The following is a 230,686-nucleotide window of genomic DNA, read 5'->3' as shown; positions in this document are numbered from 1 at the left end:
ATGAGGAACGGCACCACCCAGAAGGAGTGGATGACGTCACGCGAGGTCAGGACGAAGCGGACCGTCTTGCCCTTCGGGAGCCAGAGCGTCGGGCCCGGGTTGCCGGTCTGCGGGTTCTTGTCGCCGGGAATGCCGCAGGTGTAGACACCGCCGGCGTTCGCCGGGAAGTCCTCCTTGTACCGGTTCGGGATCGCGGCCAGGTTCTTGTCGGTGGCCGCGTCGCCGGTGGAGCCTTCGACGTTCTCGATGTAGTTGAAGCACCAGCTCCACTGGAAGCCCACCACGTTGACCGTGAGGTCGGGCTTCTTGGACGTGTCGAGCAGCTTCGACTCGTCACGGGCGGTGAAGTAGAAGAGCACCGAGACGATGATCAGCGGGACGACCGTGTACAGCGCCTCGATGGGCATGTTGTACCGGGTCTGTGGGGGAACTTCGACCTTGGTGCGGCTGCGCCGGTGGAAGAAAGCACTCCACAGGATCAGGCCCCACACCAGCACGCCCGTGGCGAGCGCGGCCGCCCACGACCCCTGCCACAGGGAGAGGATCCGCGGAGCCTCTTCCGTGGTCGGGGTGGGCATACCCAGGCGGGGGAAGTCCTCCCATGTGCAACCGGTGGCGGTCGCCAGGACCAGGCCTGCGGTCATCGCCTGCAGCAGCTTCCGCCGCATCGGGCGCCGCGGCATGGGGGTACCGCCCGCGCCCTTCAGGCAGCGGGGGAGGTCGGAGCCGTTGGGACTCACGTAGCGCCTTCCCGAGAGTCTCGCCCGCGCGGTATGGCTGCGGCCTTCTCGCTGGTCGGTCGCCGCCCTGCGACGGGCAGGGGTTTGGATGTTTATGCGGACCAAACCCTACTGGACGCGTTTTGGGGCTGCGCGGGGAGGGGGGCCCAACACTCCGCGGGTCATGCCGAGCGCCTAATAGCTCGGGGGTTCGGGTGATTTGGCGGGTGCGCGCGCGTTGTGGCTGTTCGCGCAGTTCCCCGCGCCCCTTTGCCGTCGGCCCGAGGCTTTAGCGTTGGCCCGTGGCCTACTTCGACTCCGCATCCTCCGCTCCCCTTCATCCCGTCGCCCGGCAGGCGCTGATGGCTTCGCTGAACGAGGGGTGGGCCGATCCCGCGCGGCTCTACCGGGAGGGGCGGCGGGCCCGGCTGCTGCTCGACGCGGCGCGGGAGGCGGCCGCCGAGGCGGTCGGATGCCGGGCCGACGAACTGGTCTTCACCTCGTCGGGGACCCGGGCGGTGCACACGGGGATCGCGGGAGTGCTGGCCGGGCGGCGGCGGGCGGGGCGCCACCTGATCGTGTCGTCCGTCGAACACTCGTCGGTGCTGCACGCGGCGGAGACGCACGAGGCCGACGGCGGAACGGTCACCCGGGTGGCGGTGGGCCGTACGGGCTCGGTGGCCGCTTCCTCCTACGCCGAGGCCCTGCGTCCCGACACGGCGCTGGCGTGTCTGCAGTCGGCCAACCACGAGGTGGGGACCGAGCAGCCGGTGGCCGAGGTGGCCCGGGCGTGCCGGGAGGCGGGCGTGCCGTTGCTGGTGGACGCCGCGCAGTCGCTCGGGTGGGGGCGGGTGGGCGGTGACTGGTCGGCGCTGACCGCCAGCGCGCACAAATGGGGCGGTCCGTCCGGGGTCGGCCTTCTCGTGGTGCGCAAGGGGGTGCGCTTCGCGGCGCAAGGGCCAGCCGACGAGCGGGAGTCGGGGCGGGCCGCCGGGTTCGAGAACATCCCGGCGATCGTGGCGGCCGCCGCCTCGCTGCGGGCCGTACGGGCGGAGGCGGACGCGGAGGCGGTACGGCTGCGGGAGTTGACGGAGCGGATCCGGGCCCGGGTGCCGTCACTGGTGCCCGATGTGGAGGTGGTCGGCGACCCGGAGCACCGGCTGCCCGGGGTGGTCACCTTCTCCTGTCTCTATGTCGACGGGGAGACATTGCTCCACGAGCTGGACCGCGAGGGCTTCTCCGTCTCCTCCGGGTCCTCCTGTACGAGCAGCACGCTGACGCCCAGCCATGTGCTGCGGGCCATGGGGGTGCTGAGCGAGGGGAACGTGCGGGTGTCCCTGCCGGCGGGGGCGGCGGCGGCGGACGTCGAGCGGTTCCTGGCGGTGCTGCCGGGGGCCGTCGCGGCGGTCCGCGAGAAGCTGGGGGCGCCGGCCCCCGTGGCCGTGGTGCACGAGGACGTCCTGGTCGTGGACGCCCTCGGCAAACGGTGCCCGATCCCCGTCATCGAGCTGGCCAAGGTGATCGGGGACGTGCCCGTCGGCGGCACGGTCCGCGTCCTGTCCGACGACGAGGCGGCCCGGCTGGACATCCCGGCGTGGTGCGAGATGCGGGGCCAGGAGTACGTGGGGGAGGAACCGGCGGAACGGGGTTCGGCGTACGTGGTGCGCCGGGTGGGATAGCGGGCGGCCCGTGCCCCTCGTACGAGCCGGGGGCACGGGCCGCCCGGCCCGTCCGGTTCAGGTCCTTCTTCAGCTCTGGCCGGGTGCTTCCCCGCCTCTAGTTCAGGTGCTTCTTGACCTCGGCCGCGGCCTCGTCCCCGTACGCCTTCTCGAACCGGTCCATGAAGTGGCCCCGGCGCAGCGCGTACTCCTGCGTCCCCACCGTCTCGATCACGAGGGTGGCGAGCATGCAGCCGACCTGGGCCGCCCGTTCCAGCGAGACCCCCCAGACCAGCCCGGAGAGGAAGCCCGCGCGGAACGCGTCGCCGACTCCGGTGGGGTCGGCCTTGCGCTCCTCCTCGGCGCAGCCGACCTCGATCGGGTCGTGACCGGCGCGCTCGATGCGCACGCCCCGCGCGCCGAGCGTGGTCACCCGGTGGCCGACCTTGGCGAGGATCTCCGCGTCGGACCAGCCGGTCTTGGACTCGATGAGGCCCTTCTCGTACTCGTTGGAGAAGAGGTACGTGGCGCCGTCCAGCAGTATCCGGATCTCGTCGCCGTCCATGCGGGCGATCTGCTGCGAGAAGTCGGCGGCGAACGGAATGCCCCGGGTGCGGCACTCCTCCGTGTGACGGAGCATCCCCTCCGGATCGTCCGCCCCGATGAGGACGAGGTCGAGGCCGCCCACGCGGTCGGCGACGGTCTGCAGCTCGATGAGGCGGGCCTCGCTCATCGCGCCGGTGTAGAAGGAGCCGATCTGGTTGTGGTCGGCGTCCGTGGTGCACACGAAGCGGGCCGTGTGCAGGGTCTCCGAGATGCGCACGGAGGCGGTGTCGACCCCGTGCCGGTCGAGCCACGCACGGTACTCGTCGAAGTCGGAGCCCGCCGCGCCGACCAGGATCGGGCGCGTGCCGAGCTGTCCCATGCCGAACGCGATGTTCGCGCCGACACCGCCCCGGCGCACGTCGAGCTGGTCGACGAGGAAGGAGAGGGAGACCGTGTGCAGCTGGTCCGCGACGAGTTGGTCGGCGAAGCGGCCCGGGAAGGTCATCAGATGGTCGGTGGCGATGGAGCCGGAGACTGCGATACGCACGGCGAGGACACACTCCTGCGAAGGGAGAGGGGATTGACAGTTCACGCTACCGGGTCGGCCACCTGCTCTGAAGCAGGCGAAACTACCCGATAGTAGGTCTTTCTTCGCAGGTTCGCGGTGCGTACGGTGCCCGTATGACGAACCCCAAGATCAATGGCTCCGTTCCGTTCGACCCGGACGGCGGCAGCCTCGCGGCGCTGCGCGGCGACTGCGCCCGGATGGCTCCGCACTGGGCGGCCCCCGCGAAGGTCATTACGGCTCCCGTCTCCCCTTCGCTCATCCACGGGGTCACGGTGCCGGTGACGTCCGCACGGCTGGTGGACGCGATGCCGGAGTACGGCTACTGAGGGAACCGCCCACTCCCTACGGTCACTGAGGGAACCGCCCGCTCCCCCGCCGCGTCCCATCGCCGTCCCCCGAAGAGGGGATGCGGTGTACGACCTGCCGAAGGAGCGATGCGGTGAACTCCGAGCGACCCGACAACACCGAGAACCCGGACGAGGGCCCGGAGCCCGGCGCCACCGAGGCGCTCGGGGCTGCCGGGGACGACGCCACCGGGACGGACGGGGCCGGTCCGGCCGACCGGGCCGACCAGGCCGACCAGCCCGGTGAGCCCGAGGCCGAGGCCGCGGAAGCGGGTACGGCCGGTGACGCCGACATCGTGAGCGGCGGCGGTGACGGCCGGCCCGGCGCCCGGCGCACCCGGGTGGTCGTCGCGTCCGTGGCCGCGGCCGTGCTGCTGGTCGGAGGGGGCGGGGCGCTCCTCGCCACCACGGCCTCCGACCGGTCCGGGGCCGACGGCAAGGGCTCCGGCGCGCCGGGCGGTGACGGCACTCCCCCGCCCCTCGCGCTCGACGGACGGAGCGGCGGCGGTTCGAACGGCATCGCGCCCGGTGAACCGAACCCCAACGGGGTGACCTACCGCGCGGGCGGCGACCTGCCCGAGGGCCCCGGCTCGGCTCCGGTGTACGCGCTGAAGGGCGAGGTGACGGCCTCCGCGGTGGCGCGGCTCGCCAAGGCGCTCGGGGCCGAGGGCAAACCCACCGTCGAGGGCGAGAGCTGGCGGGTGGGAGCGGCCGGGGACGGCACGGAACCGGTGCTGCGGGTGAGCCGTGCGGCGCCGGGGGCGTGGACGTTCGAGCGGTACACGCCGGGCACCGACGACTGCCGGAAGGCGGATGTCTGCGCGTCCGACGGCTCGGCCGGGGCCGGTGACCCGGTGAGCGAGGCGGTGGCCAGGAAGGCCGCGATGCCCGTGCTCAAGGCCGTCGGCCAGGACGAGGCGAAGCTCGACGCCACCCAGCTCATGGGCGCCGTACGGGTGGTGAACGCCGACCCCGAGGTGGGCGGGCTGCCCACGTACGGCTGGGCGACCGGCATCCGGATCGGCGCCGACGGACAGGTGCTCGGCGGCAGCGGCAACCTGACGTCGCCGAAGAAGGGCGACACGTATCCCGTCGTGGACGCGGACCGGGCGCTGAAGCTGCTCAACGACTCCGGGCAGGGTGTGGGCGCCGGGCGGGGCGGCATCGGCGGCTGCACCGGTCCCGTCCCGCTGGAGGGGGAGAACGGCTCGGCCGTGGAGAGCGGGACGGTCGCGTCGGGCGAGACCCCGTGCGAGCGGATGAGCAAGGCCCCGAAGCCGGAGACGGTCGCCGTCGAGAAGGCGGTGTTCGGGCTCGCCTCGCAGCAGGTGGACGGGCACCCGGCGCTGGTGCCGTCCTGGCTGTACGAGGTACGCCCGGCCGGGGCCGCGGAGACCTACACGGTGACGCAGCCGGCGGTCGACCCGGCCTACCTGGCCGCCCCCGAGCCGGGTGACGGCGACACCCCGCCCACCGGTCCGTCCTCGCGGGAGGTGCCGCTCCAGGGCTACACGATGAACGAGAAGGGCGACGAACTGACCGTGAACTTCTGGGGCGGGCGGTGCAGCGACTACTCGGCCTCGGTGAGCGAGAAGCCGGACGGGGTGACGGTCACCGTGATCGCCACCCCCTGGGAGGGCAAGGTCTGCGTCATGATCGCCGAGATGATGGAGCGGACGGTACGGCTGGACGAACCGATCGACGGCCGGGACGTGGTCGGGGCCGACGGCAAGGAGATACCGCTGGGCGGGCCGCTCGGCGACCGGTAGACACCGCGGCAGCGTCGACGGCGGACGGGCGAAGGCGGCGCCCCCTGTGAGGGGGCGCCGCCTTCGCCGTACCGATCGTCGCCGTGCGCGTACGACCGTCGCACGCGGGCGGGGACCCTAGCTGAAGGAGTCGCCGCAGGCGCAGGAACCCGTCGCGTTCGGGTTGTCGATGGTGAAGCCCTGCTTCTCGATGGTGTCGACGAAGTCGATCGTGGCGCCGCCCAGGTACGGGGCGCTCATGCGGTCGGTGACGACCTTCACGCCGTCGAAGTCCTTCTCCACGTCACCGTCGAGCGAGCGCTCGTCGAAGAAGAGCTGGTACCGCAGGCCGGAGCAGCCGCCGGGCTGAACGGCGACGCGCAGCGCCAGGTCCTCACGGCCTTCCTGGTCGAGCAGGGCCTTGACCTTGGCCGCGGCGGCGTCGGTCACGATGATGCCGTCGGTGACGGTGCCGGTCTCGTCCGATACGGACATCTACATCTCTCCCGGGTTGTACGGAGACTGCTTGCCGACGGGTGCAACCGCCGGAGCCCCGGATTCATTCCGGGCCGCGTGGATTCGCCACGCTTCTGTCTTCATGCTCGCACATGGCCCGTGACAGGGGCACGGGGTCGCCGGGGGCTGTGGACAACGCCACGCGCGGGGGCGGGGCGAGGGCGGGGCGGGACGCGGCGTGCGGGCCGCCGGGATTCATGTCACATGGACACTATGGGCATCGTCAAACTGACGTGAAGCGGTTATGATAGATAGCGTCAAATCGACGAAAAGGATCGTCCGCATGTCCCGCCGGCCCTCCCCCGGGGACGGCGAGCCGCAGAACAGAAAGGGTGCGTGCCGTGACCACCGCCCAGACCCAGGAGCTCGACGTACAGCCGACGCCCCTCGCCCTGCTGCTGCTCGGCCGCGAGGCCGACCCGCGGAGCGAGCGGGGCGTCGAGTGCCCGGGCGACCTCCCCTCCCCGTCCGACCCCGACCTGGTGGAGCGCGCCCGCGCCGCCAAGGAGAAGCTCGGGGACAAGGTCTTCGTGCTGGGCCACCACTACCAGCGCGACGAGGTCATCCAGTTCGCGGACGTCACCGGCGACTCCTTCAAGCTCGCGCGGGACGCGGCGGCCCGGCCCGAGGCCGAGTACATCGTGTTCTGCGGTGTGCACTTCATGGCCGAGTCGGCGGACATCCTCACCGGTGACGAGCAGAAGGTCGTCCTGCCGGACCTGGCCGCCGGGTGCTCCATGGCCGACATGGCCACCGCCGAGCAGGTCGCCGAGTGCTGGGACGTGCTGACCGAGGCGGGCGTGGCCGAGCAGGTCGTGCCCGTGTCGTACATGAACTCCTCGGCCGACATCAAGGCGTTCACCGGTAAGCACGGCGGCACGATCTGCACCTCGTCGAACGCGAAGCGGGCCCTGGACTGGGCCTTCGAGCAGGGCGAGAAGGTGCTGTTCCTGCCGGACCAGCACCTGGGCCGCAACACCGCCGTGCGGGACATGGGCATGTCGCTCGACGACTGTGTCCTCTACAACCCCCACAAGCCGAACGGCGGCCTCACGGCCGAGCAGCTGCGGGCCGCGAAGATGATCCTGTGGCGCGGTCACTGCTCGGTGCACGGCCGCTTCAGCCTGCAGTCCGTGAACGACGTGCGGGAGCGGATACCGGGCGTCAACGTGCTGGTCCACCCCGAGTGCAAGCACGAGGTCGTGGCGGCGGCGGACTTCGTCGGGTCGACCGAGTACATCATCAAGGCGCTGGAGGCCGCGCCGGCCGGTTCCAAGTGGGCCATAGGCACCGAGCTGAACCTCGTCCGGCGGCTGGCGAACCGATTCGCGCCGGAGGGCAAGGAGATCGTCTTCCTCGACCGCACGGTCTGCTTCTGCTCCACCATGAACCGCATCGACCTCCCCCACCTCGTGTGGACCCTGGAGTCCCTCGCCGAGGGCACCCTGGTCAACCGCATCGAGGTCGACAAGGAGACGGAGGCGTTCGCGAAGCTGGCGCTGGAGCGGATGCTGGCGCTGCCGTAGGGAGCGTGACCGGCAGAAACCGAAAAGCCGGGAGAAGCCGAAAAGCCGGGGCGTCGCCCCGGCTTTTCGTCGTTCCGTGTCCGCCCCGCGTCAGACCTCCGCGGGCTCCGGCGCCTCCGCGCCGGCCTCCGCCGTCGCCGGACCGGACTCCTTGCCCGCCCGCTTCAGGGCCTTCTTCTTCGCCCGGCGCTCCTTGCGGATCTCGATCATCGTGTAGAGGGTCGGGACCAGCAGGAGCGTCAGCAGCGTCGAGGTGACCAGACCGCCGATCACGACCACGGCCAGCGGCTGCGCGATGAAGCCGCCCTCGCCCGTGACGCCGAGCGCCATGGGCAGCAGCGCGAAGATCGTCGCCAGTGCCGTCATCAGGATCGGACGGAGGCGGTGGCGGCCGCCCTCGACGACCGCCTCGACGGTGCCGTAGCCCTGGCGGCGGTACTGGTTGATCAGGTCGATCAGCACGATCGCGTTGGTCACCACGATGCCGATCAGCATCAGCATGCCGATCATCGCGGGGACACCCAGGGGCGTGCCGGTGACGATCAGCAGGCCGATGGCGCCGGTGGCCGCGAACGGGATGGAGACCAGCAGGATCAGCGGCTGGACCAGGGACCGGAAGGTCGCGACCAGCAGCATGAAGACGATCGCGATCGCCGCGAGCATCGCGAGGCCGAGCGAGGCGAACGCCTCGTCCTGGTCCTCGGAGACGCCGCCGATGGAGGCGGTGGCGCCCTCGGGCAGCTTCAGCGCGTTCAGCTTGGCGGTGAGGTCGGCGCTGACCGCGCCGGTGTTGTCGCCCTTGGGCTTCGCCGTGATCGTCGCGGCCCGCCGGCCGTCGATCCGGGTCATGGCCACCGGGCCGTCCACCAGCTCGACGTCCGCGATGTCGCCGAGCGTCACCGCGCCGAGGCGCAGGTCCCGCAGCTCCTTCAGCGTCCGGGCGGGCTTCGCCGACGTGATGACGATGTCCCGCTCGGTGTCGCCGAGGACGGCCCGGCCGCTCGTCGTCCCGCGCACCGCCTGGGAGACGGCCGCGCCGAGACTCTGGTCGTCGAAGCCGGCCGCGGCCGCCTTGTCGGTGGCCTTCACCGAGATCCGGGGGACGCTCTGGGAGAGGTCGCTGGTGACGTCCGTGACGTTGTCCATCGTCGAGACGGCGTCACGGACCTGCCCGGCGGCCTTGCGCAGGACGTCCGCGTCGGCGGCCTTCACGACCACGCTCAGGTCCTGGCTGCCGAAGGCGTCGCCGACCGCGACGGTCGTCGTACCGATCCCGGAGAGCCCGGCGAGGCCCTTCTCGATGGTGTCCTGGACGTCCGAGGCCGTGGCCGAGTCGTCCAGCATGACGCTGTACGAGGCCTGGTTGGTGTCGGTGCCACCGCCGAACGCGGCCAGGAAGCCGGAGGAGCCGATGGTGACCTGGTAGTCCTTGACGCCCTCGGTGCCGGCGAGCAGCTTCTCGACCTTCTTGGTCTGCGCGTCGGTCGCCGCGAGGCTGGTGCCGGGCTTCAGTTCCTGCTTGAGGCTGAGGACCTCCTGGTCGCCCGGGTCGAAGAAGTTCGTCTTCAGCAGCGGGGCCATGCCGAACGTGCCGACCAGGACGACGGCCGCGATGGCCAGGCTGGTCAGCCGGCGGCGGGTGGCGAAGCGCAGGACGGGGACGTAGAAGCGCTGGAGGCGGCTCTTCGCCTCCTTCTCCTCGGCCTTGCGGCGCGCCTCGTCGGCGTCCTCGGGCGTGCCCTTCGGGGCGCGCAGGAACCAGAACGACAGGACCGGGACCACGGTCAGCGAGACCACGAGAGAGGCCAGCAGGGCCGCCGTCACGGTCAGCGAGAAGCTGCCGAACAGTTCGCCCACCATGCCGCCGGTCAGGCCGATCGGCAGGAAGACCGCGACGGTGGTCAGGGTGGAGGAGGTGACCGCGCCGGCGACCTCGCGGACCGCCTTGAGGATGGCCTCCTCGCGCTCCTCGCCGTAGCCGAGGTGACGCTTGATGTTCTCCAGCACCACGATCGAGTCGTCGACGACCCGGCCGATGGCGATGGTCAGCGCGCCGAGGGTGAGCATGTTGAGGGAGAGGTCGCGGGTCCACAGCACGATCAGCGCCAGGACCACCGACAGCGGGATGGAGACCGCGGTGACGAGGGTCGAGCGGATCGACGCCAGGAAGACCAGGATGACCAGGACCGCGAAGAGCAGACCGAGGGCACCCTCGGTGGTCAGACCGTCGATGGACTTGGAGACCGCCGGGCCCTGGTCGCTGACCACGGTGACGTCGGCGCCGGAGCCCAGGTCGCGGCGCATGTCCGCCAGCTTGTCCTCGACGGCCTCGGAGATGGCCACCGCGCTGCCGTTCCGGTCCATGGTGACCATCACGGCGAGGCTCGGCTCGCCGTTGGTGCGGGTGAGGGAGTCGGCCCTGGCCTGCTTCTCCTCGACCTTCGCGACATCGGCGAGACGGACGGGCTTCTTGGCGCCCTCGCCGCGCACCCGCAGGTTCTCGATCTGTTCCAGCGAGGTGTAGCCGCCGCCGACCTGGACGGTGCGGTTGGCGCCGTCCTCGTCGAAGGAGCCCGCGGGGACGGTGACGCCGCCGGCCTGGAGGGCCTGCGAGAGGGCCATCGTGGTCAGGCCCGCCTTCGCCAGCTTCGCCTCGTCGGGGGTGACGGTGACCTGGACGTCCCGCACGCCGTCCACGGTGACCTGGCCGACGCCGTCGATGTCCTTCAGCGTGGGCACGACCGTCCGGTCGAGCCGGTCGGCGAGGGCCTGCTGGTCCTCGCCGGAGGAGACGGCGAGGACGACGGTCGGTATGTCGTCCGTCGAGCCCGCGATCACCTGCGGGTCCACGTCGTCCGGCAGCTGCGCCCGGACCCGGTTGACGGCCTGCTGGACGTCGGCGACGAGCTGCTCGGTGCCGGGGCCGTAGTCGAAGGACGCCATGATCAGGGCGTTGCCCTCACTGGCGGTGGAGGTGACGCCCGTGATGCCGCCGACGGCTTCGAGGCTGTCCTCGATCGGCTCGACGACCTGCTTCTCGACCACGTCCGGTGACGCGCCCTGATAGGGCGCCAGCACGGACACCACGGGCAGTTCGATGGTGGGCAGCAGCTGCTGCTTGAGCTGGGGTATCGCGATCGCCCCGAAGACGAGCGCGATGATCGACATCAGACCGACGAGGGCCCGTTGTGCGAGGCTGAACCGGGACAGCCAGGACATGGGTCAGGGTCTCTCTTCCGTGGCGTGAGCGGAGGACGAACGCCCGTGCCACATGCGGCTGGGTCCCCCATGTGTCGCCCGTGTGAAGCGAGTGTGAGCGCTCACCTCATACCCTGGGCCATGGGAGTGCCCCTCTCCCTCGCTCCGCAGGGCCATTTCCTTACGCCGCGCCTACTCCGGGTGGAGTAGTCCCGGGCGCTCTCAGTCCACCTTCGGTCGTACCAGGCCCGACTCGTACGCGAAGACCACCAGCTGGGCCCGGTCGCGGGCGCCCAGCTTGGCCATGCCCCGGTTGACGTGCGTCTTCACGGTCAGCGGGCTGACCTCCAGCCGCTCGGCGATCTCGTCGTTGGAGAGCCCGCCCGCCACCTGCACGAGCACCTCGCGCTCGCGGCCGGTCAGCGTGGCGAGGCGCTCGGAGCGGGCGGCGCCCCGGTCGCCGTCGGCCGAGTCGTCCGGCTGGGCGAGGAAACGGGCGATCAGGCCCTTGGTCGCGGTCGGCGACAGCAGGGCGTCGCCGCCGGCGGCGACCCGGATCGCGTTCAGCAGCTCCTCCGGCTCGGCGCCCTTGCCGAGGAAGCCGGAGGCACCGGCGCGCAGCGACTGCACGACGTAGTCGTCGACCTCGAAGGTGGTGAGGATGACGACACGTACCCGGGTGAGCGTCGGATCGGCGCTGATCAGGCGGGTGGCGGCCAGTCCGTCGGTGCCCGGCATCCGGATGTCCATCAGCACGACGTCCGCCCGCTCCTCCTTCGCGAGGCGCACCGCCTCCGCCCCGTCCGACGCCTCCCCCACGACCTCCATGTCCGGCTCCGAGTCGACGAGCACCCGGAAGGCGCTGCGCAGCAGGGCCTGGTCGTCGGCGAGCAGGACACGGATCGTCATACGGGGTCCCCCGGGGCGCTGGTCACGGTCGGACCGCCTGCGCGGCGGTCGTGCGGGTCGTGAGCGGCAGGATCGCATGGACGCGGAACCCGCCGCCGTAGCGGGGACCGGTGGTGAGGGTGCCGCCCAGCGCGGTGGCACGCTCCCGCATGCCGAGGAGTCCGTGACCGCCGCCGTCGGCCGTCCCGGTCCCGCCGCCGTCGGCCGTCCCGGTCCTGCCGCCCGTCTTCGCCTGCCCGGTGCCGTCGTCGAGGACGGTGATCTCCACGTTCGGGCCGACGCGTACGACGCTGACCTCCGCCTTCGCCGCCTCGCCCGCGTGCTTGTGCACGTTGGTGAGGGCCTCCTGGATGACGCGGTACGCCGCGAGGTCGACGGCGGCCGGGAGGCTCACCCCCTCGTCGGCCCGGACCACCTCGACCGCGAGGCCCGCGCTGCGGAAGGTGCCGACGAGTTCGTCGAGCCGCACCAGGCCGGGGGCGGGTTCGGTGGGGGCCTCGGGATCGCCGGACTGGCGGAGCAGACCGACCGTGGCCCGGAGTTCGCCCAGTGCGGAGCGGCTGGCCTCGCGGACGTGGGCGAGGGCCTCCTTGGCCTGGTCGGGCCGCTTGTCCATGACGTGCGCGGCGACCCCGGCCTGCACGTTGACCAGGGCGATGTGGTGGGCGACGACGTCGTGCAGGTCGCGGGCGATCCGCAGGCGTTCCTCGGCGACCCGGCGGCGGGCCTCCTCCTCGCGGGTGCGTTCCGCCCGCTCGGCGCGTTCCCGGATGGCGTGCACGAAGTCGCGGCGGCTGCGCACGGCGTCGCCGGCCGCGGCGGCCATGCCGGTCCAGGCGAAGAGGCCGATGTTCTCCTGGTCGTACCAGGGCAGCGGGCCGACGAGCATGGCCGTCCCCGTCAGCACGGTCATCGTCAGCAGGCCCACGCGCCAGGTGGTGGGGCGGTCGGTGGTGGAGGCGACGGTGTAGAGGGCGATGACGGCGGACATCGCGACCGGGGCGCGCGGATCGCCGGTCACCAGTTCGGCGAGGGTGAGGGCGGAGGTGGCCCCCAGCACGGCCAGCGGGGCCCGGCGCCGGGCGATCAGGACGGCGGCGGCCGGCACCATGAGCGCGATGCTGAGGGGAGCGGGGCTCCGGGCGCCCCATCGGGCGCCGTGCTCGGCGTGGGGGTCCACGAAGGCGCCCGCCACCATGGCGGCCAGGACGCCCAGGGCCACGGCGGCGTCCAGCGCGAGGGGGTGCGCCGTCAGCCAGGTCCTGGCGCGGTGGAGGGTGCTCACGTCTGTGTACGGTACGGGGCGCCGGCGGGCCACGGAACGGGTGCTGACACCACCTGTGCGGGCGTACGGCCCTCGCCGGCCCGTCCCGCGGTCGTCACCCGGGGATCAGGCCGTCGTCGCTCAGCATCTCCCGGACCTCCTCCAGGGTCGCGTCCGGGGCCGGGAGGATCAGCTCCGAGGGCTCCAGGGCGTCGTCGGGGAGCGGCGCGCCCAGCTCGCGGACCTTGTCCAGGAGGGCGTGGAGGGTGTGGCGGAAACCGGGGCCGTCACCGACCTCCATCTCCGCCAGGAGGACGTCGTCCAGTGTGTTCAGCTCGGCGAAGTGGGCGTCGTCCAGCCTCACCTGCCCCTCCCCCATGATCCGTACGATCATGTCGCCCTCCTCGGGGACGCGTGACAGCTACTTGTCGAAGCGCGGAGTGTCCTGCCGCTGGGACTGCTGCTGCGGGGCCGACTGGCCCGTGCCGCCCTCGATGGCCTGCTGCTGCGCGGACGGGCCTCCCGCCAGCTCCGCCTTCATGCGCTGGAGCTCCAGCTCGACGTCCGTACCGCCGGAGAGACGGTCCAGCTCGGCCTGGATGTCGTCCTTGTGCATCCCGGACGGGTCGTCGAGGGCGCCGGAGGCGAGCAGCTCGTCGATGGCGCCGGCGCGGGCCTGGAGCTGCGCCGTCTTGTCCTCGGCACGCTGTATGGCGAGACCGACGTCGCCCATCTCCTCGGAGATGCCGGAGAACGCCTCACCGATCCGGGTCTGGGCCTGGGCGGCGGTGTACGTGGCCTTGATGGTCTCCTTCTTCGTCCGGAAGGCGTCCACCTTGGCCTGCAGCCGCTGCGCGGCGAGGGTGAGCTTCTCCTCCTCGCCCTGGAGCGTGGAGTGCTGCGTCTCCAGGTCCGTCACCTGCTGCTGGAGCGCGGCGCGGCGGGAGAGCGCCTCACGGGCCAGGTCCTCGCGGCCGAGCGCGAGCGCCTTGCGGCCCTGGTCCTCCAGCTTCGAGGACTGGGACTGGAGCTGGTTGAGCTGGAGCTCCAGACGCTTGCGGGACGTGGCCACGTCGGCCACGCCGCGGCGTACCTTCTGGAGCAGCTCCAGCTGCTTCTGGTACGAGTAATCGAGGGTTTCGCGCGGGTCCTCGGCCCGGTCAAGGGCCTTGTTCGCCTTCGCGCGGAAGATCATCCCCATACGCTTCATGACACCGCTCATGGGCTTCGCGCGCCCCCTTCTGACGGAACTCCAGCTCACAGGTCTGCGACAGAACCCACAGTACGGGCCCTGCTTCTATTACCGCACTGTTCGGGGACCGATGCGCTCATCCCCAAGGACGACTGTGTACGGCGGCGCTCCGGCGTAGGGAGTAGGTGTTCCCCGGGGTCGCGTACGCACCGATCCCACGGAATACCGAAGCCCCTCTACGGACGGGACGTCACCGCGCTCCCCCTTTTCCGGTTCCCGGGCTGCCCCGGCCACTGTCGCCCCACCTCTGTCTCCAGTACGGACGCCGGGTGTTGCCGGATCGTTCCCCACTCGGCTGGGGTCCATGCCCCGGCACCCCGTACCCTTGGGTTTTGTGTTCCGTAGCCGCGCCAAGAACGAGAAGGAATCGGCCGCCGCCAAGGCGTCGGTGACCGACTCCCAGCAGACCCGTCACCCGCAGGCCCCCAAGGGGCGGCCCACTCCCAAGCGGAGTGTGGCCCAAGGCCAGCGTCGGAGCGTCGCGAATACGCCGACGACGCGCAAGGAGGCCGCCAAGCGCTCCCGCGACGAGCGCCGCTCCGCCATGGAGAAGCAGCGTCAGGCGCTGGCCACCGGCGACGAGCGCTACCTGCCCGCCCGGGACAAGGGTCCGGTGCGCAGGTTCGCCCGTGACTACGTGGACTCGCGTTTCCACATCGCCGAGTTCTTCCTCCCGCTGGCGGTGCTCATCCTCGTGCTGAGCATGGTGCGGGTGGCGTCGCTGCAGAACGTCGCGCTGCTGCTGTGGCTGTTCGTGATCGTGCTGATCGTGGTCGACTCCATCGGCCTCGCCTTCCGTCTGAAGAAGCAGCTGACCGAGCGCTTCCCCGACGCGAACAAGAAGGGCGCCGTCGCCTACGCCCTGATGCGCACGCTCCAGATGCGTCGCCTCCGGCTGCCGAAGCCGCAGGTCAAGCGCGGAGAGCGGCCCTGAGCACGACTCCCTTCTCCGGCAGTGCCGCCGAAGCCTGGCTGAACCGGCTGGGCACCCTGCGTGAGGTCGTACGCCAGGAGCTGGTCTCCCGGCAGGTCGACGAGCAGATAGCGGGCCGGTTCCCGGTCGGGCAGCGGCTGCGGGTTCTTGACGTGGGCATGGGGCAGGGCACCCAGGCGCTGCGCCTGGCACGTGCCGGGCACGCGGTGACCGGGATCGAGCGGGAGGCGAGGCTGATCGCCGTCGCCCGGGAGGCGCTGGCCGCCGAGCCCGAGGGCATCCGGGGCCGGGTGCGGATCGTCGAGGGCGACGGCCGCGACACCGGAGTGCACTTCCTGCCGGGCAGCTTCGACGTGGTGCTCTGCCACGGGGTCCTGATGTACGTCGAGGAGCCGGACGCGCTGCTGGCGGGGCTGGCGCGGATGCTGGCGCCCGGGGGGCTGCTGTCGCTGCTCGTGCGCAACGGCGACGCGCTCGCGATGCGGGCGGGGCTGGCCGGGGACTGGGCCGGCGCGCTCGCCTCCTTCGACACCACCGCGTACCGCAACCGGCTGGGGCTGGACGTGCGGGCGGACCGGCTGGCGACGCTGACGGACGCGCTGGCGGGGATCGGGGCGCCGTTGCACGCGTGGTACGGGGTGCGGGTGTTCACGGACCTCGCCGCGGACGACGCGGTGGTCCCCGACGGTCAGGGGGACCTGGAGGTGCTGCTCGCGGCGGAGGAGCGGGCGGGGCGGACGGATCCGTATCGGCAGGTGGCGGCGTTGCTGCACCTGTGCGGGGTGCGGGGGTAGGGGCGCCCGGGAGCTCGGGGGGCGGCTGTCTCGTCGGCGGGTGCGGGTGCGTGGGGCTTCTCGCGCAGTTCCCCGCGCCCCTGAAAGCCCAGGCCCTGCGGGCCTGAAAAGCGACGGCCCCGCGCGCCTGAAAGCCAACGGTCCTGCGGGTTGAAAAGCACGGGGCGCAGCCCCTGCTGTTCAGGGGCGCGGGGAACTGCGCGACCAGCCCCCACCGGACCCGCACCCGTCCACGAACCCCACCCCCCGAGCTCTCCCACGGGGATCGGGGCGGAGCCCCGGACAGGAACCCCGCCCCACCGCGGAGCGCTACGCGTCCTGCGCGTCCAGACTCATCGGGCCGTAGATCTCCGTCGTGTCCTCGAACAGACGGACCTGGTCGGCGCCGCCCTCCAGGAGCGCCTTCCAGTGCTCACCGATCCACGACTCGGCGTCCCCCTGGGTCGTGAACTCCTCGGGCTCGACCGCGGGCTGGACCTCCGCCCCGTCGGCCTTCTCGAACCGCCACGTCCATGCCGCCATGTGAGCCTCCGTAAGTACCGGCCCGGCACCGCACACAGGGTGCCAAGCAAGATCCGGTTCCTTCCCTGAGCCTAGTCGGACGCACAAGACCTGCGGGTGTTCATCGGGACACGCGAAAATCGGGGGCGTGGAACTGACTTTGCTCGGCACCGGCGCCCCCGCGGGGCTTCCCCGCCCCGACTGTCCGTGCGCGGCGTGCGCGACCGCGCTCGGTGATGCCGCGCGCGGGGCGACCGCGCTGCTCGTGGACGGCTCACTGCTGCTCGACCTCACGCCGGGCGCCGCCCTCGCGGCCGCCCGCGCCGGACACTCGCTCACCGGGGTGCGGCAGGTGCTGCTCTCCCATCCCCACGACGGACCCCCCGTCGAGGTGCCGCCGGGGCTGCCGCAGCCGGGCCGGGTACCGGACGGACGGCAGTTGACGCTGCTGACCGGGCACCGGGTCCGGGCCCTGTCCCTGGACGCGCCGGGCACCGGGTACGAGGTGACGGGGCCGGGCGGGCAGCGGCTGCTGTACCTGCCGCCGCGGGGGGCGCCCGCCGGCCTGGAGGAGCACACGACCGAGCCGTACGCCATGGTGCTCGCCGATGTCCTGGGGCGGCCGGACGCGCTGGCGCGGCTGCGCAGGGTGGGCGCCGTCGGGCCGACGACCGATGTCGTGGCCGTGCACATCGACCACGACGTGCCGCCGGACGGCGAGTTGCCGCGCCGGCTCGCGGCGGCGGGTGCGCGCGCCGTGCCGGACGGGACGACGCTGACGGTCGGCGTCTACGAGGACGTGCCCGACGTGCCCCGGCGCACGCTGGTGCTCGGCGGGGCGCGGTCGGGAAAGTCGGTGGAGGCCGAGCGGCGGCTGGAGGCGTTCCCGGACGTGCTCTACGTGGCGACCGGCGGGACACGGGGCGGGGACGGGGAGTGGGCGGCGCGGGTCACCGCGCACCGGGAGCGGCGGCCCGGCTCCTGGCGCACGGTCGAGACCTGTGACCTGGTCCCCCTGCTGAAGAACGACGACGGGGCGCCTCTGCTCATCGACTGTCTGTCGCTGTGGCTGACCGACGTGATGGACGAGGTGGGGGCGTGGGACGACGCGGAGTGGGCCGACGGCGGGGAGCGCGCGCTCCGGGCGCGTGTCACCGAACTGACGGACGCCGTGCGGAACACACGCCGCACGGTGGTCGCCGTCTCCAACGAGGTCGGCTCCGGCATCGTCCCCACCACCGCCTCCGGCCGGCGCTTCCGTGACGAACTCGGCCGGCTCAACGCGTCCTTCGGGGCGCAGTGCGAGCACGTGCTGCTGGTGGTGGCGGGCCAGGCCCTGCCCCTACGGGGGTGAGGAACGGCTCCCGGGAGCCTGCGGGGGCGCCTGTGGTGCGGTGCGGCGCGCGAGGACGCGGTGCGCGCGGGCCGGGAGCGGGGTGCAGCGGCGTGCGGCGAGGATCTCGTAGCCCAGGGAGCCCAGTTCGGCGAGGAGGTTGCGCAGGGGCATGAGGTGGAGGGGGCGGGGACGGTCGCGTGGCCTCCAGTAGCGGCGGCTGCCGAACGGCCTGGCCGGGTCCGGGACTTCGAGGAGGAGATGGCCGCCGGGGCGCAGTACGGCGTGGGCGGCGCGGAGTTCGTCGCGCGGGTCGGCGGTGTGTTCGAGGTGCTGGAGCATGCTGACCACGTCGTAGCGGGCGCGCAGCCGCGCCGTGATCTCCGGGTCGGTCAGCAGGCCCTGGTACGCCTCCTCCACCCGCCCCTCCTCCCACGCCCGTCGGACGCCCCGGGTCGCGTCGATGCCGTCGAAGGAGGTGTACGGGTGCACGGCCCGCGCGGCCTCGGGGAAGTGGCCGTGTCCGGTGCCGACGTCCAGCCAGCTCTCCGGTTCGGAGTACGCGGGCAGCGCGCGGGCGGCGCCCCGGTGGTGTCTGCGGCGCCGGCGTGCGTCGAGGGCGGCCCGTTCGTCGTCCTCCGCGGGGTGCCGGTGCCGCCCGAGCAGCAGAGCGTCCGCGGTGGGCCGGGGGTTCTGGAAGGCGTGCGCGCAGTCCCGGCACTCGTCCACCACGAACGTGCCCGGCGTGCGCCGCCCGCCCTCCGGTGCGCGCACCCGGGTGCGCAACTGCCGTGAGCCGCACCAGGGGCAGTCGTCCCGGCGCGGTTCCCGGAAGGGGTCGGCTCCCGTGGCGGGTCGGCCGGGCTCCGGCCGCAGGGTGGGGGGCATGGCGGCTCCTGGGAACGACGGGATCCCGTACGCGCCGGGGTGACGACGTACGGACATTCGCCCCAAAAAGGTACGTACGCGAGTGGGATACCGGGCGCAACGACGTGCCCGTGGCGCGGTGGGACGTGCGTACGCCGCGGGGGCACGGTGTGGCGCGGTCGTGTTCGATCCCTGCCGGTACTGTTCGGCGAATGAGCTCGCTTAATCTCGACGACTTCACCGATCTGATCGAGCGCCCCGACGGCGGGGTGCGCCGCGACGCCGAGGCGCGGCGGGAGCGGCAGACCGTGCCGCCCGGGGCGCTGGGCCGCCTCGACGAACTGGGTGAGTGGCTGGCGGCGGCGCAGTCGGCCGTACCGGTGCGGCCGATCGGCCGGGCCCGGGTGCTGCTGTTCGCGGGCGACCACGGGGTCGCCGAACTCGGTGTCTCCGCGCGGGCCGCGGGCACCGCGGACGAGCTGGTGCGGGCCGTTCTCGACGGGAGCAGCCCGGTGGCGGTGCTGGCCCGGCAGCTCGACGTCCCCGTTCGTGTGGTGGACCTCGCGCTGGACTGCGATCCCGACACCCTGCCCGCGGAGGTCGTACGGCATCGGGTGCGGCGCGGGTCGGGCCGGATCGATGTCGAGGACGCCCTGACGGCCGAGGAGGCGGAGGCCGCGTTCCGGGTGGGCGTCGCCCTCGCCGACGAGGAGGCCGACTCCGGGACCGACCTCGTCGTCCTCGGCGATGTCAGCGTCGGCGGGACCACCGCGGCGGCGGTCCTCGTGGCCGGACTGTGCGGGACCGACGCGTCCGTCGTCACCGGGCGGGGCGGCCGGACGATCGACGACCTGGCGTGGATGCGCAAGTGCGCGGCGGTCCGGGACGCCCTGCGGCGGGCCCGGCCGGTGCTCGGGGACCAGCTCCAGCTGCTCGCCGCCGTGGGCGGGGCGGATCTCGCGGCGATGACCGGCTTCCTGCTGCAGAGCGCGGTGCGGAAGATGCCGGTGATCCTGGACGGCGTGGTGTCGGCGGCGTGCGCGCTGGTCGCCCAGCGGGTCGCCTTCCGGGCGCCGGACTGGTGGCTGGCCGGGCAGAACAGCGGGGAGCCCGCCCAGGCCAAGGCGCTGGACCGGATGGCCGTCGAACCGCTGCTCGACCACGGTGTGAAGGTCGGGGAAGGCGCCGGGGCGCTGCTGGCGCTGCCGCTCGTGCGGGCGGCTGCGGCGCTGGCGGCGGAGCTGCCGGAGCGCGAGCCGGATCCGGCGGAGCCGGATGCGGTTCCCGCGCCGGACTCGGCGAAGCCGGCCGTGGAGTACGACGCGACCTGAGTCCCGGCGGGGGGTCGGTTCTTCGGGTGCGGGTGAGTGGGGGCTGGTCGCGCAGTTCCCCGCGCACCTGAAAAACCGGGGCCGCGCCCCGTGCTTTTCAGGCCCGCAGGGGCCTGGTCACCCTCACCCGCACAGGCCGAGCGAGCCGGGAGAGACCTGGATCACGCGGCCCCTGCACAACGTCCCACGCTTCCTGCCGGTCTTCGAACATGGCGGGCGACACAGCCCGCCGGGTTCCCGAAGTCGCATGGACGAGGACACGGATGAGGACGGACCGTTGAACAGGGCCGCCCGCCTGGCCCGCGCCGAATGGGGACCCCTGTACGGAACCGTTCGCGCGGGCCTGGCGGCCCGGCGCCTGCGGGCCGCCCCCATGACGCTCACCGCCGTCTGCCTCGCGACGGTCGTGCACCTGGTGCACCGGCAGCCCTGGGGCTACCGGTTCATCGAGGACGTCGGTGCCGTACGCGCCGAGGACCCCCTCGGGCTCGCGCTGCTGCGGACGCCGCTCTCCCTCTTCGTACCGGCGCTGGACCTGCCCGTGTGGGGCGCGCTGGCGCAGATCCTGATCGTGTTCGGGATCGCGGAGATCTCACTGGGCCGACGGCGGACGCTGGCGATCGCGTACGCCGCCACCCTGGCCGGCACGCTGTACGCGCGCGTGGGCATCGCCCTCGGGCCGGACGTCCTCCTCGTCGGGCTGCCCGCGTCGGACGCGTGGGTCGTGGACACCGGACCGTCGGCGGCCGTGGTGGGGCTCGCGGTGTTCGTCGGATGGCGGTACCGGGCGTACGTCACGGCGGGCGCGGTCGTGGTGGCGATGGCCGTCGAAGTGCTGGTGAAGGAGAACCTCGCGGGCAAGGAGCATCTGGCGGCGATCGCCGCGGTGCTGCTGGTGTGCGGGATCGAGGCCGCGCGTCAGCGGCGCTCCGGCCGTCCGGCCGGGCCGGACGGGCCGGTGCGCCCGGACGGGCCGGACGGGCGCGACGGACCGGCGGGAAGCGCGGGGCGGGGCGCGGACTCCAGTGCCGGCGCCCTGTCCGGGGTGCCGCCGAGCCAGTCCTGAAGGCGCCGGCTCGGGCCGGTCCAGCGGCGGTCGTGGCGGTAGGCGCGTCTCCAGGAACGCGCGCGGGCGCGCGGGCGGCGGCGGTAGAAGCGGCGCGCCCAGACGGAGGTGGGGCGGGCCAGGCGGACGGCTCCGACGACGGCGATGAACGGGATGACCACCCCGAAGATCGCGGTGCGGATCTTGCCCTTGGCCAGGGCGATCAGGGCGATGAGGAAGTTCGTCCCCATGGTGAGCATGACCGCGCCCCGGTCCTGCATCTCCTCCTCGTCGAGGTCGTTGACGCCGAAGGGGAGGAAGCCGACCAGCAGCAGGCCCACCAGGGCCGCCGTCAGCACGACCACCTCGACGCTCTGCCGGCCCTCCTCGCTCCAGTACACGTCGTCCAGGTGCAGGATCAGCGCGAACTCGTCCAGCACCAGGCCCACCCCCATGCCGAACAGCACGGCGGAGATCAGCGCGCCGAAGCCGTGCCCGTCGCCCGCCACCGAGCCGAAGCCGCCCACGACGGCGAGGACGATGCCGGGGACGACGTGGTGGATGTGGACCCCGCCGCTGCCGCTGATGTTCCGGAAGGGGCCCCTGCCCGCGCGGATGAGGCGGGTGATGACCCGGGTGATCAGGAACGTCAGGACGAACGCGGTGAGCGCGAGGAGCAGGGGCAGCTTGCCCGGCTCGATGATGTTCCGCTCCCACCAGGTACCCATATGCGCACTTTATCCAGGGCTGCCCCCGGCCGCCGCCGAGGCCGCCCGGCCCGCCGGGTAGCCTGCGCCGGTGTCCACGCCCCCCGAGCCCCCCGTCCCGCCCCGCGCCGCGCCGCTCGACGGCCCCCGTTTCGCGTTCGGCACCCTGACCGTGCTGCCGGTGACCGTGCACCGCTGGGACCGGGAGGCCGCGCGGGCCGGGATGCTGTGCGCACCGGTCGCCGGCCTGGCCGTCGGCCTGGGCGCGGCCGCGCTCGGCGCTCTGCTGCTGCTCCTGGGCGCCGGTCCGCAGCTCGCCGCCGTGGCCTCCGTCGCCGTGCCGGCCGTCCTCACCCGGGGCCTGCATCTGGACGGGCTCGCCGACACCGCCGACGGGCTGGGCAGCGGCAAGCCCGCCGAGGACGCCCTGCGGATCATGAAGCAGTCGGACATCGGACCCTTCGGGGTCGTCACCCTCGTCCTGGTGCTGCTGGCCCAGACGGCCGCGCTGACCGGGGCGTACGGCGAGTCCTGGGCGCTGGGCGCGCTCGCGACGGCCGTCTCGGCGACCGCCGCGCGGCTGGCCCTGACCCTGGCCGCGCGCGCCGGCGTTCCTCCGGCCCGGCCGGAGGGGCTGGGGGCGGCGGTGGCGGGGGTGGTGCCGCCGGGGTCCGCGCTGCTCGTGGCCGCCCTGGTGGGGTGCGCGGCGGCGGGCGCGGGGGCGCTTTCCGGGCCGTACGAACTGGGCCGCGCGGTGCTCGCGGTCGTCGTCGCCTGCGGTGCCGCCGAGCTGCTGCTCCGCCACTGTGTGAGGCGGTTCGGCGGTGTCACCGGGGACGTCTTCGGGGCTCTGGCGGAGACGGCGGCGACGGCGGCCCTCGTGGTGTTCGCCCTCGGGTGACCTGTTCACCCTCGGGTGACCTCAGCAGTGCTGTCCCAGGTGGTCAGCAGGCCCTGCGCCACACCCCAAGGTCCCACTTCTTCAGCAGCGAGCTGAGTTCCAGGCGCCGGGTCTCGGGGCAGAAGTCCGCCGTCCTCATCTCGTACTCGACGTGGAAGACGGCCTTGCCGGCCTCGATGAACGGGGTGAGGTCCGCGCACTCCTCGAACTGGGCGCACTGTTCGTTGACGGCGAAGTCGAAGTCGTCGACGAGTGCCGGTATCTGGTCGAGGTCGTTCTTCAGGCCGACCGCGAGGCCGCGTTCGTGGGCCAGACGGGCGACGAGACGGTTGTAGCGGAGCTGGTCGGCGGCCTTGAGCGGGAAGCCCGTCCGGTTGCGGTAGCCGTCCATGTTGTCGGGTTCGACCGCGTCGAAGCCCTTCTCCGCGCACATGTCGATGCGGGCGGCCATCAGGGGTTCGAGCACGTCCGTCCTGCGGATGTCGAGCCAGCGCTCGCCCTCCCAGCCGTTGCCCTTGCCGAGGACCGAGTCCGGGAACGCCTCGGCGTCCGGGCGCCAGTCCTCCCAGGCGCCGGTCGACAGGTAGCAGATGACCTTGCGGCCGTCGTCGTGCAGCCCGGCGACCGTGCCGGCCGACTGGTCGAAGCCGTCGATGTCGTACACGGGGACGTCGACGGAGGTGTCCAGGCGCCCGCTGAGCTGCCACTGCCACGGGGTGCCGGGCTCGGGCCGCCAGCGGGCGCCCGTCTTCTCCCCGGCGCCGTCGTGGGCGGTGGTGCATCCCGCTGTCAGCAGGAGCAGGGACAGCAGGACGCTGCGGGCGGGGGCGCGGCTCATCGGGTGGGCTCCAGGGCGTGCGACGGCGTACCCCCGTGATGATCCTCCACGCCGGGGGCCGCGCCGGTGCGCGGGTGCCTCGTGCGCCCCCACGCCGGGGACCCGTGCCGGGGCGGTACGCGCGAAAATCCTCAACAGCGCCCCGTGCAGGGCGATAAGGGATCCCCCTATGTCTGAGACATGGGGATCTCCCTGCACGTCCGAAGCGGAAAGTCGGGGAGGCTGGTCGCAGCGGACGCCGCGCGGAGGGCATGAACGCGACCGGCCCACGCCCCAGGTCCGAGGGGCCGAACAAGGGCCTAGGCTCGTTCCCGGCACGTCGACCCATCCGTTCGGCCACCGAAACTCAATCGGAAGCGAGATTTCACCACCGTGACTGCTCTCACTCTCAGCACCGCCGCCGCGCCCGGCCTCCGCGCCGACGCGATCGTGGTCGGTGTCGCGAAGGGCCCTGCATCTCGGCCTGGGGGCCTGGTCGTAGCGCCGGGCGCCGAAGCTGTGGACAAGGCCTACGACGGCAAGCTCGCCGGCCTTCTGGAGACCCTCGGCGCCTCGGGCGCCGAGGGCGAGGTGACGAAGCTGCCCGCGCCGTCCGGTTTCAAGGCGCCGCTCGTGCTGGCGGTGGGCCTGGGCGCGGTGCCCGAGAAGGACGGCGCGTTCGGCGCGGAGGCGCTGCGCCGCGCGGCCGGTGCCGCCGCCCGCGCCCTGTCCGGGACGAAGAAGGCCGCGTTCGCGCTGCCCGTCGTCGACGCCGACGCCGTGGGCGCCGTCGCCGAGGGCGCGCTGCTCGGCGCGTACTCCTTCGACGCCTACAAGGGCAACGCCAAGGACCCGAAGGCGAAGGACGCCAAGGGCCCGCTCGCCGATGTCGTCCTGCTCGGCGCGAAGCCGCGCGACAAGGCCCACAAGGCCGCCGCCGAGCGCGCGACCGCGGTGAGCGAGGAGCTGAACCGCGCCCGCGACCTCATCAACACCCCGCCGAACGACCTCGACCCCGAGGCCTTCGCCGCCGTCGCCCAGACCGCGGCCAAGGAGCACGGCATCAAGGTGACCGTCCTCGACGAGAAGGCGCTCGCCAAGGGCGGCTACGGCGGCATCCTCGGCGTCGGCGCGGGCTCCGCGGCCACGCCCCGCCTGGTGCAGCTGTCGTACACCAGTTCCAAGGCGAAGAAGCACCTGGCGTTCGTCGGCAAGGGCATCACCTACGACTCGGGCGGCATCTCCCTCAAGCCCGCCGGGCACAACGAGACGATGAAGTGCGACATGAGCGGTGCCGCCGCCGTGTTCGCCGCGGTCGTCGCCGCCGCCCGGCTCAAGCTGGAGGTCAACGTCACGGGCTGGCTCGCCCTCGCCGAGAACATGCCGTCCGGCTCCGCCACCCGCCCGGGTGACGTGCTGCGCATGTACAGCGGCAAGACGGTGGAGGTGCTGAACACCGACGCCGAGGGCCGGCTGGTGCTGGCCGACGCGCTCGCCAAGGCGTCCGAGGACGAGCCGGACGCGATCGTCGACGTGGCGACGCTGACCGGGGCGATGATGCTGGCGCTGGGCAACCGGACCTTCGGGATCATGGCGAACGACGACGCGTTCCGCTCCGCGGTGCACGAGGCGGCCGAGGAGTCCGGTGAGCCGGCGTGGCCGATGCCGCTGCCGGACCACCTGCGCAAGGGGATGGACTCCCCGACCGCCGACATCGCGAACATGGGCGAGCGCTACGGCGGCGGGCTCGTCGCCGGACTGTTCCTGAAGGAGTTCGTGGGCGAGGGGATCACCTGGGCGCACCTGGACATCGCGGGGCCGGCGTTCAACGAGGGCGGGCCCTTCGGGTACACGCCCAAGGGCGGCACCGGGACCGCCGTGCGGACGCTGGTGCGGCTCGCCGAGCGGGCCGCCTCCGGCGACCTGGGGTGATGTTCGCCTAGGAGCTCGATCCGGTCGGCAGGACGGCAAGTGCGGGGGCGTGGGGACTGGTCGCACAGTTCCCGCGCCCCTGACGGGGCGCGGCCCCTCGGCCCCCCGTCACATCTGAGCGTGTGGTGTCTCACACCCCGGCCCGGCGTCTCGTTCCCTTCCGACAAGTGCGAAGATGGGGCTCGGCAGGACAGGGCCCCCACCACAGGGCCGAAGAAGAGCGGCCGGACACCAGCCGCCGCGCGGGTCTCGGACGACCGGCGTACGGCGCACATGCATGGAGGACGTGACGTGGCGAACGACGCCAGCACCGTTTTCGACCTAGTGATCCTCGGCGGTGGCAGCGGTGGTTACGCCGCGGCGCTGCGCGGGGCCCAGCTGGGCCTGGACGTCGCCCTGATCGAGAAGGACAAGGTCGGCGGCACCTGCCTGCACCGGGGATGCATCCCCACGAAGGCCCTGCTCCACGCGGGCGAGATCGCCGACCAGGCCCGCGAGAGCGAGCAGTTCGGTGTGAAGGCCACCTTCGAGGGCATCGACGTGCCCGCCGTGCACAAGTACAAGGACGGTGTGATCTCCGGCCTGTACAAGGGTCTGCAGGGGCTCATCGCCTCCCGCAAGGTCACCTACATCGAGGGTGAGGGCCGTCTGTCCTCCCCGACCTCCGTCGATGTGGGCGGCCAGCGCATCCAGGGCCGTCACGTCCTGCTGGCGACCGGCTCCGTCCCCAAGTCGCTGCCGGGCCTGGAGATCGACGGCAACCGCATCATCTCCTCGGACCACGCCCTCGTGCTGGACCGGGTCCCGAAGTCGGCGATCGTCCTCGGCGGCGGTGTCATCGGCGTCGAGTTCGCCTCCGCCTGGAAGTCCTTCGGGACCGACATCACGATCATCGAGGGCCTCAAGCACCTCGCCCCGCTCGAGGACGAGAACTCCTCCAAGCTTCTTGAGCGCGCGTTCCGCAAGCGCGGCATCAAGTTCAACCTGGGCACCTTCTTCTCGAAGGCCGAGTACACCCAGGACGGTGTCAAGGTCACCCTCGCCGACGGCAAGGAGTTCGAGGCCGAGCTGCTGCTGGTGGCCGTCGGCCGCGGCCCCGTCTCCGCCGGTCTCGGCTACGAGGAGCAGGGCGTCGCCATGGACCGCGGATACGTCCTGGTCGACGAGTACATGCGGACCAACGTCCCGACCGTCTCCGCCGTCGGTGACCTGGTCCCGACGCTCCAGCTCGCGCACGTCGGCTTCGCCGAGGGCATCCTGGTGGCGGAGCGTCTGGCCGGCCTGAAGACCGTTCCGATCGACTACGACGGTGTGCCGCGGGTGACGTACTGCCACCCGGAGGTCGCCTCCGTGGGCATCACCGAGGCCAAGGCCAAGGAGATCTACGGCGCGGACAAGGTCGTCGCTCTGAAGTACAACCTCGCGGGCAACGGCAAGAGCAAGATCCTCCAGACCGCGGGCGAGATCAAGCTCGTGCAGGTCAAGGACGGCGCCGTGGTCGGCGTCCACATGGTCGGCGACCGCATGGGCGAGCAGGTCGGCGAGGCCCAGCTGATCTACAACTGGGAAGCGCTGCCCTCCGAGGTCGCCCAGCTCATCCACGCCCACCCGACGCAGAACGAGGCGCTCGGCGAGGCCCACCTGGCCCTCGCGGGCAAGCCGCTGCACTCGCACGACTGACCCCTCGGTCGACGAAGCGACGATCCAGACTTCCGCAATTCGTTAAGGAGCAACAGAAACCATGGCGGTTTCCGTAACCCTTCCGGCGCTCGGCGAGAGCGTCACCGAGGGCACTGTCACCCGCTGGCTGAAGGCCGAGGGTGAGCGCGTAGAGGCCGACGAGCCGCTGCTCGAGGTCTCGACCGACAAGGTCGACACCGAGATCCCCTCCCCCGCCGCGGGCATCCTGGCCTCCATCAAGGTCGCCGAGGACGAGACGGTCGAGGTCGGCGCCGAGCTGGCCCTGATCGACGACGGCTCGGGCGCGCCCGCCGCCGCCCCGGCCCCCGCCGCCGAGGAGGCCCCCGCGCCGGCCCCCGAGCCCGCCGCGGCCGCGCCCTCCACCGAGCAGGAGGCCCCCGCCCCGGCCCCGACCGCCGAGGCGGCCACCGGCGCCGGCTCGGCCGAGGGCACCGACGTGGTCCTCCCGGCGCTCGGCGAGTCCGTCACCGAGGGCACCGTCACCCGCTGGCTGAAGGAGGTCGGCGACTCGGTCGAGGCCGACGAGCCGCTCCTCGAGGTCTCCACCGACAAGGTCGACACCGAGATCCCGGCGCCCACCTCCGGTGTGCTCCTGGAGATCACGGTCGCCGAGGACGAGACCGCCGAGGTCGGCGCCAAGCTGGCCGTCATCGGCGCCCCGGGTGCCGCTCCGGCGGCTGCCCCGGCCGCCCCGGCCCCGGCGCCCGCCGCCGCTGCCCCGGCCGCCGCCGCGCCCGCCCCGGCCGCCCCCGCGGCTCCGGCCCCGGCTCCCGCGCCTGCCGCCCCCGCCGCTCCGGCTCCGGCGCCCGCCGCCGCTGCCCCGGCCGCTCCGGCCGCCGCGCCCGCTCCGGTCACCCCGGCTCCGGCCGCCGTCCCGGCTGCCGCCAAGGCCACCGACGAGGGCGCCTACGTCACCCCCCTGGTGCGCAAGCTCGCCGCCGAGCACGGTGTCGACCTGGGCTCCGTCAAGGGCACCGGCGTCGGCGGCCGTATCCGCAAGCAGGACGTCGTCGCCGCCGCCGAGGCCGCGAAGGCCGCTGCCGCCGCTCCGGCTCCGGCCGCCGCTGTGACTGCCGGGGGCCATGCCGCCGCCCCCAAGAAGGCGCCGACCCTGGAGGCTTCTCCCCTCCGCGGCCAGACCATCAAGATGCCGCGCATCCGCAAGGTCATCGGCGACAACATGGTCAAGGCGCTGCACGAGCAGGCGCAGCTGTCGTCGGTCGTCGAGGTCGACGTCACCCGTCTGATGCGGCTGCGCGCCCGCGCCAAGGACTCGTTCGCGGCGCGCGAGGGCGTGAAGCTCTCCCCGATGCCGTTCTTCGTGAAGGCCGCGGCCCAGGCGCTGAAGGCGCACGCGCCCATCAACGCCCGGATCAACGAGGCCGACGGCACGATCACCTACTTCGACGCCGAGAACATCGGTATCGCGGTGGACTCCGAGAAGGGCCTGATGACCCCGGTCATCAAGGGCGCCGGTGACCTCAACATCGCCGGTATCGCCAAGGCCACCGCCGACCTGGCGGGCAAGGTGCGTGCCAACAAGATCACGCCGGACGAGCTGTCCGGTGCGACCTTCACCATCTCCAACACCGGTTCGCGCGGCGCGCTGTTCGACACGATCATCGTGCCGCCGAACCAGGTCGCGATCCTCGGCATCGGCGCCACGGTCAAGCGCCCCGCCGTGATCGAGACGGAGGAGGGCACGGTCATCGGCGTCCGCGACATGACGTACCTGACCCTCTCCTACGACCACCGTCTGGTCGACGGCGCCGACGCGGCCCGTTACCTGACGGCGGTCAAGGCGATCCTGGAGGCGGGCGAGTTCGAGGTCGAGCTCGGTCTGTAGTCCCTGGGCGCACGCGCTACGACGGTGCCCCGTCCGGAGTTCTCCGGGCGGGGCATCCGCGCGTTCGTGCCCTGTCGCCGAGGGGCCCCTCAGCCTGGCCGGTACGGGTCTTTACAAACCGGCGCTCCTCGGGGGCGTGTAAGTCTCGTCTCACCTGCGCGAAAGCACGCCCGTGCGCCTCTCCACCGGAGGGCCGCGGCTTTATTGTCTAGAGGTCAACGCCCTTGGGGCTCTGTCCCCCGCCGAAGGAGCCCGCATGACCACCGCGCCCGTCGTCCACTCGCTGCGCGAACAGATCCGCGAGCACATCGTGGAAGGCATCGTGAGCGGGCGGTGGAAGCCGGGTGAGCGGATCGTGGAGCGGCGGATCGCGACGGAGCTGGAGGTCAGCCAGACGCCCGTGCGGGAGGCGCTGCGCGAGCTGGAGTCGCTGCGGTTGATCGAATCCGCGCCGAACAAGGGCGTACGGGTGCGGAACCTGACGGCGGCCGACCTGGAGGAGAGCTACCCGGTCCGGGCCGGCCTGGAGGCGATCGCGGCGGAGCTGGCGGCGGAGCGGCTGGCGGAGGACTGCTCGGCGCTGGAGCCGCACGTGGCCGCGCTGTACGAGGCGGACCGCAACGCGGACGGTACCTCCCAGGTGCGGCACACGGTGGCGTTCCACCGGGAGCTGGTGCGGGCGGCGGGCAACTCGGTGCTGCTGCACACGTGGGAGGGGCTGGGCATCGAGGTGTTCACGGCCCTGTCGATCCGCTGGCTGGGGACGGTGCAGCAGTCGTACGCCGAGGAGCACGAGGAGCTGGTCGCCGCGTTCCGCCGCCGCGATCCGCGGATCGCGGACCTGGTCAAGTCCCACGTCCTGGGCTGCGCCCCGCACACGGACGACGAACCGGCGTAGCGGTCGGGGGCGGTCGGGGGCGCGTTTTCGGCTGCGGGCCCGGTGGGGGCTGGTCGCGCGGTTCCCCGCGCCCCTTGGTCACCCGGGCTCACCCCATGCTGTTGAGGGGCGCGGGGAACTGCGCGAGAAGCCCCACGCACCCTGCAGTCGCCCACGCACCCCACCCCTCTCCCCCTTGAGCGAACCCCCGCTCAAACGCCGCCCCACCTGCACAAACCCGGGATCGCAGAGGTCACCCGGTGCCACCGCTGGAGGCACCCCGTGCCGACTTTCTCGTGATCAAGATATTTTGCCCGCAACCCTTTGATCGATCATCGATCAGCGGGTTACAGTCACCGACGGGCTTCCACAGGAGCCCGTCGCCCTGTCCTGCCAAAGACCAAGGGCAACCCCCGAACGCTTACCGATGAGGGAACCCCCTTCGACTGAGGAAGGCGGCGCAATGACCGACTCCCACGCCATCCAGCCGAGCGCGCTCGACCAGCTCCCCGACCGGGACCCGGAGGAGACCGCCGAATGGCAGGCCTCCCTGGACGCCGTCGCCAAGGCGGCGGGACCGCACCGCGCGGCGTACCTGATGCGGCGCACCCTGGAGCGCGCGGAGGGCAACGGCATCGCGCTGCCCAAGCTGCTCGAGACGGACTACGTCAACACCATCCCCACCGCCGCCGAGCCGGGCATCCCCGGTGACGAGGCGATGGAGCGCCGGATCACCGCGTGGAACCGCTGGAACGCCGCCGCGATGGTGACCCGCGGCAGCAAGTACGGCGTCGGCGGCCACATCGCGACGTTCGCCTCCGCGGCCTGGCTCTACGAGACGGGCTTCAACCACTTCTTCAAGGGCAAGGAGGCCGACGGCTCGGGCGACCAGCTCTACATCCAGGGCCACGCCTCCCCCGGCATCTACGCCCGCGCCTTCCTCGACGGCCGGCTGAACGAGTCCCACCTGGACAACTTCCGCCGCGAGTCGGGCGGCGACGGCCTCCCGTCGTACCCGCACCCCCGCCGCCTGCCCTGGCTGTGGGAGTTCCCGACGGTGAGCATGGGCCTCGGCCCCCTCTCCGCCATCTACCAGGCGCGCTTCAACCGCTATCTGACCAGCCGCACCATCAAGGACGTCTCGGCCTCCCACGTCTGGGCGTTCCTCGGCGACGGCGAGATGGACGAGCCCGAGTCCACGGCGGCACTCGCCCTGGCCTCCCGTGAGGGTCTCGACAACCTCACCTTCGTCATCAACTGCAACCTGCAGCGCCTCGACGGCCCGGTCCGCGCCAACTTCAAGATCGTGCAGGAGCTGGAGGCCCAGTTCCGGGGCGCCGGCTGGAACGTGATCAAGACCCTCTGGGGCTCCGCCTGGGACGAGCTGTTCCAGCTCGACACCACCGGCGCGCTCGTCCGCCGCCTGCGCGAGGTACCGGACGCGCAGGTGCAGACGTACCAGACCCGCGACGCCGCCTACATCCGCCAGGACTTCTTCGGCAAGGACCCGGCGCTCGTCGAGATGGCGAAGCTGCTGAGCGACGACAAGATCCTGGAGTGCTTCCACCTCTCGCGCGGTGGTCACGAGGCGCGCAAGGTGTACGCCGCCTACAAGGCCGCCGTCGAGTTCAAGGGCGCCCCGACCGTCATCCTGGCGCAGACCGTCAAGGGCTTCACCCTCGGCGAGGGCTTCGCGTCGAAGAACGCCAACCACCAGATGAAGAAGCTGTCGACGGACGAGTTCAAGCAGATGCGTGATCTGCTCGAACTCCCCATCAAGGACAGCGACTTCGTCGACGGCGTGGTCCCCTACGGCCACCCGGGCGCCGACTCCGCCGAGGTCCGCTACCTCCAGGAGCGCCGCGCCGCGCTCGGCGGCCCGGCCCCGGCCCGCCGTACGCACGCGCTGGCCCCGCTGCCGGCCGCCGCCGACAAGACGTTCGCCGCCTTCGACAAGGGCTCCGGCTCGCAGAACGTGGCGACGACCATGGCCTTCGTCCGGCTCGTCAAGGACCTGGTCCGCGACAAGCAGACCGGCCGCCGCTGGGTGCCGATCGTCCCCGACGAGGCCCGCACCTTCGGCATGGAGTCGCTGTTCCCGTCGCTCGGGATCTACTCCCCCAAGGGCCAGACGTACGAGCCGGTCGACCGTGACCAGCTGATGTACTACAAGGAGGCCAAGGACGGGCAGATCCTCAACGAGGGGATCACCGAGGCCGGTTCGATGGCCGACTTCATCGCCGCCTCGACGTCGTACGCGACGCACGGCGAGGCGATGATCCCGTTCTACATCTTCTACTCGATGTTCGGCTGGCAGCGCACGGCCGACCAGATGTGGCAGCTCGGCGACCAGCTCGGCCGCGGCTTCCTCGTCGGTGCCACGGCCGGCCGTACGACCCTGACGGGCGAGGGCCTGCAGCACGCCGACGGCCACTCGCCGGTCATCGCGGCGACGAACCCGGCGGCGCTGACGTACGACCCGGCGTTCGCGTACGAGGTCGCGGCGATCGTCAAGGACGGTCTGCGCCGGATGTACGGCGAGGCCGCCCCGGGCGAGGACCCGAACGTCTTCTACTACCTGACCGTCTACAACGAGCCGATGCCGCAGCCCGCGAAGCCGGGCGTGGCCGGGGTGGACGAGGGCATCGTCAAGGGCCTGTACCGCTTCAACACGGCCGAGTCGGCGGGGCTGTCCCCGGTGGCCAACGCGCCGCGCGTCCAGCTGCTCGGCTCCGGTACGGCGATCCACTGGGCCCTGGAGGCGCAGAAGCTGCTCGCGGAGGAGTGGGGTGTCGCGGCGGACGTGTGGTCGGCGACGTCCTGGAGCGAGCTGCGGCGGGACGCGCTGGAGGCGGATGCCGCGCTGCTGCGCGGGGAGGAGCGGACGCCGTACGTCCGGCAGGCGCTGCAGGGTGCCGAGGGGCCGGTGCTGGCGGTGTCCGACTACATGCGCCAGGTTCCGGACCAGATCGCGCAGTGGGTGGAGCAGGACTACTCCTCGCTCGGTGCGGACGGGTTCGGCATCTCCGACACCCGTGAGGCCGCGCGGCGCCACTTCGGCGTCGACGCGCAGTCGGTCGTGGTCGCGGCCCTCGCGCAGCTCGCGCGGCGGGGTGAGGTCAAGGCGACCTCCGTGAAGGAGGCCCGGGAGCGGTACGGGCTGTAGGGGGCGGGGGCGCCTCCTGGCTCGGGGGCGCGGGTTCGACGGCGGGTGCGGCTCCGGTGGGGGCTGGTCGCGCAGTTCCCCGCGCCCCTGAACAGCACGGGCTGCGCCCCGCGCTGTTCAGGCCCGCACCGGACCACGCACCCCCTCGGTGTCACACCCGCCCGGCATCATGGCCGTATGCGTGCTGCCCGGCTGATCAAGATGGTGTTGCTGCTTCAGTCCCGGCCCTCCATGACCGCCGCCGAACTCGCCCGCGAGCTGGAGGTGTCCGAGCGCACCGTCACCCGGGACGCCCAGGCGCTGTCGGAGGCAGGGGTCCCGGTGTACGCGGACCGGGGGCGGGCCGGAGGCTACCGGCTGATCGGCGGGTACCGGACCCGGCTCACAGGGCTGGCCCGCAGCGAGGCCGAGGCGCTGTTCCTCAGCGGTGTGCCGGGGGCGCTGCGGGAGATGGGGCTGGAGGACGCGGCCTCCGCCGCCCGGCTGAAGGTGTCGGCCGCCCTGCTGCCCTCCCTCCGCGACGCCTCCCGTACGGCCGCCCAGCGCTTCCATCTCGACGCACCCAGCTGGTTCCAGGAGCCGAAGACCCCCGAGCTGCTGCCGGCCGTCGCGGACGCCGTGTGGGACGACCGGCGGATCGTCGCGCGGTACCGCAGGGGCGACGTGGAGGTCGGGCGGGAGCTGGAGCCGTACGGTCTCGTCCTCAAGGCCGGTGTCTGGTACCTGTGCGCCCGTGTGCCCGCCGCGGGCGACGGCACCGGCGAGGGCGACGGCCCGTTCCGGACCTACCGCATCGACCGCTTCCTCTCCGTCGAGGACGGCGGCGACCGCTTCGCCCGCGACGAAGGGTTCGATCTGCCGGGGTACTGGGACGAGCAGACGGAACGGTTCGCCCGGTCGATCCTGCACACGGAGGTCCTCGTACGGCTGTCGGCGCGGGGGCTGCGGAGGCTGGCGTACGTCGTGGATCCCGTGTCCGCGCGCGACGCCCTGGCGGCGGCCGGCTCCCCCGACGAGCTGGGCGGGACCACCGTCACCCTCCGGGTCGAGTCGCAGGAGGTGGCCCACACCCAGCTCACGGCGCTGGGGCCGGAGGCCGAGGTGCTGGCCCCGGCGGAGCTGCGGGAGCGCTTCGCGGACGACGCGCGCCGGCTCGCCGGGCTCTACACCGACGTGTGAGTCCGCCGGGCGTCCGCATCGGTCATAACAATCCGCCGTCCTCCGCGTGCGTCGCACCCGCCCAGGCACGATGCTGGACCCGTGATGGACGAGACGGAGTTCTGGGAGCTGGTGGACACGTCCCGCGAGGACGCCGAGGGCGACCCCGAGGACCAGGCCGACCTGCTCGTGGAACGGCTCGGCCGGCTGGACCCGGAGGCGGTGCTGGACTTCGCCCGGCACTTCGAGTCCCGCTACAACCGCGCCTACACCTGGGACCTCTGGGGCGCCGCGTGGGTGCTGCTGGACGGTGCCAGCGACGACGCGTTCGACTTCTTCCGGTGCTGGCTGATCGGTCAGGGCCGGGAGGTCTTCGAGGGCGCGGTCCACGATCCCGACTCCCTCGCCGGTCTGCTGGACGACTTCGACGACGAGGTCGACGGGGACGGCGAGGAGCTGGGCTACGCCGCGGACGAGGCGTACGAGCAGCTCACCGGTGTGGTCGCCCCGGACCTCGGTCTCCCGCCCCCGCCCGGCGAACCGGAGGGCACCCCGCTGGACTTCGAGGACGAGGCGGCGCTCGCCGAGCGCTGCCCGAAGCTCTGGGAACGCTTCCGGGGCGAGGGCTGAAACGGGTCTTTGCAGGGGCGTGAGCCGCGGCTGCCGCCGTTCAGGGGCGCGAGCCGCGGTTCCCCGCGCGCGGCACGTACGCGTACTGCCCGTCGGCGGACGGGTGGGCGTGCCGGCCCCGCTCCTGACCGGGGGCGGGGTGCTCGGGGGCCGAGGCCCCGTGCAGGGGCGCGGCGTTGGCGCGGTCCAGGGCGGACGCGGTCACGGCGGACGGGCCGAGCACGACGACGGCCGCCGCGCAGGCCACCGTCCAGGGGCTCCGCAGGGCCGAGGTCCAGGACCGCCTCTGGTCGCGGGACGCGTTCTTCGTACGGCTGCCGGTCATTTTCCCCACCACTTTCCCAGGCTCCGGTCGGCGTGACACCGACGACGGTAGGGCGCGTGTCTGGGAGAAGTCTGTGAGGCCCGGGCGCGCTGTCTGTGAACCCGATGAGATCCGGTTCAGCGCCGGCCCTGGAGGTGCGCCGCCAGCTCCCTGATGGCGGGCAGGCGTTCCGCGAGGGCCGCGCCCGGGCAGCTGGTCATGTAACCGTCGCTGTGGCCCGCGAGGGTGGGCAGCAGCACGGTGGTGCCGGAGGGGTAGCGGCTGAGGCTGTTGCTGGAGGTGAGCCGGACGCTGCCGCGCGGGTCGGTGTCGGAGAGGCCGAGTTTCCAGGCCGCCAGGGCGGCGATCGCATCGGTCATGGCCCGGGGGACGGGAACCCCGGCGGTGAAGGTGCCGAGGGCGGCGATGCCGGTGGTGCGGTGGTTGAAGCCCTGGGTGTGGGCGCCGGTGACGGCGCGGGTGATGCCGCCCGCACGGCCCTCGTAGATGGTGCCGCAGCGGTCGACGAGGAAGTTGTAGCCGATGTCGTCCCAGTCCTTGGCTCCGGTCTGGCCGGCGTACAGGTAGCGGATGATGCGGGGCGCGTCGGCGCAGTCGTAGCCGTTGGGCGAGTCCGTGTGGTGGATGAAGACGGCGGCCACCTCGTCGTCGTAGCGGGCGGGCGGCTGGCTGGGCGCTTCCTTCTCCAGCCAGCGGGCCCGCGGCACGATGGGCGGCATGGGCGCCTGGTGCGGCGGGACGGGCCGGGCGGCGGGCCGGCCCGCGCGATGTCCCGGTCGGTCCGTGCCGACCGCGAGCAGGACCAGCACGAGGACGGCCGCAAGGCCGGGCAGACAGGCCAGCAGCACCAGCAGGACGCGCCGGGGCGGATCCGCGTGCTCCCAGGCCAGGCGCACGCGGTCACGGGCCGGGCGCGAGCGCCGGTGGAGCGGGCCCGGGGCGCGCGGGGTCCGGGTACGGCTGCGCCACGCGCGGCGCAGCCGCCGTATTCGCGCCCCCCGTGACATCCGGAACACACGCATGTCCCCAGAGTCACCCGGATGCGCCCCGCCCGCGATGTGGGGTGGGCCACCCGGTGGAAGCGGAAGGAACCAACGCCGTGGCCCGGGGCGTTTTCACTGTTCCAGGCGGATGCGGCACGGTGGTGGCCGGTTCGCGCGGACCGGCGGGCCGCCGCGGGGGCCCGGCTGATCACTGGGGCCGCCGCGCCCGTACTACAGGGTCCCTAGAGAGAGGCGGCTGGAGTGGACGTGCTCGACATCCTGCTGATGCTGGTGATCCTCGCCTACGCGGCGTCGGGTTACCGTCGCGGCCTGGTGGCGGGATGTGTGTCCCTCGCCGGATTCGTGGGCGGCGCGGCCACCGGCGTCTGGGTACTGCCCTGGATGATGGAGCTGGTGGAGGCGGGCACTCCGGCGGCGACGGTCACGGCGGTGCTGACGGTGCTGGTGCCGGGGGTGATCGGACACGAGCTGGCGGGCAGGCTGGCGCTGCGGCTGCGCCGGGAGATCGACCGCAGTCCGCTGCGGGTGGCGGACGGCATCGGCGGGGCGGCGGCCAACACCCTCGCCGTGCTCATCGTGGCCTGGGTGGCCGCGAGCGTCCTCGGGGCGTCCTCGTCGGCGGTGGTGACCAACTCGATCCGTAACTCCGTGCTGCTCGGCGCCGTGCAGGACACCATGCCGGACACCACTCCGGCCTGGTTCTCGGACGCCACGTCCGCGCTCACGGAGGCGGGCTTCCCACAGGTCTTCAACCCGTTCGAGAACGAGGCGACGGCCGAGGTCGCCAAGCCGTCCGGCGACAGTGTCACCGCGGCCGCGACGGGCGCCGCCAAGCGCAGCACGGTGAAGATCGAGGGCGTGGCCGGCACCCAGGGCCGCGAGGGCAGCGGTTTCGTGTACGCCACCGAGCACGTGATGACCAACGCCCATGTGGTGGCGGGCATCGACGACCCGAGCGTGCGCGTGGGCGGCGTGGGCAGGGCGTACGAGGCGAAGGTCGTGCTCTTCGACCCGGACAAGGACGTGGCGGTCCTCTACGTCCCGGGGCTGAAGGCCCCGCTGCTGCGCTTCGACGACAGCGCCGGGCGCGGCGACGCGGCGGTCGTCGCCGGTTACCCGGAGGACGGCGGTCTTGACCTCCAGGCGGCCACGGTCGCCAGCCGTATCGACGCCACCGGCCGGAACATCTACAACACCGACTCGGTGACCCGCGACATCTACTCCATCCGTTCCACGGTCCGCCCCGGCAACTCCGGCGGCCCCCTGCTCACCACCGAGGGCCGGGTGTTCGGCGTGGTCTTCGCCCGTTCCACCTCGGACGCCGAGACGGGTTACGTCCTCACGGTGGACGAGGTCCTCCCGGACGCGAAGCGCGCGGCGGACGCGACGGCGCCGGTGGACACGGGCGAGCTCGTGACCTCGTGACCCGGTGACCTCGTGCCCCGGTGACCCGTCGGTGACGGCCGGCCGGGTCAGGTCAGGCAGGTCGGGTCAGAGCCGGCGGCCCATCAGCACGTCGTCCACGTACTGCCCGTCGAGCAGGAACTCCTCGGGCAGGACGCCCTCCACCACGAACCCCTCGGACTCGTAGAGCTTCCTGGCCGCGGTGTTGTGGCCGAGGACCCGCAGGGTCAGCCGGCGGGCGCCCCGGCGGCGCGCCTCGTCCTGCACGGCGCGCAGCAGCGCTCGCGCGACGCCCGCCCCGCGCGCCCGGTCGGCGACGGCGAGGCCCTGGATCTGGCGGACGTGCGTGTGACACGCCAGGCCGGAGGCGACGGCGAGGCGGACGTACCCGACGACCGTCCCGTCGAGTTCGGCGACCAGGTGGTCCCCCGGGCCGTGACGCTCGTTGAAGAACGGCGGGTACGGCTGCTCGGGGCGGGCCTGGACGGAGTGCAGGGTGGACCAGGTGTCGCGGTCGAGCCGGCTGAGCGTGTCCTCGTCGTCCGAGGTCGCGAGGCGTATGTGGGGAACGGGCATGGCGGCCACTGTACGGCGGCGCCGGTGCGGCCGGACGGCCGGTTCGCGCCCCCGGGACCGCTGTCGTGCCGCGGGGCGGGCAGGATGGAGGCATGACGGATGAATCGCCCGTTCCACCCGGCTCCCGTATCGCGATCGCCGGGGCGTCCGGCCTGATCGGTTCGGCGCTCGCCCGCTCCCTCGCCGACGACGGCCACGAGGTGCTCCGGCTCGTGCGCCGGGCGCCCCGGGCGCGGGGCGAGGTGCGCTGGGACCCGGAGGCGGGGCAGGTCGACACGGCCGGCCTCGCGGGCTGCGCGGCCGTGGTCAATCTCGCCGGCGCGGGGGTCGCGTCCCGCCGCTGGACGGAGTCGTACAAGGCGAGGATCCGCGACAGCAGGGTGCACGGCACCCGGACGCTCGCCGAGGCCGCCGCCCGTCTCGACACCCCGCCGAGCGTGTTCGTCAACGGCAGCGCCATCGGCTTCTACGGCTTCACGGGGGACCGGGTCGTGGACGAGTCGGCTGAGCCGGGGTCGGAGTTCCTGTCCGACCTGTGCGTGGAGTGGGAGGGGGCGACCGAGGCGGCGCGGGCGGCCGGGATCCGTACCGCTTTCGCGCGTACGGGGCTGGTGGTGGCCCGGGGCGGGGGCGCCTGGGGCCCGCTGTTCCCGCTGTTCAAGGCCGGGCTCGGCGGGCGGATGGGCGACGGACGCCAGTACTGGAGCTTCGTCTCGCTGCACGACGAGGTCGCGGCCCTGCGTCATCTGCTCTTCACTCCCTCGCTGTCGGGCCCCTTCAACCTGACCGCGCCGGCCCCCCTGACCAACCGTGAGATCACGGCGGCGATGGGGCGGGTGCTGCGCCGGCCCACCCTGTTCACGGTGCCCGCGCCGGCGCTGCGGCTCGCGCTCGGCGGTGTCGCGGGCGATGTCCTCGGCAGCACGCGGGTGGTGCCGACGCGGTTGCTGGAGTCGGGGTTCACGTTCACGTATCCGGAGATCGACGACGCGATCCGAGCTGCGCTCGGCTGAGCGGGTGGGTTCGTCGTGGGTGAGGGGGCGTTGTCGGGTGCGGGTCCGGTGGGGGCTGGTCGCGCAGTTCCCCGCGCCCCTGAAAAGCAGGGGCTGCGCCCCGTGCTTTTCGGCCCGCCCTTCAGGCCCGCAGGGGCCTGATGCTTTTAGGGGCGCGGGGAACTGCGCGAGAAGCCCCACCGGGCCCGCACCCGCCGACGAACCGGTACCCCCCGGACGCCCGGCGCACGGACCCCCCGTCCATGCCCCCGTGCGAGGTCCCGCGCTCCTTCCCCGGGACCGCTCCCCACCTTCACTCTCAAGCCGAACTCAGGTGTTTCAGAAGGATGTTGGGGGCATAACGTCCCCGCAGCCGCGCGACCTCGGGAGGGGCACGTGCTTGAGTCGGTGCACCAGTCGGCGTTCCCGGCGGACACAGAGGACGCCGAAAGCACAGACGTCATCGTCGTAGGAGCCGGTGTGGCCGGCCTCGCTGCGGCCGGACATCTGACCAGGGCGGGGCTGAGGACCACCGTCCTGGAGGCCGGCCCCGCCGTCGGCGGCCGCATGTCCACCGAGAAGGTCGACGGCTTCCGTCTGGACCGGACCACGCGGCTGCTGTCCACGTCGTACCCGGAACTGCGCCGCACGCCGGGCCTGGAAAGGCTCCCCCTGCGTCCGTTCGCCCCGGGCGTCCTGCTGCACGCCGACGGCCGTCATCAGCGCGCCGGCGCCACCCCTGTCCTGCGGAGCGCGAGGGGCGCACTAACGGCCGCGCGCGCCCTTGCAAGCGCCCCCAGGCTCCCCCGGAACCAGGGCCGCTCCACGAGCGCCCGGCCCGGCCGGCTGGGCGCGCCCGCCGACCAGTCCCGGCTGGCCATGGCGCTGGCCCGGCTCGCCGCGACCGCGCCCGAGCGGCTGCTCACCCGCACGGAGGTACCGGTCGCCCAGGCACTGACCACCCGGGGTTTCCCCCCTCGCACGATCGACGGTTTCGTACGGCCCCTGCTGGCCGCGCTGCTCGCCGACCCGGCGCTGGAGACCTCCAGCCGCTGTGCCGACCTGGCGCTGCACACCTTCGCGACGGGCCGGCTGTGCATCCCGGAGGGCGGCGCCGACACCCTTCCGGAGCTGCTCGCGGCCGCGCTGCCGCCGGGTTCGGTCCGCACGGGGGTGGAGGTCACCGCGATCAGCACGACCTCGGTGACGACGGCGCACCACGGCGTGCTCACCTGCCGTGCCGTGGTGCTGGCCACCGACGCCCGGTCCGCCGCCGCACTGCTGCCGGGGCTGCGGGTCCCGGCGTTCCACCCGGTGACGGTCCTGCACCACGCCACGGACGAGCCGCCGTTGACCGAACCGGCGCTGCTGCTGGACGCCGACCGCAGCGGGCCCGTCTCGCACACGGCGGTCATCAGCCAGGTCGACCCGAGCCGGGCACCGGCGGGCCGTTCCCTGATCACCTCCGTGGTCCTCGGCACTCCCCCGGACCCGGCGCACCTCGACGCCACGGTCCGCGCCCAGCTGGCCCGTCTCTACCGGACGTCCACGACCCGCTGGGAGCTGTTGGCCGCGCACCACGTCCCCGAGGCGGTCCCCGCGATGCCCGCGCCGCACGACCTGCGCCGCCCGGTGCGCCTGCTGGCGGGGCTCTACGTCTGCGGCGACCACCGCGACACCAGCACCGTGCAGGGCGCCCTGCACTCCGCCCGGCGGGCCGCCCACGCCGTCCTGACCGACCTGGACGTCCGCCCGGCGCTCTCGGAGGAGTCCCTGGAAACGGCCGCGTGACAGGCCCCCGAAGACCGCTCAGGGGCGCCCGGCACGGCACCGGGCGCCCCTGTCGTGGTTCCCGCGCCTACCCCAGCGCCGCCACCTTGTCCCGGTACCCCCTCACCGGGGCCGCGTCGCGGTAGGGCTCCAGCCGGCGCTCGAAGTCGCGGACGTACTCCACGGCTCGTACGGAGCGCATCTCCGATGCCTGGCCGGCGGCCTCCGCGCCCAGCTGGCAGGCCTGGTCGAGTTCGCCGAGGCCCAGTCGGGCGGAGGCGAGGACGACGCGGCAGAACAGGCGGCTGCGGGCATAGGCGGGCGCCCGGAGCTGCAGGGAGCGCTCGGCGTGCTGGGCGGCGGCCCGGTACTGCTGCAGGTCGCGGTGGCTGTGCCCGAACTCGTCGGCGAGCTGGGCCTCGTCGAAGAACCGCGCCCAGTGGGGGACCTCGTCCCCGGGGCGGGCCGTCTCCAGGGCGCGCTCGGCGCGCACGAGCGCGGCCGTGGAGGCCCGCACCTCGCCGAGCACCGCGTGCCCCCGCGCCTCCACGGAGTGCAGCAGCGACTGCACCACCGGCGGCACGGCGGACCCGACACCCTGCTGCGCCACGCGGGCGAGCTGTACCGCCTCCCTGCCGTGGCCCAGGTAGACCGCCTGACGGCTCATCGTGACGAGCACGTACGCGCCGTACGCCCGGTCCCCCGCCGCCTGCGCCAGCCGCAGCGCCTGCACGAAGTACCGCTGGGCGAGACCGTGCGCCCCGATGTCGTACGAGGTCCAGCCGGCCAGCCGGGTCAGGTCGGCGGCGGCCGCGAACAGCCGTCGGCCGACCTGCTCGCCGTAGGCGCCGCGCAGCATGGGCTCGGCCTCGTGCTCCAGGTAGCGCACGAGGGCCTGGCGGGCGTGCCCGCCGCCGTAGGCGTCGTCGAGGGCGCGGAACAGCTCCCCCACCGAGCGCAGGGCGGCGATGTCCCCGCCGGTGACCTTCTGGCCGGGGCCGCGCTCGGTCTGGCTGCGCTGCCGGGGGACGGCCGGGCGGCCCTGCGGGGGGACCCGGGTGGCGCCCGGATCACCCCGGCCGACCCGGTCGTCGGCGCGGCCGATCAGCCAGTCCCGGCTGGGGACGACCAGCCCGGCGGGCGTGAACGCGATCTTGCGGAGTTCGGCGTGGCTGCCGGAGTCCTTGCGCCACAGACCGCCGACGATGTCGATGGCCTCCTCGGGGGTGGCGGCGAACTCCAGGCCCGCGTAGACGGGGGCGCAGGCGTCCAGGCCGAGGTCCTGGGCGGTGAGCCGGCGGCCGAGGCGGCGGGTGAACACCTCGGCGATGAGTGCGGGTGTGGTCCCCCGGGGCTGCTGACCACGCAGCCAGCGGGTGACCGACGTCTTGTCGTATCTGAGGTCGAGGCCGTGTTCGAGACCGAGCTGGTCCACACGGCGCGCTAGTCCCGCGTTCGAGAACCCCGCTTCTGCGATGAGGGCGGCGAGCTGGCGGTTGGGGGTGCGCTGCGCGGGTCGTTCCGTCATCTGCGGTGCGGTCTCCTGCCTTCCGGGTGTCGGCGGGGTTTCCCGGATTGCCTGGTGAGAAGCCTTTTGCGGCCTTGTGAACGGCGCGAATGTAGCGGAGAGTAAGCGTCCGATCGCACACTTCCGCGCCCATTCATCCGATCGTGTGAGGATTTGCCGCACGGCTGACGTGGCCGGCCTCCGACACGCGCCGGCCGGGCCCCTCGTACGCCCGGCGGCCGGGGCGTACGACGAGCGTCGGGATCCGCCTCCGCGCCCTGCACCACGGGGGCCGGCGCCGGCGGCGTGGACCGCTCGAACACCGCCCGGTCGCGCGGTCGTACAGTGGCTTGGGCGCGTCACGCGCCTGACAGGGCTATCGCGGTGCCGCCGACCGGCGCCACCGCCGAGGGAGGCGCTTGCCGTGAGTGGGTTGCGGTTCGTCCGCATGGGGTTCGGCACGGAGGCCGTCGAGTACCAGGAGGCGTGGGACGAGCAGCGCCGGGTGCACGCGGCGCGCTTCGCCGACGAGGTCCCCGACACCGTGCTGCTCCTGGAGCACCCGCCGGTCTACACGGCCGGCCGGCGCACGGCCGACAACGAACGCCCCCTCGACGGCACGCCCGTCATCGACGTCGACCGCGGCGGCAAGATCACCTGGCACGGGCCCGGCCAGCTGGTGGGTTACCCGATCCAGAAGCTCCCCCGCCCGGTCGACGTGGTCGCCCACGTGCGGCGCCTGGAGGAGGCCCTGATCCGCACGTGCGCGGAGTTCGGGGTGGAGACCACGCGGGTGGAGGGGCGCAGCGGGGTGTGGGTGCTCGGCGACCCGGTCGAGCGGCGGCTCGGCGGGCTCTCGCTGGACCTCGACCCCCGGATGACCGACGACGAGTTCGATCCGCGGATGAACGGGCCGGAGTACGCGCCCTCCAACGCCGGGCAGCGGCGCGAGGACCGCAAGATCGCCGCGATCGGGATCCGGGTGGCGAAGGGAGTCACGATGCACGGCTTCGCGCTGAACGTGAACCCCGACAACAAGTGGTTCGACCGGATCATCCCGTGCGGGATCCGTGACGCGGGAGTGGCGTCCCTGGCGGGCGAGCTGGGCCGGGACGTCACGATCGACGAGGTCCTGCCGGTGGCCGAGCGGCACCTCCGGGACGTCCTGGAGAACGCGGAGCCGCAGCCGCGGGTGGTGGAGCGGGTGTCGGCGTAGCCCGGGGCGGGGTGCGTTGTCGGGTGCGGCTCCGGTGGGGGCTGGTCGCGCAGTTCCCCGCGCCCCTGAAAAGCAGGGGCTGCGCCCCGCGCTTTCCAGGCCCGCAGGGCCGCCGTCTTTCAGGCCCGCAGGGGCCCGGTCTTCAGGGGCGCGGGGAACTGCGCGAGAAGCCCCACCGGAGCCGCACCCGACAGCGCACCCCCGCGCGGAGCGCGAAAGGGGGCCGGGGGAATGCCACCCCGAAGCCGAAGGTTGCCCACCCCGGGGACCGAGAACCGTACGGGCGTACCCTGGGGGACGCCGAAGAATCGAATGCACAGGGAGCCGATGTGTCCGCAGTCGCACCCGACGGACGCAAGATGCTGCGCCTGGAGGTCCGGAACAGCCAGACCCCCATCGAGCGCAAGCCCGAGTGGATCAAGACCCGGGCGAAAATGGGCCCCGAGTACACGAAGATGCAGGCCCTGGTGAAGAGCGAGGGGCTGCACACGGTCTGCCAGGAGGCGGGCTGCCCCAACATCTACGAATGCTGGGAGGACCGCGAGGCCACCTTCCTCATCGGCGGCGACCAGTGCACCCGGCGCTGCGACTTCTGCCAGATCGACACCGGCAAGCCCGAGGCGCTGGACCGCGACGAGCCCCGCCGCGTGGGCGAGTCCGTGGTCACCATGGACCTGAACTACGCCACCATCACCGGCGTCGCCCGCGACGACCTGGAGGACGGCGGCGCCTGGCTGTACGCCGAGACGGTCCGGCAGATCCACGAGCAGACGTCCGCCCGCGAGGCCGGCCGCACCAAGGTCGAGCTGCTCGCCCCCGACTTCAACGCCGTACCGGAGCTGCTCCGGCAGGTCTTCGAGTCCCGCCCCGAGGTCTTCGCGCACAACGTCGAGACGGTCCCGAGGATCTTCAAGCGCATCCGCCCCGGCTTCCGCTACGAGCGCTCCCTGAAGGTGATCACCGAGGCCCGTGACTTCGGCCTGGTGACCAAGTCCAACCTGATCCTCGGCATGGGCGAGACCCGCGAGGAGGTCAGCGAGGCGCTCAAGCAGCTGCACGACGCCGGCTGCGAGCTGGTGACCATCACCCAGTACCTGCGTCCGAGCGTCCGCCACCACCCCGTGGAGCGCTGGGTCAAGCCGCAGGAGTTCGTGGAGCTGAAGCAGGAGGCCGACGAGATCGGCTTCTCCGGCGTGATGTCCGGCCCGCTGGTCCGCTCCTCGTACCGGGCCGGACGGCTCTACCAGATGGCCGTCGAGAAGCGGGGTTCGTACATCGCCTCGCAGGCCGTCTGACCCCTCCGTCGGACGCTCGGCCAAATGGCACGCAGTGCCATCAGGTCGTGTGAATCCCAGCACAAGCAGCTACTCGCCAGTAATGGCCGATTGACCGCGGTCCTGACCGTCCTCGCAGATGAGGGCACTGTCAGGGCCGCGTCGGGGTTTAAAGGGTGCGAAGCAAGGCTTCACCCTCGTTTGACCGGTCGGTCATGCCCTGGTAACACCAATCAGTGACCCTGGTTTCACACCCGGTACAGAGCCCTAGCCCGAGCAGCCATCCCGAGGGGGGACCTCCCATGCAGGCCGCACCCGTCCGCGCCACTCCCATCCCGTCGTTCACCGATGCACTCCGTGCCGTCGAGTCACTGCTCCTGAGCAGCGGCCAGCGCACCGCCCGCCGCAACGCGTGGACCTCCGTGCTGGAGGACCGCCGCCGCGCCAAGGACCGCTTCGAGGCCGAGCGCGTTCTCGAGGCCGCCGTCGCCTCGCGCACCTCGTAACCGCCGTAGCCCCTGCGCACCACCCCGTACAGCGCACGATCCCGTGCGCGGCACCACCCGTACGCAGCACGACCCCGCTCGCAGCACCACCGTCGGCACCGCCGCCGCCCGGCGCCGCTTCCCCGGCGCAGCCGCCGGTCTCCGGTCCCCACCGGCACCGCCGTCGTCCTCGCTTCCCCGGACACGTAGACTTCGTGCCATGGCGAGGAAGGAACCCGCAGCGGACGCTGCGAACCCCGGGCGACTCAAGCAGATCGCTCTGACGTACAAGATGACCCGCAAGGCCGACAAGAAGATCGGTCTTGTACTCGCGGCTGTCGGAATCATCACCTTCGGTGTCTTCCTCGCGATCGGTTTCTTGATCGGTCACCCCATCTATCTCGGCATCCTGGGCCTTCTGCTCGCCTTGCTCGCGATGGCGATCGTCTTCGGACGGCGGGCCGAGCGGGCCGCGTTCGGGCAGATGGAGGGCCAGCCGGGTGCCGCCGCGGCGGTGCTGGACAACGTGGGCCGTGGCTGGACCACCACCCCCGCGGTGGCGATGAACCGCAGCCAGGACGTGGTGCACCGCGCCGTCGGCAAGGCCGGCATCGTCCTGGTCGCCGAGGGCAACCCGAACCGGGTGAAGAGCCTGCTGGCCGCCGAGAAGCGGAAGATGGCCCGCATCGTGGCGGACGTCCCGGTGCACGACCTGGTCGTGGGCACCGGCGAGGGCCAGACCGAGCTGAAGAAGCTCCGCACCACGATGCTCAAGCTGCCGCGCGTCCTGACCGGCCCCCAGGTGACCGCCACCAACGACCGGCTGCGCGCGATGGGCGACCTGATGAGCAACATGCCGCTCCCCAAGGGTCCGATGCCGAAGGGCATGCGCATGCCCAAGGGCGGCCCGAAGGCCCGCTGACGAGACGCCGTACGACGAGGGGGGCGCCCGGATCACTCCGGGCGCCCCCCTCGTCGTACGGCGTCGTACAGGGGCGTCAGACACGCACCTCCACCGTGCGCGCCAGCCGGTCGTGCAGACCGCGGCCGTCGCGGTCCCAGACCAGGGCGGGGATGGCTAGGCAGAGCAGGACCGAGCGGACGGCGGCGCGCCAGGGGATCACCGTGCCGGTGTCCTGGGAGACGACCCGGAGGCCGAAGAGGCGCTTGCCGGGCGTGAAGCCGACCGTGCCCAGGGTGAGGGCGTGCAGCAGGAAGAAGATGAGCAGGGCCCAGTTGCTGGTGGCCTGGTCGTAGCCGTCGGTGATGAGGCCGTATGCGATCAAGAGACACAGGCCCCAGTCGACGGCGAGGGCGCCGAGACGGCGTCCGGGGCGGGCGATGGAGCCGGGCCCCTCCTCGGGCAGACCGAGCTGCTCTCCCCTGTATCCGAAGTCGACTCCGGCCGCCTCCGCGGCTTCGCGGGGGCCGGAGAGCCACGATCCGAGTGCTTGCCTCTTGTCCACCCGACCACGGTACTGCCACCGTTTTGCCATACGGACAGGTGGGGTGCGGGGCGGGATGTCCGGTTAACTTGTGCGAAACAAATGGGTCACGTACGAGAAACCACCCGTCCCTAGGGTCGACGACAGCGTGTGCCACCGCACTGGCAGCACGAACGAACTACCACCCCGGCAGGACGTCGGGAGTAGGAGGAGCTGGATGTTCCAGAACGCCGACGAGGCCAAGAAGTTCATCGCGGACGAGGACGTCAAGTTCGTCGACGTCCGCTTCTGCGACCTGCCGGGCGTGATGCAGCACTTCACGATCCCGGCCGAGGCCTTCGACCCGGCCGAGGAGCTCGCGTTCGACGGCTCCTCGATCCGCGGCTTCCAGGCCATCCACGAGTCCGACATGGCGCTCCGCGCCGACCTGTCCACCGCGCGCGTCGACCCGTTCCGCCGCGACAAGACGGTCAACATCAACTTCTTCATCCACGACCCGATCACGGGCGAGCAGTACTCCCGTGACCCGCGGAACGTGGCGAAGAAGGCCGAGGCGTACCTCGCGTCCACCGGCATCGCCGACACCGCGTACTTCGGCCCCGAAGCCGAGTTCTACGTTTTCGACAGCGTGCGCTTCAAGACCTCGGAGAACGAGTCCTTCTACCACATCGACTCCGAGGCGGGCGCCTGGAACACCGGTGCGCTGGAGGACAACCGCGGTTACAAGGTCCGCTACAAGGGCGGGTACTTCCCGACCCCGCCGGTCGACCACTTCGCCGACCTGCGTGCGGAGATCTCGCTGGAGCTGGCCAAGTCCGGCCTCCAGGTCGAGCGCCAGCACCACGAGGTGGGCACCGCCGGCCAGGCCGAGATCAACTACAAGTTCAACACGCTGCTCGCCGCGGCCGACGACCTGCAGCTCTTCAAGTACATCGTGAAGAACGTGGCCTGGCGCAACGGCAAGACCGCGACCTTCATGCCGAAGCCGATCTTCGGCGACAACGGCTCGGGCATGCACGTCCACCAGTCGCTGTGGGCGGGCGGCTCGCCGCTCTTCTACGACGAGGCCGGGTACGCGGGCCTGTCGGACATGGCGCGCTACTACATCGGCGGCATCCTCAAGCACGCCCCGTCGCTGCTGGCCTTCACGAACCCGACGGTGAACTCGTACCACCGCCTGGTCCCCGGCTTCGAGGCCCCGGTCAACCTGGTCTACTCGCAGCGCAACCGCTCCGCCGCCATGCGTATCCCGATCACGGGTTCGAACCCGAAGGCCAAGCGCGTCGAGTTCCGCGCGCCCGACTCCTCCGGCAACCCGTACCTCGCCTTCTCGGCCCTGCTCCTCGCGGGCCTGGACGGCGTCAAGAACAAGATCGAGCCGGCCGAGCCGATCGACAAGGACCTCTACGAGCTGGCTCCCGAGGAGCACGCGGGCGTCCCCCAGGTCCCGACCTCCCTCCCGGCCGTCCTCGACTCGCTGGAGCGCGACCACGAGTTCCTCCTCCAGGGCGACGTCTTCACGCCGGACCTGATCGAGACGTGGATCGACTACAAGCGCGCCAACGAGATCGCCCCGCTGCAGCTGCGCCCGCACCCGCACGAGTTCGAGCTGTACTTCGACGTGTGATCGAGCCCGTGAGCCAGCGCCGTAGGCGTGTGGTTCCGGTCGGTCGCTGAGTTGTTCGACGGCGCCCCCGTTCCCGCTTTCCGGGACGGGGGCGTCGTCGTATGGTTCTGGCACGACTGTTCGATGGATGACGGGGGACACGGGAATGCCCGAACAGGACGACGGCGAGCGCGAGTTCGACATCAAGTGGGCGGACAACGCCGAGCACAAGGAGCCCTCCGCGCGGGCCCGGATGCTCGCCGCGCGGTGGAAGGAGAACCCGCCCGCGCCCCAGCCGTTCCGGGCAGACCCCGGCCCGGCCGGACCGCGGCGGTCCTCGTGGGTGTCGACGGTGATCGTCTTCGGCTGCGTGGCGGGGCTCATCGCGCTGATCGGTTACGTCAACTACCGGTCGTCGTACTGAGCGGTCCGCCGCTACCCGCCGCCCTTGTCGCGGTCCTGTCGACGGGTCGCCGACGGGCGTTCTCGGCGGTAGCGGCGCTCCCATCTCGCCTGCTGGTCACGGCGATCGCGGTACGCGCGGTAGGAGCCGGGCTGGGCCGGGTTGCCACCCGCCGGGGAGCCCGACGAGCCTCCCTCCGTGCGGCCGTACCGGACGTACAGGTAGAGCAGGGCGACGGCGGCCAACCAGAGGACGTGGTCGGTGAATCCCATGACGACCAGGACCGCGGTCGCCGAGAGGATCAACGTGCCCATGACGGGACTCCTCGGGGCGTGGCGTGGGTGAGGGCTGCACGGGGAGGCGCGGCCCCGGCGTCGGCGCGCGATGGCCGTCCCGTGCGGGCCCGGGGCCCGAAAGGCTTCGCTCCGCATGTCCAGGATGCTCGTGCGGAGGGTGCGTGGGCATCTCATTATTCGCGGCCGGCGCGGCCCGTTGCCGGTCGGTGAGGTCCGACAGGGGTGCCGGCTCCGGGGGATGCTGCTCCCATGGAATCAGAGGATCATGAGTGGGACGGCACCCTGGCGTGGGTGGCCGCGCAGCTCCCCGAGGGCCGTTCCGTACGCAACTGGGCTGATCTGCGCGGTGGTTGGACCTCGCGGATGCGTCGGCTGACGCTGGACGACGGCTCGGATCTCGTCCTGCGGTCGTTCGTGCGGCCGTTCTTCCGGCGGCACGCTCCCGGGCTGCTGGAGCGTGAGGCCGCGGTCCTCACGTTGCTCACGCCGTACGACGGCATACCCGCGCCGCGTCTGCACGCCGTCGACCCGTCCGCCGAACTCGCCGGTCTGCCGTCGCTGTTGATGTCCCTGCTGCCGGGATCGCCGCGGGTGGAGGAGGACGGGGACCTGGAGGCACGGCTGGACCTGCTCGCCGGGCAGCTCGCGCGGATCCACGCGGTGGTTCCGGAGCGGCGGCCTCGCACGTACCAGCCCTGGACCTCGCCCGAGCGGGTCACCGTGCCGGGCGGTGCGCCGTGGGAGCGGGCTGTGGAGGTGATCCGGCGGGAGGCACCCGCGTACGAAGGGTGCTTCCTGCACCGGGACTTCCATCCAGGGAACGTCCTGTTCACGGGTACGGGTGGCGGTGCGGACGGCGGTCTGCGGATCAGCGGGGTCGTGGACTGGGTGGAGACCTCGTGGGGGCCTGCGGACCTCGATGTGGCGCACTGCTCGACCGCCCTGGCGTTGTTGTACGGGGCGGAACACGGCCTCGGGTTCCGTGAGCGGTACGAGGCACGAGGCGGGCGTCACCTGGCCGGGGATCTGGACCACCTGTACTGGCGGCTGCTGGACGCGCTGGCCTACGCACCCGACGCGGAGAAGCTCGCGGTGCCCTGGCGGGAGCTGGGGCGGACGGATCTGACGCCGGAGGTGCTGGGGGCGCGGCTGGAGGTGTATGTGGGCGGGCTGCTGGAGCGGTACGCGTAGGGGGCGGAGGTGGAGAGGGGCGGGGGCGTGGTGCGGGGCCGATTGTCAGTGGGGTCCGGGAGGATGCGGGTGGAGGGCCTGGACCCGATCGCCACTCGGGTTCTCACATTTCCGGGTCCTCGGGACGGGCGCGGGGCACGGGTGAAGGCGGTGGGCATGGCTGGTGAGCGGCTGCGGTATGTCGGAGTGGCCGAGCGGCGGGTGCGGCTGGGGCTGAGGCAGCGGTTGGCCGGATCCGTACGGGCGGAGAGGCCCGAGGAGGTGGCTGATTCTCTGGTGGCGTTGCACGGCTCGGACCCCGCGACGGTGCCTCTCGCGGTGGGCGCGCGGCTCGCCGATGCCAAGCGGACGGTGTCCGAGACCGAGCGGGCGCTGTACGAGGACCGCTCACTCGTCCGTATGCACGGGATGCGGCACACCGTGTTCGTGTTCCCGGCCGGGCTGACCGCCGTGGTGCACGCCTCGACCTCCCTCACGGTCGCCGCGCGGGAGCGGGCCTCGCTGCTGAAGGACATGGCCGCGGCCGGGGCGCCGGACGCGGCCTGGCTGAAGGAGGTCGAGGAGTCGGCGCTGGCCGCGCTGGCCCGCCGGGGCCAGGCCACCGCGTCCGAACTCGCCGAGGACGAACCTAGGTTGCGGGAGAAGTTCGTGTACGCGGCCGGGAAGAGCTACGAGGGGACGCACACGGTCTCGACGCGGCTGCTGAGGGTGCTGGGGGTGGAGGGCAGGGTCGTGCGGGGGCGGCCCCTCGGCTCCTGGACGTCGAGCCAGTTCCGGTGGGCGGTGGCTCCCGCGCACCCCGAGCTGGATGCGGCGCAGGCGCAGGCGTCCCTGCTGGAACGGTGGTTGGCGGCCTGCGGTCCGGCGACCGAGGCGGACCTGAAGTGGTGGACGGGGTGGCGTGTCACCGAGGTCCGCCGGGCGCTGGCGGCGATCGGGGCGCGGGCCGTGGCACTGGACGAGGGCACGGGGTATGTGACCGCCGAGGACGAGGCGCCGGTGTCCGGCCCCGGTGAGCCCTGGGCGGCCCTCCTGCCCGCCCTCGACCCTACGGCGATGGGCTGGCAGCGGCGCGACTGGTATCTCGCCCCCGGACTCCGGCCGGCCCTCTTCGACTACAGCGGCAACGTCGGGCCGACGGTGTGGTGGAACGGCCGCGTGATCGGCGGCTGGGCCCAGCGCTCCGACGGGGAGATCGTCTGGCGGCTGCTCGACACGGAGGGGGTGGGGCGGGAGGCCGAGGAGGCGATCCGGGCGGAGGCCGCGCGGCTGCGGGGGTGGGTGGGTGACACGCGGGTCACGCCGCGCTTCCGGACGCCGTTGGAGAAGGAGTTGGTGTGATCGGGGTGAGGTGGGAAGGGGTGGGGCTTCGTCGCCGGGTGCGGGTCCGGTGGGGCGTCTCGCGCAGTTCCCCGCGCCCCTGGAAGCGCAGGCCCCTGCGGGCCTGAAAGGCGACGGCCCTCCGGGCCTGGAAAGCACGGGGCGCAGCCCCTGCTTTTCGGGGGCGCGGGGAACTGCGCGACCAGCCCCCACCGGACCCGCACCCGGCGACGGAACGAAACCCCACCCCGCCGACACCGACGAGCGCCGGGTGCCCCCACAGCAGGGGGCACCCGGCGAACCGGCTCACTTGGAGGGGCACTGCTTCCATGCCAGGTGATAGATCGTGCTGATGTCACCGTCCGTCGAGTCCATGGTCATGAAACTCGTGCTGCTGGCCGGCGACGACCCCCGGTTGACCCTCAGCTCGGTGTTGATGTTGAAGTTGCGCTCGACCCCACAGGGCGCCCACACCAGCTGGGCCCAGTCGGTCTCGTCCGTAGCCTGCCAGTTGTCCTCCTTGGGACCGGTGAACGTGTGGGTCCTGGAGGCCGTGTCCGGGGAGCCCTGGAAGTAGTACGAGGCCTTCTCGACGCCGCTCGCGCCGCGCGCGAGAGAGGCGAAGCCGCGGTAGTCGACGCTGGCGATGGCGTACGTGAAGCCACCGGGCACGTGGACGATCAGGTTGAGCTGGCAGTTCTTGCGGAACGCGGTGGACGGGGCACCGCCGCCGACCTGCGCGAGGTAGTCGCTGTAGGTCACGGTGAACGCGGTGTTGTCCGGAGAGACGGCGACCGCGGCCGTGCCCTGGGGACAGCCGGAGCCGTTCACCGTGGCGACCTTGATGACGATCTTGTCCGGGGGCGGGTCCTCGAAGGGGGACTCGGCCTGCGCGGGAAGCGCACCGGCGAACAGGGCGGCTACGGCGCCGCCCAGGAGGAGACCTCGAACCATGGGGGGTTCTCCCATCAGAGTCATGCACATGTCAATAGACGCGCGCGAGAACCCCGCGGCCTGCGAGAACACCGCCCGCATGGAACGCGGGCTGTGAAGCAGCTGTGAAGACCGGGGGGCGACCGCATCGTATGGACCCCCGGCGGGCAGGACTAGAGCGATCTCCGGCCAACCCTGGCGGCCGGAGATCGCCCCTTTTTCGGCCTAGCGGGTGTAGCGCATCAGCGCCCGGACCATGTGGCACGTGGTGTCCGAGGGCGGGTGCACCCCGATGACCTCCGCCGTGCTCCGGATCGTCTCGTTGCGCGCCTGGTTCGGCACGTGGACGCCGGAGTCGAGCAGGGCGATCGCCAGACGCATGGCCTTCAGACGCCGGTTGTGGGTGATGTACCACTCGCGCGGACGGCCCGGCGGCAGGGTGTGCTTCACCACCGGCGCGTAGGGCAGGTCGAGCAGGACGGGATGCTGGACGGTGGACTGGGTGGGCAGCGGCTTGGACTTCAGTGCGGCAGCGGGCACGGACATCCTCCTGTCGCGGTCTGGGCACCGCCGGAATCCCCCGTCGGCAACCCTCGAACACTGCTTCTATTTTACTACCCCCCACTGACAATCGCCCCTGGCCAGACGGCATCTGAGGGGTCCTGTGACAGACGTGGAACACGAGTTTTCGGGTCCGGTTGGCTACGGTGGGCGGCATGGAGATCTGGATCAATCCCGCCTGTTCCAAGTGCCGCAGCGCGATCAGCCTGCTCGACGCCGAGGGCGCCGACTACACCGTCCGCCGCTACCTGGAGGACGTCCCGAGCGAGGACGAGATCCGCGCCGTACTCGACCGGCTCGGGCTCGAACCGTGGGACATCACCCGCACCCAGGAGGCCGCGGCGAAGGAGCTGGGCCTCAAGGAGTGGGCGCGGGACGACGGTTCGCGCGACCGGTGGGTGAAGGCGCTCGCCGAGCACCCGAAGCTCATCCAGCGGCCGATCATCACCGCCGAGGACGGTACGGCGGTGGTGGCCCGCACGGACGAGGCTGTACGGGACGCCCTGTCCAGGTAACGGGCGGCGCACGCGGCCCGCTCCGCGACCATGATGTGACGTGCGTCACTTGAGAGTTCGCTGTGACCGTTGAGTAGCTTCGTTCGACATCTCGTACGTAGCGGCGTACTCGTCCGATCCGGTGGCCGATCCGAAGGTGCGCCGGGAACAGGAGGCGCGCATGTCGCGTAGGAGAACGCTCGGCACGAAGAAGAAGGTCGCACTGTTCGTGACCGCGGCGGCGATGGCGGGAGGCGGGGCCTTCGCGATGGCGGCCACGTCGAACGCGGCGCAGACCGCGGCGGATTCCAGTGTCTGTCAGGGCCTGGCCACCGCGCTCGGCAACAACGAGCGGTTCATCGCGGACCAGAAGGCGAAGCCCGACGCCCAGTCGGCGGCCCGGATCGCCAACCGCGAGGCGGTCATCGCACAGATCGAGGTCCAGCAGAAGGCGTCGGACTGCGTGGTCGGGGAGTCGGCTCAGGGCTCCCAGGCCGCACCCCCGGCGCAGCCCGCCCAGCCGTCCGCGCCGGCCACGGAGACCGGGGGGTCGGCTCAGGACCCCCAGGACGACGAGGCGGCGGGGAACGCGGGTGGAGCGGGGAACGCCGGCGGCGCGGGTGACACGGGCGACGCCGGAGCCGGCCGGCAGGTCTGCAACGGCTCCACCGTCACCCTCTCCGGTGAGGGCGGCGCCCCGGCGGCGTCCAGCAACCAGTTCCCGGCCGGCACGAAGCTGCGGGTGACCAACCTGGACAACAACAAGTCCACGACCGTCGAGGTCACGTCGGTCTCGGGCAGTTGCGCCCTGCTGAACAACGCCGCCTTCGAACAGGTCCGGGAACCCGGCAAGTTCCTGATCCGCCGCGCGCTGATCGAGCAGGTGGGGTGAGACCGGCCCGGACCGCGGAGCACCGGGGTACGGAGCGGGTCCCCTCGTGACGGTGAGGTGACGGGAGGGCGACCGCGGTCCGGGGAGGCCGGCCATCGCGCGAAGCGGTGGCCGGCCTCGTACATGCGGGCGACCTGCGCGTCCGCCGGGGAGTGAGTCGCACCACAGCGACACCAGGTAACACGGGGTTCACATTCGAGCAACGGCCGGGAAATCGCGCGTTGACAGGCTGCGCGGCATCAGCGGCGTTTCAGTGCCGCAGCGCCGCAGCACCCGCACATGCGCCTAGTGACCCACCCCGAAGGATGTGTCCCGTGACCTTCAAGGCTGAGTACATCTGGATCGACGGCACCGAGCCGACGGCCAAGCTCCGCTCGAAGACGAAGATCTTCGCCGACGACGCGAAGGGTGCGGAGCTGCCGATCTGGGGCTTCGACGGGTCCTCCACGAACCAGGCCGAGGGGCACTCCTCGGACCGCGTGCTCCAGCCGGTCTTCTCCTGCCCGGACCCGATCCGCGGCGGCGACGACATCCTCGTGCTCTGCGAGGTCCTCAACATCGACATGACGCCGCACGAGTCCAACACGCGTGCCGCGCTGCGTGAGGTGGCCGAGAAGTTCGCCGCCCAGGAGCCGATCTTCGGCATCGAGCAGGAGTACACCTTCTTCGACGGCGAGCGCCCGCTCGGCTTCCCCAAGGGCGGCTTCCCGGCCCCTCAGGGCGGCTACTACTGCGGTGTCGGCTCCGACGAGATCTTCGGCCGTGACATCGTCGAGGCCCACCTGGAGAACTGCCTGGAGGCCGGTCTCGCCATCTCCGGCATCAACGCCGAGGTCATGCCCGGTCAGTGGGAGTTCCAGGTCGGCCCGGTCTCGCCGCTGGAGGTCGCCGACCACCTGTGGGTGGCCCGTTGGCTGCTCTACCGCACCGCCGAGGACTTCGAGGTCTCCGCGACGCTGGACCCGAAGCCCGTCAAGGGCGACTGGAACGGTGCCGGCGCGCACACCAACTTCTCCACGAAGGCGATGCGCGAGGGCTACGACGCGATCATCACCGCGTGCGAGTCGCTGGGCGAGGGCTCGAAGCCGCTCGACCACGTCAAGAACTACGGCGCCGGCATCGACGACCGTCTGACCGGTCTGCACGAGACCGCCCCGTGGAACGAGTACTCCTACGGTGTCTCCGACCGCGGCGCCTCGGTCCGTATCCCGTGGCAGGTCGAGAAGGACGGCAAGGGCTACATCGAGGACCGCCGCCCGAACGCCAACGTCGACCCGTACGTCGTGACGCGGCTGGTCGTCGACACCTGCTGCACCGCGCTCGACAAGGCCGGCCAGGTCTGATCCACCCGGGGGCTCCACGAGCCCGCGCTGTCCGAGAGGGCGTCCACCGGTCCGGTGGGCGCCCTTCGGCGTCGCCGCCCGCGCCGGGGCGGACCGGCGAGGGCGGAGGTGATGTCAAAGAAGCGTCCAAGCAGTGAGAGGAGACTGATGCGACGGGCGTGTGTCTGCTTCAATGAACCCATGGCAGGCTTCCAGAACCCACGCGCGACGGGTCGTCACGACCTGGAGCCCTTCTGGCCTTCCCGTCAGCACCACGACTTCGACCGGGTGTGTTGCCGCGCGACGAACGCGCCGGCCCTCTAAAGCCGTACACCCCGGCCTTCGGTCGGCGCGGAACGACGTACGCCCCTCGGCGGGACCGGTCACGAACTCGGTCGCCGAGGTCTCCCGGACGATCCTCCCGCGCGAAAGAGCTGACCTCTCATGGCGAACACCCGTTCTCTGTCGACCGCCGCCCCGCTGACCTCCGCGCCGGCCCCCGCGCCCGTCGCCGTCCCCTCGCCCGTCGCCTCCCCCCGGCACCGGCTGCGTGCCGTGGGCCGGGACGAGGTCGTGGACATCACGGACTTCCTGCCGCCGGGCGCCACCTGGCTGCCCGCACCCCAGCACACCCTGCCCACCCTGCCCGGGCGGCCCCCGATGGTCGGCTACCTGGTGCTCCTGCCGGCCGACCAGCAGCCGCCGGCGGCGCCGTTCGCGGTACCGGACGAGCCGCCCCTCGACCACGCCGGGGCGGCGGAGGAGCTGGTCCGGGTCGACACCGTGCAGCGCACGGCCGAGGTCGGCGGGCGTCCGCTCGACCTCACCTATCTGGAGTTCGAGCTGCTCGCCCACCTCGTCGCGCACCCCCACCGGGTGCACACCCGCGACCAGTTGGTGACGACGGTGTGGGGCTACGGGCATGTGGGCGACGGGCGGACGGTCGACGTCCACATCGCCCGGCTGCGCCGCAAGCTGGGCGCGGAGTTCCGTCAGGCGATCCAGACGGTACGGCGGGTCGGGTACAAGTACACGCCGCCGCTGGACCGTTGACGGATCTCCTGAGAGCAGATTCCCGTTCCGTACCGGCCGCCCGGCGGGCAGAGTCTGCGGCATGAGACTTCTGATGCTGGGTGGTACGGAGTTCGTGGGCCGCGCCGTCGTGGAGGCGGCGTCGGCCCGCGGCTGGGAGGTGACCGTCTTCCACCGGGGACGGCACGCACCTCCGGCCGGGGTGCGGTCGCTGCTGGGCGACCGCACCGCCCCGGACGGGCTCGCGGCGCTCGCCGACGCCTGTGCCGCGGCCTCCGCGGCCGGGGGCGGGTGGGATGTCGTCGTCGACACCTGGTCGGCGGCGCCGCGAGCCGTCCGGGACACCGCGCGTCTGCTGTCCGGCGTGGCCGACCGGTATGTGTACGTGTCGAGTTGCTCGGTGTACGCCTGGCCACCGGCCGCCGGGTACGACGAGTCGGCGCCCCTGGTGGACGGCGCGTCGGCGGACGCCGACGGGACGGACTACGCCCGCGACAAGCGGGGCGGGGAGCTGGCCGCGGCCGAGGCGTTCGGCGCCGACCGCTCGCTCCTCGTGCGCTGCGGTCTGATCCTCGGGCCGTACGAGAACATCGGCCGGCTGCCCTGGTGGCTGACCCGCGTCGCCCGGGGCGGTCCGGTCCTGGCGCCCGGCCCCCGCGACCTGCCCCTGCAGTACGTCGACGTCCGCGATCTCGCCGCCTGGATCCTCGGCGCCGCGGAGCGGGGAGCGAGCGGCCCGTACAACCTGATCGGCCCCACCGGCACGGCCACCATGGGCGAACTGCTCGACGCGTGCGTACGGGCGACCGGTAGTGCGGCCGAACTCCGCTGGACGGCACCGGAGTTGATTCTGGAGGCCGGGGTCGAGCCATGGACGCAGCTGCCGGTGTGGGTACCCGAGGACAGCGACCTGCACGACGCGCTGCACCGGGCGGACGTGTCCCGCGCCGTACGGGACGGGCTCCGCTGCCGGACGGTGGAGGAGACCGTCCGGGACACCTGGGAGTGGCTGACGGAACTCGGCGGAGTCGCGCCGCACCGGCCGGACCGGCCGGCGGTGGGACTGGACGCGTCGGTGGAGGCGAAGCTGCTGGGGCTCCAGCCGGGCGAAACGGCACGGTGACGGCGGTTCCCGCGCATCCCGGCCAGAGTCGCCGAAACACCCCCTTCGCGGGCCCCTTCGGGGCCGCTCATCATGTACACGCCGTAGGGGATCGGCAACTCCCGGTGCCGTGCGGGGTGTTGAAACCAGTTTGTCCCACGAATCTCTCATCAATTTCTGAGTCGCCTGAACACTCCTGGGAATCAGCGCGTACTTGATGGAGCCGCTTCACTCCTGTCGGGCGCCTCGATAGCCCCGCAAGGAAGTCAGAGGAGTTCCATGGGACGCAACACACGCAAACGACGTTCGCCGCTGGCCGTTCGGGCCATTGCCGCATCCGCGGCGCTCGCGGTCGCGGGCGGCGGCCTGGTCTGGGCGAACTTCTACGCCTCAGCGGGCGAGTCGAAGTCCAAGCCCAACGCGACGCTGGCCTCCGCCCAGGTGGCCACCATCGCCTGCCCGGACGTCGGTCAGAAGCTGACGAACGTGCCGAACAAGGCGCGCGCGGGTGTCGCCAAGGAGCTGGCGCTGCTGGACCGGCAGATCACCGAGGCGTACAAGCGCCTGGCTGACACGCGCCAGGCGCAGGCGGGCGACGCCAACTTCGTCAACAACGCCATTCTCAACCCGCTGAAGTCGAAGCGGACGGCCACCATCGACCGGATCGGCATCAACATCCGGCGCGTGGGCGGCCAGGCTCCGCAGGGGCTGGCGCAGCTCGCGGCCTGCCAGGGCAAGGGTGACCAGGCTCAGACCAACGCCGGCGGGGGCCAGGGTCAGAACCAGGGTGGCCAGAACCAGGGCCAGAACAACGGCGGCCAGGGCCAGAACCAGGGCGGTCAGAACCAGGGCCAGAACAACGGCGGCCAGGGTCAGAACCAGGGTGGCCAGAACCAGGGCCAGAACAACGGTGGTCAGGGCCAGGGCCAGGGCCAGGGTGGCAACGGCCAGGGCGGCAACGGCCCGGTCGCCGGCGACTTCATCAACATCAACCAGGTCCAGCCCAACGGCGGCCCCAAGGGCGTGAACGGCAACGGTCTCGCCGCCAACGGCAACGGTGGCTCGCGGGGCAGCTTCACCACGAGCTGTGGCGTCAACAAGAACGAGCTGCGCAACTCGGACAACGTGATCGTCGCCCCGGGTGTCAGCAACGGCGCCCAGCACCAGCACGACTACGTGGGCAACCAGAGCAACAACGCCTTCGCGAGCGACCAGCAGCTGGCCAACGCGCAGACGTCCTGCCAGAACCAGGGCGACAAGTCGTCCTACTTCTGGCCGGTCATCCGCATCCAGGACGGCTCGAACGACATCGACGCCAACAAGCCCGGCGGTGGCGCGGACAAGAACGTCGGCAAGATCGTCGAGCCGAGCCAGGCCCAGCTGAAGTTCGTCGGCAACAAGAAGGGCAACGTCGTCGGGATGCCGCAGGCCCTGCGCATCATCACCGGTGACGCGAAGGCCTTCGTGAACGGCCTGGGCAACGCCAACACGAACTGGAGCTGCACCGGCTTCGAGGACCGTGTGGTGACGGACAAGTACCCGATCTGCCCGCAGGGCAGCTCCGTGGTGCGGACGTCCTTCTTCCAGAGCTGCTGGGACGGCAAGAACATCGACAGCGCCAACCACCGCACCCACGTGAGCTTCGTCAAGGGTGACGGCAGTTGCGCCAACGGTTTCCAGGCCATCCCCCAGCTCCAGGTCCGCCTGGTCTACAACGTCCCGGCCCCGCAGATCCAGAACGGCCAGGTCGTGAAGCCCTACGCGGTCGACTCCTTCCCGGAGAACCTGCACAAGCCGATCACCGACCACAACGACTTCATCAACTTCTTCAACCAGCAGACGATGAACAAGATGGTCCAGTGCATCAACAACGGCCAGAACTGCAAGTAGTGCCCGAGCACTTCTGAGCCACGGACGAAAGCCGGCGGTGGGAGATCCCACCGCCGGCTTTCGCATGTCCCGGATCACCCGGCCCGCCCGGATCACGCCGGATCGCCGCGCGTGCATCGGCGTGTATACGCGTATACACGCGTGTGCCCCCGTCCCCGGAGCTCCGGGGACGGGGGCACACGCCGCTCAGGCGCTCAGCCGCTGTGGCTGCCGTCGTTGTGGCTGCCGCCGGGGTTCATGTGCTCGGACCCCTCCTGCATCTCCCCGCCGAGGGTGCCCTGCAGTCCGCCCACCGTCTTCTTCGGGCCGACGGCGACCCACTTGCGGCCGACGAGGTAGTAGCCGCCGTAGTCCTTGGCGCCGGCCAGCCATTCCGCCTGGCCCCGGTCGGTGGCGAAGGTCGCGAGGACGAACTTGCCGTCGAAGTCGCCGTCCTTGTTCGTGCACAGGGCCTGGCGGATGGTGTCCGCGTCCGTCTGCATGTCCGGCTTGCAGCCCACCTCGCCCGCGATGTGCTCCAGCGTCCCCGTCGCCGTCTTCGGGACGGCGGCCTCCGCGTCGTCGGACCCGCCGCAGCCGGTCAGCGCCAGCAGCGCGACGACCGCGCCGGCCGCGGCCCCCGCGAGCCTCTTCCTCGTCAAACTCATCCGTACCCTCCGGGTCCGTTCAGGCGACATGAACGCGCCGGCTCCGTGCGCGCACCGCTGTTCATCGGTGTCCGCCTTCGATACGGCTCCCGCGCGCCCGGCGCTCAATCGGCTGCTGCCCGGCCGTGCCGGACGGTTCCGGATCAGTCTGCTCGACCGGACCGGCACCGTCGACCGGTTCCTCGTCACAGGCACCGCCGGGTCATCCGGGTCAGGCGGGTGCGTTCGTCGGCTGCGGCTCCGGTGGGGGCGTCTCGCGCAGTTCCCCGCGCCCCTGAAAGCCCAGGCCCCTGCGGGCCTGAAAAGCAGGGGGCGCAGCCCCGGCTTTTCAGGGGCGCGGGGAACTGCGCGAGACGCCCCACCGAAGCCGCAGCCGCCCACGCACCCCAGGCACCCCATCCCCGAGGCGCCCCGCCCCACCCGGCGGAGCGCTGTGGTGACCATCGGACCATTCGCTCGTTCTGCTGAACGTGCAGTCACAGGATGTCGCCCCGCGCCCCGCATCGTCCCGCGCCCAGGAGTCGGTCGTGGACGTCGAGCAGGCGGAGGCCGCGCTCGTCGAGCACTATCCGCGTCTGGTCCGGCTGGCCTATCTGACGTTGCCGTCGGGCCTGGGCCGCAACCGTCGCGTGCTGACGGCGCACGCGCTGACCCAGCGGGCGCTGCCCAGGGGCCGCAGGTCCACCTCGCTCATCCCGGCGCAGGCGACGGGCGCGGACCGGGAGCGCAACCCCGGGTACGCCTTCGTCCGGCTCCAGGTCGTCCGCACCGCCCTGGAGGCGGGCCTGCCGCTGCGGCGCCGGGCGTGGCCGAAGCGGTCCCAGCTGCCGCCGCCGCTGCCCCGGGTGTGGGGCCTCAGGCTCTTCCCCCGCTCCGGCGGCGCAGACGAACTGGCCCTGGACCAGCGGCTGTCGGCGCTCTCCGGCCCGGGACGCGCCGCCTATGTCCTGCGGGGCCTGGAGCGGCTCCCCGACCCGGTGATCAGGTCGCTCCTCGAAGAGGCGGGCGTCGGCGCCCCGGACGCCGCGCTGAAGGAGGCCGACTCGGTGCCGGCGGGGCAGTACGCGCTGCTCGCCTCCCCCGAGTACGACCCCTGTTCGCTGCACGCCCGCCCCACCGATCTGATGCGCCGCCGCCAGCACACACGGGCCGCGCTGGCCGCGACGGCCGCCGTGATCGTGTCCGGGGCGCTCCTCGGACTGCCCGGGGAGGGCTGGGGGCCCGACGGCGCGGCGGCACCCCCGTACGCGCGGAACCCGGCGGCCCAGGCGGCGCTGGATCCGGGGCAGCTGACGACGGCGACGGCCACGGCGTGGCGGGCGACGGGGCGTACCGACTTCACCACCTGGCCCGCGCGCGGCGATCTCGTCAAGGACCGGGCCCTGCTGCGGCGCGCCCTCGCGGTCTGGGCCCGCCCCGGTGAGTCCGTGCAGGTGGCGGTCACCCTCGGCACCCAGGCGGGGCCCCCGCCCGGCCCGCCGCAACTGCTGTACGCGGGCGTGGTCGACAACCTCCGGGTCGTCCTGCTCCACGACGGCCTGCGGATCGCCCGGTACGCCGAGCCCCTCGACGACCAGGGCGCGGCGGCCCTGGACCTGACCCGGGCCGACGGGGCGGCCGGCGCCGGCGCGACCGCCCTGGTGCTGGGCCGGTCCGACGGCAACGTCCGCTATCTGACGGCACCCTGGGTGCGCGGGGCGGCCGTACGGGATCTGGCGGAGCCCGGGGGCCGGGCGCGTCCGCTCGCGCTGGCGAAGGACGGGACGACGGCACCGTTCGCCAGTCCGGCGGTGCGGACCGGGGAGTGCCGGTCCTGGGACGTGCTGCAGGTCACCGACGCCTCGGGGGGTACGCGGCTGCTCACCGACCTGTTGGAGGTGACGCCGGCGCACCTCACGATCGGGCGCCCGTCGGCCGTGACGGCGCGGCGTGACGCCTCGGCCGCGCCGGCGGTCTGGGCGCCCTTCGCCTGCTCGCTGGCCGCCGTACGGTCGCAGGGGGTGCGGACGGTGAACGCCTGGCAGTTCGCCCGCCAGCCGCTGCCCGACGGCAGCGGCACGGCCGACTGGGTGTGCACCCGCACCGAGACGTGGCGGGGCGCGGGCACGCGGGCGCTGGCCCAGTTCGACACTCCGGCGGGCGCGTACGTCACGGCAGCCGCCGACGAGGTTCCCGCCTGCGGACCGGCGGACCCGCACGTCCTCGCGGCCGGTCCCTGGACATCGGCGGCCGGCGACTCGTACGTACTGGCCGCCGGTGGCAAGGACACGGTGTCCGTCGAACTGAGCGGCGGGGTCAGCGGTTCGGCGCCCGGCAACCTCCTCGCCGTACCGGCCGGGGCGGGCGTGCGGGCCGAGTTGAAGGGGACGCTGGCGAACGGCCGGGAGATCAGCGGCCTGCAGTCCGCCCGGTGACCGCCCGCGCCTCGGAGGTCTCCGCCCGGTCCCGCCCCTGGCGGGCTGGAATGAATCGGTAGAGTGTTCGTATGCGAACCGGTGCGCGCCGCAGGATGGGTGTGGAGGAGCGGCGGCAGCAGTTGATCGGGGTCGCCCTCGAACTGTTCAGCCGGCGCTCGCCCGACGAGGTCTCCATCGACGAGATAGCGTCGGCGGCGGGCATCTCACGCCCGCTGGTCTACCACTACTTCCCGGGCAAACTCAGCCTGTACGAGGCCGCGTTGACGCGTGCGTCCGACGATCTGGCGAACCGTTTCGTCGAGCCCCGTCAGGGTCCGCTCGGTGCCCGGCTGCTCCGCGTCACTCACCGGTTCTTCGACTTCGTCGACGAGCACGGCCCCGGTTTCTCCGCCCTGATGCGCGGCGGTCCGGCCGTCGGCTCGTCCCGCACGAACGCCCTCGTCGACGGTGTCCGCCAGGCCGCCTATGTCCAGATCCTTTCGCACCTCGACGTCGGCACCGCTCCCGCCCGCCTCGAACTCGTCATCCGCTCCTGGATCTCCCTCGCCGAGTCCACCGCCCTCCTCTGGCTGGACGGGCGCCGTATCCCCCGCGAGGAGCTGGAGGTCCAGCTCGTCCACGACTTCGCGGCGCTGGCGGCGGTGAGCGCGGCCCAGGACGAGGAGATGGCGGCGCTGCTGCGCGGCATCCTCGCCGACGAACCGCAGGACGGCCCGTTCAGCGACCTCGCGGGCCGCCTGCTCGCCCTGGGGCGCGGCTAGGGCCCGGCGCTCAGACCTCGAACTTCCGGTACGACGGGTCGAGGTCGCGCACCTCCGCCGACGCGTGCAGCGCCAGCCCCGCCGACGGCTTCACGTACTGCCGGACCAGCTCCAGCACGTTCTCGGTCAGCGTCACCTTCGTGTCGTCGGTGCGTCCGGCGAGCAGCCCGAGCGTGATGTGCACGATCGCGTGGCCGTCGGTGTCGGGCCCGACGACCGTGTCGTCGGTCGCCCGGAACTGCGTCTTGCACGCCTCCGGCTTCGCGGCGGCGGTCCGCACGACCTCCTCGTGCAGGGCCTTGGCGAACGTGGGCCGGTCGAAGCCCTCGGAGAGGACGGCGGAGTAGTCAACGGTGATCTGCGGCATGAGGTCACCCTAACCGCAGCCGTGACGCCAGCATGGCGATGTCGTCCTCCCGGTCCCGGCCGAAACAGTGCAGCAGCGTGTCGCACAGCGCGGCCGTCCCCACCGGGGCGTCCGCCGCGGCGGCCCGCAACTGCTCCAGGGAGAGCGCGAGATCGATCCCCCGGGTCTCGACGAGCCCGTCGGTGACCATGAGCAGCCGGTCCGTCGGCCCCAGCCACGCCAGGGTGGGCGCGGGCCGGTCGAGGCCGAGCCCGAGGAGTGGTCCGGCGGCCGGCACGTACGCGGCCTCTCCGTGGTCGCGGACGATCAGCGGCGGGATGTGGCCCGCGTTGGCGATCCGGACGCGCCCGCTGTCCGGCTCGATCAGGGCGAGACAGACGGTGGCGGTCAGGTCCGGGTGATAGTGCTGGAGCATCCGGTCGAGACGGTGGGCGAGCGCCGCGGGGTCGGACTCCTCCACGCAGTACGCGCGCAGGGCGTGCCGGATCTCCACCATCACGGTGGCCGCGTCCAGCGAGTGCCCGACGACGTCGCCGACGGCGGTGAGGACGCCGCCGGGGGTGGACAGGGCCGCGTAGAAGTCGCCGCCGATCTCGGTCCGGCTGGAGGCCGGCACATAGCGGACGACGACGTCGAGGCCGGGGAACTCGGGCACCCGCTTGGGCAGGAAGCTGTGCTGGAGGGTGAGCGCGACATGGCGTTCGACCTGGTACATCAGCAGGGGCTGGGCGGCCAGGGCGGTGGCCTGGGCGAGGCGCGCGACCAGGCCCGTGGCACCGCTCGCCGCTCCCGGCCCGCCGCGCGCGGGTGTGGCGACACAGACGGGGGTGCCGCTCTCGGTGCGGGCCAGGACCAGCCGGGCGTCCTCGGTGACGCCGGGCCGGAAGAAGCCCGGGGGCCACAGGGGCGCGGGGACGACGGTGTCGTGCGGCCCGGGGTCGCTGTCGGTGAGACGGCGGATGAGCCGGGCCACGGCCTCGTGCGCGCCGGCGTCGGGCAGGGTGGTGCGGGCCCGTGCCCGTGAGGTGCCGGTGCAGAGGTGGCCGTCCTCGCCGAGCACGAACACGGCGGCGGGCGAGCGGGTGAGCCGGGCGGCCCCTTCGGCGGCGGCCGCGGCCAGCTCCTCCAGGGTGCGGGCGGCCTGCACGTCGACGACGGTCTCGGACAGCAGGGTGAGCCGGCGGGCGAGGGCCTCGGCGTCGTTGCGGGTCCGGGCGCCGCGCACGGCCGCGCGGACGACCGCCTGGATCTCCTCCGGCTCGGCGGGGACCGTCAGATACGCCTCGCCGCCCGCGTCCAGCCCACGGCAGCGGTCGACGGGGGCGACGGAGGCGGCGGAGAAGTGGACGACGGGCAGGGCCGCGGTCAGGGGACGGGCCTTGAGCCGGCGGCACAGTTCGAAGCCGCTCATGTCGGGGAGGCCGACGTCGACGAGGGCCAGGTCGGGCAGGGTTCCGGTGCGGAGCCGCAGGTCGAGTTCGGCGAGGGCCTCGCCTGCGCTGGCGACCGGGACCACGCCGTGTCCGGCCCGGCGCAGGACCGCGCCCATCGCGTACCGGCCGGCGGCCGCGTCGTCGACCACCAGCACCGTGGTGTCCGTTGTGTCGCCCATCGCCCTCATGAGGCTCTCGTCGTGGCCGAAGCCCGGGTGGTGCGGCCGGTCCCCTCACCGCCCGCACCACCCAAGCTAGCGCTCTCAGCGGCCTGTTCGCGCGAAGACCGCCACGGTCCGCCCCGGAACGACGAAGGTCCCCGATTCCGCTTCGTACGACGACGTCCGGACGGTAGAGTCCGCCCCCGCCGCCTGCACCCGGTGCAGGGCGTACTCCGTCCCGGCCAGGTCGCCCACGGTCTGCCTCCGCCGCTCGGGGGTGGCGTTGAAGACGACGACCAGGTCACCGAGTTCCATGGTGATCACGCCCGGGGTCTCGTCCCTCCCCGACAGTGGGAAGGACAGCTTGGACTGCACCTGCCCGGCGGTGTCGAGGGAGAAGACGTCCTCCGTGGTACGGATCCTCAGCAGGTCCCGGTAGGCGGCCGAGGCACCCTCGATCTGCTCGCAGCCGACCTTCACCGACGTCAACAGGGGCTTGGCATACGGCCACTTGGACCGGTTGTCGGCGGCGAGGGGCAGTCCGCGCCCGAAGCCGTTGCCGTCCCGGCAGTCCCAGTGGATCGCGTTGAACCAGTCGCCGCTGTCGTAGGAGTTGCGGTCAAGGGACTTGGACCGCAGCAGGTCGGTGCCGGCCTGGGAGAGTGCCGGGCCCTGGGAGAGGGCGGCGGTCGCCAGGGCGAGGACCTGCATCCGGGCGCGGTCGGCCGGGCTCGTGGACTTCGGGAGTTTGAAGGCCAGGGCGTCGAACAGGGACTCGTTGTCGTGGGCGTCGACATAGGCGAGGGCGTCGCCCGGGGCGTCCGCGTACCCGGCGGCGGTCCCGTTGTAGTCGACCTCGGAGCCCTGGACCTCCTTGCCGTCGGTGTCGGTGAACCGGTAGTTCGCGAGGTTGCCGCTCAGCCCGACCTTGATGAGGTCCTGGTAGTGCAGCAGCCGGGCCTTCTGCTCGGCCGGGGTGCCGTTGTCCGCCGCGGGGTTGGGGTCCGTCCAGAGGCCGGACGCGAAGCCCTGGACGCCGGGGTCCTCGTCGAAGGGGCCGCCGCCGCGCACCGCGTCCCGGGCCCGGTCGGAGAAGGTGGCGACGCCCGTGCCGGCCATGTTCTTCTGCGTGGCCTGGACGAAGCGCGCGTCGTCGGCCACCTCGCCGAAGTTCCAGCCCTCCCCGTACAGGATGATCTTCTTCCCGTCGACGCCGTCCTTCTTGAGGGTGAGGGCGTCGAGGGCCTTGCGGACGGCCAGGATGTTGGCCTTCGGGTGGTGCCCCATCAGGTCGAAGCGGAAGCCGTCGACCTTGTACTCCTTCGCCCAGGTGACGAGGGAGTCGACGACCAGTTTGCCCATCATGGTGTTCTCGGGCGCGGTGTTGGCGCAGCAGGTGGAGGTGGCGACCGAACCGTCGGCGAGGAGCCGGTGGTAGTAGCCGGGGACGACCTTGTCGAGGACGCTCCTGTCGGCCTGCCCGCTGGCCGGGGTGTGGTTGTAGACCACGTCCAGCACGACGCCGAGGCCGTCGGCGTTGAGCGCCCGCACCATCTTCCGGAACTCGACCGTGCGCCGGGTGCCGTCCGGGTCGGTCGCGTACGAGCCCTCCGGGACCGTGTAGTGGTAGGGGTCGTAACCCCAGTTGAAGCCGTCCTTCGCCGCGGCCTTCGCCACGCACTCCTGCTGCTTCTCGGAGTCCGCGGGGTACGAGGCGAGGTCGCAGTCGACGGTCGCCCGGTCGGCCTTCCGCTCGGGGATGGTGGCGATGTCGGCGACGGGCAGCAGGTGCACGTACGACGTTCCGGCCTTCGCCAGGTGCCGCAGGTGCCGGGAGCCGTCGCTGCCCTTGTCGGTGAAGGCGAGGTAGGTGCCCCTGTCCTTCGCGGGCACGGTGGCGTCACCGACCGAGAAGTCCCGGACGTGCAGTTCCTGGATCCGCGCGTCCTTCAGCGGCACGGCCTTGGGCTTGGTGTACGACGACCAGCCGCTCGGCGCCAGCGACTTGTCCGCCAGGTCGACGACGAGGCTGCGCTCGGAGTCGGCGGTGAGGGCGACGGAGTACGGGTCGGTGACCTTGTTGGTGACGATCTTCCGGACGCTGGGCGCCCACACCTTCACGACGTACCGGTAGGGCTTGTTCTTCCAGGACTTCCCACCCGTGACGGACCAGACGCCGGTGGTGTCGTCCCTCTTCATCGGGAGGGTCTTCCCGTCGAGTTCGAGCTTCACCGACTGTGCCGTGGGCGCCCAGACGGCGAGTGTCGGACGGCCCTTGCGGAACGTCGGGCCGAGGTGGGCGCCCGATCCGTCGTGGAGGTCGTCGAGCACGCCGGCGATCTGGACGCCGGTCGCCGCGAGCACCGCGCCGTTCGCCGCGCGCTGGGAGGCGGCCAACTGGCCGCGCAGGGCGTCGCGGACCCGGTCGCGGTCACGCGGGTCGACGGTCCAGGCGGTGTACGCCTTCAGGTGCGGGAACTTCGTCTTCTGGGCGTCGGTGAGCGCCGCCTTGGTCAGACGCAGCCACCGCTCGTCGGTGCTGGTGAGAGCGCCGTCCTTCGCCGTGATCGAGCCGGAGCGCGAGTACAGCAGCTGGGTGGAGGCGGCGGTGTCGTTGCCGTTCCAGGCGACGGTGTTCCGGTCGATCCAGACCGCCTTGGAGGTGGTGAGGTCGAGGGCGGCGGCGGACCCGGCGGGCTGCGGGAGCAGGTACTTCTCCTGGCCGCTCAGCAGCCACGCCTCATGGCCGGTCGTCTTGAGGTCCAGCGCCTGGTCGGTGGGGAGGTCCTTCTCGTCGCCCTTGTGGAGGATGTAACCGAGACTGGTGGCCCCGTCGGTGAGGGGCACCTCGAAGACGGCGCCATAGGTGTCGGTCCGCACGGGCTCCAGGGGCCTGGCCCAGTCCGTGGGGTTCGCGGCTCCCGACCAGACGTGCAGGCCCCAGCCGTCGTAGTCGCCGTCGGCGCGGTGGTAGTGGAGGACGGCCTTGGTCCTGTCCTGCTCGGGGTAGTCGCCGGTGGGCTTCTCCGTGCGGACGGCCTCCTTGCCCTGCTCGACCCAGATCTCGCCCGTCTTCGTCACGTCGATCGTGCGGTCTGCGGAGACGTCCTTGGTGCCGTCCTTGTCGATGACGAGGTAGTTGACGCTGGTGGCGCCGGGCTTGAGCTTGACGTACGCGAAGGCGCCGTACGCGTCCCGCCCGATGAAGTCGTGGCCGTCGGGCCAGGTGGTCCCCTCGCCCTCGGCGAGGTCGCCCCAGGCGTACAGCCGCCAGTCGGTGTAGTCGCCGTCGGCGCGCTTGTAGTGGACGATCGCGTGGTCGCGCGAGGAGGCGGTGGGGGTCTCGGGGGCGGGCGGGGTTCCGGTGGTGGAGGCCGCGGTGGCGCTCGCCGTACGTCCGGTTCGGTCGATCACCACCGCTTTGTACCGCAGAGCCGTTCCGGCCGGCACCTTCTCGTCGAGGGTCTGGGTGACCTTGAAGGGGGCGTGGTCGGCGGAGCCCAGCGTCTTCCACCGGCCGTTGCCGATCTGCGCGGCGAACACGACCCGGTTGAGCTGCCCACCGCCGACGTCCGCGCCGATCTCGACCGTGCCGGTGGCGCCGGCGGCCGGGGCGTCGAGCGTGACGGACGGCTTGGTGGCGGGCTTCCCGAGAGGCCCGGCGGCCTTGAGGACGATCGCCGAGCGGGCCGGGACGGTGACGGTGACCTTCTTGTCCGTCCCGCTCGTCACCTTGCCGTCGGTGCCGTAGACGCCCTTGAAGGTCATACGGGCCGACCCGGTGGCGAAGGTGGCCTTCTCGGCGCCGTCCGCGTTGTTGAAGGCGACGACGTACTCGGTGCCGGTGCGGGTGTCGGTCCGCGAGACGGCGTAGACGCCCGCCCCGTCGGCCGCGTACCGCTCGGTCTGGACGCCGTCGGCGAGGGCCGGGTGCGCCCTGCGGAGTTCGGCGAGCGCGCTGATCCGCCGGTAGAGCGGCGCGCTCGTGTCGTACGCGTCCTCGGCGTGCGTACGGTCCGTGCCGAGCAGGTCGTCGTCCAGATAGTCGGCGGTCTTCGAGGCGAACATCGTCTGGCGGGCGTCCTTGTCGCCGCCCGCGCCGGTGAAGCCCTGCTCGTCGCCGTAGTAGACGACCGGGTTGCCGCGTCCGAGGAACATCAGCTCGTTGGCGAGCCGGTCCTTGGCGAGCAGTTCGGCGTCGGTGGCCTTGGGGGCGTCCTGCTTCAGGAAGGTTCCGATGCGGCCCATGTCATGGTTGCCGAGGAAGGTGACCTGCTCGTACGCGTTGGCCTTGTCGGTCGTGTACTTGTAGTCGTCCCCGAAGACCGAGGCCAGCTTCTTCGCGCTGCCGCCCTGGGAGGCGTACGACCGTGCCGCGTCCTGGAAGGGGAAGTCGAGCGTGGAGTCGAGGCGGCCCCGGGTGACGTAGGGGGAGGTCACGGAGGTGTCGGCGGAGTAGACCTCGCCGAACATGAAGAAGTCGTCGCGGCCCTTCTTCGCGGCGTACGCGTCGAGCGCGGTGGCCCACTGCGTCCAGAACTCCATGTCGACGTGCTTCACGGTGTCGATCCGGAAGCCGTCGATGTCGAAGTCCCGGACCCACTTCTCGTAGATCTTCTCCATGCCGGAGACGACCTCGGGGCGTTCGGTCCACAGGTCGTCCAGTCCGACGAAGTCGCCGTGGCCGGCGGACTCTCCGGCCCAGGTGGAGTCGCCCCGGTTGTGGTACATCGTCGGGTCGTTGAGCCAGGAGGGGACCTTGGTCCTCTTCTGGGCCGCCGGGACGACGGGGGTCCGGGGGAAGGAGTCCCGGTCGACGGTGGGGAAGTTCTTCCCGCCGCCCGCGTGGTCGGTGTCGTCGAAGGGCTTCCCGTCCTTGGTCAGGTAGGGGAAGGCGCCCTTGGAGAGGTAGTCGTAGGACTTCTCGTCGTAGTCGACGACGTCGGCGGTGTGGTTGGTGATGACGTCGAAGAAGACCTTCATGCCCTTGGCGTGCGCCTTGGAGATGAGGGTCTCCAGGTCCTTGTTGGTGCCGAAGTGCGGGTCGACCTGGGTGAAGTCGGTGATCCAGTAACCGTGGTAGCCGGCGGAGGCGTCGGCCCCCGTCCCCTGCACGGGCTGGTTCTTGAAGATCGGGGCCATCCAGATGGAGGTGGTGCCGAGGCCCTTGATGTAGTCGAGCTTCTTGGTGAGGCCCTTGAGGTCGCCGCCCTGGTAGAAGCCCTTGTCGGTGGGGTCGTAGCCGGTGGCGAGGCGCGAGCCCGTCAGGCCGCCCCTGTCGTTCGCCCGGTCGCCGTTGGCGAAACGGTCCGGCAGGACGAAGTAGAACTGCTCGCGGGTGAGGTCGTGGCGGGCGGCGGTCCTCGCCAGCTTCGCGTCGGACGGAGGCGCGGGCGGCGCGGCGGCTCCCGCGGTGAGTGGCTGTACGAGCGCCGCGGTCAGCGCGGTCACGGTGACCGCGCCGACCGCCGCGACCCGTCCAGCGTGGGTGGTTCGGCGCCTGAACGGCGCCGGCCATCTCGGTATCACGGATGGACTCCTTGCGATGACGGCTCTGGTGGGTCCGACTCCGCGCGACCGTATCGCCGCCGAAAGTATTTCAGCAAGAGGCTTGAAAGTAACGGTAAGGACTTACAAGCCGGTCAGCAGCTGCTCTTGCCCGCGTAGAGGGCGAGTGCCGTGTGGGCGCCGAGGGTCGCGGTGAACTGGCCGGAGCCGTTGACGGTGACCGTCGTGTTGTTCTGCACGTTGCAGTAGGTGCCTGCCGCGAGCGAGGTCCGGTAGGTGCGACTGAGGCCGCTCGACTCGTGGTTGATGGCCACGAAGCCCTTGCCGCCGCGCCCGAAGGCGATCGCGTCGCTCCCGTTGTCCCACCAGTCGGTGACGGCCTCACCGCGGGTGGCGTTGCGGAAGGCGACCATGCGCATGATCTCCGGCCAGGCGTGCTGGCACTTCCAGCCGTTCTGCCAGCAGGCGTCGACGCGGCCGTTGTCCGGCGGCCCGGCGTCGGTGGAGGAGAACTCGTAGCCGGAGTTGATGTCGGGCGCGCCGTACGGGTACGCCAGCATGAAGACGTTGGCGAGGGTGTAGGTGGCGTTGTCCTTGTAGCTGAGGGTGGAGCCGTTGCGCTCGGTGTCGTGGTTGTCGACGAAGACCCCGGCGACGGAGCTGTTCATGTAGCCCCAGCCCTCGCCGTAGTTCTTCAGGTAGGCGAGGTTCTCGTTGGTGAAGACCCGCTTGAGGTCGAAGGCGTAGCGGAACTCCTGGACGTCCCCGTTGCCGGTGTACTCGCCCGGCTGGACGGCCTCGCCGGAGCCGTGGATGGCCTCCTGCTTCCAGTACACGGAGGAGTTGGTCAGCCGCGACTTGATGTTGGCCAGGTCGGCGGCGGGGATGTGCTTCGCGGCGTCGATCCGGAAGCCGTCGACGCCGTACCCGAGCAGGCTGTTCATGTACCCGGCGATCGCCGACCTGACGTACTCCTCGCCGGTGTCCAGGTCGGCGAGGGTGACGAGTTCGCAGTTCTGGACGTTGGCACGGTTGGTGTAGTCGCTGATCGTGGCGGTGCAGTCGTCGAAGTCGAAGGAGGAGTACAGCCCGGGGTAGTCGTACTTCGTGTACGACGAGCCGCCGGTGCCGGTGCCGCTCCCGGCCGACATGTGGTTGACGACGGTGTCGACGACGACCTTGACGCCGGCCGCGTGGCACGTGTCGATCATGTTCTTGAAGGCGGTGGCGTCACCGAGCCGTCCGGCGATCCGGTAGCTGACGGGCTGGTACGACGTCCACCACTGCGCGCCCTGTATGTGCTCGGCGGGCGGCGAGACCTGCACGTATCCGTAGCCGTTCGGTCCGAGGGTGCTGGTGCACTCCCTGGCGACGGAGGCGAAGTTCCACTCGAACAGGACGGCGGTCACGTCCTTGGTCCCGGGCGGTGACGCGTACGCGCTTCCGGCAGGTGCCGTGAGGGCGATCGACGCGCCCGCCGCGAGGGCGAGCGCGCCGGACAGGGTTCTGCTGGTCATGTGTGGGGTCCTTCTCCGTTGAAGGGTCCGAAGGGCGGGGAGCGGAGGCCGTGAGGGGCCCGTGCGACAAGATCCCTTGCCGGTTCTTGCTGCAAGATGGCTGAAAACTTTCAGCCATCAGGAAGGTACGAGTCCACTTGACGCACGGTCAACCCTCCGGACACGTCTTCTTCACATGCCCGAAATCTCTTCACAGGGAGGGGTGTTGGGGCGGGACGGCCCCGTGTCACCGGCTCCGCACGCCACCGGGACCACGGAGTGCCCGGTACGCGGCCCACGCGTCCAGCAGCGGCGGGGTCACCGACCGCCGGGGGCCGGGGCCGTGGGTGACGGCGTAGCGCACGGCAGCGGGGGTGGCGTGCGGGAAGGCCGAGCGGAGCAGGGCGAAGGCGCCGGCGACGAAGGGCGCGGCGGCACTCGTGCCGCTCAGCAGGAAGGAGTGACCGTCGGGGCCCGGCCCGGGAATCCGGTCGCCGGGGGCACCGACTCCGTGGCGGCCGATGGACGCGGCCAGGTTGGACCGGGGCATCGGATGCCCGGCCCGGTCGTACGCGATGACCGGGACGGCCCACGGGTGGTCGGTGAGGACGGAGGAGCCCACGCGGCCCTGGTTCCCGGTGGCGACCACCAGGATCACCCCCCGGTCGGCGGCGCGGTCGAGGGCCGCCTGCAGCGCAGGGTCGCGGACACCGGACGGCGCGGGCTGGGCCATGCTGAGGTTCACGATGTGGGCGCCCGCGTCGACGATCTCCGTGAGCGCTCTGGCCAGTTCCCCGGTCCGCACACCGGAGAGACAGGTCGCGGGACCGTCGTCGGTGGGGTGGTCCGTGAAGAGGGGCCGGGACAGCAGGGTGCAGCCGGGGGCGACCCCGCCCTCGCCGGCGAGGATGCCCGCCACGGCGGTGCCGTGGGCGCAGCAGACGTCGGCGCGGCCGCACCGTCCCGGACCGGCGGCCGGGCCCAGTTCCCGGACGGCGTGGCCCGCGAACGCGGGGTGGTCCAGGGCGACACGGCCGTCGATCACCCCGACGACGACCGAGCGACTGCCCGGGGTGCGTGCCATGAGCGGCCGGAGGCCGACCAGGTCCACGGGGTCCATGGCACGCCCCTCTCCTCCGGGCCGCTCGACGGCACGACGGTCCGTCCGGTCCACCCGGTCTACCTGGTCACGGGCTCGGGCTCGAGTGGGAGGCAGGCCGTGAGGCAGTCCTCCGCGCAGCGGTTCAGGCAGTCGCCCGCCTCGTAGGGCGGTACGTCCCGGCACGCGTCGGCACAGAGGTTGGAACACAACGTGGCGCAGTGCGTGTCGAGTTGGGCGTACAACCGGTCACCGGCCCCGCCGTCCCGCCGGAGGGGCGGAACGGGCGGGACGGGGGCCGCGGCGATGAACCCGGGGAGGGTCATGGCGTACCTCCCCACCACGCCGGGTCCCGGCACCGGTCCGCCAGGCAGGCGGCGTAGCACGCGTCGGCGTCGTCGTACCCTTCGCAGCGCGACCTGCAGTCCGGTCCCTCGACGCGCTCGCAGGTGATCTCCTGCGGGTGCAGGAGATCACCCGGGCCGGCGGAGGCGGAGTCCCGCGCGAATCCGGGGACGGTCATGACCATTCCCAGGAGCCGGAGCAGCGCTCCTCGATGCACTCGCGCCGGCAGGCGGCGGGATTCCAGGAATGCGCGCACTGGGTCGAGCACGGCGGGCCCTGCTCCTCCTCGCAGGTGATGTGCTGGGGGACGACCCGGTCACCAGCCGTCACGCGGGCCGGTGATCCGGTGAATCCGGGCAGACTCATCGCGGTTCACCACTTTCCCTCGTCGCACAGCCTCGCCAGGCACTGCCGTACGCACGCGGCGGGGTGGTGGGAGTTCCGGCACTGGTGGCGGCAGACCGGCCTCAGCTCCTCCTCGCACGTGAACTGCTGGGCAACGAGCAGATCACCGGCGTTCGCTCCGTGTGCCGCCGTCGGCTCGACGGCGAATCCGGGGATACGCATGTCCGTTCGCCTCTTCTCCCTCTCGTGTGCGTCGTGTTCGTCTCTTCGTCGTCGCTGTCGGGGGCCCGTCGCTCAGCGGTCGTAGTACGGCTGGACCGGGGTCACCCGGTAGGGGAACAGCCCGGAGACGCCGACCCGGACGAACAGCTTCTCGGTGACGTTGGTCCGGCGGTGTGCGTAGGAGAGGATGACCGTGACGACGCTCTCGGACCCGACACTGAGCCGGGAGGGCACCGCTTCCACCTCGGACAGGGTGTAGCCCTCGGCGCGCAGTTCACTGGTCCTCCGGTAGATCTCCTGCTCCCGCACCGTCAGGTAGTTGAGGGCCCGGTGGGTCGGGTCGAGCCCGGCGTTGTTGTTGAGCTGGAGCACCCGGTCGAGCACCTCTCTGGCGGTCCTCTGGAACTCCTTGCGGGACGTGTCCTCGGGGCGGTCGATCGCCTCCAGCAGCTCCCTGCTGTCGAACGCCCAGATCTTCTCGACGCCGACGACCGGGAGGGAGAGTCCCTGGCACGCGCCCGGCGGCACGAGCGGGCCGAGCGTGCCGACGACCACGGCGAGGTCGCGGCAGTCCCGTACCGGACGCAGGGCGTCCACCAGGCCGTCCAGGCCCGCGGGTTCGACGGGTTCCACCACGTAGGTGTCGACGCCCTGGACGGACAGGACGTAGCACATCTGGCGGGCGAGGTAGCGGTTCTCCGGAGCGGAAAGGACCCGGTACAGCGTGTCGGCGTCGGTGGCGTCACGGCTTCCGCCGGCATCCGCCACCAGCGAGAACTCCTCCTTGACGGAGCGATCGGGAAACACGGCGTGCACGCGTCCGAGGACGTAGACGTACGCGGGGCCGGTGTCGCCGTGACCGGTCCCCCCACCCGGGTGGGAACCCGCCTCGGCACAGCCGCAACAGGCCTGCGTGACGCGGGACTCGCCGGCCACGGGACGGGCGTCGTCCGGTTCGTACACCGGGACCGGGGCGGGAGCCGGGGACGCCGGTCGTGGCCCGGTCTCCGGCGGAGGACTCGTGTCGGTGACGCCGTCGGTGGTCTCGGGGTCCATGGGTCACTCCTCACGCACGCTTCGTCGGGCTCCCGGCCCGGAGCGGTCGAGCACCGGGCATCCTGCGTCGTGCACGCGCCTCGCGCGGTGCTTCAGCGTTCTCGCCGGCCTTCGACGGTCATCCACCGGTTCAGGGCCGCGGCCCTGCGCGCGCAGCCGCCGCAGGGCCGGATCCCCACGGCCGCGGTCGCGCGGGCGACGGCGTCGCCCAGCCCGATGTCCCCGTCCGCAGGGGCGAAGCCGGGGATACGGACCCGGTGGGGGGACCGGCGGGGACGGGACGGCTCGTGCGCGTCGCGGGCCACGGGCTCCTCGGCCGGGTCCCGACCGCTCGTTGTACCGTCAACCATCTAGCTCACATCCCGGTGTTGGCCGATCGCCCCGTCGCCCCCACCTCCTTCCACTGTCCTCCAGGGGCACACGGGACGCACCCGGACGGCGGACGCGGCAGGGCCCGCCGCCCCGGGTGCGGGGCGGCGGGCCCTGGTGACCGGCCGCGGGTACGCCCGCGGCCGCCGTGGTCCGGCCGGTTCAGCCGGTGGTCCACCAGACCGTCGTGTCGGCCGGCAGCTTCGCCTCGTCCCCGGCCACGGCCACCTCGGCGGTGGCGAGCAGGACACGGCCGTACGCGGGGACCGTGACCGCCTCGCCCGTGGTGTTCGCGACACACACGAAGTCGCCCCGGCGGAAGGCCAGGACGCCCTCGGGCGCCTTCAGCCACTCCACCGAGTCGCCCGCGCCGAGACCGGACTCCCGCCGGCGGACGGACAGGGCGGTGCGGTACAGCTCCAGGGTCGAGTCCGCCGCGCCGGTCTGGGCCTCGATGCTGAGGTCGCCCCACTCGGCGGGCTGCGGGAGCCAGGAGCCGCCGTCGCCGAAGCCGTACGACGAGCCGTTCCGGGTCCACGGGATGGGGACGCGGCAGCCGTCGCGGAAGCCGTCCTGGCCGGCGCCCCGGAAGTACGCCGGGTCCTGGCGGACCTCGTCCGGCAGGTCGACGACGTCGGGCAGACCCAGTTCCTCGCCCTGGTAGACGTAGGCCGAGCCGGGGAGCGCCAGCATCAGCAGCGAGGCGGCGCGGGCCCGGCGCAGGCCCAGCGCGCGGTCGCCCGCGAGCCGGATCTGCGTCCCGAGGCCCGGTTCGTTGGCGAAGCGGGTCGTGTGGCGGGTCACGTCGTGGTTGGACAGGACCCAGGTGGCGGGGGCGTTCACGGGGCGCATCGCGTCCAGGGTGCGGTCGATGACGGTCTTCAGCTCCGCCGCGTCCCAGTAGGTCGCCAGGTACTGGAAGTTGAACGCCTGGTGGAGCTCGTCCGGGCGGACGTAGTTCGCGGTGCGTTCGACCGTGGGGGTCCATGCCTCCGCCACGAAGATGCGCTCCCCGGCGTACTCGTCCAGCACCAGGCGCCACTCGCGGTAGATCGCGTGGACGCCGTCCTGGTCGAAGAACGGCATGACATCGTTGCCCAGCAGTTTCAGCTGGTCGTGGGCGCCGAGGTCGGGGAGACCGGCGGCCTTCACCAGGCCGTGGGCCACGTCGACACGGAAGCCGTCCACGCCCATGTCGAGCCAGAAACGCAGCACCGAGCGGAACTCGTCGCCGACCGCCGGGTGGTCCCAGTTGAAGTCGGGCTGCTCCGGGGCGAACAGGTGCAGGTACCAGGCACCCGGCGTGCCGTCCGGCTCCGTCACCCGGGTCCACGCCGGGCCGCCGAAGATGGACTCCCAGTCGTTCGGGGGGAGTTCACCGGAGACGCCCTTGCCCTCACGGAAGTGGTAGCGGTCGCGCAGCGGCGAGCCCGGCCCCTCGGCGATGGCCCGCCTGAACCACTCGTGCTGGTCGGAGGAGTGGTTGGGGACCAGGTCGACGATGATGCGCAGCCCCAGGTCGTGGGCGTCGCGGATCAGGGCGTCCGCGTCCAGCAGGGACCCGAACATCGGGTCCACCGCGCGGTAGTCGGCCACGTCGTAGCCGGCGTCGGCCTGGGGGGAGGCGTAGAAGGGGCTGAGCCACACGGCGTCGATACCCAGGTCGCGCAGGTACGGCAGCCGGGAGCGTACGCCCTCCAGGTCGCCCATGCCGTCACCGTTGCTGTCGGCGAAGCTGCGCGGATAGACCTGGTAGATCACCGCGTCGCGCCACCAGTCGCTGCGCGGGGCGGTGGCGACGTCGGAGGTCGGGGCCTGGTCGGCGGTGGAGTGCTGCTGGCTCATGGCGTCCTTGCTACGTAACGGGGTCATCGGTTCGGAAGATCAGAAGCAGCTGTGGGGACGGGGGACAGAGGCGGCCACGGTGCCGGCGGGGTCGGATGGACACCGTGGCCGCCACCCGCGCCCCGAAGGGGCGCGGGGAACTGCGCGACCAGCTACGACGAGAGCCGCAGACGAACGACGGCCCCTCGCGGCGAGACCGGGCGGTCACCCCTTCGTGCCGCCCGCGGTCAGGCCGGTCACCAGGTTCTTCTGGACGAGGTAGAAGAACGCGGAGACGGGGATCGCGACCAGGACCGCGGTGGCGGCCATCAGGTTGCGCTGGGCGTCGTGTTCGCTGACGAAGCTCTGCAGGCCGACGGCGAAGGTGTACTTCGTGTCGGACAGCATGAACGTCGAGGCGAAGGCGACCTCCCCGAACGCCGTGATGAAGCTGTAGAAGGCGGCGACCGCGAGGCCCGGCTTGGCGAGCGGCAGGATCAGCCGCGCGAACGTGCCGAAGGGGCTCAGCCCGTCGACGCGTCCGGCCTCGTCGATCTCGAACGGGATCGTGTCGAAGTAGCCCTTGAGCAGCCAGGCGCAGTACGGCACGGCGGTCGAGCAGTAGACGAGAACGAGGCCGAGGTAGCTGTCGATGAGCTTCAGTTCGGAGAGGATCTCGTACATCGGCACCATCAGCACGGCCACCGGGAACATCTGCGTGACCAGGAGTACCCACATGAACTTCCGGTAGCCCGGGAAGCGCATGCGGGAGACGGCATAGCCCGTGGTCGCCGCGATCAGCACCCCGATGACGGTGGTGCCGAGCGAGACGACGAGGGTGCTGACGAGCCAGTCGAAGAACGGTGTCTCCTGGAGCACGTACGAATAGTTGGCGAACGTCATTTTGCCGAAGATGCGCCCGGGATGCAGGTAATCGTCCTTGTCCGGGCCGAGGGACAGGAAGACCAGCCAGGCGATCGGGAACAGCGCGGCCAGGCTCGCCAGGACGAGGATCGTGTGGGAGGCGAGGGCGCCGGCGGGGCTGTTCTCACCGCGGCGGCGGGTGCGGCGCGCGGGCGCGTTCCCGGCGGCCCGCGCCGACGGGGAGTCCGCGTGAGCCTCGGTGGTGACGGTCGTGGTGCTCATGGGGGCTCCTGCCTCAGATCGCGAGCTGCTGCTCATCGCGGTTCAGCCAGCGGCGGTAGACGGAGGTGAAGACGATCAGGATGGCCAGCAGCAGGATGCCGTAGGCCGCCGACTGCGCGAAGTCACGCGGCTGCTGCCCGAAGCCGAGGTAGTAGGCCCAGGTCACGAGGATCTGTGCCTCGGGCGCGGTGTCGCCGAACAGCAGGAAGATGACGGCGAACTGGTTGAACGTCCAGATGACGCCGAGGAGGACGACGGTGGAGCTGACGGAGCGCAGGCCCGGCAGGGTGACATGGCGGAAGCGCTGCCAGGCGCTCGCGCCGTCCATCTCGGCGGCCTCGTACAGGGTCGAGTCGATGGACTGCAGTCCGCCGAGCAGCGAGACCATCATGAACGGCACACCGCACCAGGTGTTGACCATGATCGCGGCGAACCGCTGCCAGAAGGTGTCCTCCAGCCACAGCGGCGCCGGCAGGTGCAGTGCTTCGAGGCCGGCGTTGATGACACCGCCGTCGGCGAGCATGAACCGCCAGCCGAACACGGTGACGAAGGTGGGGACGGCCCACGGCAGGACCAGGATCAGCCGGTAGAAGGTGCGGCCGCGCAGCTTCTGGTCGAGCAGCAGCGCGAGGCCGAGTCCGATGACGTAGTGCAGGGCGACGCAGAGGGCCGTCCAGACGATCGTCCAGACGAAGTGCGACCAGAAACGGTCGTACGACGTCGGGCCCCACAGGATGTCGGCGTAGTTGTCGAGGCCGATGAACTCGTAGGTGGCCTCGATGTGGTTGGCGCCGATCGTGCGCGCCGAGTTGAGGCTGTTGGCGTTGGTGAGGGTGAGGTAGAACCCGCGGACCAGCGGGTACAGCACCAGGACGCCGAGCACGACGACCACCGGGGCGATCATCGCGTACGCGTACCAGTACCGCTGGTACGACTGCCTCAGACGCGTCAGCCGGCCGGGGCGCCCGCCCGGTTCACCTCGGCGCTTGCCGGTCGCGCGGTCGATGGCGACTGTCATCGTTCGACACCTTCTGGAAGATCACGGAGAGAGCGGGGAGACGGCGGGGAGGTACGGGCCGGTGACCGCCGCGTCCGTCCCCCGGGGAACGAGTCGGACGCGGCGGTCACACGGGGTCACTTGCTGTAGTCCGGGACCAGCTTGGCGATCGCGGTCTCCGCGTTGCCGAGGCCCTTGTCGAGGGACTCCTTGCCGCCGGCGATCGCGAGCAGCTCGGTGTCGAGCGGGCCCCACAGGGAGCTGTACTCGGGCAGCTCGGGGCGCGGCCGGGCGGCGGCAAGCACCGTCTGGTAGCCGGCGATGCCGGGGTCGGCCTTCACCTCGGCGGTGTAGGCGTCGTCGCGCGTGGGCAGCGTGGAGTTCTTCAGGGCGATGGTCTCCTGGGACTTCGCCGAGGTCATGAACTCGATGAACTTCAGCGACGCCTCCTGGTGCGCCTTGTCGGAGCCGGCGTACACGGAGAGGTTGTGGCCGCCGGTGGGGGCGCCCGCCTTGCCGCTGGTGCCGGCCGGGACGGTGGCGATGCCGAGGTTGGCCTTGTCCTTGAACGCCGAACCCTTGTAGAAGTTGGTGATCTCCCACGGGCCCTGGACGATCGAGGCGACCTTGCCGTTGACGAAGGCGTCCTGGATGTGGGCGTAGGCGTCGGCGGTGGTGTCCGCCTTGTGCAGGCCCTTGCCGTCGAAGAGGCCGAGCCAGGTGCCGTACGCCTTCTTGGCCTCGGGGGAGTTGACGGTGATCTTCTTGGCGGGGACGTCGACGGTGTCGGTGCCGTCGCCGTAGAGGAAGGACTGGGCGTAGTACGCCTGGGTGGAGCCCCAGTAGCCGTCGACGCCCGTCTTGCCCTTGATCGTGGCGGCGGCCTTCTTCAGGTCGTCCCAGGTCCGGGGGGCCTCGGTGAGGCCGGCCTTCTCGAAGAGCTGCTTGTTGTAGACCAGCGCGAGGGTGTCGGTGACGAACGGGACGCCGTAGGTCTTGCCGTCGTACTGGGCCTGCTTGATCAGGCTGGGCTGGAACTTGTCCTGGTCCTTGAGGGCCTCGGTGCCGTCCAGGGGCAGGAAGAAGCCCTTCTTGGCGAAGGCGGGGGTCCAGCCGACCTCGGAGCGCAGGATGTCCGGGGCGCCGGTGGCACCGGCGGCGGTGTCGAACTTGTTCTGCGCCTGGTCGAAGGGCACGTTGACGTACTTGACCTTGATGTCCTTGTGGGCGGCCTCGAACTCCTTGACGAGGGCCTTGTACGTCGGCGCCTCGTTCGTGGCGTTGGACGTGTCCCACCAGGTGAGGGTGACCGGACCGCCGGCCGAGTCGCCGCTGTCGCTTCCGCCGCAGGCCGTCGCCGTGAGGGCGATCGACGCCGCCAGCGCGGTGGCCGCTATGCCACGCCGCATGAGATCTCCTTGAGGGTGAAAGCCCGTGTGCCGGGAGGGAGGGCCCCGTCTGCCGTCCCCGCCGAGTGCCGGCGCGCCGTTGCCGCCGCCGGGCGTGGCCGAACGTAACAGCGATGTAAGCCGGACGAAAGACCTTGCTGCAAAAAAATGCAAGAACCGGTGACGGTTACCCCGTCGTGACCTGCCGCTGATCCCCACGAAACCCTGCATCCGGGCCGATCAGCGGAGTCCGGGGCGGCCATGAAAGACTCTGCAAGCTCTTGCCACGACACGCGCGCAAGGGCAATCATCACTTTCGTCAGCGCCCTGCGCGCGCGGGCCGTGGGCGGCGGCAGCCACCCCGCTCCCGCGCGAGGGCGCCCCCACGGACACCGACCAGAATCACGAGGGACCGCGATGACGCAGCAGCCCGCGGCGGGCCGCACCCCCGCCCGCACCCGACGCCGGGCCGGTGGGCAAGCGCAGGCCCGGCCGGTACAGTCCCCTGCTGTGACCACACGGCTTGCCGACATCGCAGCCCAGGCGGGGGTCAGTGAGGCGACTGTCAGCCGCGTCCTGAACGGGAAGCCGGGCGTCGCCGCGACCACTCGCCAGTCCGTTCTCGCCGCCCTCGACGTGCTGGGCTACGAGCGGCCGGTCCGGCTGCGCCAGCGCAGCGCGGGGCTGGTGGGCCTCATCACCCCGGAGCTGGAGAACCCCATATTCCCGGCCCTGGCCCAGGTCATCGGCCAGGCGCTGACCCGGCAGGGCTACACCCCCGTCCTCGCCACCCAGACCCCCGGCGGCTCGACCGAGGACGAGCTGACCGAGATGCTCGTCGACCGCGGGGTCGCCGGCATCATCTTCGTCTCCGGTCTGCACGCGGACACCTCGGCCGACATGCAGCGCTACGAGCAACTGCGGGCCCAGGGCGTGCCGTTCGTCCTCGTGGACGGTTTCTCGCCGAAGGTGCAGGCCCCCTTCATCTCGCCGGACGACCGGGCGGCCATGTCCCTCGCGGTGACGCATCTGGTGTCGCTGGGGCACACCCGGATAGGGCTGGCCCTCGGGCCGAAGCGTTTCGTGCCGGTGCAGCGCAAGATCGAGGGTTTCGTCCGCACGATGCAGGACCAGCTGGGGCTGGCGGCCGCGGCGGTCGAGACGGAGCTGGTCCAGCACTCCCTGTACACCCTGGAGGGCGGCCAGGCCGCGGCCCTCGCGCTCATCGACCGGGGCTGCACGGCGGTGGTGTGCGCGAGCGACATGATGGCGCTCGGCGCGATCCGAGCGGCCCGGCAGCGCGGCCTCCAGGTGCCGCAGGACGTCTCGGTCGTCGGCTTCGACGACTCCCCCCTGATCGCCTTCACCGATCCCCCGCTGACGACCGTCCGCAAGCCGGTCCCGGCGATGGGGCAGGCGGCGGTGCGCACGTTGCTGGAGGAGATCGGCGGGACCCCGGCACCGCACAGTGAGTTCGTGTTCATGCCGGAACTGGTGGTGCGGGGATCGACCGCTTCGGCCCCTGGGGACCGGAGTCGTCCCTAGGACGGAGAAGACGGGGGTGGGCGCCATACGTACGGAGGACAGGTATCTCCGCAGTACCCCGACGAACGTGCGTGATGAACCCGACCAGAGGATGATCGGTGGGGTACCGCTTATCTGGCAGACTCTGTGCCCATGGGTGAGGCGACCGTGACGACACTGGAGGAAGGCCGGGAGCAGGCCGCTCCGCGGTCCGTCACGGACGCGCCGGAGCGGGGGTTCCTGCACCGGCTGAGGGCTCCGCGCCGCCCGCGTCTGTGGTTCGAGATCCTGCTGATCGCCGTGAGTTACTGGACGTACTCACTGATCCGCAACGCGGTCCCCGAGCAGAAGGCGCAGGCCCTCGCGAACGCCGACTGGATCTGGAAGGTGGAGAACCACCTCGGGATCGCGGTCGAGGAGACGATCAACCACTCCGTGAACTCGGTGACATGGCTGATCGTCGGCATGAACTACTACTACGCGACCCTGCACTTCGTCGTCACGCTCGGTGTCCTCACGTGGATCTACCGTAGTCATCCGGGCCGCTACGCGGCGACCCGTCTGGTCCTGTTCGCCACCACCGCCGTGGCCCTGGTCGGCTACTACTTCTACCCGCTGGCCCCGCCCCGGCTGATGACCGGCGAGCACTTCATCGACACGGTCGTCGTCCACCAGACCTGGGGTTCGATGGCCTCGGGCGACCTGAAGAACATGTCGAACCAGTACGCCGCGATGCCGTCGATGCACATCGGCTGGTCGCTGTGGTGCGGGCTGACGATCTTCGCGCTGGCGTCGGTGCCGTGGGTGCGGGTGCTGGGCCTGCTCTACCCCACGCTGACGCTCGTCGTGATCGTCGCCACCGCCAACCACTTCTGGCTGGACGCGGTCGGCGGCATGCTGTGCCTCGCCTTCGGCTACGCGGTGGCCCGCGTCTGGTACGGGTCGCTGCCGTACGCGCTGCCGCGCCGGGTCGCGGCGGAGGCCGGGGAGAGGGACCCCGCCCCGCTCAAGGCGTAGCGCCGGGTGCCGTGCCGCGCGGGCCCAGGGCGTCGGCGGCCTCCCGCAGCGCCCTCACGAACGTGGTCAGGGCCCGCTGCGGCGGAGCCGTCTCGCGTACGGCCACGTGGAGGGAGCGCCGGGGTTCCGGGCCGGTGAGGCGGCGGACGACGACGCCCGGGTGGGTGGTGCCGAGACCGAGGCCGGGGACCAGGCCGACGCCCAGTCCGGCGGCGACGAAACCCTGCGCGGTCGTGTAGTCCTCGCTCTCGACGGCGAACCGGGGCCGGAAACCGGCCTCGGCGCACGCCTCCAGCTGCGCGTCCAGACACGACCCCGGCCACTCGCTGCCGACCCACGGTTCGTCGGCGAGGTCGGACAGCGCCAGGCCGGCCCGGCCGGCGAGGGGGTGCGCGGCGGGCAGGACGGCGAAGTAGGTGTCGTCGAGCAGGTGCAGCAGCCGTACGCCGTCGGGGGCGGCGCCGCGCGGCCGTACGACGAGGGCGAGGTCGGCCGCGCCCTCCTTGACGGCCGGGAGCGGGTCGTCGGGGTCGATGAGCCGCAGCTCGATCCGGACGCCGGGGTGCTCGGCGCGCAGCCGGGCGACGGCGGGGGCGACCAGGGCGGCGCCGGCGGTGGCGAAGTACCGCACGGCCAGCCGTCCCGTGCGCCCCGCCCGCAGGTCGGCCAGCGCGGTCTCCGCCTCCGCGACCTGCCGGCCGATCGTGTCGGCGTACCCGGTGAGCAGCAGCCCGGCCGCCGTGGGCCGCACGCCGCGTCCGACCCGCTCCAGCAGCGCGGTCCCGGCCTCCTTCTCCAGGGCCGCCACCTGCTGGCTGATCGCGGAGGGGGTGTACCCGAGGGCGGTCGCGGCGGCCGTCACCGAGCCGCTGGTCACCACGGTCCTGAGCACCTGCATCCGACGCACATCAAGCATGTAGACCAGCTTAAAGGTATGTGCGTCATTCTTCGCTTGTCCTTACGTGTCCGCCGTTCGATGGTGGGCGCATGCCTCTCGCGTCCACACTCCGCACGGCCTTGCTCGCCCTGCTCTGGGGTTCCGGCTTCCTCTGGATCAAACTCGCCCTCGACCACGGGCTGTCCCCGCTGGCGATCACCGTGGTGCGCTGTGCGCTGGGCGCGGGGGTCCTGCTCGTCCTCGCCCTCGTCACGCGTCAGCGCCTCCCCCGTGACCGGCGGACCTGGGGGCACCTGGCGGTGGCGGCCTTCTTCTGCAACGCCCTGCCGTTCGCCCTGTTCGGCATCGGCGAGCAGAGCGTCGACTCGGGCACGGCGGGTGTCCTGAACGCGACGACCCCGCTGTGGGCGCTGCTGCTCGGTCTCCTCCTCGGCACCGACCGACCCCTCTCCCCCGCCCGCCTCAGCGGACTGCTGCTCGGCTTCACGGGAGTCCTGCTGATCTTCGCGCCCTGGCAGCGTGCGGGGCTGATGTCCCAGGGCGCGCTCGCCCTGCTCGGGGCGGCCCTCAGCTACGCGGTGGCCTTCGCGTACATGGGCCGCCGTCTGACGGGCCGCGACGCCCCGCTGGCGGTGTCCGCCGCGCAGCTCCTCGCCGCGACGGGGTGGGCCGCCCTGGCCCTGCCCGCGGGCGGTCCGGGTACGGCGGGGGTGGACGCGACCGCCGTGGTCGCGGTCGTCGTCCTGGGTGTCTTCGGCACGGGCGCGACCTTCTATCTCAACTACCGCCTGATCGAGGACGAGGGCGCCACGAGCGCGGCCACGGTCGGCTATCTGCTGCCTGTGGTGTCGGTCACGCTGGGCGCGCTGTTCCTCGACGAGCGGGTCGGGGTGCGGGTGGTCGTGGGGATGGGGGTCGTGCTGGTGGGGGTGGCGCTGACGCGGGTGCGGCGGGAGCCGGGCCGTACGTGGCTCGGGCGGACGCCGATCCCCGCCGACGAGGCGGTGCGGGGCTGAGGGGTGCGTGGTGGGGTGCGGGTCCGGTGGGGCTTATCGCGCAGTTCCCACCGGACCCGCACCCCACCACACCCACCGACTCCCCTCGCCCGGCCCGCCGAAGGGTCATCCCCCGTAGAACAGCTCCTCCACCACGCCCCGAGCGCGTCGGGTGATCCGGCGGTAGTCGTCGAGCATGTCGCCCACGTGGCCGGGGCCGTAGCCCAGGTAGCGGCCCACGGCGCCGAGTTCGCGGCCGTCGGAGGGGAAGGTGTCGCCCGCCCGGCCCCGGACGAGCATGACGGCGTTGCGGACGCGGGTGGCCAGCACCCATGCCTCGTCCAGGGTCGCCGCGTCCTCGGCGCTCACCAGGCCGGCCGCGAGCGCGGCGGCCAGGGCGTCGCGGGTGCGGGTCGTGCGCAGGGCCGGCTCGCCGCGTGCGTGCCGGAGCTGGAGGAGCTGGACGGTCCACTCCACGTCGGACAGACCGCCGCGGCCGAGCTTGGTGTGCAGGGTCGGATCGGCGCCGCGCGGCAGCCGCTCCGACTCCATCCGGGCCTTCAGACGCCGGATCTCGCGCACCGCGTCGTCGCCGAGTCCGGCCGCCGGATAGCGCAGCGGATCGACGAGTTCGACGAAACGGCGGCCCAACTCCTCGTCACCGGTCACGGGTTCGGCGCGCAGCAGGGCCTGCGACTCCCAGACCAGCGACCAGCGGCGGTAGTACGCCTCGTACGACTTCAACGTCCGTACGACGGGGCCGGACTTGCCCTCGGGCCGGAGGTCCGCGTCGATGAGGAGGGGCGGGTCGGCGCTGGGGATCTGGAGCAGACGCCGCATCTCGGCGACGACCGCGTTCGCGGCGCGGGCCGCCTCCTGCTCGTCGACGCCCTCGCGCGGCTCGTGGACGAACAGGACGTCGGCGTCGGAGCCGTAGCCCAGTTCATGGCCGCCGAACCGGCCCATGCCGATGACGGCGAAGCGGGTGGGGAGGGTGTCGCCCCAGCGGTCGCGGACCACGGCCCGCAGGGTGCCCGCCAGGGTGGCGGCGTTGAGGTCGGAGACCGCGCCTCCGACGAGGTCCACCAGGGCGCCCTGGTCGGCGGTGGCCGGGGTCTCCTCGGTGCCGTAGGAGGCGACGATGTCCCTGGCCGCCGTACGGAAGAGTTCGCGGCGGCGGACCCCGCGCGCGGCCGTGACCGCCTGCTGGGCGCCGTCGGCGCGGTTCACGGCGGCGAGGATCTCCTGCTCCAGGTGGGCGCGCGTACGGGGTTCGAGCCCGCCGGCGCCACCCGCGGCCCCGTCCCCGTCGCCGAGCAGGGAGACGGCCTCGGGGGCGCGCATCAGCAGGTCGGGGGCGAGACGGCCGGCGGAGAGCACCCGGGCCAGGTTCTCGGCGGCCGCCCCCTCGTCGCGCAGCAGCCGCAGATACCAGGGCGTCTTGCCGAGCGCGTCCGAGACCTTGCGGAAGTTGAGGAGCCCGGCGTCCGGGTCGGCGGAGTCGGCGAACCAGCCCAGCAGGACCGGCAGCAGCGTGCGCTGGATGGCCGCCTTGCGGGAGACGCCGGAGGCCAGGGCCTCCAGATGGCGCAGGGCGGCCGCCGGGTCCGCGTACCCGAGGGCGACCAGCCGCTCGCGTGCCGCGTCGGCGCTCAACCGGGTCTCGCCGGGGGCGAGTTGGGCGACGGCGTCGAGGAGCGGACGGTAGAAGAGCTTCTCGTGCAGCCGGCGGACGACGGCCGCGTGGCGCCGCCACTCCCGGTTCAGCTCCACGACCGGATCGGTGCGCAGGCCGAGCGAACGGCCGATGCGCCGCAGGTCCTCCTCGTCCTCGGGGACGAGATGGGTACGGCGCAGCCGGTAGAGCTGGATGCGGTGTTCCATGGACCGCAGGAAGCGGTAGGCGTCGTCGAGCTGGGCCGCGTCGGCCCGTCCCACATAGCCGCCGGTCGCCAGCGCCCCCAGCGCGTCGAGCGTGGTCCCGCTGCGCAGCGAGGTGTCGCCCCGCCCGTGCACGAGCTGGAGCAGCTGGACGGCGAACTCGACGTCCCGCAGACCCCCCGGCCCGAGTTTGAGCTGCCGGTCGACCTCGGCGGCCGGGATGTTCTCGACGACCCGGCGGCGCATGCGCTGCACGTCGGCGACGAAGTTGTCCCGCTCGGCGGCCTGCCAGACCAGCGGCTGGAGCGCGCTGACGTACTCCTCGCCCAGTTCCAGGTCCCCCGCGACCGGCCGGGCCTTGAGCAGCGCCTGGAACTCCCAGGTCTTCGCCCAGCGTTGGTAGTACGCGAGATGGCTGCTCAGCGTGCGGACGAGCGGCCCGTTGCGGCCCTCGGGCCGGAGATTGGCGTCGACGGGCCAGATGCTGCCCTCGACGGTCGTCTCCGAGCAGATCCGCATCATGTGCGAGGCGAGGCGGGTGGCGGCACGGACCGCCTGCTGCTCGTCGGCGCCGTCCGCGGTCTCGCCCACGAAGATGACGTCGACGTCGGAGACGTAGTTCAGTTCGTGGCCGCCGCACTTGCCCATCGCGATCACCGCGAGCCGGCACAGCGCCGCGTCCTCCGGCGCGGCGGCGCGCGCGATCCCGAGGGCGGCGCGCAGGGTGGCGGTGGCGAGGTCGGCGAGTTCGGCGGCGGTCTGGGCGAGGTCCGTCGTGCCGCAGACGTCACGGGCGGCGATGGAGAGCAGACAGCGGCGGTAGGCCACCCGCAGCGAGACCGGGTCGGTGGCCTCGGCGAGCCCCTGTTCGAACTCCGCGACACCCGGATGCAGATCCTGCGCCTCGTACGTCACGAGCGCCTGCCAGTCCTGCGCGTGCCGGGCCAGATGGTCGCCGAGCGCGGCGGACGCGCCGAGCACCCCCAGCAGCCGGTCCCGCAGCGGCTTGGCCGCTATCAGGGTGTCCAGCACCGCCTGCCGCGCCGTACGGTCCGGCTGCGCCTCCAGCAGCCGGACGAGGCCCAGCAGCGCGAGGTTCGGGTCGGCGGTCGCCCCCAGCGCGTCCAGCAGCACCGGGTCGTTGCGTACGGCGGTCAGTTCCTCGCTCTCCAGCAGCCGCTCGGCGGCGCTCGGATCGGTGAACCCGTGCCGCAGCAGTCGCGTGAACGTGCTGCTCCTGCGCCCCGGCGCCGTCATCCCCGGCCTCCCGTCGGATCAAGCCCGCTCATCCGCTCACCCGATCACCCGACTTCATCGATCAAGGTCGTACGGGCATGAGCCTAACCGGAGTGGCGCACGGAAGCGCCGGTCGGCCGTCGGCCGGCTCCGGTGCCCGCTCGTCGGCGACCAGGGACTTCGCGGACCGCGGCCGGTGTCCGTGCCGGTTTCCGTCGTCACGGGGGGGGCCGCATGCGCCGCGTTCGCCGCTAACCTGCCGACGGGGGGGGGACGAAATGGACGTCGAGGGTGGCGGGGACGGCGGGGGCGCGGCACGGGCCCGGTCGTGGCGGTCTGCGGTGTCGTCACAGGCGGTGGCGTCCACCGTGCTGCTGGAGCTGGTCGGCGGCGGCGCCGGCCTCATCGCCCTGGCGGGGTGGCCGTTCGGGTGGCTGCCCGACCCCGGTCTGCTCGTGCTGACGCTGAGCATTCCCGCGTGGGAGCCCTCGGCGGAGCTGTACCGGGACGCGCGACCGCCGCGCGGGCGGGCCCTGGCGGCCGCCTTCCTGACGCTGGCGACGGTGTCGCTGCTGGCGGCCGCTGCCGTGAACGGGGCCCTGCCCGCCACGGCCGACCCGGACATCGGCCTCCTCGCCGGCTACGCCCTCGCGATCCCGGTGGCCGCGACCGTGCCGGTCCGCTTCCTCGGCACCCCGGAGGCGGGCTGACCACCGGTCCGCGCTCCACGCCGGAAGGGGCGGGGATGAGTTTCCGGGCCCCGCGGAGTCTGCCCCTGTGACAGCACCTGACAGGCATCAGGTGACAGATGGCAGGAGACAGGAAGCGATCCCATGTCCGACATCGGCACCCCGCAGACCCGGCTCGACCCCCGCTACAGCGATCCCACCGCCACCGCGCTCCCCTGGCCGGAGGCCGAGGCGCTGCTGTCCGCCTCCGGGATGTTCTGGATCTCGACGGTACGGCCGGACGGGCGGCCGCACGTGACGCCGTTGCCGACCGTGTGGTCACAGGGGGCGCTGCACTTCTGCACCGGCCCGGAGGAGCGGAAGGCGAGGAACCTCGCGCAGAACCCGCACGTCGTGCTGACGACCGGCACGAACACCTGGGACGACGGGTACGACCTGGTCGTGGAGGGCGAGGCCGTACGCGTGAGCGACGACTCCCGGCTGCGGGAGCTGGCGGCCGGGTGGGAGGCCAAGTACGGCAGTTTCTGGCACTTCGACGTACGGGACGGGTGTTTTCACCATGGCGCGGGACACGCCTTTGTCTTCTCGGTGGCGCCCGGCACCGTTTTCGGCTTCGGTAAGGGGGAGCCGTTCAGCCAGACGCGGTGGCGGTTCGGCTGAGGAACCGTGAGAACGGTTACGCGCCCTCGCACAGGCACTCTCGTCAACGGCGACTTGGAGGACCAGGGATGCAGTACACGCTCGAAGTGATTCCGCTGCCCGTCAGCGACATCGACCGGGCCCGGGACTTCTACCGGGACAAGGTCGGCTTCCACGTCGACATCGACCAGGAGGTCATGCCGGGCATGCGGATCGTGCAGCTGACTCCCCCGGGCTCCGGCTGTTCCATCGCCCTCGGCGACGCCATCTGGGACATGGCCCAGGGGACGAAGCCGGCTCCCGGCGCGTACCAGGGCCTCCAGCTGTGCGTCGCCGACATCAAGGCGGCCCACGCCGAACTCCGCGAACGCGGCCTGGACGTCTCGGACCCCGTCCAGTACGCCCCGGACGACGGCGCCACCTTCATGTACTTCACGGACCCGGACGGCAACGGGTGGGCGATCCAGGAGTACCGCCGCCGGGCCACGGAACCCCTGCACCGGGTCCTGACGGACCTGGCGGAGCAGCGCTAGCGACGGCGCGCGCACGCCCGCGGTCCGGCGGGCGACATGCCGTGGGGCCGACGGTTCGCGACCGTCGGCCCCACGCGCCGTATCTGCGGGAAACTCGCTCCGACCTGCGCCTACAGCACCGGCAGGTTCTTCCGTAGCTCGAAGGCGGTCACCTCGGAGCGGTACTCCTCCCACTCCTGGCGCTTGTTGCGCAGGAAGAAGTCGAAGACGTGTTCGCCCAGGGTCTCGGCGACCAGGTCGCTGCGCTCCATGAGGGACAGGGCCTCGCCCAGGTTCTGAGGGAGCGGCTCGATGCCCATCGCGCGGCGCTCGGCGTCCGAGAGGGCCCAGACGTCGTCCTCGGCGCCCGGCGGCAGCTCGTAGCCCTCCTCGATGCCCTTGAGGCCGGCGGCCAGGAGCATCGCGTACGCCAGGTAGGGGTTCGCGCCGGAGTCCAGGGAGCGGACCTCGACCCGGGCCGAGCCGGTCTTGCCGGGCTTGTACATGGGGACGCGGACCAGGGCGGAGCGGTTGTTGTGGCCCCAGCAGATGTACGAGGGGGCCTCGCCGCCGGCGCCCGCGGTGCGCTCGGAGCCGCCCCAGATGCGCTTGTAGGAGTTGACCCACTGGTTGGTCACGGCGGCGATCTCGGCCGCGTGCTTGAGCAGGCCCGCGATGAAGGAGCGGCCCACCTTGGAGAGCTGGTACTCCGCGCCCGACTCGTAGAACGCGTTGCGGTCGCCCTCGAAGAGGGAGAGGTGCGTGTGCATGCCGGAGCCGGGGTGCTCGGAGAACGGCTTCGGCATGAACGTCGCCTGGACGCCCTGCTCCAGCGCCACCTGCTTCATGACCAGGCGGAACGTCATGATGTTGTCGGCGGTGGAGAGCGCGTCGGCGTAGCGCAGGTCGATCTCCTGCTGGCCGGGGGCGCCCTCGTGGTGGGAGAACTCGACCGAGATGCCCATGGACTCCAGCATGGTGATCGCCTGGCGGCGGAAGTCCATGCCGACGTTCTGCGGGGTGTGGTCGAAGTAGCCCGAGTTGTCGGCCGGGGTCGGGCGGGAGCCGTCCGTCGGCTTGTCCTTCAGGAGGAAGAACTCGATCTCGGGGTGGGTGTAGAAGGTGAAGCCCAGGTCGGAGGTCTTCGCCAGGGCGCGCTTGAGGACGTAGCGCGGATCGGCGAAGGACGGGGAGCCGTCGGGCATGAGGATGTCGCAGAACATCCGGGCGGTGCCGGGGGCCTCCGCGCGCCACGGCAGGACCTGGAAGGTCGACGGGTCCGGCTTGGCGATCATGTCGGACTCGTACACCCGGGCGAAGCCCTCGATGGCCGAGCCGTCGAAACCGATGCCTTCGTCAAACGCCTGTTCCAGCTCGGCGGGGGCCACGGCGACGGACTTCAGGAAGCCCAGCACGTCCGTGAACCACAGGCGTACGAAACGGATGTCGCGCTCCTCCAACGTACGGAGCACGAACTCCTGCTGCTTGTCCATCTTCCGCTTCCACCCATTCCTTGCTGGTCAGGCCGCCTTGCTCCCGAGCGACGGGAGGCGGTCGGGCACCTGAGCATCCCACCACAACACCATTTCGTACGCGTTGCGCACCTTGATCGACTGACCGACCTCCGGCCGAACGCCCGGCATACGGCAGGTGTACCTCCCGCTGTGCGGGTGTACCGCTCTCGGTGCCGTTCAACCGCTCTGCCGCCCATCTTGCCTGCTCGGGCCGACATCCGTAACGCTCGTATCGCTCCGTGGGCGGGCCGCGGGGCCGACGGAGCGGCGGCGGAGGCGGGATCCCTCGTTTACGAGAGGGAGCCGATCAAATTACGATCAGCTGATCCGACCGTCCCATCCGACCCATCCCCCACTAAGGACACACCCCATGGCCGCCAAGACCAACAGCAGCGGGGACCGCAAGGCACGCATCGAGGCGATGCGCCGCGCCGAGCACTCCCGTGAGCGCCGGAACCGGATCCTCACGATCGGCGCCAGCGTGCTGGTGGTCGCCGGCCTCGTGGTGGGCGGGACCGTCCTGATCCGCTCGCAGTCCGACGACGGCGACAGCGTGGCGAGCGACTCCAAGTCGACGGGCAAGTGGAAGACCGGGTCCGACGGCGTCAAGACCTGGAGCACCAAGCTCACCCAGAACCACGTCACCAAGAGCGTGAAGTACCCGATGGAGCCCCCGGTGGGCGGCGACCACAACCCGGTCTGGCAGAACTGCAACGGCGACGTCTACGACAAGGCGATCAAGAACGAGAACGCCGTGCACTCGCTGGAGCACGGCGCGGTCTGGGTGACGTACAGCAGCAAGGCTTCCGAGGCCGATGTGAAGGCGCTCGCCGAGAAGGTGAAGAAGACGCCGTACACGCTGATGAGCCCGGTCGAGGACCAGAAGGACCCGATCATGCTCAGCGCGTGGGGCCACCAGCGCACGGTGACCGGCGCGAAGGACCCGGACGTCGCCAAGTTCTTCGAGTCCTACGTCCAGGGCAAGCAGACGCCCGAGCCGGGTGCCGCCTGCACCAACGGCATCTCCTAGCGGCAGCGGCCTGGGACAGTGGGAAGCATGAAACACATCGGTTGGATCGCCTCCGGGGCCGCGGCGGTGCTCGTCGCGGCCGGAGCGATCACCTACGCGGTCGCCGACGGCGACGATTCCGGGCTCGCGGCCCCCGCGGCCGGCTCCGCGGACGCGGGGTTCGCCCGGGACATGGCCGTCCATCACCAGCAGGCCGTCGAGATGTCGTACATCGTGCGCGACCGGACGGACGACGAGGAGGTCAGGCGGCTCGCGTACGACATCGCGCAGACGCAGGCCAACCAGCGCGGCATGATGATCGGCTGGCTCGATCTGTGGGGCCTGCCGAAGGTGTCGTCGGACAAGCCGATGGCCTGGATGGGCATGGCCGGCATGGCCTCCGGCGAGGACGGCGCGCTGATGCCCGGGATGGCCACGAACGCGGAGATGGAGAAGCTCGGCAAGCTGAACGGCAAGAAGGCCGAGATCTTCTACCTCCAGCTGATGACCGACCACCACAAGGGTGGCGTGCACATGGCGCAGGGCTGTGTCTCCAAGTGCACGGTCGGCGTCGAGAAGAAGCTCGCACAGGGCATGGTCAACGCCCAGGAGTCCGAGATCTCGTTGATGACGGGGATGCTGAAGGAGCGAGGGGCCGCGCCGCGCTAGCGCACGCCCGGCGCGCGGGGGGCGTGGGAGCGCCGGTGCACGGGCACGCGGTAGCTCCGGAGCGCGGAGGCACGGAGGCGCCGGAGCGCGGAGCACACCGCGCCGGAGCGCGAGGCACGGGGGCGCACCGAACGTGGGGCGCCCCACACCCCATAATGTCGCTCTGACGATTACACTGGCCCCGTGCCTCAACTTCGTCTCGCTTTGAATCAGATCGACTCGACGGTCGGCGACATCGCCCGGAACGCCGAGGCGGTGGTCCGCTGGACCCGGCACTCCGCCGAGCAGGGAGCGCATCTGGTCGCGTTCCCCGAGATGGTGCTGACCGGGTATCCCGTCGAGGACCTGGCGCTGCGCCAGTCCTTCGTGGAGGCGTCCCGCTCCGCGCTGGCGGCGCTCGCCGCGCGGCTCGCCGACGAGGGCTTCGGGGAGCTGCCGGTGGTCCTCGGCTACCTCGACCGTTCCGAGTCCGCCGCCCCGAAGTACGGCCAGCCCGCGGGGGCTCCGCGCAACGCGGGGGCGGTGCTGTACCGGGGCGAGGTGGCGCTCACCTACGCCAAGCACCACCTCCCGAACTACGGCGTGTTCGACGAGTTCCGCTACTTCGTGCCCGGCGACACCATGCCCGTCGTCCGGCTGCACGGCGTCGACATCGCCCTCGCCATCTGCGAGGACCTCTGGCAGGACGGCGGCCGCGTGCCGGCCGCCCGGTCCGCCGGGGCGGGGCTGCTGCTCTCCATCAACGCCTCGCCGTACGAGCGCGACAAGGACGACACCCGCCTCGAACTGGTCCGCAAGCGCGCGCAGGAGGCCGGCTGCACCACCGCCTACCTGGCGATGATCGGCGGCCAGGACGAGCTGGTGTTCGACGGCGACTCGATCGTGGTGGACCGGCACGGCGAAGTGGTGGCGCGGGCGCCGCAGTTCTCCGAGGGGTGCGTCGTCCTCGACCTGGACCTGCCGGCGGGCGCCGCCGAACCGGTCACCGGGATCGTCGACGACGGGCTGCGCGTGGACCGGCTCGTCGTCTCCGAGGAGCCGCTGCCCGCGTACGAGCCGGAACTGACCGGCGGGTACGCGGAGCGCCTCGACGACGACGAGGAGGTGTACTCGGCGCTGGTCGTCGGCCTGCGGGCGTACGCGGCGAAGAACGGCTTCCGGTCCGTCCTGATCGGCCTCTCGGGCGGCATCGACTCGGCGCTCGTCGCGGCGCTCGCGTGCGACGCGCTGGGGGCGCAGAACGTGTACGGCGTGTCCATGCCGTCGAAGTACTCGTCGGACCACTCCAAGGGCGACGCGGCGGAGCTGGCGCGCCGCACGGGGCTCAACTTCCGGACGATCTCGATCGCCCCGATGTTCGACGCGTACATGGCGTCGACCGAGCTGACGGGCCTGGCGGAGGAGAACCTCCAGTCGCGGCTCCGGGGAACGCTGCTGATGGCGATCTCCAACCAGGAGGGCCACATCGTGCTGGCGCCCGGCAACAAGTCGGAGCTGGCGGTGGGGTACTCGACGCTGTACGGCGACTCGGTGGGGGCGTACGGCCCGATCAAGGACGTGTACAAGACGTCGGTCTTCCGGCTCGCCGAGTGGCGCAACCGGGCGGCGGCGGAGCGCGGCCAGACCCCGCCGATCCCGGAGAACTCCATCTCCAAGCCGCCGAGCGCCGAACTGCGTCCCGGGCAGGTCGACACGGACTCGCTGCCGGACTACCCGGTCCTGGACGCGATCCTGGAGCTCTACGTCGACCGCGACCAGGGCGCCGACGCGATCGTGGCCGCCGGGTTCGACCGGGAGCTCGTGGTCAAGACGCTCCGCATGGTCGACACCGCCGAGTACAAGCGGCGGCAGTACCCGCCGGGCACGAAGATCTCCCCGAAGGGGTTCGGCAAGGACCGCCGGCTGCCGATCACCAACCGGTGGCGCGAGCAGGCGTAGGCGGGCTTCGGGGTCCTCATGCCTCCGGGGCGCGCAGCCCGACGCAGTCGAGGGCCCAGAACGGCTCCGCGTAGACGAAGGTGCCCGTCATCCACGGCTCGTACGCGGACAGACGGGCGACCTGGAACGCGGCTTCGGGAATGCGCAGCGACGGCGGGCGGAAGCCCGCCGCGACGGCGCCCTCGAAGCCGCGCGTGCCGTAGTAGTGCGGTGAGCCCTCCAGGAAGACCAGCGGCACCCCCTGGCCGTCGGCCGCCGCGAGCGCGTGCGCGACGAGCCGGGTGCCGATGCCCTGGTCCTGGAGTTCGGGGACCACGCCCAGCGGCGACAGGGTCAGGACGTCCACGATCCGGCGTGGCGCGTCCAGCCGCGCCGCGCTCAGCAGGACGTGCCCGACGACCCGGCCGCCGACGGTGGCGACGAAGGACAGCGGTGCCGTCGCGGCCCGCGCGGTGCGCAGCGCCTCCACGAGCCCGGGGACCCGCTCACCGTCATCGAACGCCAGGGTGTGCACCTCGCGCACCGCTCGGTGGTCGTCGACGGTCTCCCGCCGGATCACCGGCTCCGTGGTGAGGGGACCGGTCCGTGCGCCCGCGGGCGTGCCCTGTGCCGTCATGGCCGCGAGGGTAGGCGCGGGACGGCCCGGACCGCGAACGGATTACCGTCCGCGGCGGGGCGGGACAAACGGATCACCGTCCGCGGCGGGGCGGGAGAGGTGACGTACCGCTCGGCTCGTGCCCGTACCTCTTCCGCCCGTGTCGGACGCGCGTCAGACGCGTACCGTCTCGCGCTCGCCCGGCACGTGGGAGGCCACCACGCGGGCCTGGCTCCGGCCGGTGTGGGCCGGTGCCGTGGCGCGGCGGGCGTCCACGGTGCGGGCCACGGCCGCGACCGCCAGGCCGACCAGCGCGAGGCCCGCGCCCACCGTCGCCGGGGCGGTCGCGCCGAGGCCGGCGGAGAGCGCCAGGCCGCCGGTCCAGGCGCCGCCGGCGTTGGCGAGGTTGAAGGCGGCCTGGTTGGCGGAGGAGGCGAGGGAGGGGGCCGCGGCGGCCTTCTCCATGACCATCAGCTGCAGGGGCGAGCCGGTGGCGAAGGCCGCGACGCCGAGGAGCAGGACGGCCAGGGCGGCGCTCCACTGCGCGGACATCAGGACCGGGAACAGCGCGAGGACCAGGATCAGCGAGGCCAGGCCGCCGAAGAGGGTGCCCCGCAGGGAGTGGTCGGCGAGCCGGCCGCCGGCCAGGTTGCCGATGGTCGCGCCCACGCCGAACAGCGCGAGCAGCAGGGTCACGCTGCCGGCGGCGAACCCGGCGGACTCCGTGAGCATCGGCGTGATGTAGCTGTAGGCGGAGAAGAGCGCGCCGAAGCCGGCGACCGTTGTGCCGAGGGCGAGCCAGACGGGGAGCGAGCGCAGGGCGCCCAGTTCGCCGCGCAGACCGGCCGTCGGGGCGGCCGCGTGGTCGCGGGGCAGCAGGAACGCCAGGGAGGCGATGGCCGCCAGGCCGATCACGCCGACACCGAGGAAGGTGATCCGCCAGCCGAAGTGCTGGCCCACGAGGGTCGCGGCCGGTACGCCGGCGACGTTGGCGATCGTCAGGCCCAGGAACATCAGCGAGACCGAGCGGGCCTTGCGCTCCGGGGCGACGAGGCCGGTGGCGACGACCGCGCCCACGCCGAAGAAGGCGCCGTGCGGCAGGCCGCTGAGGAAGCGGGCGGCGAGCAGCCAGTGCTCGTCGGGGGCGAGCGCCGACAGGGCGTTGCCGGCGACGAAGAGGACCATCAGCCCGATCAGGACCTTGCGGCGGGGCAGCCGGGCCGTGAGCGCGGCGAGCAGCGGGGCACCGATGACGACACCCAGCGCGTAGGCGGAGACGAGGTGGCCGGCGGCGGGGATCGAGATGCCGAGATCGGCCGCGACCTCGGGGAGGAGGCCCATGATGACGAACTCGGTCGTGCCGATTCCGAAGGCGCCTACGGCGAGTGCGAGCAGGGCCAAGGGCATGGCGGGACCTTTCGGGAGGAGCGGGGGGATGTCGGGGTTCCGTTTCATCGTATGTTCCTCTGCGGAACAAACTCGAACCGGCGACGTATTCCCTGCCGTCCGCAGCCGCCTCACCAGCGGCGTCAGCTCCCGGACGTGTCGATCGTCACCCGTGCGGCCACCGGCAGATGGTCGCTGCCGGTCTCCGGCAGGGCCCAGGACGCCCGTGGCTCCATGCCCCGGACCATGATCTGGTCGATACGGGCCATCGGGAACGAGGCGGGCCAGCTGAAGCCGAAGCCGTCGCCCGCCGCGCCCTGGGTGGAACGCATCTGGGCGGTGACGGCGTTCAGCGCCCGGTCGTTCATGGTGCCGTTGAGGTCGCCGAGGAGGACGACCTGCCGGATCGGCTCGTCGGCGATGGCCTCACCGAGGGCGTTGGCGCTCTTGTCGCGCTGGCGGGCGGTGAACCCGGCCTCCAGCTTCACCCGCACCGAGGGCAGATGGGCGACGTACACGGCGACGGGCCCGTCCGGCGTCGCCACCGTCGAGCGCATCGCGCGCTCCCAGCCGAGCTTGATGTCGACCGGCTCGGTACCGCTCATCCGGTACTTGCTCCACAGGCCGACGGTGCCGACGACCTCGTGGTACGGGTACGTCGCCGCCAGCGCCTTCTCGTACACCGGCACCGCGTTCTCGGTCAGTTCCTCCAGGGCCACCACGTCCGCGCCGGAGGAGGCGACCTCGCGGGCCGTGCCGGACGGATCCGCGTTGTCCGCGTTGACGTTGTGGGTCACGACGGTCAAGTCACCGCCGCCCACGGTCTTGCTGGTGACGAGTCCGCCGAAGGTGTTCAGCCAGACCACCGTGGGCACCAGGAGCGCGACGAGCGCGGTCGCGGACCTGCGCACCAGCGCGAGGATCAGCAGCAGCGGGATCGCGACGCCCAGCCAGGGCAGGAACGTCTCCGTCAGACTGCCGAGGTTTCCCACGGCGTTGGGGACCTGGGCGTGCAGCACCATGACCAGTGCGACGAGGACCGCGAGGACGGCGAGGACGATGCCGCGCCGCCAGATCCGCCGGTCCCCTCTCCAGCCGCCGAAGAGGCGGCCCAGCAGGCGCCGGAGCCGGTTTCGTTCGCGGCCCTGGCCCGTGTCGCCGCCGCCCGTCTCCGTCATGTACGCCTGCGCCATACCGTCGCCTCACTGCCTGCCGTGCACTCTTCCCCGCGCCTCAAGACCCTAGGGGATGATCGCCGCCGATCCCGACGCCGCGTCGCGGCCTCACGGGGACGAGGACGAACAACGCGCTGTTCGGAGTTCCGAACCGGCCGTCAGGGCCCGACGTCTGTAACGAAACGCGCACATCGCTGTGACTCACTTCGCAGGGGGACGGAGCCCTTCGAGCACGGTGTCGACGATGGTCTCCGCGAGATTTTCGGGCAGCGGGGCCTCCGGGCGCATGACGGTGCGCACGAGCATGGGGCCGAAGACCAGGTCGCCGACGAGGTCGAGGTCGACGTCGGCGCGGAGTTCGCCGTTGTCCCGGCCCCGGCGCAGGACTTCGGCGAGGGCCCGGCGGCGGGGGGCGACGACCTCCGCGTGGTAGACGTCCCAGATCTTGGGGCTGCTCTTCATCTGGGCGATGACGTTGTGCAGGATCGCCGACGGCCGGTTGAGCAGGCCGCGCCTGCGTGCCGACTCCAGGAAGACGACCAGGTCGTCGCGCATCGAGGTGCCGGGCAGCACGGGGTCCGGGGGTTCCGCGGCGCGCAGGACGTCGACGAAGAGCGCCTCCTTGCCGCTCCAGCGGCGGTAGATGGTCGCCTTGCCGACGCCGGCGGTGCGGGCGACCCGTTCGATCGACAACTCCGCGAGCGGCACGCCGTCTTCGAGGAGCTTCATCACGCCTTCGACGATGGACCGCTCCACGGCCTCGCTGCGGGGACGCCCGCGGACGGGACCCGCGTCCCGGACGCGCCCGTCTGCGGCGTGGCTCTCGGCGAGGCTCAAGGTCGACTCCGTCTCTGTGTGTCGTGGGACCGGACCGATTGTCGGGTCAGTGCTCCACGGCCGCCAACTCGGGCTCCTCCTTGCCCTCCTGGCCGCCCTTCGGCCGTCCCGGCAGGAACACCGCCATGGCCACGGCGCCGAGCAGGGCGATCCCGGCCCCGCACAGGGCGGTGACGTGCATGGCGTGCAGGAAGGCGTCGTGGGCCGGGCCCACCAGGGCCTCACCGCGTTCGCCGAGACGGGCGGCGAGGCCGAGGGTGGCCTCGATGGACTCGGCGGCGGCGTGCGGGGCGCCCGGGGGGAGTTCGCCCTCGATGCCGGTGCGGTAGGCGGTGGACAGCACCGAGCCGAGGACGGCGATGCCGAGTGCGCCGCCGACCTGGCGGAAGGTGTTGCTGAGCGCGGAGGCGGAGCCGGCCTTCTCACGGGGCAGCGCCTGCATGATGAGGACGCTGAGCGGGGTCATCACATGGGCCATGCCCACGCCCATGAGGAAGAAGATGGCTTCGAGGATCCAGATCGGCGTGTCCGCGTCCAGGACCGCGAACGCGGCCAGCATCCCGGCGATCAGCGTCATGGCGACCGTGCACACCGCGCTGTTGCCGAAGCGGTCCACGACGAGGCGGGCGCGCGGCGCGAAGACGAACTGCGCGACGGCCAGCGGCAGCATCAGCAGACCGGTCTGGAGCGGGGAGTAGCCGCGCACGGTCTGGGTGTAGAAGACCGAGAAGAAGGTCACGCCCATCAGTGCGAAGAAGACCAGGCCGATGACGCCGATGGACGCCGAGAAGACCCTGTTCCTGAAGAACGTCATGTCGATGGACGGGTGGTCGCTGCGCTTCTCGAACACCACGAAGGCGGCGAGGACCGCGAGTCCGGCCGCGATGGTGGCGAGGACCGTGACGTCGGTGAAGTCGGCGAGCTGGCCGCCGCGGATGATGCCGTAGACGAGGAGGACGAGGCCGATGACGGAGAGCACCACGCCGACGGGGTCGATTCGGCCGGGGTCGGGGTCGCGCGAGTCGGGCACCAGCCAGATCATCAGGCCGAGCGCGAGGAGGACGATCGGCACGTTGACCAGGAAGACCGAGCCCCACCAGAAGTGGTCGAGCAGGAGGCCGCCGGTGATCGGGCCGATGGCGATGGCGAGACCGACGCCGCCCGCCCAGATGCCGATGGCCTTGGGCTGCTCGTCGCGCTCGAAGACGTTCATCAGGACGGCGAGGGTGGCGGGCATCACGAAGGCGGCGCCGAGACCCATCACCGCGCGGAAGACGATCAGCTGGGCCGGGGAGCCGGACATGGCGGCCAGCGCCGAGCCGAGGCCGAAGACCACGAGTCCGCCGAGCAGCACCTTCTTGCGGCCGAGCCGGTCGCCGAGCAGCCCCGCGGAGAACAGCAGGCCCGCGAAGACGAGCGTGTAGGCGTTGATCGCCCACTCCAGCTCGCTCTGGGTGGCGCCCAGCCCGGTGGGCTCGGGGGTGGAGATCGTCTTGATGGCGACGTTGAGGATCGAGTTGTCGAGCACCACGATCAGCAGGCTCAGCATCAGCACACCGAGGATCACCCAGCGGCGCCGGTGCACCGCCGCCGGTATGCGGGAGTCAGGGACTGCGGTAGTCATGTCGTCGAGCCTAGACCTATTTCGATACGGGACCGTCTCGTATCGTTAATCTTTTACCCTGTTCTTACATGCCGCATGCCGGGACGGTCACACGTGCGCGCCCTGGCACTCCTCCTGCCGAGGTGCCACCATGGATGTGGTCCGGGGACACCGTCAGGGTGCCTCGAGATGACATGAAGGAGCTGGACGATGACGCAGCTTTCCGCTGCCCGGACGACATCCTCCGACGGCAGCAAGGCGCTGTACGGGGGCAAGGGCACACGCCGTATCACCGTCAGGGACATCGCCCTCGCCAAGGAGCGCGGCGAGAAGTGGCCCATGCTCACCGCGTACGACGCGATGACCGCCTCCGTCTTCGACGAGGCCGGCATCCCGGTCATGCTCGTCGGCGACTCCGCCGGCAACTGTCACCTCGGCTACGAGTCGACCGTGCCCGTCACCCTGGACGAGATGACGATGCTCTCCGCGGCCGTCGTCCGGGGCACCAGCCGCGCCCTGATCGTCGGCGACCTGCCCTTCGGCTCCTACCAGGAGGGCCCCGTCCAGGCGCTGCGCTCGGCGACCCGGATGGTCAAGGAGGCCGGGGTCGGCGCGGTCAAGCTGGAGGGCGGCGAGCGCTCGCACCGCCAGATCGAGCTGCTGGTCGAGTCCGGCATCCCCGTCATGGCCCACATCGGCCTCACCCCGCAGTCCGTCAACGCGATGGGCTACCGCGTGCAGGGCCGCGGCGAGGAGGCCGCGCAGCAGCTGCTGCGCGACGCCAAGGCCGTCCAGGACGCGGGCGCGTTCGCGGTCGTCCTGGAGCTGGTTCCCGCGGAGCTGGCGGCCGAGGTCACCCGGGTGCTCCACATCCCGACCGTCGGGATCGGGGCGGGCCCCGAGACCGACGCGCAGGTCCTCGTGTGGACCGACATGCTCGGACTGACCGGCGGGCGGATGCCGAAGTTCGTGAAGCAGTACGCCGATCTGCGGGCGGTCATGGGGAACGCGGCGAAGGCGTTCGCGGAGGACGTCGTGGGCGGGACGTTCCCGCAGGAGGAGCACTCCGTCCACTAGGCCGCGCGGGTGCGTGATCGGGCGCGGGTGCGTGGGGGCTTCTCGCGCAGTTCCCCGCGCCCCCCGGGGGCAGGCGCTGTCGGCGGGCTGTCGGTGGTCTGTCGGTGGGGGCTGGGAGTGTCGTCCCCATGACACGAATCGACAAGAACTCCGGCGGCGCGAAGGGCGCTGTGACCGTGCGGGGGCTGGTCAAGCACTACGGCGAGACCAGGGCGCTGGACGGTGTCGACCTGGACGTGCGCGAGGGCACGGTGATGGGGGTCCTCGGCCCCAACGGCGCGGGCAAGACGACCCTCGTACGGTGCCTGTCCACCCTGATCACCCCCGACGCGGGCCGTGCGACGGTGGCCGGCTACGACGTCCTGCGGCAGCCGCGGCAGCTGCGCCGCGTGATCGGGCTGACCGGCCAGTACGCCTCCGTGGACGAGAAGCTGTCCGGCTTCGAGAACCTGTACATGATCGGCCGGCTGCTCGACCTGCCCCGCAAGGAGGCGAAGAGCCGCGCCACCGGCCTGCTGGAGCGGTTCTCGCTGACCGAGGCCGCCGGACGCCCCGCGGCGACGTACTCCGGCGGTATGCGGCGGCGGCTCGACCTGGCCGCGTCCATGATCGGGAGCCCGGCCGTGCTGTACCTGGACGAGCCGACGACCGGCCTCGACCCGCGCACGCGGAACGAGGTGTGGACCGAGGTGAAGCGCATGGTCGGCGACGGGGTGACCGTCCTGCTGACCACGCAGTACATGGAGGAGGCCGAGCAGCTCGCCTCCGAACTGACCGTGATCGACAAGGGCAAGGTGATCGCGGGCGGCCGTATCGAGGAGCTGAAGGCCCAGGTCGGCGGCCGCACGCTGCGGGTCCGGCCGGCCGATCCGGTGCAGCTGCGGCCCCTGGCCACGGAGCTGGACGGCCTCGGCATCACCGGGCTCGCCACGACCACCGTGGACACAGAGACGGGCGCCCTCCTCGTGCCGATCCTCAGCGACGAACAGCTGACCGCCGTCGTCGGCGCGATCACCGCGCGCGGGGTGACCATCGCCTCGATCAGTACCGAACTGCCCAGCCTGGACGAGGTGTTCCTGTCCCTCACCGGCCACAAGACCGGTGCGGCGCAGGACGCGGCTCCGTCCCCCGCCTACGAGGAGGTCGCCGTATGAGTGCCGCCACCACCGTCCCCACGACCGGCGACACCGTCCAGGCAGACGGCCGGATCGGGCTGCGGGCGCACGCCCGGCACACCGGCGCCCTCGTCCGGCGGAACCTGCTGTGGATCCGGCAGGACCCCGAGTCGATGTTCGACGCGGTCCTGATGCCGATCGTGTTCACCCTGCTGTTCGTGTACGTCTTCGGCGGCTCCATCGGACAGGCGCTGGGCGGCGGCCAGGAACAGTACGTGCAGTACGTCGTGCCCGGCCTGATGGCGATGATGGGCATGAACATCGCCATGGGCGTGGGCACGGGCTTCAACGAGGACTTCCAGAAGGGGGTCATGGACCGCTTCCGGTCCCTGCCGATCGGCCGGTCCTCGGTGCTCCTCGCGAAGATCTCCGTCGAGCTGCTGCGCATGCTGGTCGCCACGACGATCCTGCTGACGGTCGGGGTGCTCATCGGCTTCGACATCACCAGCTGGCCGGGGCTGTTCGGTGCGGTGGGCCTGGCCGTCGTCTTCGGGTCGTCCCTGATGTGGATCTTCCTGGTGCTGGGCGTGACCATGAAGAACGCGCAGTCCGTGCAGGCCATGGGCTTCCTGGTGCTGTTCCCGCTGCAGTTCGGGTCGTCGATCTTCGCACCGACCGGGTCGATGCCGGGCTGGCTGCAGGCGTTCACCGACTACAACCCGCTGTCGTCCCTGGCGGACGCGGCACGCGGGCTGATGACCGGCGGCCCGATCGCGCACGACCTGCTGGTCACGCTCGGCTGGTCGGTGGGCCTCACGGCGGTGATGGCGCCCATCGCGATCCACAAGTTCAAGACGAAGAGCTGACCGCCGGGGGCCGCACGGGTACGGCCCCTGGTCAGACGAGGGCGACGGCCTCCTCCAGGGTGAGGGCGCCGCCCTCGGCGTACGCGGTGTCGTAGGCCGTGTCGTCCAGCGAGGCCCGGGTCACCGTCTCGGCCATGGCCCGGGCCTCGGCCTCCATCGGGCTGGAGAAGTGTCCGGACGGCAGCAGCGCGTCGGCGGCGCCGAGGAGCAGGGCCGCCTCACGGGCGCGGTCGCCGCCGTCGACGCTCGCGACGGACAGGGCGGCGGTCACGAGATGGACGGCCGGCATGTAGGGCGCGACCGTCAGGGACAGCCGGTCCAGGCTCCGCTCCAGCGCCCGGCGCATCAGCCGCAGCGCCTCCTCGTGGTGCCCGGACACCGCCTCCAGCCAGCCCTCGACACCGATGACGTACCCGGCGAAGAGCACGTAGTCGGCGGCGTGGAAGTCCTGGCGCAGCAGGGTGAGCTGCTCCCTGGCCTCGGTGGTGCGCCCGGTGCGGCCGAGGCGGGCCGCGAGGTAGAGGCGGGCGATGGGCACGGCCTCGCGGGCGGCCGTGCGGCGCCCCCGCCCCGACTCCAGCACGTCGAACAGCATCTTCTCGCCGCGCTCCGGGTCGCCGCTCTCGATGTACGCGCCGCCGAGCCGGACGCCGAGGACACCCAGCTGGGCGTTGGTGCCGAGCCGCTCGGCGTACTCGATGGCCCGCTCGTAGTCCGCGGCGGCGAGCGCGAACTCGCCCCGGCGCTCCAGGGACTCGCCGCGCGCGGAGAGCGCCTCGGCGGCGCCCCAGGCGTCTCCGAGGCGGTCGAAGATCTCCAGCGCGCCGTCGGCGTCCGCGAGGGCGTCGCCCGCCCAGTCGGAGCGGTTGGCGAGGATGTTGGCCCGCAGCTGCAGGGTCTGCGCCAGCTCCCAGGTGAAACCGAGTGAGCGGCAGGTGTCGATGTTGGTGTCGAGGATGCTACGCAGCCGGTCGATGTCGCCGGTGAGCAGGACGGCGTAGAACCACATGAAGCCGGGGAAGCGGCAGGTCTGCGGCTGGCCCGGCCGGTAGGTGGCGCTGATGACCCGCAGCTTCTCCTGGGCCTCGGCGGTCTGCCAGGCGGGCAGCTCCATGTCCATGCAGGCCAGATGGACCAGATGCACCCCGCGCCGGGCCTCGTCGAGGACGGCCGGGCTCATCGGCGGCGGCTGGTCCACGAGACGTTCGCGCAGGTCCGGGACGGGGCGCGCGGGCGGGGTGAAGGGGTTCGGGCCGAGTTCCTTGACCTGGGCGGACCAGTGCCGGGCCTCGGACTTCAGGTCCCGCATCTGCCAGTACCAGCACAGCGACAGCGCCAGGCAGAGCGCCTCCTGCTCGTCCCGCTCGGCGACGGCGTACCGCAGGGCGGTGCGGATGTTCTCGTACTCCAGCTCCAGCAGCCCGATCGCGGCGCGCTGCCCGGCGCAGCGCAGCAACGGGTCGGTGGCGCGGACGAGTTCGCGGTAGTACGTGAGGTGGGCGCGTTCGGCGGCCGGACGGGTGCCGGTCTCGTCGAGCCGCTCGCCCGCGTACTCGACGACGGTCTCCAGGAGCCGGTAGCGCATCTCGCCGCCCGCCTCGGCCGCGGAACCCTCCGAAGGGGCCGCCACCACCAGGGACTTGTCGACGAGTGAGCCGAGCGCCTCCAGCGCCGCGGGTCCGCAGACGGCCTCGGCGGCGGCCAGGTCGCAGCCGCCTGCGAACACCGACAGGCGCCGAAGGACGTACCGCTCGTCCTCGTCGAGCAGCTCCCAGGACCAGTCGACGACCGCGCGCAGGGTCTGCTGCCGGGGCAGGAGGGTACGGCTGCCGGAGGTGAGCAGCCGGAAGCGGTCGTCGAGGCGGTCGGCGATCTGACGGGGCGTCATCATGCGCAGCCGGGCCGCCGCCAGCTCGATGGCGAGGGGCAGTCCGTCGAGGCGGCGGCAGATCTCGGCGGCGGCCTCCGGGTCGGCGTCCACGGTGAAGCCGGGCCGGGCGGCCGCACCCCGGTCGGCGAGCAGGCGCAGCGCGTGGGGCTGCGTCAGCGGTTCCACCGGGCGCAGCAACTCCCCCGGTACGCCGAGGGGTTCGCGGCTGGTGGCGAGGACGGTCAGCTCCGGGCAGCGCTGGAGAAGCTGGTCGACGAGGTGGGCGGCGGCGTCCACGACGTGTTCGCAGTTGTCGAGGATGAGCAGCATGCGGCGTCCGGCGCAGTGTTCGGCGAGGCGGGCCAGCGGGTTGTCCTTGCGGTCCGCCGCGACCCGCATCTCCTCGGCGCCGGCGCCCCGCAGAACGGTCTCGCGGGCGCCCAGGGCGGTGAGGACGGTCTCCGGGACGTTCGCGGGGTCGTCCACGGGGGCGAGTTCGGCGAGCCAGACGCCGTCCGGCATGGCTTCGGCGGCCGCCTCGCCGGCCTCCTGGGACAGGCGGGTCTTGCCCGCGCCGCCGGGGCCGAGGAGGGTGACGAGGCGGGTGGTGCTGAGGTCGTGGCGGATGGTGTCGATGTCGGTGTCCCGGCCGACGAACGAGGTGAGGCGGGCGCGGAGGTTGCCCGGGGGGCGGGTGGGCCGGGGGTGCGGCTCCGGGTGCGGCCGTGGCCCGGGGCGGGGAGGCGGGGTGCCGGGTGCGGTGTCGTAGGGGTTCTCGCGCGGTTTCCCGCGCCCCGTGCGGGGGTCGGGGCCGTCGGCTCTCAGCAGCTCCTCGTGGAGGGCGCGCAGGGCCGGCCCCGGGCGCGTGCCCAGGCGGTCGGCCAGCAGCCGGCGCACCTCCTCGTACGCGGCCAGCGCCTGCGCCGTGCGGCCGGTGTCGCGCAGGGCGCGCAGCCGGAGGGTCTGGAGGGGTTCGTCGAGGGGGTGGGTGTCGCAGAGGGCGGTGAGGTCCGGGAGGGCGGAGCCGGCGCGGCCCAGGGCGAGGGCGGCGGTGAGACGGGTGCGGTGGGCGTCGAGGCGGCGGGTCTCCCAGCGGGCGGCCTCGGCGGCACGGTCGGGGAGATCGGCCAGCGGCGGGCCCTGCCAGAGGGCGAGCGCGTCGTCGAGGAGACCGGCGGCCCCGGCCGGATCGCCGTCGGCGAGCGCGCGGGCGCCGTCGTCCGCGAGACGTGCGAAGCGATACAGGTCGATGTCGTCCGGGGCCGCGGCGAGCCGGTAGCCGCCGTTCAGCGAGACGATCGCGTCCGGGCCCAGCGCCCTGCGCAGCCGGCCGACCAGCGCCTGCAGCGCGGCCGGCGCGTCGGCGGGCGGATCGTCGGCCCACACCTCGTCGACGAGCGCGGCCACGGCCACCGCACGCCCCCGGCGGAGCGCGAGCACGGTCAGCAGGGCACGCAGCCGGGCACCCCCCACGGGAACGGGGGTGCCGTCGGACTGCAGGGCCTGGGTGGTGCCGAGGATGCGATAGCGCACGAGGTCCATTGTCTCTGTCGGTCGTCTCTGCGGAGTCGGTTCGCGTGGCCGGTCCGTCGGGCCGGGCCGGACTCTCCCGCGCGACCGCCGGCTGTTCGTCCCCACCTTCCTAGGAACCGGGAGGGGACCGCGAGACGTTTTCGGCGTGTGCCCGGTACCGTCGGGCAGTCCGGTCGGGTGATCGACCGTCCGCCGAGCGTCCTAGGAGCCCCATGACCACCGCCGCGTCCCGCCGGAGCGACCGGAGGATCAGTCCCGTCTTCGTGGGGATCGTGGCCGTCATGGCGGTCACCGGATGGGCCACCTGGACCGGGTTCGCCGAGCAGCCCGGTCTGGCGGTCTTCCTGTTCGTGACCTCGGCGTGGGTGGTCTCCCTCTGCCTGCACGAGTACGCGCACGCCCGTACCGCGTTGCATGGGGGTGACATCACCGTTGGCGCAAAAGGCTACTTGAGCCTCAATCCACTCGCCTACACCCACGCCCTGCTCAGCATCGTGCTGCCCGTCGTCTTCGTGATCATGGGTGGGATCGGACTGCCCGGTGGCGCGGTGTTCATCGAGCGCGGCCGGATCCAGGGCCGCTGGAAGCACAGTCTGATCTCGGCGGCGGGCCCGCTGACGAACGTCGCGTTCGCGGCCGTCTGCACCGCGCCCTTCTGGCTGGGTGTCACGGACGGCGTGCCCGCGGCCTTCCTGTTCGCGCTCGCCTTCCTCGCGATGCTCCAGGTCACGGCCGCGATCCTGAACTTCCTGCCGGTGCCGGGGCTGGACGGCTACGGCGTCGTCGAGCCGTGGCTGTCGTACAAGATCCGCCGCCAGGTGGAGCCGCTGGCGCCGTTCGGGCTGCTGCTGGTGTTCGCGGTGCTGTGGATCCCGGCGGTGAACGGGGTGTTCTGGGACGTGATCGACGCGTTCATGCGGGGCCTGGGCATCCAGGACCAGCTGTCCGACTGCGGCTACCGGCTCTACCGGTTCTGGCGCGCGGACAGCGACGCCTGCCTCACCGGGGTGTGACCGCCCGGGGCGCCTGCCGGGCCTTGCGCACGTAGTACCAGGTCATGTTGGACGACAGGCCGGCCATCAGCAGCCACACCACACCCAGCCAGCTGTCGCGGCTGAAGGAGACCACGGCCGCGGTGACCGCGAGGAGACAGACGACGAGGGCGTAGACGGCGAGCCGCCGGGCCGGGCCGGGCGGGAGCGAGGGGGGCATGGGGGTCGGCTCCTGGGAGGGCGGTCGGACGAGGTGGTACGGCGTCCAGTGTCCCCCATGCCCGTACGCGTACGTACGTCGCCTCACACGTCGGTGAGGCGGATGCCCGCGTGGGCCTTGTAGCGGCGGTTCACCGAGATCAGGTTGGCGACCAGGGACTCGACCTGGTGGGCGTTGCGCAGCCGGCCCGCGAAGATGCCGCGCATGCCGGGGATGCGGCCGGCGAGCGCCTGCACGATCTCGACGTCGGCCCGCACCTCGCCGAGCACCATCACGTCGGTGTCGATCTCGTCGATCTCCGGGTCCTCCAGGAGGACGGCGGAGAGGTGGTGGAAGGCTGCGGTGACACGCGAGTCCGGGAGCAGGGCGGCGGCCTGCTCGGCCGCGCTGCCCTCCTCCGGCTTCAGGGCGTAGGCGCCCTTCTTGTCGAAGCCGAGCGGGTTGACGCAGTCGACGACGAGCTTGCCGGTCAGCTCCTCGCGCAGGGACGCGAGGGTGTCGCCGTGTCCGTCCCACGGGACGGCGACGATCACGATGTCGCTGCGGCGGGCGGTCTCGGCGTTGTCGGCGCCCTCGACGCCGTGCCCGAGTTCCTCGGCGACGCCCCGGGCGCGGTCGGCGGCCCGCGACCCGATGATCACCTTCTGGCCGGCCCTGGCGAGCCGGTGGGCGAGGCCCTTGCCCTGCGGCCCGGTGCCGCCGAGCACGCCGACGACGAGCCCCGACACGTCCGGCAGGTCCCAGGGGTCCTTCGCCGGGGCCTTCGCGGGGGGCTGCTGTGCACTGTCAGTAGAGGTCATGGGCCGACTTTACGTGCGTGAGCGCCGGGCATGACGATCAGGTGAGCGCGGTCACGCGTACCCGGTCGAGGGCCGCCGAAAAGCGGTTGCCGCAGCCGGGGGAGGCCGCCCAGCATGGCCCGTCGTGACTGCTTCCGACGATGCCGCTCCGGGTGACACGGCCTCCTCTCCTCCCGCCTCCTCCCCTCCCCCGGCCGGGTCGCGCCTGGGCGCGCTGTTGCCCGATCTCGGGCCCTGGCGGGTGTCCGTGGACTTCCGGCGGTTGTGGGTGGCGGGGCTGATCACCAACTTCGGGAGCTTCCTGACCTTCGTGGCCCTGCCCGTGCAGATGAAGGAGCTGACCGGGTCGGTCGTCGCGGTCGGCGCCATCGGCGCGGTCGAACTCGTGCCGCTGATCGTGTTCGGACTGTACGGCGGGGCTCTCGCCGACGCCCTGGACAAGCGGGCACTGATCCTGTGGACCGAGGCCGGGCAGGGACTGCTGTGCGCCGGGCTGCTGGTCAACGCGTTGCTGCCGGAGCCGCTGGTGTGGCCGCTGTACCTGGTGGCCGCCCTGTCGTCGGCCCTGGTCGCGGTGCAGCGCCCGGCACTGGACTCGATCGTGCCCCGCATCGTCCCGCACGAACATCTGCCGGCCGCCGCCTCGCTGAACTCGCTGCGCTGGACGGTGGGCGGGGTCGCCGCCCCGGCGCTCGCGGGTGTCGTCGTGGCGTACGCGGGGCTCGCCTGGGCGTACGCGGCGGACCTCGCGACGTTCGTGGCGTCCCTCGCGCTGGGCGTGGGGCTCGCGCCGTCCCCCGCGTCGCACGAGGCCGCGAAGCCGTCGTTGCGGTCGATCGCGGAGGGCGCGCGGTACGCGTGGAGCCGCAAGGAACTGCTCGGCACCTACGCCGTCGACCTCGCCGCGATGTTCCTGGCGATGCCGCTGGCCCTGCTGCCGTTCCTGGCGGACGAGCTGGACGCGCCGTGGTCGCTGGGGCTGATGTACGCGGCGCTGCCGGCGGGGGCGTTGCTGATGACGCTGACCAGCGGGTGGGCGTCCCGGGTCCACCGGCACGGGCGGATGGTGGTGCTGGCGGCGGCGTTGTGGGGGCTGTCGGTGACGGCGGCGGGGCTGGTGCGGGAGGTGTGGCTCGTGCTGGCGTTCCTGGTGCTGGGCGGCGCCTTCGACATGGTGAGCGGGATCTTCCGGGCCGCGATGTGGAACCAGACCATTCCGGACGAGCTGCGGGGACGGCTGGCGGGGATCGAGCTGCTGTCGTACTCCGTGGGACCTCAGCTGGGGCAGGTGCGGGCCGGGAGCATGGCGGCGTGGACGTCCGTACGGGCGTCCGTGTGGGCCGGCGGTCTGTTGTGCGTGGGGGCGGTGGGGCTGCTGGCGCTGTGTCTGCCGCAGCTGATGTCCTACGACGTGCGTACGAACGAGCACGCGGTGCGGTCGCGGGAGCGGCGCGGTGCGCTCCCGCCCGGCCCGCCCGTCGCTCCGGGCTGACCGGGCCGTCCGCGCGCGGCGGGCCCGGCGGGCCCGCCGGGGCCGGTCAGTCGGTGTTCGAGTCCGTCGTGGGGGTGTCGTGCCAGCGGGGGTCGTTCTCCCACTCGGCGTTGCGCTCCTGGGCCGTCTCCATGGCCCGGGTCGCGTCCTGGCGGGAGGCGTAGGGGCCCATGCGGTCCTTGCCGGGGCAGTCGGGGCCCTCTTCGACCTTCTTGTGCTCCAGGCAGTAGAACCACTCGCCGGGTTTGCCGGCCGTACGCCGTTTGAACAGAGGCATGACCTGAGTTCCCTTCCGCAGTCGTCCCCGACATGGTCCCCCACCACCGCTGGTTAAACTCGCTGGCATGTCTGGCCAGTCGCTGCTCGCACCGGGGAAGCTCTCCCCCACCCGTACCGTCCCGGGACACATCCGCCGACCCGAGTACGTGGGCAAGCCCGCCCCGACTCCGTACACCGGGCCGGAGGTGCAGACGCCCGAGACCGTCGAGGCCATGCGGATCGCCGGCCGGATCGCGGCGCGGGCGATGGCCGAGGCGGCGAAGCACATCGCCCCCGGGGTGACCACGGACGAGCTGGACCGGGTCGCGCACGAGTACATGTGCGACCACGGGGCCTATCCGTCGACGCTCGGCTACCGGGGCTTCCCCAAGTCGCTGTGCACCTCGGTCAACGAGGTCATCTGCCACGGCATCCCCGACTCGACCGTGCTGCGCGACGGCGACATCGTCAACCTGGACGTGACGGCGTACATCGGCGGTGTGCACGGCGACAACAACGCCACGTACCTGGTGGGCGACGTGGACGAGGAGTCGCGGCTGCTCGTGGAGCGGACCGAGGAGGCCCTCGCGCGTGCCGTCAAGGCCGTCAGGCCCGGCCGGCAGATCAACATCATCGGGCGGGTCATCGAGTCGTACGCGAAGCGGTTCGGGTACGGGGTCGTGCGCGACTTCACCGGGCACGGGATCAACTCGTCGTTCCACTCGGGCCTGATCGTCCCGCACTACGACTCCCCGCACGCGACCACGGTGATGCAGACGGGGATGACGTTCACGATCGAGCCGATGCTCACGCTCGGGTCGTACGACTACGACATGTGGGACGACGGCTGGACGGTCGTCACCAAGGACCTCAGGCGCACCGCCCAGTTCGAGCACACGCTGGTGGTGACGGAGACGGGCGCGGAGATCCTCACGCTGCCCTAGCGACCTTTCGTTCCCGCGGACAGCTCGCCCCGGCTTCGGCCGGCGGCGGGCTTTTCGCTGGGCGGATGCGCCGGCCGGACTCGGGGTACCGTTTTACCGACAGGGAGTCGGGAACCTGTTGACTTAGGTAAGCCTAACCATTGAAAATGGCGTCAGCTTCTCGTCTTCCCACTTCGGCACCGGAGGCCCCATGAACGCGTCGGTCGCATCGGACACGGCGTTCTCCACGCTCATCCGCACCGCGTCGCACGAGCAGCACACCGAGGCGGAGTCCACGACCTTCATGGGCGACATGCTGGGCGGCAAGCTCGGCGTCGAGGCGTACGCGCGGTACACCGAGCAGCTGTGGTTCGTGTACGAGGCGCTGGAGAGCGCGGCGCCGGGGCTGGCCGCCGACCCGGTCGCCGGGCCGTTCGTCCAGCCCGAGCTGATGCGGCTGACCGCGCTGGAGCGGGACCTGGCACATCTGCGCGGCCCCGGCTGGCGCGCGACGCTCACCGCCCTGCCGGCGACCGAGGAGTACGCGGCGCGGGTCGCCGAGTGCGCGCGTGCGTGGGCCGGCGGCTATGTGGCCCACCACTACACGCGGTACCTCGGCGACCTCTCCGGCGGGCAGATCATCCGGGACCGGGCCGAGAAGACCTGGGGCTTCGCCAGGAAGGGCGACGGCGTCCGGTTCTACGTCTTCGAGCAGATCACCAACCCGGCCGCCTTCAAGCGGGGCTACCGGGAGCTGCTGGACCGGGTGCGGGCCGACGACCTGGAGAAGCAGCGGATCGTGAGCGAGTGCAAGCGGGCCTTCGCGCTGAACACCGCGGTCTTCCGCGCCCTGGGCGACGAGTTCCCGTTGAGCGCGTGAGCGCGTGAGCGCTGCGCTCGCCGGGGCGGGGCATCGAGGTTGTGGGTCCGTGCGGGTGGGTGGGGGCTGGTCGCGCAGTTCCCCGCGCCCCTTGGATGTGGCCCCTTGCCGGCAAAGGCGCCGTGGCGAGCCCTAGCGTTCCAGGAACACCCTGCCCCCGACCTCCACCCACCCGTGCGGCTGCGGGGCGGTGAGCAGCTGGGAGCCCGTGCCCTGGGTGATGTTCAGGGCCCGGCCCAGCCGGGCGGTCAGCTGCAGGGCCGCCGCGCCGGTGGCCTCGTCCTCGTCGATGCCGTCGCCCCGGCCGGGGAAGGCACGGGCACGGACGCGCCCGGCCGCCTCGTCCTCCCAGGCCCAGGCATAGACCCACTCGCCCGGCGGCGGTACGCGCAGGTCGTCGACCTCGGCGGCGGAGGCGTACTGACGGAAGGTGCGGGGCGGGGCCCACTCCGGCAGCGCCTCGATCCAGCTGAACTCACCGTCCAGCCGGGCCCCGACGACGCCGGCCGGGGTGACCAGCTCGGGCACGTCCAGCAGCCAGGCCGCGCCCACGCAGGGGTATCCGGCGAAGGGCAGGCGCAGCGAGGGGGTGTAGATGTCGATCACACCGCGCTCGGGGTCGTCCACGAACACGGTCTCGCTGAAGCCGAGTTTGGCGGCGAACTCCTGGCGGTCGGCGCGGTCGGGCATCACGGAGCCCTCGCGGACGACGCCCAGTTCGTTGCCGTATCCGCCGCGGGGTCCGCAGAACACCCGCAGCACATCGAAGTCGGTCACCCCGGCATTGAAACATCAACCGGGCCCCGGGTCGTACCAGGTCACCCCCCGTCCGGACGGCGATCGGGCCGGTTCCGGTCCCACGGAGGAGCCGATCAAGTGACGTACGGGACAAGCCGGTTGAGCCGGAGGGGTCCGACGGGCCCGCGGAGGGTGCCCGCCGAGGGGACCCCTGCCGGTGCCGGACGTGGGCCGGGCGCGGGCCGGGGCGCGGTGGTGGCCGTCCACGAACCGGCGATGCCCCGATCACGCCGAAACATGACGGAAGTGGATACCTGGGAGTGAAACCGCGTTCTTGACCGGTGTTTGGGTCTCTTGACCCTCTCTTGACCGGACTATGGGGGCTGTTTTGAGCCACCGTGATCGGCCCGTGCTCGTACGGCCCCGGAGAGGGGGTTTCACTGGAAGGACAGCAATTGGTGAGGTAAGCCTCAGATAACTGAGGCCCGCCTCACCTTCTCTGTGTGTCCTCCGTGTACTGCCTTGGAGCCGAAATGCGCCCCCTCAGACTGTCCGTCGTCACCGCCGCCACCACCGTGGCGGCCCTGACCGCTCTCACCGGCTGCACCGAGAAGAGCAGCGCGGGCGCGGACGGGGCGATCGCGGTCACCGCGACCGACACCACGTGCGAGGTCTCGAAGAAGGAGTTCCCGGCCGGCCACGTCGAGCTGGACATCGAGAACAAGGGTTCCAAGGTCACCGAGGTCTACCTCCTCTTCCCCGACGACCGCGTGGTCACCGAGCGCGAGAACATCGGCCCCGGCACCAAGCAGAAGGTCACCGCCGAGGTGAAGGCCGGCGACTACCGGATCGCCTGCAAGCCGGGCATGAAGGGCGACGGCATCCGGCAGGACGTCAAGGCCACCGGCGGCGGCAAGGTCGCCGCGCGCGATCCGCGCCTGGACGAGGCCGTCGCCTCCTACCGGAAGTACGTGCAGACCCAGGCCGACGAGACGATCCCGCTGGTGAAGGTGTTCGCCGACGCCGTCAAGGACGGGGACGTGGAGGCCGCGAAGAAGGCGTACGCGCCCTCCCGGATCGGCTGGGAGCGCACCGAGCCGGTCGCCGAGTCCTTCGGCGACATCGACCCGAAGGTCGACGTCCGCGAGGACGGTCTGGAGGAGGGCCAGGACCCGGAGAAGGACTGGACCGGCTGGCACCGCCTGGAGCGTTCGCTGTGGAAGGACGGCAAGCTCACCGCCCGCGACTCCGAGCTGGCCGACCGGCTGGTGACCGACCTGGACGACTGGCGCGAGCGGGTCGGCAAGGCCGAGATCACCCCGACCTCCATGGCCAACGGCGCCAAGGAGCTCCTCGACGAGGTCGCCACCGGCAAGGTCACCGGCGAGGAGGAGCGCTACTCGCACACCGACCTCGTCGACTTCAAGGCCAACGTCGAGGGCGCCGAGAAGTCGTACGCGCTGCTCAAGTCCGTCGCCGCCGAGAACGACCCGGAGCTGACGAAGGAACTCGACCAGCAGTTCGCGGCCCTGAACACGCTGCTCGACAAGTACCGCAAGGACAAGACCGGCTACGACTTCGTCTCCTACGACAAGGTCGGCAAGGCGGAGCAGAAGGAGCTGTCGGACGCGGTGAACGCGCTCGCCGAGCCCCTCTCGCAGCTCGCGGCAGCGGTGGTGAAGTGACGATGACCGCCGACGACTCCCCCGAGCCCGGCTCCGCGCCGGAGCACCCCCGTACCCCGTCGCGGCGCGCCCTCATCGGCTGGGGCGGTGCCGGGCTCGCGCTCGGTGCCGCCGCGGCCGGCGGCGCGGTCGCCGCGGCCCGCCCGGACGACGACGACACGGCCCCCGCGGCCGGTGCGGCCGTCGCCTTCCACGGCGCCCACCAGGCCGGTATCGCCACGCCCGTGCAGGACCGGTTGCACTTCGCCGCGTTCGACGTGGAGACCGAGGACCGCGACGCGTTCGTGGCCATGCTGAAGGACTGGACGGCCGCCGCGCGCCGGATGACCGCCGGGAAGGCGGTCGGCGACGGCGCGTACGGCGGTCTGGCGGAGGCCCCGCCGGACGACACCGGCGAGGCGCTGGGGCTGAAGCCGTCGCGGCTGACGCTGACCATCGGCTTCGGACCCTCCCTGTTCGACCGGTTCGGGCTGGACGGGCGGCGGCCCGAGGCCCTCGTCGACCTGCCGCAGTTCGCCGGTGACAACCTCGACCGGGCGCGCAGCGGCGGCGACCTGTGCGTGCAGGCGTGCGCGGACGACCCCCAGGTCGCGGTGCACGCCATCCGCAACCTCGCCCGCATCGGCTTCGGCAAGGTCTCGGTGCGCTGGTCCCAGCTCGGGTTCGGCAAGACCTCCTCCACCACCCCCGAGGCGCAGACCCCGCGCAACCTCATGGGGTTCAAGGACGGCACCCGCAACATCGCCGGCACCGAGACGGACCGCCTGAAGAAGTTCGTGTGGGTGGACGAGAAGGACGTCGACGCGGACTCGGCCTGGATGAGGGGCGGTTCGTATCTCGTCGCCCGGCGCATCCGTATGCACATCGAGACCTGGGACCGGACCTCGCTGCAGGAGCAGGAGGACATCTTCGGCCGCGACAAGGGCGAGGGCGCCCCGGTCGGCAAGGCGAAGGAACGCGACGAGCCGTTCCTGAAGGCGATGCTGCCGGACGCGCACGTGCGGCTCGCGCACCCCGATTCCAACCACGGGATCACGCTGCTGCGGCGCGGCTACTCCTTCACCGACGGCACGGACGGGCTCGGCCGCCTGGACGCGGGCCTGTTCTTCCTCGCCTACCAGCGCGACGTGCGCGAGGGGTTCATCCCGGTCCAGCGCAACCTGGCCAAGGACGCGCTCAACGAGTACATCCAGCACGTGGGTTCGGCGATCTTCGCGGTGCCGCCGGGCGTCCGGGACGCGGACGACTGGTGGGGCCGGGCGCTGTTCTCCCCCTCAACGGCCACGGAGGACTGACACCGTGTTCGCGAACTATCTGATCGGTCTGCGGGAGGGCCTGGAGGCCAGTCTCGTCGTCTGCATCCTCATCGCCTACCTGGTGAAGACGGAGCGCCGGGACGCCCTGAAGCCCATCTGGACCGGCATCGGCGTCGCCGTCGGACTCGCCCTCGCCTTCGGCTGCGTCCTCGAATTCGGCTCCCAGGAGCTGACGTTCAAGGCGCAGGAGGCGCTCGGCGGCTCCCTGTCGATCATCGCCGTGGTCCTGGTGACCTGGATGGTCTTCTGGATGCGGCGCACCGCCCGCCACCTCAAGGCCGACCTGCACGGCAAGCTGGACGCCGCCCTGCGGATGGGCACGGGCGCGCTGGTGGCGACCGCGTTCCTCGCGGTGGGCCGGGAGGGCCTGGAGACCTCGCTGTTCGTGTGGACGTCGGTGCGGGCCTCCGGTGACGGCACCGAGGGCCCGCTCGTCGGCGTCCTGCTGGGCCTGGCGTCGGCGGTGGTGCTCGGCTGGCTGTTCTACCGGGGCGCGCTGCGCATCAACCTCGCCCGGTTCTTCACCTGGACCGGCGGCATGCTCGTCGTGGTCGCGGCCGGAGTCCTCGCGTACGGGTTCCACGACCTCCAGGAGGCCGACTTCCTGCCCGGCCTGACGGACAAGGCGTTCGACATCACCGGGACGATCCCGCCGGACAGCTGGTACGGCACCCTCCTGAAGGGCGTCTTCAACTTCCAGCCCGACCCGACGGTCCTCCAAGTCACGGTCTGGCTCCTCTATCTGGTCCCGACGCTCGCGCTGTTCCTCGCCCCGGTAGGGTTCGCCTCCGGGAAGGGGAAGGTGAAGATTCCTGATGAGCAGGGTTCTCGGGGTTCCGAGCCCACGAAGGCCTCGTGAGGTTCGTCCGGTGCGTACAGGCGGAAGGTCCCTCGGACCCCGCCGGCAGGACGGACTTCGCCGGTCCGGCGGGTCTCCGTCGTACGGCCGCGGTGCGCTGCTGACCACGGCGGTGACCGCGCTGGCGCTGACGGCGAGCGGGTGCGTGGTGGTCCGCGGCGACCTGGAGGTCGTGCCCACGACGACCCGGGGGGAGGCGGCGCGGGCGCTGAAGGACTTCACCACCGCCTACAACAGGGCGGACAAGGCGTACGACCAGAGCCAGGACGCCTCCCGGGTCACCGGCGCGCTCGCCGACATCGACGGCGGCAAGCTCCGCTCGGGCGCCAAGCTCCACCCGGGCGGCAACCCGGACCATGTGGCGCTGAAGCTGACCGACGTCACGTACACGATCCCGAAGAAGGCGGGCTGGCCGCGCTGGTTCGTGGCCGACGCCGCCGCCAACAAGGGCGACAAGAAGGACCGTTGGCTGTTCGTCTTCACCCGGGACGGGCTGACCGACCTGTGGGAGGTCTCCTTCCTCACCGTCGTGCCCCGCACCGACCTGCCCGAGTTCAAGAGGGACGAGAACGGCTACGCGCGGGCGGTCACGCCCAACGACCCCGAACTCTCCGTCGCCCCGGCGGAGTTGCCCGAGAAGTACGTCACGTACCTGCGGGAGGACAGCACCCTGTTCGCGGACGGCCCCTACACCTCGGAGAAGCGTTCCGAGCGCCGGCGGAACGCCACGAAGCCGGGCCTGGCACGGCAGTTCATCGACGAGGCCCTCACCAACGGCGACTACGCGCCGGTCGGCCTGCGCACCACGGACGGCGGGGCACTGGTCTTCTTCACCACCCGGCACTACCAGAAGCAGACCGCCGCGCAGGGTGCGAGCATCCCCGTCCGGGACTCGGCCGTCAGGGCGCTGATGACGGGCGAGCCCAAGCAGTCCCTGACCCTGGAGTTCGTGAACAACCAGGCGGTCCTCGACCCGGCGAAGACGAACTCCGGCCGGCCGGTGGAGTTCCTGAGCCAGGTGGGCGGGCTCACGGGGGCCAAGGGCGAGTGACGGCGGGTCGCCGGTGACGCGGGACCGGACACGGGGCGGACGGCCGCCGGGCCGGACCCGGGGATGTCAGCCCCGGGAGGGCCAGGCCGTGTTCGCGCTGTCCGGCTGCTCGTCCAGGTGGCGGGAGCAGGCGTCGGTGAGGATCTCCAGCAGGGTCAGCGGGTCCGGCAGCGGATGCTCGGGGCCGCGCACCCAGCGCACGGCGAGGTCACCGGGGAGCCGGGCCGGCGGTACGAGGACGTAGGAGCCCCGGCAGTGCCAGCGCAGCCCCGGGTGCTCGTCCATGGTCTCCGGGTGGCAGTCCAGTTCGCAGGGCCACCACTCGTCCTCGTCCTCGGGCGTGCCCCGGGTGTGGGTGAAGAACAGCAGCCGCCCCTCGCCCGACTCGGACTCGGACTCCGCGACGGGGCCCACCTCGATCCCGGCGGCGAGCAGCCGCTCCAGGGCCTCGCTGCCGGCGGGGAACGGTACGTCCAGCACGTCGTGGACCATGCCGGTGGCGGTGATGAAGTTGGCCTGCGGCTGGTGCCGGGCCCAGCGCTCGATCTGGCCGCGGTCGGTGGTCGACTGCGTCTGCCAGGCGAAGGACACCGGGTGCCGGGCGGGGGTGGGACAGCCGACACGGTCGCAGGAGCACCGGTAGCCCGAGGGGTGGGCGGCGGGCGCGAGCGGGAGTCCGGCGGCGGCCGAGGAGAGCAGCAGTTCCTCACGCCCGGCTTCGTCGGCGGCCCCGTCGAGCGGGCGGCCGGTACGACGGGCGCGCAGCCACTCGGAGAACCTGCCCTGCCGACCGGTCCGGCCGCCGAACGTCGCGCTCATCTATCGCCTCGCCTCGCTGTGGTGCGGACAGCATGTCCCCATGGTCCCACCATCCTGCGCCGGGGACGGCCGGAGCCCGGGTCCGGGGTCGGCGGGGCGGTGCCGGAGCGCGGACTCGGATGGCCGGCTATCACCTGCTTTGGCGGTATTTGACGCCCGGCCGCGCATCCCCGACCGCCGGTGTCCGGTCGGATTGATCACACCCGCTCGGGAGCGGACCCCAGGGGCGAGGGGTTGACCGGGCTCAGCGGGGCGCGAGGCCGTACAGGGCGTAGTCGACGAGCGCGTCCGTGTACGCGTAGGAGATGGGGCCCGTGTACTGCAGCCAGCGCTGGGCGAGCGGGGAGACGAAGAGTTCCAGGGCGATCCGCGGGTCGATGTCGGCGCGGACGGCGCCCTGTTCCTGGGCCGCGCGCAGGCGCTTCACGTACAGCTGGAGCTGGGGTTCGAGCAGCTTGGCCACGAACTCGGTGCCGAGCTGCCGGTTGACCACTCCCTCGGCGGCCAGGGCACGGGAGGGGACCTCGAAGCGGGGGTCGAGGAGTTCGTCGACGGTGGCCCGCAGGACCGCCTTGAGGTCGGCCGCGAGGTCACCGGTGTCCGGGATCTCGTACTCGGCCCGCTCCCCGACGACCTCGGGCCGGGCGGCGGCCTCCGCCGCCTGGGCGCTCAGGTCGATGAACGCCTCCAGCAGCACCTCCGCCTTGGAGGACCACCACCGGTAGATCGTCTGCTTGCCGACGCCGGCGCGGGCGGCGATGCCCTCGATGGTCGTCTTCTGATAACCGACCTCGCCGACGAGGGCGAGGGCGGCGTCGTAAATGGCTCGGCGCGACTTCTCGCTGCGCCGGGCGGAGTCAGGGGCGGTCTTGTTGGCCATGCTCCGAATCTAGCAGGTTGACAAGACGGTTCGTCTCGCCTCATGGTGGTGAAGCAAGCGAGACGGACCGTATCGTTTCTCATTCGTCTGGTCGTAGGAGGCTGTCATGACCCGTGGTGGAGCAGGCAACATGCTGGGAGTGGGCGGTTCCCGCCGGAACCTCGGCCGCAAGGCCCTGCGCGGCGGTCCCGTGAACGGCCGCGTCGGCGGCGGCCAGGACCCTCAGACCCAGAAGCGGGAGCTGCTGCGCAAGCTCCAGGAGAAACGTCAGGAGACGTGAGCCCCGCGCCGGGGCTCACCCACCGCACACCGGGCGGCGGTCAGCCGGTCAGCTCCAGCACCCCGACCGTCTGGCCTCCGCTGGTCTCCCCCGTCGTACGGAAGCCGAGACCGAGGTAGAAGGGCTCCGGGCCGTCGGGGCCGGGGTGCCAGGTGACGAAGAGGCGGTCGCCGCCGCGGCGGCGGATCTCGGCGGCGACCGACTCGACGGCGAAGCGGCCGTAGCCCCGGCCCTGCGCGTCCGCGGCGATGTTGAGCCGCCAGAGCCCGGAGCGGAGGTCGGTGCCCGAGCCGTCGCCCTTCCAGTCGATGTCGAGGAAGGCCATCAGGAAGCCGACGGCCCGGTCACCGTCCAGGACGAGCCGGGGCCAGGCGACACCGGGGTGGACGTACGCCTCGGCCAGCGACTTCTCGACCGACTCCACCAGGTGTTCCTGGTCGGGCCGGACGCGTACGGCGAACGCCGCTTCGAGGTTGGCGGAGGTGATCTCGGCCAGCTGCGGGGTGGTGGACATGATCCATGAGATAGCCGGAAGGTGCACCGGCTCCGCAACCGGATTACGACGCGGCGGGCGCGCCCGTGCCAGGTCCCGCGCCCCGTCAGGTCCCGCGCTTGTGTCAGGCGCCCGGCTGTTCGTCGTCCCCGGGCGGCGGCCAGGCGTCGCCCCAGTCCGTGTCACGGGCCGCCCGGTAGAGGGGGCCGTGGCGCTTGGTGACCGTGGTGCGGCCGAGGGCGGGTTCGGTCTCGCAGAGGTCCAGGAGGACCAGGCCCTTGCGGATCTGCGGCTTGCGGACCACGCGGGCGGGGGCCGGGGACGGGGGGAAGCGGGTGGCGGCGACGTAGCTGAACTTCTCGTCCTCGTACGGCAGGGAGCCGCCCTTGACCTGGCGGTGCAGCGAGGAACGGCTGACGCGGGCGGCGAAGTGGCACCAGTCCTCGCCCGGGACGATGGGGCAGGCGGCGCTGTGCGGACAGGGCGCGGCGATGTGGAACCCGGCGGCCACGAGACGGGTACGGGCCTCGATCACGCGGGCGTACCCCTCGGGAGTGCCGGGCTCGATGATCACGACGGCCTGGGCGGCGGTCGCGGCGGCCTCCACCACGGCCGTGCGGTCCTCGGCGGTCAGCTCGCCCAGGACGTAGGAGACCGTGACGAGATCGGTGCTCTCGATGGTGAGCGCCGCTCCGATACGAGAGCGCTGCCACGCGGCGGCCTTCAGCTCCGGGTTCGCCGCGGCGATCTCCCGTCCGAGCGCCAGCGCCGGTTCCGCCCAGTCGAGCACCGTCACCGGACGGCTGCCCGCCCAGGTCGCGTTCACCGCCCAGGTCGCCGCGCCCGTGCCGCCGCCGACGTCGACATGACTGCCGGGCACCCAGCCCGGCACCGCCGCCGCGAACGCCTCCAGCGCCGAGCACACCGCCTCGAACGTCGCCGGCATCCGGTACGCCGCGTACGCCACCACGTCGGAACGGTCCCTCAGCACCGGTGCGTCCGTCGGCGTGCGCCCCCGGTAGTTCGCGATCAGCCGCTCCACCGCCCGCGTGGCCGACTTGGGCGGGAGACCGTCGAGGAGGCCGGCGAGGGCGGTGCGCAGGGTCTCGGCGGCGGAGGCGGGGGCGGGGGCGTTCACGTGGCGATTCTAGGGCGCCGCCGCCGTCCGCCTCCCCGGCGCCCGCCCCTCCCCGTGCGTGCGGCTCACCTGCCCCGCACCGCCCGCGCCAGCCGGGTGCCGGCCGCCGCCCGCGCCGCGTTGAGGGGGTCACGGCGGCGGGGATGGACCGCGTTGGTGAGGAGCACCAGGAACGTGTCCGTCGCCGGGTCGAGGACCAGGGAGGTGCCCGTGAACCCGGTGTGCCCGGCCGCGCCCCGGCCCGATAGCTCGCCCATGAACCACGGCCGGTCGAGGGCGAACCCGAGGCCCGGCGGGGTGAGCATCAGCTCGACGAAGTCGGGGCCGAGGATGCGCGCGGGGCCGTAGGAGCCGCCGGCCAGCAGGGTGCGGCAGAAGACGGCCAGGTCCCGGGCGGTCGAGAAGAGGCCCGCGTGGCCGGCCACACCGCCGAGGGACCACGCGTTCTCGTCGTGGACCCGACCGCGGACCATGCCCCGGTCCGCCTTCGCCCAGGGGCGGCGCTGGTCCTCCGTGGCCGCGGCGGCCGGGCAGGGGCCGAAGGTCGTCGACACCATGCCCAGCGGATGGGTGATGCCGTCACGGATCAGGGCGTCCAGGGTCCGGCCCGTCAGACGCTCCAGGACGTGCTGCAGGAGCAGCAGGTTCAGGTCGGAGTAGCGGTGGACCGTTCCGGGAGGCTCCGCCGGGGCCTCCGCCCGGAGCATCGTCAGCCGGGCGGCCGCCGACGGGCAGTCGTACAGCGGGAGTTCGGGGCGCAGTCCGGAGGTGTGGGTGAGGAGGTGGCGGACGGTGAGGCCGTGGTCGGCGGCGCCCGTGAAGTCGGGGAGGTACGCCCCCACCTTGGCGTCGATGCCGAGGGTGCCGCGCTCCAGTTGCTGCACGGCCGCCACCGCGGTGAACAGTTTGGTGAGGGAGGCCAGGTCGAAGGGGGTGCGCGGGGTCACCGGGACGCGGGACTCCGGCGGGAGTTCCCGTCCCCGGTCGGCGCGTTCGTCGTAGGAGTCGTAGCGGACCGCCCAGCCCGCCGCCTCCTCGACGGCGACGACGGGGCCGCGTCCGGCGAGGACGACCGCACCGGGGGCCAGGGGGCGTTCGCCCTCCGTCAGCGCGCGCACGTCCCGTACGAGACGGCGCAGCTCCTCGGGGTCCAGTCCGGCCCGTTCCGGGGTGTCCGTGCGCAGTCTCGGCGCGCTCAGCTCTCCGCTCCCTCCGCTTTCGTACGCCTGTTCCAAGGACGGCACAGTGCCACGAAGCAGGTGGCGGCCACCAGTGCCGAGGCCAGCTGGACCACGGCCATGGGCACGGCGGTGTCCTCGCCCGCGACGCCGACCAGGGGCGACGCTATCGCGCCGATCAGGAAGGACGAGGTACCCAGCAGCGCCGACGCGGAACCCGCCGCGTGGCGCACCCGCATCAGGGCGAGCGCCTGGGTGTTGGGGAGCGTGACGCCCATCGCCGACATCAGCACGAACAGGGCCGCCGCGACCGGGGCCAGGCCGACCTCGCCGAAGACGCCCAGGGACATCAGCAGCAGGGCGGTCGCCGACAGGGCGACGACGGTGAGGCCCGCCGCGAACACCTTGTCCAGGCTCACCCGCCCCACCAGGATCTTGCCGTTGATCTGGCCGACGACGACGAGGCCGACGGAGTTGACGCCGAACAGCAGGCTGAACGTCTGCGGCGAGGCGCCGTAGATCTCCTGGATGACGAACGGTGAGGCGCTGATGTACGCGAAGAGGGCGGCGAAGGCGAAGCCGCCGGCCAGCGTGTAGCCCATGAAGACCCGGTCGGTGAGCAGGCCGCGCATGGCGTGCAGCGTCTCGCCCATGCCGCCGCCGTGGCGTTCGGCGGGGGCGAGCGTCTCGGGGAGCTTCGTCCAGACGACCGCGAGGAGCGCGACGCCGATGACCGTCAGGACGACGAAGACGCCCCGCCAGTCCGTGACCCGCAGGACCTGGCCGCCGATCAGCGGCGCGACGATCGGGGCGACGCCGGAGACCAGCATCAGGGTCGAGAAGAAGCGGGCCATCGCGTCGCCGTCGTACAGGTCCCGGACCACGGCCCGGGCGATCACGATCCCGGCCGAACCGGCGAGGCCCTGCACCAGCCGGAGGGCGATGAGGGTCTCGACGGAGGGCGCGAGGGCGCAGAGCGCGGTGGCGACGATGTAGACGGCGAGACCGAGGAGCAGCGGGCGGCGACGGCCGAACCGGTCGCTCATCGGACCGATCAGGAGCTGGCCGAGCGCCATGCCCGCGAGGCAGGCGGTGAGAGTGAGCTGGACCGTGGTGGCGGGGGCGTGGAGGGAGGTGGTGACCTCCGGCAGGGCCGGGAGGTACATGTCCATCGCGAGGGGCGGCGTCGCGGTGAGCCCGCCGAGGATGAGGGTGACGAGGAGGCCGGTACGGCGGAGGGCGGTGGCCGTGGTGGCCGCCTTCGCGGGGGCGGGGGTCGACGGCTGTGACTGCGGCTGCCGCTGCGTCGGTTGCGGCTTCGACGGCGGCGGTGCCGGCGGCTGCGCCGTCGACGGCCGGGGTTCCGCCGCCGCGGCCGGCTGCGGGTGCTCCCCCGCCGTCGTGCACCGCTCGGCCGGCGCCGAGCCCGGTATGTGCCCCTCGGGCATGTGCCCCTCCCTCTGCGTTCGGTCCGCCACCTATGCTCTCAGCTCGTACGACGTGGGCGGGGTCACATCCCCGCCGCGGAGCCGAGGACAGGGGTGGCGATGTCGAACGACGGACGTGTGCGGTGGGGGATCCTGGCGACCGGGGGGATCGCCGCGGCCTTCACGGCGGACCTCGTCGACCTGCCGGACGCCGAGGTCGTGGCGGTGGCCTCACGGAGCGAGGCCTCGGCGAAGACCTTCGCGGAGCGCTTCGGGATACCGAGGGCCTACGGCGACTGGCGCGCGCTCGCCGAGGACGCGGACGTGGACGTGGTGTACGTCGCCACACCGCACGCGGCGCACCGGGCCGCCGCCGGGATGTGCCTGGAGGCGGGGCGCGACGTCCTGTGCGAGAAGGCGTTCACGCTGAACGTGCGGGAGGCGGAGGAACTGGTCGCGCTGGCCCGGGAGCACGGGCGGTTCCTGATGGAGGCCATGTGGATGTACTGCAATCCGCTGGTGCGGCGGCTGGCCGAGGTGGTGCGGGACGGCGCGATCGGTGAGGTGCGCACCGTGCAGGCCGACTTCGGGCTGGCGGGGCCCTTCCCGCCCTCGCACCGGCTGCGGGATCCGGCGCAGGGCGGGGGCGCGCTGCTCGACCTCGGGGTGTATCCGGTGTCGTTCGCGCAGTTGCTGCTCGGGGAGCCGTCGGACGTCACGGCGAGAGCGGTGCTCTCCGACGAGGGCGTCGATCTCCAGACCGGAGCACTGCTCTCGTGGGAGAGCGGCGCCCTCGCCTCGCTGCACTGCTCCATCGTGGGCGGCACGGGCACGTCCGCCTCGGTGACCGGCTCCGAGGGCCGCATCGACATCCCGTCCGGGTTCTTCTTCCCGGAGCGGTTCGTCCTGCACCGGGACGGCCGCGAGGCGCAGACGTTCACCGCCGATCCGGCCGACGGCCCCCGCAACAGCCTCCGCCACGAGGCCGTCGAGGTCATGCGGGCCCTGCGCGCCGGCGAGACCGAGTCCCCGCTCGTGCCCCTGGACGGCACCCTCGCCGTGATGCGCACGCTGGACGCGCTGCGGGAGCGGGTGGGGGTGCGGTATCCCGGCGAGGAGCGGCTGAACGAAGGTTCGTTCGTTTAGAGGGGGTTGGGGAGTTTGCGGAGCAAGGGGTAGGCGGGGCGGGGCTGGGGCCGCGAAAACGAAGGTTCGTTCCGCGGACCCTGCCCTCGCGGAGAGCCGTGGCGTGGCGCTCCGCGCAAAACGAAGGTTCGTTCAGACCGTTGCGGGATGGCCGACGCAAAACGAATGTTCGTTCCGCACCGCCACCCGCCCCACTCCCGCCCCACCCCACCTCCCGCCCCACCTACACCGGCTGCAGCCCCGGCACCCCCGCCTCCACCGCGAAGGACGCCACCGTGGAGATGTCCGCGCCCGTCGTCGTCACATACGGCACGGCCTTGAAGTCGGCGCGGGCGGACCGGCGGTCGAGGGTGACGGTGGTGTAGCCGCGGCGGCCGTTGTAGAAGCGCATGTGGGGGTTGGCGGTCATGTAGGTGTCCCAGTTGGCGGGCTTGTCGGAGCCGTTGCCGCCGCTGCTGATGGAGGAGGCGACGAGTTCCGTGCCGACGATCCGGGACGAGCGGTCGTCGAAGTCGCGCTTGATGTCGAAGGCGTAGCCGACGTGGACGTCTCCGGTGAGGACCATGAGGTTCTCTATGCCGGCGGCCTCGGCGCCGGCGAGGAGGCGTTCGCGGGAGGCGCGGTAGCCGTCCCAGGAGTCCATCGACACCTTGTAGACCTCGCCGACGGCGTTGCGGCGCTGGGAGAAGGTGACCTGCTGCGGGACGACGTTCCAGACCGCGTCGGACCGGTCCCAGCCGTCCAGGAGCCAGCGTTCCTGGGTGGCACCCGTCATCGTGCGCGCCGGGTCGGCGGACTCCGGGCCGGGGATCTGCCAGCCGTCGCCCTGAGCCTGGTTGGACCGGTACTGCCGGGTGTCGAGGATGTCGAACTGGGCGAGGCGGCCCCACCGGAAGCGGCGGTACAGCCTCATGTCGGGGCCGTCGGGACGCTGGGGGCGGCGCAGGGGCTGGTTCTCCCAGTACGCCCGGTAGGCGGCGGCGCGGCGCAGCAGGAACTCCTCGGAGGGCTCGCCGCCGTCGGGGTTGTCGCCCGCGTAGTTGTTCTCGGTCTCGTGGTCGTCCCAGGTGACGACGAAGGGATGCGCCGCGTGGGCGGCCCGCTGGTCGGGGTCGGTCTTGTGGAGGGCGTAGCGCAGGCGGTAGTCCTCCAGGGTGACCGTCTCGTGGTTGAAGACGTCGGGCAGGACGCGGTCGGTGTACTTGCGGGCGCCGCCGACGGAGTTCACGGCGTACTCGTAGAGGTAGTCGCCGAGGTGGAAGACGACGTCGACGTCCTCGTCGGCGAGGTGCCGGTAGGCGGTGTAGTAGCCCTGGTCGTAGCGCTGGCAGGAGACCGCGGCGAAGTTGAGCGCGGTGGAGCCGGTGAGGTGGAAGCGGCCGGGGGCGGTGCGGGTGCGGCCGGTCTCGCTGATCCAGGTGCCGACGCGGAAGCGGTAGTGATAGACGCGGCCGGGGGCGAGGAAGCCGACCTCGACGTGGACGGTGTGGTGGAACTCGGGGTGCGCGGTGGCGGTGCCGCGTCTGACGACGCGTCGGAACCCGTCGTCGTGGGCCAGTTCCCATTCGACGCGGACGCGTTCGGCGGGCAGTCCGCCGTCCGGCTGGTAGGGGGCCGGGGCGAGCCGGGTCCACAGGAGCACGGAGTCGGCCAGCGGGTCACCGGAGGCCACGCCGAGGGTGAAGGGGTCCTCGGTGATCCGCCCGGGGTCCAGCGTGGCGGCGGCCGCGGCGCCGGCCGCCGGAAGGTTGGTGGCGAAGGCGAGCGCGGCGGCCGCTCCCGTGACGGTGAGGAAGCGCCGACGGTCGAAGTGCCTTGCGGCGGCGCGCAGTTCGGGCGCGTGGGACGAGCGGGACGGCGTCGCCCCAGGAGTGGGGAGTGGCATCTGGCCCTCTTCTGAAGGTAGTTGTGTTCGATAGTGGAGTGGCCAGGTTCGACGATCTTGTGGCACGTACACAACACCCAAATGGCGGACGAATGAGTTCCATATATCGGGCCCCACCTGCGCGGCCGGATCCGCGGCCTCCCCTACGCTGCGGGCCCATGAAGGCTGAAGAGACCAGGATTGCGATCGTCACGGGTGCGGGCTCCGGCATCGGCCGTGCCGTGGCGGTGGAACTGCTGCGCGCCGGCTGGTCGGTGGCGCTGGCGGGCCGCCGCGAGGAGAAGCTCGCCGAGACCGCGGCCCGGGCCGGGGCCAGCACGAACCTCGGTGCCGGCACCGACACCGGCACCGATACGGATCCCGGCACCGTCACCCCGAAGGCGCTGTGCGTCCGTACGGACGTCTCACGGCCCGGTGACGTGGACGCGCTGCTCGCCGCCGTGCGCGAGCGGTTCGGGCGGCTGGACCTGCTCTTCAACAACGCGGGCACGTTCGGGCCGGGCGGGGTGCCGGTGGAGGAACTGGACTACGCGGCCTGGCGGCACGTCGTGGACACCAACCTCAACGGGGCCTTCCTGTGTGCGCAGGCGGCATACCGGCAGATGAAGGAGCAGGACCCGCAGGGCGGCCGGATCATCAACAACGGCTCCATCTCCGCGCACACGCCCCGGCCGCACTCCGTGGCGTACACCGCGACCAAGCACGCGCTGACCGGTCTGACCAAGTCCCTCTCCCTGGACGGGCGGCCGTACGGCATCGCGGTCGGTCAGATCGACATCGGCAACGCGGCGACGGACATGACCGAGCGCATGGCGAACGGTGTGCTGCAGGCCAACGGGCAGCTCCTGCCGGAGCCGGTGATGGACGTGACCGACGTGGCGCGAACGGTACGGCACATGGCGGAACTGCCGTTGGAGGCGAATGTGCAGTTCGCGACCGTGATGGCGACGACGATGCCGTACGTCGGACGGGGCTGAGCCACGGCCGGGAGGCCCGGTCCGCGGCCGGAAGTCCGGAGAACCCAGCTCCCCGGACCACGACATCGGGTCCTCCAGACCTCAACTTCCACAAACGGAAGCTGTTCGTCCGGTCCATTGGGGCACGTGGCGGGCATATGCTCAGGGCTCGTCTCCACGAGAGCTTCACACTTGGAGGCGGGGGCTTCCGTGGCCAACCCGAGGGGGGTGGTGGCAGTCGTTCCATGCTCCGGAAGGGGGCGGACCTCGCGTGGGACCGCGGGGTGAGCACCGGAGCGCGGAACGGCTGCCCACCGACGTTCCCGTCAGGACGAGGTGGCTCCCTCCGCGCCGTGCGGGCCTTTCAACGCCCCAGGATCCGGTCGATCTCGGCCACCTGGTCCGGGGCGAGCGGCCCCTTCGCGAGGGCGCCCGCGTTCTCCTCGGCCTGGGCGACCGAGCGGAAACCGGGGATGGGCACGGTCCGCGGACTGCGGGCCCAGATCCACGCGAGGGCGCCCTGCGCGAGCGTACGGCCCTCGGTGGTGAGGATCTCGCGCAGCGCCTCGACCCGGCCGAGCCACTCGGGGTCGCCGCCTCCGCCGGCGGTGAAGCCCTCCAGCCACGCGGGCGGGGTGCTGCGGATGTCTCCGGCGTCCAGGGCGCGCCCCGGGCTGTGCCTGCCGGTGAGCAGCCCCATGGCGAGGGGGCTGCGGTTGATGCTCGCCAGGTCGTACTCCTCGGCCACAGCGAGGAGTCCGGGCGCGTCCTGGAGGATGTTCAGCCGGTGCTGCACGGCCGCGCAGTGCGGTCCCTCGGCGAACACGGCGGCGCGGTCCGGGTCGTCGGTGCTCCACGCGTAGGCCCGGATCAGCCCCTCGCGCACGAACTCCTCGCAGGCGTCACGGAGCAGGGCCGCGCGCTCGGGATCGGCGTCGGAGAGGTGGAACTGGTACAGGTCGACGTGGTCGGTGCCCAGACGGTCCAGGGACGCGGTGAGGGCGCGGCGGGCGTGGGCCGGGGTGTCGTCCTGGCCGGTGAGGGTGCGGGTGGCCGGGTCGAAGACGTTGCCCCACTTGGTGGCCACGACGACGTCCGCGCGGCGCTTGCCGAGGGCGCGGCCGAGGACCCGCTCACTGTGCCCGGTGCCGTACGCGTCGGCCGTGTCGAAGAAGGTGACGCCGAGATCGAGGGCGCGGTGGATCGCCCGTACGGACTCCTCGTCGTCCACCTTCCCCCAGCCGAGCGGCTGTCCGTCGGCGGCCTGCCACTCACCGCCGATCGCCCAGCAGCCGAACCCGAGGGCACTGACCCGGATGCCGCTGCGGCCGAGGGACCTGGTGTACGGGTCGGGATGCGGGTGGTCCGGCGTGTTCGGGCCGGAGTGCGGGTGGTCCGGCGTGTTCGGGCCGGGGTGCGTGTTCGTCTCCATGCCCACGAACGGTAGGAGTTGGAGCGCACGCGAACACAAGCCCCCGGCCCCGGGTTTCGCGGTGCGCTACGCCTGGCCCGTCTCGAAACGGCTGATCCGGCCGTCCTCCGACACCGTGAAGCGCCACGCGGTGCGCATCTCGCCCCAGGTGTCGTTGCGGTAGCTGGCGACCAGGGCGCGACCGCCGGCGGACTCGCGCTGGACCTCCATGTGGCCGTGGGAGGAGAAGATCTCCCGGTCGGTCCAGTCGGTGAGGTCGCGGTCGGAGCCGTCGTCCGACATGGTCGCGTCGTCCGTGAGGAGCGCGAAGAAGGCGTTCTGGTCGTGGGCGTTCACCGCGGCGACGAAGGCCCGGACGGCCGGGTCGCTGAGTTTGGCGGGTGCGATCGTCATGGCGGCCAGCCTCACACCGCGGGCGACGGCCCGCCACCGGAGACACGCGACGGGGCGGCCGGCACCCGAACGGGCGCGCGGGCGGGTCGGGGAGGTGTCATCGGTGCGACGGTGGATACGCGGGGGGACGTGCGTGTGTCCACGGGGGATGGAGGCACGTGCGCACTGTCGTCTTCTCCGCCGGTACCGCAGCGGTACCCCTGCTGTTCGGGAGTGGTCATGACCTCGTTCGACCGACGTGATCTGGGGCTGTTGCTGCTCCGGCTGGGCACGGGCGGCGTTCTCGCCGCGCACGGCACGCAGAAGCTGTTCGGCTGGTTCGGCGGGCACGGTATTGAGGGGACCGGCGCCTTCATGGAGTCCGTCGGGTACACGCCCGGCCGGGCGAGCGCCACCGCCGCCGGGCTGGCCGAGACGGGCGGCGGGGCGCTGCTCGCGCTGGGCCTCGCGACGCCCGCGGCCGGTGCGGCCGCGGCGGGCGCGATGGGCGGCGCGACCGCGATCCACACGCCCAACGGGTTCTTCGCCGCCGAGGGTGGTTACGAGTACGCCGCGACCCTGGGTCTGGCCGCCGCCGGCCTCGCGGTCACCGGCCCCGGCCGGCTCTCCCTCGACCACGCGTTCCGCCATGTCTTCGACCGGGGCTGGATGGTCCCCGTGGCGCTGGCCGGTACGGCCGCGGTGACGGCGGTGGTCGTGGGGATGCGCAACCAGCGGGTGCGCAAGGAGAAGGAGGGTGAGCAGGAGGCGCTGTTCGAGGAGTGACCCTTCGCTCCCGAGCCGCGGGAACCCGAAGAGCCAGTCGCTCCCGAGCCGCACAACCGAAAGGCCAGTCGCTCCCGAGCCGCGGGAACCCGAAGAGCCCGGTGACCGTCCGCGCCTCACTGCCCTTCGCCCGGCGGAGGACAGCCTCGGCTCCCCTCCCGCCGGGCAGCCGTCACTTGGGCGGACGGGCCCCCGCTGTCACCGGGGCGTGACAGGCTGCGCCCATGAGCGAGCAGCGGCACTCCGCCGACCCCGACGACCACCTCTGGCAGTCCGTCTCCCGCCTGCACGCCTGGCTGGAGGCGGACCAACCGCACGGAGGCCGGGAGGGCCTGCTGCTGCGGATGCTGAAGCTGCAGGAGGAGGTCGGCGAGGTCGCGGAGGCGGTCATCGGCGTGACCGGCCAGAACCCCCGCAAGGGCGTCACCCACACCTGGGACGACGTCGGTTCGGAGCTGTGCGACGTGGTCGTCACGGCCCTGGTCGCCCTGCGCACCCTCACCCCGGACGCCCGCGCGGTCTTCGCGGCGCATCTGGACGGGGTGACCGCACGTTCGCTGGGTCCCGGCCATGGGTGACGGCGCGTTCTGGATCGCCGCGCTCACCGCCGGCACCGCCGTCCTGGCGAGCTGGGTGACGAGCCGGGGGACCGCGCGGGCGGCGCGGATACAGGCGGACACGACGGCGGACGCGCAGCGCGTGGAGCGGCTGCGGGCGGCGCGCCGGACGGCGTACGCGGAGTTCATGGAGCAGGCACAGCGGCTGAACGACGTGCACTGGAAGGTGTCCGACGTGGTGCGGGGCGCCGAGGACGGGCTCGGGCCGGAACGGACCGAGGAACTGCGGCGGCTGCGGGAACGGCAGCGGGACGAGTACGCCGCGCTGCGGAACCTCACCTGGGTGGTCTCGCTGGAGGGGCCCGAGGACGTCGCCGCACTCGCCAACACCGTCAGGCGGGCGACGAGCCCCTTCCACAAGGCGATCGAGGCCATGATCGAGGGCGACACCGGTGCCGTCGCGCGCTTCGACGGCTGCTACTCGCCGTTCTGGGACGCGCTGAGGGCCTTCATCAAGGCATCCCGCGACACCCTGCACTCGATGTAGGCGCGCGCCGCTCACCATGCAGGCGCGACCTGCTCACCATCGCTCACCATCTGGGCACGCCCTGTTCACGCGGCCTCCGGCCCGCCCCGGTCATCCCCCGGGGTGACCCGGAGGCCGTGCCGTACTGCGTTCTGAGTACCGGGGATTGTCGGCAGCCGCACGACGACGCGAGGGGGCTCCGGCCGGGAGTCTGGGCGGGTATCCGAGACCCCCTGTTCATCCCCTCATCCCCGACCTCTGACGTGGAGACCCGCCCCTCATGGCAACCTTCCTGTATCGGCTGGGCCGGCTGGCCTTCCGCAAACGCTGGTACGTCATCCTGATGTGGGTGGCCGTCCTGGGTGCCGTCGGTGTCGGCGCCCTCAAGGCCCCGGGAGCCTCCGACGAGGAGTTCTCCATGCCGGGCATCGAGTCCCAGAAGGCGTTCGACCTGCTGGAGCAGCGCTTCCCGGGCGTCACCGCGGACGGCGCCACCGCCCGGGTCGTCTTCGTCGCCCCGAACGGCGAGAAGATCACCGCCACCGGGAACAAGAAGGCCGTCGAGGAGACGGTGGCCGATCTGGCGGACGGCTCGCAGGTGGCGAGCGCCGTCGACCCGTTCCGGGCGCGGGCGGTCAGCCAGGACGGCACGACGGCGTACGCGACCGTCACCTACAAGGCCACGGCGGCCGACCTCAGCGACGCCAGCCGGACCCATCTGGAGGACGCACTCCACAAGGCCCAGAAGTCCGGGCTGACCGTCGAGGCCGGTGGTACCGCGGTGGCCGACCAGGGCGGGCCGGGCGGGGCGGCCGAGATCATCGGTGTCGCCCTCGCCGCCGTGGTCCTGCTGGTGACCTTCGGCTCGCTGGCCGCCGCCGGGCTGCCGCTGCTGACCGCGCTCGTCGGCGTCGGCCTCAGCATGGCCACGATCATGGTCCTGTCGGAGGCCCTCGGTCTGTCCACCACGACCGGGACCCTCGCGATGATGCTGGGCCTCGCGGTCGGCATCGACTACGCCCTGTTCGTCGTCTCCCGCTACCGCGAGGAGCGCGCCGGGGGCCGTACGCCCCAGGAGGCGACCGCGCTGGCCACCGGCACGGCGGGCTCGGCGGTGGTGTTCGCCGGGCTCACCGTGGTCATCGCGCTGGCCGGACTGACCGTGGTCGGCATCCCCATGCTGACGAAGATGGGGCTGGCCGCCGCGGGCGCGGTCGTCGTCGCCGTCCTGATCGCGCTGACCCTGGTGCCGGCCGTCCTCGGCTGCTGGCCGAACGCCGTGCTCTCGCGCAAGGCCCGCCGCAGCGGCCGTATCGAGGAGGAGGCCCGGGACAACGGCGGCACCCGCTGGTCCCGGTTCGTGCTGCGCCGCCCCGTGCCCGTCCTGCTCCTCGGCGTCGTCGGGCTCGGCGCGCTCGCGATCCCGATGACCGATCTGCAGCTGGGCATGCCCGGTGACGAGGCCAAGTCGACGTCCACCACCGAACGGCGGGCCTACGACGCGCTCGCCGAGGGCTTCGGGCCCGGCTTCAACGGGCCGCTGACGATCGTGGTGGACGCCCGGGGTGCCGACGACGCGAAGGGCGCCGCGGAGAAGGTCGCCAAGGAGATCGGGGACACCAAGGGGATCGTGTCGGTCTCGCCTCCGCAGTTCAACGAGGCCGGCGACACCGCCGTCTTCTCGGCGGTGCCCGCGACCGCGCCGACCGACGAGAAGACCAAGGACCTGGTGACCGTGATCCGCGACGAGCGGCCCGCGATCGAGTCCGGGACGGGAGCGACGTTCGAGGTCACCGGCACGACCGCGCTGAACATCGACATCTCCGGCAAGGTGCAGTCCGCGCTGGTCCCGTATCTGCTGGTCGTGGTGGGTCTGGCGGTCCTCCTGCTGATGGTCGTCTTCCGCTCCCTGCTGGTGCCGCTGAAGGCCGCCGCCGGGTTCCTGCTGTCGGTGCTGGCCTCGCTCGGCGTGGTGGTCCTGGTGTTCCAGCAGGGTCACGGCGCGGAGCTGCTGGGGGTGGAGCAGACAGGCCCGATCATGAGCCTGATGCCGATCTTCCTGGTGGGCATCGTGTTCGGCCTCGCGATGGACTACGAGGTGTTCCTCGTCTCGCGGATGCGGGAGGCGTACGTCCACGGCGACCGGGCCGACGAGGCGATCACCAGCGGCTTCCGGCACAGTGCCCGGGTGGTGGTGGCCGCCGCGCTGATCATGATCGCGGTGTTCGCCGGGTTCATCGGCGAGAGCGACTCCATGATCAAGATGATCGGGTTCGGGCTGGCCTCGGCGGTCCTGTTCGACGCGTTCGTCGTCCGGATGGCGATCGTGCCGGCCGTGCTCACCCTGCTCGGCGACCGGGCCTGGTGGCTGCCGAAGTGGCTGGACCGGGCGCTGCCGCGGGTGGACGTGGAGGGTGAGGCGCTGACCCGTCACGCCGACGCGGCTCCGGTCCCGGCCCCGGCCGAGACGGCCGAACTGGAACCGACCCGCACCTGATCCGGCTGCTCCCCCGCCCCCACCGGGGCCGCCCGTGGCGAAGGACACGGGCGGCCCCCGGGGCGTTCCCCCGCCGTGTCGACCACGATGGTCCCAGTCCACCGACCGGAGTCACCGATGAGCCTTCGTCCCCTCAGCCGGGAACGGCGTTACACGGACCGCCTGGAGGAGTTCTCCGACCGCCACCACGTCGTCGTCGACCTGGTGCTTGCCCTGGCGCTGATGGGCTGCGCCACCCTCGGCAGCGCGCTCACCCTGCCGGGCGCCAGGCCTCCGGACCAGGACAAGGTCGGTGTGGCGCTCATGGGCGTGTCGTGTCTCGCGCTGCTGAAGCACCGCGCCTATCCGCGCCTCACCCTCGTCGTGACCGCCGTCTGCACCTGCGTCGCCGTCGCGCTGGGCTATCTGCTCACTCCCCTGCTGCTGGCGCCGATCATGGCGTCGCTGTACTGGCTGGCCTCGCTCACCGACCGCCGGACCACCCGTGTCTACGGCTGCACCACCATCGCGGCGATGACGCTGGCCGCGGTGTTCTCCGACTCCATGGACCAGCTCTCGCTGGTGCTCAGGACCATCGGCCCGGCGTTCTGGCTGCTGCTGCCGCTCGCCGCGGGCCGGGGCACGCTGGTGCGGCGGGCCTATCTGAAGTCGGTGCAGGCCCGCGCCGAGCACGCCGAGCGCACCAGGGAGGAGGAGGCCCGGCTGCGGGTCACCGAGGAACGGATGCGTATCGCCCGCGACCTGCACGACGTGGTCGCCCACCATCTGGCCCTGGCCAACGCCCAGGCGGGCACCGCCGCACACCTCACCCGTACGGATCCGGAGCAGGCCCACCGCATCCTCACCGACCTGACCGCCACCACCTCGGCGGCGCTGCGCGAGCTGAAGGGCACCGTCGGGGTGCTGCGCCGGCCCGACGACCCCGAGGCCCCGCTGGCGCCCACCCCCGGCCTCGGCCAGCTCCCGGAGCTGACGGTGGCCTGCGAGTCCGCCGGTCTCACGGTCACCGTCGCCACGGAGGGTGTCCCCGGGCCGCTCGACCCCGGCGTGGACCTGACCGCCTACCGGATCGTGCAGGAGGCCCTCACCAACGTCAGCAAGCACGCCGCCGTGGACGCGGCGCGCATACGCCTCGTGTACGAGGAGGCCCATCTGACGATCACGGTCACCGACGACGGCGCGCCCGCCCCCGGCGGCCCTCCCGGACCGGGCCGGGGCTTCGGCCTCATCGGCATGCGCGAGCGCGCCCAGTCCGTCGGCGGCTGCCTGAGCGCCGGCCGCCGTCCCGAGGGCGGCTTCGAGGTCACCACCGACCTCCCCCTGCGCCCCCGCGCCCGCACCCGCCCCACCGCCCCCGCACCGGACGCGGCAGCCGCCACCCATGAACTGCGGAAGTAGAACGGCACGATGACGATCGACCTGCGGAAGCAGAACGGCACCATGCCGATCGACGAGCGGAAGCGGAACAGCACCATGACGATCGACGAGCGGAAGTAAAACAGCACCATGACCATTCGCGTCCTGCTCGCCGACGACCAGGCCCTGCTGCGGGCCACGTTCCGGATCCTCGTCGACTCCTGCCCGGACATGGAGGTGGTCGCCGAGGCCGCCGACGGTCGGGAGGCGGTCGACCTCGTCCGCGTCCACCGCCCCGACGTGGTCCTCATGGACATCCGGATGCCCGGCACCGACGGGCTCACCGCCACGTCCGTGATCTGCGCCGACGAGGAACTGGCCGACACCCGCGTCCTGATCCTCACGACCTTCGAGATCGACGAGTACGTGGCCCAGGCGCTGCGCTCCGGCGCCAGCGGCTTCCTGGGCAAGGACGTCACCGCCGACCTGCTCCTCGACGGCATCCGCACGGTGGCCGCGGGCGACACGCTCCTGTCCCCCGCCGCCACCCGTACGCTCATCACCCGTTTCCTCGCCGCCCCGGCCCCCGGCAGCCGGCTCACCACCCCCGAGCGGCTGACCACGCTCACCAGCCGTGAACGCGAGGTGATGTCCCTGGCCGCCGAGGGCAGCTCCAACGACGAGATCGCGGAGAAGCTGTACGTCAGCCCGCTGACGGTACGGACCCACGTCCACCGGGCGATGACGAAGCTGGGGGCCCGCGACCGGGCCCAACTGGTCGTCATGGCGTACCAGTCGGGCCTGGTGCGGGTCACCCCGCCGGAGTGAGGGTCCGCCGGAGTGAGGGTCCGCCGCGGCCGGTCTACTCCTTGTAGAACGTGGCGTCCTGCCGGTCGAGGGCCGTGCTGACCGGCTGGGTGTACATCAGGTTCTCGTAGTGCCGGATGTACCGGCCGGGGAAGTTGTACGCCTCGTACGAGACCCCGGCCGCGGTGTCGGCGAGACCGGCCCGCTGGAAGAAGGAGGCGTCGGCGTCGAAGAGGGCCGTACCGTCGTCCTTCTCCACCCACACCTCGTTGTTCTTGTGGCGGAGGTAGTAGCCGGGGAAGTTAGCCGACTCCAGCGAGACCGTGCCGCTGCCCGTCAGACCGGTGACGATCCGGAACTGCGAGTCGGCGAGGTTGGTGACGTTGCCCTCCAGCTTGGCGCGGTACTCCCAGTGCCGGATGAACTTGTCCGGGTAGTTGAACGACGAGAGCCGGACCGGGGTCGCGCCGTCGGCGACGGGGATGCCGAAGTTGGGTGTGCCGTCGGCGTTCCAGTACAGCTTCTGGTAACGGGTGCGGCGGTTGGGGTCGTTGAGCGGGTCGCCGTTGATGTCCTTGTAGTTGCGGTCGTGGTAGACGAGGATGTCGGACTTTCCGTCCTCGGACGTGGTGAAGGTGTTGTGACCGGGGCCGTACTGGCCGGTTCTGGCGTTGCTGGTGAACACCGGGGTGGGGGTCTTGGCCCAGGAGACCGGATTCATCAGGTCGGCCGAGTCGGAGGCGGTCAGCAGGCCGAGGCAGTAGTTGGCGTCGGTGGCTGCGGCCGAGAAGGTCATGAAGACCTTGCCGCCCCGCTGGATGACCGCAGGGCCCTCGTTGACGGTGTGGCCGACCTTCTCCCAGGCATTGGTGGGCCGGGAGATCATGACCGGACTGCCTTGGATCGTCCAGGGGTTGGACATCTTCGCCAGGTAGATGTTGGTGCCGTCGCCGACCGCCGGGTCGTTCTGCGCCCAGCTCAGGTAACGGGTGCCGCCCACGGTGAAGGTCGTCGCGTCGAGCGAGAAGGTGTCGAGCGGAAGGGAGATGCGGCCCTTCTCGGTCCAGGTGCCGGCGATCGGGTTGGCGGCGCTGGTCTCCAGGACGTACGGGCGGATCTTCCAGATGTCGTTGGAGGAGCCGGCCGTGAAGTAGACGTACCACTTGCCGTCGATGAAGTGGATCTCCGGGGCCCAGATATGGGCGCCCATCTCACCGCTGGCGTGCTTGGTCCAGATGGTGGTCTCCGCTGCCGTGGCGAGGCCCTGGAGGGTGGTGGACCGCCGCATGACGATCTTGTCGTAGGCGGGGACGGTGGCCGTGAAGTAGTAGTAGCCGTCGGTGTGCTTGAAGATGTGCGGGTCGGCCCGCTGCTCGGCCACCGGGTTGGTGAAGGTGACGGCGGGCGAGGCCGGCGCGGCCGCCTGGGCGGGGGTGGCCATGGTGGTGAGCACGGCGAGGGCCGCGGCACCGGCCACGGCGGCCTTGGTGAAGAGCTGTCTCATGGGTAGGGGTGTCTCCTGGTTCAGGCGGTCGTGGGGACGAGCCGCCACTGCTGGCAGGTGTTGTTCAGCCAGGACCACTGGCGTACGTCGGTGCCGTCGGCCGTTCCGCAGTCGGCGACGTCCATGACCTTGCCGGTGGAGGCGTTGACGATCCGGACGTGGTCTCCGCCGAGGTAGACCAGGCGGAACTTCTGGCAGTTGTTGTTCAGCCACGACCACTGACGTACGTCGGTGCCGTCGGCGGCTGCGCACTCGGCGATGTCGGCGACCTTGCCGGTGGCGACGTTGACCAGACGGCTGGTGTCGTCGGCGCGGTCCTCGATCCGCCACTTCTGGTTGGCCCCGCCGTTGCAGGTCCACTGCAGGATGTTCGCGCCGTCGGCCGCGTTGCCGCCGCTGACGTCCAGGCACTTGCCGCTGTTGCGGTTGACGAGGGTGTACGCGGTCGGCGTCGTCGCGGTCTCACCGGAAGGCCCGGCGAGGGTGGCCCCGAGGGCGACCGGGGTGCCGAAGTTCGGCGTACCGTCCGCGTTCCAGGTGAACTTCTGCGCGCGGGTGGTCCGGCCGTTGTCGCAGGCGTCGCCCGCCGCGTCGTTGGCGTGGTAGACGATCCAGTTCTCGGTGCCGTCCGGCGAGGTGAAGAACCCGTTGTGGCCGGGCGCGTAGACGCCGCTCGCGTCGTTGCGCTGGAAGACCGGCGTCTGTTTCTTCGTCCAGGAGGAGGCCAGCAGCGGGTCGGCGCCGGTGAGTTCGAGCTGCCCGAGCTTGTAGTCGGGGCCCCAGCAGGCGCTCGCGGAGTACACGAGGAAGGTACGGCCGCCCCGGTAGAGCGGCTCGGGCCCCTCGTTCACCTCACCGCTCTGCGTCTCCCAGGTCAGGGTCGGGCTGGAGATGACGGTGAAGGTGGTGGAGGCGAGGGTGTAGGGGTTGCTGAGCGGCGCGATGACGAGGCTCTGCTTGCTGCCGCCGGCCGAACCGCTGCCGACCAGGTACAGCTTGCCGTCGTGCTTGAGCACACTGGCGTCGATGAGCCAGCCGCCCGGGTTGAGGTTGGACCCGGCGAGCTGGTTCTTGAAGGTGTACGGCCCCATGGGGTCGGACCCCGCGCTCTCCAGTACGTACGTCCGCTGGTCGTCGCAGCAGGCGGAGGCGCGCGGCCCGGCGGAGTAGTACAGGTACCACTTGCCGTCGAAGAAGTGGATCTCCGGGGCCCACATGTTCCAGTTGCGGCTGCTCGTGCTGTCCGACCACACCTGCACACTGGGCGCGGTGCTCAGCCCGGCCAGCGTGGGCGACTTCCGCATGGTCAGCTCACCGGTGAACGAGGTCGTCACCAGGTAGTAGTTGCCGTTGTAGTACTCCAGCCAAGGGTCGGCGCCCTTCTGTGACTTGACCGGGTTGGTGAACGGCCTGCCGTCGGCCGCGGCGGCGGGCGAGGCCAAAGGCTGGACGGCGAGGAGTGACGCGAAGAGGGCCAGCAGCGCGGCGCTCAGTGTCACCCAGTGACGGACTTGAATGCGGAACACGACAAGTCCCTTCGGGGGCGGCTCTGGAGGGGAGGATTGTTCGATATAGCGAACCTTGTGCGTAACTTCGGCCAGAAGGTAAGGGTGAGACAGGAGAGGCGTCAATGGATGCGACACGATGTGCCGGGATTTTGTGCCGCCGGGGCTTTGGATCTTGTGCCATCGGACCCTGGATCATGTGTCACCTGCCCCTGGATCTTGTGACACCTGGCCCTGGATCTTGTGACACCTGGCCCTGGAATAGATCACGGAGGCAGGCGGGTTGGTCCCTGCATGGTGAAACAAAACCTCGGCCGCTACGGCATCTGGAGCATCGGACTGCGCTCGGAGGACCCCGCCCGGCGCGGTGAACTCGGCGAGGCAGCAGCGGAGTTGGAGAAGCTGGGCTTCGGAACGATCTGGCTCGGCGGCAGCACGACCGTCCAGCATGCCGTCCCGCTCGTCGAGGCGACGTCACACCTCACCGTCGCCACCGGCATCCAGAGCATCTGGCAGCACGAGGCCGCCGAAACGGCCGTACGCTTCGCCGAGCTGGAAGCCGACCACCCCGGCCGCTTCCTCCTCGGCCTCGGCGTCAGCCACGCGAAGCTCGCCGAGCAGTACCGGCACCCGTACGCGGCGATGGTCGCCTACCTCGACGCCCTGGACACGGCGGGAGTGCCCGCCGACCGCCGGGTTCTCGCCGCGCTCGGCCCGCGCATGCTCCGCCTCGCCCGCGACCGCGCGGCCGGCACCCACCCGTACCTGGTGACGCCGGAACACACGGCCGAGGCGCGGGAGGCGCTGGGCGAGGACTCGCTCCTGGCCCCCGAACTGAAGGTGATCCTGGAACCCGACGCGGACCGCGCCCGGACGATCGCCCGCGCCCACCTGGCCTTCTACCTGACCCTCCCGAACTACACGAACACCTTCCTCCGCCTCGGCTTCACCGAGGCGGACCTGGCGGACGGCGGCAGCGACCGGCTCGTCGACGCGGTGTACGCGTGGGGCGAGGACGACCGGATCCGGGCGCGGGTGGACGAGTTCCACACGGCGGGGGCGGACCATGTGGCGCTGCAGGTGCTGGAGGAGGGGGCGGGGGATGCGCTGCCTCGGAAGGCGTGGGCGCGGTTGGCGGGGGTGCTGAAGGTGACCGGGTGAGGGCGGCCCGCACCGGGCCGCCCTCACCGTAGGCCGCGGTCGGGCGGCCCGGCGGCTCAGCTCCGGGTGCGGACGAACACGTCCCCGATGAGGTTGGTGTCCTCGGGGACGAGGCCGGGGTAGTAGGAGTCGAAGACGACCGTGGACTCGTCCGCGCTCAGCGCCGCCTTGCCCACGGTGAGGGGCCTGCCGTCCTGGCCCGGCGACAACAGTTCCTCCTGCCCGGTGCACAGGTCGCGCAGGATCAGCCCGAGTGTGGAGCGGTTCGCGTCCGCCGTGTTGAGCAGCAGCTTCGAGCCGTCGCGGGACAGGTCCGAGACGAGGGTGAGATCGGCGGGGTTGTGGCCGTCGTACCGCTTGAGCGTGCCGGTGCGCAGGTCACGGACGAAGGCGTTCCAGCCGTTGTTGGTGTCGGGCTGCGGGACCAGGTTGGTGGCCATCGAGTTGAAGGCGACCTTGGAGCCGTCGGCGCTCAGCACCGGCGCGACCGCGGAGGTGCTGGCCGCCGCCCCGTCATGGGTGACGTCGGCCTGCACGGTACGCCCACTCCGGCGGTCGTAGACGAGGATGTCGCCCTGGTCGTCGGGGGCGGGCCCGGAGTACCCCTCCAGATAGGCGACCTTGCGCCCGTCCGCGCTGATGGAGATCTGTTCGCACCGATGGAAGTTTTTGGACCCGCCCGACCCATCCGATGTCCGGCTGACCCGCCGCACCGCGCCCGTCTTCCGGTCGAGCAGCATGACCCGGCAGGAGAAGGCGCCCGACTCCGGATCGACGGCGGGCCGGGCGACGAAGGCGACGTACCGTCCGTCGGCACTGATCGGCGCGATGCCGTACGAGGCCTGGTAGCCGTCGGGCAGGGCGGGCGCCAGCCGCTGCGCGTCTCCGGTACTCAGGTCCATGACGTATACGGAGGAGGTGGCGGTCGCGACCGCGTACGAGCCGAAGGTCAGATACCGCCCGGAGTCGGACAGTTGAGGGGTGGAGGTCGTCTCCCCCGGCACGACGACGCGCCGCAACGGCTCCCCGGGCCCGGTCCGGTAGTACACGCTGTTGCGCACGTCCGTGCCGGACCCCAGGTTGGTGGCCGAGGACAGAAAGGCGACGACGCGCCCGTCCGCGCTGACGACGGGGTCGGTGGAGTGGTTGTTGCCGCCGGTGGTGCCGTCGGGCGCGACACTGATCCGCTCGGTGTGCGGGGCGAGGCCCGGCGCCGCGCCCCCGCCGTCGGCCTGCGCGGGCAGGACGGGAGTCACAACACCCGCCAGCAGAACGGCGTTCACGAGCAGGCGTAAGGAAGGTCTCATCAAACTCGGCTCCCCGTTTCATCGGGGACAGCCCCAGCCACCCCCTGCACCCCGCCGCCCCGGCCCTGCGCACAGGACTCACGAGGGTGATGCGGGCGATGAAAGCGCGTGCCCGGCGCAGGGTCAATGGATAGAACCGCGTCTGCACTACCTTCCAGGGGTGGACCTTTTCTCACACGCCTGGTCAGCGCTGCGCGCAACGGTCGCGGCCCTCGCGGACGAGGACTTCTCCCAGCCCTCGGGCTGCGCGAGCTGGCTGGTGAGAGACCTCGCCTACCACCTGATCATCGACGCACAGGACGTCCTGATCACCCTGGCGACCCCGGCGGACGGGACCCCCACAGCCGACGCGACGACATACTGGCACGTCACGAACGGGCCCCCGGCCGCCGAGGACCCACTGTCGGCGCTGACGGTCCGCCTGGCGGCGGCGTACGAGGACATGGCCCTCCTCAAGTTCCACCTGGACGACGTGGGCGCGGCGGCCGCCCGAGCGGCCAAACTCGCAGACCCCACGGCCCGCGTGACCACCCAGGGCCAGGTCCTCACGGTCGAGGACTACCTCACGGCGTACGTCCTGGAGTGGACCCTCCACCACCTGGACCTCACCGCCCACCTCCCGACTGCCCCGGCCCCTCCCCCGCGTCCCTGTCCCATTCCCGTACGGCACTGGAACGGATCGCGGGCACGGCGTTCCCCGCGTCCTTCACGGACGAGGATGTGCTGTTGGCCGGGACGGGGCGTAAGGCCGCGACGGAGGCGGAGAAGGCCGAACTCGTTGCCCTTGAGGTGAAATTGCCCCTCATTCTGGGCTGAGAGGCGAACCTCGCATCGCGTTTCCGTGGATCAACGCGGTCATGGTCTTACCATGCGCGCCGCCAACGCATCCACCGATTCGAGAAGTTCCGATGGGGCCTGGTCGAGATCGAGAGCATGCTGGTGCAGCACGATTCCGGAATGCCGGACCAGGTGGCCGGAGTGTGGCGCGTTTCCCTTCGCGTACACCAGGTGACCGTTGTTCAGCCCGAGGGAGGTGCAGTAGGCCAGCATCTGGTACAGATCGGCATCGGGATAGCCGCGCGGATTGCCCGCCTTGTACTTCGCGTCGGCCACCGCCAGTGGACGTCCCGACTCCCCGTACCAGACGAAGTCCGGTCGCATCCGGATGGCGTCTTCCACATCAAGGTAGATGTTCCCGGCTTGGAGGGTGCCGCGCCCGCCGTACAGGGACAAAGCCTCACGCAGCGCGACACAGACGAAATCCTCGAAGACCTTGTTCATGTCGAAGAGGAAGCCGCTCATCCGCAGACCACCTGGCAGATGCTCGGCCGACGCCCCCTCCAAAACGAGGCATGCCAGGCGGAGCGCATGGTGGTAGCGAGCGTTGAGACGGTTCGGCCGCCATACCGGAACGGTCTGCCCTCGCACAAGTGGGGCGACATCCGCGAGCCTGGCCCGCTGATGCAACAGGCGCGTGCGTGTGCTTCGGGGGATGCCGGGCAGGCGAAGCAGTCGTTCCACCGCAGCCCGCAGTATGCGGTTCTCGGCGATGTCCGTGGTGAATTCGTCGTATGCGATCTCCACCGGCAGAGGGGCGGTGAATCGGCGCCGGATCTGCTCAGCTTCGAGAATCCGGCCCCGTACCACGAACGCCGTGGCTTCCGTGGGCCGATAGCCCTGCAGAAGCCCCTGTCGTAGGGCTCGATCTGTCTGCCGCTCCACGGCGTGGGCGAAGGCAGGGAGCAGTCCGTCATGACCGGCGAGGTCGACCTCTCCTTCCCGCCAGCCGGCGGGGTCGAGGCTGTAGCCGAGGAGGAAGAAGAGGCGTTCGATGGGCACTTTGGGCGTGATCCTCAAGGTGACGGTCTCACCTCCCGGGATGTCGAGCTTCACCGCGCCCACCTTGCTTCCCGCCCGCAGCCGCCACAGCCTCGACTCGTACGGATCGGGCACAGCGTCCACGATCCTCGACGTGGCCAGTGCCCGCCCCACCCCGTCCGGGAGGGGCACGGCTGTCGCGGGCGCGTGCTCCACGAGGTGAATCTCCGTCACTGCGTGTCGCGGCCTTCCCCGTCCTGGTCCCCTGCAGCCTTGCGTACGGCCAGGGACGCCCGTAGCGCCGCCAGTCCGTACCGCTTCTCGATGTCCACGCCTTCTCCGTAGTGGTGCTCTTCCAGCAACGGCAGGATCTTCGTCCGCCAGGTGCGTTCGAGTCCGCCGTCACGGTAGACGCCGGGCTTCATCAGGTAGGACGGCCCGATCCGAAAGTCAACGTCGTCGATACGGGCGTTGAGGGCATCGAGCAGGTCGGCCGGCTCGGTGTCCTTCTTCTCGCCCGTCAGCCAGCGTTCCAGAAGCCCACTCGTCGGCTCGGTTCTCGGGGAGAGCTCGACGAAGGCGAAGCGCCTGCGCATCGCGGCGTCCACCAGTGCGATGGACCGGTCGGCGGTGTTCATCGTGCCGATGATGAACAGGTTTCGGGGCAGGGCGAAGTCCTCGTCCGAATACGTGAGTCGGATCGCTTTCTTTCGGTACTCCAGCAGGAAGTACAACTCGCCGAAGACCTTCGCCAGGTTGGCACGATTGATCTCGTCGATGATCAGGAAGTGCGGCACGTGCCGATTGCCCTCGCGTCCGGCGACATCAGCCAGTTCCCGGAGCGGACCGGGAGTCAGCCGGAACGCGACCTCATGCGTGTCCGGGTCTTCTCTGGGCCGGAACCCTTCGAAGAAGTCCTCGTACGCGTAACTGGGATGGAACTGAACCAGTTTGACCTGCTCGGGGCCGCTGCCCAGGAACTCGGCGAGTTCCTGGGCGAGGTACGTCTTGCCCGTTCCGGGAGGTCCGTAGAAGATCAGCTGGCGTTCGTCCCAGAGCAGATCACATACCTCGCTGAGCCAATCGAGGCGATGGACGTTGAGCTTCTCGCGCAGCGCTTCGTCGGGTTGCGGGAACTCCAGTTCACGGTGAGCGATGGCGGCCTGAATCGCCCCACCGGATGCAGCCGACGCTTCCTCGGCCACCTTCCTCAGTTCCGCTTCGGACGACCAGAGCCCGTCGAGGAAGCTCTTGACCGCCGTCAGATCGACCAGATCGTGTCCGGTGCGCAGCCTCTGCTGCAGTTCCTCCGGAAGCTTGTCGTACGGGTATCCCTCCCTCGCCCACTCCACCGGGCGGCGCAGAACACTCCGTCCGTCCTCCGAAACTGCCTGCTCGGCATTCCCTGTGATCTCACCGACGTACAACTTCCCACCGGAGAAAAGGCAGACAGTGTCCCCCGGTCGCATCCGGGAGAGGAACGCGTGGAATTCGTCGACGAATCGTGCCCTCTGGCTGTAGGCGACCGCCGACTCGTAGTCCTCGTCCACGATGGCGCGCAGTCGCTCCTTGCTGATGCCTGGAGCCACTCCCGGCCTCAACCGGTCCGCGCCCAGCGTCACATGGTCCCTGGAGCGCCACATCTGGTCGGCCGGACCAGGTCCGCTGATCTCGGGGTCCCGGACCAGCCAGGCTCGGCTGGGGCCCGCCGAAGCCTGTTCCAGGAAATCGGCGAGGGGTCGGCCATCGGCGGTCCTCCATTCCAGCCAGCCGTTGGCACTGCGGCCGAGGAGGATCTCCGCCGCAGCAGAGGGTGAGTTGCACTCGACGTCCCTGACGACTTCCAGCCGACCCGGCCAGGTGGTCGTCTCCTTGATCGCCCCCTCTTCTCTCAGTTGCTCCCGCAGCCGGTGGGAGGAGGGCATCCGCACGGGGAAGGAGGGTACGACGTCGGGTCGGGCCGGCGAGCCTGCCAGGACCACCATCTTCTGACTGCCGTTGGTTCCCTTCTCCATGAGCAACCGTCCTCGCGCCACCGGCCCGTCGTGCGGCAGGCGTAGCAGAAACTCCGGGTACTCGTCCGTCATCGGTCTCCTCGGTCGCTCGGGTCGGTGGCAGAGATTGCGGTGGACATGATCTCGTCACTCCTGGAAGCGGGGCTGGCATTCGAAGCGTGCTGCGCCCATGATCTGTTCTGATGCGGATCAGTCATGATGGGGGAACGGTGGGTAGCGGAACGGCGACGGAACGGTCGCAGGCTGAGGCTGTGCCTGCGGCACTTGGCATGTCGATGTCGGAACTCGTGCACGCGGTGGGCGGCTTCGAGTGTGGCCCGGCCGAGCTGATCCGGGCCTCGGTACGGACGGCGGAGAGGGCGTTCGCCGAACTCGACGCATGCGATGCCGTGATCGACGAGGCCTCGGAGGCCGGCAGACACATCTCGGACCGCTTGCGCGCACATCTCGCTACCGAGTCCGCGGCAGCGGTCTCCGCCGAGTTGGACGAACTGACGGCCATCGCCGCCCGAGTGCGGGATACGGATGAAACCCGTCGGCTGTTGAACCGTGTGCTGGGCAGAGAGGACCGAGACTCGTCCGCACCCGTCGGTGTTGCCCACCTCATTGTCACCGGCCTCCCCAGCCTGCCGTCCGCCTACGCGGAACCTGATGACTTTACGGACCTGCTGGCGGTGGCCGGGCGGGAAGAGCAGTTGCGGCCCCAACTGAAACTCGTACACGCGGATCGTATTGCGCGCGCGGCCGCGCACCTGGTGGCCGTGGTGGATCGAGTGGCCGCGACGGGCTTCATCGACCGGCAGTTCACCGCAGAGTCGCTGGGCGAGGCAGAGCACGCATACGGCCTGTGGAAGGCATGCCTGGCCGAGCGCCGACGTGATCTGAGATAGAACGCGGTTCACACAGCTCCGGTGATCTTGAAAGCGGCCCAGAACCGCGGGTTCTCGGCGACCTGACGATCCATATGGGTACGCCACTCCGGAAGCATCGAATCGATGGCCGACTCGGCGGAGGGCAAGGGTCCTCGGCAAGACGGCTCTCGCCACTGATACATACGCAGATATCGAATCGTGTCGGCGTAGGCGGCGCCGGGGTCACTGCCGGAGCCGAGGTAGGCGTGGAGCACGGCGGAGAAGACGACGCCCAGCAGATCCGTGATCTCCCACAGCGTGGAGATGACCGCTCTCGCTCCGCGAGCCAGAAACGCGGACTCAAGGCTGCGTAGGGTCTGCACGGTCCGTCCGGTGCTTTCGTGCGCGCCTGTCCGGCAGGCGTTCAGGACGACCAGGTCCACGCTGGAGAAAGCGCCTTCGGCAAGGATCCTGCCGGCCGTAAGTGTGGCTTCACCCAGTGAACTGCCGTGCAGCGCAAGCCCGGTGGCCCAGCGATTCGGATGAGGAATACCGTGTGATGCCACGTGCACGATTCGCGCGTGGGACATCGCGCGCACAGCTCGAGCGGGAGTCGCTGCCTCTTGCCGGAGCACTTCCGCGTTTCCGTGGAGTTCGGCGATCAGCTCTGCTTCGCAGCGCGGGCCGCCGATCGATGTGATGCCGGGAAGGTGGCCCCCACCGTGCGCGACGACCAGCAGCTCGATTCCCGCATCATGGCGTGGGGACCTTTGGATGGCGGACACGAGGCGAGCGGTGGGCGCATAAGCGATGTGCTCGAAAGCATCGCTCAATGTCATGGACCGGTCGCTTACGAGCGGAGCGGCGTGCAGAGGCAGCAGTTCCAGCGGAGCCGTGGGACTCAGTATCAACCGATCGCACCCAGAGGACTCGGCCATCTCCATGATGGCTCGCGCCAGCTCCCCGCACTCCGTGACAAGCCGGTCCATGCCGTCACACCACGCGTTCCCGGGGTGATCCGGTGAGTGCCCCCGCCATTCCTCCACCGCATCCGCGAGATGTCGAAGAGACAGCTCCTCGCACGTGACGAGGTCGAAGTGCGGGCGGCCCTCGTGAGTCCAGGACGCTGCGAGCTGAAGCCTCCCGTACCGGTTGATCAGATGTATGAACACCGTTCGCTCGTCCGGCGGAAGACTGGGGGAGTCGCCGCTCGACGCGGGCTTGCCGTTGCCGCCGCGATCGGCTGCCCGGAGGAGTTCCCGTGTCCGCTGGCGCTCCTCGGCGGCGGACTTCACCTCCGTGCTCGTCTCGTGGGGGACTTCCCGGTCCAGCAGACGTGCGGCATGCCGAGCGCGGGCGCGGGCGAGGCCGCGTACGGCTTCCATGAAATCCCGGTACTCGGGGGTGTCGGCACCGAGAGCGATTTCATCATGAATATCCTCGCTCTTGGCGTTCTCGCAGCTACGGAAGGCCACCTCTGCCGCCTGATCCTGGCCATCGGTGGCTATCCGCAGCCTTATCGTCTCCGTCTCGGCGCCGACCAGTCCTCGGAGTGCCGCGATCGCGGCCTTCCTGCTCCGGGCACACACTTCCTCCGGCAGCCTCAGCCAGATGCTTCCCATCGCCTTGAGTTCGCCGTCACCGACGATCTGGACGACGGCGAGGCGGGCGTATCCGACAGTCGCGAGATGCAGCAGTTCCCAGGCGTGTTCCACCCACCTGAGGGAATAGGTGTAGGGAGCCAGAAAAGGGTCCGAGTCACCCGAAAAAGCGGGAAACGAGAGCCACAGCCTCAGACCGTCGTCGTACTCCTCGACTCCGAATGCGTGCCCCGCACCCGGCTCCATCAACGCCCGCATGGCGGAAATGTGCGTGTCCGTCTCGGCGGTGGCCAGCCAGACAGGGTGAGGACCTGTCTGCACATGGAAGAAACGCGCTCCAGCTGTGACGATCTCCTCGACCATCCAGTCGGGAACCGAAGAACTCGGAGCACTGGTCCGCGGCTCCCACAGCAGAGCATCGTCCATCAGCAGCCGGGCTTGACTCAGCCCCTTGCCCGCCACCAGACATTCATCCGCGTACCGGTCATCCTCCATGATCGGTTCAAGCAGTGCGAGCTCGTACGCGGTCAGTTGAGACCACACTCGACCCATCTGAGCGTCCCATGCGTCGAGATCCCCGCGCAGGCCCGCCAGGAGTTCCGCTGAAGGATTCCTCATGCGTTCCATCGCGTTCTCCAGATCGAAACGGCACTGCAGGCGCCTGACAACCTCCGTCAGATCAGGCCTGTCAGTCAGCGCCGGCCTGGCTCGCAGGACATCCTCGCTACGGGTGATCTTGATCCAGCCGCCGACGACAAGAGTTTCCAGGAACGCTCTCGCTTTGCCGGAGGCGGATTCGTGAAGGAGGTCCGGTGGCAACGAGGCATAAGGGTCCACGGCATTGTGGAGGAAGGTTTCAACAAGATGGTCCGGGGTCCGCCAGACGCTCGTCAGCTCCTCGCGGACGGTCTCCGCGGATCGAACCGACAGTCGCCGTCCGGACCACAGCTCGATGAGCAGTACGTGAAGTCCGGTGACCTCCCACCACCGTTCCCACGGGACCCCACGCTTACGAACCGTGCGCAGCACCGGCAGGACAAGGTTCTCGACGACCACGGGACCGGGCACCCTGGAGTCGATGAGGCCTGTCGACCGCAGATGGTCGCCCATGGCCTGCGGAGAACTGCCCTTGATGTCTTCCGCGGCGACGCGGGTCAACAGAGCGGCGAGCGCCAGCGGGTCACTCTCGACCCAGGCGGGGAACATGCCTGAAGGGCAGGTACTGGGCCTGAGTTCACGACAGACCCGAGCCGCCAGAGCTTCGATCCAGACGGAACGCATCCGGAACAGGTTGTCTCGCATTCAGGCGCCCCCGGCCTCACAGTAATGTGCAAGTGCCACGCCAGTATGTCCGCGGCACACAGCCAACTCACCCTGAGATTACGGGACATGGGACTCGGGGCCGTGTGTCTCCCGCACCCGCGATTCGGAGGGACGCTCAGCGATGCCGCACACCCCGACGACAGTCACCCAGGTCGTCATCGTCCTTCTCCTGGTACTTCCCGGCGCGATCTACCAATTCGTCCGTGAGCGCGCCCGCGGCCTCGCTCCGGGTCACAAGGACCTGGGCGAGCGCGTGCTGCGGGCAGTGACGGCCGGTGTCGTTCTCGACACCCTCTACATCCTGCTCGCGGGCCCGTGGCTGGTGCGTCTCGTCTACGACCGCCGCCGGGGCTGGCTGACCGGCGCGGCGGAGAATCCGCGCATCACAGCCCTGACAACGGCGGCGCTGTTGATCGTGGTGCCGGCCATCGCCGCCTGGCTGCCGTCCTGGTGGCGTGCGCGAGGCAGCCGGTCGGCCTACGACCCGGTTCCCACCGCGTGGGACAAGCTCTTCCAGAGTCGCGGTCACTGCCTGGTGCGTGCGCGGCTGAAGAGCGGCGGCTTCGTAGGCGGGTACTACGGTGAGGAGTCCTACACGTCGAGCTATCCGGAAGCCGCGGACCTGTATCTGCAGAGCGCCTGGGCTCTGTCCGCGTCCGGAGTCTTCGAGCGGCCGCTTGAACACTCCGGCGGGATCTATATTCGGATGGATGACGTGGAGGTCCTCGACTTCGTCGAAGTGTCTCCCGCGACTGAATCGGCTCCCGCAGGCGGAAACGGAGACACGACCGGTGACCGAGACACGACCGCCGTTCGACCCGAACGAGAAGAGGGGGTACCGGCCCGTCGGCCGACGCCCCGAGCCGACGCAGGCCCCGCCCACACCTCCCCCACCCACACCTCGCCCGACCACTGAGCCGGACGCCGGGGCGGCCGACGAAGAGTGAGTCGCCTGGCGTCCGCTTCGGACAGCCGCACATCCCGTTCCTCGAAGAGTGGTCCGGCGTGATGACGAACGCCTGCCCGAATCGCCTGCCCCGATTGTGAGGCCCCACGTGCACATCGCACCCCTCAGCCCCGACGATCCCCCCGAGCTGGGCGGATACGAACTGCTCGGGAGGATCGGGCAGGGCGGCATGGGGCAGGTGTATCTGGGGGAGTCGCCGGGCGGGGAACCGGCCGCCGTGAAGGTGATCAAGCCGTCCGTCGTGGACTCCGAGACCCGGCTGAGGTTCGCGCAGGAGGTGGAGATCCTCAAGACGATCTGGGGAGCCCGGATCGCCGCTCTCCTCGACGCGGACCCGGAGGCGGACCCCCCGTGGCTGGCCACCGAGTACGTCGAGGGGCTGGACCTCAGCAGGCATGTCGCCGGTCACGGCCCGCTGGACGCCCTGCTCACCGCGTCGCTGGGCGCGACGCTCGCGGAGGCGCTGGCGACGGTGCACAAGCAGGGGCTGCTGCACCGGGATCTGAAGCCGGCCAATGTGCTCCTCGGCCCCAACGGACCGAAGGTGATCGATTTCGGACTCGCGGTGTTCGCGGAGTCCAGTGTGTCGCTGACCGCGGCGAACACGGTCGTAGGTACGCCCTCCTGCATGCCGCCCGAGCAGGCGAACGGCGAGAAGCCGCTCACCACCGCAGTCGATGTGTACGCACTGGGCGCCGTGCTGCTGTTCGCCTCCTCGGGGCATGCCCCTTACCGGGCCGACAACATCCACCTCCTGTTCCACCAGGTGGTCGACGCCTCGATCACACCCGACCTCTCGGGAGCGCCCGAGGAACTGGTGCCGCTGCTGACGGCGATGCTGGCCCACCGCCCCCAGGACCGGCCCGCGCTCGACGAGGTCGTACGGTGGTGCCGGGCGCTGATCGAGGCCCGGGGGCTCAAGGTCGCCCAGGCGCGGCGCAGGCTCACGAACTTCACGGCGTCTCCGGCCCACGTCCTCGACGACCTGCTCGCCGTGGCCCGCCCTGTCGCACCGGGATCCGCACCGGCATCCGCACGGAGGGCCGCACCAGGATCGGCAGCTCGGGCACGTACATCTGCGGCCGGTCCAGCCGGACCAGGCGGGCAGCTCGAAGACGCTCCGCCGACGCCTCCGACCCCGGTGCCCCCTCCGGCGGATCCGCGTCTGCTGTTCGCCCGGATCGACATCCCCGCCGCGCCGCCCGCCGCCCCCTCGGCCGATACCACCACGGCCGGGACTCCGCCGACGGACGAGACAGTGAGGAAACCGGACCACGATCGCGGTCGCCCCGCGGCACGAAGCGGTTCGGGCACCAGCAACAGCAATGAGGGCAGCACCCGGCGCCGCTCCCTGCGGCACTCCGCACAGGCCCGGATCACCGCCCAGCGGCTGCGTGAGGCCTACGCGGCCAGTGGCCCCTTCTGACCCCGCGGACCCGCACCTCCTGGCCCGTACACCCCTCCGACCCGCGATAATGGGCGGGCCCTGAAGGGGGGCCTGCGCATGTACGACCGAACCGCCTCAGGAGGCCACGGGTGACCGCCGTCCAGACCAGTGCGGAGCAGAGCGGCGCCACGGCCGGCCAGGACCGGAAGCGGGACCACGACCAGTACCCGGCCGGCGCCCAGGTGGTCGTACGGGACGAGGTGTGGCTGGTCAGGAGTTCGATGCCGACGGCCGAGGACGGTACCCGGATCGAGGTCGTCGGGGTCTCCGAGTTCGTGCGCGACCAGGAGGCCGTGTTCTTCTCCGGGCTGGACCGCATCGAGCTGCTGGACCCTCGCGCGACAGCCCTGGTCATGGACGACTCCCCGAACTACCGGCGCTCCCGGCTGTTCCTGGAGGCGGTGCTGCGCCGCACCGCGCTCCCCCAGTCGGAGCGCCGCCTCGCCCTCGCCGACTCCTTCCTCATGGACCCGTTGCCCTACCAGCGGCGTCCCGCCGAGCTGGCCCTGTCCGGTGCCAACCTCCGCCCGCGGCTGCTGATCGCGGACGTGGTGGGCCTCGGCAAGACCCTGGAGATCGGTCTGACCCTGGCGGAGCTGATCCGTCGCGGCCGGGGCGAGCGCATCCTGGTCGTCACCCCGCAGCATGTGCTGGAGCAGTTCCAGCACGAGCTGTGGACGCGGTTCGCGATCCCGCTGGTACGGCTGGACTCGGTCGGCATCGAGCGGATCCAGCGGGAGATCCCGGCCGGCCGCAACCCCTTCACCTCGTTCAAGCGGGTCATCGTCTCCATCGACACCCTGAAGAACACCGACCAGTACCGGCACCATCTGGAGCAGATCCGCTGGGACGCGGTCGTCATCGACGAGTCGCACAACCTGATCAACCGCGGTTCCCTGCGCAACCAGCTCGCGCGCACCCTCGCCCCCCGCACCGACGCGCTGATCCTGGCGTCGGCGACCCCGCACAACGGCGACGCGAAGTCGTTCGCCGAGCTGATCGGCCTCCTCGACCCGGTGGCGATCCGGGACCCGGAGAACTACCGCGCCGCCGACATCGAGCACCTCTTCATCCGCCGAACGAAGATCAGCCCCGAGGTGCGCGAGCAGATGAAGGGCCAGTGGGCGGACCGCGGCCCCTCCCACTCCGTGCACTGCCCGGCCGGCCCCGCCGAGGAGAAGATCTTCGAGGAGCTGGCGGCCGTCTGGCTGCCCGCTGACGGCGGCACCTCGGTCTGCTCGGTGCCCCTCTTCCCGTACACGCTGCTGAAATCGTTCCTGTCCTCCCACGCGGCGCTGCGGGCCACGGTCTCCGCGCGGATCAGGACCCTGGAGAAGAAGAACGAACCGCGCGGCACCGCGGCCGAACTGGCCGCCCTGTACCGGCTGTCGGAGCTGGCCGCCGACCTGACCGAGGCGGACTCGGCGAAGTTCGCCGCCCTGGTGCGTCAGCTCCGCGAGGAGATCGGTGTCGGACCCGGTTCGGACCAGCGGGTCGTGGTGTTCTCCGAGCGCGTGCAGACCCTGGAGTGGCTGGCGCAGGTACTGCCCGCCGCGCTGGGCTTCAAGGGCCGGGCCGCCCGGGACTGCGTACGGGTCATGCACGGTGGCCTCTCCGACGAGCAGCAGATGGCCTGCGTCGAGGAGTTCGGCCTCGCCGACACGCCCGTACGGGTCCTGCTGACCGGTGACGTGGCCTCCGAGGGCGTCAACCTGCACCGCCAGTGCCACCAGTTGGTGCACTACGACGTGCCGTGGTCGCTGATCCGGATCGAGCAGCGTAACGGCCGTATCGACCGGTACGGACAGGCCAGGCCCCCGGAGTTCCGCGCGCTGATCCTGACCAGCGAGGTCGAGGGCGCCAAGGACGACACGGTGGTCGCCGAGCGGCTGCTGGAACGCGAGGACCAGGCCCACCGTTCGCTGGGCACGGCGGAGGCGGTGACCGGACTGTACCGGGCGGAGGCGGAGGAGAAGTCCCTCATCCAGGACCTGCTGCGCGGCCGGACCGTGGACGAGTCCCTGGACGCCCGCCGCTCCGACGCGGACGGCGAGGACGCCGGGCTGGACGACTTCCTCGCGGACTTCTTCGGCCCGGTCGGCGAGGAGGCACCGCCGGCCGAAGCCACGGAGTCGGCCGATTCGGTCCCGACCGGCACGTCCGGCACCGGGGCGTCGGCCGGCCGGACCGGCGCGAGCCCCGTACTCCCCCGGCTCTTCGACTCCACCGCGCACTTCCTGGACGACGCGCTGCGCGAGGTGTACCCGGACGCCCGCGAGCGTCTTGACCTGGACCGCGACCAGCAGTCGGGGCTGCTCTCGTTCCGGCCTCCGACGGAACTCGTCCACCGTCTCAAGGCGCTCCCCATGGACTACCTGCGCGAGCAGCGGCTGCGCGAGCGCATGCTCGTGACCTTCAACCGCCGCCTCGCCGAACACTCCCTCCAGCGGGCCCGGGAGTCGTCCACGTCGAGCTGGCCGGAGATCTCCCTGCTGACGGACCTGCACCCGGTCGTCGAATGGCTCACCGACAAGGTCCTCGTCGGAATGGGCCGCCAGGAGGCCCCGATGATCACGGCGAACGTCGCCGAGCCCGTCTATCTCGTCCAGGGCGTCTACTCGAACAAACTGGGCAGGCCCACGGTCGTGAAGTGGATGGGTGTCACCTGGCGGAAGACAAGCAGGGAAGGCCTGGTCGACGACGACATGGTGTCGCTGCTGCGCCGCTGTGGTGTCGGCCCCACCATGGCGAACAAGCTCCGCTTCCGCGATCCCGCACCCCTGTGCGAGGCCCTCCCCCACGTGCTGGACACGGCCGAGGCGTTCCTCAACACCCACCGCGACGCCTGGGACGAACCGTTGCGCGAGCCCATCGAGCAGTACAAGCGGCGGCTCGGCACCTGGCGGCAGCCCACGCTCGCCGGGGAGCGCACGAAGGAGCGTCTCGCCGACCTCGCCGACTCCCTGCTGACGACGGGCCGCCCGCTGCTGAGGGTCCTCGCGGTGCTCGTGCCGGACCCGGACCGCAAGGACGGCGACGACGGCCCGCCGCTCGTCTCCCTCACCGCCCCGGCCGCGTCCGCCTCCCGGTTCTGAGAGAAGCCCAGTCATGACGTACGACTCCCTCGTCAACCGCGGCGACTACTTCTCGGCCCACTATCTGGCCGAGGTGCTGCCGAAGGACCTCAAGTCGGGCCTGTTGCAGGCGTGGAAGGAACGCGAGGAGGCGGCGAAGCCGCCCGCCGGGAGCGAGCCCGGCACGGAGGCCGAGGCCCTCGCCGCCGCGACACCCGGCGGCGGCGAACTGCCGGTGACCCCCCGGACCGGACTGCGGGAGCTGCGCCGCGACTACTTCCGGGCCCGGTCCTCCTTCGCCGTCCCCGAGGACGAGGACGGCATCCTCACCGTCCGCGACACCGACGACGACACCCTGACCTACCTCGCCCCGCGGTGGCGGGAGCGGGTACAGGGCCTCAACGCCGAGGTGCTGCGGGCCCTCGGGTACGACGCGAAGCCGCGCACGCTCACGGTCGAGCGGGCCGGGCAACTGTACGAGATCCAGGTCGCGCACGCCGAGAAGGGCCTGGTCGCGGTGGACTGCGGCTGGGCCGCCGAACCGGACGCCGCGCTCGACCCGAAGGGCCGGGGCCGCCTGCTGGAAGCGGTACCGCTGGACGGCCCGACGCCCGTCGAGACCGGCTCCAAACTGGCCTCCTTCCTGTTCGCCTGCGAGGAGGTCGACGGCGACCGGCCGCCCCGGTACGTCCTGCTGCTCGGCGGCGGTGTGATCGTCCTCGCCGACCGCGCGGTATGGGGCGAGGGCCGCTACCTCGGCGTCTCCCTCGACACCGCACTCCAGCGCAACGACACCAGGGCGGGCGGCGAACTCGACACGGTGGCCGCGCTGTTCGGCGCGGACTCGCTGCGCACCCCGGAGGAGGGCGGCGAGAACCCTCTTGCGGAACTCGTCGGCAAGTCGGCCAAGCACGCGGTGGGGGTCTCCAGCGACCTGCGCGACGGCCTGCGCAAGAGCGTCGAACTGATCGCGAACGAGGTCCTGGAGCGGCTGCGCGGACAGGGCCTCCACCCCGAGGACATCGGTGAACTCCCGGAACTGGGACGCCGGTTGACCCGCGAGTCACTGCGCTACCTCTACCGGATCCTGTTCCTCCTCTACGCCGAGGCCCGCCCCGAGCTGGGCATCCTGCCGGCCGACTACCCCGAGTACCAGCAGGGGTACGGCCTCGGCCGGCTCGCCGAGCTGATCGCCGATCGGGAGCCGATCAGCGACACCGCCCGCAACGGCTTCTACCTCTACGAGTCCCTGGACCTGCTCTTCGGCAAGGTCCAGGACGGCTACCGCCCGCGCCGCACCCACGGCGTGGAGGCGACCGTCGACGGCCTCGACGCGAAGAACAGTGAGGACATCGGCCTCCGCTTCGAACCACTGAAGAGCAAGCTGTTCGAGCGGGACGCCATCCGGCTGATCGGCGACGACAGCCTCCCCGACCCCCGCCACGACTCCGACGAGGCCCTGGCCCGGGGCGAGTCCGTCCGCCACCTCGACACCCGGCTGCGCAACGCCACGCTCCACCAGGTGCTGCACAGTCTGATGATCACCCAGGGGAAGCGCGGCGAACGCGGCGGCTTCATCTCCTACGCCCAGCTCGGCATCAACCAGCTAGGGGCGGTGTACGAGGGCCTGATGTCGTACAGCGGCTTCATCGCGGGCGAGGAGCTGTACGAGGTCGCCAAGGGCGGTGACCCGAAGGACGGCTCCTGGCTGGTCCCCAAATCGAAGATCGACGAGTACCCGGAGTCGGTGTTCGTACGCCGCCGGGACCGGCACACGGGCGAGGACGTCCGCGTGCGGTACGCCCCGGGCTCGTTCGTGTACCGCCTCTCCGGCCGCGACCGGCAGACCTCCGCCTCGTACTACACGCCGGAGTCCCTGACGAAGGTCACCGTGCAGCTGGCCCTCCAGCAGCTCCTCACCGAGGGGACCGAGGCGAAGGACCTGCTGAACTGGCGGATCTGTGAGCCGGCGCTCGGTTCGGGCGCGTTCCTCAACGAGGCGATCAACCAGGTCGCGGCGGAGTATCTGCGGCGCAGGCAGCACGAGTTGGGCCGCTCGATCGACACCGAGCAGTACGCCGTCGAACTGCAGAAGGCCAAGGCGTACATCGCCCTGCACAACTCCTACGGCGTCGACCTCAACGAGACGGCCGTAGAGCTGGCCGAGGTGTCACTGTGGCTCAACACGATGCACCCCGGCATGGAGGCCCCCTGGTTCGGCCTGCACCTGCGGCGCGGCAACTCGCTCATCGGCGGGCGACGGGAGGTGTACGGCCCCGACCGCCTGAAGAAGGGCGGCTGGCTGGGGACCACCCCGGAGCGGTTCGCACTGGCGGACGCGGTGGGGGGTGCGACGCTGCCGGAGGGCTCGGTCCACCACTTCCTCCTCCCGGCCAAGGAGTGGGGTGCGGTCGCCGCCGAGAAGGAGGCCCGCGCGCTCGCGCCGGAGGCCGCGAAGGCGCTGGGCGCGTGGCGGAAGGCTGTCACCAAGTCGCCGACGGCCCGGCAGACCGCCCGGCTTCAGGGGCTTGCCCGGCGGGCCGAGTACCTGTGGGGGCTGGTCGTACGGCGGCTGGAGCTCTCCGAGCGGGACATCTCGCGGCACATCCGGGTGTGGGGCGCGGAGGGTGACTGGCTGCGGCGGCCGGAGGTCGTGGTCGAGCGGGACGCGGTACTGGCCGACCTCCAGGCCGAGGACACCCCGTACTGGCGGCTGAAGACCCTCATGGACACGTGGTGCGCGCTGTGGTTCTGGCCCGTGCAGAGTGCGTCGCTGCTGGACGGTACGGATGAGCGGTACGCGCGGGCCGAGGCGTTGGCGGAGCGGGCGGCGGAGTTCGAGGGGGCGGGGATCTCGGCTGCGGCTGGTGAGGAGGACTCCGGGGTGTTGATGGCGTGGGAGGCGGACGCGCTTCCGGGGTTCGCGGCCGAGCCCCAGCAGATGACATTGACGCGGGATTCGGTGTCGCGCCGCCGCAAGGGGCGCCGCGAGGAGCGGCTCAAGGGGCAGCGCCGGGAGGTCATTCCGCTGGCGGAGCTGGACGACTGGCTCGACTTCGCCGAGGCGTTGCTGGGGACGCAGGATGTGCCGGGTGAGTCGCTGGTGTCGACGTTCGAGACGCTGGATGACCTGTCCGTGTACGAGGACGAGCTGCCCGAGTGGATGGGCATGGAACGGTTCCAGTGGCTGGAGAACCGGTTCCTGTGGGCGGGCATGGCGAAGGATGTTGCTAAGGCTCAGGGGTTCTTCCACTGGGAGTTGGAGTTCGCGCAGGTGTTTGCGCGGGGTGGGTTTGATTTGCAGGTGGGGAATCCGCCTTGGGTGCGGCCCACTTGGCAGGAGGATCAGGTTCTTGCTGAGTTTGAGCCGTGGTTCGTTCTAGCGGAGAAGCCGAGTGCGGCGGAATGGCGGCTCCGGAAGGAAGAGGTGCTAGGCGCACGTGCGAGGAGTCAGGTATTCCTCCTCAACGAGCTAGCCACCCATGCGGGCTCCGCAGCAATGTTGGGCAGCGCAGCCACGTATCCTCTCCTTCTTGGCACGTGGGGCGATCTCTATCGGGCCTTTATGGCACAGGTGTGGCAGCACTTCGCACCACGCGGCAGCGCGGGGATGATCCATCCGGACACCCACTTCGGCGGTGTGCGCGAGGGTTTCATCCGAGCCGCTGCATACCGACATCTCCGGGTTCACGCGCACTTTGTGAACTCGGCTAACTGGGCGTTCGAAGACCTAGACCGTGGCTGGGAATTCGGGCTGCACATTTACGGCGAGCCGCAAGAACCTGATTTCCTGCACGTCAGCGAGCTAAGGGGAGCCGAGGTCCTGCCCGATTCACTCGCTCATGACGGGCTAGGCGCAACCCCGGGAATCAAGCACAATGGCTCATGGGATATCCGGCCTCACCGTGAGCGTTTCGTGCACGTGAACACTGCACTCCTGGAAAGCTGGGAGGCGCTGACGGGCTCAACGAATGGAGCGGCACAAACCCCTCTACTGTATCCAGTTCTCGCTAGCGAGCAAGGCGCGATCGAGGCACTTGCCGCCAATCGCAGCAGCCTAGCCGATTTTGACCCAATGATTTCAGACGGGTACAACGAGACTAACGCTAAGAAGGCTGGGCTGATCCGCTGGGGGAACCAGGCCGTTCCCGAACTCTCAGATGTCATCATCCAAGGACCGCACTTCGCATCGGCGCTCCCATTTTCGAAGGAACCCAGGATCCCTTGCCGAAGCAACCGGGACTGGGATCCGTTCGTACCAACGGAACTCCCCGAGACCCTTTCCCCCGTGACCAACTATGTGCGGGCAACTGACACGGATACGTATCTGGAGGCTCAAGGCTTCTGGCTCGGAAGGCCTTCCACTACGTTCTTCCGGCTAGTCTGGAGGAAAATGATTCCCTTCAACACTAGCCGTAGCCTGCAAGCAGCCCTCATTCCGCCCGGACCCGCCCATGTTGACGCGGTTCGCTCAATGGCGTTGCAAGACGCTCGTCTCACAGCTCTCAACGCAGGCTTCTGGGCATCACTACCCCTGGACTACGTACTGCGCATCACCGGCCGCTCGAATCTTCACGTCTCTGAGGCCCGCAAGATGCCTGCCCCCGACCCCAAGCACCCCCTCGCCCCCGCCCTACTCCTCCGCACCCTCCGCCTAAACGCCCTCACCGCCCACTACGCCCCCCTCTGGACCGAACTCTTCGACCCCCGCTGGGCAGGCTACGAGGACTGGGCCAACCGCAACTGGCCCCATCTGAAGCCCCTTGCCGCCAGCCTCAAGCCAACCTGGGAGTACCGCACCCCCCTCCGCACCGAACATGAGCGCCGCGCCGCCCTCGTAGAACTCGACGCCCTCGTCTCCGTCTGGCTAGGCATCACCGCCGACCAACTCGCCGCGATCTTCAAGTCCCGCTACCCGCAGCTGTACGACTACGAGTCGGCGACCTACTTCGACGTCAACGGCCGCAAGATCGCGGGCGACTTCAACACGTACGGCCACGGCCAGACCAAGCAGGACTACCTCGATCTCCTCGCCCACCTGGAGGACCCGGAGCGCACCCCTCCCCCGGAGGGCTACCAGGCCCCCTTCTACAAGGCCGACCGAGAGGCCGAGATGAGGGCCGCGCACGCGCACTTCCAGGCCCGCCTGGACGCGGAGATCGCCGCCGGGCGCTGGACACCGCCGGTCCGCGAGGCCGTACAGGCGTAGTCGGCGGGCCCCGCCGGACACAGGTCTGCCCCTGACACCTTGCCAGGGGCAGACCCGGCGCCCTACCGGACGGCGAAGCCGACGAACGCGGTCCAGGCCGCCTCGTCGACCGCGAGGCCACGGCGGGCTATGTCCTTGGAGTCACGCACGTGGACGACGTGAGGGCAGACGGCGACCTCGACGCATTGCCCGCCATCCCCCGTGCTGTAACTGCTCTTGAACCAGGCCAGTTCGGGCTCAACGCTCATGTCTCTCCCAGCAACTTCTCTACGTATGCCAATGACTCGCTTGGTGTGAGGGCCTGTGCGCGGAGAATCCCGTATCGGGCCTCAAGCTCCCGGACCTTCGACTGCCCTGAGTAGAGGCGGCTGTCGCCTTGCACCTCTGCACAGGCGATCCTCCGCCCTTCAGGTGTATCGATCAAGGTGAACGGGCCACCCAGTGCACCGTGGTCCTCGCGACTCACCGGCATGACCTGGATCTCGACGTTCCGCTTGTGGCCGATGAGCAGTACCTGCTCCAACTGGCCCCGCAGTACATCCTTACCCCCGAGGGGCCTCTGGAGCACAGACTCCTCCAAGACGAAGCTCACCAGCGGTGCGGGCTTGCGTGCATAGATCTCCTGTCTCGCCAGGCGTGCGCTCAGCCCTTGCTCAATCCGATCCTCGTCGAGCAGTGGACGCCGGACGGAGAACACCGCTCGGGCGTACTCCTCAGTCTGCAACAGGCCAGGGACGGCGTACATCTCGTACACGTGCAAGCCAACCGCCTCCCCCTCCAACCTGGCCGCATCCCGAAAGAACGCCGGAAACTGCGCCCGCGCAACCTCCTCCTTCATCTCCTGGAGGACCCCGCCCGCGTCCAGTACCTCATCCGCCTGGTCGATGAACTTCGGCGGCGGCACCCGGCGACCCTGCTCGTACGCGGCGATGGTCGAGACCGAGTAGCCCGTGACAGACCCGAACTCGGCCCGTTCCAGCCCCGCCCGTACCCGGAACCTCTTCAACTGCCGCCCGAAGACCCGCAGAATCCCGGAGCCCGCCCCCAGCTCCCGCTCGTCCCCCTCCGCCCCGGACTCCTCCTCGGCCGAACCAACCGCCAACTCGCTCATGCCCCACACCACCTCCCCGGCCAACGCGCCCCCGCGCCGACCGTCACGCACCGCCCCGCCTACACCCACCGACCCACCACGTACAGCGACCGCCCGTGCGCACGTCGTACCTCGTCACGGTAGAACCGGCACGTCAGCGTGGACCACATGAACAACGAAACTTCCCCCTCCCAGGGAGCCTCACCGCGCCCGGTCCGCGAGTTCGCGATGCGGTTCACGTCGTCCGCGCGCGGGGCGCGCCTCGCCCGTCGCCTCGTCTCGCACCGGCTGGACTCCTGGGGCCACCCGTACACCAGCCACGCCAACGAGGCCCTGACGCTGATCACGTCGGAGCTGGCCGCCAACGCCGTACGGCACGGGCACGTCGCCGGGCGGGACTTCCACGTACGGCTGACCGAGACCGACGGCTACCCGCACACCCTGCGGGTCGAGGTCACCGACACCCGCGCCGAACGCGTACCGCTGCTCGCGTGTCCGGAGCCGCCCGAGGACGAGGAGTCGGGCCGGGGCCTGATCATCGTCGACCAGCTGGCAACCAACTGGGCCGTCGACCCGCGCACCGGCGCCCCGGGGAAAACAGTGTGGGCCGAAGTGCGCCTGCGGCGGGAACCCGGCCCCGCCGCCGCCAGGCCAGACGTGTCGGTGGGCGTGTAAACACGGCAGACGTCCCCGCAATACACGTTGGGGTCCCGGAACGTCTCGACCATGGTCGTCGCGGCCTGCGCGGTGGTGCACCTCTCTGCCGACGCCTCGAACCGCGACGACCCCGTGATCACCTTCAGTGCCTTGCGCCTGTCGGCAGACATGGCATCGCCATCGCAGAGTTGTGCTCCCGCAACGACCTTGCAGCCCCTGACACGATCAGCCGGATGGCACCCAGCCCGGTGGGATCACAGGCACAGCCGCCGTCACCCTCACCGGCAGCCGAAAGGGCCGCCGCCAAAGTGGAATAACACCTACCGGCGGAGTCCCCTTTCTCACTTTTCGAGGATTCTGCACAGCATCTCCCAGAAGTCACTCCCGTACCCGCACGGTGCGTCTCTCAACGACCGAAAGGGAACGGAACTGTGGGTAGATCCATCCGTTTTTCGGCGGCATCTTTCGCTGGTGGGGCAGCTTTGGTCGCCTCGTCACTGGCCATGGGCGCTCCGACAGCCGCGGCGAGGTCCAGAGCCTGACGACCGACGAGCGCCTGACTCTCCAAGCGGAAATCGACGCAACCATCGCCGAGACCGGCAATGGGGCGGCGCAGGTCAGCGCGAATGAGATCTCCTGGAACGACGGCGAAGTGATCATGGCGCTGCCTCTCCCTGGAGAAGCAGCCGCTCCGGCGCCCACCGAGGCCGCTCTCGTACTCGACGGCGTATCCGCGACCGAAGTACAAGATGTGCAGGCAGAGGCGGCAAACTGGAACGGGTGCCCAGCCGGCGCGAACGACAACCGCTGGTACTGCTTCTACCAGTACGCGGGATTCGAAGGCCGTCGAGTCCAGTGGAACCACGCCCATTGCTCTTCCGGCATCAACTTCGTGGATTACGGGTTCAACAACAAGACCACAGGAATCGTCAACACGACGAAAAGCATCGACTTCTGGGGAATGAATCTGACCTTGTACCACGACTGGTTCACAGGCAACGCACTCCGAGTGCCTCCGTACACCAAGATCTCGCAGCTGGACTCGTTCCACGACAACAAGTTCAGCAGCTTCACGGCCTGCCGCAGGTAGGGCGCGGCCCGACAGCCGAGCCATAGGGGCAAGCGCTCCACGTCGCCTGCCGAAGCTCCTCTCCGGCGTGTGCGGTGCCAGTCGGCTCGCACACGCCGGTGATCACCCGTCGTCACGGCCCAGAACCATGGACTCCAGAGTGTGGACACGGCCGCTGATTTCCTGGACGACCGACATCGATGAAGTAGGTCTCCTGGTACTCGTCGTGCAGTTGCAGCAATTCCTCGTCTCTGAGTCGCCTGATTGCCGCCCGGACCTCGTTCTCCGACAGACCGTACAACCTCTCCACGACGGCGATCTCCGGAAAGATCATCCCGCGCAGATACCGGCGCTGTTCGACGCCGCGCCTGACGTCCCCCATCAGCCGTTCCGCAGAATGCTCTTGATCGTCCGGCTGAGGCCCCGGAAGGGAGAGGGTGTCCAAGCCGGATGGTCGTGCGCGTTTCCTCTCGGGCATTCTCAGGACCTTTCGTCCGTAGTGGATACTGTCCGGCGCTTCAATGTCTCGGTCACTGCCAGTGTGGCCGGCACCCGGACGTTCAGGCTGCGCGGACTACCGAAAAGGGCCTCCTCGCTTCCCATCGGGTAACCGGTTGCGGGATCGAAGAAAACGGAAGTGCGCATGGTGCTGCCCTTCCAGACCTCTTACTGAGTCACCGCCACCACCTTGCTTCCTTTCCAGGTGGTGGTGGTCGAGACCCGCAGGCCCGGAGCGTCCGCCAGTACTCTCAGGGCCGCTGCTCGAAGCCCCGGAGCTATGGGGCCGGAGCGCGACGCGTAGGTGAGCAGGTCCGATACTCCGGAAATGATCAGCCCTCCTTCCCAGCTCACCGTCTCAAGCTGTCGCGACAGCTCATCAGGATTCTGCGCGAAGGGCTCGATCTCCTGCCAGGGGGATCCACCGGGGAACTGGCCGGGCCCGTATTCGGCGTCGCCGATCTTCTTCCCCGATACGAGCCCGGCTTCCCGCGCCTCTCTCTCCTGCTCCGGGTCGGGGAAGATCGGATCCCCGTAGGTGCTGAGCTTCCGTCCGCCGCCTTGCCTGTCGACCCAGGACTCGGTCACAGTCGGCACGGCCGCATTGGCGACCCCACCTGGTACATCACCTGCCGTATTCAGCCACCAGCCCCATGTCTTGGAGTACTGATAGCTTCCGCCGGAGTGTTCTTCGGGCAGGGCCTCCACCCGCTTGGCCATGTCCCGGAGATACTTCGCGGGAGTCTCCGGCACGGGAGACAAGGACAGCACCGGAGGTGTGACCGCCACCGCCGACGCTCCGCCCCCTTCCCCCGGCCACGGCAGCCCACCGTTCAGGACGACGACCGATGCGCCTGCCAGGACCGCCGCAGCGCCCAGCACACTCCTGCGTCCCGGGCCGGGCCGTGCCCGTACGGAGCGCTGTCGGGAGGCTGAGCTTCGGAGCAGGGCGAGTTCCCGCTCCGCCCTCTCGGTCAGGCCCGCAGTGCCGTCCGCTTGATCGCCGGCGGGGTCGTCGTCTTGAGGCAGCAGCGCCCTCACTACCTCCACGTCTCGGCTCATCTACTTCTCCCCTCCGATGTCAAAGGCTGCTTCCGCACCGACGCCGGGCCCGCGTGGGCCAGCACGCGCTCCAACCGCACTCGGGCACGGTGCAGTTGGATGGCGAACGTCGCACGGCTGCGTCCCATGACCTTGGCGGCGTCACCCACATCAAGTCCGTCCCACGACACCAACAGCAGAACCTCACGGTCGGTCGCCGACAACCTGGCCAGGGCGCTCGCCGCGCCAAGGCGATCGAGGGCGGCGTCCTCGGCCGACGCCTCCTTGCCTTCGGTCGTCGAAATCTCCAGACGTCTCCCCAGCGCCTCGAACCGACCGGAGGCACGTCGGTGGTTCGCAGCGACCTTTCGGGCGATTCCGTAGAGCCATGGCAACGGTGCCCCGTGCCTGTCTCCCCAGCGGCGCCAGGCCACGGTGAACACCTCGGCGGCAGCATCCTCGGCGTCACCCGAGGGCAGCCTCCGCCTGAGGAACCGCAGCACGGGTCTGTAGGCAGCCCGGTAGACCACCTCGAAGGTGTCCTCCACGCCCCCACCCACCCCACCCCACCCTCTACCGGCCACAAGCGTCCTCCACCTCGTCTGTGTCCGGCAGCGCCCGCGCATTACAGTCTCGTTCGCCATGCTTCTCCCGCTGTTCCGGACCAGATCCGTCGCCAGGTCGTCCTCCTCTGCTGTTCCCTTGGCCGACTGCCCTGGCTGCGGATCTCCGGCACGGCGTACCAGTTCCGCCACCCGGAGCCACAAAACTGGCTCACCGCGCGCCCTCGCGCGTAGCGGTTCGGACGCCCGACCGCATGCGACCTCGCCACACGGAACGGCCCGACTGCCGTAGACGCCCCGCGCCGCTGCTCGGACGGACCGTGTGAGCCGACCGGCACCAGCACGGAGAAGACAGCCACCCCGCTCCGATCAACCACTTTCGCGCCAACACCTGACGGGTTTTCGGAAACTCTCCCGCCCGATGTCGGACCCGCCGACTAACGTCAGCCGCTCATGCCTCCGCCAGGAGCACGGCACACGAGGGGACGCGCTGTGACCACCAAGCCCGAGCACCGGACCGGGTACCGCATCTCCATCGTCGACGAGGACCCGCTGCGGGCGCGCAAGGAAGCGCGTGAGCTGCTCACGGGGATCGCCGATGCCGACCCCGGCGCCGCTCTGGACATTCCCCGGCGGAACACGGCGGTCGGCGCGACGGAGAAGGGCGGGCTCACGGCCGACACCATCGGCGTGCTGATCAGCGCCGGGTCGCTGGTCGCCGCCGGGGTGCAGATCTGGCTGGCCCGGGTGCCGCAGCGGACGATCATCGTGAAACGGCCGGACGGGGCGACCCTGCACATCACCGGGAAGGAGGCCCGCGAGGACGACGAGCGGATCGAGCGCTTTCTCGCGGGCGGCGGTGAGACTGCTCGCCGTACCGAGCACGACGGCCTCGGCGACAGCCCTGCGGCGGGCTGAGCGCGCATGACCGACAACGACCGGTTCGCGATGCTCGTCGGCGTGTCGACGTACGACAGCGACGCGTACCGCGATCTGCCACCCGTGCGCGCCGACCTCCACTACATGCGGGCGGTGCTGGAGAACACCGAGATCGGCATGTACAACGACTGCGCGATGGTCGCCGAGCCGACCCGCGCGGAGATGCTGCACGCCGTCGAGACGTACCTGAACGCACGGCAGCCCAGTGAGACGGCCCTGCTGTACTTCAGCGGGCACGGGGAGTTCTGCGAGAACGACAACCAGCTGTACTTCCTGACCCGGGACACCGACCCGGACGATCTGCCGGGTACGGCGGTCCCGGCGGAGTTCCTGGAGCGGATGCTCCAGTCGTGCCGGGCCGCCTCGAAGCTGGTACTGCTGGACTGCTGCTCCAGCGGCTCCGTCGTCCAGGGCTGGACCGCGAAGGGCCCGGCGGAAGAACCCGCACGGCCTGCGCCGAGCACGCTGCTGCGGCCGACTGGCGTGTACTTCATCACCGCGTCCGACGCGCTCCAGTCCGCGTCCGCCATGGCGCCGGACGGGTCGAGCCTCGGTACGTCCCGGTTCACCGGGGAGATCGTGGAGGGGCTGCGCAACGGGCGGATCAAGGAGGGCGGCTGGATCACGCCGGACGACCTCTTCGAGTACCTGACCGCACAGATGAGGCGTGACGGCGTACCGGAGGAGCAGCGTCCCACCAAGTCCACGATCAGGGCCACGAACCAGTTGCCCTTCGCCCGGTCGGTGGCCCGCCCGGTGCACCTCCAGGCGCTGCCACGCGACGCGGCCGAGGCCGCCCGTCGCTCCCCCGCCCTGCTGAAGGCCCGGGAACTGGCAGCCCTGGACGGGCGGGACGGCATCGACCGGGAGCGGCTGCTCCGGTACTACGCGCACTGCCTCACCGCTCAGTCGGCGGCCGGCATGCGGCCCGACCGTGACAGCGGGCGCGGCTCGAAGTACTTCCTGCTGGGCCAGGGCGAGGAGACCATACAGTCCGGGCGGGGTTCCGCCTTTCCCGCGCCCGGGAACCTGCCCAAGCCGCAGGGTGGTTCGGCGGGTACGGGCGGAGGAGACGCGGGGGCGCAGCAGGAGTACTGGTACGGCTATCCGGCGATCACGCTGCCCGTGCGGGACGGCGGGGCCCGGGGGCGCCGTACGGCGGTGGAGCTGGCGCCGCTCCTCATCCAGCAAATGGAGCTGGCCCCGGACGAGGAGGGCCGGGACGTGCTCCGGCCCAGCGGCGTTCCCTCCCTGCACACAGGTGTCGTCGCGGAACTGCTGGACGCGGGCGACGCGGCCGACCTCGTCGCCCGCTGGCAGCCCTCCTGGCAGGAGGGCAACGACGCGCAGATGCTGCGCGCCGTACGGGAGTTGCTGGACGAGCTGGGGCTGCCGGAGTTGGAGCCGCTCGACCCGTCCGCGCTCAGCGAGCGAACGGTGATGCAGGCGCTGCGGCCCGGCGCGCACAACGCGGCCGTACTGCTGGTGCCTTCGGGTGTGGAGGCCAAGGCCACCGAGGCCCTGGTGGACAACCTGTTGCAGATGTCGACCCGGACGGGGCAGATCCCCGGCACCGCCCTGGACGCGCTGCTGAGCGGCGGTGAGGGCGGTGCGCGGGACGCGTCGTCCGTCGCCGTGGTGGCTCCGGGACCGTGCAACGAGAGCCAGGAGTCGGTCATCTCCTCGGCGATGACACGGCCCTTGACCGTGGCGACCGGGCCGCCCGGCACGGGCAAGAGCGAGGTCGTCACGGCCGTCGTCACCACCTGTGTCGCCGCCGGCCAGTCCGTGCTGGTCGCCTCGACGAACAACGAGGCCGTGAACGTCGTCGCCGAACGCTGCGACGACATCGCTCCCGGCCTGCTGATGCGGACGGGCAACGCCGAGGCGCTGGAGCGGGAGGCGGCCAAGCTGGAACGGCTGCTGGGCGAGCCCGTCCAGCCTCCGAGGCGCGGATCGGCCACCGTGGGCGGGCAGTTGCGCAGTGTGCGCAAGACCGCCGACGGACTGCGGGCGGAGGCCGCGCGACACGTCGGCGAGGAGGAGCGGCTGCTGGAGCTGCTCCAGGACCGGGCGCAACGGACCGAAGCGCTGCAACTGCCACTACCGCTCCTGGAAGCTGTCTGGGCGGCGGCGGGCGAGGACGGCACGGCCGCACTGGGACGCTGGGAGAACCAGGCACGGAAGGTGGCCGGGGCCCCCTGGTGGCTGCTCGGCCCTTGGCGTCGAAAACGGGCGCTGGCCGCACTCGTCTCATCGGTGCCCGATGACGCGGAGGAGGACCGACGGGATCTACGGAACCGACCGGGGCCCTCGGACCTGCCGGACCGGCCGTCGTGGCCGGACTGGGCGACCGGACGACCGGTGCCGGCGGCACTGCTGGAGTCGCTGGCGGACGCGGTGGCCGTGGAACGGGAGGTGCGGGCGCTCGTCCTCCGGCACACGGGATGGGACGAGGACGGGCTGCGACGGTCGCGGCTGGAGGCAACGGGCGCACTCTCCGAACTGTCGTCGGAGCTGTCCCGAGCGGTGTCCGCCGAGACGCTGACGCGAGCGCGCGGACTCATGCAGCAGCGGCTCCAGGCGCTGCGGAGCCGCTCGGGCTTCCAGCGCAGCCAGAAGAACCTGATGGCCCACATCAAGGGATGGGCCGTCAGCACGCACTCGGTGCGCCAACTGGAACTCGCCCCCAAGCTGTTCGACCTCGTCGTCATCGACGAGGCGAGCCAGTGCTCCATCCCCTCGGTGCTGCCCCTGCTGTTCCGGGCCCGCCGGGCGCTGATCATCGGCGACCCGATGCAGCTGGGGCACATCCCCGGCGTGTCACCGCAGCAGGAACAGCAGGCACGGGTCAGGGCCGGGCTGAGCGCGGCGCAATTGGAGGACCACCGGCTCACGTACCACGTCTACTCCTCGTACCACGCGGCCGAGCAGCACGGTGACTCCGCGCTGCTGCTCGACGAGCACTACCGGTGCCACCCGAGGATCGCCGACATCGTCAACGGCTACTGCTACGCGGGCCAGTTGCAGGTCCTCACCGACGTACGGCGGCAGGTCCCGGCCCTCGACCCGGTGGGAGCGGCCGATCCGGCGCCGGCACTGGGCTGGGTCGACGTAACGCGCGGCGAGTCGGCGCGGGGCGGCGACGGGCGGTCCTGGCGCAATGCGGCGGAGGCGGAGGCCGTACGGCGGGTGGTGGACGAACTGCTGGCCCGGCTGCCACAGGACGCCACGGTGGGTGTGGTCACGCCCTTCCGGGCACAGAAGGAGGCGTTGGCGCGGGTGTGGCGCGACGACGACCGCGTCCGGGTCGGCACCGTGCACGCCTTCCAGGGCGGGCAGCGCGACGTGATGGTGCTGAGCCCGGTGGCCACGCACAACACCCCGCCGAGGACGACCCATTGGGTCGCGAGCCAGGTCAACCTGTGGAACGTGGCGGTGACCCGGGCCAAGTCCCAGCTGATCACCGTGGGCACGCACGCGTTCTGGCAGGGGCAGAGCGGCCTGCCGACCCTGCTCGCGGAGCGCTCGGCCTCCTTGGGAGCGGACACGGACGAGACCGACGGGCCGGTGGTGACCGCCACCCCGGCGACCGGCTTCCGCGAGGAACTCTCCGACAGGCTCCAGCAGTACCTGACCGAGCGCGGGATCACCGACCTGGAGCGGGCGACGGTAGTGGGCGGCCACCCGGTGGACCTGCTGTTCACCGAGGCCGGGGAGAACACCGCGGTCCTGATCGACCCCGGCCCACCACCCGGCATCGACCCGGCACGGCACCTGCGGCTGACCCACGCGCGGGGCGACCTCCTGACCGGGCTGCCGTCCGGGGGCTACGGGGCGAAGGCGTGCCCGGTGGGTCGCACGGTGCGGGTTCCGGCGTGGCGGGTCCTGGCGGACGAGGAGGTGCTGGCGCCGTTGTTCGACTGAGCCGGGAGGGACCTCCGCCGGAGGCCGGTTCAGGGACCGGGCAGGGACCGGACGACGTACGTCATGTGCTGGACGTTTCCTGCCCAGAGCCACTGGGTGTGGGTGCCGGTGCCCTCGCTGTCCGTCACGGGCCCGCCGGCGCAGTCGCGCAACCAGGTCTCCCCGGCGCTCGCGACCGCTTTCCGGAAGTCGGGCAGATCGCGGACCCGGCGGGCGGCGGCCCGGATGCCCGCCGTTCGGTCCGACCCACCGTTCACCACCTTGCACAGCACGAACGAGCGATCGGTGGTGTAGCGGAGGACGCCCCAGGGCGGGCCTCCGCCTCCCGGCACCGTGGCGAGCGCTGCGGGAGGCTGCACTCCGTAGTCGCCGTATCTCAGCCGCGAGAGGCGTTCCCGGCGGCCTGCCCGTATCTCGTGCCACATGTCCCAGTCGGCGCGGGGCTCCTCGTGCGGCGCACCGAACCGCATCATGTCGTCCGTGACGTGAGGGAACGCCCCGCCGAGTACGGCGACCGTCCGCCAGTTGTCGGCCAGTGCCACCAGAGCGTCCAGGGCGCGCAGCGCCTCCTTGCCCGCGTCGGGACGGCCCGGCAGGACGGCGCCCAGGTCCAGCAGCAGATCGACGGGCACCTCCCGGTCGACCCGGTCCAGCAGGGCGCCGACGGCCTCGGCGACGTTTCCGTCCCACTCCCCCGGCATGCGGACACGGACACCGACCCCGCAGCCGCAGCGGCGGGCGGTCTCCACCGCGGCCGTCTGCTGGGCCTCGCTCCGCTCGGGGCCGGTCACCGGGCGCAGGAGGCGGTTGAGTGCGGTGCACTCGTCCAGGATCGCGGAGAGTGCCGGTATCTGCGCGGCCTCGGCGAACGGGGCGTCGATCCAGCCCGGATGACGCCGGTGCACGCCCCTCACCCGGCGCAGTTCCTTCTGCCAGTGAGCCCTCTCGAGTTGCGCCGGAGTCGTCCCTGGAGAGGGCGGGAGGTTCCAGAGGGGAGCGACCGCCGCCTGTATGTCGGGCCGGAGGCGTTCGTAGGCGATCCGGGCATGCTGCCGGACCGGCAGAACGGGAACGTAGAGCGGTTCGGACATCGCGGCTCCCCCTCGGCACTGCCCGCGCGCTTTCCCTTCCCGTCAGGGTCCGCGTACGCACGGCGGGGGGAAAGAGAGCCCTTTCGGTCCGCATGGCTGAAGTACGCAAGTACCTGGTGACGGTGTGACGCAAGTTGTACGCTTCGTGATGCTCGGTGGTCGGACGCGCCAAGTGGACGACACACGTGGGGAACTGAGCGGCACTCAGCAGCCTGCTTCTCGGGGACCGTCCGCCGTGCGCACCAGTTCGATGCCCGGGTCCTCGCGACCCGGCCGGTCCACGATGGGCGCGAGGCTTGAACCACCGGATACTCGGTCTCACAGTGCGCAACTTCCGCACCCTGACCGACACGAAGCTGCCGCTCGGGCCCCTGACCGTCATGGTCGGGCCGAACGCGGCGGGCAAGTCGAATGTGCTGCACGCGTTGGAGTTCCTGGGGGACGTGACGCGGAAGGGGATCGAGCCGGCGCTGGAGGAGCGTGGAGGGTTCGACGCCTTGGCGTTCCGGGGCGGCCGGAGTCCGATGTCGAAGATCACCATCGGGGTCGAGGGAATCTGGTCGGACTTCGCATCGGAAGAAGTCCCGGACGGCTACGAGTTGAGCGTCTCGCAGCGCCGACTCCCCGAACCTCGCAACCGTGAGCATGTGCTCTACCGACAGGAGCGGTTCGCCCACCACCCACGTCCGAACGCGGAGTCGTCAGCCGAACTGACCAGCGATGTCTGCGTGGTCAACCACCCGTCGGAGACCGGCAACGAGAAGGTTCGGGTCACTGTCGGCCGAATGGTGTCCGCCCTTCACCAGAACCAGATCATCCCCTGGCCGGACGGCGGTTCGTCTGCCAAGGCCGTCAGCGATGTGAGACACCACCTCTCCCGCGTTCGGGTCTTCGACCCGGATGTGAGGGCCGCGCGACGGCCCTCCGCCGTCAGCGAGTCGGGGCGGCACCTCAAAGGCGACGCATCCAATCTGGCGGACTTTCTGCTGGGTCTCCAGGAACACGGGGACGCCTGGGAGCTTCTCCTGGAGGACATCAGGACCGCGGTCCCCCAGATCCGGAACATCCATATGTCTCTACTGCCGGGCTCCGGCCTGGTCGAAGTGGAACTGGAGGAGAATCGCCTGCGAGGGCGCACCCGCCTGGCAGACGCGTCCTGGGGCACGGTCCGAGCCCTGTGCATGCTCGCGGTCATTCATGATCCGGAGCCGCCGCTGCTGACCTGTATCGAAGAGATCGATCACGGGCTCCACCCCCATGTACTGAGTCTTCTGGCGCTCAGGCTCCGCGAGGCCAGTACACGCGGCCAGTTCCTGGTGACCACCCATTCCCCGGTCCTCGTCAACGATCTGGAGCCCGAGGAACTGATCGTGTGTGAACGGCTGGCGAGCGGCGCTTCCCACATCCCGGCTCGGAGCCTGGAGGACATTCTGCGGGTCATCGAGAGATCCGAGTACGAGCCGATGGGCGATCTCTGGTACTCGGGGGCTCTCGGGGGCGCCCTGTGAGTCCGAAGCCTGTTCGCGGCCGTCAGCGCTCGGTCATCGTGGTCGCCGGTGAGGGCGAGAACGACTTCAAAGTGCTCCAGCACCTGATTCCCGCGCTGCATCCGGGAGTCTGCCCCGAAGTGAAGTTCATGAGGAAACCCGTCCGGTTGGCGCGTGCTCAGGCAACGCTTTCTCCTCGTCTTCAGCAGATCAAGCGGTTCGCGCAGGGCCACGCGGACACCGCGCGACTGGCCGGGGTCGTCATACACGTCGACTTCGACGCGGTGGCCGACGAGAGCTACGAAAGTGTGCGCAGGCGCATCACCGAGGAGATGCGCGCCACTTTCAAGGATTGCTGCCCTTCCGCTCTGGCACTGGCCGCCTATGAGATGGAGGCCTGGCTGATGCTCTTCCCCGAAGCGTTCCCCAAGGTCAAACCGGGCTGGAACCTCAAGGAGGCCGAACGCCGCCGCGACCTCGGCAAGCTCGTGAAGGCCAAGGAGCACCTGACGAAATGCCTCGGGAAACCTCCGTACAGCGAATCCCACGCGCCCAAGATCATGGAAGAGGCGGTCAGGGGCGGCCATGTCACCGCCCGGCCGGCGGGCAACAACCGCTCGTACCGCGACTTCGCCGACGAGATGACGCGCTGGAAGACCTCCTAGGCAACTCCCAGCAGGTCCGGTTCACCACCGTATGGGGCTGTCAGCCACCCCCTATACGGTGGTACCGATCACCAGGGCACCGGCCTCGGCACCGGCATCGCAAGGGGGACCGTCGTGAAGCCCACCATGGCCGCCGCGCAGCTCCGCGGCAGTCTGACGCAGTACCTCACGACGACGTACGCCCTCGCCGACGAGGACACCCGCGGTGCGCTCGAACGGTTCCTCGGGCATCCGGAGACCGGTATCTTCCGCGGGCCGTACCTGCGGATCAGGACGCCGTTCCACGTCGCCGACGACGGGTGGCAGCGGGAGCTGGAGTCGTCGGCCGGTTTCCCGGGGTTCGCCCCGTGGCGGCACCAGGCCAAGGCATGGGCGCGGCTCTCCACGCTGCACGGGCCCGCCAGGCCGACGCTGGTGACCACGGGCACCGGGTCCGGCAAGACCGAGTCGTTCCTGATCCCCGTACTGGACCACTGCCGGCGGCGGAAGGCCGAAGGGCGGGCGGGGATCAAGGCCGTGCTGCTGTACCCGATGAACGCGCTCGCCACCGACCAGGCCGGCCGTATCGGGGAGTACCTCGCGCGACCGGAGCTGGCCCAGGTCACGGCGGGCCTGTACATCGGGGACCGGCCCGACACGGACTTCCGGCGGGTGATGACACGCCGCGAGGAGATGCGCGTCTCCCCACCCGACGTACTGATCACCAACTACAAGATGCTCGACCTGCTGTTGCAACGGGGCGAGGACCGCAGCCTGTGGGACGACGCCGAGCCCGCGTACGTCGTACTCGACGAGTTCCACACGTACGACGGCGCGCAGGGCACCGACGTGGCGATGCTGCTGCGCCGGTTGGCCGCCGCCACGGGCGCGTCCCGGCCAGGCCGACCGCTGGGGTCGATCTGCCCCGTGGCGACCTCGGCGACGCTGGGCGAGGGCTCGCCGGGCAAGGAGGCCGGGGGCATCCTCGACGTGGCGGCGCGGGTGTTCGGGATGCCGTTCCCGGCGGACGCGGTCATCGGCGAGGAGCGGATGACCGCCGACGAGTTCACCGGCGCCGTGGACTACGAACTGCCGGAACCGCCGACGCCGCAGGAGGTCGTGGCGGTGTCCGGCGGGCCGGACGTGGAGGCCAGGCCCGACCTGCTGGACCTGGACGCGCTCGCCACCCGGATGCTGGGCCGCTCCGGCCTGGACGCCTTCCGCGTCGGGCGGCTGCTGAAGCGGCACGACTTCACCCACGGTGTGCTCTCGCTGCTCGGCGGAGAGCCGCTGGACGAGTGGGCGCTCAGGGACCGGCTCGCCCGGTTCGGCTACTCCTGGCCCCGCACCGCGCGGGAGAACCCGCGGCTGGTGCTCCAGGCGCTGTCCCGGTTCGTGGCGCTGCTGTCGGCCGCCCGCGACCCGGACTCCGACGAACGCAGGCCCCGGCCGCTGCTGCACATCGAGGCACACCTGTGGGTGCGGCCCGTGACCCGGGTGCTGCGCGGGGTGGGGCGCACCCCCGAGTTCCGCTGGTACGAGGACGACCGCACCGCCGCCCGCCGGGCCGCGCTCAACGCCGCGCCGCCCGGGGAGGAGGATGCGGACGCCTCGTCCGGCGGCTGGCCGTCGTCCGCGAGCGGTCAGCCGCTGCCGGGCGCCGACACCGCGCCCCGCCCGGCCCAGGTGCACCTGCCCGCCGTGTACTGCCGCAACTGCGGACGCTCCGGCTGGGCCGCTCTCTCTCCCGAGACCGATCCGCAGCAGCTGGTGATGGCCCAGGACCGGATCTGGCGGGCCGGGGTGGGCCGGGACAAGCGGCGCATCCGCTACTTCGTCTCCGCCACCGCCCGCGAGCGGCAGCAGGCCCTCGACGCGCTGACCGGGGCACGCCCCTCGGACGGCGGCGTCGACCCGCTGTCGGTGGTGGTGCTGGACGGCGGGCAGGGCACCTACCGGCTGCCGACCACCGGGGACGGCGGGGATCTCGTCGACGCCTGGTTCACCCTGGCCGTGCTCGACAGGAAGACCGCCGACCGTGCCGCCAAGGACGACCGGTGCCCGGCCTGCCACACCGACAACAGCATCCGCTTCCTCGGCACGGCCCGAGCTGCCCTCGCCTCGGCGGCGGTCACCCAGCTGTTCACCGGCGGCGACATCGCGCTCGTACCGGAGGAGCGCAAGACGCTGCTGTTCAACGACTCCACGCAGGACGCGGCGCACCGGGCGGGATACGTCGCCAACGCCTCGTACAAGTTCTCGCTCCGCTCGCTGCTCGCCCACAACCTGGACGAGTCCGGTGCGCCGACCGCGCTGAACGACCTGATCGGCCATGTCCTGGACTCGGTGGACGACCCGGAGGCGCTGGCCGCCGTGGTGCCCCCCGATCTGCACGACGAACCGGGCGTCGACCGGCTGCTCTCCGGGCGCGGCACCGGCGACGCACGGACCTGGCGGCTGATCGGCGAACGGCTGGCGTTCGCGACGGTCATGGAGTTCGGACTGCGCAGCCGCATGGGCCGCACCCTTGAGCTGACCCGGACCGCCGCCGCCGAGGTCACCGTGGCGGACCCGGACCGGGTCACGGACCTGGCGCGGGACCTGCACCTGACCCTGCCCGGCCAGTTGCTGGCGGTCGGCGGGCTGCCCACGCCCGAACGCTATCTCGCCTACGTCAGGGGCCTGTTGGAGCGGCTGCGGCTGCGCGGCGCGGTGCGGCACCACTGGCTGGACGCCTGGATCAAGGAAGCCGGCACCGACCGCCACGTCATCTGGGGGCGCCGGCCGGACGGCATGCCCGCGTTCCCCGAAGGGGTCGCCCCACCGCGGTTCCTGCTGGACGGGCAGAAGGACCCGTCCAAGTTCGACTCGATCACAGGACGTCTGGGCTGGTACCAGGACTGGACCCGCAGATGCCTGGACCTGGACGCCGTCGGGGCCACCGAGTACCTGCGCAGGCTGCTGCCCGCCCTCGCCGACGCGGGCGTGCTCGCGGTGCGGACCGCCCGGGACCGCCAGACCCGGGTGTACGGGCTGCAGCCCGGCCACATCGAGGTACGGCTCCTCGACGACGCCGTCGTCAACAAGGCCTTCGTCGCGTGCGAGGACTGCCGCTGGCAGCAGGTCGTGGCGCCCGAGCGCCGCACCCGCTGGTACGGACATCCCTGCCCCCGCTACCGGTGCAAGGGCAGGCTGACCGCGCCCCAGGCCGACCGGACCACCGCCGAGGCCGAGGTGTCCCGCTTCGGTTCGGGCCCCCTCGTACCGGAACGGGACTACACCGGCGACTACTACCGGCGCCTCTATCTGACGGGCGGCACGTTCCGCGTGGTGACCGCCGAGCACACGGGCATGCTCAGCCGCCCCGAACGCGAGCGCGTCGAGCGCGCCTTCAGGACGGGCACGCACTACACCGACCCCAACGTGCTGTCGTGCACCCCGACCCTGGAACTCGGCATCGACATCGGCGACCTGTCCGCCGTACTGCTCGGCTCCCTGCCGGCCGGTCCCGCCAACTACGTGCAGCGGGCCGGACGCGCGGGTCGCCGTACGGGCAACGCGCTGGTCGTCGCCTTCGGCGGACGCAAGGCACGCGATCTGTACTACCTGGACGAGCCGCGCGAGATGATCGCCGGGACCATTCTGCCGCCGGGCTGCTATCTGTCGGCGGTGGAGATCCTGCGCCGCCAGTACACGGCCCGGCTGCTGGACCTGGCGGCCCGCGGCGAGCTGCGGACCGCCGACGGCGAGGTCCTCGCGCCGCTCCCCCGGCTTTCCTCGGCCCTGTTCGGCACCAGCGGGTGGTGCGAGGACCTCGCGGACGCCGCGCGCACGCACGGAACGGCGCTCGTGGAGGAGTTCCTGGCCCTGTTCCCCGCCGACAGCGACGGGCGAGACCCCGACGGCTCCGGTTCCGACGGTTCCGACGGTTCCGACGGGGCGGGCGTCTCCGCGTACGCGGCGGAAGAACTCCGGTCGTACGCGACCGGCGGGATCGCGCGCGCGTTGCAGGAGGCCGAGGAGGACTGGACGGGGCGGCGCGAGGAGCTGCGCCGCAGGATCGCGGCGATCGACGAGGCCGCCGAGCAGCTGGCCCTGTCCGACGAGTCGCAGGCCCGGGAGCGGCGCGAACTGCTCGCCGAACGGCGGGGGGCGGGCGACGTGTTGCGGGAGCTGAGCCAGGCCGGCGCCCACGCCACCCTGGTGGACCTCGGCCTGCTGCCCAACTACAGCCTGACGGACACCACCACCCAACTGGAAGCGACGCTGTACTGGACAGAGACCCCGGGCGAGGACGACGACACCGACGAGACGGAAGCCGCCGAGCAGGGTGCCGTCCGCAAGGTGTACCGCAGTGAGACGCGGGACTACGAGCGGTCCCGCAAGCTGGCCCTCACCGAACTCGCCCCCGGCAACAGCTTCTACGTCAACGGCTACCGTCACGTCGTACGCGCCCTCGACGTCGGTGGTCCCGAGCGCCGCGCCTGGTCGGTGTGGCGGCTCTGCCCCGCCTGCGGCTACGTCCGCACCGAGGAGCAGAACGCCGAGCACAACACCGATCCGTGCCCGCGCTGTCAGGGCCGGGAGATCGCCGACGCGGGCTGCGTCCAGCGTGTCCTGCGGCCCAGGCGCGTCCTTTCCCGCGACAAGCGCGACGACGCCCGGGTCCGCGACGACCACGACGAACGGGACCGCAGGCGCTACGCCGTCCTCACCACCGTGGACGTCGACCCCGACCGTCTGACGCCGGGTTCCTGGCGGCACGACACCGCCGTGTTCGGCGTGGACTTCACCCGCCACGCCACGATCCGGACACTGAACCTCGGGCTGGACCGCGAGGACGGCAGCAGCACGGTGCCCCTCGCCGGACAGGACGTACGGATCAACCCGTTCTACGTCTGCACCGAGTGCGGCGGCGCCACGGCCGACGGCCGGCCGGTGGTGGACGTGCCGCAGCACGCGCTCACCGAGTCGGGGGCGGCGAGCACCCCGGCCGCCCAGCACCATCAGCTGTGGTGCCCACGCCGTCGGGTCCGCAGGCCGGTGACCGGCACGGGCGAACAGCAGGGCAAGGGCCAGGACGTGCCGCTGCTGCTCGCCCACGAACTGACCACCGAGGCCGTGCGCATCCTGCTGCCCGCGTCGGTGGCGCGCGTCAAGGAGCGGCTCGCGTCGTTCACCGCCGCCCTGTTCGTGGGGATCGCGGCTCGCTACGGCGGCGACCCCGATCACATCGACATCGCCGAGGCGACGATGCCCGACCACGCGGGCGACCTCGACGCGGACTGGCCGAGACGCTTCCTCGTCGTCTACGACCGGCTGCCGGGCGGCACGGGCTACCTGCACCGGCTGGCCTCCGCCGACGGCTTCCGGGAGGTACTGCTCAGGGCACGGGATGTCATCGAGGGCTGCGCCTGCCGCGAGAAGGGGCTCGACGGCTGCCACCAGTGCCTGCTGCGGCGGGTACCGGCCGCCGACTACGACAAGGTCAGCCGGGGCGAGGTCCGCCAGATGCTGGACGAGCTGCTGGGCGCCGACGGTGAGCGGTGGCGTACTTCGCCGGTGGCGACGACACGTCATATCCCGCTGCAGCGGCAGGCCGAGAGCGACCTGGAGATCCTCTTCATCGACACCCTCCAGGACTGGGCGAAACTGGCCGAGTCGAGGGCCGCGGCGGACACGTACACGACCTCGGCCGGTACGTACGCCCTCGACCTGCGGCTCTCCGCGGCCGACGGGTCGACCGTGAGCTGGCGCGTCTCCCAGCAGCGTGCCCTGGACGGCACCCGGCCCGACATACTCCTCGAACGGCTGGACACCCCCGGGCCGCGCGTGGCCCTGTACCTCGACGGCTACGCGTACCACGCCACCCGTGAACACAACCGGCTGGCGGACGACGCGATGAAGCGCACCCGGCTCCGGGCGGACGGTCTTCGTGTGTTCCAGCTGACCTACCACGACGTCAAGGAGTGGCGTCAGCGGATCACGGACACGGGATACGCGGGAGGCGGCTCCGCCCACCCGGTGTGGGAGCCGTACGGCACGGCCGGACAGCAGCGGGCCCGCGACTACTACGACCGCGTGGGCCGGGGCCTGCCCGGTGAACTCGCCGAGACGGTGTGGGTCAACCCGGCCCGGCTGCTGCTGGCCTACCTGCGCGCTCCGGATCCGGAGCGCTGGAGGCGGCGAGCGGAGGCGGCTGCCGCCGGTCTCAGCGGGGTGGACGGGGTCCGCGCCGCCGCGCTCACCGGTGACGGAGTCGGTGAGGGGCTGAGGGCGGCGCTGCGTGGTGGCACGCCCACCGGGGCTCCCGGACCCGTGCGTGTGTTGTCCGGCCCAGACGCGTCGGGCTGCCGTCTGGTGCTCGCCGCCGACGGACGACGCACTCCGCCCGTCTGGACGGGGCTGTCCGTCCTGGACGACAGCGACGCGGCCCTCGCCGACGAGCCGACCCACAAGCGGCGCTGGCGTGCCTGGCTGTACTGGAGCAATGTGCTGCAGTTCCTGGAGCACGGGGGTGGTGACAGTGCCCAGCTGACGTCGAGCATGATCGACGCCTTCGTCCCCGAAGTGCTCACCGTGACCGGTGGGGAGGGTTGGCTGACGTCGACCCGCACGCCGGTGCCCTCTCCTGCGGACTCGCCGGCCTCCGTCGGTGTCGTACCCGTTCCCTCGGTGCCTGCCACGGGCAGCGGTGAGGCGCGTCCGCCGAGCCCTTCGGCGGCGGACAGGACACCCGTCGGCGACGAACCGCGCCGGGACCCTGGCTGGAACCGGGTCATCGAACTCCTCGACCCGGAGGAGCCCGGGCTCACCGAACTCGCCCACGCGCTGGCCGACGCGGCCGTGCCCGCGCCCCACGACGGCTACGAACTGGACGGCCACGGCTGGCAGGCCGAACTGGCGTGGCCCGCCGCCCGGATCGGTGTGGTCCTCGCCCCCCGCCCGAACGGCGACGAGCCCGACTACGAGGCACAGGACCGCGACAAGGCGTTCTCGGCGGCGGGCTGGACGGTCCGCACCGCCGCCCACTGGGACCCGGCGGCGATGATCGCCCGGCTCACGACACGACAGCACGACAGCGACACCATCAGGGACGGGGAGCCGAAGCGATGAACACCTCGGGCGTCACACTGCGCCTGCTCGACAAAGCCGACAAGGAGATCCTCAAACTCCCCCGCACGGTCAAGGGCGCGTTCTTCGACTTCCAGCACAAGTTCCGGAACAACCCCCACACCACCGGGCTCAAACTCCAGCAGCTCAAGGGCGACAGCAGGCTCTGGTCGGCGCGCGTCAACGACGAGTACCGGGCGCTCCTGCTGCGGCTCGCCGACGACGACTGGCTGATCGTCTCCGTCAAACACCGCAAGGACGTCTACAACCGCCTGTCGTACGGCGTCAACCAGGTCACCGGCGGCATCGAGTACGTGGACCTGGAGGTGGTCGAGGACAGCGTCCTGCGCCGTCTCCCCGCCCCGCCTCCGTCGGCCCCCGCGCCCACCGAACCGGCCGCGCCCACACAGCCGGAACCTGTGCGTCCGTTGTTCGCCGACTGGTCCGACCGGCAGTTGTCGGAGCTGGGTGTCGCCGAACCGCTGCTGCCCGTCATCCGCACCCTCGCCACCGAGGACCAACTGCTCGGCCTCGTCGAGTACGCGCCGCAGCTCACCGGTGAAGTGCTGCTCGCCCTGTTCGACGGAGCGTCGTACGACGACGTACTCGACCAGGTGACCCGCCCGGTGGCCACGACCGAGCCGGTCGACCCGGACGACTTCGAGGCCGCCGCCCAGCGGCCTGCGACGGTCGTCACCACGACGGACGACGCCCTGCGGGAAGCCCTGGAAAGCGGCGACTTCGGCCGATGGAAGGTCTTCCTCCACCCCACCCAGGCCAGGCTGGTCGAACGACGGTACAACGGCCCCGCCCGGGTGGGCGGGGGCCCCGGCACCGGCAAGACCATCGTCGCCCTGCACCGGGTGCGGTATCTCGTGCGGCAGCTTCCCCAGGGCCGGGACAAGCCGGTCCTTCTGACCACGTACAACAAGAACCTCGCCGCCGACCTGCGTTCCCGCCTTCTGGAACTGGGTGGCGAGGAGCTACTGAGCCGGGTCGAGGTGAGCCATGTCGACCAGCTGGCACTGCGTATCGTCCGCGAGGCCGAACCGGGCAGCGGGAAACAGGCCATCGACGACAGCCAGGCCGTACGCGAATGGCACGGGCTGCTCGACGAGTTGGGCGAGGACGCCTGGGACCCGGAGTTCCTGCACGACGAGTGGACGCAGGTCATCCTCGGCCAGGCCGTCGGCACCCGCACCGACTACTTCCGCGCCCGGCGCGCCGGGCGCGGAAGGAACATCGGCCGCGCGGAGCGTGCCGAGATCTGGCAGCTCGCCGAGCGCTTCACCCAGCGGCTGGACCGCCTGGGGCGGCAGACCTGGGACCAGGTCGCGGAGCGTGCCGCACGGCTGGAGATCGGCCGCGAGCAGCGCATCCAGAGCATCGCCCAGCAGCGGGAGACGACGGGCGGCCTCGACAACATCCACCTCCAGGACGGCTCAGGGGGCTGGCTGCGCCACCGGTACCGGCACATCGTGGTGGACGAGGCACAGGATCTCCGGCCCGCGCACTGGAAGATGCTGCGTGCGATGGCCCCTCGCGGTACCGACGACCTCTTCCTGGTCGGCGACACCCACCAGCGCATCTACAAGAACCAGGTGACGCTGGGCAGCCTGGGCGTCAACATCCGCGGCCGGTCCTCGAAACTGAGCCTCAGCTACCGCACCACGCGGCAGATCCTGCGCTCCGCCCTGGGCGTACTGGGCGAGACGGCGTACGACGACCTGGACGGCAGCGAGGAGACACTCGCCGGCTACCGGTCGGTGCTCAGCGGTGGGCTTCCCGCCGGGCACCCGTTCGTGGACTGGGCCGCCGAACGGGAGGGCGTGGCCGCGCTCATCGCGGAGTGGGACGCCGACACGGACACGGCCGTTCCGCACGAGCAGATCGCGATCTGCGTGCCAACGAATCAAATGGCGGCCGAGGTGGCCTACACGCTCAAGCTGCGCGGCATCGACTCGGTGGAGATCCGTTCCGACGGCCCGCACGGCTCCACCGGCGTGCACATCGGCACGATGTTCCGATTCAAAGGGCTGGAGTACCAGCGCATGGTCATCGCGGGCGTGGCGGACGGACTCGTGCCACGCGAGGCCGTCAACAGGTTGCGTGCTACGGACCCGGTCCGCCATCGACACGAGATCCAGCGGGCCCGGTCCCTGCTGTTCGTGGCGGCGACGAGAGCACGCGACAGCGTGGACGTGTTCTGGCACGGCAAGCCCAGTCCGTTCCTCGACGACTCATGGGTGGCGGCAGGCCCTGCCATGAGCTGACAGCCGCATGCATCTGTGTCGCCGAGCGGGCCGACGGAAACTCACAGACCGCGTGTGTCCATCAGTCGCATCAGGTTCCGCTTTCGCCTCTGGGAGGCTCGCAGGGCGGTGACGTACTCAGTGAACGCATCCGGTGTGCCGAGGCGACCGTGGCAGTCCCGGATGCTCAGGAGCAGGCCTACGAGTTGCTCGTAGACCGTGTTGCCGGTCTGTGTGGTCAGTGGCTCGGCCAGGCGGAGGTAGATGTCGAGTGCGTCGGCGGGGCGGGCTGCGCGGATCCGTTCGGCGAGGCTGAGCCACTGGCTGTCATGGGCGCCGGTTTCGGCCGCGGCCTGCCACGCGGCGGCCGGGTCCTCGTCGTCGAGCAGGGCATCGACCAGCACCGAGCCGCCGTACCGGCCGTACCGCGGCCGTCGCTCGGCGTCGGCGCGCAGCAGCGCCAGTGCGCCCTCCCGCTCGGCCGGCCAGCGGTCGGCGGCCTGTGCGGTGGCGCGCAGCTGCCGGTACGCGAGCAAGGAGCGGCGGGCGGCGAAGTGGTCGCGGCGGAGGGTGACGGCGTCGGGGAGTCGGCCCGCCCGCGCGTAGCGTTCGCAGAGGTGGTCGACGAGCGCGGTGTCGATCTCGGTGAGGTCCCGGGCGTCCCGAATGCCGCGTTCCGCCCAGGTCAGGGCCTCGTCGGGGCGCCCGGCGGTGTCCAGTTCGCGGGCGATGAGCAGGTGGGTGTGGCCGTTCGGCGTGAGGTCGGCCGCGTGCACGGCGATCACCGTGTCGACATCGCTCGCCGTCTTGGCCAGGCGTTCCATCAGGTACTTCTCGGCCCATCCGGTGCGGTTGGCCCGCCATGCCCCAACCACGAGTGTCCGTAGGGCGGCCATGCCCGCCTCACCGAGGACATCCCCGTAGTCCAGCGGATCGATGTCGGTGAGGCCGGCGTCGGAGTCACCGAGTGCCTGGCCGACCAGCCAACCGGCCAGCTCTTCCGGGTCCGGGCGGGCCGCGCGGCAGGCTTCAAGGTGTGCGGCGGCGAGGTCGACGCCGACCTGACCCAGACCGCCGTCGGAGTCGTCGACGCTCTCCACCGCCTCGGCCAGCCGCCGCATCGCCTCCCGCGTCAGGTCGATCGCGTCGGCGGCCCGTCCGGAGCCGGTGAGCGCCCCGATCGCGGACACCGCCTGCCCTGCCTGGTCGGCGTAGGCGCGGGCGTCGGCGTACTCGACGTAGCCATAGCGCGCGAACGGGCGTACGTCCAGCAGTTCACGGACGCTCGCGCGGATAGAGGCGAGATCTCCGCGGGCGCCCGCGGCCCGTAGCTCAAGACGGCGCCGCAACTGCCGGTCCTCGCCGATCTGTTGTCGCACCAGGATGAGCAACTCGTCCTTGGACAGGGCGGACAGCCACGTGTCGAGGTCCTGGGCGCGGTCCCGGGCCGCCTTTCGCTGCCTCTGCAGGCTGTCCGGCCCCTGGGCGAGCACAGTCAGTCCGAGAGCCACCAGATGCTTGCAGAAATTGCCCTCCACTCCGTACGGGCAATCGCACCCACCGCCCAGCCCGCCGGGCCCGTCCAGGGTCAGCTCCACCTCGTACCGCTCGGTGCCGTGGACGCGCGCCGTCACCCAGCCGTCGCCGACCTCGACCCCGGTCACCGCGTCGAGATACCCGAGTCCGCGATCGAAGGAGCGAGCGCCTGCCAGCGTTTTGAGGTTCGCCTCGGTGAGACCCTTCATGGTTCCCTTCCTGCCCTCGTCCGTCCGAGGTCCGCCCGCAGCAGGTCCGGTGCCGCCGCCACGTGCAGGGCGAGTCAGAAAGGGCCTCCGTGGCAGATCGGAGGCCCTTTCTCAGGCAAAGCCGCAGGTAGCGGCAGACGAGCAGGGCTGTACGCCGGGTTCTGTACCACGGGTCCTCGCGGCGCCCGTGGTGACGGCCATCCATCTAGGGCCGGCGTTGCCGCCGGCCTCGTGCGGTCTACCCGCGGACTCGGGCGGGCTACCCTCGGACGTCCGCGCAGGGCCACTTTTTACGGCGGCCCCTCTTGACCTTGCTCCGGGTGGGGTTTACCTAGCTGCCCAGGTCACCCTGGGCACTGGTGGTCTCTTACACCACCGTTTCACCCTTACCGAGGACCGAGGTCCCCGGCGGTTTGTTTTCTGTGGCACTGTCCCGCGGGTCACCCCGGGTGGCCGTTAGCCACCACCCTGCCCTGTGGAGCCCGGACGTTCCTCGGGAAGTTCCCCGTCAGGGGGACTCCACGCGGCCGTCCGCCCGGCTCGTCTGCCGTGTGGACCATGCTACCCGGCGGCCGCCACCCCTCGATGCCGGTGACGCCGACGACGCCGTCGCCAGGAACGAGCCCGCCAGGATCAGGGCGAAGGAGGACAGGATCGCGGGGGTCAGGCGTTCGTCCAGGAAGACCGCTCCCGCCGCCACCGCCACCGCCGGGTTGACGTACGTGAAGACCGTCGCTCTCGTCGGGCCCACCTCCCGGATCAGTTCGAGGAAGGCGACGAAGGCCAACGCCGTGCAGATCACTCCCAGAGCCGCCAGGGAGATCAGGGCCGGAGGAGAGGGGAGTGTCGACGGGGCGGTCAGGGTCGCCGCGGGGGCGTAGACGATCGCCGACAGGAGGAGGACCGGGGCTATCAGCTGGAGGGTGGGGACCTGCTTGAGGTGGCGGGCCATGATCAGGGGGGCCGTCGCGTAGCCGATCACCGTGATCAGCACCTCGGCGAGGGAGAGGGCGTTGCCTCCGGTGAGGTGCGGGACGGTGAGGACCCCTACGCCTCCCAGGCCCAGGGCCAGGCCCGTCATCCGGCGGGCGCCCAGGCGTTCCGTGTCGCCGAAGAAGCGGGCCAGCAGGACGCTCACGATGGGGACGCCCGCGATCAGCAGGCCGGCCGTGGAGCTGGAGAGGTGGCGTTCGGCGTCGGTCAGGGTCCACCAGGGGCCGATGACCTCGATCACGGCGAAGGCCAGCATCGGGCGCCAGTGCCGCAGGACGACGCCCGGCAGTCCGCCCTGACGGATCGCGAAGGGGAGCAGGAGGGCCGCGCCCAGGGCGCAGCGTACGAAGACGACCATGGACGGCGACACCTCGTCCACCGCCACTTTGATCATCAGGTAGGGAATGCCCCACAGGACGCCCATCAGGGAGAACAGAACCCAGCCGCGTGCAGTCATGGGACGATTTTCGTCCGTTCAGCGGTGTACGTCTTGAACGCTGTTGCGGTACGCCGCGGGCGTCACTCCCAGCACCCTGCTGAACCAGCGTGTCATGTGGGCCTGGTCCGCGAAGCCCACCTGACCGGCCACCTCCGCCGGGCGCCCGCCCGTCTCCAGCAGCGCACGCGCCCGGCTCACCCGGTACTGCGCGAGCCAGGCGTACGGGGGCATGCCCATGGTCGTACGGAAGGCGCGCAGGAGCTGGTAGCGGGAGAGGCCCAGGTCGGCGGCGAGGTCGGCGAGGGAGGGGGGAGCCGCCAGCTCGTCGGCGAGACGGTCCCGCACGGTCAGGGCGATGCCGCTGGCACCGGGGATCGTGTCGGAGGTGGGGCGGGACGTGGAGTGCCGGCGGGCCAGCGCCGTGAGCAGCCAGGGGAGGCGGGACTCGGCTTCCAGGGGGTCGGGGCCCGTGCTCAGCTCGGTGTGGGCGGTGCGCAGGGCGGCGGCGAGTTCGGGGTCGTGGAGGAGCGGGTCGCGGAAGTGCGGGGTGCCGCCGAGGATGCCGTCGGTGAGGAGGTCGGGGGCCGGGTAGAGGCCGCGGTAGGCGTAGGTGCCGAAGGCCGACTCGCCGGTGTGGACCTCGCCCGGGGCCAGGACGACGATGGAGCCCTCCCCCACCGTGAGGGCGCCGCCGCGGTAGTCGATGCACGAGGCGCCCTGGACGCAGATGCCGATGCTGAATTCCTCGTGCGTGTGCGGGGCGTAGCGGTGGCGGTCGAAGCGGGCGGTGAGGAGGTCGAGGGGACGGTCGGGATGCCCGAGGGTCGCCCGGGTCCACCGTGTCTCGCCGCGTGCGCTCACTCTGGTCTCCCCCTTCGCCCGTCTCCAGGCTACGCCCGGCGGACGCGGAGAAGTCCGGTGTCACCGCACCTCGTGGTCGGCCGCACCTCGCCGCTTGACCTTGCCGCACCTCGCCGTTTGACCTTGCCGCTCCTCATCGCTTGACCTTGCCGCAGCGTCAACGTTTCTACTGGTCGCATGCGGATCGGAGAGCTGGCCGCGACCGTCGGTGTCACACCGCGGGCCGTGCGGCACTACCACCATCTCGGGCTCCTGCCGGAGCCGGAGCGGCGGGCGAACGGGTATCGGGACTACACCTTGCGGCACGCGGTCGTCCTTGCGCGGATCCGGCGGCTGACGGAGCTGGGGCTCGGGCTGGCCGAGGTGCGGGACGTGCTCGCGGACGATGCCGGGCGTGAGCTCGTCGAGGTGCTCGGCGAGCTGGAGGAGGATCTGGCCCGGCAGGAGACGGAGATCCGCGAGCGGCGCGAGCGGCTGCGCGACCTGATCGAGGGCGCACGCGCCGGGCGGCTGGCGGCCGAGGGGCCCGTGTCGCCCGAACTGGCCTCGCTGTTCGGGCGGTTCGGGCCCGTGCCGGAGTCCCCGATGGCCGCCAAGGACCGGGAGGTCTTCGCGTTGCTGGAGACCACGGCGACGCCGGAGGCGCGTGCCGCGATGCTTGCCGCGCTGGAGAGCATGATGGCCGCACCCGGCGCGGTGGAGCGGGTGCGTGAGGCGTACGCGTTGCTCGACGCGCTCGCCGACGCCGAGCCCGACGACCCCCGCGTGGCGGAGGCCGCCCGCGTGCTCGCCGCACTCGTGCCCCCGGACATGGTCCCGCCGGACACCGACCTGGACATCGACGGCAGTGACGGTCGTGGTGGGGGTGGCGGTGGTGCCGGGGGTGCCGGGGGCGGCGGCAGCAGCTTTCTGCGCGCCTTCTACGCCGACTTCTCCCCTGCCCAGGCGGAGGCCATCCGCCGCACGCTTCGGACACTGAGGGAGGACCGCCCATGAGGAAGTCCGGTACAGCGACCGGTCTAGCGACAGGTTTCAGGAGCGCCCATCGGGTCGCCCGCTCGCTCGTCCGTCATGAACTCCTGCTGCTGGTCAGTCTGTTGCGCTGGGTGGCGCGGCTGCCGCACGGGGTCGGGGACGGCGGGCAGGCGTTCGGGTACGCGCGCGGACAGGGGGCCATGATGTTCGGCTTCGGCTTCGTGTGTGTCGTCGAGACCGTGGCCATGGCCGTACTGCTGCGCGAATTTCCGCTCGCGCACGGGGCCTTCCTCGTCCTCGACCTCTACACGATCCTCATCGTCGTCGGCCTCCACGCCGCTTCCGTGACCCGCCCCCACGTCCTCACCGGCACGACCCTGCGCCTGCGCCGCTTCGCCACCGTGGATCTGTGCGTGCCGCTCGACGCCGTCGCTTCGGTACGGCGTGAGCTGCGTACGACGCACGAGAAGCGGGACGGCGAGCTGAACATGGCGATGAGTTCGCAGACCACCGTCACGGTCGAACTGGCCGATCCCGTCACGTACCTGACCTTCTTCGGGCGCCCCAGGCAGGTTCGCCTGGTGCGCTTCCATGCCGACGAGTCCGATCAACTCGTGCGCCTGCTGCGGGAGTTCATGCCGGAACGAAACGCACCTTCGCCGCTCCCGGTGCGGCCTGCGTGAGCCGGACCCGCAGCCGCTCCCCCAGCGGCAGCCGGTCGCCGGGGGCGCCCACGACTCGGCCGATGACGGCCGGGGTCTCCAACTGCACGGTCCCGGAGGCCGGTCGCTCCTCGTCAACGTCCACCACGCACCCCTCGAAGACCTCCCCCACCCGGTCCCTCAGCAGCGCCGCCTCGACGATGTCGACGCATTCGCGCTCCACGCGTCCGGCCCGCCGGGCGCCCGCGGTCATCTCGTCGGGGAGGGTGTCGAAGGCCGACAGGACCCAGTCGGGCGCCGGGGTGCCGGCCGCAGCCGCGAGGCAGATCTCCGAGGCGTAGCGGTCCACGAGGCGGCGGAGCGGGGCCGTGCAGTGGGCGTAGGGGGCGGCGACGGCGGAGTGCGTGGTGATGTCGGGGAGACGGCCGTCGCAGAAGGGCGTGTAGTGCGCGCCCCGGAGCAGGGTCGTGCACTCCAGGAGGAAGGCGGCGTGGCGCGGGTCGTGCGGGTCGAGGGAGCGGACGAGTTGCGCGTACGAGACGTGGTGGGGCCAGTCGATGTGCAGGGCCTTGGCGGTACGGCGGAGGCGCCCGACCGCGCCGTCCGGTGCGGCGGGGAGCGTGCGCAGGATGCCGGTGCCGTGGGCGAGCATCAGTTCGGCGGCGGCCATGCCCGTGAGGAGGGAGATCTGGGCGTTCCAGCCCTCTGCGGGGAGAGGGGTGCGGTAGGTCAGCTCGTAGCGTGCGTCTTCGACACCGCCGTCGCCGCCGACACCGCCGTCGCCGCCGTCGCCGCTGTCAGGGGTGTCGCCGGCTTCCGGGGCGGGGTGCTCGGTGACCTCCTGCTCGGGGACGGTGAGGGAGATGCCGCCGCGTTCGACCTCCAGGCGCTCACGCAGCCGCCCGATCTCCTTCAGCAGGGCGAGGGGTTCCTCGGCCGTACCTCCGTCGATCTTCCGCTGGACGTCGGCGTAGTTCAGCTTGGCGCGACTGCGTACGAGGGCCCGGCGGACGTCCACGCTCTCGGTGCGGCCGTCCGCGTCGAGGTCCAGGGTCCACAGGACCGCCGGGCAGGTGTGCCCCGGGAGCAGGCTGGCCGCGTTCTCGGAGAGGCGGGCGGGGTGCAGGGGGACCTTGCCGTCGGGGAAGTAGAGGGTCGTCACCCGGCGGTGGGCCTCGGCGTCGAGGGCGCCGCCGGGGGTGACGAAGGCGGCGACGTCCGCGATGGCGTAGCGGACGCGGTAGCCGCCGTGGCGTCCATGGCCGTCGTCGGCAGGCCGCCGCGACAGATGCATGGCCTGGTCGAGGTCGGTGGAGGCGGGCGGGTCGATGGTGAAGAGGGGGAGGTCCGTGGCGTCGTACGACGGCAGGCGCGGTGACGTCGCGGCCTGCTCGGCCTCGGTGAGGACCTGGGGCGGGAAGGCGTCGGGCACGCCGAGTTCCCCGCGCAGCGCGCGCAGGGCCGCCCGGAGCGGGGCCTCGGCGGCGCCCGTGACGCGGAGGTGGCGGCGGGGCATGGGTCGAGCGTAGGGCCGGGCGGGCGGGACGGCACCCCCTGGCCTTGCGGAGGCCCGCCTTCCCACCCCGTACGCTGGCGCGGAGCCCGAACCCCGTGTGCCCCCGAGACGCCCGAGAGCGCCGGGGCCCCGGGAACCCTCGAGAACAAGGAGCCCCCGTGCTCGTCCTGCTGCCCCCGTCCGAAGGCAAGGCCCCCTCCGCGGGTGGCGCTCCCCTGAAGCTGGAGGGGCTGTCGCTGCCCGCGCTCACCGGGGCGCGGGAGGCGGTGATCGGTGAGCTGGTGGAGTTGTGCGCCGGTGACGAGGACAAGGCCCGTGAGGTGCTCGGGCTGAGCGAGGGGCTGCGCGGGGAGGTCGCCAAGAACGCGGAGCTGCTGACGGCGGGGACGCGGCCGGCCGGGCAGGTCTACACGGGGGTGCTGTACGACGCCCTCGACCTCGCCACCCTGGAGACGGCCGCGAAGCAGCGGGCGGCGCGCTCGCTGCTGGTGTTCTCGGGGCTGTGGGGCGCCGTGCGCGTGACGGACCGGATCCCCTCCTACCGCTGCTCGATGGGCGTGAAGCTGCCCGGCCTCGGCGCGCTCGGCACGCACTGGCGTACGCCGATGGCGTCCGCGCTCCCCGAGGCCGCCGGCGGCGGCCTCGTACTCGATCTGCGGTCCTCGGCGTACACGGCCGCGTGGAGGCCGAAGGGCGAGGTGGCCGGGCGGACCGCGACCGTACGGGTGCTGCACGCGCCCACCCGGAAGGTCGTCAGCCACTTCAACAAGGCGACCAAGGGCCGCATCGTACGGAGCCTGCTGTCGGCCGGGATCGCGCCCAAGGGCCCGGCGGAGCTGGTGGAGGCGCTGCGTGACCTGGGGTACGTGGTGGAGGTGGAGCCGCCGGTGGGGGCGGGGAAGGCGTGGACGTTGGATGTGCTGGTGGACGAGGTCCACTGAGGCCCCGCCAGCCTGTTGCATTGCATCATGCGCAACGGTCGTTGTGCATGATGTACCGCCCGGGCAGGATGACGGCATGTCCACATCGCCCCCGTCGTCGTCACCCGCGTCTGCTTCTTCGCCCGCGTCGGTTTCTTCACACGCGTCGGTTTCTTCGCCCGCGTCGGTTTCTTCACACGCGTCGGTTTCTTCACACGCGTCGGTTTCCTCGCGTGGCTCCGTCCTCGGCCTGGCGCCCGTCCTGCCCGTGGTCGTCGTCGACGATCCCGCCGACGCCGTGCCGCTCGCGCGGGCGCTGGTCGCGGGCGGGTTGCCGGCGATCGAGGTGACCCTGCGGACGCCGGGTGCGCTCGACGCCGTACGGGCGATCTCGGCGGAGGTTCCGGGGGCGGTGGTCGGCGTGGGGACCGTCATCACGCCCCAGCAGGTGACCGAGTCCGTCGCGGCGGGCGGGCGTTTCCTGGTCAGTCCGGGGTGGACGGACATGCTGCTGCGGGCGATGCGGGCGTCCGGGGTGCCGTACCTGCCGGGGGTGTCGACCGCGTCGGAGGTCGTGGCGCTCCTGGAACGCGGGGTGCGGGAGATGAAGTTCTTCCCGGCCGAAGCGGCGGGCGGTACGGCATATCTGAGGTCGCTCGCCGGGCCGCTGCCGCAGGCGCGCTTCTGTCCCACCGGAGGGGTCGGGCCGGACAACGCCCCGGAGTATCTCGGGCTCCCCAACGTCGGCTGTGTGGGCGGAACCTGGATGCTGCCGCCCGACGCCGTGGCCGCGCGGGACTGGGCGCGGATCGAGAAGCTGGCGCGGGAGGCTGCGGGCCTCGGGGGCCGCCGTTCAGCGCAGGTGTGAGGTGTCGTTGAGGAGACGGAGGGTGGCGTTGCCGTCGGCGTAGTAGGCCAGGGCCGACAGGGATGCCGCCGAGAGTTCCATGCGGAAGAGGGACTCGGGGGGCGCGCCGAGCGCCAGCCGGACGAGGGTCTTGATCGGCGTGACGTGGCTGACGAGCAGGACGGTCCGGCCCCGGTGGGCCGCGGCCAGTGCGTCGCGGGTGGCGGCGACGCGGTGCGCGACGGCAGCGAAGCTCTCGCCGCCGCCGGTGGGTTCGGCGTCCGGGGAGGCCAGCCAGGCGTTCATGTCGTCCGGGTACCGCTCCCGCACCTCACCGAAGCTCAGCCCTTCCCATGCGCCGAAGTCCGTCTCCCGCAGCCCGTCCTCGACGGTCATGCCGAGGCCGAGCCGGGCGGCGACGATGCCCGCCGTTTCGCGGCAGCGGGCCAGCGGCGACGACACGACCTCCTGGATCGTGCCGCGCGCGGCGAGCGCGGCGGCGACCCGCTCGGCCTGGTACCGGCCGACCTCGGAGAGCGACGGATCCGAACCACCGCTCCCCGAGAACCGCTTCTGCGGGGTGAGCGGCGTCTCGCCGTGCCGCAGCAGCACGAAGGTGGCCGGGGTCCCCAGGTCGGGGGCGACGGAGGCGACGTTCTTGGCGGCCCGGAGATCAGCGGCGGCAGCGGAGGTGGCATCGACGGCGGCGGTGGTGCTGGTGCGGGGGCCGTCGGCGGTGGTGCGGGGGCCATGGGCCGTGCTTCGGGAGCCGTCGCCAGTGCCTGGGGTGCGGGCCCCGGCGGATCGGCTGCCGCCATCGGACGGGGGCTCGGCGGAACGGCCGCCATCGGAGGAATCGGCGCCGGCAGACCGGCCGCCACCAGAGGAATCGGTGCCGGTCCTGCCCCCGGTTGACGTGGGCTTCCCCTTGGATCCCGCCAGCGCGGCCCTCGCCAGCGCCGCGCCCGCCGTCGCGTCGCCGGGCGGCCCGGACGGCTCGGGTGCGGCGGCCGCGGCGGACCGGGACGCGCGTGTGTCCAGGTCCGCGGTGGACGCGGCGGGCGACCACTGTTCGCCGCGCTTGCCGGCGTCCATCGCCTCATTGGCCAGCCGGTCGGCGTGCTTGTTCTGCTCCCGCGGCATCCACTCGTACGTCACGCGGCCGGGCGGGAAGACCCGTGCGGCCTCGGCGGCGAGCGGCTTCATGTCGGGGTGCTTGATCTTCCAGCGGCCCGACAGCTGCTCGACGACCAGCTTGGAGTCCATCCGGACCCGGACGGACGCCTCCGGGTCCAGCTCGTACGCCGCCTTCAGGCCCGCGATGAGCCCGCGGTACTCGGCGACGTTGTTGGTGGCGACGCCGATGTACTCGGCGGCCTCCACCAGCGTCTCGCCCGTCACCGCGTCGAGGACGACGGAGCCGTAGCCCGCGGGCCCCGGGTTGCCCCGGGAACCGCCGTCGGCCTCGACGATGAACTCCCGCACGCCGACAGCCCCTTGCCGCCGCTAGAGGCCGGACTCGGAGGTCCGCACCAGGATGCGGCCGCAGTTCTCGCAGCGGACGACCGTGTCGGACGTGGCCTTGCGGACGTCGTTGAAGTCGGTGATCGACAGCTCCTGGCGGCAGCCCTGGCAGGTGCGCTGGTACAGCTTGGCCGCGCCGATGCCGCCCTGCTGGTCGCGCAGCTTGTCGTAGAGCTTGAGCAGGTCCGCGGGGACGGCCGCCGCGATGACCTCGCGCTCCTTCGTCACCGTCGCCACCTCGCCGTCGATCTCCTCGAACGCGGCGTCCCGGCGCGCGGTGGCGTCGTCGACCTTGCCCTGCACGGCACCGACCCGCTCGGTCAGCTCGGCGACCCGCTCCTGCGTGGACTCGCGGCGCTCCATGACCTCCAGAACGATGTCCTCCAGGTCGCCCTGTCGCTTGGCGAGGGAGGCGATCTCGCGCTGGAGGTTCTCCAGGTCCTTCGGGGAGGAGACGGCGCCCGAGTCCAGGCGCTGCTGGTCGCGGACGGCGCGCTGCCGCACCTGGTCCACGTCCTGCTCGGCCTTGGTCTGCTCGCGGGCGGTGTCGCTCTCCTCGGTCTGCGCGGCCACGAGCAGGTCGCGCAGCTGGGTGTGGTCCTTCGTCAGCGACTCGATCTCGGCGTGCTCGGGCAGCGACCTCCGCCGGTGCGCGAGCTGCTGCAGACGTACGTCCAGGCCCTGGACGTCGAGGAGTCGGATCTGGTCGGCGGGCTCGGCGTTCAGTTGGGGGCTCCCAGTGGGTCAGAAGAAGTGGGCGACGGGTGGGCGGACGCCGCGTGGGCGGTCCAGGGGTCGGTGACCGTCCCGGAGACGTGGACACGCAGGCCCCACCCCTCCCGGTCGGAGATCTCGTCGAGCTGGGCGGCCGCCAGCTCGCACCAGGGCCACTCGGTGGCCCAGTGCGCCGCGTCGAGCAGCGCGAGAGGCGTGTGGGCGCCTTCCGTGCCGCGTGCGACGGCCTCGGAGGCGGGGTGGTGGCGCAGGTCGGCGGTGAGGAAGGCGTCGACACCGGCCGCGCGGACGTCGTCGAAGAGGCTGTCGCCGGAGCCGCCGCTGACGGCCACGGTGCGGACGACCGCGTCGGGATCGCCGGCGACGCGGATGCCCTGGGCGGTGGCCGGCAGCCGCTCGGCGGCCCGCGCGGCCAGTTCCCGGACCGTCAGCGGGTGGTCCAGCTCGCAGACCCGGCCGAGACCGCGCCGTCCGGCGGGGTCGGCGGCGTCCGGTACGAGGGGGCGTACGACCCTGAGGCCGAGCGCGCCGGCGAGGGCGTCGCTGACGCCGGGGTCGGCGGTGTCGGCGTTGGTGTGGGCGACGTGCAGCGCGATGTCGTGCTTGATGAGGGTGTGCACGACCCGGCCCTTGAAGGTCGAGGCCGCCACCGTCGTCGTACCGCGCAGATAGAGCGGGTGGTGGGTGACCAGCAGGTCGGCACCCAGCTTCACCGCTTCCTCGACGATCTCCCGGACCGGATCGACGGCGAACAGGACCCGCGTGACCTCCTGGTCGGGGTCTCCGCAGACCGTGCCGACCGCGTCCCACCCCTCGGCCCTCTCGGGCGGCCAGAGGGCGTCGAGCGCGGCGATGACTTCAGACAGACGGGGCACGGACCACAGGCTACCTGCACCGCTCCCGTCCCAGACCGGCCGCGGGCCGGTCGACCTGCCGCCCCTCGGCCGCCTCTCCCGCCCCCGGGGTGGCGGCCTCCTCCTCGCACCCGTCCCGCAGCACACGAATCGGCGTTCCCTCAGGCGAATCGCGCGACGAGCACCCTTATGTGTGAAGGGGGTGCGTGTTGTCCCACGTCTGTGCGTGCGAAAACTAGCTTCGTCGCCGGAGGTGATCGAACCATGACGGCCTGTGCTTCCCCACCACCCTCGACGGGCCACGGGAACGAGTCGGGACAGGGGGACGAGGAGAAGGACGCGGAAGCCAGCGGCGAGAGAGCCGGCGAGAGATTCGCAGAAGGAGCCGGCGAGAGATTCGGGGAGAGAGCCGGAGACGGATTCGGGAGCGAGGCGATCGCGGCCGACGCGGGGGCCGGGGCACCGACGGGACGGGCAGGCGTGCACACGGTGCCGACCGGCGTGCACACAGGACAGCCCGGCACGCACACGGTGCCGACGGGCGTGCACACAGGACAGCCCGGCACGCACGCGGGGCCGACCGGCGTGCACGCGGGGCGGACCGTTGCCGGGCCCGGCTGTGTGATCACCGCGGACGGGTCGTACGCGGCGCGCCTCGCGCTCGACGGCGAGTCCTGGTTCCCCGAGCGCTGGACCCTCGACGGCCCCGAACCGTACGCGGTTCCGCTGCCCGGCAACCAGCCCGAGGAACCCGGCACGGAAGTGCTCCCGCTGGCCGACGGCCGGGTCCTCATCCACCGGCTGGCCGCCGACCGGCACCTGTTCTCGCTCCTCTACCCGACCGGCCCCGGCACCGGCGAACTCCCGCTCGGCGCGGTCGAATGCGCCGACCCGGCGACCGAGATGCGGCTGCTGCCGCCCGCGCCGTGCGGGCAGCGGGCGTACGCCCTCGCCCTGGGCCGCAGCGCCACGACCGTGTGGCTGGTGGCGGGCGGGGCTTTCGGGCCGGAGGTGGTGGCGCAGGTACCGGGGCGGTGTTCGGGCGGGGTCTGGCTGGACGGCACGGGCCGGCTGCTCGCCCTGGACCAGGAGCGGGACGGCCGCACCAAGTCGGTGGCCGTCGATCTGGAGCAGGGCGGCGCGATCTCACCACTGCTGCAGATCGCGGACGACAGCGACGACCGGGTTCTGCTCGCCGACCCCGACAGCGGGCTGCTCCTGATCCGTTCGGACGCGCCCTCCCCCGGTCACGACCGGCTCGGCTGGGGCGTGCTCGGCAGTACGCTCCCGGTCCGCTTCCCGGAGTGCCTGCGGGTGCCCGACGGCCACAGCGTCACCCCGTTCGCCATCCAGCCGGGGCAGATCCTGACCCCCGAGAGCTGCGCGGTCGCGCTGCGTCTGGACGGCCCCCGGGGCAGCTGGGTCGGCGTCTGGCGTCCGGCCGCACGGCGGATCCTCCATCTGCCCGCCCCCGAGGGCTGGTTGACGGGCGCCGGGTTGTGGAGTCGCGAAGGGATCCTGCAATTGCCGTACGCGAGCGGGCTGGTGAGGTGCGGGGTGGCCCGGACGGGGGTGGCCTGGGACCCGGACGAGCCGGAGGGTCCGGAGCCGTCGCCGGAGGGTTCGTCGGAGGTGTCCCGGGAGCGGGACGGGGAGCCCGGCCGCGCGGAGAATCCGGGGCCGGGGGGCACGGACACGTCACCCCGGTCCGGAACGTCGGGTGCCGGGGTGGCCGATGTGGGCGTGGCAGGCGCGGGCGTGGCGGGCGCGGAGCCGGCCGTGCCCGTCGTCGCTCGGCCCGTTCCCTTGCAACAGGCGCCGCTGGAGGGGCGCGTGCCCGAGGAGGTGACCGTCGGGTGAAGACGGAGTGCGGGGCGAGGGTGAGGTGGACGCGGCGCGGCGACACGCCTGCCGGGTGCTTTCGAGGCGGTCGGTCCGGCCCGTTAAAATCACCCGCCGATAAGAAGATCATTCGACGGGGAACACTTCCAATGAGCGACGTGCACACGATCCAGCCGCCCACGGCCGACTCCCACGAGGCGGACGGCCACGGAAAGCACCGGGGTCAGATCGCGGCCCAGGAGGCCGAGAGGACGAGCCCTCGCGGGCGCCACCGCAAGCCGGCGGAACACGCGGAGCCGACGACGTCCGCCTGACCGGCGACAGGCTTCCGTTCCGGTCGCCTCCGGAGAAACGTCCATGCGACGCCGGAGCGGACCATCACGGCACCGGGCCCCGCTCGTCCTCGACGAGCGGGGCCCTCCCGTTCCGGGAACGGCCGCTACCCTTCCATCGCCCCGCGACCGTGCCTCAGCCCCAGCACCTCCGCCGCCGCGAACGTCTCCCCCTCCGGCCGGCCGGCGTAGTGCGGCGTCAGCAGGCTGTCCAGTTCGTCGAAGGTGAAGGCGTCCTGTTTGGTGTCGAACTTGGCCCGCACCCGCGGCCGTTCGACGATCGCGACCATGCCGCCGTGCACGACGAGGAGCTGGCCGTTGACCCGCGCCGCGGCGGGTGAGGCCAGATAGCCGACGAGCGGGGCGACGTGCTCGGGGGCGAGCGGGTCGAGGGCGGTGCCGTCGCCGTCCGTGGTGGCCCCCGGGAGGTTCGCGAAGACGTCCTCGGTCATCCGGGTCCGGGCACGCGGGCAGATGACGTTCGCGGTGACGCCGTACTTGGCGAGCGCGAGGGCCGTGGAGGTGGTCAGGCCGACGATGCCACCCTTCGCCGCGGCGTAGTTGGGCTGGCCGGCGGAGCCGGCGAGGAACGCCTCGGAGGAGGTGTTCACGACCCGCCCGTACACCCGCCCCCCGCCCGTTCCGTCGCCGCCCTCGCCCGACTTCGCCCGGGCACGCCAGTGGGCGGAGGCGAACCGGATCGTGTTGAAGTGTCCCTTGAGATGCACCCGCACGACCGAGTCCCACTCGTCCTCGGACATGGAGAAGACCATGCGGTCGCGCAGGATGCCCGCGTTGTTGACGAGGATGTCCAGCTTGCCGAACCGGGCGACCGCCAACGCGACCAGTTCCCTGGCCTGTTCGTGGTCGGACACGTCGCCGATGTGCGCCACCGCGCGGCCGCCCGCCGCGCGGATCTCTGCCGCGACCTCCTCGGCGGGTCCCGTGGACACCTCACCGGATCCGTCCCGCCCCGGCCGGCCGTAGTCGTTGACGACCACGGCCGCGCCCAGCCGGGCCAGTTCCAGCGCCTCGGCCCGGCCGAGCCCGCGCCCCGCGCCGGTCACGATCGCGGACAGTCCTTCGAGCGGCCGTCCGCCGAGTGCCGATGTCATCCCGAGCCCCTCTTCCCTGTCATCCGCTCTCCTGCGCTCTCATCCGCTCCCCTTCGCGCGGCGGTGGTCAGATCTCGATGCAGGTCCGCAGCGCCACACCGGTCCGCATCTGGTCGAGCGCCTCGTTGATGTCGGCGAGGGGCACCCGGTGGGTGATCAGGCCCGCGAGGTCGATGCGGCCGGCCCGCCACAGGGCGATGGTCCGCTCGTAGGAGCGCAGGACGTCCCCGCCGCCGTACATGGACGGCAGGATCCGCTTCTCGTCGAAGAACAGCTCGAACATGCTGAGCTGCAGGAAGTCGTCCAGAGCGCCCGCGCCCACCACCACGAGGGTGCCGCCGCGCCGGGTGGCCTCGTACGCCGTGCGGGCGGTCGCCGAGCGGCCGACGACCTCGAAGACGTAGTCGAAGCCCTCGCCGGCGGTGAGGGACTGCTTGGCGTCGGCCAGCTCCTCCGGTGAGATCGCCTTGGTGGCTCCGAACCTGAGCGCCGCCTCGCGCCGCGAGACCACCGGGTCGACGGCGACGATCTCGGCGGCGCCCTTGAGCCGGGCACCCTGGATCGCCGAGATGCCGACGCCTCCGCAGCCGATGACCGCGACCGACGAACCGGCCTCCACATCGGCGGTGTTGAGGGCCGCGCCGAGACCGGTGGTGACACCGCAGCCGATGAGGGCGGCGATGTCGAAGGGCACGTCGTCCGGGATCGGCACCGCGCAGCCGGCATCGACGACGACCTCCTCGGCGAAGGTGCCGGTGCCGGCGAAGCCGAAGACGTCCCCGGCGGGCCGCTTGAAGTTGGGCGTGCCCGCGTTGAGGAATCCGGCGAGACAGAGCTGCGTCTGGCCGCGCTTGCAGGCGGGACACGTGCCGCAGGCCGGGAGCCAGCACACGACCACCCGGTCGCCGGGCTTCAGGTGGGTGACCCCTTCGCCGACCTCGACGATCTCGCCGGCGCCCTCGTGTCCCGGCACGAACGGTCCGGGCTGCGGCAGCACCCCGGCCATCGCGGACAGGTCGGAGTGGCACAGCCCCGTGGCCCGCACCCGGATCCTCACCCGCCCCGGTCCGAAGCCCGTCGCCTCGACGTCGTCGAGCACGTCGAGCTTGTCCTGACCGATCTCGTGCAGTACGGCTGCGCGCATGGTGCGGCTCCCCTCAGAAGTACCTGACCTGCGTCTGTACCGATGGGCTCATTCGTGTGCGACCAGCGTGTCCGCCAGCACCGGCGCGTCGTCCCGCTCGGCGGCACTCACCGCCACCCGCACCGAGCGGTCGTCCGGACGCCACATCCGGATGCGGAGGGTCTCGCCCGGGAAGACGACGCCCGCGAAGCGCGTCCCGTAGGAGCGGACGCGGCCGACGTCGCCGCCGAGCACCGTGTCCACCACGGCCTTCAGCGTCATCCCGTAGGTGCACAGCCCGTGCAGGATCGGCCGGTCGAACCCGGCCCGCCCGGCGAACTCCGGGTCGGCGTGCAACGGGTTCCAGTCGCCCGAGAGGCGGTAGAGCAGCGCCTGGTCCTCGCGGACGGTCCGCTCGACCTCCTTGTCGGGCGCGGTCGTGGGCGGTTCCTGCCGGGCGGACGGGCCGCGCTCACCGCCCCAGCCGCCCTCGCCCCGTACGAAGATCTGCGCCTCGTTCACCCACAACGGGCCCTCGGTGTCGGCGACTTCGGTCCGCATGACCAGGACGGCCGCCTTGCCCTTGTCGTACACCGCCGCCACCCGCGAGGTCGCGGTGGCCCGCCCCTGGACCGGGATGGGCCGGTGCACCTCGACGCGCTGGCCGCCGTGCAGGACCTTGGCGAGGTCGACGTCGACGCCGGGTGCGTCCAGACCGCCGATGACGTCCGGCGAGCCCGCGCCCGCGACGGTCGCGAAGCTCGGCAGGACGTGCAGCCGGGACTCCAGCGTGTAGCGCAGCTCGCCGGGGTCGGTCGCCGGGACACCGGCGCCGATGCCGAGGTGGTAGAGCAGGACGTCCTTGCGGCTCCACGCGATCTCGGCGGAACGGGGCTCGGCCGCGAGCGCCTTGGCTGCGTCGATGGGCATGGGGCTCCTGTGTGCGGTGGGGGGGCGGACGGGGGACCGGCGGCGAGTGGGCCGGCGGAGGGCCGGGCCTGCGACGCCGGCCCGCGCTGAGAAACCTCGGTACGACCGTCCGCACCAGCGGTCGCACCGAGGTCGCCACGGCCGGCCCGGAAACCCGCCCACCTAGAACGCGTTCCAGTCCGGCGACCCTCTGTATAGCCGAGCCACGTGCACATGTGAAGACTCCTGACACTACGTCAGATACCTCTCGCCGCGCCCAGGACATTTGTCCTGCCGAACTCCGTACACACGCATCTGCCGGGCCGCGCCCCGGCTTCGTACTGTCGACCACATGAGACTCACGAAGCGGACGGAAGCGGGCACGGCGACCGCGCCGGGGACGAGCGCCGGAGCCACGGAGGACGCCGGGTGGGCAAGTCGGCAACCGGCCGGGACGGGGGCGTGGTTACCGTGGCGCCTGCCGCGTGGGGGCGGGCGGCCGGCGTCGGACGATCCCGGGCCGCCCGCCTCCGGGCTCACTCTCGTGCCGTGGCTCCTCATGGGCCTGGGCGCCTACGCGAACATCCTCCAGGGCCACGCCCCGAACCCCTGGATCGGCGGCCTCGGCATCTTCACCTTCAACTCCCTCTACATCTACGTCGTCATCCGCGCCTTCGTCCCGGAGAAACGCGACTCCCCCTCCACCCGGGCCTCACTCGTCGCACTCGGCCTGATCGCCGGGGCTCTCGCCCTCGCCTACGGCGGCGACTGGCTGAACTTCCTCCCCCTGCTCGGCCTGGCCGTGGGCGCCGCCACGCGCGGCCCGCTGCTCCGCCGGTCCGGGCTGACGGTGACGGTGCTCGCGGGCGGGATCGCCGCGGTGCGCGAGGGCTGGGGCGCGGTCGGCATCGCGTACGGCACCTTCCTCTCCGTCGTCGTGACGGCCGCGATCCTCTCCCTGGTGGAAGCGGTCCGCGAACTGCGCGCCGCCCGTGAGGAACTCGCCCATCGCGCGGTGGAGCGGGAACGCCTCCGTTTCTCCCGCGACCTGCACGACCTCCTCGGCCACACCCTGTCGGTGATCGTGGTCAAGTCGGAGGCGGCCCGCCGGCTCGCCCCGCACGACATGAACGCGACGCTCGCCCAGATCGAGGACATCGAGACGGTCGGCCGCCAGGCCCTCACGGAGATCCGCGAGGCCGTGACCGGTTACCGCGAGGGCAGCCTCACCACCGAGCTGGACCACGCCCGGTCCGTACTGTCCGCCGCGGGCACGACCCTGACCGTACGCCGCTCCGGCCCGCCTCCCGGCCCGCAGGCCGAGGCACTGCTGGGCTGGGTCGTCCGTGAGGCGATCACCAACGTCGTCCGCCACAGCCACGCCACCACCTGCGAGATCGCCCTCGCCACCACCGACGCCCGCATCCACCTCACCGTCACCGACAAGGGCCCCCTCCCCCCTCCCCCGCCCCCACCCCCAGCCACATCCACCACCCCCAACGGCCTGCGGGGTCTCACCGAACGCCTCGCGGCGGCCGGCGGCACGCTCCGGGCCGGGCCCGCGCCGTGCGGCGGCTTCGAGGTCAGCGCGGAGCTGCCCGTCACCACACCGCCGGTCACGCCCCGGGGAGCGGGCGACGCGACGCCGGCGGGAGCCGCGGCCGCGCCGGGTGCGGAGAGGGAGCGGCACCCGTAGGCGATGCCCCCGCACGGCCCGCCTCACTCACCCGTCCGAATCGTCGCCTCCGTCCTACTCTTGGGTCGTGAACGAGATGCCCCGGGATCACCGGACCACAAAGTCCCTCAGGGTTCTGCTCGCCGAGGACCAGGGGATGATGCGGGGCGCGCTGGCGCTGCTGCTGGGCATGGAGCCGGACATCCTGGTCGTGGCGCAGGTCGGGACGGGGGACGCGATCGTGGACGCGGCGCTGATCCACCGGCCGCATGTCGCGCTGCTGGACATCGAACTGCCCGGGATGAGCGGCCTGGACGCCGCCGCCGCGCTGCGCGACCAGGTGCCCGACTGCCGGGTGCTGATCCTCACCACCTTCGGCCGGCCCGGGTATCTGCGCCGGGCCATGGACGCGGGTGCCGCCGGGTTCCTGGTCAAGGACGGGCCCGTGGAGGAGCTGGCCCAGGCGATCCGCCGGGTGCTGACCGGCGAGACCGTCGTCGATCCGGCCCTCGCCGCAGCCGCGCTGAGCGCCGGACCCAACCCGCTCACCGACCGCGAACGCGACACCCTGAACGCGTCCGCCGACGGCGCCACAGTCGCCGACATCGCCGCCCGGCTCCATCTCTCCGAGTCCACCGTGCGCAACCACCTCTCCTCCGCCATCGGCAAGACCGGCACCCGCAACCGCATGGAGGCGATGCGGGAGGCCCGGCAGCAGGGTTGGCTGTAGCCGGTCCGGTCACCCGCCCGACAGCGCGTCGGCCCTGCGCCACCTGACTCGCCCCCCTGCCCCCTCGTCCGCGTCTCGCGTCCCGTGGTCACCGCGCCACCGCGTCACGCCGTCACCGCGTCACCTCCGCCGACCGGAAGCCCACCCCTTCCGGCGCCAGCGCCACGAACCAGCTCGCCTCGGCGCCCTTCACCTCGACGATGCGGGGCTCGCCCGGGTCCGCCTTGCCGTCACCGTCAACCTGGCGCCGGATGTCGACGAAGGTGCCATCGGTCCAGGTGACCCTCACCTCCTGGGCGGTGGGCGCGACCTGGCCGACCGCGAGACGCTCGGGGTCGTCCTCGGGCGGGTTCTCGATGCCGAAGGGGGTCGAGATGACCTGCAGGTCCTTGCCCGAGGGCGTGTCCGACTCGCCGTCGATCATCGCGCCCTTCTGCTTCCCGCCCAGTGCCAGATGCACGAAGTGCCAGCTCTTGCCGACCAGGTCGGAGGCGTCTTCCACACCGGTGGGCGCGTCCCCGAACAGCCCCATCGCGGCGAGCTGCCGCTCGGCGGCCTTCTCGGTCTTCGGCGCGGCCCAGACCTCGATGGTCATGCGCCAGGCCCTGCCCCTGTCCCGCCCTTGGGCCAGGGTGGTCCGCGACGGTTCCGTCGTGGTCGGGGTGTCGGGCGTCGCCCGTTCCGTCGGCACCGGCGCCGCCGGGACCACGTGTGCCCGGCCGTCCCCCGACACCGTGGCCAGGGCCAGCGTCCCCGTGGTGCCCGCGATCACCACCGCCGCGACGGCCGCGACGGCCCAGCGGCGCGTCCTGCGGCGCCGGCCACCCCGGAGAACCGCCTGGTAGGGGGCTATGCCGACCGTGACGTCGTCGGCGGCGTCCGCCAGCAGCAGGGCGATGTCTCTCTCCAGCGGGGTGCTGTGTGTCAGGTCGTGGCGTGTGAGGTCGCCGTACGCGCTGTCGTCGTGCTTCATCTGCCGGTTCGCCTTCCCGTCCCTGTCACCCGTGTCGCCAGTACCGTCCGTGTCCCCCGTGTGCCTCACGTCCGGCCTCCCTGCGTCACCATCTCTGCCAGTCCAGGTATGGCGCGGAGCTTCGCGATCCCCTTCGCCGCGTTGCTCTTCACCGCGCCCACGGAACAGCCCATCGCCTCCGCCGTCCGGATCTCGCTCAGGTCCTCCCAGTACCGCAGGACCACGGCTTCGCGCTGGCGCGGCGGCAGCTGCGCGAGGGCCTTCAGCAGGGCACCCCGGTCGTCGGCCTGGGCGATGCGGTCACCGCTGTCGGGCAGCTCCGGCACGAGGTCCGTGTCGCTCCGGGGCGCCAGGAACTCCTTGAGCCGTCTGCGGTGCTTGCGCGCGTGCGCGTTGATCATCATGCGCCGGACGTAGGTGTCCGGGTCTTCCGTCGAGCCGACCCGCCGCCAGGCCACATACACCTGCTCCAGCGTCGTCTGGACCAGGTCCTCCGCCGCGTGCTGCTCCCCGGTGAGCAGGAACGCCGTACGCATCAGTCGTGGCCAGCGGCCGACGAGGAAGCTCTGGAACTCCTCGTCCCGAGCGGCCCTCGCCTGCTTCCGATCCCCCATCGAGCACCTCCTAGATGCTTTGAACAGTCCATGAGGGCGCCGATGCGTTGCCTCGTTCCGCGAGAAGTTCTCGAGCCCTGTTCCGATGAGCCCGCGCAGACCCCGGGCGTGCAGACCCCGGGCGTGCAGACCCCGGGCGTGCAGACCCCGGGCGTCCCTGACATGCCGTCACTTCTCCATGGGCGGGTCAAGTTTTCGTTAGTCACTCAAAACAACGGAATAGTTGCCCGGGCACACGAGGTTCAGCTGGCACATACCTTGACCCGGCCAGGAGGCCCCGCCCCATGACGCACCACACACCGCCGACGGCCGATCGCCCCGCCGCAGAGGACGCGGGCCCTGCCCGAGCCCCCGGAGCGATCGTCCCGGTCCTGGCCTTCGCCGGAATCGTCGTCGCGGTGATGCAGACCCTGCTGGTCCCGGTGATCAAGGACCTCCCGCAACTGCTGGACACCTCCCCCAGCAACGCGACCTGGGTACTCACCTCCACCCTGCTCTCCGGTGCCGTGGCCACGCCGATCATGGGCCGCCTCGGTGACCTGTTCGGCAAGCGCCGCATGCTGCTCGCCAGCCTCGGCGTCATGGTGGCCGGTGCGCTGATCAGCGGTTTCACCAGCGCACTCCTCCCGATGATCGTCGGCCGCACCCTCCAGGGCTTCGCCATGGGCGCGATCCCGCTGGGCATCGGACTGATGCGCGACGAACTGCCCCGTGAACGCCTCGGCTCCGCCATGGCCCTGATGAGCTCCTCCATAGGCGTCGGCGGCGGACTCGCCCTGCCCCTCGCCGCCGCGGTCGCCCAGAACGCCGACTGGCACCTCCTCTTCTTCGGCGCCGCCGGTCTCGGTGTCCTGTCCATCGTGCTGACCCTCGTCGCCGTACCGGAGACGAAGACGCGCGCGCCGGGCAGCTTCGACCACCTCGGCGCGGTGGGCCTCTCCGCCGGCCTCGTCCTCTTCCTGCTGCCGATCACCAAGGGCAGCGACTGGGGCTGGACCTCCACGACCACGCTCGGCCTGTTCGCCGCGTCGGCCGTGGTCCTGCTCCTCTGGGGCGTCTGGGAGCTGCGGATCCCCGCCCCGCTGGTGGATCTGCGCACCACCGCCCGCCGCGAGGTCCTGCTCACCAACCTCGCCTCGATCATGGTCGGCGTCTCCTTCTACGTCGTCTCCCTCGTCCTGCCGCAGCTCCTCCAGCTGCCCTCCGCCACCGGCTACGGCCTCGGGCAGTCGATGATCGTCGCGGGTCTGTGCGTGGCTCCGCTCGGCCTGACGATGATGTTCACCGCGCCGGTCTACGCCCGGATCTCCGCCAAGTACGGGCCCCGGACCACCCTCATCCTCGGCCTGCTGATCATCGCCGTCGGCTACGGCGCCGGCCTCGGCCTGATGAGCGCCGCCTGGCAGACCGTGGTCGTGTCGGTGGTCCTGGGCGCGGGCATCGGCCTCGCCTACTCCTCGCTGCCCGCGCTGATCATCGGTGCCGTGGACCCGTCCGAGACGGGTGCGGCGACCGGGCTCAACACGCTCATGCGGTCCATCGGGACGTCGGTGTCGAGCGCCGTCGTGGGCATGGTGCTGGCCAACACCGCGGACCACGTCGGCGGGGTCGCGATCCCGACCATGCACGGGTTCCGCGTGTCCTTCCTCATCGCCACGGCCGCGGTCGCCGTCGGCCTCGCGCTGGCCCTGCTCCTGCCGAACCGGCGTCCCGCGCTGACGCTGCGCGCGAGCAGTGAGGGTGAGGGTGAGACCGGCGTGGTCTCCCGGGAGGGTGCGGCCGCCGTCGCCCGCTGAGTCGCGCCCCCGACTCCTGTTCTGGCGCCTTCCCGCCTCGTCGCGTCGGGTGGGTGCGCGGGTGCACGCCCGGTGGGGCTTCTCGCGCAGTTCCCCGCGCCCCTGAAGGGCAGGGGCCGCGCCCACCGCCCTTCCCACCGGCCAAGGGCGCCGGCACCCCGATCCCCGGTCCCTCCCGTCGATCACCGCATGGCAGCATGGGGCGCCCCCAGTGACGTACGACCACCCGGAGGACCCATGTCCGCGGCACCGCACCCCACGCCCATGCCGGCGCCCGCGCCGGAGGTGCTCGGCGCGTTCGAGGCGGCGAAGGGGTTCATGCCTGCCGGTGAGGGGCTGGCCCTGTACGCCGCGGCGGTGGAGGCGGGGCGGCTGGGGCTGCCGTTGCTGGAGGTGGGGACGTACTGCGGTCGGTCGACGATCCTGCTGGCCGACGCCGCCCGTGCGGCGGGGGTGCCGGCGATCACCGTCGACCATCACCGGGGCAGCGAGGAGCAGCAGCCGGGCTGGGAGTACCACGACGAGTCCACCGTCGACCCCGAGGTGGGCCGTATGGACACGCTCCCCGCCTTCCGCCGCACCCTGCACCGGGCGGGTCTGGAGGAGCACGTCGTCGCGGTGGTCGGCCGTTCCCCGCAGGTCGCCGCCTTCTGGGGGACCCCTCTCGGCCTCGTCTTCGTCGACGGCGGCCACACCGACGAGCACGCCACCGCCGACTACGAGGGCTGGGCCCCGCACATCGCCCCGGACGGCCTCCTCGTCATCCACGACGTCTTCCCGGAGCCCGAGGACGAGTTCACCGGTCAGGCCCCGTACCGCGTCTACCTCCGCGCCCTGGCCTCCGGCGCCTTCACGGAGGTCTCCGCGACGGACTCCCTGCGGGTGCTGCGGCGGACCGGGCCCGGGATCTGACCCGCGGCACCTCCACCGCCGGGCCGGCGGGCTAGGCCACCTCTATGCCGTGGTCCTGGACCAGTTCTTCCAGGCCGCCCCGGTACCCCTTGCCGCCCACGACGAAGTCCCAGTCGCCGCCCTCGCGGCGGCGGAAGGACCCGAGGGTGAGGGCCGTCTCGCCGGCGCGGCCGTCGGAGACGTCGAGGCGGCCCTGTTCGGCCCGGGAGGGGTCCAGGAGGCGGATGCCGGCGTCGGTGAAGCCGGAGAGGTCGGCGTCGGGGTTCGCCGCGGGGTCGATCGCCGCGACCAGGACCAGCCGGTCGGCCCGCGCCGGCAGCGCGTCGAAGGCGACCAGGATCGCGGCCTTGTCGGGTGCGGTCGGCGGGACGGCGCGGACGGTGCCGTCGGGGGTGCGGAGGTTGTTGTAGAACACGAAGTGGTCGTCGCTGAGGACCCGGTTGCCGTGGCAGACGAGCGCGCAGACGTCCAGGGCGACGCCGCCGGTCCAGTACATGCCGAGCACGCTGTGGTCGTCGGGGGCCGGGCCCGGGTCCGCGCCGTCCGAGGAGACCAGGGAGCCCGTGGTGTCCGGGGCGTCCGCCGGGGTGCGCTGGGCGGGCATCACCACGGTGGGGGCGGGCATCACCACGGTGGGGGCCGTCGACGAGGCCGGCGCGGGCGCGGGGCGCTCGCCGGTGCCCAGGCGCCCCCGTAGCCCGTGCCGGTGCAGCAGGTCGACGAGTTCCGGGCCCGAGACCAGTTCCAGCGGCTTGCCGTTGGCGAAGGTGTGGGAGCCGGGCCCGAACCTGGACGTCGTCACCAGGACGCCCTTGTTGGCGCCTGCGTCCTGGACCGTGCCGTAGAGGTCGCGGACGGCGGTCGGCGGGACGGTGTTGCGGTACCGCTTGACCTGTACGACGATCTTGCCGCCCCGGATCGGGGTGGGGTCGAGGGCGTCGACGTCCACCCCGCCGTCGCCCGAGCGCTCGGTCGTGACGGCCTGCATGCCCATGGCCCGGAACAGCTCGGCGACCAGTGCCTCGAAGGCGAGGGGGTCCATCTCCAGCAGGTCGGGCTCGTCCTCGCCGCCGTGGGTGACGACGCCGTTGCCCACGTCGTCGGGGCGGCGCTCGGGGCGGACGGGGGTGCGCTGGTCGGGGCGGGCGGAGAGCCGGCCGCGGAGCCCGTCCGTCAGGCAGTCCACGGCGCTGACCTGTTCCAGGTGCAGTTCGGCGAAGACCGGCCGGGACACGGTGACGGTCGCCAGGACGATCTGGGTGCGACGGCCGGTCGCCGGGTCGTGGTCGTCCACGAACCCGTTCAGGGCGACCGACTCCAGGGCGCCGAACTCGTCGGCGGCGAAGAGGTCGTGGAGCACCAGCAGCACGCACTGCGCGAGGGCGTCACGGTAGAGGGCGCGCCGCTGGGTGACCGGGCGGGGGCGCTCCTTGTCCTGGTCGACGCTCGGCATGTAGACGACGCTCTTGGCCTCGGGGACGACGTCGTACCTGGGCAGCTCCCAGTCCAGGACCAGTTGCCGGGCCGCCGAGTCATAGGCGGCGGAGATCCCCCGGGGGAAGCCGTCGGGCCAGGCGGGTGAGGCGTAGAGGGCGGCGGAGAAGTAGTCGACGGCGGCCTCCGGGTCGCCGTCGCGCAGGGCCGTCGCCATCTGCGCGAGCCCGGCGTTGTGGCGCCGGATCTCCGCCCGCTGCCCTTCCGCCCACTGCTCGTACTGCCGCTGGTACTGGGCCAGTTGACGCTGGCGCTGCTGCTCGGCGGCCTGCGCCGCCTGCCAGTCGTGCTCGTACCGGGCGCGCGCCTCGGCCTGGGCCTGGGCCCGGCGCTGGGCGGTCCAGCCGCCCTGTGCCTGGTAGTGGTTGGGGTCCGGCATGGCCACGGGCTGGGCGAGCGGGCCGGGGGAGAACGGCTCCAGCCGCTCGGTGCGGGTGAGGGACGCGGCCCGGAACGCCGGGGCCCGGCAGCCCGCGACCAGCAAGCCCTCCAGTGCCTGGACCTGCGCGTCCAGTTCCTCGGTACGCCGCCGCGCCTCCGCCTCGCGCTGCTGCCGGTACGCCGCCTGCTGCTCCCGCTGGCTGCGCGCCACCTCGCGCTGGTACGCGCGCTGCTGCCGCTCGTACTCGCGCTGCTGCCGGGCCTGTTCCTCGGACTGACGCTGCTGCTGGCGTTGTGCCTCGGCCCAGATGCCGGCCAACCCGTTGGAGCGACGACTCATGTGCTGCAGGCCCTCCCACCGGGGCCCACCGACCGCGCGCCGGGACCCCGCCCCCATCACCGGACGTGACGGTCCGGCTTTCAGACGTAACCGCCCGACTTTATCCCGTGACGGCGCCCGCGCCTACCGCTGGTCAGCGACTCGGCTCCCCCGGGTCCGGCTGCCCGCCGTGCTGCCCGCCGTCCGGACCTGGCCGGTCCGCGGGGACGGCGCCGGCGGCGTCACACGGGACACAGGACACGGGACACGGGCGTGGGGCGCCGGGCGGGCCCCGTAAGGTGGCAGACGTGTCGTATGTAGGCCCGGACTTCGATCCGCCCCCGTCCCGCCGTTCCGCGCTGCGCCGTCCGCTGACCGTGGCGGTGGCCGCGGTCGTCGTGGGGGCGGTGGCCGGGTGGGGGGTCTGGCAGGCCGTCGGGGACTCCGGGAACGGGGACGGCGGGACGGGCGGCGGGACGGGGCCGCAGACCCGGTCGGCGAGGACCCCGGCTGTGTCCCCCGAGCCGTCCGGCGCACCGACCGCCTCCGGCGACGGCAAGGACACCGCGGGCGGCACGAGCGGTGGGGACGGCAAGCAGGCGAGCCCCTCCGGGTCCGCCTCCGGGCCCGCCGCCACCGGCCCCCTCAAGGGCAAGGTCGTCGTCATCGACCCCGGTCACAACCCCGGCAACTTCCAGCACACGGCCGAGATCAACCGCAAGGTGAACATCGGGACGAACGCGAAGGAGTGCGACACGACGGGGACGACCACGAACGACGGCTACCCGGAAGCCAAGTTCACGCTGGACGTCTCCCGGCGGCTGCGGACGCTCCTCGAACAGCAGGGCGCCACGGTGAAGTTCACGCAGGACGGCGACCGGCCCTGGGGCCCGTGCATCGACGAGCGGGCGCGGATCGGCAACGAGGCGAAGGCGGACGCGGTGGTGTCGATCCACGCCGACGGCTCCGGCGCCGGCAACCGCGGCTTCCACGTGATCCTGCCGGGTTCGGTCCACAAGGGCTCCGCCGACACCCGGCCGATCGTCGCCCCCTCCCGCGACCTCGGCGAACGCATCGCGGGCTTCTTCGTGCGCGCCACCGGCAGTGCCCCCTCCAACTACGTCGGCGACGGCACCGGCATCGTCACCCGCACCGACCTCGGCGGCCTCAACCTCTCCACCGTGCCCAAGGTGTTCATCGAGTGCGGCAACATGCGTGACGCCAAGGACGCGGCCCGGCTCACCAGCGGACCCTGGCGGCAGAAAGCGGCCCGGGGAATCTCGGACGGCATCGCGAGCTTCCTCGAAGATTGAACAACTCTCTCCTATGGAGAACTCCGGCCGCTTACCCGGTGCGCCACGGAATGAGGTGCGAGCGGTCTCAATCTGTCAACGGTTCCCGCCGTCTTCGTCTTACGCACCGCGATGCGCGATATCCATGACCCGGCACCGTTGACCAGCGGTGCCCGGCGGCAGAATGCGGAGCGGGGGGACTCTGAGGAATTCGTGAGTTTCCTGCGAGGGTAGCGGGCGGGTCGTGATCGCCGGGATGATCCCGGAGGACACCCAAGTCGGTCGGACGATAAGGTCGTCCCTACGATGAGGGGCCACCCCCGCGCTTCCCACCACGGCCTGACGGCGACATGGTGACGGCGACGCCTCCACCGACGACGAGACGACTGACGAAGGACCTGAAGTGAATATCCGCTCCCTCACCAGAGGCGACGGCGTCGTGATCGGAGCAGCGGTATTGCTGTTCATCGCGTCGTTCCTCGACAACTACTCCATCGACGGGATTCCCGACAGCATCGATCTCCCGATCCTCTGGGAGAGCGGGCCGGTGCTGCTGAGTGTGGTCCTGGCGGGTCTGATCGGCGCCGTCTGCATCGTCGTCGCCAGGGGCCTGCCGCAGGCGCCCAAGATCGCCGGTATCGAACTCGGCCACTTCGGCATCGCCTTCACGATCTTCGCCGCGTGGAGCGCGCTGGGCAACGTCTTCGACCCGTCCGGTGGCGGAGACAACTTCGAGGGCACGAGCGGCAGCAGCACCGACGCCGGCATCGGCCTCATCCTCGCCCTCATCGCCACGCTGGTCATGGCCGGCGCCGCCATCGCCACCCCCCTCGTCCCCGCCCTCAAGGTCGCCCTGGTCGGCGCCCCGCGTCCGGCCGCGCCGCAGCCGTACGGGGCCCAGCCGCCCGGTGGTTACGGGTACCCGGGCGCCGGTGCGCCGGGGCCGTTCGGTGCGGGGCAGCCAGGTCAGGCGGGTCCCGGTCAGCCGGGGGCGCCGTTCGCGGGTGCTCCGCAGCAGCAGGCGCCGGCCCCGCAGCCGCCGGCCGGTGACTTCTCTCCGTTCTGGTTCGCGGTGCCGGTGGCCCGTCCGCTGTTCGCGGAGGACGGCTCCCAGTCGACGATCGCCGAACTCGCGCCGGGCACCTGGTACCTGGCGGTCGAGCAGCGCGGCGCCAACCTGGTGGCCCAGACGCAGGACGGCCGTCGTGGCGTGCTGCAGGACACCAGCGGTATCCAGCGCGGCTGATCCGCACGAAGCCCGCAGTCGTACGGCAGCGGCCCCTCGCTCTTCCGAGCGGGGGGCCGTTGTCGTACAGTCGCCTCCCGCGCAAACAGCTGACGTACCGTCAGGAGGCAGGCAGATGCGGCTCGGTCTGGCACTCGGCTACTGGGGACGCGGCCCCTCCGCGGACCACGTCCCGCTCGCCCGGGAGGCGGAGCGGCTCGGCTACGACTCGGTGTGGACCGCCGAGTCCTGGGGCTCGGACGCCTTCACCCCGCTCACCTGGATCGCCGCGCACACCTCACGGATCAAACTGGGCACGGCCGTAGCGCAGATGGCCGCCCGGTCGCCCACCACCACCGCGATGCAGGCCCTGACCCTGGACCATCTCTCCGGCGGGCGGGCCCTGCTCGGACTCGGGCTGTCCGGGCCGCAGGTCGTCGAGGGCTGGTACGGGCGGCCGTTCCCGAGGTCCCCGCTGACCGCGACCAGGGAGTACGTCGACATCGTCCGCCAAGTCCTCCGGCGTGAGGGGCCGGTCGCGCTCGACGGGCGTTTCCACCCGCTCCCCTACGACGGGCCGGACGGCTCCGGCATCGGCAAGGCGCTCAAGTCCATCACCCATCCGCTGCGCGCGGACCTGCCCGTGCTGCTCGGCGCCGAGGGGCCGAAGAACATCGCGCAGACGAGCCGGATCGCGGACGGCTGGCTGCCGTTGTACTGGTCGCCGTTCCGGACCGACGTCTACGAGGCGTCGCTGACCGAGGCGCCGGCCGGCTTCCTCGTCGCGCCCATGGTCCGGGCGAAGGTCTGCGAGGACGTCGCCGAGGGACTGCTGCCGGTGAAGGCCATGCTGGGTTTCTACATCGGCGGGATGGGGCACGCCAGGCGCAACTTCCACGCCGACCTCATGGCCCGCATGGGATACGAGGAGGAGGCTCGGCACATCCAGCGCCTCTTCCTCGACGGGCGGCGCGAGGAGGCGGTCCTCGCCGTGCCGGACGCCTTCGCCGACGAGATCTCCCTGGTCGGGCCGCGCCAACGGATCGCGGAGCGGCTGGAGTCGTGGCGCAAGGGGCCGGTGACGGACCTGCTGGTGCTGGCGCCCGATCCGCACACGCTGCGGGTGCTGGCGGAACTCAACTCGTAGGGCAGGACCGGGTTTCAGGACAGGGATCCGGGCAACCCGTTGAGCATGTCTCGATATGGCGGTTCCAACCAGGCGGGCCGGGTCATAGCGATCGTGGCCGACGTCATGGCCTTCATCCTGGGCCTGTGGATCCTGATGTATCTCCTGGGCGCGAACGGCGCGAACGACTTCGTGCAGTTCATCCATGACGCGGCCCGCTGGCTGGCCGGCTGGTCGCACGACCTGTTCACCTTCGACGAGCAGTGGGCTCGGGTGGTGGCGGGCTACGGTCTGGCGGCCGTCGTCTACCTGTTCGTGGGGCACGCCATCGCCAACCGGATGCACCGCCACTGAGCGCGCCGCGTGGTGCCGTGCGGATCCCTCAGCCCGGGCGCCTACGCGGAAGCGGCCGGACGGCCGAGGTGGTGTGGCGGGTGCGGGTCGGCTGTGGCTGGTCGCGCAGTTCCCCGCGCCCCTGAGAAGCAGGGGCTGCGCCCCGTGCTTCTCCGTCCGGGAACTCCGCGACCAGCCCCACGCCGCTCACGCGCACCGTCCCCTGCCTCAGCAGCACTCCGAGTCGTCGAAGTCGTCCAGCCCGCGCGGCAGGCGCTCCCCGCCGAAGACCGTGCAGGTCGCCTCGTCGCCGCCCAGCGCGGCCACGGCCAGCAGTACGGATCCGGCGGTCCAGGAGGTCAGTTCCTCGGGCCAGACGGCCCGGTCCTCGAAGACGTAACCCGTCCAGTACAGGCCCGAGGCGGGGTCACGCAGGTGCTGGATGGACTGGAGGATGTCCAGGGCGCGGTCGGACTCGCCCATCGCCCAGAGGGCCAGGGCGAGTTCGGCCGACTCGCCGCCGGTCACCCACGGGTTGGGGACCACGCAGCGGACGCCGAGGCCGGGCACGACGAAGCGGTCCCAGCCCTCCTCCACCCGGGTCTTGGCCTCGGTGCCGGTCAGGGCGCCGCCGAGGACGGGGTAGTACCAGTCCATCGAGTAGCGGTCCTTGTCGAGGAACCGCTCGGGGTGCCGTCGTATGGCGTGCCGGAGCGCGCCGACCGCCAGCTCCCAGTCGGGCTGGGGTTCCTCACGCTGTTCGGCGATGGCGAGCGCGCAGCGCAGTGCGTGGTGGATGGACGAACTGCCGGTCAGCAGGGCGTCGTTCACCGGGGTGCCGTCGTCCTCGCGCTTCCAGCCGATCTGGCCGCCGGGCTGCTGGAGCCGCAGGACGTACTCGATCGCCGCGTAGACGGCGGGCCACATGCGGTCGAGGAAGGTGTCGTCGCCGGTGGCCAGGTAGTGGTGCCAGACGCCGACGGCTATGTAGGCGACGAAGTTGGTCTCGCGGCCCCGGTCGGTGACGTCGTCGGGGTCCCCGTCGGCGTAGGCGGCGTACCAGGAGCCGTCGGGGTTCTGGTGCCGGCTCAGCCAGGCGTAGGCGCGTTCGGCGGCCTCGTGCTCGCCGGCCGCGTCCAGGGCCATGGCCGCCTCGGTGTGGTCCCAGGGGTCGAGGTGGTGTCCCCGGAACCACGGGATGGCACCGTCCGCGCGCTGCACCGCGAGGATGCCCCGCACGGTGGCGGCGGCCTCCTCCGCGGTGAGGACCCCGGGCAGGACCAGGTGTTCTGTCCGGGGCGTCGTCACTTGGCGGCCGCCTCGAAGACGCCGCCGGCGTCCCGGTCGGCCAGCGGTGGCAGGTGCGGCTTGGTGGCGTAGGCCACGAAGCTCTTGCCGATCACCGGGTTCAGCGCCTCCTCGGCGACCCGGGTGAGCAGCGGCTTCTTCATGATGTCCCAGACCAGCAGCTTGTGGTACGCCCGCACGGGCAGCGCCTTGTCGTTGTCGACGCCGAACGCGCACTTCAGCCACCAGTACGGCGAGTGCAGGGCGTGCGCGTGGTGGGTGCCGTACGGCTGGAGGCCCGCCTCGCGGATCCTGGCCAGCAGTTCGTCGGCCTTGTAGATGCGGATGTGGCCGCCCTCGACCTCGTGGTAGGCGTCGGAGAGCGCCCAGCAGACCTTCTCGGGGCCGTAGCGCGGGACGGTGATGGCTATGCGGCCGCCGGGCCGCAGCACCCGGACCATCTCGGCCAGGACGCCCTTGTCGTCGGGGATGTGCTCCATCACCTCGGAGATGATGACGACGTCGAAGGACTCGTCGGGGAAGGGCAGTGCGAGGGCGTCGCCCTCCATGGCCGTCGCGGTGGCACCCTCGGGTGCCTCGCCGGCCTCCTTCATCGCCGCGAACCACTTGGCGACCTCGCGGATCTCCTCGCCGTTCTGGTCGAGGGCCACGACCTGGGCGCCGCGCCGGTAGCACTCGAAGGCGTGCCGGCCCGCTCCACAGCCGAGATCCAGGACCCGGTCCCCCGGGGCGAGGGGGAACCGGGAGAAATCGACGGTCAGCACGTGGCCCTGCTTTCGCGGTTGGCGCTTTCGCGGTTGGTCTCGACTGTGCCGCCGGCGGCCGGGACGCCCTCGTGGGTCTCCCCGTCCTCGGCGGCGTGGGCGGCGGGGGCGGCATCGGGGGCCGCGGGGGCCGCGGGGACTTCGGCGAGGGGGCGTTCCGCCGGTGCGGGGCTCGCGGCGGTCTGCGTCCGGCGGCCCTCGGCGCGGGCCACGGCCTCGCGGTAGTGGGCCACCGTGCCCTCGGCGGCGCGGGCCCAGGTGAAGCGCCGGAGCACCCGTTCGCGGCCGGCGCGGCCGAGCCGCCGCCGGAGTTCCGGGTCGCCGAGGAGCCGGGTCAGGGCGGCGGCCAGGGCGCCCGCGTCGCCCGGGGGCACGGCGAGGCAGGTCTCGCCGTCGGGTCCGGCGACCTCCGGTATGGCTCCGCCGGTGGTAGCGACCAGCGGCGTGGCGGTGGCCATGGCCTCGGCGGCGGGCAGGGAGAACCCCTCGTACAGCGAGGGCACGCAGGCGGCCTCGGCCGAGCGGACCAGGTCGACGAGTTCGGCGTCCGAGATGCCCTTGACGAACTCGACGGCGCCTTCGAGGCCGTAGCGCTCGACGGCTTGGGCGACCGGGCCCTCGGTGGGCCGCTTGCCGACGACGACGAGGTGGGCGGCGGGGTGCTCGGCGCGCACCTTGGCGAGCGCCTCGACGAGGAAGACGAGGCCCTTGAGCGGCACGTCCGCGCTGGAGGTGGTGACGATCCGGCCCGGGATCCGGGCCACGGCCGGGTCCGGCGAGAAGAGGTCGGTGTCGGCGCCTATGTGCACGACGTGCATGCGGTCGTCGCGGACGCCGAGGTGGTCGACTATCTCCTGGCGGGAGGTGCCGGAGACGGTGAGCACGGACGGCAGCCGTCGCGCGACCCGCTTCTGCATGCGCGTGAAGGCGTACCAGCGGCGCACGGACATCCGCCGCTGCCATCCCTCGGCCGCGTCCAGCTCCAACTGCCGGTCCACGGTGATGGGGTGGTGGATGGTGGTGACCAGGGGTGCGCCGACATCGCCCAGCAGCCCGTACCCGAGGGTCTGGTTGTCGTGGACGACGTCGAACTCCCCGCGCCGGGCCCGCAGATGGCGGCGGGCACGCAGGGAGAACGTCAGGGGCTCGGGGAAGCCGCCGGTCCACATCGTCGCCACTTCGAGGGCGTCCACCCAGTCGCGGTACTCGTCCCGCTTCGGGGTGCGGAAGGGGTCGGGCTGGCGGTAGAGGTCGAGGCTCGGCAGCTCGGTCAGGGAGACCCCGCCCGGACCGTCGACGGGCACGGCGTCCTCGTCGAGCACCGGGTAGGGCTGGGAGCCGATCACCTCGACCCGGTGGCCGAGGTGGGCCAGCTCGCGCGAGAGGTGCCGTACGTAGACGCCCTGTCCCCCGCAGAACGGGTTCCCCTTATAGGTGAGGAGGGCGATGGTGAGCGGTCGCTCGCCGTCCGCGGCGAGGTCACGTCGGGACCCCGCCTGACTGGCCTCCGCGGTCACTCCTGGCCCCCTTCTCACTGCGATTTCCCGTGAGATTACGACGAGACGGTAATCTAGAACAAGTTTCAGAGTTGATCGTTCGAGAGGCTCTGAATCTACCGGCTGGTAGAACGGCTGTGAGAGGTGGATCAGGTGATTCACGCCACGGCACACGCCCTGGCATGCTATTTGATCGCATACCCTCACCGACCGTCACGACTGTCACGACCCTCACCGACCGTCACGACCCTCACGACTGTCACGACCCTCACGACTGTCACGGAACGAGACCCATGCCTGCGGAAGTCAAGGTGGAAGCCGGCGCCGGGCGACCGGACTCACCGCCCCTCACGGAGCGGCAGGAGGCCCGTCGGCGCCGCATCCTGCACGCGAGTGCACAGCTGGCCAGCCGGGGCGGTTTCGACGCCGTGCAGATGCGGGAGGTCGCCGAGTCCTCGCAGGTCGCGCTCGGCACGCTCTACCGCTACTTCCCGTCCAAGATCCATCTGCTGGTCGCCACGATGCAGGACCAGCTGGAGCACATGCACGGCACGCTCCGCAAGAAGCCCCCGAGCGGCGCGACGGCGGCCGAGCGCGTCGCCGAGACCCTGATGCGCGCCTTCCGCGCGCTGCAGCGCGAGCCCCATCTCGCCGACGCCATGGTCCGCGCGCTGACCTTCGCCGACCGCAGCGTCAGCCCCGAGGTCGACCAGGTCTCCCACCAGACGACCGCGATCATCCTCGACGCCATGGGGCTGGAGAACCCGGGGCCGGAACAGTTGTCGGCGGTGCGGGTCATCGAGCACACCTGGCACTCGGCCCTCATCACCTGGCTGTCCGGCCGCGCCTCGATCGCCCAGGTGAAGATCGACATCGAGACGGTGTGCCGCCTGATCGACCTGACGGCCCCGGACCGGCGGACGCAGCCCTGAAGGGCGGGCGGGAAGCCGTAAACGTGGGAAGACAGCCGGAACGGCGGGAACGCGGGAACGCGGGAACGGCGGCAACAGGCAAGAACGGCAGGAAAAGACCTACGAGACGGGTTCCTGCGCCGGTACCGCTCACCTCCGGCGTCAGGTGCTGGGGTCACCGTCAGGCCCTGTCGTGCTGCCTTCCGGCCTCTCAGCCCGACCGTCGACGTCGGCACCGGCGGATCTGCTGCCTCACGCCGCTGTCGGCTACTTCGGTCGGCTCCCTCACTCGTCTCGTAGGCCGATTTCCACCATAGAACGCCCCACAGGGAAGACAACCCCCTGAAGGGAACTTTTTCGACTTTTCCGACATTCGGGCACTCCGGTACTCCGGCACTCCGGGCGGTGGCGCTTCCCCTCCCTCTACGCCACGGCCTCCAGCCCGCTCCAGCTGCGCCCGATCGCCTTCTCCCCCGCCCACCGGCCGAGCAGGCGGCGGGCCTCGTCCTCCGGGGCCGCGAGGGAGACACGCTGGGCGCCGGCGCTGGGCGCCCGGGGCTCCTTGTGGAGAGTGCCCTCGCTGCAGCAGGCGCAGTAGGTCGTCAGGGTGTCGGCCGGCTCGGCGGCGAAGCCGTGGTCGGCGAAGAGGGCGACGAGGGTGTCCAGGTCCTCCGGTTCACCGGCCGCGACCGTCACCTGGAACGTGGGCAGGTCGGACGACTCGAAGAGCAGCAGCTCGTCGAAGACCGGGAAGGCCGAGCCGTCGACGACGCGTTCACCGTTGGGCTCACCGTCGTGGAGGACGATCTCGCCGTGCCGGCGGCCGCCGGTCACGGGGACGCTGAGCACGCGTCCGCGCGTCGGGCACAGCCGCTCGATCCACACCACCTCGCGCGAGCCCTCGGTGTCCAGACGGACGCAGGCATGCCCGAAGCGGCCGTGGATCTCGCCCTCGCCGTCGGGCAGGGTGATGCCGAAGCCGGCCCAGGCGTCGCGGGCGACGGCCCAGTCGTGGCGGACCGTGGCCGCGATGCCCAGGTTCCAGAAGGCGGGGTCGCCCTCTCCGCGCGGTGCGCGGGCGGCGGCCTGGACACCGAGTTCGTACGCCTTGTCCCAGTCGCGCAGGAACTTGTGGCCTAGGGCGGCGTCGTACCACCACGCCGCGCTCGGCTTCTCGTCCGGGAAATGGGCGAGCACCTGTTCGTAGAGGTCGGCGGCGCGCTGCCACTCCTCGGCCTCCCATGCCTCCCGCGCCTGCCTGATCAATTCCCTGGCCTCGGACTTCCGCACGCTTTCCCGCTCCGGCTTCCCGATCGTTGTCGTACCGACCGCAGAGCGTAGGCCGCTACTCCTCCGGCGGGAACACCGGCTCCCCACTGCCCGGCAGGGCGATCGCGATCGCCTCCACCGGGCAGCCCTCGGCCGCCTTCAGGATGCGTTCGTTGGCGTCGGTGTCGGGGGCGACGGGGTGGGACTGCATGGCGGAGTCGAGGCGGAAGGCGTCCGGGGCCAGGTGCGTGCACTGGGCGGAGCCGATGCAGACGGCGCGGTCGACCTCCACGTGCCAGCGGTCACCCATCGCCGGTCACTCCTCCCCGTCGACGGTGAGGGTGGTGACGCCGGGCGGCTCGTAGCCGGCCGGGAGGTGGATCATCTTGTGCTCCAGGTACTCGCCGTAGCCCTCGGGGCCGAACTCCCGTCCCAGGCCGGAGTTCTTGTAGCCGCCGAAGGGGCCGAGCATGTCGAGGCTGAAGGTGTTGACGGAGTAGGTGCCGGTGCGGACCCGGCGGGCGACGTCGATGCCGCGTTCGTCGTCGGCGGTCCAGACGCTGCCGCTGAGGCCGTAGTCGGAGTCGTTGGCGATACGGACGGCGTCGGCTTCGTCGCCGTACGGGAGGAGGCAGATCACCGGGCCGAAGATCTCCTCGCGGGCGATGCGCATGGAGTTGTCGACGTCGCCGAAGAGGGTCGGCTCCACGTACCAGCCGCGTTCCAGGCCGGCGGGACGGCCGCCGCCGGTGAGGATCTTGGCGCCCTCCTCCTGGCCGATGCGGATGTAGTCGAGGCTGCGGCGCTGCTGGCGCTCGGCGACCAGGGGGCCGAGTTCGGTGGCCGGGTCGAGGGGGTCGCCGATCTTCAGCGCGGAGGCGTAGCCCGCGAACGCCTCGGCGAACTCGTCGTAGCGGGAGCGGGGGACGAGGATGCGGGTCTGGGCTACGCACGCCTGACCGTTGATCATCCAGGCGAAGGGGGCGATGCCGTTGACGGCGGTCTGCGCGTCCGCGTCCGGCAGGATCACCGCCGCCGACTTGCCGCCCAGTTCCAGGGTGACCCGGGTGAGGTTGCGGGCGGCGACCTCCATGACCCGCTTGCCCGCGGCGACCGAACCGGTGAAGGAGACCTTGTCGACGCCCGGGTGCCCCACCAGGTACTCGCTGACCTCGCGGTCGGCGGGGAGGACGGACAGCACGCCCTCGGGCAGGCCCGCCTCGGCGGCTATCTCCGCCAACAGGTAGGCGTCCAGGGGGGTTTCGGGCGAGACCTTCAGGATCGCCGGGCAGCCGGCGAGGAGGGCGGGGGCGAGCTTCGCGGCGGCGGTGAACTGGGGGACGTTCCAGGGGACGACGGCCGCGACGACCCCGACCGGTTCGCGCCGCACCAGGATCTTGCCGAGTACGCCGTCGCGCCGCTCCTCGTAGGTGAATCCGCGGGCCGTCGTGATCGCCGCGTCCCACACCAGCATCGACGCGAGCGCCTGCACCATCACGCTGGAGGTGACCGGGGTGCCGTTCTCGGAGCTGATGATCCGGGCGAACTCCTCGTGGCGTACGGCGAAGGCGTCCTTGATCCGGGTGACGACCTCGACGCGTTCGTCGAGGGTCATGCGCGGCCAGGGGCCGTGGTCGAAGGCGTGGCGTGCGGCGGCCACGGCCCGGTCGACGTCCGCGCGCGACGCGTGCGGGACGCGGCCGATGACCTCCTCGGTGTGCGGTGAGACCACCTCGATGACATCGGTGCCCAGGGGGTCGGTCAACTCCCCGCCGATGAACAGCTGTCCGTGTTCCACGAGTTCGGTCATGGCCGCTGCCTCCCGGAGCCACTTCTCTGACGTACCGTCAGTTTCTGGTAGAGAACTGATACCAGTTCCCGGGGGAGGAGTCCATGTCGTCCGCCTACGGACGGCCGTGATCGCGCGCCCGCATGCCCGTCCCTGGTGGAACCCGTTCTAGTTATAGTGAGTTCATGACACACGTGACCGATCACGGCGGAGGCGTACGGTCCATCGAGGTCCCCATCCCGGACAACCCGCTCGGCCACACCCTCGTGTACGTCGTCGACACCGACCGGGGGCCTGTCCTCGTCGACACCGGCTGGGACGACCCGGCGTCCTGGGACACGCTCGCCGCCGGACTGACGGCGTGCGGTACGTCGGTCGCGGAGGTCCACGGGGTCGTGATCACGCACCACCACCCCGACCACCACGGCCTGTCGGGGGCGGTGCGCGAGGCGTCCGGGGCGTGGATCGCCATGCACGCGGCGGACACGGCGATCGTGCGGCGCACGCGCGGGACGGGCCCGGACCGCTGGTTCACGTACATGACGGACAAGCTCACGGCGGCGGGCGCGCCCGAGGAGCACCTCGCGCCGCCGCGCCGCCCCGGCGCGCTGCCCGGCTTCTCCCCCGCGCTCCCCGACCGCGAGATCGCCCCCGGCGAACTCCTTGACCTCCCCGGCCGCCGCGTCCGCGCGATCTGGACGCCGGGGCACACACCGGGGCACGTCTGCCTCCACCTGGAGGAGGCGCACCCCTCCGGACTGCCCGGCCACGGGCGCCTGTTCTCCGGCGACCATCTCCTTCCCGAGATCAGCCCGCACATCGGCCTCTACGAGGACCCCGACGACGACACCGTCACCGACCCCCTCGGCGACTACCTCGACTCCCTGGAACGCATCGGCCGCCTCGGTGCCGCCGAGGTCCTGCCCGCCCATCAGTACGCGTTCACCGACTCCGCCACCCGCGTGGAGGAGCTGCTGGCCCACCACGAGTCCCGGCTCACCGGCCTGCTCACCCTGCTCGCGACCCCCCTCACCGCCTGGCAGCTCGCCGAACGCATGGAGTGGAACCGCCCCTGGTCCCAGATCCCCTTCGGCTCCCGCAACATCGCGGTCTCCGAGGCGGAGGCACACCTCCGCCGCCTGGTGAAGCTGGGGCGGGCGGAGGCGGTACCGGGGAGCGATCCGATCACGTACGCGGCGGCCTGAGGGCGGTCGCCCGGTGATCCTTGACGGCTCGGGCCAACTCCTCTGCGGCTGAGATGAGTTCGACCTCGCGCGTGGTCATCGTCGGCGTGGCCGCCCGGCGTCGTCCCGCCTCGACGAGCCCCTCCTCCGTCAGGGCGGAGGGCCCTTCGGGCCGGTGGCCGAGGAGGGAGACGAGGACGGCGTGGGCCATCGCCGCGCGTGCGTCAGACACGTCGACGGCGACCTGGGCCAGGATCATCGCGGACATGCCCCAGTCGAGGCCGGGCGGTCCTTCCTCGGCGTTGCTCCAGTCGATGACCTGGGGGCCCCGGGACGTGAGGATGACGTTGTCGGGGTGCAGGTCCAGGTGGAGAACACGAGAACCGGGAGCCGCGTCGCGGGGCGGGAGAGCATGGAGGGCGTGGAGGAGGCGGGCCAAGGTGGCGCCCGCCTGGGCCGGGTCGATCAGGTCGGTGGCCAGGGCCTCCAGCATCGTCGGGCCGGACAGACGCTCCAGCACCATCTCCGTACGGGTCGCCGAGCGCACGCGCGGGACGGGGTACCCATGACGCCGGACGTAGGCCATGACCTCGGCCTCGGCGGCCGCGTCACCCCAGCCGTCCCGGTAGCGCCTCAGCACCCAGGCCGCGGTGGCCCCTGCCGGGCTCGCGGGGCCGCGGGTTCCGGCGTGGTCGCCGGGGCCGCCCGAATCGGTAAGGCTGTCGAGGCCGGCTTGGCCGCCGGGGCCACCCGTTCCGGCATGGCCCCCGGGGCTGTCTCCGTCCGGGCCGCCGGGGCCGCCGCTTCCGGTATGGCCGCCTATGCCGGTACGGCCGTCGAGGCCGGTACGGCCAGAATGGCCGCCGATTCCGGTCAGGTCTCCGGGACCGCCTACGTCAGGGCCGGTGTGGCCGGCGCGTCCGGCATGCTCGTCGCTTCCGTCGCCGTCGGCCCGTCCGTCGGGGGCGGAGGGTTCGAGGGAGGGCGTGAGGCCGACGTCGGCGGGCGGTGGGGACTCGTCCTCGTCGAGGTGAAGTTCGTACACGTCGGCCGTGCGGCCCGATCCCAGCAGTCTCCCCATGCGCATGGCCCGAACCTAACCCGGCGCCCGGGTCCGGCGACCGCTTTCCCCGCGTACCGCCTGCCACGGCCCGCGGTCGGCACTCGGGCCCGCGCGGTCGTCACCGCCGCCCTGCCCCGCACCCTCTGCCCCCGCCGTTGAAGGCCCTGCGCCAGGCCACCCCGGGCGCCGCGTGCGAGAGCGCGGTCACATTCGCCCCGCTCTTCGGTGAACGCTGCGCGCCGTGGGGATCACCGTCCGTCGCAAGGGCGGTGAAGCAGCCCACAGGGCCCACATCACATACGAAGCGGGGTCGTAGATCGAAGTTCGTGGCATGCGCATGCCTAAACGCCCGCTGACCTGCGCAATGAGAGCCACGTCACAGGCGGGGCCCTCGGCGCGGATACGACCACAACTAGCAAAAGGGGTCATTGCGGACGTTCGCTCGGGCTGTTTCTCTGGAGGAGTCGCACGGCGCCGACGAGCCCACCCGGGCCTCGGCGCCGACGTACGCCCCCACCGCACACCGTGTGGTGAAGGCATGCCCGCGACGGCCATGTCCCCGTAGAAAAGGATCCCCGTGACCCGCTCCGCTCTCCGCCGCATCGCCTCCCCGAAGAAGGCCCTCGCCGGTGTCACCCTGGCCGCTGCCGCCACCGGTGCGCTGTTCGCCGCCGCGCCCGCCCAGGCCGCGTCGGAGGCCTCCCAGGCCCAGGCTGTCGCGAAGAAGATGATCGGGAACTCGGCCCAGTACACGTGCTTCTCCCACATCGTCGACCACGAGAGCGACTGGAACATCCACGCGACGAACGCGTCCTCCGGCGCCTACGGCCTGGTCCAGGCGCTCCCCGGCTCGAAGATGTCCTCCGCGGGCTCCGACTGGAAGAACAACGCCGCCACCCAGATCAAGTGGGGCGTTGACTACATGAAGGACCGCTACGGCAGCCCCTGTGGCGCGTGGAACTTCTGGCAGGCCAACAACTGGTACTGATCCGGCACGACTCGTGCCCCCGGCCGAACCGGCCGGAGCGGCCGAACCTGACCGAAGGCGGCGGCCCCCGATCCCCCGGGCCGCCGCCTTCTTCGTCGTGTCCGCCCCGGATGCGGGGGCCGGGGCCGGGGCGGAGAATGGAGGGAGTCCCTGAAGTCCCTCCCACGCCACGCGCATCGGGAGCCACGATGGACCGATCGGAACTCCTGGCGGTGTTCTACGGGACGGGCCCCGTCCCCGTCCTCTGGGCGACCGACTGCCCCGTGCACTTCGACGTGTGGCTGGCCTTCTCCGAACCGCCGACGCCACCGTCGACGCAGCTGCCGGTGCCACCGCCGACGCCACCGACACCGGCGTCGCCCTCGTCCGCGTACCGGCAGGATCTGATTCTCGCCGTCCGCGAGGAGTACGGGGTCGAGCGGGCCCTGGAACGCCTGCAGATGCTGCGGCTGACGGAGGCGGCCCGGCCGGTCGCGGCCGGGAGCTTCGTCGTGGCGCAGCTGACGCTGGAGGAACTGGTGACGGTGCTGCTGCCGTTGACCAGTCTCGCCGGGGTCGTGCGGGTCGCCCACGAACTCGCCGTCGAGAGCGGCGCGGAGGGGATCGACGCGGCGCTGCGGGGGCACATCCGGGCGCCGGCGACCAGCGAGATCCACGACAACATGCGGCGCCGGCAGGAACGCGGCCGGCAACTCACCTGGTTCCTCAACCTGTTGGCGAGGGTGGTGGCGGACGCGAGCGGACACCCGCGTCACCAGGACGTCACCGGCACGCTCGTCCGCATGCTGGCCGAGGCCGTCCCGGACGTGTACCCGGTGCGGGGCGCCCACAGCCCGGTCGGACAGGTCGTCGACCGGCGGCAGAAGTACCCCGTGGTCTCCGTGACGACGAACCGACGGGCCACCCGCGCGGTGGTCCGGTCGCGGCGGACCATCAAGGCCGACGCCGCCGAGCAGGTGTTCTCGGTGGACAGCGCCTCCATCGGCTGGGCCGTCGTGGACAGCGGCATCGACGCGCGGCACTCGGCGTTCCACGAGTGGGACACCGCCGTCACACCGCCGCGCAGACTGGAGTCGCGCATCGCCCGCTCCTTCGACTTCACCTGCGTACGGGCGAAACTCCCCGACGACGCGCTGGTCAACGGGCTGGTGAACTGGACGGCCGCCCTGCCGTCCGTGGAGGTCGGCCCGGCCCCCGGTCCGCCCGCCCCGGGGCAGCCGGACCCGTATGTGCCGCCGGGCGACCAGCACGGCACGCACATCGCCGGGATCATCGGCGGCTGGTGGCCGGAGCTGGAGTTCAGGGGCATCTGCCCGCGCATCCGGCTGTACGACTTCCGGGTGCTGAACGACGACGGCGAGGGCGACGAGTTCTCCATCGTCACCGCGCTGCAGGCCATCCGGCACATCAACGAACAGGCGGGGCGGTTCGTCATCGCCGGGGTCAACCTCAGTCTGTCGGTGCCGCACGACGTCGCCACCCACTCCACGGGGTGGACACCGGTGTGCGTCGAGTGCGACCGGCTGACCCGGTCCGGGGTGGTCGTGGTGACGGCCGCCGGGAACGCCGGATTCACCGGGGCCGTACGCACGCTGGGCACCGGTTTCCAGGACATCAGCATCTCCGACCCCGGCAACGCGGAGTCCGTCATCACGGTCGGCTCCACCCACCGCAGCAATCCGCACCGCCACGGCGTCAGTTACTTCTCCAGCCGTGGCCCCACCGGCGACGGGCGGCCCAAACCCGACCTGGTGGCGCCGGGGGAGGACATCGACGGGCCGATCCCCGGCGAGGGCATCGCCGCCATGCACGGCACCAGCCAGGCGGCGGCACACGTCAGCGGGGCCGCGGCCATGCTGCTGGCCCGCTACCGCGAGTTGCTCGGCCGCCCCGAGCGCGTGAAGGAGATCCTCTGCGCGACGGCGACCGACCTCGCCCGTGAACGCAACTTCCAGGGCCATGGGCTCGTCGACGTACTGCGCGCCATGCAGTCCGTGTGACGGCCGAGCCACCGGCCCGGCGAGGCAGGCGACCATGCTGACCTTCGATTTCCTCGATGCCCGCCACGGCGACTGCTTCCTCGTCCGCTGGGACGCGGAGCGGGACGGACAAGGGCCCGAGGGCGGACATGACCCCGGGAACGGGCGGGGCCCGGACGGCGAACGGGTCATGCTCGTCGACGGCGGCCCCTCCCCCGTCTACCGGGCCTCCCTGCAGGGCCGGTTGCACCGGCTCACCGGCCCGGACGGGGACCGCGCCCGCCCGGGCGGCCAGGACCGGGACGGCGACCCGCCCGCACACGATCCCCCGCGCGACGGCCTCCCTCCCCACCTCGACGTCGTCTGCCTCTCCCACGTCGACGACGACCACGCGGGCGGACTCGTGCGCCTCTTCCGGGACATGCGGCAGGCCCAGCACGACGGTGAGGCCCTGCCGTACGACGTGGACGCGCTGTGGTTCAACTCCGTGGAGGAGCTGGTCGACCGGCACGTTCCCGGCCTGAGCGCCTCCGTCCACCCGCTCCTCGAACACGCCGCCGCCTCCGAAGCGGCGGTGACGGCCAGCTACAACCAGGGCCGGGACATCCGCGACGCGGCCGTCGCCCTGCGCCTGGACGGCAACGCCCCGTTCGGCGGCCCCCTCACCGAGGGCGCCGAGGCGACCCTGCACGACCTGGACGTCACGGTCGTCGCGCCGGACGAGGGCGCGCTGGCCGAGCTGGCGGAGAAGTGGCACGAGGCGAGACGGCGCGGCGACCCGGAGGTCATCTCGGCGGCCTACGCGGACGATTCGGTGCCGAACCTCTCCAGCATCGTGCTGCTCCTGCGGCACGCGGACGGCACCGCCCTGCTCACCGGCGACGCCCGCGGCGACCACGTCCTCGCCGGGCTGCGCGCGCTGGACCTGCTCGACGACGCCGCCCCGTTCCACGTGGACCTGCTGAAACTCCCGCACCACGGCAGCGAGCGCAACGTGGAGCCGGACTTCTTCGAGCGGATCCGGGCCGACCACTACGTCATCTCGGCCGACGGCGTCCGCCACCACCACCCGGGCGAGGACACCCTGCGGTGGCTCGTGGAGTCCCGCGCGCCCGAGGACGAGTACGTCGTCCACCTCACCAACCACATCCCCTTCGCCGAGGAGGCGCTGGCGGAACTGCGGGCGGACCGGGCCTTCGAGGTCGAGGTCAGGGGCCCCGCCGACCAGGCGCTCGTCATCACGATGGGAGACCGGCCATGACCAGGTCCCGGCACGCGCACGACACCTTCACACGCCCCGCCCCCCGCCCCGCACCGCCGGAGGCCGCCCCCTCCCCCGCGGCGCGCCCCGGCCCGTCCGACGGCCCGGCGTGGGCCGTCGACTCCCCCGCCCTCGGCACCGGCCTGACCGCCCGCCCCTGCGGGGACCCGCTCCGCCCGGCCGAACCGCCGCCCGCCACCGGCACCCCGGTCGCCCTCGCCCTCTCCGGCGGCGGCTTCCGCGCCACGCTCTCCGCCCTGGGCTTCGTCCGTCTGCTGGCCGACGCCGGGCTGCTGCGCCATCTGCGCTACGCGTCGTCCGTGTCCGGCGGCTCGATAGCGAACGCGTGCCTGGCCACCGCCTGGCCGGCCCTGCGGGAGCGGAACTTCACCCCGCGAGCCGTGGACGAGCTGGTGACCGCCCCCGTCGTCGACCACGTCTCCTCCCACTCCCTCAAGCGGTCGCTGCTGCGCGACATCTGGCGCACCCTCGGCCCCACCACCCGCACCGATCTCTTGGCCCGGCGCCTCGACGACTGGTTCCTCGGCGAGACCGAGCTGGCCGACCTCGACCCCCAGGTCCGCTGGATCGTCAACGCCGCCAACATGACCACGGGCGTCCGCTTCGGCTTCGAACGCGACGTGTACGGCGACTACTCCATCGGCCTCGCCCGCACGGCGGGCACGGGCCTGCGTCTGAGCCGCGCCGTCTCGGCCTCGGCCGCCGTGCCCGGACTCCTCCCGCCCGTGGTCCTCGACGGCTCCCCCTTCCCCTGCGCCGCACACGACCCGGCCCTCCTGGACGGCGGCACCTACGACAACACCGGCCTGGAGGCCATCGACGGCGACCGCTACCGCCGTACGTTCCTGTGCGCACTCAACGCGGGCGGCCTGCTGCGTCCCGGCATGTACGGCCGCATCCCGGTGATCCGCGACCTGGCGAGAGCCAACTCGCTCCTCTACCGCCAGAGCACCACGCTCCGCACCCGGGCCACGATCGAGCGCTTCCGGCGCGCCGCGGCGCTCGGCCCCGTCGGCGAACTCCCGGACGGGGCCCGCCGGGGCATCCTCGTGCAGCTCTCCACGGACTTCCCGGACGCGGACCCGCTGCCGCACCGCTGGCGCGCGGCCTTCCCGGAACACCGCACGCACGACGGCCGCGACCTCGCCCTCGTCCCCACCGTCTTCGACCGGCTCAGCCCGTCCCTGTGCCGGGCCCTGGTCCACCGGGGCTGGTGGCTCGGCGGCGCCGCTCTCGCCGCCTACCACCCCGGGCTGCTCCCGTCCGACCTGAGCGCCCTCGACCCGCCGGAGCTGTGAGCACCGGCGGTACGGCCCCGGCGGCCCGGCCCGGCTTCAGCACACCCGGCCCGGCTCCCCGTCCGGCAGGTACAGCGCCCGCTCCGGCCGGGTGAGGTCGCGGTGAACGGCCCGGCAGATGCCGGTGACCGCCCGGGCCGGGAGCGGCAGGTCCACGTCCCACAGGCTCAGCCGGTCGCGGCGGCCGCCGACGACGAGGGTGCGGCCGTCGGGGCTGAACGCGGGCCGCAGCGTGCCGCCCCCGTCGGGGAAACTGGCGCGCGCGTACCTCGTGGCGGTGTCCCACAGCCGTACCGCGCCGCCGCCGACCGTGGCGAGGGTGCGGCCGTCGGGGCTGAAGGCCAGCTCGACGGGGCCGTCCGTGAGGCTGACGGTGAGGGTGGCGTCGAGGTGTCCGGTGCCGGTGTCCCACAGCCGCACCTTGCCGTCGGACTCGGCGGAGGCGAGCGTACGGCCGTCCGGGCCGAAGGCCATCGCCTGCACCTGCCGGAAGAGGGGCGGGCCGCCGCTCGCCGTCCTCGGCGGGACGCCGCCGCGGGGTTCGGCGAGCGTGGACCGGACCCGCCCGGTGGCCGGGTCACGGAGCCGGATCGTCCCGTCCCCGCTCCCGGCGGTGGTGGCGAAGACGTCCCCCGTGGGGCTGAACGCCACGGGCGAGCCCTCCTCCGCCTCGGGCAGTTCCACCCGCGGGCGCCCCGTGCGGGCGTCCCACAGCACGAGCCCCTCGCCCACCGTCACCAGCGTCCTTCCGTCGGGGCTGAACGCCATCCCGTTGACGAACCGGACCGGGAACGTGGTCCGGATCCGCCGGGTGGCGACGTCCCACAGCTGCCCCCGGGGGCCGGCGGTGACGGCCAGGGTCCTGCCGTCGGGACTGAAGAGGACCGGTCCGCCGCCGGCCGGCCCGTCCATGAGGGTGCCCCGCGGGCGGCGGGTGGCCGCGTCCCACAGCCGGACCGCACCACGGGTCCTCCCGTCGCGCACGTTCGTCTCGTCGCTGCTGGTGGCGATGGTGTCGCCGTCCGGGCCGTAGGCGACCGACCGCAGGTCTCCGCCGGGGACGTGCAGGGTGGCGCGGGGGCGGTTCGTGCCCACCTTCCACAGCCGGACCCCGACGTCGCCGCCGCCGAAGCTGCCGGCCTCGTCGCCCGTCGCCAGCCGGTTCCCGTCCGGGCTGAACGCCACCGACATGACCGGGCTGGTG

188 protein-coding genes, 1 other RNA gene and 2 pseudogenes (2 of these 191 running past the window's edge) are annotated in these 230,686 nt (G+C 71.7%); 99 read left to right on the top strand and 92 right to left on the bottom strand.

What is annotated here, in order from left to right; genetic code table 11:
- Positions 1-740, bottom strand: partial view of an aa3-type cytochrome oxidase subunit II gene (gene ctaC, locus SCAB_RS32140; RefSeq protein ID WP_013004283.1) — the 5' portion only. 253 nt of this gene lie to the left of the window's left edge; the window shows 740 of its 993 coding nt (coding positions 1-740); its start codon is at positions 738-740; its stop codon lies off the left edge, out of view.
- A 281-nt stretch (positions 741-1,021) separates the two neighbouring features.
- Between ctaC and SCAB_RS32135 the strand changes: the two genes are divergently transcribed.
- Positions 1,022-2,398, top strand: a complete 1,377-nt coding sequence (locus SCAB_RS32135) for a cysteine desulfurase/sulfurtransferase TusA family protein (RefSeq protein WP_013004282.1) — start codon at positions 1,022-1,024, stop codon at positions 2,396-2,398.
- 97 nt (positions 2,399-2,495) lie between these two features.
- On the opposite strand, the gene SCAB_RS32130 is transcribed toward SCAB_RS32135, so the two are convergent.
- Positions 2,496-3,470, bottom strand: coding sequence for a carbohydrate kinase family protein (locus SCAB_RS32130; RefSeq protein WP_013004281.1), 975 nt, complete (start codon positions 3,468-3,470; stop codon positions 2,496-2,498).
- A gap of 134 nt (positions 3,471-3,604) precedes the next feature.
- Between SCAB_RS32130 and SCAB_RS32125 the strand changes: the two genes are divergently transcribed.
- Positions 3,605-3,817, top strand: coding sequence for a hypothetical protein (locus SCAB_RS32125; RefSeq protein WP_013004280.1), 213 nt, complete (start codon positions 3,605-3,607; stop codon positions 3,815-3,817).
- Between the two features lie 113 nt (positions 3,818-3,930).
- Positions 3,931-5,604, top strand: coding sequence for a hypothetical protein (locus tag SCAB_RS32120; RefSeq protein WP_013004279.1), 1,674 nt, complete (start codon positions 3,931-3,933; stop codon positions 5,602-5,604).
- A gap of 117 nt (positions 5,605-5,721) precedes the next feature.
- Here SCAB_RS32120 and SCAB_RS32115 read toward each other — a convergent pair whose 3' ends face one another.
- On the bottom strand, positions 5,722-6,078 hold the full coding sequence (locus SCAB_RS32115) for a HesB/IscA family protein (RefSeq protein ID WP_013004278.1): 357 nt from the start codon (positions 6,076-6,078) through the stop codon (positions 5,722-5,724).
- A gap of 362 nt (positions 6,079-6,440) precedes the next feature.
- Here SCAB_RS32115 and nadA point away from each other — a divergent pair, with 362 nt between their 5' ends.
- Positions 6,441-7,625 carry a quinolinate synthase NadA gene (gene nadA, locus SCAB_RS32110; RefSeq protein WP_013004277.1) on the top strand — a complete coding sequence of 395 codons (1,185 nt, stop codon included), beginning with the start codon at positions 6,441-6,443 and terminating at the stop codon, positions 7,623-7,625.
- 90 nt (positions 7,626-7,715) lie between these two features.
- Here the strand turns inward: nadA and SCAB_RS32105 are convergent, their stop codons facing one another.
- The 5 genes from SCAB_RS32105 to SCAB_RS32085 all read right to left on the bottom strand — a co-directional run bounded on the left by SCAB_RS32105 (position 7,716) and on the right by SCAB_RS32085 (position 14,218).
- Entirely contained in the window at positions 7,716-10,844 is a 3,129-nt protein-coding gene (locus SCAB_RS32105; protein ID WP_013004276.1) for an efflux RND transporter permease subunit, read from the bottom strand.
- Positions 10,845-11,045: 201 nt separating this feature from the next.
- Positions 11,046-11,732: a response regulator gene (locus SCAB_RS32100; RefSeq protein WP_013004275.1), complete on the bottom strand. Its 687-nt coding sequence runs from the start codon at positions 11,730-11,732 to the stop codon at positions 11,046-11,048.
- 22 nt (positions 11,733-11,754) lie between these two features.
- On the bottom strand, positions 11,755-13,017 hold the full coding sequence (locus SCAB_RS32095) for a sensor histidine kinase (RefSeq protein ID WP_013004274.1): 1,263 nt from the start codon (positions 13,015-13,017) through the stop codon (positions 11,755-11,757).
- Positions 13,018-13,111: 94 nt separating this feature from the next.
- On the bottom strand, positions 13,112-13,390 hold the full coding sequence (gene pspAA / locus SCAB_RS32090; protein WP_013004273.1) for a PspA-associated protein PspAA: 279 nt from the start codon (positions 13,388-13,390) through the stop codon (positions 13,112-13,114).
- Positions 13,391-13,417: 27 nt separating this feature from the next.
- The gene (locus SCAB_RS32085) at positions 13,418-14,218 is read right to left on the bottom strand and encodes a PspA/IM30 family protein (RefSeq protein ID WP_060884980.1); all 801 of its coding nucleotides are present in this window, start codon (positions 14,216-14,218) and stop codon (positions 13,418-13,420) included.
- A 334-nt stretch (positions 14,219-14,552) separates the two neighbouring features.
- On the opposite strand from SCAB_RS32085, the gene SCAB_RS32080 reads away from it, so the two are divergent.
- Together SCAB_RS32080 and SCAB_RS32075 are read left to right on the top strand one after the other, a co-directional pair.
- Positions 14,553-15,182 carry a DUF3043 domain-containing protein gene (locus SCAB_RS32080; protein WP_013004271.1) on the top strand — a complete coding sequence of 210 codons (630 nt, stop codon included), beginning with the start codon at positions 14,553-14,555 and terminating at the stop codon, positions 15,180-15,182.
- 80 nt (positions 15,183-15,262) lie between these two features.
- Positions 15,263-15,976: a class I SAM-dependent methyltransferase gene (locus SCAB_RS32075; RefSeq protein WP_037728329.1), complete on the top strand. Its 714-nt coding sequence runs from the start codon at positions 15,263-15,265 to the stop codon at positions 15,974-15,976.
- Positions 15,977-16,285: 309 nt separating this feature from the next.
- Here the strand turns inward: SCAB_RS32075 and SCAB_RS32070 are convergent, their stop codons facing one another.
- A complete protein-coding gene (locus SCAB_RS32070) occupies positions 16,286-16,498 on the bottom strand; it encodes a hypothetical protein (RefSeq protein ID WP_013004269.1) in 213 nt (70 codons plus the stop codon).
- A 127-nt stretch (positions 16,499-16,625) separates the two neighbouring features.
- Here SCAB_RS32070 and SCAB_RS32065 point away from each other — a divergent pair, with 127 nt between their 5' ends.
- Positions 16,626-17,831: a bifunctional adenosylcobinamide kinase/adenosylcobinamide-phosphate guanylyltransferase gene (locus SCAB_RS32065; protein ID WP_041669909.1), complete on the top strand. Its 1,206-nt coding sequence runs from the start codon at positions 16,626-16,628 to the stop codon at positions 17,829-17,831.
- Here the strand turns inward: SCAB_RS32065 and SCAB_RS32060 are convergent.
- Positions 17,820-18,698 (bottom strand): class I SAM-dependent methyltransferase, encoded by an 879-nt coding sequence (locus SCAB_RS32060; RefSeq protein ID WP_049875797.1) that lies wholly within the window; start codon positions 18,696-18,698, stop codon positions 17,820-17,822. The two genes, SCAB_RS32065 and SCAB_RS32060, sit on opposite strands and share 12 nt — an antisense overlap.
- Positions 18,699-18,889: 191 nt before the next feature.
- On the opposite strand from SCAB_RS32060, the gene cobT reads away from it, so the two are divergent.
- A complete protein-coding gene (gene cobT / locus SCAB_RS32055) occupies positions 18,890-20,008 on the top strand; it encodes a nicotinate-nucleotide--dimethylbenzimidazole phosphoribosyltransferase (protein ID WP_013004266.1) in 1,119 nt (372 codons plus the stop codon).
- A gap of 918 nt (positions 20,009-20,926) precedes the next feature.
- On the opposite strand, the gene SCAB_RS32045 is transcribed toward cobT, so the two are convergent.
- Positions 20,927-21,781, bottom strand: a complete 855-nt coding sequence (locus SCAB_RS32045) for a hypothetical protein (RefSeq protein WP_013004264.1) — start codon at positions 21,779-21,781, stop codon at positions 20,927-20,929.
- A 70-nt stretch (positions 21,782-21,851) separates the two neighbouring features.
- On the opposite strand from SCAB_RS32045, the gene SCAB_RS32040 reads away from it, so the two are divergent.
- Complete coding sequence (locus tag SCAB_RS32040; RefSeq protein WP_013004263.1) at positions 21,852-22,661, top strand: adenosylcobinamide-GDP ribazoletransferase; 810 nt, start codon at positions 21,852-21,854, stop codon at positions 22,659-22,661.
- Between the two features lie 43 nt (positions 22,662-22,704).
- Here the strand turns inward: SCAB_RS32040 and SCAB_RS32035 are convergent, their stop codons facing one another.
- Positions 22,705-23,499: an endo alpha-1,4 polygalactosaminidase gene (locus SCAB_RS32035; RefSeq protein WP_013004262.1), complete on the bottom strand. Its 795-nt coding sequence runs from the start codon at positions 23,497-23,499 to the stop codon at positions 22,705-22,707.
- A gap of 372 nt (positions 23,500-23,871) precedes the next feature.
- Here SCAB_RS32035 and SCAB_RS32030 point away from each other — a divergent pair, with 372 nt between their 5' ends.
- The 7 genes from SCAB_RS32030 to SCAB_RS32000 all read left to right on the top strand — a co-directional run bounded on the left by SCAB_RS32030 (position 23,872) and on the right by SCAB_RS32000 (position 34,788).
- Entirely contained in the window at positions 23,872-25,410 is a 1,539-nt protein-coding gene (locus SCAB_RS32030; RefSeq protein WP_013004261.1) for a leucyl aminopeptidase, read from the top strand.
- A 291-nt stretch (positions 25,411-25,701) separates the two neighbouring features.
- A complete protein-coding gene (lpdA, locus tag SCAB_RS32025) occupies positions 25,702-27,090 on the top strand; it encodes a dihydrolipoyl dehydrogenase (protein ID WP_013004260.1) in 1,389 nt (462 codons plus the stop codon).
- 61 nt (positions 27,091-27,151) lie between these two features.
- Positions 27,152-28,957 carry a 2-oxoglutarate dehydrogenase, E2 component, dihydrolipoamide succinyltransferase gene (gene sucB, locus SCAB_RS32020; protein WP_013004259.1) on the top strand — a complete coding sequence of 602 codons (1,806 nt, stop codon included), beginning with the start codon at positions 27,152-27,154 and terminating at the stop codon, positions 28,955-28,957.
- Positions 28,958-29,213: 256 nt separating this feature from the next.
- Positions 29,214-29,855, top strand: coding sequence for a GntR family transcriptional regulator (locus SCAB_RS32015; RefSeq protein WP_005478380.1), 642 nt, complete (start codon positions 29,214-29,216; stop codon positions 29,853-29,855).
- 442 nt (positions 29,856-30,297) lie between these two features.
- The gene (aceE, locus tag SCAB_RS32010) at positions 30,298-33,000 is read left to right on the top strand and encodes a pyruvate dehydrogenase (acetyl-transferring), homodimeric type (RefSeq protein WP_013004258.1); all 2,703 of its coding nucleotides are present in this window, start codon (positions 30,298-30,300) and stop codon (positions 32,998-33,000) included.
- A gap of 177 nt (positions 33,001-33,177) precedes the next feature.
- Positions 33,178-34,179, top strand: coding sequence for a helix-turn-helix transcriptional regulator (locus SCAB_RS32005; RefSeq protein ID WP_013004257.1), 1,002 nt, complete (start codon positions 33,178-33,180; stop codon positions 34,177-34,179).
- Positions 34,180-34,263: 84 nt separating this feature from the next.
- The gene (locus SCAB_RS32000; RefSeq protein WP_041669907.1) at positions 34,264-34,788 is read left to right on the top strand and encodes a DUF4240 domain-containing protein; all 525 of its coding nucleotides are present in this window, start codon (positions 34,264-34,266) and stop codon (positions 34,786-34,788) included.
- A gap of 40 nt (positions 34,789-34,828) precedes the next feature.
- Here the strand turns inward: SCAB_RS32000 and SCAB_RS31995 are convergent, their stop codons facing one another.
- Positions 34,829-35,113 (bottom strand): hypothetical protein, encoded by a 285-nt coding sequence (locus tag SCAB_RS31995; RefSeq protein WP_061335461.1) that lies wholly within the window; start codon positions 35,111-35,113, stop codon positions 34,829-34,831.
- Positions 35,114-35,229: 116 nt separating this feature from the next.
- Complete coding sequence (locus SCAB_RS31990; protein ID WP_013004254.1) at positions 35,230-36,009, bottom strand: peptidoglycan recognition protein family protein; 780 nt, start codon at positions 36,007-36,009, stop codon at positions 35,230-35,232.
- Between the two features lie 348 nt (positions 36,010-36,357).
- Here SCAB_RS31990 and SCAB_RS31985 point away from each other — a divergent pair, with 348 nt between their 5' ends.
- Complete coding sequence (locus tag SCAB_RS31985; protein WP_013004253.1) at positions 36,358-37,542, top strand: MarP family serine protease; 1,185 nt, start codon at positions 36,358-36,360, stop codon at positions 37,540-37,542.
- A 66-nt stretch (positions 37,543-37,608) separates the two neighbouring features.
- On the opposite strand, the gene SCAB_RS31980 is transcribed toward SCAB_RS31985, so the two are convergent.
- Positions 37,609-38,097, bottom strand: a complete 489-nt coding sequence (locus SCAB_RS31980) for a GNAT family N-acetyltransferase (protein WP_013004252.1) — start codon at positions 38,095-38,097, stop codon at positions 37,609-37,611.
- Between the two features lie 92 nt (positions 38,098-38,189).
- On the opposite strand from SCAB_RS31980, the gene SCAB_RS31975 reads away from it, so the two are divergent.
- Positions 38,190-39,110, top strand: coding sequence for a TIGR01777 family oxidoreductase (locus SCAB_RS31975; RefSeq protein WP_013004251.1), 921 nt, complete (start codon positions 38,190-38,192; stop codon positions 39,108-39,110).
- A gap of 375 nt (positions 39,111-39,485) precedes the next feature.
- Positions 39,486-40,880, top strand: a complete 1,395-nt coding sequence (locus SCAB_RS31970) for an NAD(P)/FAD-dependent oxidoreductase (RefSeq protein ID WP_041669898.1) — start codon at positions 39,486-39,488, stop codon at positions 40,878-40,880.
- A 67-nt stretch (positions 40,881-40,947) separates the two neighbouring features.
- Here SCAB_RS31970 and SCAB_RS31965 read toward each other — a convergent pair whose 3' ends face one another.
- Positions 40,948-42,387 carry a hypothetical protein gene (locus tag SCAB_RS31965; protein WP_013004249.1) on the bottom strand — a complete coding sequence of 480 codons (1,440 nt, stop codon included), beginning with the start codon at positions 42,385-42,387 and terminating at the stop codon, positions 40,948-40,950.
- A gap of 403 nt (positions 42,388-42,790) precedes the next feature.
- Here SCAB_RS31965 and lipB point away from each other — a divergent pair, with 403 nt between their 5' ends.
- The 4 genes from lipB (at position 42,791) to SCAB_RS31945 (ending at position 46,263) form a co-directional block, all read left to right on the top strand.
- Positions 42,791-43,582, top strand: coding sequence for a lipoyl(octanoyl) transferase LipB (gene lipB, locus SCAB_RS31960; RefSeq protein ID WP_061335459.1), 792 nt, complete (start codon positions 42,791-42,793; stop codon positions 43,580-43,582).
- 329 nt (positions 43,583-43,911) lie between these two features.
- The gene (lipA, locus tag SCAB_RS31955) at positions 43,912-44,877 is read left to right on the top strand and encodes a lipoyl synthase (RefSeq protein ID WP_013004247.1); all 966 of its coding nucleotides are present in this window, start codon (positions 43,912-43,914) and stop codon (positions 44,875-44,877) included.
- A gap of 281 nt (positions 44,878-45,158) precedes the next feature.
- Positions 45,159-45,362, top strand: coding sequence for an SCO2195 family GlnR-regulated protein (locus SCAB_RS31950; protein WP_013004246.1), 204 nt, complete (start codon positions 45,159-45,161; stop codon positions 45,360-45,362).
- A 199-nt stretch (positions 45,363-45,561) separates the two neighbouring features.
- On the top strand, positions 45,562-46,263 hold the full coding sequence (locus SCAB_RS31945) for a DUF4191 domain-containing protein (RefSeq protein ID WP_013004245.1): 702 nt from the start codon (positions 45,562-45,564) through the stop codon (positions 46,261-46,263).
- 76 nt (positions 46,264-46,339) lie between these two features.
- Here the strand turns inward: SCAB_RS31945 and SCAB_RS31940 are convergent, their stop codons facing one another.
- A complete protein-coding gene (locus SCAB_RS31940; protein ID WP_013004244.1) occupies positions 46,340-46,807 on the bottom strand; it encodes an RDD family protein in 468 nt (155 codons plus the stop codon).
- Between the two features lie 196 nt (positions 46,808-47,003).
- Here SCAB_RS31940 and glnA point away from each other — a divergent pair, with 196 nt between their 5' ends.
- A complete protein-coding gene (gene glnA, locus SCAB_RS31935; protein ID WP_013004243.1) occupies positions 47,004-48,413 on the top strand; it encodes a type I glutamate--ammonia ligase in 1,410 nt (469 codons plus the stop codon).
- Between the two features lie 145 nt (positions 48,414-48,558).
- Positions 48,559-48,816 (top strand): SCO2583/SCO2584 N-terminal domain-containing protein, encoded by a 258-nt coding sequence (locus tag SCAB_RS31930; protein WP_041669896.1) that lies wholly within the window; start codon positions 48,559-48,561, stop codon positions 48,814-48,816.
- 11 nt (positions 48,817-48,827) lie between these two features.
- On the opposite strand, the gene SCAB_RS31925 is transcribed toward SCAB_RS31930, so the two are convergent.
- Positions 48,828-49,109: a hypothetical protein gene (locus SCAB_RS31925; RefSeq protein ID WP_013004241.1), complete on the bottom strand. Its 282-nt coding sequence runs from the start codon at positions 49,107-49,109 to the stop codon at positions 48,828-48,830.
- 231 nt (positions 49,110-49,340) lie between these two features.
- Between SCAB_RS31925 and SCAB_RS31920 the strand changes: the two genes are divergently transcribed.
- Both SCAB_RS31920 and SCAB_RS31915 read left to right on the top strand, forming a co-directional pair.
- Entirely contained in the window at positions 49,341-50,282 is a 942-nt protein-coding gene (locus SCAB_RS31920) for a phosphotransferase family protein (protein ID WP_013004240.1), read from the top strand.
- Between the two features lie 156 nt (positions 50,283-50,438).
- Positions 50,439-51,623: a winged helix DNA-binding domain-containing protein gene (locus SCAB_RS31915; protein WP_037728325.1), complete on the top strand. Its 1,185-nt coding sequence runs from the start codon at positions 50,439-50,441 to the stop codon at positions 51,621-51,623.
- A 285-nt stretch (positions 51,624-51,908) separates the two neighbouring features.
- Here SCAB_RS31915 and SCAB_RS31910 read toward each other — a convergent pair whose 3' ends face one another.
- Both SCAB_RS31910 and SCAB_RS31905 read right to left on the bottom strand, forming a co-directional pair.
- Positions 51,909-52,556 (bottom strand): DUF4360 domain-containing protein, encoded by a 648-nt coding sequence (locus tag SCAB_RS31910; RefSeq protein WP_013004238.1) that lies wholly within the window; start codon positions 52,554-52,556, stop codon positions 51,909-51,911.
- Between the two features lie 204 nt (positions 52,557-52,760).
- Positions 52,761-53,075 (bottom strand): hypothetical protein, encoded by a 315-nt coding sequence (locus SCAB_RS31905; RefSeq protein WP_037728323.1) that lies wholly within the window; start codon positions 53,073-53,075, stop codon positions 52,761-52,763.
- 176 nt (positions 53,076-53,251) lie between these two features.
- Here SCAB_RS31905 and SCAB_RS31900 point away from each other — a divergent pair, with 176 nt between their 5' ends.
- From SCAB_RS31900 to SCAB_RS31875, 6 genes are all read left to right on the top strand, one after another.
- Positions 53,252-53,611 (top strand): arsenate reductase family protein, encoded by a 360-nt coding sequence (locus SCAB_RS31900; RefSeq protein ID WP_173402922.1) that lies wholly within the window; start codon positions 53,252-53,254, stop codon positions 53,609-53,611.
- A gap of 160 nt (positions 53,612-53,771) precedes the next feature.
- Entirely contained in the window at positions 53,772-54,482 is a 711-nt protein-coding gene (locus SCAB_RS31895) for an RlpA-like double-psi beta-barrel domain-containing protein (protein ID WP_013004235.1), read from the top strand.
- Between the two features lie 314 nt (positions 54,483-54,796).
- Positions 54,797-55,825, top strand: a complete 1,029-nt coding sequence (glnII, locus tag SCAB_RS31890; RefSeq protein WP_013004234.1) for a glutamine synthetase — start codon at positions 54,797-54,799, stop codon at positions 55,823-55,825.
- Between the two features lie 423 nt (positions 55,826-56,248).
- On the top strand, positions 56,249-56,857 hold the full coding sequence (locus SCAB_RS31885) for a winged helix-turn-helix domain-containing protein (protein ID WP_013004233.1): 609 nt from the start codon (positions 56,249-56,251) through the stop codon (positions 56,855-56,857).
- Between the two features lie 61 nt (positions 56,858-56,918).
- Positions 56,919-57,959, top strand: a complete 1,041-nt coding sequence (locus SCAB_RS31880) for an NAD-dependent epimerase/dehydratase family protein (protein ID WP_013004232.1) — start codon at positions 56,919-56,921, stop codon at positions 57,957-57,959.
- Positions 57,960-58,217: 258 nt separating this feature from the next.
- The gene (locus SCAB_RS31875; RefSeq protein WP_013004231.1) at positions 58,218-59,828 is read left to right on the top strand and encodes a DUF1996 domain-containing protein; all 1,611 of its coding nucleotides are present in this window, start codon (positions 58,218-58,220) and stop codon (positions 59,826-59,828) included.
- A gap of 194 nt (positions 59,829-60,022) precedes the next feature.
- On the opposite strand, the gene SCAB_RS31870 is transcribed toward SCAB_RS31875, so the two are convergent.
- The gene (locus SCAB_RS31870) at positions 60,023-60,475 is read right to left on the bottom strand and encodes a hypothetical protein (RefSeq protein ID WP_013004230.1); all 453 of its coding nucleotides are present in this window, start codon (positions 60,473-60,475) and stop codon (positions 60,023-60,025) included.
- 470 nt (positions 60,476-60,945) lie between these two features.
- Here SCAB_RS31870 and SCAB_RS31865 point away from each other — a divergent pair, with 470 nt between their 5' ends.
- Positions 60,946-62,889, top strand: coding sequence for a hypothetical protein (locus SCAB_RS31865; RefSeq protein ID WP_013004229.1), 1,944 nt, complete (start codon positions 60,946-60,948; stop codon positions 62,887-62,889).
- A gap of 71 nt (positions 62,890-62,960) precedes the next feature.
- Complete coding sequence (locus SCAB_RS31860; RefSeq protein WP_013004228.1) at positions 62,961-63,653, top strand: TetR/AcrR family transcriptional regulator; 693 nt, start codon at positions 62,961-62,963, stop codon at positions 63,651-63,653.
- Positions 63,654-63,663: 10 nt separating this feature from the next.
- On the opposite strand, the gene SCAB_RS31855 is transcribed toward SCAB_RS31860, so the two are convergent.
- From SCAB_RS31855 to SCAB_RS31790, 15 genes are all read right to left on the bottom strand, one after another.
- A complete protein-coding gene (locus SCAB_RS31855; RefSeq protein WP_013004227.1) occupies positions 63,664-64,020 on the bottom strand; it encodes a 5-carboxymethyl-2-hydroxymuconate Delta-isomerase in 357 nt (118 codons plus the stop codon).
- Positions 64,021-64,024: 4 nt separating this feature from the next.
- Positions 64,025-65,632 carry a SpoIIE family protein phosphatase gene (locus tag SCAB_RS31850; RefSeq protein ID WP_013004226.1) on the bottom strand — a complete coding sequence of 536 codons (1,608 nt, stop codon included), beginning with the start codon at positions 65,630-65,632 and terminating at the stop codon, positions 64,025-64,027.
- 84 nt (positions 65,633-65,716) lie between these two features.
- On the bottom strand, positions 65,717-71,143 hold the full coding sequence (gene pulA, locus SCAB_RS31845; protein ID WP_013004225.1) for a pullulanase-type alpha-1,6-glucosidase: 5,427 nt from the start codon (positions 71,141-71,143) through the stop codon (positions 65,717-65,719).
- A 113-nt stretch (positions 71,144-71,256) separates the two neighbouring features.
- Positions 71,257-72,639, bottom strand: a complete 1,383-nt coding sequence (locus tag SCAB_RS31840) for an alpha-amylase (protein ID WP_013004224.1) — start codon at positions 72,637-72,639, stop codon at positions 71,257-71,259.
- A gap of 226 nt (positions 72,640-72,865) precedes the next feature.
- Positions 72,866-73,738, bottom strand: coding sequence for a S8 family serine peptidase (locus tag SCAB_RS31835; RefSeq protein ID WP_013004223.1), 873 nt, complete (start codon positions 73,736-73,738; stop codon positions 72,866-72,868).
- A 59-nt stretch (positions 73,739-73,797) separates the two neighbouring features.
- Positions 73,798-74,043: a hypothetical protein gene (locus SCAB_RS31830; RefSeq protein ID WP_041669894.1), complete on the bottom strand. Its 246-nt coding sequence runs from the start codon at positions 74,041-74,043 to the stop codon at positions 73,798-73,800.
- Positions 74,040-74,240 (bottom strand): hypothetical protein, encoded by a 201-nt coding sequence (locus SCAB_RS31825; protein WP_013004221.1) that lies wholly within the window; start codon positions 74,238-74,240, stop codon positions 74,040-74,042. Before SCAB_RS31825 ends, SCAB_RS31830 begins: the two co-directional genes overlap by 4 nt.
- A complete protein-coding gene (locus SCAB_RS45405) occupies positions 74,237-74,428 on the bottom strand; it encodes a hypothetical protein (protein ID WP_013004220.1) in 192 nt (63 codons plus the stop codon). The genes SCAB_RS31825 and SCAB_RS45405 overlap by 4 nt, the downstream gene beginning before the upstream one ends.
- A gap of 6 nt (positions 74,429-74,434) precedes the next feature.
- Positions 74,435-74,629 carry a hypothetical protein gene (locus SCAB_RS31820; RefSeq protein ID WP_013004219.1) on the bottom strand — a complete coding sequence of 65 codons (195 nt, stop codon included), beginning with the start codon at positions 74,627-74,629 and terminating at the stop codon, positions 74,435-74,437.
- 72 nt (positions 74,630-74,701) lie between these two features.
- Complete coding sequence (locus SCAB_RS31815; RefSeq protein ID WP_013004218.1) at positions 74,702-75,685, bottom strand: cyanobactin maturation protease PatG family protein; 984 nt, start codon at positions 75,683-75,685, stop codon at positions 74,702-74,704.
- Between the two features lie 92 nt (positions 75,686-75,777).
- The gene (locus tag SCAB_RS31810; RefSeq protein WP_013004217.1) at positions 75,778-76,035 is read right to left on the bottom strand and encodes a hypothetical protein; all 258 of its coding nucleotides are present in this window, start codon (positions 76,033-76,035) and stop codon (positions 75,778-75,780) included.
- A gap of 181 nt (positions 76,036-76,216) precedes the next feature.
- A complete protein-coding gene (locus SCAB_RS31805) occupies positions 76,217-77,899 on the bottom strand; it encodes a glycoside hydrolase family 13 protein (RefSeq protein WP_013004216.1) in 1,683 nt (560 codons plus the stop codon).
- A 204-nt stretch (positions 77,900-78,103) separates the two neighbouring features.
- Positions 78,104-79,024, bottom strand: coding sequence for a sugar ABC transporter permease (locus SCAB_RS31800; RefSeq protein WP_013004215.1), 921 nt, complete (start codon positions 79,022-79,024; stop codon positions 78,104-78,106).
- 13 nt (positions 79,025-79,037) lie between these two features.
- Complete coding sequence (locus SCAB_RS31795; protein ID WP_013004214.1) at positions 79,038-80,042, bottom strand: carbohydrate ABC transporter permease; 1,005 nt, start codon at positions 80,040-80,042, stop codon at positions 79,038-79,040.
- A gap of 116 nt (positions 80,043-80,158) precedes the next feature.
- Positions 80,159-81,430 (bottom strand): extracellular solute-binding protein, encoded by a 1,272-nt coding sequence (locus SCAB_RS31790; RefSeq protein WP_013004213.1) that lies wholly within the window; start codon positions 81,428-81,430, stop codon positions 80,159-80,161.
- 489 nt (positions 81,431-81,919) lie between these two features.
- On the opposite strand from SCAB_RS31790, the gene SCAB_RS31785 reads away from it, so the two are divergent.
- Complete coding sequence (locus SCAB_RS31785) at positions 81,920-82,954, top strand: LacI family DNA-binding transcriptional regulator (protein ID WP_013004212.1); 1,035 nt, start codon at positions 81,920-81,922, stop codon at positions 82,952-82,954.
- Positions 82,955-83,086: 132 nt separating this feature from the next.
- Positions 83,087-83,950, top strand: a complete 864-nt coding sequence (locus SCAB_RS31780; RefSeq protein ID WP_041671115.1) for a phosphatase PAP2 family protein — start codon at positions 83,087-83,089, stop codon at positions 83,948-83,950.
- Here the strand turns inward: SCAB_RS31780 and SCAB_RS31775 are convergent.
- A complete protein-coding gene (locus SCAB_RS31775) occupies positions 83,940-84,866 on the bottom strand; it encodes a LysR family transcriptional regulator (RefSeq protein ID WP_013004210.1) in 927 nt (308 codons plus the stop codon). The two genes, SCAB_RS31780 and SCAB_RS31775, sit on opposite strands and share 11 nt — an antisense overlap.
- Before the next feature lie 71 nt (positions 84,867-84,937).
- On the opposite strand from SCAB_RS31775, the gene SCAB_RS31770 reads away from it, so the two are divergent.
- On the top strand, positions 84,938-85,864 hold the full coding sequence (locus SCAB_RS31770) for a DMT family transporter (RefSeq protein WP_013004209.1): 927 nt from the start codon (positions 84,938-84,940) through the stop codon (positions 85,862-85,864).
- Between the two features lie 105 nt (positions 85,865-85,969).
- Here SCAB_RS31770 and SCAB_RS31765 read toward each other — a convergent pair whose 3' ends face one another.
- The gene (locus tag SCAB_RS31765) at positions 85,970-88,981 is read right to left on the bottom strand and encodes a bifunctional [glutamine synthetase] adenylyltransferase/[glutamine synthetase]-adenylyl-L-tyrosine phosphorylase (RefSeq protein ID WP_013004208.1); all 3,012 of its coding nucleotides are present in this window, start codon (positions 88,979-88,981) and stop codon (positions 85,970-85,972) included.
- 257 nt (positions 88,982-89,238) lie between these two features.
- On the opposite strand from SCAB_RS31765, the gene SCAB_RS31760 reads away from it, so the two are divergent.
- The 3 genes from SCAB_RS31760 (at position 89,239) to SCAB_RS31750 (ending at position 90,821) form a co-directional block, all read left to right on the top strand.
- Positions 89,239-89,670 (top strand): hypothetical protein, encoded by a 432-nt coding sequence (locus SCAB_RS31760; protein WP_013004207.1) that lies wholly within the window; start codon positions 89,239-89,241, stop codon positions 89,668-89,670.
- Positions 89,671-89,793: 123 nt separating this feature from the next.
- A complete protein-coding gene (locus SCAB_RS31755) occupies positions 89,794-90,309 on the top strand; it encodes a pyridoxamine 5'-phosphate oxidase family protein (RefSeq protein WP_013004206.1) in 516 nt (171 codons plus the stop codon).
- 68 nt (positions 90,310-90,377) lie between these two features.
- Complete coding sequence (locus SCAB_RS31750) at positions 90,378-90,821, top strand: VOC family protein (protein ID WP_013004205.1); 444 nt, start codon at positions 90,378-90,380, stop codon at positions 90,819-90,821.
- 110 nt (positions 90,822-90,931) lie between these two features.
- On the opposite strand, the gene SCAB_RS31745 is transcribed toward SCAB_RS31750, so the two are convergent.
- Positions 90,932-92,293, bottom strand: coding sequence for a glutamine synthetase family protein (locus tag SCAB_RS31745; RefSeq protein WP_005478482.1), 1,362 nt, complete (start codon positions 92,291-92,293; stop codon positions 90,932-90,934).
- A 391-nt stretch (positions 92,294-92,684) separates the two neighbouring features.
- Between SCAB_RS31745 and SCAB_RS31740 the strand changes: the two genes are divergently transcribed.
- The 3 genes from SCAB_RS31740 (at position 92,685) to SCAB_RS31730 (ending at position 95,930) form a co-directional block, all read left to right on the top strand.
- Positions 92,685-93,344, top strand: a complete 660-nt coding sequence (locus SCAB_RS31740; RefSeq protein ID WP_013004203.1) for a DUF3105 domain-containing protein — start codon at positions 92,685-92,687, stop codon at positions 93,342-93,344.
- Between the two features lie 27 nt (positions 93,345-93,371).
- Complete coding sequence (locus SCAB_RS31735) at positions 93,372-93,992, top strand: DUF305 domain-containing protein (RefSeq protein WP_041669891.1); 621 nt, start codon at positions 93,372-93,374, stop codon at positions 93,990-93,992.
- A 183-nt stretch (positions 93,993-94,175) separates the two neighbouring features.
- The gene (locus SCAB_RS31730; RefSeq protein ID WP_013004201.1) at positions 94,176-95,930 is read left to right on the top strand and encodes an NAD+ synthase; all 1,755 of its coding nucleotides are present in this window, start codon (positions 94,176-94,178) and stop codon (positions 95,928-95,930) included.
- Between the two features lie 16 nt (positions 95,931-95,946).
- Here the strand turns inward: SCAB_RS31730 and SCAB_RS31725 are convergent, their stop codons facing one another.
- From SCAB_RS31725 to SCAB_RS31705, 5 genes are all read right to left on the bottom strand, one after another.
- On the bottom strand, positions 95,947-96,489 hold the full coding sequence (locus SCAB_RS31725) for a GNAT family N-acetyltransferase (protein ID WP_013004200.1): 543 nt from the start codon (positions 96,487-96,489) through the stop codon (positions 95,947-95,949).
- A 210-nt stretch (positions 96,490-96,699) separates the two neighbouring features.
- Entirely contained in the window at positions 96,700-97,932 is a 1,233-nt protein-coding gene (locus tag SCAB_RS31720; RefSeq protein WP_037728314.1) for an MFS transporter, read from the bottom strand.
- Between the two features lie 122 nt (positions 97,933-98,054).
- Complete coding sequence (locus SCAB_RS31715; RefSeq protein ID WP_013004198.1) at positions 98,055-99,104, bottom strand: endonuclease/exonuclease/phosphatase family protein; 1,050 nt, start codon at positions 99,102-99,104, stop codon at positions 98,055-98,057.
- Positions 99,105-99,287: 183 nt separating this feature from the next.
- Positions 99,288-99,923, bottom strand: coding sequence for a TetR/AcrR family transcriptional regulator (locus tag SCAB_RS31710; protein ID WP_013004197.1), 636 nt, complete (start codon positions 99,921-99,923; stop codon positions 99,288-99,290).
- Positions 99,924-99,969: 46 nt separating this feature from the next.
- Complete coding sequence (locus SCAB_RS31705) at positions 99,970-101,547, bottom strand: MFS transporter (protein ID WP_013004196.1); 1,578 nt, start codon at positions 101,545-101,547, stop codon at positions 99,970-99,972.
- Positions 101,548-101,736: 189 nt separating this feature from the next.
- Between SCAB_RS31705 and panB the strand changes: the two genes are divergently transcribed.
- From panB to SCAB_RS31690, 3 genes are all read left to right on the top strand, one after another.
- Positions 101,737-102,603: a 3-methyl-2-oxobutanoate hydroxymethyltransferase gene (gene panB / locus SCAB_RS31700; protein ID WP_013004195.1), complete on the top strand. Its 867-nt coding sequence runs from the start codon at positions 101,737-101,739 to the stop codon at positions 102,601-102,603.
- Positions 102,604-102,731: 128 nt separating this feature from the next.
- Positions 102,732-103,757, top strand: coding sequence for an ATP-binding cassette domain-containing protein (locus SCAB_RS31695; protein WP_013004194.1), 1,026 nt, complete (start codon positions 102,732-102,734; stop codon positions 103,755-103,757).
- Positions 103,754-104,584: an ABC transporter permease gene (locus SCAB_RS31690; RefSeq protein ID WP_013004193.1), complete on the top strand. Its 831-nt coding sequence runs from the start codon at positions 103,754-103,756 to the stop codon at positions 104,582-104,584. Before SCAB_RS31695 ends, SCAB_RS31690 begins: the two co-directional genes overlap by 4 nt.
- A 31-nt stretch (positions 104,585-104,615) precedes the next feature.
- Here SCAB_RS31690 and SCAB_RS31685 read toward each other — a convergent pair whose 3' ends face one another.
- Entirely contained in the window at positions 104,616-107,996 is a 3,381-nt protein-coding gene (locus SCAB_RS31685) for an AfsR/SARP family transcriptional regulator (protein WP_013004192.1), read from the bottom strand.
- Positions 107,997-108,199: 203 nt separating this feature from the next.
- On the opposite strand from SCAB_RS31685, the gene SCAB_RS31680 reads away from it, so the two are divergent.
- The gene (locus SCAB_RS31680) at positions 108,200-109,000 is read left to right on the top strand and encodes a site-2 protease family protein (RefSeq protein ID WP_013004191.1); all 801 of its coding nucleotides are present in this window, start codon (positions 108,200-108,202) and stop codon (positions 108,998-109,000) included.
- On the opposite strand, the gene SCAB_RS31675 is transcribed toward SCAB_RS31680, so the two are convergent.
- Together SCAB_RS31675 and npdG are read right to left on the bottom strand one after the other, a co-directional pair.
- Positions 108,987-109,199, bottom strand: coding sequence for a hypothetical protein (locus SCAB_RS31675; RefSeq protein WP_013004190.1), 213 nt, complete (start codon positions 109,197-109,199; stop codon positions 108,987-108,989). The genes SCAB_RS31680 and SCAB_RS31675 overlap by 14 nt on opposite strands.
- Before the next feature lie 83 nt (positions 109,200-109,282).
- Positions 109,283-109,999 (bottom strand): NADPH-dependent F420 reductase, encoded by a 717-nt coding sequence (gene npdG / locus SCAB_RS31670; RefSeq protein WP_013004189.1) that lies wholly within the window; start codon positions 109,997-109,999, stop codon positions 109,283-109,285.
- Positions 110,000-110,204: 205 nt separating this feature from the next.
- Between npdG and SCAB_RS31665 the strand changes: the two genes are divergently transcribed.
- Positions 110,205-111,491: an MFS transporter gene (locus SCAB_RS31665; protein ID WP_060881977.1), complete on the top strand. Its 1,287-nt coding sequence runs from the start codon at positions 110,205-110,207 to the stop codon at positions 111,489-111,491.
- A 46-nt stretch (positions 111,492-111,537) separates the two neighbouring features.
- Here SCAB_RS31665 and SCAB_RS31660 read toward each other — a convergent pair whose 3' ends face one another.
- Positions 111,538-111,768, bottom strand: coding sequence for a hypothetical protein (locus SCAB_RS31660; protein WP_013004186.1), 231 nt, complete (start codon positions 111,766-111,768; stop codon positions 111,538-111,540).
- A 67-nt stretch (positions 111,769-111,835) separates the two neighbouring features.
- On the opposite strand from SCAB_RS31660, the gene map reads away from it, so the two are divergent.
- Together map and SCAB_RS31650 are read left to right on the top strand one after the other, a co-directional pair.
- The gene (gene map, locus SCAB_RS31655) at positions 111,836-112,693 is read left to right on the top strand and encodes a type I methionyl aminopeptidase (RefSeq protein WP_013004185.1); all 858 of its coding nucleotides are present in this window, start codon (positions 111,836-111,838) and stop codon (positions 112,691-112,693) included.
- Between the two features lie 190 nt (positions 112,694-112,883).
- Complete coding sequence (locus SCAB_RS31650; protein WP_013004184.1) at positions 112,884-113,552, top strand: biliverdin-producing heme oxygenase; 669 nt, start codon at positions 112,884-112,886, stop codon at positions 113,550-113,552.
- 132 nt (positions 113,553-113,684) lie between these two features.
- Here SCAB_RS31650 and SCAB_RS31645 read toward each other — a convergent pair whose 3' ends face one another.
- Positions 113,685-114,329: a PhzF family phenazine biosynthesis protein gene (locus SCAB_RS31645; protein WP_013004183.1), complete on the bottom strand. Its 645-nt coding sequence runs from the start codon at positions 114,327-114,329 to the stop codon at positions 113,685-113,687.
- A 494-nt stretch (positions 114,330-114,823) separates the two neighbouring features.
- On the opposite strand from SCAB_RS31645, the gene efeO reads away from it, so the two are divergent.
- Genes efeO through SCAB_RS31625 form a run of 4 tightly spaced genes read left to right on the top strand, consistent with a single transcriptional unit; the run spans position 114,824 to position 119,201 of the window.
- A complete protein-coding gene (gene efeO, locus SCAB_RS31640; RefSeq protein WP_013004182.1) occupies positions 114,824-115,975 on the top strand; it encodes an iron uptake system protein EfeO in 1,152 nt (383 codons plus the stop codon).
- A 2-nt stretch (positions 115,976-115,977) separates the two neighbouring features.
- The gene (efeB, locus tag SCAB_RS31635; RefSeq protein WP_037727840.1) at positions 115,978-117,270 is read left to right on the top strand and encodes an iron uptake transporter deferrochelatase/peroxidase subunit; all 1,293 of its coding nucleotides are present in this window, start codon (positions 115,978-115,980) and stop codon (positions 117,268-117,270) included.
- A 4-nt stretch (positions 117,271-117,274) separates the two neighbouring features.
- Positions 117,275-118,150, top strand: a complete 876-nt coding sequence (gene efeU, locus SCAB_RS31630; protein ID WP_013004180.1) for an iron uptake transporter permease EfeU — start codon at positions 117,275-117,277, stop codon at positions 118,148-118,150.
- The gene (locus SCAB_RS31625) at positions 118,107-119,201 is read left to right on the top strand and encodes a hypothetical protein (RefSeq protein WP_078580217.1); all 1,095 of its coding nucleotides are present in this window, start codon (positions 118,107-118,109) and stop codon (positions 119,199-119,201) included. The genes efeU and SCAB_RS31625 overlap by 44 nt, the downstream gene beginning before the upstream one ends.
- A 66-nt stretch (positions 119,202-119,267) precedes the next feature.
- On the opposite strand, the gene SCAB_RS31620 is transcribed toward SCAB_RS31625, so the two are convergent.
- The gene (locus tag SCAB_RS31620) at positions 119,268-120,020 is read right to left on the bottom strand and encodes a bifunctional DNA primase/polymerase (protein WP_013004178.1); all 753 of its coding nucleotides are present in this window, start codon (positions 120,018-120,020) and stop codon (positions 119,268-119,270) included.
- 244 nt (positions 120,021-120,264) lie between these two features.
- Positions 120,265-120,900, bottom strand: coding sequence for a TetR/AcrR family transcriptional regulator (locus SCAB_RS31615; protein ID WP_013004177.1), 636 nt, complete (start codon positions 120,898-120,900; stop codon positions 120,265-120,267).
- 106 nt (positions 120,901-121,006) lie between these two features.
- Here SCAB_RS31615 and SCAB_RS47450 point away from each other — a divergent pair, with 106 nt between their 5' ends.
- Positions 121,007-121,180 carry a DUF6243 family protein gene (locus tag SCAB_RS47450; protein ID WP_158512269.1) on the top strand — a complete coding sequence of 58 codons (174 nt, stop codon included), beginning with the start codon at positions 121,007-121,009 and terminating at the stop codon, positions 121,178-121,180.
- A gap of 40 nt (positions 121,181-121,220) precedes the next feature.
- Here SCAB_RS47450 and SCAB_RS31610 read toward each other — a convergent pair whose 3' ends face one another.
- From SCAB_RS31610 to SCAB_RS31595, 4 genes are all read right to left on the bottom strand, one after another.
- Positions 121,221-121,694 carry a GNAT family N-acetyltransferase gene (locus SCAB_RS31610; protein WP_041669889.1) on the bottom strand — a complete coding sequence of 158 codons (474 nt, stop codon included), beginning with the start codon at positions 121,692-121,694 and terminating at the stop codon, positions 121,221-121,223.
- A 103-nt stretch (positions 121,695-121,797) separates the two neighbouring features.
- Entirely contained in the window at positions 121,798-122,811 is a 1,014-nt protein-coding gene (locus SCAB_RS31605) for a small ribosomal subunit Rsm22 family protein (protein ID WP_013004174.1), read from the bottom strand.
- A gap of 65 nt (positions 122,812-122,876) precedes the next feature.
- Positions 122,877-124,055, bottom strand: a complete 1,179-nt coding sequence (locus SCAB_RS31600) for a serine hydrolase domain-containing protein (protein ID WP_037727835.1) — start codon at positions 124,053-124,055, stop codon at positions 122,877-122,879.
- On the bottom strand, positions 124,007-125,437 hold the full coding sequence (locus tag SCAB_RS31595) for a multidrug effflux MFS transporter (RefSeq protein WP_013004172.1): 1,431 nt from the start codon (positions 125,435-125,437) through the stop codon (positions 124,007-124,009). The genes SCAB_RS31600 and SCAB_RS31595 overlap by 49 nt, the downstream gene beginning before the upstream one ends.
- Before the next feature lie 99 nt (positions 125,438-125,536).
- Here SCAB_RS31595 and SCAB_RS31590 point away from each other — a divergent pair, with 99 nt between their 5' ends.
- On the top strand, positions 125,537-126,562 hold the full coding sequence (locus SCAB_RS31590) for a Gfo/Idh/MocA family protein (protein WP_037727834.1): 1,026 nt from the start codon (positions 125,537-125,539) through the stop codon (positions 126,560-126,562).
- A gap of 223 nt (positions 126,563-126,785) precedes the next feature.
- Here SCAB_RS31590 and SCAB_RS31585 read toward each other — a convergent pair whose 3' ends face one another.
- Positions 126,786-128,447, bottom strand: a complete 1,662-nt coding sequence (locus SCAB_RS31585; protein ID WP_013004170.1) for an alkaline phosphatase D family protein — start codon at positions 128,445-128,447, stop codon at positions 126,786-126,788.
- A gap of 158 nt (positions 128,448-128,605) precedes the next feature.
- On the opposite strand from SCAB_RS31585, the gene SCAB_RS31580 reads away from it, so the two are divergent.
- Positions 128,606-129,424, top strand: coding sequence for an SDR family oxidoreductase (locus tag SCAB_RS31580; RefSeq protein ID WP_013004169.1), 819 nt, complete (start codon positions 128,606-128,608; stop codon positions 129,422-129,424).
- 343 nt (positions 129,425-129,767) lie between these two features.
- On the opposite strand, the gene SCAB_RS31575 is transcribed toward SCAB_RS31580, so the two are convergent.
- A complete protein-coding gene (locus tag SCAB_RS31575) occupies positions 129,768-130,841 on the bottom strand; it encodes an aldo/keto reductase (protein WP_013004168.1) in 1,074 nt (357 codons plus the stop codon).
- 60 nt (positions 130,842-130,901) lie between these two features.
- Positions 130,902-131,228, bottom strand: a complete 327-nt coding sequence (locus tag SCAB_RS31570; RefSeq protein WP_013004167.1) for a nuclear transport factor 2 family protein — start codon at positions 131,226-131,228, stop codon at positions 130,902-130,904.
- A 219-nt stretch (positions 131,229-131,447) separates the two neighbouring features.
- Between SCAB_RS31570 and SCAB_RS31565 the strand changes: the two genes are divergently transcribed.
- The 6 genes from SCAB_RS31565 to SCAB_RS31540 all read left to right on the top strand — a co-directional run bounded on the left by SCAB_RS31565 (position 131,448) and on the right by SCAB_RS31540 (position 137,757).
- Complete coding sequence (locus SCAB_RS31565) at positions 131,448-131,993, top strand: DoxX family membrane protein (protein ID WP_037727831.1); 546 nt, start codon at positions 131,448-131,450, stop codon at positions 131,991-131,993.
- Positions 131,994-132,217: 224 nt separating this feature from the next.
- A complete protein-coding gene (locus SCAB_RS31560; protein WP_013004165.1) occupies positions 132,218-132,571 on the top strand; it encodes a MazG-like family protein in 354 nt (117 codons plus the stop codon).
- A complete protein-coding gene (locus tag SCAB_RS31555) occupies positions 132,564-133,097 on the top strand; it encodes a hypothetical protein (RefSeq protein ID WP_013004164.1) in 534 nt (177 codons plus the stop codon). Before SCAB_RS31560 ends, SCAB_RS31555 begins: the two co-directional genes overlap by 8 nt.
- A 259-nt stretch (positions 133,098-133,356) precedes the next feature.
- Positions 133,357-135,573, top strand: a complete 2,217-nt coding sequence (locus SCAB_RS31550) for an MMPL family transporter (RefSeq protein ID WP_013004163.1) — start codon at positions 133,357-133,359, stop codon at positions 135,571-135,573.
- 117 nt (positions 135,574-135,690) lie between these two features.
- Positions 135,691-136,971 (top strand): sensor histidine kinase, encoded by a 1,281-nt coding sequence (locus SCAB_RS31545; protein ID WP_013004162.1) that lies wholly within the window; start codon positions 135,691-135,693, stop codon positions 136,969-136,971.
- Between the two features lie 108 nt (positions 136,972-137,079).
- On the top strand, positions 137,080-137,757 hold the full coding sequence (locus tag SCAB_RS31540; RefSeq protein ID WP_013004161.1) for a response regulator transcription factor: 678 nt from the start codon (positions 137,080-137,082) through the stop codon (positions 137,755-137,757).
- A 34-nt stretch (positions 137,758-137,791) separates the two neighbouring features.
- On the opposite strand, the gene SCAB_RS31535 is transcribed toward SCAB_RS31540, so the two are convergent.
- The gene (locus tag SCAB_RS31535; RefSeq protein ID WP_013004160.1) at positions 137,792-139,240 is read right to left on the bottom strand and encodes a family 43 glycosylhydrolase; all 1,449 of its coding nucleotides are present in this window, start codon (positions 139,238-139,240) and stop codon (positions 137,792-137,794) included.
- Positions 139,241-139,260: 20 nt separating this feature from the next.
- Positions 139,261-140,766, bottom strand: coding sequence for a family 43 glycosylhydrolase (locus tag SCAB_RS31530; RefSeq protein WP_013004159.1), 1,506 nt, complete (start codon positions 140,764-140,766; stop codon positions 139,261-139,263).
- 273 nt (positions 140,767-141,039) lie between these two features.
- Here SCAB_RS31530 and SCAB_RS31525 point away from each other — a divergent pair, with 273 nt between their 5' ends.
- The gene (locus SCAB_RS31525; RefSeq protein WP_013004158.1) at positions 141,040-141,906 is read left to right on the top strand and encodes an LLM class F420-dependent oxidoreductase; all 867 of its coding nucleotides are present in this window, start codon (positions 141,040-141,042) and stop codon (positions 141,904-141,906) included.
- Positions 141,907-141,962: 56 nt separating this feature from the next.
- Here SCAB_RS31525 and SCAB_RS31520 read toward each other — a convergent pair whose 3' ends face one another.
- Positions 141,963-143,213 (bottom strand): TolB-like translocation protein, encoded by a 1,251-nt coding sequence (locus SCAB_RS31520; RefSeq protein ID WP_037727825.1) that lies wholly within the window; start codon positions 143,211-143,213, stop codon positions 141,963-141,965.
- Between the two features lie 160 nt (positions 143,214-143,373).
- Here SCAB_RS31520 and SCAB_RS31515 point away from each other — a divergent pair.
- Positions 143,374-144,029 (top strand): annotated as a pseudogene (locus SCAB_RS31515) (maleylpyruvate isomerase N-terminal domain-containing protein).
- 39 nt (positions 144,030-144,068) lie between these two features.
- Here the strand turns inward: SCAB_RS31515 and SCAB_RS31510 are convergent.
- Together SCAB_RS31510 and SCAB_RS31505 are read right to left on the bottom strand one after the other, a co-directional pair.
- Positions 144,069-145,265, bottom strand: a complete 1,197-nt coding sequence (locus SCAB_RS31510) for an McrC family protein (protein ID WP_013004155.1) — start codon at positions 145,263-145,265, stop codon at positions 144,069-144,071.
- On the bottom strand, positions 145,262-147,118 hold the full coding sequence (locus SCAB_RS31505; protein ID WP_013004154.1) for a DUF4357 domain-containing protein: 1,857 nt from the start codon (positions 147,116-147,118) through the stop codon (positions 145,262-145,264). Before SCAB_RS31505 ends, SCAB_RS31510 begins: the two co-directional genes overlap by 4 nt.
- Before the next feature lie 179 nt (positions 147,119-147,297).
- Here SCAB_RS31505 and SCAB_RS31500 point away from each other — a divergent pair, with 179 nt between their 5' ends.
- Positions 147,298-147,936 carry a hypothetical protein gene (locus SCAB_RS31500; protein ID WP_148274242.1) on the top strand — a complete coding sequence of 213 codons (639 nt, stop codon included), beginning with the start codon at positions 147,298-147,300 and terminating at the stop codon, positions 147,934-147,936.
- 8 nt (positions 147,937-147,944) lie between these two features.
- On the opposite strand, the gene SCAB_RS31495 is transcribed toward SCAB_RS31500, so the two are convergent.
- On the bottom strand, positions 147,945-150,704 hold the full coding sequence (locus SCAB_RS31495; RefSeq protein ID WP_041669887.1) for a CHAT domain-containing protein: 2,760 nt from the start codon (positions 150,702-150,704) through the stop codon (positions 147,945-147,947).
- Positions 150,705-150,942: 238 nt separating this feature from the next.
- On the opposite strand from SCAB_RS31495, the gene SCAB_RS31490 reads away from it, so the two are divergent.
- The 4 genes from SCAB_RS31490 to SCAB_RS31475 all read left to right on the top strand — a co-directional run bounded on the left by SCAB_RS31490 (position 150,943) and on the right by SCAB_RS31475 (position 161,518).
- Entirely contained in the window at positions 150,943-151,737 is a 795-nt protein-coding gene (locus SCAB_RS31490; RefSeq protein WP_013004151.1) for a DUF6338 family protein, read from the top strand.
- A gap of 139 nt (positions 151,738-151,876) precedes the next feature.
- Positions 151,877-153,214, top strand: coding sequence for a serine/threonine-protein kinase (locus SCAB_RS31485; RefSeq protein ID WP_013004150.1), 1,338 nt, complete (start codon positions 151,877-151,879; stop codon positions 153,212-153,214).
- Positions 153,215-153,324: 110 nt separating this feature from the next.
- Positions 153,325-156,330, top strand: coding sequence for a DEAD/DEAH box helicase (locus SCAB_RS31480; protein ID WP_013004149.1), 3,006 nt, complete (start codon positions 153,325-153,327; stop codon positions 156,328-156,330).
- A 13-nt stretch (positions 156,331-156,343) separates the two neighbouring features.
- Positions 156,344-161,518: an Eco57I restriction-modification methylase domain-containing protein gene (locus SCAB_RS31475; protein ID WP_013004148.1), complete on the top strand. Its 5,175-nt coding sequence runs from the start codon at positions 156,344-156,346 to the stop codon at positions 161,516-161,518.
- 62 nt (positions 161,519-161,580) lie between these two features.
- Here SCAB_RS31475 and SCAB_RS31470 read toward each other — a convergent pair whose 3' ends face one another.
- Entirely contained in the window at positions 161,581-161,766 is a 186-nt protein-coding gene (locus tag SCAB_RS31470; RefSeq protein WP_013004147.1) for a DUF397 domain-containing protein, read from the bottom strand.
- A complete protein-coding gene (locus SCAB_RS31465; RefSeq protein WP_041669883.1) occupies positions 161,763-162,629 on the bottom strand; it encodes a helix-turn-helix domain-containing protein in 867 nt (288 codons plus the stop codon). The genes SCAB_RS31470 and SCAB_RS31465 overlap by 4 nt, the downstream gene beginning before the upstream one ends.
- Before the next feature lie 147 nt (positions 162,630-162,776).
- Between SCAB_RS31465 and SCAB_RS31460 the strand changes: the two genes are divergently transcribed.
- Both SCAB_RS31460 and SCAB_RS47115 read left to right on the top strand, forming a co-directional pair.
- Positions 162,777-163,283: an ATP-binding protein gene (locus SCAB_RS31460; RefSeq protein WP_046774453.1), complete on the top strand. Its 507-nt coding sequence runs from the start codon at positions 162,777-162,779 to the stop codon at positions 163,281-163,283.
- A gap of 634 nt (positions 163,284-163,917) precedes the next feature.
- Positions 163,918-164,355 (top strand): hypothetical protein, encoded by a 438-nt coding sequence (locus SCAB_RS47115; protein ID WP_148274241.1) that lies wholly within the window; start codon positions 163,918-163,920, stop codon positions 164,353-164,355.
- A gap of 112 nt (positions 164,356-164,467) precedes the next feature.
- Here the strand turns inward: SCAB_RS47115 and SCAB_RS31450 are convergent, their stop codons facing one another.
- The 3 genes from SCAB_RS31450 to SCAB_RS31440 all read right to left on the bottom strand — a co-directional run bounded on the left by SCAB_RS31450 (position 164,468) and on the right by SCAB_RS31440 (position 166,421).
- Positions 164,468-164,779, bottom strand: coding sequence for a hypothetical protein (locus tag SCAB_RS31450; RefSeq protein WP_013004143.1), 312 nt, complete (start codon positions 164,777-164,779; stop codon positions 164,468-164,470).
- Between the two features lie 221 nt (positions 164,780-165,000).
- A complete protein-coding gene (locus SCAB_RS47110; RefSeq protein ID WP_148274240.1) occupies positions 165,001-165,894 on the bottom strand; it encodes a hypothetical protein in 894 nt (297 codons plus the stop codon).
- Entirely contained in the window at positions 165,891-166,421 is a 531-nt protein-coding gene (locus SCAB_RS31440) for an RNA polymerase sigma factor (RefSeq protein ID WP_046774572.1), read from the bottom strand. Before SCAB_RS31440 ends, SCAB_RS47110 begins: the two co-directional genes overlap by 4 nt.
- 507 nt (positions 166,422-166,928) lie before the next feature.
- Between SCAB_RS31440 and SCAB_RS31435 the strand changes: the two genes are divergently transcribed.
- Together SCAB_RS31435 and SCAB_RS31430 are read left to right on the top strand one after the other, a co-directional pair.
- Positions 166,929-167,354, top strand: a complete 426-nt coding sequence (locus SCAB_RS31435; RefSeq protein ID WP_013004140.1) for an effector-associated constant component EACC1 — start codon at positions 166,929-166,931, stop codon at positions 167,352-167,354.
- 6 nt (positions 167,355-167,360) lie between these two features.
- Complete coding sequence (locus tag SCAB_RS31430; protein WP_013004139.1) at positions 167,361-171,302, top strand: caspase, EACC1-associated type; 3,942 nt, start codon at positions 167,361-167,363, stop codon at positions 171,300-171,302.
- 29 nt (positions 171,303-171,331) lie between these two features.
- Here the strand turns inward: SCAB_RS31430 and SCAB_RS31425 are convergent, their stop codons facing one another.
- Positions 171,332-172,393: a beta family protein gene (locus tag SCAB_RS31425; RefSeq protein ID WP_013004138.1), complete on the bottom strand. Its 1,062-nt coding sequence runs from the start codon at positions 172,391-172,393 to the stop codon at positions 171,332-171,334.
- A 296-nt stretch (positions 172,394-172,689) separates the two neighbouring features.
- Between SCAB_RS31425 and SCAB_RS31420 the strand changes: the two genes are divergently transcribed.
- The 4 genes from SCAB_RS31420 (at position 172,690) to SCAB_RS31405 (ending at position 183,910) form a co-directional block, all read left to right on the top strand.
- Entirely contained in the window at positions 172,690-173,901 is a 1,212-nt protein-coding gene (locus SCAB_RS31420) for an AAA family ATPase (protein ID WP_013004137.1), read from the top strand.
- On the top strand, positions 173,898-174,545 hold the full coding sequence (locus SCAB_RS31415) for a hypothetical protein (protein ID WP_106437330.1): 648 nt from the start codon (positions 173,898-173,900) through the stop codon (positions 174,543-174,545). Before SCAB_RS31420 ends, SCAB_RS31415 begins: the two co-directional genes overlap by 4 nt.
- Positions 174,546-174,659: 114 nt before the next feature.
- Positions 174,660-181,640 carry a DEAD/DEAH box helicase gene (locus tag SCAB_RS31410; protein ID WP_013004135.1) on the top strand — a complete coding sequence of 2,327 codons (6,981 nt, stop codon included), beginning with the start codon at positions 174,660-174,662 and terminating at the stop codon, positions 181,638-181,640.
- Complete coding sequence (locus tag SCAB_RS31405) at positions 181,637-183,910, top strand: UvrD-helicase domain-containing protein (protein WP_013004134.1); 2,274 nt, start codon at positions 181,637-181,639, stop codon at positions 183,908-183,910. Before SCAB_RS31410 ends, SCAB_RS31405 begins: the two co-directional genes overlap by 4 nt.
- Before the next feature lie 41 nt (positions 183,911-183,951).
- Here SCAB_RS31405 and SCAB_RS31400 read toward each other — a convergent pair whose 3' ends face one another.
- The 4 genes and pseudogenes from SCAB_RS31400 to SCAB_RS31390 form a co-directional block, all read right to left on the bottom strand.
- Positions 183,952-185,634 (bottom strand): SWIM zinc finger family protein, encoded by a 1,683-nt coding sequence (locus SCAB_RS31400; protein WP_013004133.1) that lies wholly within the window; start codon positions 185,632-185,634, stop codon positions 183,952-183,954.
- A gap of 134 nt (positions 185,635-185,768) precedes the next feature.
- An RNA gene (rnpB, locus tag SCAB_RS43950) (RNase P RNA component class A) lies at positions 185,769-186,177 on the bottom strand.
- Positions 186,178-186,304: 127 nt separating this feature from the next.
- Positions 186,305-187,021: pseudogene (locus SCAB_RS49440) on the bottom strand (DMT family transporter); the annotation flags it as partial.
- An 81-nt stretch (positions 187,022-187,102) separates the two neighbouring features.
- Complete coding sequence (locus SCAB_RS31390) at positions 187,103-187,927, bottom strand: helix-turn-helix domain-containing protein (protein WP_013004131.1); 825 nt, start codon at positions 187,925-187,927, stop codon at positions 187,103-187,105.
- A gap of 177 nt (positions 187,928-188,104) precedes the next feature.
- Here SCAB_RS31390 and SCAB_RS31385 point away from each other — a divergent pair, with 177 nt between their 5' ends.
- Together SCAB_RS31385 and SCAB_RS31380 are read left to right on the top strand one after the other, a co-directional pair.
- Positions 188,105-188,923: a MerR family transcriptional regulator gene (locus SCAB_RS31385; RefSeq protein ID WP_013004130.1), complete on the top strand. Its 819-nt coding sequence runs from the start codon at positions 188,105-188,107 to the stop codon at positions 188,921-188,923.
- Positions 188,920-189,585, top strand: a complete 666-nt coding sequence (locus tag SCAB_RS31380; RefSeq protein ID WP_013004129.1) for a hypothetical protein — start codon at positions 188,920-188,922, stop codon at positions 189,583-189,585. Before SCAB_RS31385 ends, SCAB_RS31380 begins: the two co-directional genes overlap by 4 nt.
- Here SCAB_RS31380 and SCAB_RS31375 read toward each other — a convergent pair.
- Positions 189,536-191,080, bottom strand: coding sequence for an RNB domain-containing ribonuclease (locus SCAB_RS31375; RefSeq protein ID WP_013004128.1), 1,545 nt, complete (start codon positions 191,078-191,080; stop codon positions 189,536-189,538). The two genes, SCAB_RS31380 and SCAB_RS31375, sit on opposite strands and share 50 nt — an antisense overlap.
- A gap of 158 nt (positions 191,081-191,238) precedes the next feature.
- Between SCAB_RS31375 and yaaA the strand changes: the two genes are divergently transcribed.
- Together yaaA and eda are read left to right on the top strand one after the other, a co-directional pair.
- Positions 191,239-192,021, top strand: a complete 783-nt coding sequence (yaaA, locus tag SCAB_RS31370) for a peroxide stress protein YaaA (RefSeq protein ID WP_013004127.1) — start codon at positions 191,239-191,241, stop codon at positions 192,019-192,021.
- A gap of 229 nt (positions 192,022-192,250) precedes the next feature.
- The gene (gene eda / locus SCAB_RS31365; RefSeq protein WP_041671107.1) at positions 192,251-192,868 is read left to right on the top strand and encodes a bifunctional 4-hydroxy-2-oxoglutarate aldolase/2-dehydro-3-deoxy-phosphogluconate aldolase; all 618 of its coding nucleotides are present in this window, start codon (positions 192,251-192,253) and stop codon (positions 192,866-192,868) included.
- On the opposite strand, the gene SCAB_RS31360 is transcribed toward eda, so the two are convergent.
- The 3 genes from SCAB_RS31360 to SCAB_RS31350 are packed head-to-tail and all read right to left on the bottom strand — an operon-like array spanning position 192,854 to position 195,981.
- Positions 192,854-194,332 carry a bifunctional RNase H/acid phosphatase gene (locus tag SCAB_RS31360; protein WP_013004125.1) on the bottom strand — a complete coding sequence of 493 codons (1,479 nt, stop codon included), beginning with the start codon at positions 194,330-194,332 and terminating at the stop codon, positions 192,854-192,856. The two genes, eda and SCAB_RS31360, sit on opposite strands and share 15 nt — an antisense overlap.
- A gap of 21 nt (positions 194,333-194,353) precedes the next feature.
- On the bottom strand, positions 194,354-195,097 hold the full coding sequence (locus SCAB_RS31355) for a zinc ribbon domain-containing protein (protein WP_078580213.1): 744 nt from the start codon (positions 195,095-195,097) through the stop codon (positions 194,354-194,356).
- Positions 195,094-195,981 (bottom strand): Nif3-like dinuclear metal center hexameric protein, encoded by an 888-nt coding sequence (locus SCAB_RS31350; RefSeq protein WP_013004123.1) that lies wholly within the window; start codon positions 195,979-195,981, stop codon positions 195,094-195,096. Before SCAB_RS31350 ends, SCAB_RS31355 begins: the two co-directional genes overlap by 4 nt.
- A 243-nt stretch (positions 195,982-196,224) precedes the next feature.
- Between SCAB_RS31350 and SCAB_RS31345 the strand changes: the two genes are divergently transcribed.
- Complete coding sequence (locus tag SCAB_RS31345; RefSeq protein WP_013004121.1) at positions 196,225-197,820, top strand: hypothetical protein; 1,596 nt, start codon at positions 196,225-196,227, stop codon at positions 197,818-197,820.
- 131 nt (positions 197,821-197,951) lie between these two features.
- On the top strand, positions 197,952-198,116 hold the full coding sequence (locus tag SCAB_RS47860) for a hypothetical protein (protein ID WP_013004120.1): 165 nt from the start codon (positions 197,952-197,954) through the stop codon (positions 198,114-198,116).
- 125 nt (positions 198,117-198,241) lie between these two features.
- Here SCAB_RS47860 and SCAB_RS31340 read toward each other — a convergent pair whose 3' ends face one another.
- From SCAB_RS31340 to SCAB_RS31330, 3 genes are all read right to left on the bottom strand, one after another.
- Positions 198,242-199,249: a 3-oxoacyl-ACP reductase gene (locus SCAB_RS31340; RefSeq protein WP_013004119.1), complete on the bottom strand. Its 1,008-nt coding sequence runs from the start codon at positions 199,247-199,249 to the stop codon at positions 198,242-198,244.
- A 67-nt stretch (positions 199,250-199,316) separates the two neighbouring features.
- Positions 199,317-200,393 carry a Zn-dependent alcohol dehydrogenase gene (locus tag SCAB_RS31335; protein ID WP_013004118.1) on the bottom strand — a complete coding sequence of 359 codons (1,077 nt, stop codon included), beginning with the start codon at positions 200,391-200,393 and terminating at the stop codon, positions 199,317-199,319.
- A 48-nt stretch (positions 200,394-200,441) separates the two neighbouring features.
- On the bottom strand, positions 200,442-201,302 hold the full coding sequence (locus tag SCAB_RS31330; protein ID WP_013004117.1) for a MaoC/PaaZ C-terminal domain-containing protein: 861 nt from the start codon (positions 201,300-201,302) through the stop codon (positions 200,442-200,444).
- A gap of 457 nt (positions 201,303-201,759) precedes the next feature.
- Here SCAB_RS31330 and SCAB_RS31325 point away from each other — a divergent pair, with 457 nt between their 5' ends.
- Both SCAB_RS31325 and SCAB_RS31320 read left to right on the top strand, forming a co-directional pair.
- Positions 201,760-202,977 (top strand): sensor histidine kinase, encoded by a 1,218-nt coding sequence (locus SCAB_RS31325; protein WP_041671103.1) that lies wholly within the window; start codon positions 201,760-201,762, stop codon positions 202,975-202,977.
- Positions 202,978-203,053: 76 nt separating this feature from the next.
- Positions 203,054-203,686 (top strand): response regulator transcription factor, encoded by a 633-nt coding sequence (locus SCAB_RS31320; RefSeq protein WP_013004115.1) that lies wholly within the window; start codon positions 203,054-203,056, stop codon positions 203,684-203,686.
- Between the two features lie 112 nt (positions 203,687-203,798).
- Here the strand turns inward: SCAB_RS31320 and SCAB_RS31315 are convergent, their stop codons facing one another.
- Entirely contained in the window at positions 203,799-204,659 is an 861-nt protein-coding gene (locus SCAB_RS31315; RefSeq protein ID WP_013004114.1) for a hypothetical protein, read from the bottom strand.
- A 65-nt stretch (positions 204,660-204,724) separates the two neighbouring features.
- Positions 204,725-205,273, bottom strand: a complete 549-nt coding sequence (locus SCAB_RS31310) for a SigE family RNA polymerase sigma factor (protein ID WP_013004113.1) — start codon at positions 205,271-205,273, stop codon at positions 204,725-204,727.
- Between the two features lie 284 nt (positions 205,274-205,557).
- On the opposite strand from SCAB_RS31310, the gene SCAB_RS31305 reads away from it, so the two are divergent.
- Positions 205,558-207,069 (top strand): MFS transporter, encoded by a 1,512-nt coding sequence (locus tag SCAB_RS31305; RefSeq protein ID WP_013004112.1) that lies wholly within the window; start codon positions 205,558-205,560, stop codon positions 207,067-207,069.
- A gap of 237 nt (positions 207,070-207,306) precedes the next feature.
- Positions 207,307-207,981 (top strand): class I SAM-dependent methyltransferase, encoded by a 675-nt coding sequence (locus tag SCAB_RS31300; RefSeq protein WP_013004111.1) that lies wholly within the window; start codon positions 207,307-207,309, stop codon positions 207,979-207,981.
- 31 nt (positions 207,982-208,012) lie between these two features.
- Here SCAB_RS31300 and SCAB_RS31295 read toward each other — a convergent pair whose 3' ends face one another.
- Positions 208,013-210,196, bottom strand: a complete 2,184-nt coding sequence (locus SCAB_RS31295; protein ID WP_173402920.1) for a restriction endonuclease — start codon at positions 210,194-210,196, stop codon at positions 208,013-208,015.
- A gap of 287 nt (positions 210,197-210,483) precedes the next feature.
- On the opposite strand from SCAB_RS31295, the gene SCAB_RS31290 reads away from it, so the two are divergent.
- The 4 genes from SCAB_RS31290 to SCAB_RS31275 all read left to right on the top strand — a co-directional run bounded on the left by SCAB_RS31290 (position 210,484) and on the right by SCAB_RS31275 (position 214,172).
- Positions 210,484-211,488, top strand: a complete 1,005-nt coding sequence (locus SCAB_RS31290) for an N-acetylmuramoyl-L-alanine amidase (RefSeq protein WP_013004109.1) — start codon at positions 210,484-210,486, stop codon at positions 211,486-211,488.
- A 382-nt stretch (positions 211,489-211,870) separates the two neighbouring features.
- Positions 211,871-212,713, top strand: a complete 843-nt coding sequence (locus SCAB_RS31285; RefSeq protein WP_013004108.1) for a carbohydrate kinase family protein — start codon at positions 211,871-211,873, stop codon at positions 212,711-212,713.
- A 115-nt stretch (positions 212,714-212,828) separates the two neighbouring features.
- Positions 212,829-213,839 (top strand): LLM class F420-dependent oxidoreductase, encoded by a 1,011-nt coding sequence (locus SCAB_RS31280; RefSeq protein ID WP_013004107.1) that lies wholly within the window; start codon positions 212,829-212,831, stop codon positions 213,837-213,839.
- A 45-nt stretch (positions 213,840-213,884) separates the two neighbouring features.
- Positions 213,885-214,172, top strand: a complete 288-nt coding sequence (locus tag SCAB_RS31275; protein ID WP_037725301.1) for a hypothetical protein — start codon at positions 213,885-213,887, stop codon at positions 214,170-214,172.
- A 207-nt stretch (positions 214,173-214,379) separates the two neighbouring features.
- Here SCAB_RS31275 and SCAB_RS31270 read toward each other — a convergent pair whose 3' ends face one another.
- From SCAB_RS31270 to SCAB_RS31260, 3 genes are read right to left on the bottom strand one after another with little or no spacing between them, the layout of a single operon-like run.
- Positions 214,380-215,459, bottom strand: a complete 1,080-nt coding sequence (locus tag SCAB_RS31270) for a prenyltransferase (protein ID WP_013004105.1) — start codon at positions 215,457-215,459, stop codon at positions 214,380-214,382.
- Positions 215,456-216,223, bottom strand: a complete 768-nt coding sequence (locus SCAB_RS31265; RefSeq protein ID WP_013004104.1) for a class I SAM-dependent methyltransferase — start codon at positions 216,221-216,223, stop codon at positions 215,456-215,458. Before SCAB_RS31265 ends, SCAB_RS31270 begins: the two co-directional genes overlap by 4 nt.
- The gene (locus SCAB_RS31260; protein WP_013004103.1) at positions 216,217-217,740 is read right to left on the bottom strand and encodes a glycosyltransferase family 4 protein; all 1,524 of its coding nucleotides are present in this window, start codon (positions 217,738-217,740) and stop codon (positions 216,217-216,219) included. The genes SCAB_RS31265 and SCAB_RS31260 overlap by 7 nt, the downstream gene beginning before the upstream one ends.
- Before the next feature lie 272 nt (positions 217,741-218,012).
- Between SCAB_RS31260 and SCAB_RS31255 the strand changes: the two genes are divergently transcribed.
- On the top strand, positions 218,013-218,651 hold the full coding sequence (locus tag SCAB_RS31255; RefSeq protein WP_037725296.1) for a TetR family transcriptional regulator: 639 nt from the start codon (positions 218,013-218,015) through the stop codon (positions 218,649-218,651).
- Positions 218,652-219,053: 402 nt separating this feature from the next.
- Here SCAB_RS31255 and SCAB_RS31250 read toward each other — a convergent pair whose 3' ends face one another.
- Genes SCAB_RS31250 through SCAB_RS31240 form a run of 3 tightly spaced genes read right to left on the bottom strand, consistent with a single transcriptional unit; the run spans position 219,054 to position 221,709 of the window.
- Positions 219,054-219,920 (bottom strand): tetratricopeptide repeat protein, encoded by an 867-nt coding sequence (locus SCAB_RS31250; protein WP_013004101.1) that lies wholly within the window; start codon positions 219,918-219,920, stop codon positions 219,054-219,056.
- Positions 219,921-219,975: 55 nt separating this feature from the next.
- Positions 219,976-220,209 carry a ferredoxin gene (locus SCAB_RS31245; RefSeq protein WP_013004100.1) on the bottom strand — a complete coding sequence of 78 codons (234 nt, stop codon included), beginning with the start codon at positions 220,207-220,209 and terminating at the stop codon, positions 219,976-219,978.
- Between the two features lie 6 nt (positions 220,210-220,215).
- Positions 220,216-221,709 carry an aldehyde dehydrogenase gene (locus tag SCAB_RS31240; protein ID WP_013004099.1) on the bottom strand — a complete coding sequence of 498 codons (1,494 nt, stop codon included), beginning with the start codon at positions 221,707-221,709 and terminating at the stop codon, positions 220,216-220,218.
- A gap of 164 nt (positions 221,710-221,873) precedes the next feature.
- Between SCAB_RS31240 and SCAB_RS31235 the strand changes: the two genes are divergently transcribed.
- A complete protein-coding gene (locus SCAB_RS31235) occupies positions 221,874-222,893 on the top strand; it encodes an MBL fold metallo-hydrolase (RefSeq protein WP_013004098.1) in 1,020 nt (339 codons plus the stop codon).
- Here the strand turns inward: SCAB_RS31235 and SCAB_RS49300 are convergent.
- Positions 222,874-223,959, bottom strand: a complete 1,086-nt coding sequence (locus SCAB_RS49300; protein WP_013004097.1) for a phosphotransferase — start codon at positions 223,957-223,959, stop codon at positions 222,874-222,876. The genes SCAB_RS31235 and SCAB_RS49300 overlap by 20 nt on opposite strands.
- A gap of 553 nt (positions 223,960-224,512) precedes the next feature.
- Here SCAB_RS49300 and SCAB_RS31225 point away from each other — a divergent pair.
- The 4 genes from SCAB_RS31225 to SCAB_RS31210 all read left to right on the top strand — a co-directional run bounded on the left by SCAB_RS31225 (position 224,513) and on the right by SCAB_RS31210 (position 229,482).
- Positions 224,513-224,923 (top strand): aggregation-promoting factor C-terminal-like domain-containing protein, encoded by a 411-nt coding sequence (locus SCAB_RS31225; protein WP_013004096.1) that lies wholly within the window; start codon positions 224,513-224,515, stop codon positions 224,921-224,923.
- Positions 224,924-225,111: 188 nt separating this feature from the next.
- On the top strand, positions 225,112-226,923 hold the full coding sequence (locus SCAB_RS31220; protein ID WP_013004095.1) for a S8 family serine peptidase: 1,812 nt from the start codon (positions 225,112-225,114) through the stop codon (positions 226,921-226,923).
- 34 nt (positions 226,924-226,957) lie between these two features.
- Positions 226,958-228,163, top strand: a complete 1,206-nt coding sequence (locus tag SCAB_RS31215; protein ID WP_013004094.1) for a ComEC/Rec2 family competence protein — start codon at positions 226,958-226,960, stop codon at positions 228,161-228,163.
- The gene (locus SCAB_RS31210; RefSeq protein WP_013004093.1) at positions 228,160-229,482 is read left to right on the top strand and encodes a patatin-like phospholipase family protein; all 1,323 of its coding nucleotides are present in this window, start codon (positions 228,160-228,162) and stop codon (positions 229,480-229,482) included. Before SCAB_RS31215 ends, SCAB_RS31210 begins: the two co-directional genes overlap by 4 nt.
- A 36-nt stretch (positions 229,483-229,518) precedes the next feature.
- Here the strand turns inward: SCAB_RS31210 and SCAB_RS31205 are convergent, their stop codons facing one another.
- Positions 229,519-230,686, bottom strand: the end of a protein-coding gene (locus SCAB_RS31205) for an nSTAND1 domain-containing NTPase (RefSeq protein WP_041671093.1). Its footprint extends 2,606 nt past the window's final position; 1,168 of the gene's 3,774 nt are visible here — the last part of the coding sequence; its start codon lies beyond the right edge, outside the window — the gene reads right to left on this strand; it ends in the stop codon at positions 229,519-229,521.

This window comes from Streptomyces scabiei 87.22, from assembly GCF_000091305.1.
Taxonomy (GTDB): Bacteria; Actinomycetota; Actinomycetes; order Streptomycetales; family Streptomycetaceae; genus Streptomyces; species Streptomyces scabiei.
The sequence above is the reverse complement of the archived record's forward strand: the minus strand, read 5'-3'. Positions and strand labels throughout refer to the sequence as shown.

Coding starts and splice junctions, on each gene's coding strand:
- SCAB_RS31620 (WP_013004178.1), bottom strand. CDS start 120,020: ATGAGCGCGACGTTCGGCGGCCGGACCGGTCGGCAGGGCAGGTTCTCC.
- SCAB_RS31680 (WP_013004191.1), top strand. CDS start 108,200: ATGACCACCGCCGCGTCCCGCCGGAGCGACCGGAGGATCAGTCCCGTC.
- SCAB_RS31335 (WP_013004118.1), bottom strand. CDS start 200,393: ATGCGCGCAGCCGTACTGCACGAGATCGGTCAGGACAAGCTCGACGTG.
- SCAB_RS31475 (WP_013004148.1), top strand. CDS start 156,344: ATGACGTACGACTCCCTCGTCAACCGCGGCGACTACTTCTCGGCCCAC.
- SCAB_RS31560 (WP_013004165.1), top strand. CDS start 132,218: ATGAGCGAGCAGCGGCACTCCGCCGACCCCGACGACCACCTCTGGCAG.
- SCAB_RS31895 (WP_013004235.1), top strand. CDS start 53,772: ATGTCGCGTAGGAGAACGCTCGGCACGAAGAAGAAGGTCGCACTGTTC.
- SCAB_RS32105 (WP_013004276.1), bottom strand. CDS start 10,844: ATGTCCTGGCTGTCCCGGTTCAGCCTCGCACAACGGGCCCTCGTCGGT.
- SCAB_RS31705 (WP_013004196.1), bottom strand. CDS start 101,547: ATGACTACCGCAGTCCCTGACTCCCGCATACCGGCGGCGGTGCACCGG.
- SCAB_RS31495 (WP_041669887.1), bottom strand. CDS start 150,704: ATGTTCCCCGCCTGGGTCGAGAGTGACCCGCTGGCGCTCGCCGCTCTG.
- SCAB_RS31790 (WP_013004213.1), bottom strand. CDS start 81,430: ATGCGGCGTGGCATAGCGGCCACCGCGCTGGCGGCGTCGATCGCCCTC.
- SCAB_RS31820 (WP_013004219.1), bottom strand. CDS start 74,629: ATGCGTATCCCCGGATTCGCCGTCGAGCCGACGGCGGCACACGGAGCG.
- npdG (WP_013004189.1), bottom strand. CDS start 109,999: ATGACCTCTACTGACAGTGCACAGCAGCCCCCCGCGAAGGCCCCGGCG.
- SCAB_RS31800 (WP_013004215.1), bottom strand. CDS start 79,024: ATGAGCACCACGACCGTCACCACCGAGGCTCACGCGGACTCCCCGTCG.
- SCAB_RS31965 (WP_013004249.1), bottom strand. CDS start 42,387: ATGACGGAACGACCCGCGCAGCGCACCCCCAACCGCCAGCTCGCCGCC.
- SCAB_RS31815 (WP_013004218.1), bottom strand. CDS start 75,685: ATGGACCCCGAGACCACCGACGGCGTCACCGACACGAGTCCTCCGCCG.
- SCAB_RS31825 (WP_013004221.1), bottom strand. CDS start 74,240: ATGACCGTCCCCGGATTCGCGCGGGACTCCGCCTCCGCCGGCCCGGGT.
- SCAB_RS31650 (WP_013004184.1), top strand. CDS start 112,884: ATGAACGCGTCGGTCGCATCGGACACGGCGTTCTCCACGCTCATCCGC.
- SCAB_RS31540 (WP_013004161.1), top strand. CDS start 137,080: ATGACCATTCGCGTCCTGCTCGCCGACGACCAGGCCCTGCTGCGGGCC.
- SCAB_RS31610 (WP_041669889.1), bottom strand. CDS start 121,694: ATGTCCACCACCCCGCAGCTGGCCGAGATCACCTCCGCCAACCTCGAA.
- SCAB_RS32115 (WP_013004278.1), bottom strand. CDS start 6,078: ATGTCCGTATCGGACGAGACCGGCACCGTCACCGACGGCATCATCGTG.
- SCAB_RS32080 (WP_013004271.1), top strand. CDS start 14,553: ATGCCCCGGCACCCCGTACCCTTGGGTTTTGTGTTCCGTAGCCGCGCC.
- SCAB_RS31840 (WP_013004224.1), bottom strand. CDS start 72,639: ATGACCAGCAGAACCCTGTCCGGCGCGCTCGCCCTCGCGGCGGGCGCG.
- SCAB_RS31720 (WP_037728314.1), bottom strand. CDS start 97,932: ATGCCCTTGGCCCTGCTCGCACTCGCCGTAGGCGCCTTCGGAATCGGC.
- SCAB_RS31745 (WP_005478482.1), bottom strand. CDS start 92,293: ATGGACAAGCAGCAGGAGTTCGTGCTCCGTACGTTGGAGGAGCGCGAC.
- SCAB_RS31235 (WP_013004098.1), top strand. CDS start 221,874: ATGACACACGTGACCGATCACGGCGGAGGCGTACGGTCCATCGAGGTC.
- SCAB_RS31255 (WP_037725296.1), top strand. CDS start 218,013: ATGCCTGCGGAAGTCAAGGTGGAAGCCGGCGCCGGGCGACCGGACTCA.
- SCAB_RS31690 (WP_013004193.1), top strand. CDS start 103,754: ATGAGTGCCGCCACCACCGTCCCCACGACCGGCGACACCGTCCAGGCA.
- SCAB_RS31215 (WP_013004094.1), top strand. CDS start 226,958: ATGCTGACCTTCGATTTCCTCGATGCCCGCCACGGCGACTGCTTCCTC.
- SCAB_RS31465 (WP_041669883.1), bottom strand. CDS start 162,629: ATGAGCGAGTTGGCGGTTGGTTCGGCCGAGGAGGAGTCCGGGGCGGAG.
- SCAB_RS47450 (WP_158512269.1), top strand. CDS start 121,007: ATGACCCGTGGTGGAGCAGGCAACATGCTGGGAGTGGGCGGTTCCCGC.
- SCAB_RS31245 (WP_013004100.1), bottom strand. CDS start 220,209: ATGGGTGACCGCTGGCACGTGGAGGTCGACCGCGCCGTCTGCATCGGC.
- SCAB_RS31590 (WP_037727834.1), top strand. CDS start 125,537: ATGTCGAACGACGGACGTGTGCGGTGGGGGATCCTGGCGACCGGGGGG.
- SCAB_RS45405 (WP_013004220.1), bottom strand. CDS start 74,428: ATGAGTCTGCCCGGATTCACCGGATCACCGGCCCGCGTGACGGCTGGT.
- SCAB_RS31735 (WP_041669891.1), top strand. CDS start 93,372: ATGAAACACATCGGTTGGATCGCCTCCGGGGCCGCGGCGGTGCTCGTC.
- SCAB_RS31915 (WP_037728325.1), top strand. CDS start 50,439: ATGGCTGGTGAGCGGCTGCGGTATGTCGGAGTGGCCGAGCGGCGGGTG.
- SCAB_RS31340 (WP_013004119.1), bottom strand. CDS start 199,249: ATGACATCGGCACTCGGCGGACGGCCGCTCGAAGGACTGTCCGCGATC.
- SCAB_RS32060 (WP_049875797.1), bottom strand. CDS start 18,698: ATGCCCCCCACCCTGCGGCCGGAGCCCGGCCGACCCGCCACGGGAGCC.
- SCAB_RS31695 (WP_013004194.1), top strand. CDS start 102,732: ATGACACGAATCGACAAGAACTCCGGCGGCGCGAAGGGCGCTGTGACC.
- aceE (WP_013004258.1), top strand. CDS start 30,298: ATGACCGACTCCCACGCCATCCAGCCGAGCGCGCTCGACCAGCTCCCC.
- SCAB_RS31550 (WP_013004163.1), top strand. CDS start 133,357: ATGGCAACCTTCCTGTATCGGCTGGGCCGGCTGGCCTTCCGCAAACGC.
- map (WP_013004185.1), top strand. CDS start 111,836: ATGTCTGGCCAGTCGCTGCTCGCACCGGGGAAGCTCTCCCCCACCCGT.
- SCAB_RS31830 (WP_041669894.1), bottom strand. CDS start 74,043: ATGACCCTCCCCGGGTTCATCGCCGCGGCCCCCGTCCCGCCCGTTCCG.
- SCAB_RS31320 (WP_013004115.1), top strand. CDS start 203,054: ATGCCCCGGGATCACCGGACCACAAAGTCCCTCAGGGTTCTGCTCGCC.
- SCAB_RS31660 (WP_013004186.1), bottom strand. CDS start 111,768: ATGCCTCTGTTCAAACGGCGTACGGCCGGCAAACCCGGCGAGTGGTTC.
- SCAB_RS31295 (WP_173402920.1), bottom strand. CDS start 210,196: ATGAGTCGTCGCTCCAACGGGTTGGCCGGCATCTGGGCCGAGGCACAA.
- SCAB_RS32035 (WP_013004262.1), bottom strand. CDS start 23,499: ATGAGCCGCGCCCCCGCCCGCAGCGTCCTGCTGTCCCTGCTCCTGCTG.
- SCAB_RS31675 (WP_013004190.1), bottom strand. CDS start 109,199: ATGCCCCCCTCGCTCCCGCCCGGCCCGGCCCGGCGGCTCGCCGTCTAC.
- SCAB_RS31850 (WP_013004226.1), bottom strand. CDS start 65,632: ATGGGCGACACAACGGACACCACGGTGCTGGTGGTCGACGACGCGGCC.
- SCAB_RS31580 (WP_013004169.1), top strand. CDS start 128,606: ATGAAGGCTGAAGAGACCAGGATTGCGATCGTCACGGGTGCGGGCTCC.
- SCAB_RS31995 (WP_061335461.1), bottom strand. CDS start 35,113: ATGACCGGCAGCCGTACGAAGAACGCGTCCCGCGACCAGAGGCGGTCC.
- efeB (WP_037727840.1), top strand. CDS start 115,978: ATGACCGCCGACGACTCCCCCGAGCCCGGCTCCGCGCCGGAGCACCCC.
- SCAB_RS31430 (WP_013004139.1), top strand. CDS start 167,361: ATGACCGACAACGACCGGTTCGCGATGCTCGTCGGCGTGTCGACGTAC.
- SCAB_RS31275 (WP_037725301.1), top strand. CDS start 213,885: ATGTCTCGATATGGCGGTTCCAACCAGGCGGGCCGGGTCATAGCGATC.
- SCAB_RS47860 (WP_013004120.1), top strand. CDS start 197,952: ATGAGCGACGTGCACACGATCCAGCCGCCCACGGCCGACTCCCACGAG.
- SCAB_RS32070 (WP_013004269.1), bottom strand. CDS start 16,498: ATGGCGGCATGGACGTGGCGGTTCGAGAAGGCCGACGGGGCGGAGGTC.
- SCAB_RS31950 (WP_013004246.1), top strand. CDS start 45,159: ATGCAGGCCGCACCCGTCCGCGCCACTCCCATCCCGTCGTTCACCGAT.
- SCAB_RS31855 (WP_013004227.1), bottom strand. CDS start 64,020: ATGCCGCAGATCACCGTTGACTACTCCGCCGTCCTCTCCGAGGGCTTC.
- SCAB_RS31780 (WP_041671115.1), top strand. CDS start 83,087: ATGGGTGAGGCGACCGTGACGACACTGGAGGAAGGCCGGGAGCAGGCC.
- SCAB_RS31595 (WP_013004172.1), bottom strand. CDS start 125,437: ATGCCCGAGGGGCACATACCGGGCTCGGCGCCGGCCGAGCGGTGCACG.
- SCAB_RS49300 (WP_013004097.1), bottom strand. CDS start 223,959: ATGCGCATGGGGAGACTGCTGGGATCGGGCCGCACGGCCGACGTGTAC.
- SCAB_RS31470 (WP_013004147.1), bottom strand. CDS start 161,766: ATGAGCGTTGAGCCCGAACTGGCCTGGTTCAAGAGCAGTTACAGCACG.
- SCAB_RS32100 (WP_013004275.1), bottom strand. CDS start 11,732: ATGACGATCCGTGTCCTGCTCGCCGACGACCAGGCCCTGCTGCGCAGC.
- SCAB_RS32015 (WP_005478380.1), top strand. CDS start 29,214: ATGACCACCGCGCCCGTCGTCCACTCGCTGCGCGAACAGATCCGCGAG.
- SCAB_RS31615 (WP_013004177.1), bottom strand. CDS start 120,900: ATGGCCAACAAGACCGCCCCTGACTCCGCCCGGCGCAGCGAGAAGTCG.
- SCAB_RS31505 (WP_013004154.1), bottom strand. CDS start 147,118: ATGACGGACGAGTACCCGGAGTTTCTGCTACGCCTGCCGCACGACGGG.
- SCAB_RS31305 (WP_013004112.1), top strand. CDS start 205,558: ATGACGCACCACACACCGCCGACGGCCGATCGCCCCGCCGCAGAGGAC.
- SCAB_RS31545 (WP_013004162.1), top strand. CDS start 135,691: ATGAGCCTTCGTCCCCTCAGCCGGGAACGGCGTTACACGGACCGCCTG.
- SCAB_RS31220 (WP_013004095.1), top strand. CDS start 225,112: ATGGACCGATCGGAACTCCTGGCGGTGTTCTACGGGACGGGCCCCGTC.
- SCAB_RS31795 (WP_013004214.1), bottom strand. CDS start 80,042: ATGACAGTCGCCATCGACCGCGCGACCGGCAAGCGCCGAGGTGAACCG.
- SCAB_RS31380 (WP_013004129.1), top strand. CDS start 188,920: ATGAGGAAGTCCGGTACAGCGACCGGTCTAGCGACAGGTTTCAGGAGC.
- SCAB_RS32085 (WP_060884980.1), bottom strand. CDS start 14,218: ATGAGCGGTGTCATGAAGCGTATGGGGATGATCTTCCGCGCGAAGGCG.
- SCAB_RS31520 (WP_037727825.1), bottom strand. CDS start 143,213: ATGAGACCTTCCTTACGCCTGCTCGTGAACGCCGTTCTGCTGGCGGGT.
- SCAB_RS31400 (WP_013004133.1), bottom strand. CDS start 185,634: ATGAAGGGTCTCACCGAGGCGAACCTCAAAACGCTGGCAGGCGCTCGC.
- SCAB_RS31240 (WP_013004099.1), bottom strand. CDS start 221,709: ATGACCGAACTCGTGGAACACGGACAGCTGTTCATCGGCGGGGAGTTG.
- SCAB_RS31770 (WP_013004209.1), top strand. CDS start 84,938: ATGCCTCTCGCGTCCACACTCCGCACGGCCTTGCTCGCCCTGCTCTGG.
- panB (WP_013004195.1), top strand. CDS start 101,737: ATGACGCAGCTTTCCGCTGCCCGGACGACATCCTCCGACGGCAGCAAG.
- SCAB_RS32005 (WP_013004257.1), top strand. CDS start 33,178: ATGCGTGCTGCCCGGCTGATCAAGATGGTGTTGCTGCTTCAGTCCCGG.
- SCAB_RS31405 (WP_013004134.1), top strand. CDS start 181,637: ATGAACACCTCGGGCGTCACACTGCGCCTGCTCGACAAAGCCGACAAG.
- SCAB_RS31385 (WP_013004130.1), top strand. CDS start 188,105: ATGCGGATCGGAGAGCTGGCCGCGACCGTCGGTGTCACACCGCGGGCC.
- SCAB_RS31330 (WP_013004117.1), bottom strand. CDS start 201,302: ATGCCCATCGACGCAGCCAAGGCGCTCGCGGCCGAGCCCCGTTCCGCC.
- pspAA (WP_013004273.1), bottom strand. CDS start 13,390: ATGATCGTACGGATCATGGGGGAGGGGCAGGTGAGGCTGGACGACGCC.
- SCAB_RS31945 (WP_013004245.1), top strand. CDS start 45,562: ATGGCGAGGAAGGAACCCGCAGCGGACGCTGCGAACCCCGGGCGACTC.
- SCAB_RS31535 (WP_013004160.1), bottom strand. CDS start 139,240: ATGAGACAGCTCTTCACCAAGGCCGCCGTGGCCGGTGCCGCGGCCCTC.
- SCAB_RS31870 (WP_013004230.1), bottom strand. CDS start 60,475: ATGAGTTTGACGAGGAAGAGGCTCGCGGGGGCCGCGGCCGGCGCGGTC.
- SCAB_RS31685 (WP_013004192.1), bottom strand. CDS start 107,996: ATGGACCTCGTGCGCTATCGCATCCTCGGCACCACCCAGGCCCTGCAG.
- SCAB_RS31425 (WP_013004138.1), bottom strand. CDS start 172,393: ATGTCCGAACCGCTCTACGTTCCCGTTCTGCCGGTCCGGCAGCATGCC.
- SCAB_RS32125 (WP_013004280.1), top strand. CDS start 3,605: ATGACGAACCCCAAGATCAATGGCTCCGTTCCGTTCGACCCGGACGGC.
- sucB (WP_013004259.1), top strand. CDS start 27,152: ATGGCGGTTTCCGTAACCCTTCCGGCGCTCGGCGAGAGCGTCACCGAG.
- SCAB_RS31835 (WP_013004223.1), bottom strand. CDS start 73,738: ATGGACCCCGTGGACCTGGTCGGCCTCCGGCCGCTCATGGCACGCACC.
- efeO (WP_013004182.1), top strand. CDS start 114,824: ATGCGCCCCCTCAGACTGTCCGTCGTCACCGCCGCCACCACCGTGGCG.
- SCAB_RS31210 (WP_013004093.1), top strand. CDS start 228,160: ATGACCAGGTCCCGGCACGCGCACGACACCTTCACACGCCCCGCCCCC.
- SCAB_RS32000 (WP_041669907.1), top strand. CDS start 34,264: ATGGACGAGACGGAGTTCTGGGAGCTGGTGGACACGTCCCGCGAGGAC.
- SCAB_RS31525 (WP_013004158.1), top strand. CDS start 141,040: ATGGTGAAACAAAACCTCGGCCGCTACGGCATCTGGAGCATCGGACTG.
- SCAB_RS31910 (WP_013004238.1), bottom strand. CDS start 52,556: ATGGTTCGAGGTCTCCTCCTGGGCGGCGCCGTAGCCGCCCTGTTCGCC.
- SCAB_RS31775 (WP_013004210.1), bottom strand. CDS start 84,866: ATGCTTGATGTGCGTCGGATGCAGGTGCTCAGGACCGTGGTGACCAGC.
- SCAB_RS31925 (WP_013004241.1), bottom strand. CDS start 49,109: ATGGGCACGTTGATCCTCTCGGCGACCGCGGTCCTGGTCGTCATGGGA.
- SCAB_RS31585 (WP_013004170.1), bottom strand. CDS start 128,447: ATGCCACTCCCCACTCCTGGGGCGACGCCGTCCCGCTCGTCCCACGCG.
- SCAB_RS31980 (WP_013004252.1), bottom strand. CDS start 38,097: ATGCCCGTTCCCCACATACGCCTCGCGACCTCGGACGACGAGGACACG.
- SCAB_RS31300 (WP_013004111.1), top strand. CDS start 207,307: ATGTCCGCGGCACCGCACCCCACGCCCATGCCGGCGCCCGCGCCGGAG.
- SCAB_RS31875 (WP_013004231.1), top strand. CDS start 58,218: ATGGGACGCAACACACGCAAACGACGTTCGCCGCTGGCCGTTCGGGCC.
- SCAB_RS31975 (WP_013004251.1), top strand. CDS start 38,190: ATGACGGATGAATCGCCCGTTCCACCCGGCTCCCGTATCGCGATCGCC.
- SCAB_RS31490 (WP_013004151.1), top strand. CDS start 150,943: ATGCCGCACACCCCGACGACAGTCACCCAGGTCGTCATCGTCCTTCTC.
- SCAB_RS31460 (WP_046774453.1), top strand. CDS start 162,777: ATGAACAACGAAACTTCCCCCTCCCAGGGAGCCTCACCGCGCCCGGTC.
- SCAB_RS47110 (WP_148274240.1), bottom strand. CDS start 165,894: ATGAGCCGAGACGTGGAGGTAGTGAGGGCGCTGCTGCCTCAAGACGAC.
- cobT (WP_013004266.1), top strand. CDS start 18,890: ATGAGCTCGCTTAATCTCGACGACTTCACCGATCTGATCGAGCGCCCC.
- SCAB_RS32045 (WP_013004264.1), bottom strand. CDS start 21,781: ATGGGTACCTGGTGGGAGCGGAACATCATCGAGCCGGGCAAGCTGCCC.
- SCAB_RS31740 (WP_013004203.1), top strand. CDS start 92,685: ATGGCCGCCAAGACCAACAGCAGCGGGGACCGCAAGGCACGCATCGAG.
- SCAB_RS31900 (WP_173402922.1), top strand. CDS start 53,252: ATGGAGATCTGGATCAATCCCGCCTGTTCCAAGTGCCGCAGCGCGATC.
- SCAB_RS31885 (WP_013004233.1), top strand. CDS start 56,249: ATGGCGAACACCCGTTCTCTGTCGACCGCCGCCCCGCTGACCTCCGCG.
- SCAB_RS31315 (WP_013004114.1), bottom strand. CDS start 204,659: ATGAAGCACGACGACAGCGCGTACGGCGACCTCACACGCCACGACCTG.
- SCAB_RS31570 (WP_013004167.1), bottom strand. CDS start 131,228: ATGACGATCGCACCCGCCAAACTCAGCGACCCGGCCGTCCGGGCCTTC.
- SCAB_RS31880 (WP_013004232.1), top strand. CDS start 56,919: ATGAGACTTCTGATGCTGGGTGGTACGGAGTTCGTGGGCCGCGCCGTC.
- glnA (WP_013004243.1), top strand. CDS start 47,004: ATGTTCCAGAACGCCGACGAGGCCAAGAAGTTCATCGCGGACGAGGAC.
- SCAB_RS31345 (WP_013004121.1), top strand. CDS start 196,225: ATGACGGCCTGTGCTTCCCCACCACCCTCGACGGGCCACGGGAACGAG.
- SCAB_RS31750 (WP_013004205.1), top strand. CDS start 90,378: ATGCAGTACACGCTCGAAGTGATTCCGCTGCCCGTCAGCGACATCGAC.
- SCAB_RS31310 (WP_013004113.1), bottom strand. CDS start 205,273: ATGGGGGATCGGAAGCAGGCGAGGGCCGCTCGGGACGAGGAGTTCCAG.
- SCAB_RS31715 (WP_013004198.1), bottom strand. CDS start 99,104: ATGGCGCAGGCGTACATGACGGAGACGGGCGGCGGCGACACGGGCCAG.
- SCAB_RS31565 (WP_037727831.1), top strand. CDS start 131,448: ATGACCTCGTTCGACCGACGTGATCTGGGGCTGTTGCTGCTCCGGCTG.
- SCAB_RS31920 (WP_013004240.1), top strand. CDS start 49,341: ATGGAATCAGAGGATCATGAGTGGGACGGCACCCTGGCGTGGGTGGCC.
- SCAB_RS31860 (WP_013004228.1), top strand. CDS start 62,961: ATGCGAACCGGTGCGCGCCGCAGGATGGGTGTGGAGGAGCGGCGGCAG.
- SCAB_RS31760 (WP_013004207.1), top strand. CDS start 89,239: ATGGACGTCGAGGGTGGCGGGGACGGCGGGGGCGCGGCACGGGCCCGG.
- SCAB_RS31625 (WP_078580217.1), top strand. CDS start 118,107: ATGAGCAGGGTTCTCGGGGTTCCGAGCCCACGAAGGCCTCGTGAGGTT.
- SCAB_RS31555 (WP_013004164.1), top strand. CDS start 132,564: ATGGGTGACGGCGCGTTCTGGATCGCCGCGCTCACCGCCGGCACCGCC.
- SCAB_RS31765 (WP_013004208.1), bottom strand. CDS start 88,981: ATGACGGCGCCGGGGCGCAGGAGCAGCACGTTCACGCGACTGCTGCGG.
- SCAB_RS31280 (WP_013004107.1), top strand. CDS start 212,829: ATGCGGCTCGGTCTGGCACTCGGCTACTGGGGACGCGGCCCCTCCGCG.
- SCAB_RS31810 (WP_013004217.1), bottom strand. CDS start 76,035: ATGGTTGACGGTACAACGAGCGGTCGGGACCCGGCCGAGGAGCCCGTG.
- SCAB_RS31375 (WP_013004128.1), bottom strand. CDS start 191,080: ATGCCCCGCCGCCACCTCCGCGTCACGGGCGCCGCCGAGGCCCCGCTC.
- SCAB_RS31930 (WP_041669896.1), top strand. CDS start 48,559: ATGCCCGAACAGGACGACGGCGAGCGCGAGTTCGACATCAAGTGGGCG.
- SCAB_RS31755 (WP_013004206.1), top strand. CDS start 89,794: ATGTCCGACATCGGCACCCCGCAGACCCGGCTCGACCCCCGCTACAGC.
- SCAB_RS31805 (WP_013004216.1), bottom strand. CDS start 77,899: ATGAGCCAGCAGCACTCCACCGCCGACCAGGCCCCGACCTCCGACGTC.